Raw genomic sequence first — 230,686 nt, forward strand, 5'->3', positions numbered from 1 at the left:
ACGTGGTGCCCGCCAACGCCGCGGACTGGACCTACGACCCGTTCGCGGGCGAGGTCGAGGACGGCTGCGTGTGGGGCCGCGGCGCGGTCGACATGAAGGACATGGACGCGATGGTGCTCGCGGTGCTGCGCGACCGGGTCCGCACCGGCCGGCTGCCCTCGCGCGACATCGTGCTCGCGTTCGTGGCCGACGAGGAGGCCGGTGGCGTGTTCGGCGCGCGGCACCTGGTGAACAACCACGCCGACCTGTTCGAGGGGGTCACCGAGGGCATCGGCGAGGTGGGCGGCTTCTCCTTCACGGTCAACGACGATCTGCGCCTGTACCTGGTCGAGACCGCCCAGAAGGGCATGGACTGGATGCGGCTGATCGTGGACGGCACCGCCGGCCACGGTTCGATGATCGCCAAGGACAACGCGATCACCGAACTGGCCGAGGCCGTCGCCCGAGTGGGTCGCCACAAGTTCCCGATCCGGGTCACCAAGACCGTGCGCGCGTTCCTGGACGAGATCTCGGACGCGCTGGGCATCGAACTCGACCCGGACGACATCGAGTCCACCATCGAGCGGCTGGGCCCGATCGCGAGCATCATCGGCGCGACCATCCGCAACACCGCGCAGCCGACCATGCTGAACGCGGGATACAAGGTCAACGTCATCCCCGGGCAGGCCACCGCGCACCTGGACGGCCGGTTCCTGCCGGGCTTCGAGGAGGAGTTCCACGCCGAGTTGGACGCGGTGCTGGGCCCCCGGGTGCGCCGCGAGACGGTGCACACCGACCAGGCCCTGGAGACCGGATTCGACGGCGCGCTCGTCGAGGCGATGTCGGCCGCGCTGCGCGCGCACGACCCGGCCGCGCGCGCGGTGCCGTACTGCCTGTCCGGCGGCACCGACGCCAAGTCCTTCGCCGATCTGGACATCCGCTGCTTCGGGTTCGCGCCGCTGAAGCTGCCGGCCGACCTCGACTTCGCGGGCATGTTCCACGGCGTCGACGAGCGGGTCCCGGTGGACGGGCTCAAGTTCGGCGTGCGGGTGCTGGATCACTTCCTCGACAACGCGTGAGCGAACGGCGCGCGGTCGGGTCCGGGACGGCTCCCGGCACCCCGGCCGCACGCCGGTCGGGCCCGGAGCCCGGGCATTCACCGGGTTCGGGCCCGATCGAGTGAATACCTCGGCCCGCGCGTAGCCTGTGCCCGATCCCGTCGTTTCCCCTTGTGCGGCGCGCAAGCGCGTCGTGGTGTCGACAAGGAGGACGGAAGAATTATGAAGAAGATGGGCAAGGTCGCGTTCATCGTCGCGGCCGGCGGTGGTCTTGTGCTCGCCGGCGCCAGTGGCGCCATGGCGAACTCCGAGGCGGAGGGTGCGGCCGTCGGCTCCCCCGGTGTGCTGTCGGGCAACAACGTCCAGGTTCCGATCCACATCCCGATCAACCTGTGCGGCAACACCGTCGACATCATCGGTGTGCTGAACCCCGCGTTCGGCAACACCTGCATCAACGCCTGATCCAGGCCCACACGCTCGTTGGCGTGCGGACGGCCCCGAGACCCACGCGGTCTCGGGGCCGTCCCGCTGTGTGGTCGGTGCGGGTACGACCGGTTCCGGGCACCGCGCCGGACCACTCAGGTCCTCGCCGGGGTCACCCGGGCCGATCCCGGCGCTCCCCACGACGCCGCGCGGCGACCGCCGGCGGCCCCGCGACGGTGCTTCGCACCGGTGTTCCCGTGCTCCGGAGCGCGGTCGCCATCGGTCGACCAAGCGCCCGCCTGGGAATAAAGCGATCAAAAACGATCGGAATCCGGTTCCGGAGAATCCCGAAACTCAGCCGTACGAGCGAATCGACCCAACCCCGGTGACCTCCTGTGTCGGCTCTCGTTGACGTCCGTGCGGGGTCAACATCCCCCGCCCCTCGCGAGAGAGACACAGGGGTACCTACATGCACCAGCTCGCCAAGAAGGGGTTGTTGGTCGTCGTCGCCACCACGGGCGCACTCGCGTCCGCGGCGGTCGGCGTGGCCGGCGCCAGCAGTGGAGCCCAAGGTGCGGCGGCCGGCTCACCCGGCGTGGCGTCGGGCAACAACATCCAGGTCCCGATCCACGTCCCGGTGAATGTGTGCGGGAACACGGTGAACGTGGTCGGCGCGCTGAACCCGGCGTTCGGCAACAACTGCGTCAACGGGTCGCACCAGCCGCCCACCACGCACCCGCCGACGACGAAGCCCCCGACCACGAAGCCGCCCACCACCAAGCCCCCGACCACGAAGCCGCCGACCACCAAGCCGCCGACGACCAAGCCGCCGACCACCAAGCCGCCGACGACGAAGCCGCCGACCACCGGTGGCACCAGCGGTGGCACGACGGGTGGGGTCACGGGCGGTACGACCGGTGGCGACACCACGGGCACCAGCGGCGGCGGCACCGGCGGTTCCACGAACACCGCCGGCTCGCTCGCGCAGACCGGTTCGGACGCACTGGTGGTGGCCCCGATCGGCGCCGCGCTGCTGCTCGGCGGCTTCGTGCTCTACCGCCGTTCGCGCCCCGCGCAGGACTGAGCACGACGTACGCGACGCACGACCCGAGGACCGCTCGCCCCTGGGAGGACAGGGGCGGGCAGTCCTCTTTTTCTGTGACGATCCGTCACATGGTGCGCATCTGCCGGATGATTCGGCGCCGCAGCACCACCCGGCGACTCCCGTCGCCGCGCAGGAGCAACCGATCCAGCTCCCAATACCCGTACTCCGCATGCTCGGTCAGGATCCGGCACGCGTCGGTGCGGGACGTGCCGCGCGGAATGTCCAGTTGCCGAAACTCGTAGTCCGCCATGTTTCCATTCCCCGGCGGCCGCGCCGAGGCGCGGTGACCGGCCTTTTGGTGACTCTCCGACTCCGCCATCAGTGAACCATTGTGCGCGCGTGGGGCTCTTGCGGATAACGTCAGCCCATGACCGGTGTCGCACAGCCCACGCCAGAGCAGGTCCGTGCCGCCGCGGACGTTCTCAAATCGGCGATCGACGACCATTTGGCCGCCGTCGAAGCCCGTCAGGGCGAGAGCGACCCGGCCGTGTTCGCCGCGTACGACGCGCTCGCCGCCGCCGCCGAGGCGTACGACGAGCTGTTGTACGACGCCTATGACGAGGTCACCCCGTTCGAGGTGCCCGGCAGCAGCGAGGAAGCCGAGTACGAGGGTCCGACCAACCCGGAGGCGGTCACCGTGCTGATCCGCCGGGACTATGTGATCAAGGATCTGATCACGCTCGTCGACCACGCCCGCCGGGCCGACGCGGAGGCCGGCGACGCCGAACCGCCGACGTCCCCGCGCGACACCGGCACGGACAGCGCGTCGAGCGCGGTCGCGGTGTTGTTCGACGTCTACGACCCGGACGAGATCGCCCAGCGCGCCGAGGAACTCGGCCTCGAACCGGGCGATTCCACCCTGTGGGTGTCGGCGATCGAGCCGACCGAGCCGGGCGAGTGGCTGGACGCACCGTTCGACGACGCGGATCCGCGCAGCATCATCTACCGATTCGAGACCAGCACCGCGTACGAGGACGACCTCGAAGCGCTGGAACGCGATCTGCACTGATCGCCGACCCACCGTCACCATGACACGTGTCACACGAGTGCGGCGGCGCCCCCACGGGGTGCCGCCGCACTCGTCGCGTTCCGGACCCGCGGCGTGCCCCGGGCCCGCCGGTCGTCCACCCGCCGGCGCGACTCAGTAACGCAGCGCCAGCGCGATGCCGCCGGCCTCCTTCAGCGTGTCGTCGGGTACGAAGACCACTTCGCCGTCCGCCTCCAACACCGCCTCGACCACGGTGTCCACGATGTCGTCCTCGGCCCGGCCGGCCAGTACCGCGTCCTCGGCGTGCGGTCCGGTCAGCACTTGGAGCGCGATCTCCCCGGTGCTGTCGACGGTGACCAGGCGCCCGGTCACCCGCAGCCCCTCCTCGACCACGAGCAGCGCGCCGCGGCCGGCCCGAGCCGGCGCCCACGTCTCCTGGATGCCACCGGCGTACCGCTTGGCGCTGCGCGCGTCGTCCAGCCCGCGCAGCGCCGCCGCGGTCGCCTCGGCCGCCAGCGCGACCCGTGCCGGCGCGAGGATCTCGGCGAATTGCGCGGGAGTGGCCTCCACGACGCCGCCGACCTCCAACTCGGTCCCGGCCAGGTGCGCGGCGTGGCGGGTGCCCTCACGGAACGCCTTGACCTGCGGCCGCAAACCGACCACGACGACCTTGCCCGGGCGCCCGGCCAGCGCGCGCGCCAACTGCTCGTCGGCCTCGTTCAACAGCCGCCGGAAGTCCTCGCTCACCCCCATGCCGCCGCCTTCGCGAGTGGGCGGTCCGTCCCGCTCGGGGCCGCCCGAGGTGACCGGGAAGCCGCCGTCGCGGATCTCGTGCACCCCGTCGCCCCGGCCGTGCCACAGCCGCACCTCGTGCTCGCTGAGCACCAGCGCCCAGTACGGGGTGAGCCGCTCGGCCGCGGACACCAGGTTGCGGGTGAGGTAGGTGGTCGCCAGGATCACGCGCTCGCTCACCGGCGCCTCCACGGTGAACGCGTAGTGCTCCTCGGCCGACGCGTACAGCACCAGGCCGTCCAGGAAGTGCTCGGGATCCAGTTCGGCCGCCGCGGCCTTGAGCCGGTCCACGGTCTTGATCCGCGCCTCCCGACCGACCTCCGGATCCGCCGAGAGCCGCTTCTCCGCCTCGGCCAGCACGTTCCGCAGCCGAATGTGGTCCTGCTGGTTCTCCGGGCGGTGCCGGTGCGTGGGCAGCGTCAAGGACACCGCGGGGTACGCGCGCGGGCGGCGCAGCTCGGCGAGCAGTTCCGGCGACAGTGCGGCGGTCGTCATGCGGTCTCCTGGCGTGCGTTGCGTTCGGGGGTCTCGGGCTTGGACGCCGTGTCCGTCGAGGGCCGACAAACACAGCGTCCTATGCCCGATTTACCACGGAAATCGCATGAATCACCCGACCGGCCCGCAGGCTCCGCGTCGATCACCCACCACCCCGGGGCGATCACTCTGCATGGAACGGTTGTTGACGGTGAGTCAGAAGTGACCCTAGGTTGATCCCCATTGCTCGTCGAGACGCAGCACCCATGGAGACCCAGGGTCCGCCCGACCCGGGATGGGCCCGTGCGAGGAGCGACCACCGTGCGATCCGTGCTCCCCCGGCAGGCGGCCCTGTTCGCCGCGTTGACCGGACTGACCCTGACCACCGCCGCATGCGGCTCGCAATCATCGGGCACCGGCGGCTCGTCGCGTGGCGCGATGACCGTCCTGGTCACCCAGGAGGCGCGCAGCCTGGACCCGACCGTGGCGAGCCTGTCCCAGATCACCGGTGGGACCCAGGCCGCGGCCGTGTTCGACGTACTGCTGTGGATCGATCCCAAGACCGGGCGGGCCCAACCCCAGCTCGCCGAGAGCGCGACCGCGGCGGAGGACGGCCGGGTCTGGACGCTGCGCCTGCGGCCGGATCTGAGGTTCTCCGACGGCACCGCGCTGGACGCCGAGGCGGTCCGGTTCAACTGGGAGCGGCACGCCGATCCGGCGAACAAGTCGATGCAGGCGCGCGTGGTCGCCGGGCTCGGCATATCCGTCACCGACAGCCGGACCCTCAAGGTCACGCTGCCGGCGCCGAACGCGCACTTCGACAAGGTGATCGCACACAACCTCGCGTTCATCGGCTCGCCCACCGCGATCAAGGCCGACCCGAAGGGCTTCGGCGCCAAGCCGGTGGGCGCCGGGCCGTACCGCCTCAAGAACTGGGTGCGCGACCAGCAGATGGTCCTGGAGCGCAATCCCAAGTACTGGCAGGTGGGCGGACGGCCGCCGCTGAAGGAGTTGACCCTCAAGCCGGTGGTCGACCAGACGCAGCGGCTGGCCATGTTGAGCGCCAACCAGGCCCAGGTGCTGACCACGGCCCAGGCCAAGCTGATGGGGGACGCCCGCAAGGCGGGCCTGCCGGTGCTGACCGAGGCCAAGAGCGGCGGGTTCATGACGCTGTTCAACACCAGTCGGCCGCCGTTCGACGATCCCCGCGCACGCCGCGCGTTCGCGCTGATCATGGATCCGACCCAGCGCGCGAAGGTGGTCACCGACAACGCCGGGAAGCCGCTGAGCACGTTCCTGCGCCCGGGTTCGGACTTCGCCGCGCCGGACGCGCCGATGCCGGCGAACAACCGGGCCGAGGCGCAGCGGCTGCTGGACGCGCTCGCGGCCGAGGGCAAGCCGCTGTCCTTCACCTACAGCACGTACAACAGTCCCGGCTCGCACGTGACCGCCGAGTACTGGCTGGCGCAACTCGCCGAGATGAAGAACATCTCCATGAAGACCGAGTTCCTGGAGGGCACCCAATACCTGCAGAAGGTGCAGATCCAGCGGCAGTTCGACGCGGGTGAGTTCGTGTTGTCCTTCGACGACCCGGAGCCGGTGTTGTACAACTTCCTGCACTCCAAGGGCCAGGACAACCACATGCAGTGGAAGAACCCGGCGGTGGACCAGGCGCTGGATCGGGCCCGGGCGGTCACCGACGTGCCGACCCGGCGCGCCGCGTACGCGCTGGTCCAGCAGGAACTAGCCAAGGACGTACCGATGTTCGCCTACGAGCAGGCGTTCACCGCGGCGATCCAGGCGAAGGACGCGAAGGTGGTCGACCTGACCGTCTTCGAGGACGGGCTGATCATGTTCGACCGGTTGGGTCTGGGCTAGAGGCGGTCGCCCGGGGCTCGCTCTCCCGGGCGGAGTTCGACGGCTGCGGCGGGATGGCCGCGGCCGTCGGGCCGGTGGGCTCGGGGATGCACAGGCACGCGACGAGCGCGCAGCAGGCCACCACGCCGGCGATCACGAAGACGACCATGTAGGCGTGCAGGGCGGGCAGCACGAGGCCGCCGACGTCGATCGTGTACGACGTGAGCACCGCGGCCACCACCGCGCTGCACACGGCCTGGCCGATGGTGCGCATCAGCGCGTTGATGCCGTTGGCGGCGGCCGTCTGCGCGGCGGGGATGGCCCGGATGACCAGCATCGGCAGCGCCGAATAGCACATCGCGGTGCCGGAGGCGACCACGGTCGCGCCGAGGATGATGGTCCACAACTCGTGGCTGGTGAAGATCCGCACCACGTAGCCCAGGCCGAGCAGGATGGCGCCGACGCCGAGGCAGAACCGGGGCCCTCGGGTGGCGGTGAGCCGGGTGGAGATCGGCGAGAGCGCGACCATCATCACCCCGCCGGGCAGCAGACACAGGCTGCCGACCGCGACCGACACGCCCAGCCCGTAGCCGCTGTCCTTGGGCGTCTGCACGAGTTGGGCGGTGGACAGGCTGTTGGCGTAGAACGAGAAGCCGATGAACAGCGCGGCGATGTTGGGCAGCAGTACGGCCGGCCGCGCGGTCACCCGCAGGTCCACCAGCGGGGTGCTCGCCCGCCACTGGTGCGCGCCCCACGCGAGCAGGATCAGCACGGCCGCGCCGAGCAGGCCCAGCGTGCGGGTGCTCGTCCAGCCCCACGCGGTGCCCTTGGACACCGCGAGCAGCAGGCAGACCAGGAACGCGGCCAGGCCGAGCGAGCCGATCACGTCGAATCGGCCGGGGTTGCGCACCGGCGACTCGCGCACCACCAGCACGATCGACACCAGGACCAGCAGGGCCAGCGCGGTGGCCCCCCAGAACATCGCGTGCCAGTCGGCGTGGTCGACCACCAGACCGGCCAGCGGAAGCCCGACGGCCGCGCCGATGCCCAGCGTCGAGCTCATCATCGCCACGCCGCCGCCCACCTTGGCCGGCGGCAGTTCGTCGCGCAGGATGCTGATCCCCAGCGGCACGACCGCGGTGGCCATGCCCTGGAGGGTGCGGCCGACGATCAGGACGCCGATGTCGGAGGTGAGCGCGCACATCAGCGAGCCGATCGAGAGCACGCTCATCGCCACGACGAGCATGCGCTTCTTGCCGAACATGTCCCCGGCCCGGCCCAGCAGCGGCGTGCACACCGCACCGCTGAGCAGGGTCGCGGTCAGCGTCCAGCTGACCGTCGACGCCGAACTGCCGGTCAGCGCGGGCAGATCCGGGAGCAGCGGTACCACCACGGTCTGCATGAGCGCGGCGACGATGCCGCACGCGCCCAGGACCGGTACCAGGAAGCGTTGCCGTGGGTCCTGCGGAGTGGGGGCGGGACCGGCCACGGGACGCGCTCCTGGGTGGGGAAGGGGATGGTCGGCCCCACCCTAGGGATAGATGTACAACACATCAATCGTTTCCGCGCACCGTTTCCGTGCACCGTTTCCGCGCACCTTGCCACCGGCCTTCTCCCCGCGGCATCCCGCCGCGGCCCGGCCTACCCGGCGTGCTCGGCGCGCAGCGACGCGCCCACGCCGTGCATGTGACCCAGCGCCTGCCGATAGGACCGCACCAGGCTCGTCTCCAGGTATGGCACCCCGAGCCGGTCGCAGTGCGCGCGTACGATCGGCTGCGCCCGGCGCAGGTTGACGCGCGGCATGTTCGGCACCAGGTGGTGCTCGATCTGGTAGTTCAGGCCGCCGAGCATCCAGTCGGTGACCGGTCCGCCCGTGACGTTGCGCGAGGTCAGCACCTGGCGCCGCAGGTGGTCCCACTTCACGCCCGGCCCGGGCGTCGGCATGCCCTTGTGGTTGGGCGCGAACGCCATGCCCAGGTGCAAACCGAGCAGCGCGTGCGTGACGAACACGAAGACCAGCGCCTTCACCGGCGACATCGCGATCAGCAGTACGGAGAAGTACAGGGCGTAGTGCACGGCCAGGACCGAGCCCTCGACCAGGCGCTCGCGCGGGGTGCGCTCCTTGAGCGCCATCAGGCCGTTGACCTTGAGGTTGAGCCCTTCGAGCAGCAGCAGCGGGAAGAACAGCCGGGCCTGGTGCCGGGTCAGCCAGCCCATCAGGCCGGTGCGGCCGGCGGTCTGGTCGGCGTCCCAGACCAGCACGCCGACCGAGACGTCCGGGTCCTTCTCCAGGTGGTTCGGGTTGGCGTGGTGCTTGTTGTGCTTGGCGTTCCACCAGCCGCAGCTCATCCCCATCAGCAGGTTGCCGTGCAGCAGCGAGAGCACGCGGTGGGTGCGCGCCTTGCGGGCGATCTGCTGGTGACCGGCGTCGTGGCCGACGAAGGACGCCCGGGTGGTGAACAGCGCGACCGGGATCGCCAGGGCGAGCTGCCACCAGGAGTCGCCGACCCAGAGCACCGCGGCCCAGGAGCCGAGCAGCAGGAGCAGGTTCAGGCCGATCATCCGGGCGTACCAGGCGGTGCGCCGCTCCAGCAGGCCGGCCACCTTCAGCTCGGCGAGCAGCGGCGCGAAGTCACTGCCCCGACGTTCCGGCGATATATCCGGATTATCCAGGATTGGTGCGGTCAAAGTCATGGGGCGTCCCGGTTCTGGGTGAAGGGTGGTCGGGTGAGCGCGGTGGCTTGGCGCCATCTCGACGCTATTGATCAACCGCCCGAGGGACGATCCGACAAGCCCCCCGATCGTGGGGGGAGGCTGCATACCCCGCGAGGGGGTCGAGCACCATGGACACGCGCGGCGCGATCCGGTAGGTGGCCGGCACGGGGTTTGGAAAACCCTTGACGCGTTGCAGGCACTGTCGCATCCGGATCGGGGTGCCGGCTACCCGTTGCGACGGGGAATATCCGGGAATCGACCGACCCGTACCGAAACGCCGTGGTTCGTGGCCCGGTACACGCCCGCCGCCTCGACCGGTGCGGCAGTGCCCGTCGCGGCTCCCGCGCCGCTCGCCCGGTGGACCGGCAGCGACCCGCTCGACAGCGCCTGCGCCGGCCCGACCGCGATGGTGTCCGGCGAGGTGGCGGTGGTGTCGTTCGACACGGTGGGCCCCTGTGCGCGATGCGCGCGGTCGTCGAGGTGGCATGGTGCTCCCGGGCGAAACCGCTTGAACAGGGCGTGCAGAGGTGCGGGCCGGGCGTGCTCAGTCCGGGTCGAGCGCCGTCTCGTCGCCGAGCGCGGCCCGCAACGCGGCGGCCTGTTCACCGATACAGGCCAGGAACGCGTCCACCGCCGGCGTCGGCGTGCGGTCCGCGATCAGCGTCGTGCCCACCGTGCGGCGCACCGATTCCAGCGGCACCGGCAACACCGCGAGCCGCTCGTCGCCGGTGACCACGAGTTCGGGCAGCGCGGCGATCATGTCGGTGGCCAGCAGCAGCGCCCGGATGGTCAGGATCGAGGTGCACTCCACCCGGTCGGCCGGCAGCGGCAGCCCGCTGCGCACGAACAACTGGGCCAACTCGCTGCGCAGCGCGGTTTGTTCGAGCGGCAGGATCCACGGATGCGCGATCGTGTCGGCGAGAGCGCGCGCGCTGTCCAAAAGCGGGTGGCCCTGCCGCACCACCAGCCGGATCGGCTCGCGATACAGCGCGCTCTGCCGTACCCGACCGGCGTCCGCGGCCCGGCCGAGCCGACCGATCACCACGTCGATCTCGCCCGCGAGCAGTTGCGGGTACAGCACGTCGTAGGTGGCCTCGCGGACGATCACGGTGATCCCGGGCCGGTCCCGTTTGAGCGCGGAGACCGCGCGCGGCAGCAGCACGCTGGTGCCCGCGAGCAGCGTGCCGACGGTGACCGTACCGGTCTGCCCCTCGCGCAGGCTCGCGATGTGGTCGCCCGCCCGGCGCACCTCGGCCAGGATCACCCGCGCGTGTGCCACCAGGGCGTCGCCGTACAGCGTGGGGCTCGTCCCGTGCGGTCCCCGCTCGAACAGCGGGACGTCGACCATCGTCTCCAACTCGCGCAGGGTGCGGGTCGCGGCGGGCTGGGTCAGGTGCAGTGCCTCGGCGGCCCGGCTGACTCCCCCGTGCTCGGCGATCGCCGTGATCAGGGTCAGATGCCGGAACTTCAGGCGTCCGTCGAGCAGGTCCACGCAGGCTCCCGTACCGGTCCGATGGTGCGAACCCGACGGGGACGCATACCTGTTTGGTGATGTTGTGGCGCCGGATCGGCATTGGATGGACATGCGCCAACGCAGCCATCATGCACGTGGCGACAGCTTCTTGACGAGCCGTTCGCCCGGATACGGGCGATCGGGTCGGGTAACGACGCGCCGTTGTTGTTCGGCCACGACGCCGACTCGTTCCGCGCCGCGGAGCGTGCCGGTCCGTCGGCACCGCGCTCCTCGACCGACACGCGGTGGCACCGGAGCTTCCGGGGCCACCGGGTCGGGTTGCTTCGCAGGATGTGGCATTCGCCCGCGAAGAGGTGACGGGGAGCGGTGCGGCCGGCCATCACGGCGCGTTCGGAGGCTGCCGCCGGCTGGAAAGCGGGCCGAACCCGCCGGCGACCTCGGCGCCGTCCCCGGGTGGCACCCCGTCCCACCGCAAGCGCACTTCCCCGTCATTGTCCCGTGTCGGAAGGTTCGTCAGATGCGCCGCAAGCCCGCCCCCGGCAACAGATCCCGCAGATCCCGGAGATATCGCAGATCCGGCGCCCTCGCGGTGGCCGCCCTGGTCGCGGTCACCACCGCCGGCTACGCGGGCGGCCCCGACCGCGACGCCGCCGCCGGTCCCTCGCCGCACACCGCGAACGCCGCGGCCGGCAAGCAGGATCCCAACATCCCGTTCGTGTGCCAGGAGCGCCGTCCGCAACCGGCCGACCCGAACGCCTACGGCATGCAGCTCGACGGCTCGTTCCTGGCGCCCGCGTCGACCCCGCTCGACGAGGAGAACCCGCACCCGTTCCCGGGCCGCCGCGCCGAGTACGACGCCAGGCAGTACGTGAAGAACATGAACGTCGAAGCCGCCTACGAGGGCTACGACTTCACCCCGGACTTCTTCCACACCTGGCAGAACATCGTCGACTTCGGCGGGCGCCGGTACATGTTCCAGTACGACCGCTCCGAGGGTCGCGTCTACGACATCACCGACGTCAAGCACGTCACGGTGGTGGAGCGGATGACCCGCGAGGACGTCGGCGGCGACGAACTCAAGGCCAACGGCACATGGGCGGCGGGCGACTATTGGGGCGCGTCCACGATCCAGTGGAACAAGCGCCTGAACGCCTACGTGATGGTGCAGTCCTTCGAGGACAAGCGGCAGATCAGCGAGTTGACCGACGAGCCGGGCCACGACAAGTACGGCAACCCCGCCGGTGTCGAGAAGTTGCGCACCAAGCCCGGGCTCAAGGGCTTCAAGGTCTATCGCCTGGACGGGCCCCGGAAGGCCGATTGGCGGCTGATCTCGACCGTCAGCACCGACTCGACCCAACCGGACCCGCTGAACAGCGACCCGGCCAGGGCCCAGCAGGGCTCCGGCTCACTGGACGTGCCGTACTGGGACGGCGGCAAGTACATGTTCATCGCCGTCGCGCCGAACGACACCTTCGCCAACACCGAGTACCCGACCAACCTGCACTCGGCGGGCTACCAGTCCTACGACATGTCCGACCCGACCAGGCCGAAGCTCCTGGACACCTGGCACCTGCCCGGCCAGGTCACCGGCGAGGACGACGCGTACGCGAAGAACCCGCGCTGCGGCAACCGGACCAGTTGGCTCGGCGCACGGATGTCGCTGTTCGTGCCCAAGCCGGTCGAGCAGGGCGGCCGGTACGGCTTCGCGGTGCAGGGCGGTCTGGGCATGACCATCCTCGACATCTCGGACCCGGCGCGGATGCGTCAGGTGGGCCACGTGGACCTGCCGCCGTCGGTGGCGGGCACCGAGGGCGACAACATCGACGTGTCGCAGTACGAGAAGACCGGGATGATCTACCTCTCCGGGTACCCGCTGACCGAGGACTGCTACGAGCCGTACAAGCCGATCCACCAGATCGACGCGCGGGACGTGGCCAACCCCCGAATCGTCGGCCAACTGCCCCGGCCCACGCCGCCGAGGTCGGCCGGGATCACCGACTACTGCCAGCGTCGGGGCAGCTTCGGCCCCAAGCGCACCGGCTACTACACCAACCCGGGCCGGCACGACGACGGCACACTCGTGTACGGCTTCTACAACGCGGGCGCCCAGGTCTTCGACGTCGGGAACCCGGCCCGGCCGGAGATCGAGGCGTACTTCGTACCGAAGGCGTTCGGCACCAAGACCAAGGACTGGCCGACCGAGGACGGCACCTTCCCGGAGTGGGCGATGGGCAACCAGACGCACGGCGTCTACGTCGAGTGGGACCGCAACGTGGTGTGGGTGCTGACCAACCACGGCATCTACGCGCTGTCGTCCAAGGACGTGCTGGGCAAGCCGAACCTGGGCAAGCCCAAGGAGCCGTTCCGCGACAGTCAGTCCTGATCTCGTCGCGCAGTCCTGATCCCGTCGGGATCGGGTCGTTGCGGTCGCCCGGGCCCGGGGTGCCCCGTCGTGGGTGCTCCGGGCCTCGGCACGTCGTGACGGCGGGTCAGCCGTCCCTACCGTCCTCTTCCCCCTCCTCGTCCTCCTCTTCGCCGCAGACCGCGTCGAAGAACCGCTCCAGGTCCTCCTCCGTGCGGGCGCGGACCAGGATCATCCCGCCGTCGTAGCGGGCCAGCAGGTCGGGGCCGGCGAACCAGCGCACCCGGTTCCCGGGGTCCTCGCACTCGGGATATCCGGGAAAGGCCAACTCGGTGAGGTCCTCCGGGAGTTGCTCCACCTCCTCGGGCGCGAACTCGATCGCCTCGACGAGTTCGTCGTCGAACAGCAGCACTTCGGAGAGCACCGTCTCGATCGCCGCGAGCGAGAACCGGGGCAGCCAGGCCGACCACCGTTCCGGATCGGGCTCGGCCAGGCTGTAGCTCGCGATCACCGCGGGATCGTCGCCGTCCGGCCGTATGCCCCACCACGCGACGCCCTGGTTCTCCTCGCGGAACACCAGCACGCCGTCCTCGATGTAGAGCTTGTCCGGCGGCAGCAGCACATCGTGATTGCTCGTCAGGTCCGGGCGCCGCCCCACCAGTTCGTACAGCTCCCGGAGCGCGGTCGGCAGCGCGACGCCCAGTCGCGCGGCGCTCGCGTCCAGTTCCGTCGGGTCGTAGCCGTCCGAGGCGCCGATCGCCCGGGACCGGTCGGCGGCGAACGCGCGGATGAACTCCCAGGCTCCGGACCGATCCGCGAGCGCGGAGGGCAGTGCCGCGTGGATGTCGAAGGTCATGCCCGGACGCTACCGGGTCACCCGCGTGCCGCCTCGGCCCGCCTCGGCGGGCACCGGAGTGCGTTCCTTGCGCAGATCCAGGAACGCGACCACGAACGCGGCGAGCACGAACCCGACCGAGACCACCAGCCCGTGGCGCAGCGGCCCGGCCCAGTCCTGCCCGTGCACGGCCGCCAATTGGGAGAAGAAGACCGCCCCGACCGCCGCGATCCCCATCGCCGAGCCGATCCGCTGGCCGGTCTGCAACACCCCGCCCGCCGCGCCGCCCTGCACGGGCGGCACCTCGGCCAGGGTCAGCGTCTGGTTGGGCGAGATCACCATTCCGCTGCCCAGCCCCGCACACACCAGCGGCGCCACCAGCGCCCAGCCGGCCGCCTGTCCGGGCACCTCGTACACCGCCAGGATCGCGCCGCCCAGGCCGACCGCGACCAGCACCAGGCCGCCGGTCACCAGCGTGTGTCCGAAGCGGTTCACCAGGCGTCCGCCGATCGAGGCGCCCACCGCCGAGGCGAGCGCGAACGGGGTGATCGCCACGCCCGCGAGCAGTGCGCTGTAGCCCAGCCCGGACTGGAAGAAGAGGGTGAAGACGAAGAAGATCGAGGTGAATCCGGCGAAGTAGAACAACATCACCAGCAGGCCCAGGGTGTACGAGCGCACCTTGAACAGCGCCAGGTCGACCACCGGCTTGCGACCGTGTCGGCCCTGGCGGATCTCCCACAGCACGAAGACACCGAAGAACGCCGCCGCGACCGGCACCAGCAGCCACTTCGCCGGCCCCTTCCACTGGCGTTCCTCGACCAGCGGCAACAGCAGCGACACCACGCCGGAACCGAGCAGGAGCACGCCGATCGGGTCGAGTTCGCGCAGACAGGCCCGATGCGCGTGGTCGGGCCCCGGCAGCAGGCGCCAGGCCAACGCGAACGCGAGGATGCCGATCGGGAGGTTGACGTAGAACACCCATCGCCAGCCCTCTTCGGCGCCGAACACCTTGATGATCAGGCCGCCGAGCAGCGGGCCGACGGCCGTGGAGATGCCGATCACCGTGCCGAACATGCCGAACGCGCGGCCGCGTTCGCGGCCGGAGAACATCTGCTGGATCAGCGCGGACACCTGCGGTGTGAGGATGCCGCCGGCGATGCCCTGGAGCAGTCGGGCCAGGACCAGCCACTGCGAGGTCTGCGCCGCGCCGCACAGCGCGCTGGCGCCGGTGAACAGCGCCAGGCCGGTCATGAACATCATCCGGCGACCGCGCGCGTCGCCGATCCGCCCGGCCGGTACCAGGGCGAGTCCGAAGGTCAGCGCGTAGCCGGACAGCACCCACTGGATCTCGCTCTCGCTCGCGCCGAGGCCCTCGCGGATGGACGGCAGCGCGACATTGACGATCGACACGTCCAGCAGGGTGATGAACCCCGCGATCAGACAGACCGCGAGCGCCTGCCACCGACGCGGGTCGGGCTCGTCGCGCTGGGTCACCGTCCCACACCCCTCCTCCGGAGCCACCGCGACGGTGGCCATCCGAAGGACGGTGCCCATATTCCCCACGCGCAAGGCCGCCGCCCGGGTGACCCGTCCACCCTGGGCGGGCCCGCTCGCCTGCCGCCGCCCGGCCGTCGACCGGGCGGCGGGCCCACTCCGCCCGCGCCCGATCCGGGTCAATACACGAGCGTCACCGCGACCGGAAGGTGATCGGACGCCGTCGACGGCGGCGCGTCGACGGCCGCGACCCGCAACCGCGGGTCCACCAGGACCTGGTCGATCTCCTGCTTCGGCTTATCCGCCGGATAGGTCCGCAACGGCCGCACCCGGCCCAGGCCGTCCACGAGTCCGCGCCCGGTGAACGCCCGCATCTGCGGGCTGTCGATCGTCGCGTTCATGTCGCCGAGCACCACCACCGGCGCCGACGCCCCCAGCCGCACGGCGAACGCCGCGGCCCGCTCCGCCTGCTCCTGCGGGACCTTGTCGTCGGCGTCCTGAAGATGGGTGGACACGACGCCGACGAGCTTTCCGGGCGCCGCCTCGATCACCACGCCCAACGCCTGCGCGCCGGTCGGCGCACCCCCGGCGGGCAACTTGATCGACTCCAGGTGTCGGATCGGCTTTCGGGTCAGCACCGCGTCGCCCCACTGCGGGTCGGCCGCCGGCGCGAACCGGTAGGGCAGGTCGAGCCGGCGCGCGAGCAGGGTCAGCACGTCGTGACCGCCGTTGAGGAACCAGGCCCGGTCCACCTCGTTGAGCACCAGCACGTCCGGCTTCAGCGCCCGGATCGTGTCCGCCGTGCGATCCGGGTCGAACCGCCCGTCGACGCCGTACCCCATGCGGATGTTGTACGTGACCACCCGCATCGTCCCCGCCGCCACGTCCGGCACCGGCGCCGACCCGGCACCCGGGCGCAGCCCGAACGCGGCGAGGGCGATCAGTACGGGGAACACGGTCGCCAGCGCGAGTGGCGCGTGCACGCGCTCGGCCAGGGACGGCGGCGGCGGGAGTTCCCGACGCCGATCCGCCTTGCGTCCGGCGGGGCCGCCGACGGCGGGCGCTCCCGGTCGGCTGCCCGCGCGACCGGTCGCGGGCTTGGCGCCGGGACGTGCGCCGGGCCGGTGGCCGGGCCGCTGCGCGGGCCGGCCGGCGCGGGTCCGGCCGCCGAGCGGGACGTCGGACCGGGCACCGCCGTGCGCCACGGTCCGGCCCCGACCACGCGCCGGCACGGGCGCGGCCTCCGGTTCGGGCTCGGACGCGGTGGGCGTGCGCCGGTCCCGTACCGCCGCGAGGCCGGCGGGCACCGCGAGCGCGAGCACCCCCAGGAGCAGCACCCGCCCGCGAGCCAGTACGCCGATCTCGATGTCGTAGCGGGCGTAGTGCAGGAAGGTCAGCCCGACGAAGCCGACCATGCTCCAGGCCGGCGCCCAGCGCACCGCGGGCCGCGTCCGCGCGGCGGCGTCGCCCAGGACCAGCCCCAGGCCGAGCACGCCCAGCGCCTGCCAACCGGCCGCGCCGGTGGGGGCCAGGCCGACGACGCCATCGTGCGCGCTCGTCTCCAGGTAGCCCGCGCCGACCACGCCGGCGATCAGCAGCACCAGGCCCACGGGCAGCACCCACACCCCGCGCAGTCGGGACACCGGCACCGCGAGCGCCCATGCGGCCACCAACACCGGTACACCCCAGCGTGGTTCACCGGCGGCGGCGTGTGCGACGCCGACGTTGCCGAACAACACGCCGGTGAGGAACAGCGCGGGACCGAACACGGCCCACAACACCGGACCGGGCGCGGGTACGGCCGGGGCCTGGATCCACACCTGCGCGGCGACGAACACCACGGCGAGCGTGCCCAGTACGGCCCAGCCGCGCCAGGCCTCCAGCCACATCGGGTCGAGGGTGCCGAGCCCGGCGTGCAGCGCGACCGCCGCCGCCAGGCCGGCCGGTACGCCCACGCTCGCGTCCCAGCCGGTGTGCGCGACCGCGATCAGCCAGCACAGCGCGGCGACCAGCGCCAGGCACGCGAGGTAGAGCTGCGCGTCGCCGCCGTCGGTGAACTGCAGCCACAGCCGCAGCATCACCATGGCCACGCCGGCCAGGACCGCGACCGGTCGCCCGCCGACCCGACGGCACAGCGGCACCACCGCGAAGGCGACCGCGAACCACGCGATCGCGAACAGGCCCAGCTGTTCGGCGGGAGTGGCCCCGGCGTCGCCGTACACGGTGATCAGCGAGGGCAACCACACCCGCAGGATGTCGACCAGAAAGACGATCCCCAGAGCGATCACGATCACAGGCACGCGTAACCCCCGTCTCGATGGCGGGGTCAGCATAGAGCGGCGAAACACCGTTCGGGAGGCCACTTCCGGCGATGGTCGGCCGGTCCTCACCCGGGCGCGCGGCGCCCGGGCAACCGACCGCGCCACGGCCCGGGGCGGTCAGTCGCGCGGGGGAAGCGCGCGGGTGAGGGTGGTCAAGGCCGCGGTGATGCCCGCGCGTACCTCGGGGTCGGCGATCAGGCCGTCCGGGCCCACCGCGTCCCGGGCCACGCCGACGCGTACGCAGGCCGATTCGACGACGTCGGCTCCGGTGTAGCCGAGCACGGTGCGCAGACTCTCGTGCGCCTTGGCCGCGCCGTTCGGGTTGGTGGAGGCGTTGATCCAGGCGACCGGCTTGTCGCTGGTCTCGACGCCGCCGACGGTCCAATCCAGCAGGTTCTTGAACGAGCCGGGCAACGCGCCGGCGTATTCGGGGGTGGAGAACAGCACCGCGTCGGCGGTGTCGATCGCGGTCCGCAACTCGACCACGGCGGGCGGCAGCGGTTCGCGGTCCTCGTCCGGGTTGAAGTGCGGCAGCGCGTGCAACCCGTCGAAGACAACCGTCTCGACCCCCTCCGGCGCGACCGCCCGCGCGGTCCGCACCAGCGCGGAGTTGGTGGACTGCGCCCGCAGCGACCCACTGATCAAAAGCACCCGACGAATGGCTGTCATGGCCGGTCAAGGTAGCAGCGCACGGGTACCGGTGCCGGGCGCGGCGCTAGTCTCACCGCATGCATACGCCGGTCGAGAAGGTCGCCGAGGCGCTGCGCTCGCTCGGCGCAACGGGAGAGATTCGGGAATTCGCCGAGACGGTGCCGACCGCGGCGGCAGCCGCCGAGGTACTGGGCTGCGACGTGGGCGCGATCGCGAACAGCCTGGTGTTCTCCGCCGACGGCCAACCGCTGCTGGTGATCACGAGTGGGGCGCACCGGGTGGACACCCGGGTCGTCTCCCGCCTCCTGGGCATCCGCAAACTGCGCCGGGCCGACCCGGAGTTCGTGCTCTCGGCCACCGGCCAGGAGGTCGGCGGCGTGGCCCCGGTCGGCCACCCGTTCCGGATCCGCACCCTGGTCGACACCTGGCTGGACAAGCACGAGGTGGTCTGGGCCGGGGCCGGCGACCACAACCACATGTACCCGACCACGTACGCCGAATTGTTGCGGATGACGGGTGGTCGGGCCGCGGACGTGGAGGCGTAGGCGCGGGACGGGGCCCAGGCTCAGCGGCCGGTCCACTCGGGGGCCCGCTTGCCCAGGAACGCGGCGACGCCTTCCTTCATGTCCTCGGATGTGGTGATGCTCGCGAACCCCTCCGCGGTGCTGCTCCATCCCAGCTCGTCGTCGGCCGCGACCACGTCCTCGACCGCCTTCAGGCTCGCGCGCACCGCGACCGGGCCGTTCGTGCAGATCCGCTCGGCCAACCCGAGGGCGCCCGCCAGCGCCTCGCCCGGCTCGGTCACCCGGTTGACCACGCCCACCTGGTACAGCCGCTCGGCGGGCAACGGGTCGCCGACCAGGAGCATTTCCCTGGCCAGATTCAGCGGCAGCGCCCGGGGTGCCCGGAACGTACCGCCGCAGATCGCCATCAGTCCGCGCTTGACCTCGGGCAGTCCGAACCGCGCCGTGCTCGACGCCACCACCAGGTCGCACGCGAGCACGATCTCGAAGCCGCCGCCCAGCGCGAACCCCTCCACGGCGGCGATCAACGGCTTGCTCCGCCGCCTGCGGATCACCCCGTACTCGCCGCCGCGTTCACCCTTGGGGCTCAGCCCGGCGGCCAGGTCGGTGCCGGCCGAGAAGACCGTCGGGGTGCCGGTCAATACCCCGATCCACAGGTCCGGATCGTCTTCGAGGAGGTTGAGCGCCGCCTCGATCCCGTCGGCCACCCGCTGATCGATCGCGTTGCGCTTGGCCTCCCGCTCGATCGAGACGACCAACACCCGTCCGCGCCGCTCGGTGGTCACCGTCATGGCAGGCTCCTTCACGATCGATCGAGTGTCGCCTCCGGATGATCTCTAGCCCAAGTCGACAACCATCACAAGAGCGGCCCTCGCCCGCCCGGGATCGATCGGGCCCGGGTCACGCCGGCCTTCGCACGATCGTCTCCCAGTGCGCCCAGATGCCCGCCGGTGGCTCGCGACGTTCGGTGTGTTCCGCGCGCAGCGGCAGTACCGGTTCGAAGTCGCGGAGCAGGGACTCCAGTTCGAGTCGGCCGTAGTAGTGCACGACGAGGCCGGCCTTGAAGCCCTCCAGGTAGCGGAAGGTGCGGCCGCTGTCCTTCGTGACGTCCAGCACCTCGTGCGCCTCGACCGCCTCGGTGTCGGCGGAGGCGGTCCGCAGCGCGAACAGGCCGCCGGGGGCGACCCGGGCCAGCGAGCCGCGCAGCAGCTCGCGAGCGGCGTCGCGGGTGCCGTGCTGGTGCACCTGGATGCCGATCACCAGGTCGTAGCGTCGACCCGGCGGCAGATCCTCCTGGGTGCCGTGCACCAGGGTCGACTCCGGGGCACGGGCGGCCAGTTGCTCCAGTGCCGGGCGGGAGGGGTCGACGCCGACCAGGTGCAGGCCGGCCTCGGTCAACGGGATCAGGTTGCGGCCGTTGCCGCAGCCGATCTCGACGCCCGAGGTGCCCGGCGCGGCCACCGCGAGGATACGGTCCACGAACGGATCGGGCCCGGCGTCGGCGTACATCCCGTCCGCGTAGGCGTTGTCCCAGAAGTCCACGGCGAGCCGATTCGCGTCCATGGGGTCGAGCCTGACAGATCGAACCCGGCGATCGGGCGACGACAAACCGGCCACGTTCGCACCGACCGGGTGGATGTACGACCTCCTCGAAGGCCGGTCGGGCCCACCCGCTTTGCGCCCCACCCGCATCCCCGCACCCACCCGCCACCTCGGCCCCAGGCCCGCGAGTTCGTGCGGCCGGCCGAATCTCCCGCTCGGCACGACTCGTGGCGGGACCTCGGGTGCCGGGCCTCTTGCCGAGGGGTATCCCCATGCAGTACAGCTCGATATGTCGGTCGTGCGTTGGCTTTCTGCCACCTCGCCAGACGCGAGATGGCCGACCGGAAAGCCGATGGGTGATCTTTTCGACCACCACGGGGAGGGCATGGATGCCGACGAGTCAGGATCCGATGATTTTGCGTCGGCGCTTACGCGACAAGCTGCGGCGACTTCGCGAAGCGGCCGGATTGACCCAACGCGATGTGGCGACCCGCCTGGAATGGTCGCTTTCGAAAGTGATCCGCATCGAATCCGGCGGCGTGGGGGTGACCGTCACCGATCTGCGGGCGCTGATCCAGCAGTACGGCATCACCGACCGCACCCGGGGGGACGAACTCCTGGCCCTGGCCAGAGGCGCACGGCGACGCACCCCGTGGAGTGCGTATCGCACGATCGTCTCCCCGGCCCTGCTCACCTTCCTGGGCTACGAGTCCTCGGCCACGCTGATCCGCAACTTCGAACCGCTGCGCATCCCCGGCCTGTTGCAGACCGAGGCGTACGCGCGGGCGATCCTGGAACACCTCAGCCCGGGCCGGCACGTCGACGAGCAGGTCCGGCTGCGCCTGGACCGGCAGCGGATCCTGCACAACGGCGAGGACGAACCGCTGTTGAACTTCGTGATCGACGAAGGTGTGCTGTATCGCCCGGTCGGCGGGGTATCCGCGATGTGCGAGCAGTTGCGCCATCTGCTGACGGTCCGGGAATACCCTCGGGTCTTCGTACGGATCGCGCCGCTGAGCGCCGGACTGAATTCGATCGTGAATCTCGGCTACACGATCTTCGAGTTCCGCGATCCCGAGGACGGTCTGGTGCTCTCCGTCGAGGGTCCCGAGGAAAAGCACCTGACCATTCGGGAGAATTCGGAGGTCGAGGCGCCGTTGAATTACCTGGAGGATTTCTGGCGCCTCGAACAGATCGCCCATCTCGATGAGGCGGAGGAGCTGATTCGACGAGCGCTCGACCATCTCTCCGCGGGTTCTACCGGGATACCCGGGCCGCACCCGTCAGCGTCGTGAACAGAGCCCACTGGGCTCCGGCGAATCGAAGCCGAGGATCGCTTGCCGACTGCTTCGAGTCGCGCACGAGTACACCGTCGAGGATCGCGACCTCGAGGCAGTTGCCTCCGCCGCTCTTCGAACTCTTGCGCCATGCGGGAGCGTCGGCCTGAGCTCGCATTTGTCACCCATCCTCAAAAGCCGGCGGCGACCGTCGAGGCATCTCTCCCGCCCGCCTCGCGGAGCAGGGGCATCGACGTGTGCCGTGATCACGGCACGTACCCTCGCGGCTTGCCGAGAGGTAGTCAAGTCGGCACGTCAAGGCACTCCCCCGAATGTACGAACACGTTCGATCGAGCCCTTCGGCCGACCTTTCGCGGCCATCCCCGGGCCGCGGTCGACCGCTCGCGATCAGGCCAACTCGCCGATGAACGCGCCCAGTTGCGTCAGATTGCGACACTCGATCATGGAAATCCGCCGACCGTACACGCTCGCGATCGAGTCGCCGGTGTCCCAGTCGCGCTCCGGTTCCGGATTGAGCCACCACGCGTGCCGGGCCGGCGCCACCATGGCCTCGATGGCGGCCAGGGCCGGGTCCTGATAGTTGTTCCGCGCGTCGCCCAGGATCAGCAACGAGGTCTTCGGCCCGATCACGTCGCCGTAGCGCTCCACGAAGACTCGGAACGCGTGTCCGTAGTCGCTGTGTCCGCTCAGCCGCACCAGATTCGCCTCGGCGGTCAGTCGGCGCATCGCCTCCGTGACGTCCCCGCCCGGTCGCTCGAAGAACCGGGTCACCTCGTCCACCGTGTCGATGAACGCGAATGCCCTTACCCGGGCGAACTGTTCACGCAGCGCGTAGGCGAGCATCAGGGTGAAGTGGGCGAACGAGGCGACCGACTCGCTCGCGTCGCACAACACCACCAGTTCGGGTTTGTGCGGCCGGCGCGGCCGGTGGTGGGTGGTCAGCGGCACGCCGCCCGTGGACAACGACGCGCGCACCGTGCGGCGGAAGTCGAGACGGCCGTGCCGGCCCGCGCGTTGACGGATCGTCAGCCGGGTGGCCAGGCGCTGCGCGAGCGGTTGGATCTCCCGGCGCAGCGCGATCAGGTCGGTCCGGCTCGCGCGCAGGATGTCGAGGTTCTCCACCGCCGGCTTGACCGCGGTCTCGGCGACCCGGTCGACACCGCGCTCCTCGGCGAGTCGACGGCGTACGTCGGCGAGGACGTGCCCGTTCAGCCGGTCCATCCGGGTCTGGATCATCCGTCGCGCGTTGCGTTCGGCCACTCCGCCCGGGAGTTCGCCGCCCAGCACCGCGCGCAGCAGGCCCGCCATCAGCGTTCGCGGGTCCAGGGCGCGACCGACCGTGTTCGCGGACCACGAGGGCCCCGAAGGGCCGTCGAAGGCGCCGAACCGCCCGACCGCCTCGCGGGCCAACCGGCGCAGCGCGATGTCGTCCTCGCCGAGCAGGAGTTCGCGCAGCCGGTCGCGGAAGGCCTCGGCGTCGGCGGCGTCCGGATCTCCCCCGGCTCGCGCCGCGCCGGCCGGTTCCTCGGGCGCCGCGTCCATCGGATCGGCCTCGGTCGTCGCCGCCGTGCCCACCGGGAACCACAGCTCGAAGAGCGTGTCGAAGACGTCCCGGTGGGTGTGCCGCTTGACCAGCGACGCGGCGTAGGCGGCCCGCAGCGTCTCCCGGTCCTCGAGGTCGAGCACGGTCAACGCGCGGGCGGCGTCCAGCCCTTCGGCGAGCGACACCGGCAATCCGCCGTGGCGCAGCGCCCGGACGAAGCCGGTGTGACGGTCCAGGAGGGACATCGGCGATCAGCCGCCGATGCCGGGCAGGCCGAGTTCCTTCGCGGCCCGGGTGTGGTCGGAGGAGTGCTTGAGCACGACGCCGAGCGTGCGCGCGATCGCCTCCTCGTCCAGCACGTCGGCCTCCAGCGCGATCAACGTCCTTGCCCAGTCCAGGGTTTCGGCGATGGACGGCGCCTTCTTGAGTTCCAGCGCGCGCAGCGACGCGACGGTGCGCACCACCTGTTCGGCGAGTTGTTCGCGGATGCCGGGCACTCGGGTGAGCACGATGTCCCGCTCGCGCTCCGGCGTCGGGTAGTCGATGTACAGGTACAGGCAGCGCCGCTTGAGCGCCTCGCTCAGCTCGCGCGTCGCGTTCGAGGTGAGCACCACGAACGGGCGCCGTGCGGCGGTGATCGTGCCCAGCTCGGGAATGGTGACCTGGAAGTCGGAGAGCACTTCCAGCAGCAGCCCCTCGACCTCGACGTCCGCCTTGTCCGTCTCGTCGATCAGCAGCACGGTCGGCTCGTCCCGACGGATCGCCGTCAGCAGCGGCCGGGCCAGCAGGAACTCCTCGGCGAAGATCCCGGCGCGGGCCTCGTCCCACCCGTCCACGCCCGCCTGGATGCGCAGCAGTTGTTTGCGGTAGTCCCACTCGTACAGCGCCCGGGACTCGTCCAGGCCCTCGTAGCACTGCAACCGGATCAGCTCGGCGGAGCCGGCCGCGGCGACCGCCTTGGCCAGCTCGGTCTTGCCGACCCCCGCCGGCCCCTCGATCAGCAGCGGCTTGCCGAGCGCGTCGGCCAGGAAGACGGCGGTCGCGATGCCGGGGTCGGTCAGGTAGTCGACGGCGCTGAGCCGGCTGCGGGCGTCCTCGGGCGAGGCGAACATCGTCATGGTGGTGCACTCCTCGCGGTCCGCGGCCTGCCGACGCGCCGGATCCGGCCGGCTGCCCTCTCAAGCTACAAGAGGCCCTCCGCGCCGACGCAACGGCGTGGCCGCACCGCCCGAATCGCCGCCCCGCGCACCTGACAGACCGTCACATGACCGATTCTCGACGCCGAACGGCCGACATGTGGGGAGTTCCCGGCTCTTCCCGGCCGGCTCCGCCGGGCAGGCCGGACCCGCCGGGCAGGCACCGCCCGCGTCCTCCATCGAGTCGCCCGGCGCACCGCCCGCCGGTTCGGGCGACGACGTCCGACCGCTGCCCCCGGTCGCCCCGGCGACACCACCGCTTCCTCCCGCACCCGCGGTCCCGCCGCCGCCGATCGCCCCGCCGCTGGTAAAACCCCGGCAAGATGAGGGGTTTCCACCCTCCGGCGACCGGTGGCCCGCTGCTAGCTTCCGGACCGTGGCGACCTTTGTGATGCATGGCACGCGAGTTCTCGCGGTGGGCATGAGCGGAGAGGCGGTCAAGGCCCGGAACGGGACGATGATCGCCTATGACGGACGGATGTCCTTCAAACGACTGTCGGGTGGGGGTGAGGGCCTGCGCGGCATGGTGACCCGTCGACTCACCGGTGAGGGCATGACCCTCATGGAGGTGAGCGGTGAGGGCACCTGTTGGTTCGCCGACCGGGCCACCGAGATCAATCTCGTCGAGCTGACCGGCGAGACGCTGCACGTCGAGTCGAGCAATCTGCTCGCCGTCGACCAGAGTCTGCGCACCGGCACCGAGTTCACCGGCCTGAGCGGCGCGACCAGCGGCCAGGGCCTGTTCACCACGACCGTGTCCGGTCAGGGCACGGTCGCGGTCACCTCCGACGGGCCGGCGATCGTACTGCGGGTGTCGCAGAGCGAACCGCTGTCGGTGGACCCGGGGGCGTATGTCGCGCACACCGGGCAGCTGCGCAAGGAGTTCGTCAAGGACGTCAACTGGCGCACCTTCATCGGTGAGGGATCCGGCGAGAGCGTGCAGTTGCGCTTCCAGGGCGAGGGGCTGGTCTACGTACAGCCCACCGAGCGGCAGACCATCGGGGGCCAGACGTGACGTTCGACCAGGTCAACTCCAAGATGATCGAGGCCACCGTACGTCCGGGGCAGACGCTGTACTGCCTGCGCGGTGCGATGTTGGCCTACCGGGGCGAGGTCTCCTTCACCCCGACCACCACCGGAGCCCAAGGCGTCGGCGGGATGATCGGGCGGCGGCTGGCGGGCGAGTCGGTACCGCTGATGAAGGCCGAGGGCGACGGCACGGTGATGTTCGGCCACGCGGGCCGGCACGTGCACCTGATCCAGATCACCGGCGACACCCTGCACGTGGAGGCGGACCGGCTGCTCGTCTTCGAGGACTCGTTGCAGCAGGGCACGATGTTCATGGGCTCGCAGGGCGGCGTGCGCGGCATGATCCGCGGCCAGGTGACCGGCCAGGGGCTGTTCACCACGACGCTGACCGGCCACGGCTGGTGCGGGGTGCTCGCGCACGGCGGCGTGATCGAGTTGCCGGTCCAGCCGGGCCGCTCGATCCACGTCGACCCGCAGGCATATGTGGCACACCGGGGCCAAATCGACAATCGGATCGGCGCCAACGTGGGTTGGCGCGATGTGATCGGACGCGGTTCCGGCGAGGCGTTCCAATTGGAACTGTCCGGCACGGGCACGGTCTACGTCCAGGCGAGCGAGGAGAAGTTGTGACCGCCCTCGGTTCCGGCCCTGCGGTGTTCGACGCACGAACGCTGCCGCAGGACGACAACGTCAATCCGTACGCCTTCTGCGTGGCGCTCGACGGCGAGTGGTTCGTGCAGAAGGGCAAGATGATCGCCTACTACGGGCGGATCAAGTTCGAGGCGCTGGGCGTGGGCGCGCTCGACCGGTTGGTCACCGCGAACTTCAACTCGCCGCTGTACATCCAGGACTGGATCGTCGCGCAGGGCAAGGGCCAGTTGTTGCTCGCCGACCGCGGCTTCGACGTCAACTCGTACGACCTGGAACTGGGCAACCTGACCATCCGGGCGGCCAACCTGCTCGCGTTCCAGCCCGGCCTGGACCTGAAGCAGTCGATCGTGCCGGGATTCGTCACCCTGATCGGCACCGGCAAGTTCGTGGCCGCCTCCAACGGCGCGGTGCACTTCGTCGAGCCGCCGATCCGGGTGGACCCCGAGGCACTGCTCGGCTGGGCGGACTGCCCGACGCCGTGCCACCACTTCGACACCAAGTACATGCGCGGCGCGCTGGGCATGGCGCGGCGGTTGACCGGTCTGGGCGGCGCGTCCGGCGAGGAGCACCAGTACGACTTCGTCGGCAGCGGCACGGTGCTGATGCAGTCCTCGGAGATCTCCATCGACCCGAATCTGATCCCGGCCCAGGCCGCGGCGGCCAACCAGCCCGCCGGGCAGCAGGGCACGCCGGGGATTCCCGGGCTGCCCAACCTCCCGGGACGGCTGGGGCGCCTGTTGCAATGAGGCCGGCTCGACGGGAACCGGCGCCGGGGCCGCGCCGTTGACCAGGGGAGGCCCTTTACTGGGGACGGTGAAGGGCCTCGCCAACGCTTCGGGCACGATCGCGCGCCATCGGGGCCGCGCGCCGGGACGCGGTGTGCGGCCGCGTGGGGCGCACTCGCGCCGCCGGGACGCGGGCACGCGTCACCGGGCCGCGGGCCGGCGTCGCCGGGCAGCGCGGGCGGATGCTGTGCGCGGCCCGCTCAGAGTTGGTCGGCCAGGTCGCTGGCCGCCGCCACCTCGCGCAGGAGCTGGACCAGCACGCCGACCCCCTCGTGCTCCGCGTCGGCCCGCCAGAAGGCGGTCACCGCCACGTCCGGCGCCCCCGTCAGCGGGACCTGGACGACCCCGCGCACGGGACGCTGCCGGGCCCATCCGCGCGGCGACAGGCCCACCCCCTGGCGATCCACCACGCGCGCGATCACGTCGTCCACGCTGCCGTACGCCTCGACGATCTCGGTCGCCCCCGACCGCCGCAGCGCCTCGGTGACGCGGGTGAACAGCCGGGGATGCGGTTGGCGCGGCCACACCACGACCGGCTCGCCGCTGCCGACCAACTCGGTCAGGTTCACCGACGACCGCCCGGCGAGCGCGTGTTCCTGCGGGAGCAGCGCGACGAAGGCGAACGTACCGACCCGCGCGGACTCGAAGCCCGGGCCCAGGTCCGGCAGCCAGCCCAGCCCCGCGTCCAGGACACCCTCGCGCACGTCGGCCACCTGACGGGCGGTCGGCTCGCTGGTCCACTGCACGCGCAGGGCCGGGTGGCGGATGTGCAGCGCGGAGATCGCGGCGGACACCAGCGATGGGCCCAGGCCGGAGGTATATCCCACGCGCACCTGATCGGCGTCCCAGCTGGCCCGCCGACGCACCTCGGCGCACGCGTCGTCGAGCACCCGCAACGACTCGTCGAGCCGACTGCGGAACACCTCGCCCAGCGGCGTGAGCGCCACCGGCAGCGAGGATCGGTCCACCAGCCGGGTGCCCAGTTGCTGCTCCAGGCGGCGCACCGCCTTGCTGACCATCGGTTGGGACAGGTACAGCCGTGCCGCGGCCCGGCCGAAGTGCCGTTCCTCGGCGACGGCCAGGAAACATCTCAGGTCGCGCAGTTCCATGGATACCCACCTATGCCGTGTCGGCATAACGTTAGCAAGAACAGGGGCTTGGCTGACGACCCGTCAGCAGGTTTCCTGGAGAGCGCAGGGTCCACGCGTCGCAAGCGGGGCCACCGCCGCCACCGAGGCCCATCGCACGTGCACCTAGGAGCAGGCCATGACGCTTGAGATCCCGCGCATCATCTCCGTGGACGACCACGTGGTCGAGCCCCCGGACCTGTGGACCTCGCGACTGCCCGCCAAGTACAAGGACCGGGGCCCGCGCGTGGTGCGCGACAAGGCGAAGTTCAACTTCATCGGCGGCGTGTTCTCCTACGAGCGCGGTGTCGAGGACGGCGAGTGGTGTGACTGGTGGCTCTACGACGACCTGGTCTACCCGTTCCCCAAGCTCTCGGCCGCGGTCGGCTTCGACACCCTGGACGTGACGCCGGTCACCTTCGACGACATCCGGCCGGGCGCGTGGATCCAGTCCGAGCGGCTCAAGGACATGGACGCGAACCACGTGGACGCGTCGCTGTGCTTCCCGAACATCCTGCCGCGCTTTTGCGGCCAGGCGTTCTACGAGCGCGAGGACAAGGAACTCGCGCTGCTGTGCGTGCAGGCCTACAACGACTGGATGATCGACGAGTGGTGCGCGGGTGACGGCAAGGGCCGCCTGCTGCCGATGACGATCATCCCGCTGTGGGACGCGAACCTGGCCGCCGCGGAGGTGCGGCGGTGCGCGGCGAAGGGCTCGTTCGCGGTCGCCTTCTCGGAGAACCCGGTTCCGCTGGGACTGCCGTCGGTGCACGACAAGGACCGCTTCTGGGACCCGTTCTTCCGGGCGTGCGAGGAGACGAACACCATCGTCTGTATGCACATCGGGTCGTCCTCGAAGATGCCGTCCACGTCGCCGGACGCGCCGTTCATCGTCTCCTCGGTGCTGACCTTCCAGAACGCCATGGGCTCGATGGTCGACTACATCTTCTCCGGCGTCTTCGACCGCTTCCCGAAGATGAAGATCGCCTACGCCGAGGGCCAGGTCGGCTGGATGCCGTACGTGATGGAGCGCGCGGACAAGCTGTGGGAGGAGCGCGACGACAACGCGTTCGGCTCGTCGCTGACCCAGAAGCCCAGCTCGTACATCCAGGACCGGATCTACGGCTGCATCTTCGACGACGAGATCGGCCTGCGGAACCGCGACGTGATCGGCATCGACCAGATCTGCTTCGAGGTCGACTACCCGCACGCCGACTCGACCTTCCCCAACACCCACAAGGTCGCCTTCGACATCGCCACGAAGGCGGGTCTGACCCAGGCCGAGTGCGACAAGCTCTTCCGCACCAACGCGATCAAGGCCTTCGGCCTGGAGCGCTTCGGCATCACGAAGTAGCCCACCGCCCAACCTCCGCCGGCCGCACCCCACTCCCCCGGGGCGCGGCCGGCGGTTTCGTTCGTGCGGTGGCCCTCGCCGTGGCAACGGCCGCCGCCCGAAGCGAGATCGGCGGCGGCCGGCCCAGGGACCAAAGCACCTTCGGGAGGGTTACTTGCGGGTGCCGCTCATGTCGGCGTTGCCGGCGGCCTTGGCGACCAGGTCCGGGATCACCTCGGTGAGTTCGGCGGGCGTCCAGCGGGCGCCCTTGTCGATCGTGGGCCCGTTGGACCAGCCCTCGGCGACGCTGATCGAGCTGCCGGTGACGGAGAAGACCCGGCCGGTGACGCCGGCCGAGGCGGGGCTGCCGAGCCAGACCACGAGCGGGGCGATGTGCTCGGGAGCGAGTTGTTCGGCGAGCTTCGCGGCGGCGTCCTCGTCGGCGAAGCCGGCCAGGTCCTCGGTCAGCCGGGTGAGCGCGGTGGGGGCGATCGCGTTGACCGTGACGCCGTAGCGGCCCAGTTCCTGCGCCGCGATGATGGTGAAGCCCGCGATACCGGCCTTGGCGGCGCCGTAGTTGGTCTGGCCGACGTTGCCGAAGATGCCGGACGGCGAACTGGTGTTGATGATCCGGGCGTCGACGTGCTCGCCCGCCTTGGCCAGCCCCCGCCAGTACGCCGCCGCGTGGTGCGCGGGCGCGAAGGTGCCCTTGAGGTGGACCCTGATCACCGCGTCCCACTCGGCCTCGGACATGTTGGTCAGCATCCGGTCGCGCAGGATGCCCGCGTTGTTGACCAGGACGTCGAGCCGGCCATAGGTCTCGATCGCCTGCCCGATCAGCGCCTCGGCGCCGGCGAAGTCGGAGATGTCGTCGGTGTTGGCCACCGCCTCGCCGCCCGCCGCGACGATCTCCGCCACCACGGCCTGCGCCGGACCCGCCGACGCGCCCGTGCCGTCGCGCGCGCCGCCGAGGTCGTTCACCACGACCTTGGCACCCTCGGCCGCGAACGCCAGCGCGTGCGCCCGCCCGATGCCGTTGCCCGCACCCGTCACGACGACGACGCGTCCCTCGCAGATCCCGCTCATGTGACCCCTCCGATGCTTGTCGACCGCTTCCGACGACCGCTACGGAGGTCACAGTATGTTGAGACCGTTGCCGCGTACATCCTTTGTCCGACCACGCGGTCGAACGACGCGCGCACGGCGCGCGGGTCGCGAAAGGAGTTGCCCCATGGGGAACCTGCCGACCGGACCGGACGAGGTTTCGCCCGGCCTCGCGGAGCTCTACCGGGACCTGCACGCGCACCCCGAACTCTCCTTCCACGAACACCGCACCGCGAACGTGATCGCCGAACGGCTCGACGCGGCCTGGACGGTCACCCGGGGCGTCGGCGGCACCGGCGTGGTCGCGGTGCTGCGCAACGGGGACGGACCCACGGTGTGGATGCGCGCGGACATGGACGCGCTGCCGGTCCGCGAGGCCACCGGGCTCGACTACGCGTCGACGGTCACCACCGCGGACGGCGTACCGGTGATGCACGCGTGCGGGCACGACGTTCACGTGACCTGCCTGCTGGGTGCGTGCCGGGTGCTCGCGACCCACCTCGACACGTGGCACGGGACGGTGGTCGCGCTGTTCCAACCGGCCGAGGAGATCGGCCGGGGCGCGCGGGCGATGCTCGACGACGGACTGCTGGAGCGTTTCCCCCGTCCGGACGTGGTGCTCGGCCAGCACGTGGCCCCCGGGCCGGCCGGGATGCTCGCGCACTGCCCGGGCACGGTGCTGGCCGCCGCCGACTCGCTCACCATCCGGCTGCACGGCCGGGGCGGACACGGGTCGCAGCCCGAACACGCGGTGGACCCGGTGGTGATGGCCGCGTCGTTGGTGATGCGGTTGCAGACGGTGGTCTCCCGGACGGTGGGTCCGATGGAGCAGGCCGTGGTCACGGTGGGCCGGTTGCAGGCCGGTACGAAGGACAACATCATCCCGGCCGAGGCGGAACTGGGCGTCAACGTACGCAGCTTCGACGAGGGTGTGCGGGCCCGGGTGTTGGCCGCGATCGAGCGGTTGACGGTTGCCGAGGCGCAGGGGGCGGGCGCGCCGAGGGAACCGGAGATCGAGACGACGCACAACTTTCCGCTCACCGTCAACGACGCGGCCGAGACCGAGCGGGTCCGGGCCGCGCACGCGGCGGCGTTGGGCGAGGAGCGGGTCCGGATCATGGGCCCGGCGTCCGCGAGCGAGGACTTCGGCCTGTTCGCGACCGAGGCCGGCGTGCCGTCGGTGTTCTGGATGTTCGGCGGCGACGACCCGGCCGACTTCGGTCCGGACGGTCCGAGCCGACCGGTGGTGGCCAACCACTCGCCGTACTTCGCGCCGGTGATCGAGCCGACCATCGAGACCGGCGTCCGCGCACTCCTGATCGCGGCGGGCGCCTGGCTCGGGTAGCGGCCCTCGGCGACGGCCGTCGCAACGGGACCGGCGGCCGAGGTGGCAGCGGCGGCCGGAGAGCAGACCGACCACCGCGAACGGGAAGGGCCGCCGGAGGTGGGAACGGCCCCCGATCTTCGAGGAGATCGAGGGCCGTTCGGGGTCGGATGGGTACTACGCGCGGCTACGACCACGCGAGCGGTAGACGAACATCAGGGCCACACCGATGCCGATGGCGATCGCGCTGCCGCCGAGCAGTACCGCGGCACTGCCGGGCATCCCGCTGTGCGCGAGGTGCGATCCACCGGATCCGCCGATCCCACCGCCGCCACCGTCACCGCCGTGGCCGCCGCCCGGGCCGCCGGCGTGGCCACCACCGGCGCCGCCGTGCGGCTTGGTGTGCGCACCGGAGGGTACGGCCGACTTGCTGGCGGAGGGCGAGGCCGAGGAGGAGCCGGACGGGCTGGCCGACGGCGAGGCGGACGGCGACACCGACGGGGAGGCCGACGGACTGGCCGAGGGGCTCGCCGACGGACTGGCCGACGGGCTCGCCGAGGGGCTCGCCGAGGGGCTCGCCGAGGGGCTCGCCGAAGGCGAAGCGGACGGCGAAGCCGAAGGAGACGCAGACGGGGAGGCCGACGGACTGGCCGAAGGCGAAGCCGAGGGGCTCGCGCTCGGGCTGGCCGAAGGACTCGCCGACGGGGAGGCCGACGGGCTCGCCGAAGGCGAAGCGGACGGGGACGCGGACGGAGACGTGGACGGCGAGGCCGACGGGCTGGTCGACGGCGACGCGGACGGCGACGCCGACGTGGGCCCGCCGCAGTCCGGCAGGTCACCGTCGAACGGGTACCGGTGGAATTCGGAACCCGACGACGACTCGTGGATCAACGAACCGGCGGTGAAGAACCGCCCGTTCATCCCCGGCACCGACACGGTGGTCGTGCTCGCCGGGTTGCCCACCAGCACGCTGCCCTGGAACTGGGCAGAGCCCTTGATGGTCACCGACGTGGCCTCGGGGAAGTTCCACAGCAGCCGCTCGCGCAGCCCGGCGGGGATGTCCACGCTGGAGGAACTGATCACCCGGGTCGTCCCGGTCAGGTTGACCAGGACCGTGGCGGTCGGGGGGATGCCGACGAACGAGATGCCCTGGTCGCCGTTGGTCATGGGATTGGGATTGAGCATGTCGAAGTCGACGTTGAACACCTGGAGCTCGGACGTACCGTCACCGGTGAACAGCGTCTCGAAGCCCACGTTCGTGGCGGCGCCCGTGGCGGCGCGAAGCCTCCCGTCCGGGAACGCGTAGCAGCTCGAGGAGTCGGTCAACTGGGGCCGCAGCCCGGCGTACGGCGCCGCCGCCGAACCGTCCTTGACCGCAGGGGGCGACACGGTGCCGCCGGTGAAGCTGCCGGCGTAGCGCACCACCCCGTTCACCGTGCCCTCCTCGGCGAGGAGGCTCTGGCCGGTCGCGACCGTGAGGTTGCCGCCGACGGTGAGGAAGTCCGTTCCGTTGTCGGGGGGCACCCGGGTGCCGACGCCCACGACGCCCACGTTGTAGACGCTGGACCCCGGTGGGGATGTCTTGTTCATGTCGAAGTTGCCGAGGGCGACCAACTTGCCCTCGGCCTCCGCGGCGGATCCGCGTACGGACCAGTCGCCGCCGACGAACATGTTGATGCCGTTGTCTCGACCAAGGATCGGGTCGTTGTTGGGTACGACATTCGAGGTGTCCGGACACGTTCCTGGGATGCAGGGGCCAAGGCCGCCGGGCAGCGGCTTGGCGAAGCCCATGACAGCGAACACGCAGACGAGGATCACACCGCCGAGGGTGACGACTCCGGACAGCGCGAGGCCCGTCGCGCGGATCCGGGCATTCGGTTTCCTGTGCATTCATGAAAGATCGGACATAAGTCTACAAATCGTCACAAGGCGCGCAGGGGATTCCCCCGAATGCCTCTGCCGAGGCGGCGCGTCGCTCGTCGTCAACCGAGATGCGTACGGTCCGCCTACGCCGCAGGTATGGGATGTGATCCACCGGTCCGAATCGGAAACCGGGTACGGGACACGATCGTTGGCGTGGCGAGACGAGGCGGGGAGGGCGCCGCGCGAGGGTCGGAATCGAGCCGCGCGCGGGCGGGCCGCCGCGAGGGTCGTGCGTCGGACCCCCGCGTGGCCGGCAGGGTGTCCGTAGCCGTCCTCGCGGTACATCCGAAATCTTGGTGCATGGGAGTCTTCTGTGATCGTCGGACTGGTCACCGCTGTCGCGGCCTCCGCGTGTTACGGCGTCGGGTCGGTGCTGCAAGCGGTCGGGTCGCGGCGATCCGCGCGCGAGGAGGAGGCCAAGCGGGCGGAGCGGGGCGGTGGCACCGCCCAGGTGACCGGGTACGGCGGTCCGAGCCTGTCCTCGACCGCCAAGGCCGCGGTCACGTGGGAGTTCATCGTCGGGACCCTGCTCGACTTCGTCGGCTTCGCGCTGGGCGCGTTGGCCGCTCGGCTGCTCCCGCTGTTCCTGTCCCAGACCATCATCAGCGCGAACCTGGTGATCACCGCCGTACTCGGGATCAAGCTGCTCAAGATCAAGCTGTACCGGGCCGACTGGACCTCGATCGGGGTGGTGTGCGGGGCGCTGGTCCTGCTCGGCATCGCGGCCGGGCCCGAGGGCGACGGGCACAGTCCGCGCGCCACGCACTGGTGGGTGCTGATCGTCACGTTCGTGGTGATCGTCGGCGGCACCGTGCTGGTCCGCTTCCTCGGCGCCAACGGCGCGATCGTCGCGGGCCTGCTCTCCGGACTCGGCTTCGGCGGACTCGGCATCGGCGTACGGATCCTGGACGGCGTCGACCCGTTCGACCTGGGCAAGCTGGCCGCCGACCCGGCACTGTACGCGGTGCTGATCGGCGGCATCGGCGGGATGTACCTGCACACCATCGCGTTGCAGATCGGCTCGGTGAACGGCGCGACGGCGGCGCTCGTGGTCGGCGAGACGGTGGTGCCGGGCGCGGTGGGCGTGCTGTGGCTCGGCGACACCTCGCGGGACGGGCTGGCCTGGATGGCCGTGCTGGGCTTCGTGCTCGCGGTGTCCGGCGCGGTGGCCGTCGCGTACTTCGGCAAGCACGAACCGCAGGAACCTTCCGGCACGCCGGACCCGGATCCCGCCGAGACACCCGAGGCCGCCGCGCGGGGTTGACCGGGGGCGGCCGGGCCCTCAGGGCCGGCCGGCCCCCGCGCGGTCCCGGGCCGCGAGTTCCGCGCCGACCGCCCGCAGCGTGCTCAGCAGCGGCGAGGGGCCGTATCCCCGACGGACCGCCGCCATCAGATGCCGGCGCGGCGCGGGCGCGGCGATCGGCCGCAGCAGTACGCCGGACGGCAGCGCCGGCTGGGCCAGCCGGGGAATGATCGTCACGCCCAGACCGGCCGCCACCAGCGCCAGTTGGGCGCCGAAGTCGGTCGAGGTGTGCACCAGACGGGGCTGGAACCCGGCTTGATGGCAGGCCGTCAGGAGCAGCCCGTGGCACGCGGTCCCGGGCGCGGTGATGATCCAGTCGGCGTCGGCGAGGTCGGCCGCCAGGGAGACCTCGGCCCGCTCGGCCAGCGGGTGCCCGCTCGGCAGCGCGATCTCGAACGGCTCGTCCAACAACGGGTGCAGTTCGATCCGCGGATGGTCGGGCGCGGGCATGTCCGGGTGCGTCATCACGACCGCCACGTCCAGTTCCCGGGCGGGCAGCAGCGGGAGCGCCTCCTCGGTCTCGTACTGGACCACCTCGAACCGCCAGCCCGGATGGCTCACCTTGAGCCGGGCCAGCGCCGGCCCGACCAGGCCCGAGATGCCGGACGGGAATGCGGAGATCCGGGCCCGGCCGATCCGCCCGTCGCGCTGCGCCGCGAGGTCGGCACGGGCCTGCTCAAGGCGGGTCGCGATCGCGTCGGCGTGGCCGAGCAGCACGTGCGCCGAGGCGGTCAGGCGTACGCCGCGACCGTGCTTCTCCAGCAGCACCGCGTCCGCCTCACGGGCGAGCACGGCCAACTGCTGCGAGACGGCGGACGGGGTCAGGTGCAGCGACTGCGCGGCGGCGGCGACGGTGCCGTGTTCGTCGAGCGCGCGCAGAATGTTCAGTCGCTTGAGTTCCATGAAGGAAAACTACCGATTGAAGTCCGGAAAATGTAGATGGACCTGATGGATGGCCGGGCCACACACTTCTGATCATGACCCGTACCGATTCCCTGTGGGCCGCGCTCGTCAGCGTGATCTGGGGAGTGAACTTCGTCGCGATCGACGCGAGCCTCGACGACTTCCCGCCCTTTCTGCTGGCCGCGCTGCGGTTCACCCTCGTCGCGTTTCCGGCGGTGTTGTTCATCAAGCGGCCGAAGACGAGTTGGTGGCTGATCATCGGGGTCGGGCTCACGGTCAACGTGGGCCAGTTCGCGTTCCTGTTCAGCGCGATGCACGCGGGGATGCCGGCCGGGTTGTCCTCGGTGGTGATCCAGTGCCAGGCGATGTTCACCGTGCTGTTCGCGGTGGTGATGCTGCGCGAGATCCCGGGCCGGACCCGGCTGATCTCGCTCGCGGTGGCCGCGCTCGGGATGGGCGTGATCGCGTTCGGGCGGGGCCAGGGCGCGTCGTTGTGGCCCTTCGTACTGGTGATCGGCGCGGGGGCGTCCTGGGGCTTCGGCAACATGCTCACCCGGAAGGCGGGCATCCCGGGCGGCACCGGCCTGGTGGTGTGGTCCGCGCTCGCCGCACCGCTTCCGCTGCTGGCGCTGTCGCTGACGGTGGAGGGCCCCGGCCGGGACCTGGACGCGCTCACCTCCGCCTCCTGGAGCGGCGTCGGCGGCCTGGCCTTCACCGTCGTACTGTCCTCCTGGCTCGGCTACGGCCTGTGGTTCGCCCTCCTGGGCCGCCGCTCCGCCTCCGCGGTGGCCCCGTACGGCCTCCTCGTCCCGATCGTCGGCATCCTCACCGCCTGGGCCATCCTCGGCGAACGCCCCGGCCGGCTCGAATCCCTCGGCGCCGCGATCGTCCTCATCGGCATCGGCCTGGCAACCCTCACCGGCACCCCCAAGCCACCCCCGACCACCCTCACCCCGCCACCCACCAACCCGCCGCTCCCCCCACTCCCCCTCGAAACCACCGGCGGCTCCCGAACCTGACCCGACCTCGCGGGCGCCGATGGGCAGCCTCGATCCACCCTGGATTTCGGAACATATTCAACGAATGGCGGCTGTGCTTCGCCACCAACGAGGCCGCCAAGGGCCCGGGGGCGAACCCGCGACCGGCACTGGCCGACACCCGGATTCCAGATCGGATATCATTGCTGCAATAAATGATATCAACGGAGGTGCATCGATGGCTCGAACCGTGATCGACCTCGACGATGATCTGGTCGCCGCCGTGGCTCAGGCCTTGGGAACCGGCACGAAGCGGGAGACGGTCAACACCGCCCTCCGCGAAGTCCTGGACAATCGGCGGCGTGCACTCGCGCTCACTCGGTTGCGTGCGGCGGCCGACACCGATGCCTTCGACCTCGATGTCCTCGACGACAAGCGAAACTACCGTCGGTGAGCGCCGCGCAATTCCTGATCGACACCAGCGCGCTCGCGCGATTCATGCGGAGTGACGCCGAGCAATTCGGCTGGGACCAAGCCGCCGGGGCCGGCCTCATCGCGACCTGCCCCATCACCGAACTCGAATTCTTCTTCAGCGCCCGTACGGCGGCGGACCGGGCCCGGGGCATCGAGGACATGCGGCTGCTGTTCGGCTGGGTTCCGGTGGACGACCGGGCGTACGACCGCGCCTGGCAGGTCCAGGGCGAACTCACCGATCGGGGGCATCATCGCAGCGCCGGAGCCGTGGATCTGGTCGTCGCGGCCACGGCGGAACTCCAGGGCCTGACACTCCTCCACCGCGATCGAGACTTCGACTGCATTGCGGCCGTTACCGGGCAGCCACTCCAGTGGTACGGCCCGGCATCCGGCAAGTAGCGTCCGGTGGCGGGAAATCGCCGGCGCCCATACCGGCCCGGCAGGTATGGATCGACCCCGCGACCGGGGGCGTCCCGGTGCGGGGTCGTCACGCGCGAAGGGGCCGGAAGGCGCCCCCGTACGCTACTTGCGCTTGTTGATTTCGGCTTCGAGTTGGGGCATCACCTTGAACAGGTCGCCGACCACGCCGTAGTCGACCAGGTCGAAGATCGGCGCGTCCTCGTCCTTGTTGATCGCCACGATGGTCTTCGAGGTCTGCATGCCCGCGCGGTGCTGGATCGCGCCGGAGATGCCCACCGCGATGTAGAGCTGCGGCGAGACCTGGGTGCCGGTCTGGCCGACCTGGTGGCTGTGCGGGTACCAACCGGCGTCCACCGCCGCGCGCGAGGCGCCCACGGCCGCGCCGAGCGCGTCCGCGACCGACTCGATCACGTGGAAGTTCTCCGCGCCGTTGACGCCGCGGCCACCCGAGACGACGATGTCGGCCTCGGTCAGCTCCGGGCGGTCGGACTTCTCGCGCGGGGCGCGCGAGACGACCTTGGTGCCGGTGGCGGCGGCGCTGAAGTCCACCGTCACGGCCTCCACGGTGGGGGTGGCCGGGGCCTCCTCCGGAGTGGCGGCGTTGGGCTTGACGGTGATGATCGGGGTGCCCTTGGTGACGTGCGCCTTGACCTGGTAGGTCGCGGCGAACACCGACTGCTCGGTGACCGGGCCGTCGGCGCCGGCCTCGACGTCGACGGCGTCGGTGATCAGGCCCGACTCCAGGCGCACCGCGACGCGCGCCGCGATCTCGCGGCCGTCGGCGGAGGAGGCGACCAGGATCGCGCCCGGCTCGCCGCTCTCGGCGATCCGGGTGAGCGCGTCGACGGCCGGGGCGACGAGGAAGTCGTCGACCTCGGGGGCGTCCACGACGTAGACCTTCTGCGCGCCGTACTTGCCCAGCGTCTCGGTGGCGCCCTCGGCGCCCTTGCCCAGGAAGACCGCCGCGGGCTCACCGAGGCGGCGGGCCAGGGTGAGCAGTTCCAGGGTCGGCTTGCGGACCGCGCCGTCGGCGTGGTCGACGAGAACGAGAATCTCGGCCATGTGGGGTTCTCTCCTTGTCCGGTACAGCCCGGATTTCTCCGGCCGGGTTGCGATGCTTGGCCGCTCCGGGAGCGACCGCCACAAACGTGTCGAAACAGTCCGGTGCTGCTGACCGACTCAGATGAACTTCTTGGCGGCGAGGAACGCGGCGAGCTGCACGCCGCCCTCGCCCTCGTCCTCGACGACCTCGCCCTTGGCGCGCGGCGGGCGCTTGGTCGCGGTGTCCACGATCGACCACGCGGCGGACAGGCCGACCTGGTCCGACTCGATGCCCAGGTCGTCCAGGTCGAGCGACTCCAGCGGCTTCTTCTTGGCCGCCATGATGCCCTTGAAGGACGGGTAACGGGCTTCGCCGGTGCGGTCGGTGACCGACGCGACGGCGGGCAGCGCGGCCTCGATGCGCTCGGTGGCGACGTCGCCCTCGCGACGGCCCTTGACGGTGCCGCCCTCGACCGCGATCTCGTCCAGGTAGGTGACCTGCGGGACGCCCAGGCGCTCGGCCAGCATGGCCGGCACGACGCCCATCGAGGCGTCGGTGGAGGCCATGCCGCACAGGACCAGGTCGAAGCCGGCGTGCTCGATCGCCTTCGCCAGGATCAGCGAGGTGCCCAGCGCGTCGGTGCCCGCGATGTCGTCGTCGTTGACGTGGATGGCCTTGTCGCCGCCCATCGCCAGCGCCTTGCGCAGCGCGTCCTTGGCATCGTCCGGACCGACCGTCAGGTACGTGATCTCGGCCTCGACGCCGGACTCCACGATCTTGAGAGCCTGCTCGATCGCGTACTCGTCCAGCTCCGACAGCAGGGAGTCGACCGACTCGCGATCGGTGGTGCCATCGTCGTTGAAGCCCCGGTCCCCGGTCGCGTCGGGTACGTACTTCACGCAGACAACGATTTTCACAACAGTTCTCCTGTGGTCGTCCGGTCACCCAGGTGCCGGTCCGAGGGTGTCATGCCCGTCGACCGGGTCGGCGACAGGCCCACGGTTCCGGCCCCAAGATCCATCGATCTTCGCGCCACGATGCCACGCCCGCGCGGGGGCGCACGCGTGACACAGGGCACATTCAGTTCTGACGGTCCGTCAACTTCTGCTTCGAGAGTACGCGGTTCCGGTAAAGCCGCTGACCACCGACCCGAACTCGACCTCCCGCGGACCTCCCCGACAGCTATGTTACCGGAGAGTAATAGGAGCCTAGTACCGGCTCCTCGCGCTTGTCACCGGTACGCGGTCCGAACGAGAGCAAGGTCACCGGGGCGCCCAGTTCGGCAGCGACGAATTCCGGCCACGCCGCGGACGCCGGCCCCGGCTCCACGACCGGTCGCGCGGCGAACATGTGCCCGGTCAGCCGCTCGGCATGCGCGAGGTCGCCGCCCGGACCCACGCGGGGCTCGACACCCCGGTACGACCGGACCACGCCCACCGCCGCCGCCCGCCCGGGTACGTCCGCGTGGGTGAGCGCGAGCCCGTGCACGCCCCCGCACACCGCGACCGCGTACCGATGCGCGACCGCGTCGAAGTGGCCGACCCGGAACGCGCCCTGCCAGCGCCCGGTCCCGTTGTGCGCGTCCGGCAACGCGGCGGTCAGCGCCGCGTCCTCGGTGGGCAGCGGCCCCGCGCCGTGCCGGGTGGTGTAGGTGCGCAGCACGCCGAGCCGGTACAGCGGCTCACCCGCCTCGGCGGCCAGCGTCTCGGCGTTCGCGAACGTCGTGGTCGACCACGTCGTGTACGGATGGAACCCGTGCCACTCGTCGAGCAGCACGCCCTGCGCCCCCTCGAAGACCACCGGACCGCCGCGCAGCAGCTCGCGCGCGTACGCGCGATCCACCATCCGCACCGCCCGCCCGAAGCCCAGGAACGCCTCCGCGCAGGCCGCCACCTCCGGCCCCAGCGGTGTCCCGAATTCGGCGCTCAGCGCGTCCCGTACGGCGGTCAGCCGGCGGTGCAGCAGCCGCGGCGAGCCGCAGTCCCCCACCCGCGGCGCCGCCTCGGGGTGGGCCAGCGCGAACGCCGCGGTCTCCCCCACGCCCATCCCGCACGACCCGTGCCGGTCGGCCCCGCGGGCCAGCTCCCGGGCCCGGTTGGCCGCCGCGTGGTACGGCGTGGTCAGCAGCGCCTCCCGGTCCGCGGTGAGCAGCGCGAACGGGTCGGGCACGCCGAGCGCGCGCAGGTGCTCGGCCTCGGCCGCCAGCGCGAGCGGGTCCACCAGCATGAACCGGGACAGGTGGGTACGTGTGCCCGGGGTGAAGGTGCCCGAGCCGAACTGGGCGAACGTGTGGTGCCGCCCGTCGTCGGTGACCACGTTGTGCGCGGCCTGCGCGCCGCCGTTGAAGCGCACCACGGCGTGGACCGGCCGCCCCTCCTCGCGCGCTCGCGCGCACAGCCGGTCCACCGTGGTGCCCTTGCCCGCGTCGCCGAACCCCAGGTCGACGACCGCGACATGACGTGGGGTCACAGACGCGGGGTGCCCGTGCCGTCGCCGTCCAGGCCCGGCAGCGAGCCGGAGACGGCCACGCCGCCGCCGGCGCGGGCGTAGGACGCCAGCGCCTTGGAGACGTTGGCGACCTGGGCCGTGGCGCCCACCTCGCGCAGGTGGTCCAGGCCCTCGTCCAGGTCGATCGCGTCCTCGGCGAGTCCGATGGTCAGCGCGATCGTCTCGCACACGCCGTCCGGATCGTCGAGTTCGATCACGTTCTGCCGCAGCAGGCCCTTCCACTCGCCCAGCACCTCGGTGTCGCCCACGTAGGACGATCCGGCCGGGAGGATGTAGTAGACCTCGTACATCCGCTGGAGTTCGGCCAGGATCCGCTCGATCGGGATGTCCTCGGCGAGGTCGTCGCCGATGAACTCCTTCACCTCGGACCGGCGCACCTTGCGGTAGGGCATCTCGTCGCCGATCACGAACAGGTAGCCGCGCTTGCCGCGCTTTTCGTGACAGTCGATCGAGGTGTGCCGGGCCATGAAGTACAGCGCCAGCTCGTAGGATTCGCGCTTTTGCCCACCACCCCCGCCCTCCAGGAGGATGTTGCCGAGCTGGTCGTCCATCCGGTTGTCCGACTCGAACTGGCCGATCTGCAACGGGACTCGGTCACACGTCGCGTCCCCTATCGCGCCGAACATGATCTGCGGGTCCTGCACGTAGCCCTTGCGCAGCAACAGGCCGAACAGTTCGGGCAGTTTGGTCTGCAGGGTCTGCGGGACCCGCAACATCGAGCCGGTCACGTCGAAGAGCACCGAGATGGCCAGCGACGTGGGGTGCTCGTCGCTGTCCCGGCTCTCCCGCGTGCCCGCCAGGGTCGGGTCCAGGTCCGCGTGTGCCTTCCAGGCGCTGCGCGGCGTGCTGTGCTTGGTGACGTGGTCGTAGTGGAACGCGCTGCGGCCGGCGGCCGCGTTGTAGCTCTGTGCCGCGTCGTAGACGTTGGTGGACCAGTTGCCACTGCCCATGGTGCTCACTCCCCGATCGGGACGAATGGGATCACTGCGCCGGGACGGCCGTCGGGGCCGCGCCGGCTCTATACGGAATCGACGGACCCGCCGGCGACCGACCCGCCCCCGGTCGACGTGCCCGCGGCCGGATTGCTCGCGGCTGCTTTGCTCGCGGCCGGCTTGCCGCCGGCCGGTTCGCCGCCGGCGCGCTCGGTCCGGTCCGCGCCGCCCGCGGCTCGCGGCTCGCGCCGCGTCGGCATCGCGAACGGCCGGAAGCGACGCGGGCCGTAGAGCTTGCCGAGCAGTTCGTCCAGCTCGCCGAGCAGCTTCCACGCGTCGTGCGGGCGGCGCGCGGGAGCGGGCAACGAGCAGCCCCGGGCGAAGCGCAGCAGCGGCTTGGGCGCGTCCGGGGCGAGCAGGCCGGTGACGCACTTGGTCGCCATGTACACGTCGGCGGCGGTCTCCGGCGGCTGCTTTCCGGGGATCTCCGGCGGGTACAGGTCCGCGTGCCGATCGATCATCGCGGGCACGTGCTCGACCGCCTTGGCGCGCAGGATCGCCTCCGGTCGGGCGGCGTCGCCCGGGCCGTCGAGCAGCACCGAGTAGCACCAGTCGACCAGGACCAGGCCGTGCTCGCGCGGGTGGATCAGCACGTGGTCGGGGGTGATCGCGCCGTGCACGACGCCGGCGCGGTGCGCGTACCCGATCGCCACCAGCAGGCGGCGCCACATCCAGGCCACGTCGCGCGCGTCCAAGCCGTCCGGGTACGCCTCGCGCACCTCGGTCAACGAGCGGAAGCCGCGCACCCGTTCGATCACGTTGGCGCGTCGTTCGACGCCCGACTTGGCGTCCCGGTGCCGGAAGGTCTCGATCAGCCGGGGCACGTAGTTCGCGTACTCGGGGTCGCCCTCGCGGGCGATCCGTTCCAGCGCGGTGGCCTCGCGCTCCATCAGGTCGTTGTCGGCGACCGAGCGCGGCAGCTTGAGCAGCGCGCGCGCCTCGCCGTCGTCCTCGGCCCGGTAGCCGACCTTGTACAGCGTGGCGATGTCGCCGCTCGCGCGCTCCTCGCCGACCGAGTAGACCCGGCGCTTGGTGGTGATCACCACCTGGCGGCCGGTCACGCCGGTGATGTCCTGCTGATAGCGATTCCACAACTCGCCCAGCTCGGTGAAGGCCGCGGCGGCCTCGGCCCGGCGGGCGGGCGGCGCGGTGTCCGGGTGGAGCAGGCGGGCCAACTGTCGGTAGGTGCGGTTGCCCGCGCGCAGACAGGCCTCCGGCGTGCCGTCGTAGGGCCCGAAGACACCTTGCGGGTCCGGCGCTTCGCCCAGCAGGTCGAGCGCGGCTTCGAAGGTGGTGGGCGTGGTCGAGGTGGTGCCGGGCGTCCTGGTCATCGGGAGTCCTCCTCCGGGGACGGGCGCAGCAGCGCCGGGTGCAGCAGACGTGCGGGGCCCGCGCGGTACAGCCGGGCGCGGCGACCGCCGCGAGCCCCGCCGCGCGCGGTGGTGGCGCCGGTGTCGCGGACGAAGCCGGGCACCGACAGCACCTTGCGATGGAAGTTGCCGGCGTGCATGGGCTGTCCCCACACCGCCTGGTAGACCTCGCGCAGTTCGGTGATGGTGAACTCCTCACCCGCGAACGCGGTGGCCAGTGGCGAGTATTCGAGTTTGGCGCGGGCGCGCTCGAGGCCGTCGGCCAGGATGCGCGCGTGGTCGAAGGCCAGCGCGCCGGGATCGACGTCGGCCACCGGCACCCACAGGGCGTGCGCGGCGTCGCCGCCGGCGGTCGGGTCGGGCAGGTCCGGCGCGAAGGCGAGGTGCGCGACCGAGACGATCCGCATCCTCGGATCGCGCCCGGGCGCACCGTAGGTGCCGAGTTGTTCCAGGTGCACCCGGTCGAGTCGGGCGCCGGCGGCGAGCCCGGTCTCCTCGGCCAGTTCGCGCTCGGCGGCCTCGCCGAGGTCCTCCTCGCGCCGCGTGCCGTCCGGGTCGACCACGGGCCGCACGAAGCCGCCGGGCAGCGCGAGCCGGCCCGCGAAGGGCATCTCGCCGCGCCGCACGAGCAGCACGTGCAGCGCCTTGGCCGGGCCTTCGGCCGCGCCGTCGGGGTCGCCCCCGGCCGCGCCGGTGAGTTGACGGATCGTCAGCGCCACGATGTCGACGGTCACCGCGATCGGTTCCCAGGCTCTGGGGTCGTAGGACGCGAGCCAGTCGCGTTCGGTGATGGCGGTGTCGGCCATGTCGCACTTCCCTCCGATGTGCCCACTGCGCTGCACGTCCGACGCGGCCCCGGCGGTTCACGTTCCCGACACCGACGCGACGGTTGTTCTCCGAATGAGATGTTCTTAGGTTGAGAACAACATACACGGCGACCCGGACACCGGGCGAGGGGGTTATCCCTCGAAGAGTCGCCTCCCTCTGGTAGGCATGGGCGATCCATTCGCCGCCCGCGTGCGGGCCACCGGCGGCGGCCCGGAACACCCGAGCAGAAGCGGAGAAGGTGGCATGTCCGATATGACCGGTCCCGACATGAACGCCGTCGTCGGCGAGCAGGACCTACTGCTCGTCACGCTCGACGCGCTGCGGTACGACGTGGCCGTCGAACTCGCCGCGGCCGGCCGGCTGCCCAACCTCTCCCGGGTCCTGCCCGAGGGCGGCTGGCAGCGCCGATTCACCCCGGCCAGCCTGGCCTTCGCCGCGCACACCGCGTTCCTCGCGGGCTACCTGCCCACCCCCGCGGGCCCCGGCCCGCACCCGCGCCTGTTCGCCGCCCGGCTCGGCGACACCGAGTCCACGAACGCGCACACGTGGCAGTTCGACACCCCGGACCTGCCCAGCGCGCTGACCAAGGCGGGCTATCACACCGCGTGCATCGGCGGTGTCGGCTGCTTCGACAAGCAGGGCGCGCTCGACTCCGTGCTGCCGGGCATGTTCGCCGAGAGCCACTGGGACCCCGAACTCGGCGTCACCTCGCCGATCTCGTTCGAGGCCCAGGTCGCCCGCGCCGAACTGGTGGTCGGCGGCCTGGACCCGGACCGCCGGCTGTTCCTGCTCGTCGACGTCGCGGCCATCCACCACCCGAACTGGTTCCACACCCCCGGCGCCACCGCCGCCGACGGCGACAACCGCGACACCCACGCGGCCGCGCTGGAGTACGTCGACCGACACATCGGCCGGCTGTTTCGCGCGATGAGCTGCCGCAGGCCCTGCTTCGCGATCGTCACCAGCGACCACGGAACCGCCTACACCGAGGGCGGCGAACCGGACACGGCGCACGCGCGCGACGTGGTCTGGACGGTCCCCTACGCGCAGTTCACGATGAGCCCCGGCGAGTGGTGAACACGCTCCGGCGAACCGGCCCGGGACCCGCTCGTGGATCAAGTTGGCGAACCGAACGCGGATCCGGTAAGTTTTCGCCGCGCAGGCCCCAATAGCTCAGTCGGTAGAGCGTCTCCATGGTAAGGAGAAGGTCTACGGTTCGATTCCGTATTGGGGCTCCAGGCAAGCGAGAGGCCCCCCGGTCCGCCGGGGGGCCTCTCGTGTTTCGCGCGTCCGGCGCGTCGCCCGACCGGGGTGTCACCGGGCCGCTTGCTCGGCCCGTCCGTCGCCTCGCCCGACCGTGGTTGGGGCCGACCGTCGTTCCCCCCGGCCGGTCGCGTCGCCCGCGCGTGCCTCGGGACGACTCGGGGGCGGTCTTTCGCCGACCTTTCACCGGCCCGCACGGCCCCGGAAACGGTCCGGCGGTGCCGGCGGGCGCCGCTCAGCCGAACCGGGCCGTCAACCGGGCGTCCAGGCCCGCGAGATGGTCCCGCCCGTACGGGCCGTTCTCCAGGCCCGCCAGCAGCGCCGGCGGCAGGTCCTGGGCGTATTCCGCGGAGCAACTCGCCGCCGCGAGCGCGATCGTGGCCACCGTGTCCACGTCGCCGGTGTACGCCACGCACGCCTTCAGCAACGCGGCCGTGCCGGTGTTCGCCGCCAGCGCGGTGATCGCCGCGCGGGTGCTGTCCATGCCGGGCGAACCGACCTTGCCGCGCCACGGCGTGGCCCACACCGCCGGGCCGGTGGAGGCCGGCAGCGTCGCGGCCAGCCAGGTCGGCAGCTCCGCGACCGGGCCCAGGCCGTACCGGCAGTAGTGCACCGCGAGCGCCGCGGCGGTCGCCGAGGTCATCCCGCCGAGCGTGCGGTGGGTGATCCGCGCCTGTAGCGCCGCCGTGCGGCGTACCTCGGCGAGGTCGGGCAGCAGGCCCAGCACGCCCGCGCGCATCGCCGCGCCGCTCTTGTCGCTCTCCGGCCGCAGCACCGCCAGGAGCTGCGCCCCGTCCGCGACTTCCTCCAGAACGCCTCGAAAGCCCCGCGCGTATCCGGCGCGCGCGTCGCGCTTGTACGCCCGCACGAACAGGTCCGCGAGTACCGGGATTCCGTGATCGTCGCCGAGTATCCATTCCGCGACCGCGATACTCATCTGCGTGTCGTCGGTGTATCGGCCGGGCAGCACGTCACGATGACGAGGATGCTGCACATAACCGGCGAGTGTGTTGCCTCGCGCCACGAACGACCGATCCGCGTACTCGAACCCGGCCCCGTACGCGTCACCGACCGCGAGTTCCACCAACATCGAGACCACAACCCCCACTCGGGTGGTGCGTCGTTCGCCCGCGGCGGCTGCGCCCCACCTCGCCGACGCAAGCCGGTAGAGCGTACCGTGGCCCGGGGGCGGCAACCTGATGGTCCGTCAGTCGTCGCGTCGGGAGCCCTGCGTGCGCCGGAGTACGAGGGCGTACGCCACAATTCGGTACGGACCCGCGCGCACCACCTGTCCCTCTCCGGAGTGATGCTCCTCGCGCCGTGTCCAACTGCAAGACGTTTCCGCGCCGCGGCGGATACCGTCAACGATGATCACGCGATCGTCGGGGCGCACCGGACGTACCAACCGGCTCGTCCGAACGGGTGATAACGGGTGATATGGCTCGTTCACACGGCCGCCGGGGATTGCGGCCGGCTCGTCCGAGCGGCGACCGCACCGACATTGCGCGGTGGCGGATCGCCCCCGAGGAGGAAAGGTGGGGCGGTGGATCGACCATCGTGGGCGCCGGGCACAGCGTGGGTCCAGGCGTGCCGGGGGGCCGGCGCATGCGCCCGGACCACCGTGGGGAGCGCAGGGTGAACGGCGGAACGGACGACGCGCGGGCCGACGGGGCCGAGGCGTCGCTGAGCCGGTTCGCCCGCGACTGGGCCCGCACCATCGAGGGCACCAGCTTCGTCCCGTTGAGCGGTGCCGAGATCGAGCAATACCTGCGCGGGCAGGCGCTGCGGATGGCGCAGGCGCTGCGCACCGAGCCGTTCGACCCGGCCGCCGCGCGCGACGTCGGCGCGTCCCTGGTCGGCGAACACTTCACCGGCAGCGGCACGCTGGAGCGCACGCTGGGCCTGGTCGGCCCGTGGTGGCCCATCCTGCGCCGCGACGCGGTCGCCCGCGGCCAGGACCCCGAGGCGTACCTGGAGCGGATCGCCGCGCTGATGGGCGCCCTCGCGGCGGGCTACGCGGAGGCGCTGCGCAGACGGACCCTGGACGAGCAGGAGGCCATCCACGCCGCCGTCCTGGTCGCTCGTGACAGTGCCGAGCACGCACTGCACACGAGTGAAGCGCGCTTTCGGGCGGTTTTCGATCAGGCCGCGCTCGGCATCGGGATCGGCGACGTCGACGGCAACGTGATCGACGTCAACCAGGCGATGACCACGATGTTCGCGGCCAGCGTCGAGGAGATGTGCAAGCGGCAGGTCCGCGACTTCATGCACGACGGCGACACCGACCACATGTGGAAGCTCTACGACGAGTTGATCAGCGGCGAACGCGACCACTTCGCGCTGGAGAAGCAGTTCGAGAAGGCCGACGGCGAGACGTTGTGGACACATCTGTCGCTGTCCCTGGTCCGCGACTCCAAGGGCAACCCGGAGTACCAGGTCTGCATGCTGGAGGACGTCACCGACCGGCATCGCCTGCACACCAGGCTGCGCCACCAGGCGATGCACGACCAGCTCACCGGGCTGCCCAACCGCGCGTTGTTCGTCGAGCGGCTGACCGCGGCGTTCGAACACCCTGGCCCCGGGGACCGGGTCGGCCTGTGCTACCTGGACCTGGACGGGTTCAAGGTGGTCAACGACAGCCTCGGGCACGACGTGGGCGACCAGCTACTGGTCGCGGTGGCCCGGCGGCTGAGCCGGTACGCGGGCCAGGCCGGGCATCTGATGGCCCGGATGGGCGGCGACGAGTTCGTCATCCTGGTCGAACACTCCACCGGGACCGGGCAGGTGGTGGCGCTGGCCGACGGCGTGTTCGCGGCGTTGCGCGAGCCGTTCCGGATCCGCGGCCACGACCTGACGGTCACCGCGAGCATCGGCATCGTCGAGCGGCCGGTGGCCGGCACCAGCCCGGCGGACACGCTGCGCGCGGCCGACATAACGCTGTACTGGGCCAAGTCCGACGGGCGCGGGCGCTGGACGGTGTTCGACACCGACCGCAACGACCGCGAGGTGGCCCGCTACACGCTGTCCGCGGAGATGCCCGCCGCGCTGCACCACGGCGAGTTCTACGTCGACTACCAGCCGCTCGTCTCGCTCGCCGACGGCGGGGTGCTCGGCGTCGAGGCGCTGGTGCGCTGGCGCCATCCGCGCAACGGCCTGGTCGGTCCGGATCGATTCATCGGGCTGGCCGAGGAGACCGGGCTGATCGTCCCGCTGGGCATGCACGTGCTGGAGCAGGCCTGCCGTGAGGCGCGCCGCTGGCAGGACCTGGAGCCGGACGGCGCGCCGTTCATCAGCGTCAACCTGGCCGAACGCCAGTGCCGCGAACCGGGCCTGGTCCGTCAGGTGGAGCGGGTGCTGGCCGAGACCGGCCTGGATCCGGGTCGGCTGCAATTCGAGCTGACCGAGAGTCAGATCATGTCCACCGACGGTGGTCCGCTGGAGCGGCTGCGCGAACTGGCCGCGATGGGCATCCGGATCGCGATCGACGACTTCGGCACCGGCTACTCGAACCTGGCCTATCTGCGCCGACTGCCGGTGTGCGAGCTGAAGATCGCCGGCTCCTTCGTCGAGGGTCTGCGCCAACCCGGCGACTCCGATCCGGTGGACGGCCGGATCGTGGCCTCGCTGGTCGAACTGGCGCACGCGATCGGCCTCACGGTGACGGCCGAGGGCATCGAGACGGCGGTCCAGGCGGAGCGGCTGCGGGCGATCGGCTGCGACGCGGGGCAGGGCTGGTACTTCTCCCGGCCGGGACCGCCCGATCGCATCGAGGGCATGCTGGCGGGGGTCAAGGAGCGGAGCTGAGGGTGCGGGGTCGGGGCGCGCGGGTCGGTGCACGCCGGCGGCGCGGGTCGGGGCGCGCGGGTCGGCCGAGGGCCGGGCGGCGCGGGTCGGGCACGCGGGGCGCGCCCTGATACCCGTAGTACTTCGGAGCCACCCCGCGGGTGAACCCCTGGGCGGGACGCCCACGGGTACGGAGGGCGCCTAGCGTCGCCTCCGGGGCGTGGTCGGAGCCCGCCCGGAGGGCGGAGGTGGGGCATGCCTAGGGTTGATCATGTGCGAAAGGGGAGGAACGGGCGGATCGGGACGGCGGTGACCACAACGGCCCGCGCGCTGCGGCACGACCTGTGGAACCCGAAACCCGATCCGCTGCCGCGCGGCTGGCGGGACTGGCAACCGGCTTCCGCGGTGCTGTTGGTGGTCCTGGTGATCCCCGTCGGGGTGATCAACATCAACCAGAGCGCGTGGCAGTACGGCCTGGGCAACGATGTCGGCCTGCTGCTCGGCGGGATCGGGCCGGCGGCGGTGGTGGCCGCGATGTTCCGGCCGGTGCCGGCCTGGTGGGCGGCGACCGCGGCGATGGTGCTGACCGCCCTGCTGGCGGATCCGGCCGGCCCGCAGCTCTATCCGTGGACCGGGGCCGGGATCGCGGTGCACGCGGGCGTGCTGTTCCTGGTGGCCCTGCGCTCGCGCCCGCGCGTCGCGGCCGAGGCGCTGCTGGTCAGCGTGCTGGCCGGGCTGGGCTGCATGGCGGACCCGCTGCCCGGGTCCCGGTCCGACCTGATGCAGGCCGCGCTGATGATGACCGCCGCGGCGGTGATCGGCGCCGCGCTGCGCGGGCGTCGGGTGGCCCGGACCGAGCTGGTGGTCCAGGCGGAACTGACCGCCGAGGAGCGGGCCCGGCGCACCCTCCTGGAGGAACGCGCCAGGATCGCCCGCGAGTTGCACGACGTGGTCGCGCACCACATGTCGGTGATCTCCATCCAGGCGCAGGTCGCCCCGCACTTGGTGGAGAACCCCTCCGACGCGCTCAAGGAGAACCTGGTCGGCATCCGCGCGAACGCGGTCGACGCGCTCACCGAACTGCGCCGGGTGCTGGGTGTGCTGCGCTCGGAGGACGAGTTGTCCGACGCCATGCGGCACGCCCCGCAGCCCACGCTGGACCGGCTGGACGAGTTGGTCGACAACGTGCGCGGCGCGGGTCTGCGGGTCGACACCCGGATCACCGGCGAGCGGCGGGCGCTGCCGCCGGGGGTGGAACTGTCCGGGTTCCGCATCGTGCAGGAGGCGCTCAGCAACGTGCTGCGGCACGCGCCCGGGGCGGCGATCCGGGTGGAACTGGGCTACCAGGAGACCGGGTTGGCCATCCGGGTCGCCAACACCGCGGCCGAGGCTTCGGAGCCGCCCGGGCAACCGGCCGCGTCGGCCGGCGGGCACGGGTTGCTCGGGATGCGCGAGCGGGTCGCGATGCTGGGTGGGGAGTTCGCCGACGGGCCCATTCCCGGCGGCGGTTACGAGGTAGTGGCCAGGCTTCCGTTGGAGGATCGTTCGTGACCATCCGGGTGTTGATCGCCGACGACCAGATGATGGTCAGACAGGGCTTCACCGTGCTGTTGAACGCGGAGCCCGACATCGAGGTGGTCGGGCAGGCCGTGGACGGCCTCGACGCGGTCGGGCGGGTGGCCGAACTCGCCCCCGACGTGGTGCTGATGGACATCCGGATGCCGCGGCTGGGCGGCATCGAGGCCACCCGGCGGATCACCGGTACCGGCGACGGCTCGGTCAAGGTCCTCGTACTGACCACGTTCGATCTGGACGAGTACGTGTACGAGGCGCTGCGCGCGGGTGCCTCCGGGTTCCTGCTCAAGGACGCCTCCGCCGAGGAACTCGCGCACGCGGTACGGGTGGTGGCCGCCGGCGACGCGCTCCTGGCGCCGAACATCACCAAGCGCCTGATCACCGAGTTCTCCCGGCTGGGCGGCGCTCCCCGGACCCCGCTCAAAGAGCGGCTCGGCGATCTCACCGAGCGGGAAACCGAGGTCCTGTCCCTGATCGCCCAGGGCCTGTCCAACGCGGAGATCGCCGCCGCGTTGGTGGTGGCCGAGCAAACCGTGAAGACCCACGTCGGCCGAATCCTGATCAAACTGGGCCTCCGCGACCGAACCCAGGCAGCGGTCTACGCCTACGAATCCGGCCTGATCCGCCCGACGGGCTATTGAGCGGCGAGCGCACGGGGCGGTGGGGTGCGGTCGGTGTGTGGGACGCGCGGGGCGGGATCAGGTGGTTCGGGGCGGGCCGGTGTCACGCTGGGCCTTCAGGGCCGCGGGGCGGGCGTCGCCGGGGGCACGTGGAGACTGCCGGGCCCGGCCGAGCGCGCCTGGCCGGGCGACGCCGGCGGGCGCTGGGGGCCGTGCTGCCGGCGAGGGTGTACGGGCCGGTCGGTGCTTGGGGACATCGCCGGCGGATGGTCGAGTCGGGTGTCGCTTGTGGGCGCACGTGGGGTCCGGCGCAGGGTGGGGCGCGGGTGTCGGTCGGGGTGGTTAGCGTGTGGGGCGGTGGGGTTGAGCCGACCCTGATTCGACTATCACGATGGAGGTTCGCCGTGTTTCGTCAGGGCGACATCCTGTTGCAGCCGATCCATGAGCAGACCGTGCCGAACGGGGTGAAGGCGCTGCCGACCAAACCCCGTGACGCGCGTGGGCGGTTGGTGCTCGCGCTCGGCGAGGCCACCGGGCACGCACACGCCGTCGTGGGCAGCGGCACGCTCTACCTGGCCCCGGAGCCGATGCTGATCGGGCACCTCCGCCTCGACGAGGCCACCCGCATCGTGCACGAGGAGCACGCCACCATCGACCTCCCGAAGGGTTGGTACCGCGTGGTCCGCCAGCGCGAGTACATCCCGGGCGCGGTCCGCATGGTGGCGGACTAGCGCGAATTCGATGCTCCGCCGAGCGCCACAACGCGCGGCATCGCATCCGCGGGGCCCTGCCCAGGGTTGCAGCCGGGTGTCGGGCCTGCCCGGGGCTTTCGGCGGCCCGCGCCGAATCTCCGCCGGTGCCGGCGCGGTGGGCGATGCGAGAGGCCCGCCGGATGCGGCTCGGGGTGCCGAACTCCGAGCCGCGAAGCGGAGACACCGCAGCCCGCCTGGCGTGGCGCGCAGGGCACGACGACCGGTCGCCGCACCCACCGCGCGCCGGAACGCACCCGCACCCGCCGAAGTGTTCCGGTGGATCGCCGCCGACCGCCGTCGAGCCGCTCCCCGACCGCCACCGAGCCGGCCGGGTGGAGGCGGGCACGGCGTAGCCGGTAGAACCGTAGGCTCCGCCTTCGGGTGCTCGGGCGGAGCCGGTGGGCGCGATCGTCCCGAGCCGACCAAGACACAACCGCACGTCACGGGAGACACGATGGCCACGCCGCCCCGCAAGCTGCCCGGGATCGCGCTGCCGCGCAAGGCAGTCGTCCCGCCCCCGCCGGCCCCACCCGCTCCGCCCGCCAATCCGGCCGCCGCGTCCTGGGCCGCGCACCGTGACCGCGAAGCGCGCGCGGCCCGGGCGGCCGAAGCGGCGACGCCGGCCGCTCCCCCGGCTCCTCCGGCTGCCGACGCCCCGGCCCCCGCCGCCGCCGCAGCGGCGGTCTCCGAGGCCGAGCAAGCGGCACGGGCCGCCATCCGCGCCAGGCGCGCCCCGCACCACGCCCCGACCCGCACGGCCGACCAGCCCGGGCCGGCCGGGCCCGGGGCCCCGCGACCCGCCGCCACCCGCCGACCGGGGCCGACCGCGACCACCCACCACACACCCGTCCCCCGCCACTCGGCCGTGCTCGACCTCGCGGATCGGCTCGCGTTGGCGGAGGCCGTCACCGACTGGGCGCACGTGGCCGCCGCCACCGGTCCCGCCGACCGGCCCGCCGCCGAGGCGGCCATCAAGGCCGTCTACCGGGCCGCGGGCATGCCCGAGCCGGAGCGGGTGGTCTGGTACGACTCGCCCCTCGCGGCGGCGGTGGCCGCCGCAGTGGCGGCCGGCAGTTGCAAGCCCGCCGACCTCGCCGCCACCCGGCTGTCGGTGAAGGTGCCCGGCCGTCCGGGCCGCCCCGTGCAGGAACGGCTCTGGAGCGGCCCCTGGACGGCCGCCAAGGCCGAGGCCACCGCGGCGCTCGGCGCGGCCGGCTGGGACCTCGCCTGGGCCGAGGGCGCCGATCGGCTGTGGGAGCCCACCCGGCAGCTCACCGAGCGGATCCGCGAGGCCGTGCACTCCGGCGTCGGCGCGTGGGACCCGTCCGTGCGCACCCCCGCCTCGCGAGGCCGCTGGGACGTCGCGGACAAGGTCCGTGCGACCACGCACAGCGCCCTGGGCGGTCAGCACGACGCGGCCTGGCTCGCGGTCTTCGACGGACTCAAGGAGCGCTTCCCCGAGTTCGAGTTCCCGCTCCTGGCCGAACTCGGCGAGGTGGCCCGGCACATCGGCTGGTGGTGGCCGTACGAGCGGGTCGTGCTCGTCAGCGAGCGGCCCACCACGATGCACCGCGACGACCAGTCGCGGCTGCACAACGGCGACGGCCCCGCACTGAGCTACGCCGACGGCTTCGCGCTGCACGCGTGGCGCGGGATGCCCGTCCCGGCCGACTTCGTCGGCGGGCTCGGCCCCGGCGGCAGCCGGCTGACCGTACGCGCGATCCACAACGAGGACAACGCCGAGCTGCGCCGGGTGATGCTGGAGATCTACGGCTACGACCGCTACCTGCGCGAGGTCGGCGCGCAACCGCTGGACCGGGACGAGACCGGCGTGTTGTGGGAGATCGAACTCGACGACGACGAGCCGATCGTGATGGTCGAGGTGCTCAACTCCACCCCCGAACCGGACGGCACCACCCGTACCTACTGGCTGCGCGTACCGCCGGACACCGAGACCGCCCGGGAGGGCGTGGCCTGGACGTTCGGCCTGAGCCCGGAGGACTACCGTCCACTGCGCGAAACCTGACGCCCGGTCACCGGCCCCGGCGTGCCGCGGCACGCCGGCCTCGCGCCCCGAACACCGCCCCGATCCCGCGCCCCGCACGTCAGTGCGGGATCGCCTGCCTCGGCCGAGTGGTGGCCAAGCCGTCGCGGAACTCGTCGATCCGGCGCGCGACGTCCCAGATCGTCACGCTGCCCTCCAACAGCGACAGATACAACGAGCGTTCGGCCAGCCCGGCCAGGTCGACGGTGAAGTACACACTCATCAGCGGATTGATGAACAGCTCGCTGTTGTCCGTGCGTTCGGTGAAATGCGCGTCGCCGAACCGCCCCTGCAACGCCGCGCCGACCGACCCGTGCACGATGCTCGGCCGCCGCGGGGTGAGCCGATTCGCGTACGCCACCGCGTCCAGATACAGCGCCCCCTCGCGCGATTCGCGCGGGATCGACAGCGCGCCGAGGTAGTGCCCCGAGCGGGTGAGCGCGGCCAGGTTCTCCAACACCTGGGCGTGGCAGATGCCGTGGTAGGAGTCGATGCCGAAGCCGAGCGAGACGACCAGCCGGGTCGGCACCCGGACGCCGGCCACCGCGGCGAGGCTGGTCATGTCCTCCTCCGGAGTGCCCAACGACGCCTCGTCGCCGCGCATCAGGATGTCGGTACCGCCGTCCACGAGCACGATCGCGTCCACGTCCAGGTCCTTGACCAACCGGCGGTAGGCGGCCCGCACCGGCTCGACCCCGGTCTTCCCGAACGCGTACACCGTGTCCGGCAAGCCGTTGCGCGCCAGCCACATCGCCAGTGCCCGCTCCGGGAAGTAGTCGTCGTTGCCCGGCGTGTCCGGCCGTACCGCCGCCAATCCCGGCAACAGCCGGTCCCGGGACGGGAGTCGATCCACCGTCACGAACGACAGGTTCGCGTAGTGCACCCGTTTGCCCTGCTCGGTCAGCGCCAGGCCGAGCGGCAGGCCGGCGAACACGTCGAAGCCACCGCCCGCTCCGGCGATCAACACGGAGCGGGCGTCCCGGAGGCGGGCGAAGATCGGGGGTTCGGTGAGGGTGAACACGCGCGGACCGTACCAAGGTGATCATGCCGCGCGTCAAGGCAATTGGCGGTGCTCAGGCCGAACCCACCGCGACCGCGCGGTACTCCTCGACCAGCAGTCGCTTGTACAGCTTCCCGGTCGGGTGCCGAGGCAGTTCGGCGCGGAAGTCCACCGACCGAGGACACTTGTGGTGGGCCAGCCGCGCGCGGCAGTAGGCGATCAGCTCGTCGGCCAACTCCGGTCCCACCAGCGCGTCTTCGGCCGGTTGCACGACCGCCTTGACCTGCTCGCCCAGGTCCTCGTGCGGAATGCCGAACACCGCGACGTCGGCGATCGCGGGATGCAGCGCGAGCAGGTTCTCCACCTCCTGCGGGTACACGTTCACCCCACCGCTGATGATCATGTGTGCTTGACGATCCGTCAGATACAGGTAGCCCTCCGCGTCCAGCCGGCCGATGTCGCCCAGCGTGGTCCAGCCCCGGCCGCCGGGGTCGCGGCCGGCCTCGGTCTTGGCCGGGTCGCGGTGGTACGAGAACTGCGGCCCGTCGGCGAAATAGACGATGCCGTGCTCGCCCACCGGCAGTTCGCGGCCCTCCTCGTCGCAGATGTGCGGGGTGCCCAGGATCGCCCGCCCCACCGTGCCCCGGTGCGCGAGCCATTCCTCGGGGGTGCAGCCGACGTAGCCGTTGCCCTCGGTACCGGCGTAATACTCGTACAACACCGGCCCCCACCAGGCCATCATGCGTTCCTTGACCTCGGGCGGACACGGCGCCGCCGCGTGCACCGCGTAGCGCAGCGACGACAGGTCGTACCGCTCGCGCACCTCGGCCGGCAGTTTGAGCATCCGGACGAACATGGTCGGCACCCACTGGCTGTGCGTCACCCGGTACCGCTCGATCGCGGCGAGCGCGGTCTCGGGGTCGAAGCGCTCCAGGACCACCACGGTGTGCCCGCCCCGCAGGAACTGCATGCAATAGCGCAACGGGGCCGCGTGGTAGAGCGGCGCGGGACACAGGTAGACGTCGCCGCCCTCGCCCGAGGTGTTCATCCCGTACAGCGCGCCGATCAGGTGAAACAGCGTCAGGGCCGGTCCGGTGCCCACCGGGTGGTCCTCGCGCGTGGGCAACACGCCCTTGGGGCGACCGGTGGTGCCGGACGAGTACAACATGTCCGCGCCCTCGACCTCGGTCGCGATCGGCGTGCTCGGGTACGGTCGGACCGCGGCTTCGTACGGCTCGAAACCCGGCACCGCGCCGTCCAGCATCAGCAGGCGCTCCACCCGGGGCGCACGTTCGAGGACGGCACTCGCGAGTTCGGCCTGCGCGGCCGAGGAGACGAACACCCGGGCCCCGCAGTTGTCCACCACGTACACCAGCTCGTCCGGGTGCAGCCGAACGCCGATCGGCGTATAGATCAACCCGGAGCGCTGCGCGGCCCAGGTGAGCGCGAGGTAGAGCGGGTGGTTCTCCAGCGCGATGGCGATGTGGTCGCCGGGACGCAGCCCGGCGTCGTACAGCAGGTGTGCGAAGCGGTTGCATTCCGCGTCCAGTTCGGCGTAGGTGACGACACGACCGGTGCCGGCCATGATCACGGCGGGGCGGTCGGGGTGCGCGGCGGCGATGACACCGGGATGCATGGGCGATCCTCGTCTCGGTGCGACGGTCCCGCTCCCGAGCGGGGCGCGGGCTCCTGAGCTTCCGTTCGGATGGCGCCGCAGAAGTCTCGCACCGTACCCAGCCGTATTGAAGACACCGCCCGCGTCGGCGCCGAGCGTGTCCGCGACGCACGTGCCCGGTCCGAGCCACTCTCGCGGTGGGTCCCCGGGCGCTCCCGGGGCGCCCCCGAGCACCCTCGAAGCCCGCTCAGTGCAGCGGTCGCCCACCCGCGAAGGCCGGTCCGCGCACCTCGCCGCCGGGCCGATCCCCCGCCGGCGGCGCCAGTTCGCGCCCCAGCCACTCGAACGCGGCCGGCAGACCCTTGGCCCAGGTGCCGAAGTTGTGCCCGCCGGACGGCTCGATCCGCACCTTCACGGTGTCCGTCGGCCGGAACTTGCGGGCGAATTCGCGTGCCTCCCGGGCGGTCTTGCCCTCGCCCTTGGCCGCGAACAGGTACATCCGCACCGGCGGCCTGCGCGCGTCCTCGATGGTGTGCAGCGGGCTGTTGGCCCGGCGCAACCCCTCGTCGCCGCGATACAGGTCGCCGGTGGTCATGTCGGTGATCGCCTTGAAGTAGCCGGAGAGGCTGGCCGCCGCCGCGTAGCGGTCGGGGTGGCGCAGGGCCAGGTTCGCGGAGCAGAAGCCGCCGGTGGAGTAGCCGAGCAGGCCCCAGTGCGCCGGCGCGGGCGCGGTCCGGAAGTTGGCCGTGATGGCGTCCGGCACGTCCTGGCCGAGGTAGGTGTCCGCGCGCGAGCCGCCCGGGGCGTCCACGCATTCGCTGTCCCGGCCCGCGATCGGGTTCTGGGCCGCGATCACCACGATGGTCGGCGGCATCCGGCCCGATTCCATCAGCCCGGCGAGCATCTGGTGCACCTTCATCCGGCGCAGCCAGGTGTCGGGCGTGCCGGGGAAGCCGGAGGTGAGCTGGATCACCGGAAAGCGGGCGCGGGTGTTCTCCGGCGCGAAGTAGGCGGCGGGCAGGTAGACGAAGGTGTCCAGCTTGTAGCCGGTACGCGGGCCCTGGATGCTCGTGTTGACCAGCACGCCGTGCTTGGGGTCGGCGCCCTTGCGCCGGGGGTGCGGGGCCCTGGGCTGGTCGGTCAGCGGGGGCTTGGTGACCATGAACGGCAGGCCCTTGCCGCCGTCGTCGGAGAACGGGACGGCCGGCTTGGGGTCGAGGTGCTTGACCTTCACGGTGGCCACCGACACATCCGGCACCGACGGTCCGTCGGCGATGTGCATCAGGTCGGACAGGGTCGAGTAGAAGTACATCTGCGCGTTGACCGCGGCCAGGATGGTGAAGGTCACCATGAGCTGGGTGAACAGCAGGGTGCAGATACGGCGGGTGCGCTGGAGCGTGGGGCGGTTCCAGAACCAGACGGTGGCGAACGCGGTGCCGGCGGTGACGACCGCCATGCCTATGACGAACCAGATGCTCGTGATGTCCACGTCCCAGAAGGGGCGTCCCGCCAACTGTTGATCCACGCTCCCACTGCCTTCTTCGCCGGGCCCGACCGATAGCGCCGATCCCGGCCCGCACCCCACAGCCGCGCCGGGAGCGGAGCAGCCTGCCCGTCCATCTTGTGCCCGGCCGCGCGTGGGCGCGTCGATCCAGAGTCCATGGCCGAGTCATTCACAAGTCGCACGCGAGCCCGCCGGCTCCTCCGCGCTCCGGGGCGCGCCAGGACATGGTCGGGCGTGGTCAGTACGAACGCGGCAATCCCAGTGTGTGCTGCGCCACATGATTGAGGATCATCTCCCGGCTGACCGGGGCGATCCGCAGCGTGCGGGCGATACCCCACAGCGGGACCAGTCCGTAGTCGCGGCTCATGCCGTTGCCGCCGTGGGTCTGGATGGCGGCGTCGACCGCGTGCACGGCGGCCTCGGCGGCGGCGTACTTGGCCATGTTCGCGGCCTCTCCCGCGGCCTTGACCATGTGCTCGCCCGCGTCGTGCAGCCAGGCCGCCCGGGCCGTCATCAGCGCGGCCAGCTCGACCTCGATCGCGGCCTCGGCGAGCGGGTGCGCGATGGCCTGGTGGGTGCCGATGGGGGCGCCCCACACCTCGCGGGTACGGGCGTACTCGGCGGCTCGGGCGAGCGCGTGCCGGGCGATGCCCACGCCCAGGGCCGCGCCGGTCACCCGCTCCGGGTTCAGGCCGTGGAACACCTGGCGCAGCCCGTCGCCCTCGGTGCCGATCAGGCGGTCGGCGGACACCGGTACGTCGTCGAAGAACAGCGTGAACTGCCGCTCCGGCGCCGCGCCTTCGATCGCCAGCGGGGTCGCGGTCAGGCGCGGGTGGTCGGCGTCCACCAGGAACAGCGAGAGCCGGCCGCGCCCGGAGTCGGGGTCGGTGCCGGTTCGGGCGACCACCAGGATCGCGTCGGCCTCGTCGACGCCGGAGATGAACTGCTTGGTGCCGCGCAACAACCAGCCGTCGCCGTCCCGGGTCGCGGTGGTGGCCAGGCGGTGGGTGTTGGAGCCCGCGTCGGGCTCGGTGATCGCGAACACGATCTTGCCCCTGCCCGACGCCAGCAGGGGCAGCCAGGTGCCCTTCTGCTCGGCGGTGCCGAACCGGGTGAGCACCTCGCCCGCGATCGCGCCGGAGACCAGGAGCAGCAGCAGCGGGCAACCGTGTGCGGCGACCTCCTCGCACACGATCGCCAACTCGACCAGGCCACCGCCCCCGCCGCCGTACTCCTGCGGGATGTTGACGCCGATGTAGCCGTGTTTGCCGAGGGCCTGCCACAGTTCGGTGGTGGGCCGGCGGTCGCGGCTGTGCTCGGCGAAGTAGCCGGGGCCGAATCCGTCGGTGATCGCGCCCACCGCCGCGCGCAGGGCCCGGTGTTCGTCGCTCTCGTCGAATCGCATGGCTCACCCGTCCAGCAGCGTCGTGGGGATGTCGGTGTGCCGGGACCGGATGTACTCGGCCAGGCCCTTGGCCTGCGGGTCCGGGCGGGTGGAGGCCGCGACGCCCTCGCCGAGCAGGCCGGCGATCACGAAGTTGACCGCGCGCAGGTTCTCCAGCACGTACCGCTGGATCGGCAACCCGGCGGCCTCCGGCAGCAGTTCGCGCAGTCGGTCCACCGTCAGGTGTCCGCGCAGCCAGCGGAATCCCGGGTCGTCGCGGGCCCACAGGCCGAGGTTGGCGTCGCCGCCCTTGTCGCCGGAGCGCGCGCCGCAGACCAGCCCGAGCGGGACCCGGCGGGTCGGTCCCCCGTCGCGGGCCGCGGGTTCGGGGGCGGAAAGGGGATCGGGCAGCGGTGCGGTGTGCTCGGGTGGGGCGATCACCTTGGTTGTGCCGTCGGGCAGCACCACGGTGTGCTCGACCTCGGTCGCCGGGATCCACGCGGCGCGGAAGACGCCGTACGCGGTCTCGGCGGTGGGTGGCGTGGTGGTGTGGAAGCCCGGGTAGCCGGCCAGCGCGAGTTCGACGACCGCGGCGGAGAAGGCCCGGCCGACCTTGGTCGGGTCGGGGTCCTTGACGGTAACCCGCAGATGCGCGGTGGCCTGCTCGTTGGTCGGTGCGTCGGGTCGGTCGTAGCGGATCAGCCGCACGTCGACCTCGGCGAATCGGTCCCGGCCGCCGAGCGTGTCGAACAACATGCGTTCGGCGTGCGCGGCCTTGGCCTCGATGTCCAGGCCGGTCAGCACCATGGTCATGGTGTTGCGGTAGCCGCCGAGTTCGTTGACGGCGACCTTGAGGGTGGGCGGCGGCGGCAGGCCGCGTACGCCGCGGATCCGGACCCGGTCCGCGCCGGCTCGGCCGAGCGTGATGGTGTCGAAGCGGGCCACCGCGTCCGGGTTGGCGTAGGCGGGTCCGGCGATCTCGTACAGCAGTTGCGCGGTGACCGTGCCGATCGAGACCAGGCCGCCGGTGCCGCGGTGCTTGGTGATCACCGAGGATCCGTCCGCGGCGACCTCGGCGATCGGGAAGCCGGGGCGGCGGGTGTCCAGCGCGAAATCGGCCGTGCGACCCGGGCGTTGCGGACGCGGCAGGTCGCCGAGGAAGGGGTAGTTGCCGCCCGTGGCCTGCGGACCGCACTCGATCACATGGCCGGCGACGATCGCGCCGGCGAGCCGGTCGTGCTCCGTGCGCCGCCAGCCGTGCCACCACGCGGCGGGGCCTACCACCAGCGACGCGTCGGTCACCCGCGGACAGATCACGATGTCCGCGCCCTCGGCGAGCGCTTCGGCGATGCCCCAGCCGCCGAGGTAGGCGTTGGCGGTCACCGCGCGTGGGCCGGCGTCGATCCGCTCCAGCACGTCGTCGCCCGTGACGTAGGCGATCCGTGGGGCCAGGCCCAGGCGTTCCGCGCTCGCCCGCAGCCGCTCGGCGAGGCCGGCCGGGTTGAGGCCACCGGCGTTCGAGACGATCCGGATGCCCCGGTCCAGGCAGGTGCCCATGACCTGTTCCATCTGGGTCACGAAGGTGCGCGCGTAGCCGGCGGTGGGATCCTTGGCCCGGGCCTTCCACAGGATGGACATGGTCAGCTCGGCGAGGTAGTCGCCCGTGAGCACGTCGATCGGGCCGTCCTCGACCATCTCGCGGGCGGCGGCGAGCCGATCGCCGTAGAAACCGGAGCAGTTCGCGATCCGCACCGGGCGGCGGGCGGCGCGCTCGTCACCCGCCGGGTGCTCTCGTCGTCGCGTCCCGCTCATCCGGCCGCCTCCACCGGGGCGGTCACCACGGCCAACACCGCGCCGGCGTCGACCGGTTCGCCGGGGCCGACCGGCAGGTGGGTCACCACACCCTCGTGCGGCGCGGTCACCTCGTGCTCCATCTTCATCGCCTCCACCGCCAGCACGAGTTGTCCGGCCACCACGTGCTCGCCCTCGGCGACCGCGACCCGGACCACGGTGCCGGGCATCGCGGCGAGCAGCGAGCCGGCGGGTTCGGCCTCGGCCTCGGCGGGTTCGGGCAGGCGGGGCAGTTCGATCAGCTCGCTCGCGCCGAGTGGGCTGTCCAGGTAGACCGTGTCACCGACCCGGTGCACCGCGATCGTGCGCCGCACGCCGTCCGCGCCCAGGTCCACCCGATCCGCGTGTGCGGCGTGAACGACCAGTCCGGGCAGGGGCTTTCCGTCGATGGCGAGATGATCCGGGAGGCGGTAGGTGACGGTCGTACGGCCGTCCGTGTCGTGCGCGTAGGTGACCTGCTGGTCGGCGCTGCGGACGTTGCGCCAGCCGCTGGGGATGCCCGTCAGTACGCGGGCCGCCGCGCGCCGCTCGGCCTGCCCGGCCAGTGCCGCGGCGGCGGCGTGGATCGCGGAGACCGCCGGGTCGGCGGCGCACAGGTCGGCGGCCGAATGCCGGTCCAGGAAGCCGGTGTCCGCGTCACCGGCGGCGAACTCGGGTGAGCGCAGGATGCCCACGAGCAGGTCCCGGTTGGTGCGTACGCCGTGCAGCCGGGCCCGGGCGAGCGTGTGGGCGAGCTTGCGGCAGGCCTCGTCGCGGGTCGGCGCGTACGCGATCACCTTGGCCAGCAGCGCGTCGTAGTGCGGCCCGACCCGGCTGCCGGTGACCACGCCGGCGTCCACCCGGATGCCGTCCGCCTCGGGGATGTCGAAGCGGTGCAGCGTGCCGACCGAGGGGGCGTAGCCGCGTACCGGGTCCTCCGCGTACAGCCGGGCCTCGATCGCGTGGCCGACGGCGACCGGTGCGTCGGGCAGCGCGTGGCCCTGGGCGACCAGGAGTTGCAGCCGGACCAGGTCGAGGCCGGTGGTCAGTTCGGTGACCGGATGCTCGACCTGGAGTCGGGTGTTGACCTCCAGCAGGTGGAAGGCGCCGGAGGGGTCGAGCACGAACTCGACGGTGCCCGCGCCGACATAGCCGATCGCCCGACCCGCGGCGACGGCCGCCGCGCACAGCCGCTCGCGCAGCGCCCGGTCGACGGCGGGCGAGGGGCTCTCCTCGATCAGTTTCTGGTGCCGGCGCTGGACCGAGCAGTCCCGTTCGAAGAGCGCGAGCACGTTCCCGTGGGTGTCCCCGAAGATCTGTACCTCGACGTGCCGCGGTCGCTCGACCAGGCGCTCCAGGAAGACGGTGTCGTCGCCGAACGCGGCGCCCGCCTCGCGCCGGGCCGCGGCCACCGCCCGGGCCAGGTCCGCCTGTTCGCGCACCGCGCGCATGCCTCGACCGCCGCCGCCGAAGGCGGCCTTGACCAGGAGCGGGAAGCCGATCCGGGCCACGAGCGCTTCGGCCTTCGCGTCCTCGCGGACCATCCCGCCCGGGAGGACCGGCACACCTGCGGCGCCCAGCAGTTCCTTCGCCGCGAGCTTGTCGCCCATCGCGGCGATGGTGTGCGGGGCGGGTCCGACGAACACGAGCCCGGCGGCCTCGACCTGCCGGGCGAAGTCGGCGTTCTCGGACAGGAACCCATAGCCCGGGTGGATCGCGTCGGCGCCGGTGGTGCGGGCCGCCTCGACCAGCAACTCGCCGCGCAGGTAGGTGTCCGCGGCCGCGTCGCCCGGCAGCCGGACGGCCTGGTCGGCCGCCGACACGTGCGGCGAGTCGACGTCGGGGTCGGCGTACACGGCCACGGTGTCGATGCCCATCGTGTGCGCGGTGCGGGCGATCCGAACCGCGATCTCGCCGCGGTTGGCGATCAACAGCCTGCGGATGAGCGGCATACGATCCCCTCGGGGTGCGGGTTTCCGGGTCGGTGCGGGGTTCCGGGGTCGGTGCGAATTCTTCGGTTGTTTCCAGTTGCGGGACGGTGCGGGTCGGTGCGGTGCCGGGTGGGGTCGGTATCGGTTTCGGGTGCCTGCCGTGTGGGTGCTCGGGGTCTGGGACACTTGCGGTGTGAGGCGCTTGCGGGGTTGCCGCCGGCGGCGGTTGCGAGGCGGGTCACATCCGGAAGACCCCGTATCCCGTGGTGCCCGCGATCGGTGCCGAGTGGGCCGCCGACAGTGCGATGCCCAGCACGGTGCGGGTGTCGCGCGGGTCGATCACGCCGTCGTCGTAGAGCCGCGCGGTGACGAAGAACGCGTGCGACTCACGCTCGATCTGCGCCTCGATCGCGCCGCGTCGCAGTTCGTCCACGTCCTCGTCGAAGGGGATCCCGCGCGCGGCGGCGGCCTGTCGGCCGACGATGGACAACACGCCGGCCAGTTGCGCGGCGCCCATCACCGCGAGCTTCGCGGTCGGCCACGCGAACAGCAGCCGGGGGTCGAAGGCACGGCCGGACATACCGTAGTTGCCCGCGCCGAAGGACGCGCCGATGTTCAGGGTCAGGTGCGGCACGGTCGAGTTGGTCACCGCGTTGATCATCTTTGCGCCGTCCTTGACGATGCCGCCCTGCTCGTACGCGGTGCCCACCATGTAGCCGGTGGTGTTCTGGAGGAACAGCAGCGGGGTGTCCGAGCGGTTCGCCAACTGGATGAACTCGGCGGCCTTCTTCGACTCCTCGCCGAACAACACGCCGCGCGCGTTGGCCAGTACGCCGACCGGGAAGCCATGCACGGACGCCCATCCGGTGACCAGGCTGGTTCCGTAGCCGGGCTTGTACTCGCCGAACCGCGAGCCGTCCACGACCCGGGCCAGCAACTCCCTCGGGTCGAACGGGACTCGCAGATCCGCCGAGACCAGGCCGAGTACCTCGTCGATGTCGTACAGCGGTTCGTCCGCCGGCTTCGTCGGTCCGGGTCCGTGTTTGCGCCAGTTCAGTTCGGCCACGATCCGCCGCCCGATCCGCAGGCAGTCGTACTCGTCGACGGCGTAGTGATCGGCGAGCCCGGACACGCGCGCGTGCATCGCGGCGCCGCCCAACTCCTCGTCGTCTGCCTCCTCGCCGGTGGCCATCCGCACCAGCGGCGGACCGCCCAGGAACACCTTGGCCTGCCCGGCCACGAGCACCGAGTGATCGCACAGCCCCGGGATGTACGCGCCGCCCGCCGTCGAGTTGCCGAACACCAGCGCGATGGTGGGAATGCCCAGCGCGGACAGCTCGGTCAGGTCGTGGAAGACCCGCCCACCGGGGACGAACAACTCGGCCTGGGTGGGCAGATCGGCGCCGCCGGACTCGACCAGGCTGATCACCGGCAGCCGGTTGCGGCGGGCGATCTCCAGCGCACGCAGGTTCTTGCGCAGGGCGTACGGGTTGAGCGAACCACCGCGCACCGTCGGGTCGTTGGCGATCAGTACGCACTCCACGCCGGAGACCGGGCCGATGCCGGTGACCAGACCCGCGCCGACGGTGAACTCGGTACCCCACGCGGCGAGTGAGGACAGTTCCAAAAACGGCGCGTCCTGGTCGAGCAGCAGCTCGATCCGCTGACGTGCGGTCAGCCGCCCGCGCGCGAGGTGCCGTTCGACGTAGCGCTCGCCGCCGCCGGCGCGGGCCAGGTCGAGCTGTTCGTGCAGCTCCGCGAGAGCGGCGAGCTGCGCCGTGCGGTTGTCCCGGTAGGTGTCCGACCGGGGATCGAGCCGGGAACGAAGTACGGGCACGACGTCGCCTCCTCGCCTGACGAAGCACGTCGACGCATATCGACGCATGTCGAAGGCAGCTTCCGGATGTTAACGGCCGGTCACTTGGCTACGGAAGGGTCGGCGCGGTACGGCAATCGACGGCGCGGAAGGGCTCTGGGTGGGTCTGGAGTGGCGGCGCGGTCGGAGTGGGCCGATGGGGTGACGGCGGTGGCTGGTCGCGGTCGGGCGTCGGCCATGTGGGTCCTCCGGGGCGGCGGGATGGGTGGCGGATCATCGCTCCGGTACCCCCTGCCCGGGAAAACACGACACCGACGCGGGCCCGGGATGGCGGGATCGTGTCGGTGTCGGTGTCGGTGCCGGGTCGGTCTGGCTGTCCGGGTCAGCCGTGGTGGTGACCGTGGTGGCCCGCGTGCGGGTCGGCGGGCGCGGCGGGCTCGGCGGCCGGCTTCGCGGCCTCGACGGTGAATTCCGCGGTCCGCACCACGCCGCCGTGCCGGAAGTCGAGAAAGAACCGGTAGGTGCCGACGCTGGGCAGTTCGGTGTGGAAGGCGATCTCCGGGCCTGCCGGGGTGATCCCGTCGCCGGGTGCGCCGCCCGGGTGTACGTGCAGGTAGGCCAGGTCGCCCTCGCGCAGCACCACGAGGTGCCCGAACGCGGCGAGGTATGGCTCCAGGTCGGTGACGGGGCGGCCGTCCCGGGCCACTGAGAGGGTGATGTGCGCGCCCTGCCCGGCGGCCGGGTCACCGGTCAGGGTCACCGTGTACCCGTCCACCTCGGCGGTCGGCGCCGGCGCGGGCAGCGGCACCGGCCGGAAGTCGCCGGCGACGTGGATGTCCACGCCGAGGGTGAGCGGGGTGCCGGTGGCGGCCGGGGCGAAGTCGGTGAAGACGCGGTAGGTGCCGGCCCGGTCGAGGGTGAGTTCCTGGGTCCAGACGCCGTCCTCGCCCAGCACCGGGTGCACGTGCCGGAAGCCGCTCAGGTCGCGCCGGACCACGATCAGGTGCAGGTCCTTGTCGTGCTGCGGTAGGTACTCGCGCACCGGGGCTCCGTCGGGGCCGTCGATCCGGAACGCGAAGGTGCCGGCGGGCGCCGCGACCGGGACCAGCGTGTAGCCGTCGCGGGAGACCTGGAGGCCCTCGGGCGTGGCGGGGGCTGCGGCGTGGTGGGCGTGGACGGTCATGGCGGACTCCCGGAATCGAGTGGTGTGGTCGAGCGAGCCGGTCCGGCCGCTCGGTGGCCTCGGTCGCGGCCACAACCGGAAGATATACCCCTTGGGGGTATATAAACAAGCAATGGGCGAGCGGAGATAAAGCGAAGTGGCCGGGGTCACTTGACGGCTAACGCCGTTAGCTAGATGATGAACCCAAGTGGCTAACGGCGTTAGCCGATCGAATCTCGGGAGACGACCTCATGACCATCACCATGAACACGACGGACACGACGGACACGACGAACGCGACGCCCGCCTCGGGCGAGCAGGCCACGCCGCTGCCGCACCCACCGGGCGCACGGAGCCGGCAACCGCTCGTCGCCGGTGTCACCCACGCCGCCGCCTGGGTCGCCGGCCTCACCGTCGCGGCCGGCGCCACGCCGGAGTTGGGCGACTCGGCCGCCGAGATCACCTCCACGTACGTCGACGACGCGGGTCGGGCCGTCGCGCAATCCGTGCTCGTACACGGGCTCGCGGCCGGCGCGCTGGCCGTACTCGGTGTCGCGCTGCTGCGTCGGGCGGCCGGCGGCCGGGACCGGGCCACCCGCTTCGCGGGCTGGGCGGGCCTGACCTCGGCCGTGCTCGCCGTCATGCAACTGGTGCTCGAACTGGTCGCCATCGGCCGGGCCGACGTAGGCGATCCGGGGCTTGCGGGCGGGCTGTTCGAGCTGGTCCAGCGCATCGACGGCGTCAAGATGTTCGCCCTCGCCGCGCTGGCGTTGGGCGTGGGTGTCGCCGCGCGCCGGGTCGTGCCGCTGCGCCGTTGGGAATCGCTCACCGGCTACGCCCTCGCCGCCACGATCGTCGGCTCCGGCCTCGGCTACCTGCTCCTGAACACCGCGTTCGCGCGGTTGGCCCTGCTGTCCCTGCCGCTGCTGCTGGTCTGGGTCGTCGCCCTGGGCCACGCGCTGTCCCGGCGGTCCTGACGACGTCGATGGGTGTGCGGGCGGGAAAAACGGGATTCGCATCGTGCGCGGGATGTCGGATACTTCGGGCTCGGCCGCGGGATCATGGGAGCGAGGATCGGCGAGATGCGCACACTGCTGATGGGGGTGGTCGGCTCGACCGCCTATGGGCTGGCCACGGCGGAGTCGGACGAGGACCTGCTCGGCGTGTACATCGCCGACTCGCGCGAGGTCCTCGGGCTGAACAGCGCCACCGTGACGAGCGGCTCCAGGGTGACCACGAAGCCCGACGTGACGATGCACGAACTGGGCAAGTACTGCGGGCTGGCGCTCAAGTGCAACCCGACGGTGACCGAGCTGCTCTGGCTCCCCGAGTACCGGGTCGAGACCGAGGCCGGCCGCCGACTCCGGGCCCTGCGCGGCGCGTTCCTGTCCACCGAGTATGTGCGGTCGGCCTACGGCGGCTACGCCATCCAACAGGCCAAGCGGCTGCTGGGTCGGCACGAGGCGGGCAAGGAGGGCTTCTCCTCCGACACGGCCAAGCGCACCGCGAAACACGGCCGGCACTGTCTACGCCTCCTGCTCCAAGCCCAACACATACTCCGCACAGGCGAGTTGCTTCTCGACGTCAGCGCCCACCGCGAAGACCTCTTCGCTGCGGGTCGGCTCGCCGCCGAGAACCCCGAAGCCTTCACGCAACGCTTCGAACACGAAAAGGCCACCCTCGACGCCATCGACTCGGTCCTCCCCGACCGCCCCGACCGCGAAGCGGTCAACACCCTCGTGGTCGACCTCCGCCTGGCCGCGCTCACGGGATGAACCCGACAATGCCCCGCCCCCGAATTCCCGGGATGGCGGGGCATCACGCCGTTCGTCTCAGGCATTCATCACAGCCGTCGGCGCCACCCACGAAGCAGACAGCGAGCCTCGAGACGTGTGCCCTTCGGAAAGCTCTTCCTACCCGAACTCGTACTGAAGCTCGTACAAATGGCCTGCTTTGGCCATCAGCGTGACTTCGATGGGTCGATCGTTGTCGCTATACACCACGCGCAGAGTGCGCAGAATCGGCAGATCGCTGGGGAGCCTCAAAGCCTCGTACTGTTCGGGAGTGGGAACGCGCGCGGATACTCGGTCGACGGTGCGGCGTGGTGGAAATCCCATCTCGGCGAGGAGAGTGGGCGTACCGCCCCGGATTTTCCTGGGCTCGGCCAAGGCGGTCCCCCTGGCGAGTTCGAGCGGGTAGTACGACGTGACCAACTCGACCGGCTCGCCATCGTGCATGAGCAACTGCCTTCGCATCACCGCCGTTCCAGTCTCACCCGGCTCAAGATGAACGGCTACGTCACGAGGCGGGCGCACTTCGGCGACGTTCAGGAGTTCGATGCTGCCGCGCTTGCCCTGCCTGTCCGCCTCGGTGAGCCATCGGTATGGGCGACCCGGCTCGGCCGGCTGCCCGAAGTCGGCCGGCCGAACCGTCTCTTGGCGATGCTCGCGGACCGTGACTGCGGCGCCCGCTCGACCGACGACCAAACGTTCATCCTTGAGGACCTGTAGAGCCTTTTGGATGGTTGCGTTCGAAGCGTCGAAGCGCTCTTTCAGCCGCTGAGTCGAGGGGAGGCTGACCCCGGGCCCAAGATCGCCGGACATGATCTCGTCGCGCAGATCTGCGGCGATGCGCTGGTGGAGCGGTCGTCGATCGAACGCGCCTTCGTCCGCTTTGGGCATGTCAGTCGATTCTCATCTCATAGCGGAGCCGCTGGGTCTCGGCCGGGAAGACCGACACGTCGACTTGGAAGGGCTCTTCTTGCACGTTCACGGTCACTCGCACCAGTTGGAGAACCGGGTCGTACGGACCGAGCGCCAGGGCCTCGCGTTCCGTCGGATCGGGAAGGCGAGCGCTGACCTCCTCCCGCACCCATTGGCCGACGTGGCCCAGGTTTGCCAGGAGCGTAACCGCACCACCTGGGATCTTCGCCGTCTCGGCCAGCCGCGTCCCGCGTGCGATGTCTGCCGGATAATAGGTGTTCGTCAGTTCAATGGGGCTCTCATCGAGGTAGATCATCCTTCTGCGCTCGATAACAGGAGCACCCTCAGCGACACCGAGCAGTGCGGCGATCTCACTTCGGGGTTCCACTTCTCGAGCATGAATGATGCGCTGACCGCCCTTGCGTCCCCGAGCTGCGGCTTCCTCGGTCCAGGCATCCCGCCGCCCCTCCTCTCGCGGCTTCACGTAGGGCATGGACGCGTGAACCCACTCGTCGCCTTCCATGGGACCTCCCGATCATTCGAGGATCGCGAACCTTACTGCTTTACACAGTAAGCGCACTGGTCGAAGGCCCAACGAGCACCCAAGCTTGCTGCTTTTCGCGAAAGGCAATACGGTCATCTTGGATCGGAGCAGTCGAATCGGCGCTACCGGCAACGAGAGGTGCAACCATGCCCAGCGACGCAACCCCAACATGGACGCCCGCCGAGGCGCATGCCTGGTATCGGGCGAACTGCGGTAAGCAGGTGGCCGATCCGGCAACGGGCGTGCGCGGCACGCTCGCCGGGATCACCTTCACCAGCGCCTACGTGCGCAAGCAGGACGGCACGGAAGCCCGCGTGCCCTGCCGCCGCCTCGTGCTCGTCGACCAAGAGCCGGGGAGCGCGCCATGAACCCGCGCGGCACGCCCCGCCGTCGTTTCGCCGCGCCCGGGCCCGGGAGTTCCGATCCGGGCGCGGAGCTCGTCCGCGTCGTCAAGAGCGACGAACGCCGCGACGCGCCAGGCCCACACCCTCGCCCCCCGATCCGACTGGGCGATCACGTACGGATCATCGATCCCGCCCAGCGCCTCGGACAACCCGCCGGCACGGTGATCGCGCTCGACGATTTCCCGCCCGGTCGGTCCGTATGCGTACAACCCCTCGACGGCGGCGTGTTCTGGGTTCGCTGGACCCACGAAGTCGAGCACGTACCACCCCACCAATGAGCATTTTCGCCGTGCCGCGAAAAAGCGCCCACGCGGCAGCCCCACTCGCGTAGTGCTCCGACTACACAAAGTGCGTTTCGGTGAGTCCGATCGACGAAATGGGGCGTCCTCGGCGAACGCGTTGAACACGAATGCGCAACGAGAGGTTTCCACTGGAAATCTCGGCTGCCGATGTCGTTGGAACACCGATAGGTTGTGCGCTCCCGAGGCCCCGAATCTCCGGGTCTCCAACGCTCCGTATCCCTGGGGGATCCCGCACGTCATGACCATGCCGTTCCAGAACGAAACGCAGCTGATCATCCGTCAGAACTTCCGCCCGATCGTGAACCAGTACGTGGTGCACCTGGTCGGTCCGGACGGGCAACACGGACCGGTGATCGCGTTCGCCCAGCAGAAGCGCGGCAAGCTCAAGGAAGAGGTCATCCTCTACACGGATGACACCAAGACCACCGAACTCGCCCGCTTCAAGGCACGCCAGATGCTCGACGTGCGCGCCCAGCACGACGTGACCGGCGTCGAGGGCAGCAACCTCGGCATGTTCTCCAAGGACTTCAAGAAGTCCCTCCTGCGCTCCACCTGGAACCTCGAACGCCCGGACGCCGCCAAGGCCGTCGGCCAGGAGCGCAGCCTCTTCGGCGCGATCCTGCGTCGCGTCTGGGGCTTCATACCCGTGGTCGGCGCGTGGCTGCCCGCCCCGACCTACCACTTCGACTTCGTCGACGAGGGCGGCAACGCCGTCCTGACCGTCGAGCGCCAGATGAAGCTCCGCGACCAATACCTGGTCAAGCTGCCGGACTCGACCATGGACCGCCGCCTGGCGATCTGCGTCGCGGTCGCGATGGACGCCATCCAGAACCGCTGACCACCCCGGCGCGCACCCGCCGCCCCTCCCGCGCACGCCGACCGACCCCGAACCGGCCGGCGTGCGCGGGGGGCCGCCGTGCGCGCGGTGGGTATGTCAGTCCGCGTCCGGCACCAGCACCGGTGTGTCCCGCTTGAGGATCTCTCCGCGGAAGAACGCCGGGCTCCTGAACCGCTGCACCTCCATCAACACCGCGCCGAGGACCAGCAGGCCGACGCCGATGATGAAGACGCTGCCGACGCCGGCCACGCGGTTGCCGTCGCCGTAGTCGGGGTCGGCCACGTCGACCAGGGTCTTTATGAAGATCGCGCCCAGCATCAGGCCGCCCAGCGCCGGCATCACGCCTTTGATCATCGCCTCGTGCAGGCTGCGCGAGAGGTCCTTGCGGAAGTACCAGACGCAGGAGAACGCGGTCAGCGAGTAGTAGAAGCAGATCATCAGGCCGAGCGCGTAGATCGTGTCGGTGAGCACGTTCTCCGACAGGATCGTCATGATCGTGTAGAACGCGCCGGTCGCGACGCCGGCCGAGACGGTCGCGAAGCCCGGTGTCCTGAACGTCGGATGCACGCGCGAGAACACCTTGGGCACCGCCTCGTACGCACTCATCGACAGCAGCGTGCGGGCCACCGGGATGAAGGTGGTCTGGAGGCTGGCGACCGAACTGGCGAGCACCGCGACGAACATCAGGATGCCCAGACCCGAACCCATCACCGGGTCGGCCAACTTGGCGAAGATGTTGTCGTCCTCGTCGTTGTTCAGGCCCAGCCCGGTGGTTCCGGTGCCCGCGTACATCAGGGTGGCGACGCCGGTCATCAGGTAGGCGACCACGATGAACAGGACCGAGATGATCGCGGCCCGCCCCGGGACCTTGGGGCCGCCGGCGGTCTCCTCGTTGATGCTCAGGGCGGTGTCCCAACCCCAGTACATGAAGATCGACAACGACAGACCCGCGGTCAGCGCGGTGAAGCCGCCGTCGATCTCGAACGGGTTGAACCAGCTCCACGAGAACGGGATCGACGTGGGCACGTCACCGCCGGTGGCCTTGGTGATCGCCATCACGACGAACAGCGCGAGCACCGCGAGTTGCAGCGCCACGAGGACGTACTGGACCCGCTTGGTCACGGTCATCCCGCGATAGCTGATCGCGGTCGCGATCGCGATGAAGACCAGGCACGTGGGCACGTGCACCAGCTTGTCGTCGTCCAGTTCCTTGACCCAGTCGCTGTTGAACGCCTCGCCGAGCGCGAGGTAGAAGAACGACGTGCCGATGCCGGCCAGGTTGGACAGCACGATGACGGTCGCCATCACCAGGCCCCAGCCGCACATCCAGCCCACCCTCGGGCCGAACGCCTTGACCGTCCAGGTGAACGAGGTGCCCGCGTCCGGCACGGCCTTGCTGAGTTCGCGGTAGGCGAAGGCGACGAGCAACATCGGGATGAAGCCGACCAGGAAGATCGCCGGGGCCTGCGTGCCGACCTTGTTGACCGTGGGCCCGAGCGCGCCGGTAAGGGTGTACACCGGCGCCACCGTGGAGATGGCGACGACCACGCTCCCCAGCAGGCCGATGGAATTTCGGTTCAGGCCCTTGTCCTTGAGATCGGACTCCGGGAGGTAGTGCGACTCCCCTACCCGGTGGTGCCTATCGCCCCTGTGGCGCACGTGCTCGTTCTTCACAAGCGAACAGACTAAGTCAGGATGAAACGACTTTTGACCAAGGGGGTCACGAACGATCCAGTGAGTCGCTCATGTCACTCGTTGGGGCTTTTCCGGTGGACCGACCGGTGGGCCGAAGGGCCACATCGCCGAGCATTCCGGACAGGAGCTCGGTGACTCCGACCCGGATGTCGTCCCGCGACGGCGGCGTCGCCCACCCGGCGCCCACGATCGAGTCGAACATCACCCCCTCGCACCACGCGACCAGGGACCGGCCGTGCCGCTCGGGCGCGGGCGAGCCGAGCGCGGCCAACATGCCGACCGCCGCGCCCCGGAACGCGGCGCCCGCCTCGTCGTACACCCCGCGCAGCTCGGGCCGCCGGGTCGCCTCCAGCGCCAGTTCGTAGCGGGCGATCTTCTGCTCCCGCCCGTCCCGGATCGCGTCGCCCACGATCACCGCGACCAGGTCGGCGATGCCCGCCGCGTCGCCGGGCAGCGCGGCCGGCAGCCCGCCGTCGGTCAGCGCGGGCGCGAACTCGCCCGCCTCCAGGACGGTCATCCGCGCCAACGCCACCTCCAGGAGCGCGGCACGCGTGCGGGCGTAGTACGACGTGGATCCCGGTGGCAGGCCGGCGCCCTCGTCCACGGCGCGATGGGTCAGTCCGCGCATGCCGCGCTCGACGAGCAGGCGGATCGCGGTGTCGGCGATCAGAACGAGTCGGTCCGGACGGTCGGGGCTGGTGCGCTTCGCGGTGGTCACGCGAGCCAGCCTGCCACGCCGCTACGGGTGTAGAGATCCGGCCACTACACCCGTAGAGACATGCCCACTACAGGCGTAGAGATTCTGTCCACTACACATGTAGAGTCATCGACACGTCCTCTACACCTGTAGTGGATGTCGAGAAGGAACGACCCACCAGGGGGAACCATGTCCGTCACGAAGCCCGAGGCGATCATCGTCGGCGCCGGCCCCGGCGGGCTCACCGCCGCGACCGCCCTGCACCGGAACGGGTGGTCGGTCCTGGTCCTGGAACGCGCCGCCTCGCTGGAGCCGATCGGCGCGGCCATCGCCGTCGCGCCGAACGGCCTGCGCGCCCTGGACGCCGTCGACGCGGGCGGCCCACTGCGCGAGTCGGCCGCGATCCAGGGCGCCGCGACGCTGCGTCGACCGGACGGGCGGGTGCTCGCGCCGACCAGCGGCGAGGCCTTCGTCGAGCGCTTCGGCGAACCGATGGTGCTCGCTCCCCGGGCCGAACTGATGCGCGTGCTGCACGCGAGCCTGCCGGCGGACGTGCTGCGCACCGGGACGACCGTGCTGACCGTACGCCCCGGCGGTCCGGACGAGCGGGCCTCGGTGACCACCGCGGCCGGCGACACCCTGACCGCCGACCTCGTGGTCGCCGCGGACGGGATCCGCTCGCCGATCCGCCGGGCGCTCTTCCCCGAGCACCCCGGCCCGCGCTACGCCGGATTCACCACGTGGCGCGCGATCGTGCCGGGCATGGACATCGTCCCCGGCGAGACCTGGGGCCGCGGCCTGGTCTTCGGCGCGATGCCGCTCGCCGACGGCCGGGTGTACTGGTACGCGACCGCGAACCGCCCCGCGGGCGCCACGCACGGCGACGAGCGGGCCGAACTGCTGCACCTGTACCGGGACTTCCACGCGCCCATTGCACAACTGATCGCAGCGGCGCCGGCCGGGGAGATCCTGCACCTGGACGTGCACGAGATGGCCGAGCCGCTGCCGGCCCACCACCGGGGACGGGTCGTGCTGATCGGCGACGCGGCGCACGCGATGACGCCGAACCTGGGTCAGGGCGGCAATCAGGCGCTGGAGGACGCGATCGAACTGGCCGACGTGCTCTCGGGCGCGGACGCCGACGGCGTGGTCGACGCGCTGCCCGCGTACACCGCGCGGCGGCTGCCGCGCACCTCGGCGGTGGTGCGCACGTCGCGCCGCATGGGGGCCATGGCGCAGTGGGAGGGCCGAGGCGCCGTCGCGGTCCGGGACACGTTGTTGCGGGTGGCCGGCCGGCTCGCGCCAGACGCGGCCCTGCGCCCGCTGGACACGGTCCTGGCCTGGCGCCCGCCGGTGGCTTCGGTCTGAACCGCCGGGTGTTTGCGGGTTCCACCCGCGAGGGATGCGCCGTACATTCCGTACCGGCCGGTATGTGGTTGACGGAGGGGGAACGCGGTGACGATCGATCCGCAGCTCGTGGAGCTGTTGAGTGTCATGCCGGAGGATCTGTTCGTGGGCGACGCGGCCACCGCGCGGGCCACCATCGACGCCGGGATCGGACTGCTGCCGGTGATGACCGAGCTGGCCCGGGTGGAGGACCGCACCATCCCGGGTGCCGTCGACGCGCTGCCCGCTCGGATCTATCGGCCCTCGGAGCAGCCCGATCTGCCGGTGACCGTGTTCTTCCACGGCGGCGGGTTCGTGATCGGCGGTCTGAACAGTCACGACGCGCTGGCCCGGCGGATCGCCCGGCACGCCGAGTGTGTGGTGATCTCGGTGGACTACCGGCTCGCCCCCGAGCACCCGTTCCCGGCCGCGACCGAGGACGCGTTCGCCGCGTACCGCTGGGTACTCGACAACGCCGCCGAACTGGGCGCCGACCCGGCCAGGATCGCCCTGGCCGGCGACAGCGCGGGCGCCACCCTGTCCGCGACCACGTGTCTGCTGGCCCGCGACCACGGCCTCCCGCAGCCGGCCCTGCAGATGCTCTGGTATCCGGCGACCGGCGTCGAGGACACCGTGTCTCGGGCCGAGAACGCGCACGCGCCGCTGCTCACCGCCGCCTCGATCGCGTGGTTCATGAGCCACTACTTCGGCGGACGCGAGTTCGACGAAATGGGCCCGTACGCCCAAATCGGCACCATCGAGGACCTGTCCGGGCTGGCGCCGGCACACGTCGTGCTGGCCGGCTACGATCCGCTGCGCGACGAGGGCGCGGACTACGCCGAGCGACTGCGCGCGGCGGGCAACACCGTCGAGTGCGAACTGTTCGAGGACATGGTGCACGGCTTCATGAGCTTCGTGGACCTGATCCCGCGCTGCGAGGAATGCGCCTCGGGGTCCTTCGCCGCTCTGCACAAGGCACTGCACCCGTAAGGCACGGCACCCGTAGGGCACGGCACCCGTAGGGCGGTTCGGACCCGACGGACGCGGACGGGACGGACGCGGACCGGCCGGGCGCGGCCCCGACGGACCCGGACCCGACCGGCGTGCGGCGCAAGCGCGACAGCGCATGGCCGCCGTCAGCGCGACGGCAGGATCAGCAACTCGTCCGAACCGGGCCGCCGCAGCACGTCCACCGGATGACCGTACAGGTCGGACAACACCGGCGCGGTGCACACCCGGTCCGGCGGACCGCACGCGACCAGTCGGCCGCCGGCGAGCAGCGCGATCCGGTCCGCGTAGGCGGCGGCCAGGTTGAGATCGTGCAACACGATCACCACCGCGTGACCCCGGCGGGCCCGGGCGCGGGCCAGCCGCAGCACGTCCTCGGTGTGCTTGAGGTCCAGCGCCGCGGTGGGCTCGTCCAGGAACAGTACGGGTGCGCCCTGCGCGAGCACCCTCGCCAGTGAGACCCGGGCCCGCTCGCCGCCGGACAACGACGGATAGGCCCGGTCGGCCAGGTGCGCGACGTCCGTCTCGGCCAGGCAGCGCGCCACGATGGCGTCCTCGGACTCCTCACTCGGCAGTCCCGCGTGCGGCGCGCGGCCCATCCGCACCACCTCGTCCACGGTGAACGGGAAGGACAGCGTGACGTTCTGCGGCAACACCGCGCGGCGCAAGGCCAGTTCGCGCTGCGAGTAGGCGGGGAGCGGCCGATCGGCGATCCGCACGGTGCCCTGATGCGGCGTCAGGTCACCGGTGAGCAGGCCGAGCAGGGTCGACTTGCCCGCGCCGTTGGGTCCGAGCACCGCGACGATCTCGCCGTGTCGCACGTTCAGCGAGACGCCGTCGACCAGGTTGCGGCCGGCGACGCCGAAGCTGACGTCCTCGGCCTCGACGCCGATCGCGCCGGACTCGGGAGTGGGCGCGGGCGCCGCGCCGCGGTTCCTGGCGAGCAGCCTCATCAGGCCCAACCTCCTTGCCGGGAACGGGTCCTGCGCAGCAGCCACAGGAAGAACGGGGCACCGATCAGCGCGCTGAGCACACCGAGCGGTACCTCCTTGGGCATCGCGATGGTGCGCGCCGCGAGATCGGCGCCGACGGTGACCAGCGCGCCCAGGACGGCGCTCGCCGGCAGCAGCAGCCGGTGTCGGGGGCCGGCGATCAGCCGGATGATGTGCGGGACGACCAGGCCGACGAAGGTGATCACCCCGGCCGCGGCGACGGCCGCGCCGACCAGGGTGGCACTGAGCACGACCACCACGATGCGGACCCGTTCGGTGTCCACGCCCAGGTGTCGGGCGCCGCGTTCGCCGAGCGCCATGATGTCCAACGCCCGGGCGTACCGGGGCAGGATCAGCAGACCGATGATCGCGAACGGCGCGAGCGCACCGATGATCTTCCAGCTCGCCCCGCCGACGCTGCCCAGGTTCCAGAAGGTGATGCTGCGCAGTTCGGCGTCGTCGGCGACGAAGGTGAACAGCCCGATCGCGGCGCCGGCCAGCGCGTTGATCGCGATGCCGGTCAGCACCAGGGTGACCACTTCGGTGCGGCCGTCCGCGCGGGAGAGCAGGTAGACGAACAGCGTGGTGATCAGGCCGCCGGCGAAGGCGAACGCGGTCACCGTCCAGGAGCCGAACGCGGAGACGCCCATCACGATCGCGCCGACCGCGCCCAGCGCCGCGCCGGAGGAAACCCCGATCACGCCGGGCTCGGCGAGCGGGTTGCCGAACACGCCCTGCATCGCGGCCCCGGCGCAGCCCAGACACGCGCCGACCATGATGCCGAGCACGATGCGCGGGAAGCGGATGTTCCACAACACGGCCTCGTTGGCCTGCGACACGTGGCCGATGTCCAGGCCCAGGTGGTGCAGTACCGAGGAGAGCACCTGATCGGACGGGATGTCGAAGGCACCCATGCCGGCCGACACGACGCTCGTGGCCAGGAGCAGCAGCACGAGCGTGGGCATCAGCCACCGGCCGTGTTTGCGCGGGGCCGCCGTCTCCGAGGCCGCAGCCTCCGGATCCGCGGCCACCGGCGCCGCGGCCTTGCTGAGTTCGACCGCGGGCGGCGGTGAAGCCGGTTCGTCCGTGGGTTCTTGACGCTCCGTCACCGTTGCCACGGGCTCCCCTGTACCTTCCCGTCGTGTGTCCGCGGGCGCCGCACGGACCGAGACGGCTCGGCCGGCGCCTGCGCAGCGGCACGGGCCGAGGCCCGGCCGACCCTAGCCATGCAGCAGATCGACGAGCTTGTTCAGCGCGACGCCCGCGGTCGCACCGCCACCGCCCAGTTCCAGGTCGTCCATCGCGACGACCTTGCGGTTCTGGCCGGCGGGCGTCTGTGCGACACCCGGCAGCTTGAGCACACCGTCGACGCCGCCGACCGACTCCAGGCCCTTCTGGAAGACCAGGATGACGTCGGGCTTGGCCGCGACCATCGCCTCGGGGGTCAGCGCGGCGGACATCTCCACGCCCAGTTCGGTGCCGGTGTCGATGCCGCCGGCGGCGGTGATCATGCTGTCCGGGCCCAGGCCCTTGCCGCCGATCTGGTACAGGTTGGCCTGCCCGCGGATGTACAGGAACGCCACGCGCGGCTTGGTGGTGGCCTGCGCGCCCTTGGCCTTGGCCGTGGCGATCTCGCCGGCGGTCCGGTCGGCGAGCGTCCTGCCCTTGTCCGGCACACCCAGCGCGGTGGCGATGGTGGTGATCCGGGTGATCGCGTCCTCGGGCTTGCTGCTGTCCGGGATCAGCACGATCGGAACGCCGGCCGCCTTGAGCTGGTCGATCGCGCTGCGCGGGCCGACCGAGGCGCTGCCGATGGCGACCGTGGGCCGCTGGGCGAGGATGCCCTCGGGGTTGAGGGTCCGCGAGTTGCCGAAGGTCGCCTTGCCCTTGCTCTCCGGCAGAACCGCGCCGGAGGTGTCCACGCCGACGACGTTCGAGGCCAGGCCGAGCGCGTACACCGTCTGCGCGATGTCGCCGCCGAGCGGGACGATCCGGCTCGCGTCCTTGACGGTGACCTTGCCCATCGTGGTGTCCACGGTGGCGGGCAACGCCGTACCGGCCGCGGCCTGGCCGGCCTTGCCGTCGGACTTGTCGTCGTCGTCGCCACCGCACGCCGTGGCGAACGCGGTGATGGCGAGGACGGCCGCGGCCACCTTCAAGCTTGTTCGACGCAGACGCATCCGGCGGCCTTTCGAGCTGTGGAGTAGGCGGACGAGCGGCTCGATTTCTTAGGTAAGCCTTGCCTTGTCCTACTGCGCAACTTAAAGGTGAGGCTTGCCTAACTTCAAGCCCGGGTCGGGTGGACAACGTCACACGCGAGCCGCGGTCCGCTCCCCCGGCAGCGGCAGGCGCAGCACCAACACCGCCGCGTCGTCGACGTTGCCGGTCTCGTCCGCCGCCGCGAGCACCGCGTCCGCGATCGCCTCGACGCCCGCGTCGGCGCACCCGCGGGCCCGCTCGGCCGCCCGCTCCAGGCCGACGTCGATGGGCCGTTCGCGCGACTCCACCACCCCGTCGGTGACCAGCACGACGATCGAGCCCGGGGCCAGCCGCAGTTCGTGGGTCGGGTAGTCCGCACCCTCCAGGATGCCGAGCACCGGCCCGCCGGGTGTCTCCAGCACCTGCGATCGCCCGTCCGGGGTGAGCACGATCATCGGTACGTGGCCGGCCCGGCCCACCGCGCACGCGCCGGTCGCCGGGTCGATGCCCAGCAGCGTGCAACTGGCGAAGGCGTTCCGGTGCAGCGCGGCCGGCAGGTCGTTGGTCCGACGCAGCACCCGGCCCGGGTCGGCGTCCTCGGCCGCGAAGGCCCGCTTGGTCGTGCGTACCTGCCCCATGAACGCGGCCGCGTCCACGTCGTGGCCCTGCGCGTCGCCGATGGCCACCAACGCGGTGCCGTCCTCGCGGGCGATCACGTCGTACCAGTCGCCGCCCACCGACAACCCGTCCCGGGCCGGCGCGTAGCGCACCGCGATCTCCAGGCCCGGCACCACCGGCAGGCGCGCGGGCAGCATGGTGCGTTGGAGCGCCTCGGCGAGTTCGGCGCGGGCCTGTTGCAGCCGGATCCGCTCGATCGCCTGACCGGCCAACTGACCGAAGGTGCGCATCAGCGCGCGTTCGTCCTGGGTCGGCCGGTGCTCGCGGTCGTAGGTCACCGCGAGGCCGCCGATCGGACGGTCGCCGCCGGCGAACGGGATGATCGCGTACGCCCGGGCGTCGGTGGCCTCGATCAGTTCGGGCGCGTCGGGCCATCCCGCGGTGTGCTGCGCGAGCGATTCGACGAAGATCGGCTCGCCGGTGCGAATCGCCCACCCCAGCGGGCGATCCGCGGTCGGGGCGATCCGCTCCAGGGCGGGCATCAGGTTCGCCCGTACCCCGGGCCCGAAGGACATCCGCAGCCGGTCGTGGTCCACCAGCGCGACCAGGGCGCCCGTACCGCCGAACACCGGGGCCGCCCGGTCGAGCATCACCGCGCTCAGCTCGTCCTCGGTGACCGCGCGGATCAGCGCGGCGGACACCTCGGCCGGCCGCTCGCCGCGTTCGCGCGCGGCGCTCAGACGCCGCTCGGCCTCGGCGCGCAGCCGGACCACCTCGGTCTGGTCGTGGTCGACCCCCACGATCACGTCGCGACCGTCGATGCCCAGCCGGAGCCTGCGCATGTGCGACTCGACCCAGTGCCAACCGTCCGCGCCGCGCACCCGGAACATGGTGCGGTCCTCGTCGACGCCCCCGGGCCGAAGCGCCTCGATCCGTCGGACGAGGTCCGCCCGGTCCTCGGGGTGGACGTCGGCGAGCCAACGCGGGCCGGCGTCGCCGTCTTCGGCGTCCGCGTACGCAGCGTGCAGCCGTGGCCGGCCGCCGTGCCAGCGCCAGGTGCCGGAGTCCAGGTCCCATGTCCACAGGCCGAATCCGCCCAGTTTCGCGGCCAGGCGGAAGTGCACGAGCTGGGCCTCCAGCTCGCTGTGCCCGCGCAGCTCGCGCAGCACGGTGTCGGGTCCGTGCGTGACCGCCTCGAACAGGCAGACCACCGCGATGCCGTCCGCGCTCGGCAGCTCGACCACCTTGGTCGCCGGCCGGCCCGGCGTGGCGCGCGCCTCGCGGACCAGCTCGCGCCACGCCGCCCGGGCGTCGGGCCCGAGTCGGTCGCCGATCAGGGACGGGAGCGGTTGTCCGGGCGCCTCGCCGAGCAGGCCGACGGCGCGGGCGAAGCGTGGCGTGCGGGCCAGGATCCGGCCGTCCGTTCCCACCCGGGCGGCCGCGACGGCCGGGTCGAGCACGATCTCGGTGATTTCTCCGCCTCGCCTCATCGCCGTGTCGGGCCGGTCGCCACGCATGCGCAGGCGTGGGCACGCCGCGGCGGCATGGGGGCTCGGCCCGTCCTCCTGATTCGACCGTAACCGGGTCCGGGACACCTCGCTCAGGGACCATGCACCCCACGCACGGGGACCTTGGACCCGTTCGTTCGGCGCCGCCGAGGCCGCGCCGCGCGATCCGAGACGCCCGTTCCGCGATGCCCGGTCCGCGATGCCCGGTCCGCGCCGCGCGGTCGTTTCAGCGCTCGCGCCAGGCCCGGCTGTGCCGGCGGATCTCGGCCGCGGAGAAGTTCTCGTGGTCCTCGCCCCACGCGGTGACGCCGTCGAAGGTCCATTCGGTGAGGCCGTTGACGGTGAACAGGTTCGGGTTCAGGAAGAAGCCGAGCCGGTTGTGCATGCGCCCCTCGGCGTGCAGTTCGCGGCCGAGTTCGTCCTCCGCGTCGAGCACGATCCGGGTGGCCCAGCCGGTGGCGTCCTCGCGTTCGACCACCTCACGGCGGCCCTTGGCCAGCTTGGCCCAGGTGCCGTCGCGGAGCAGGTAGCCGTGGATGGACACGCAGCCCGTGCCGAAGTCCATGGTGATGCTGTGGAAGGCGTCCCGGTCGGAGGCGGTCGCGTAGCTGTAGCCGCCGCGTCTGGCGGGCGACTGCATCAGGCCGGGACCGAACTGCGAGCGCGGTCCCCACGAGCGGTCGCGGAAGCCGTACGAGTCGACCGGGATCTCCTCGCCGCGCAGCACGAGCGTGCCGGTGTAGCGGCCGGGCTGGTCGACGTGCTTTTCGCCGAGGTAGTGCGGTGGCAGCACCCCGGTGAAGGTCAGGTCGACGTGGATCTCGTCGCCGCCGTCCGGGTCGTCGTAGCCGACCTCGTACACCCGTTGCGGTTCCACGCAGCGCACCCGGAAGCCGTTCGGCAGGCGCAGGTCGGTCAGGTCCTGGTCGGGGATCGGCAGATGCCAGAAGTTCTTGGCGTAGACCGCCTCGTGCGGATGTTGCCCGCTGTCGTCCCAGAAGTACGCGCCGCCCGCCGCGACCCCCTGGTTCGCCCGGAAGAACGGATAGAGCTGCCCGGACAGCCGCTTTTCCGGAACCGTGAAGGTGAACCAGGAGGTCTCCGACCAGTACGGGTCGTCGTTGGTCGGCGGGTGGAACATGTCGTCGGGGTGGTGAGTGGTCATGGCCAACGGGTACTACGGGTACTTGGCCGAGTCAATGACTTTCGCCGACGAGCACCGTGGACGACCGATCCGCCGCCGGGCGACCGCCGTGCCCGCTATTCGAGGGTGACGTCCACCGTGAGCGGTCCCTCCGCGGCGACGCGGTCGATCCGGGTGATGTGTCCGGCCGCGCGCAGGTCCGTCTCGACCAGGGCCGCCCGAGCCAACTCGGCCGGGGCGCCGGTGATCGTGACGCCCGCCACCTCGGCGCGCATCGACACCTGCGCGGCGGACTTGGCCTTGCGCACACCGGCGATCAGCTCGGACGCGGTACCCAGCAATGCCCGGTCGGCCGCCGGCGCGTGCGGCTCGGGCCAACTCGCCCGGTGCACCGAGCCGTCCCGCCACCACGACCACACCTCCTCGGTCGCGAACGGCAACACCGGCGCGAGCAGCCGCAGCAGTACGGACAGCGCGCTCGCGAGGGCGGCCCGGGCCGACGCGGCGCCCGCCGGCGACCCGGCCTCGCCGTAGGCGCGGGCCTTGACCAGTTCCACGTAGTCGTCGCAGAAGTACCAGAAGAACCGCTCGGTCCGGTCCAGCGCCCGCGCGTAGTCGTAGTCCTCGAACGCCTCGGTCGCCGCGCGGACCACCTCCGCGAGCTCGGCCAGCAGCGCCAGGTCCAGCGGCTCGGTCACCGCCTCGGGCACCTCGACCGCATCGTGTGCCCGGTCCGCCTCGCCCGCCGGGTCCGCGCCGCCCGCCTCGGCCGCGCCGATCGAGAGCACGAAGCGGCCGACGTTGAGCAGCTTGATCGCGAGCCGCCGGCCGACCTTCATCTGACCGACGTCGAACGCGGTGTCCACGCCCGGCCTGCCGTTCGCCGCCCAGTAGCGCACCGCGTCCGAGCCGTGTTGCGCGAGCAGGTCGACCGGAGTGACCACGTTGCCCTTGGACTTGGACATCTTCTTGCGGTCCGGGTCCAGGATCCAGCCGGAGATCGCCGCGTGCGCGAACGGCAGGCTCTCGTGCTCGGCGTCCGCGCGCACCACGGCGGAGAACAGCCAGGTGCGGATGATCTCGTGTGCCTGCGGTCGCAGATCCATCGGGAAGACCCGGGCGAACAGGTCCTCGTCGCGACACCAGCCGCCCGCGATCTGCGGCGTGAGCGAAGAGGTGGCCCACGTGTCCATCACGTCCGCGTCGCCGACGAACCCGCCGGGCTCGCCGCGCTGTTGCTCCCGGTATCCGGGCGGCACATCGGTGTACGGGTCGATCGGCAGGTCCGCCTCGGCCGGGCGCAACGGCGTGTCGTGGCGCGGCCGGCCGTCCGCGTCCAGCGGGTACCACAGCGGCACCGGCACACCGAAGAAACGCTGCCTGCTGATCAGCCAGTCGCCGTTGAGGCCCTCGACCCAGTTGTCGTAGCGCACCTTCATGTGCGCCGGATGCCAGGTCAACTCGGCGCCCCTGGCCAGGAGTCGGGCGCGCAGGTCGGCGTCGCGTCCGCCGTTGCGCAGGTACCACTGCCGGGTGGTGACGATCTCGAGCGGCTTGTCGCCCTTCTCGTAGAACTTCACCGTGTGCGTGATCGGCTTCGGCTCGCCGATCAGTTCGCCGCTCTCGCGCAGCATCGCCACGATCCGCTCGCGCGCGGTGAACACGGTCGCGCCGGCCAGTCGCGCGTAGGCCGCGACCGCCTCGGGGGCGTCGATCCCACTCGGCGGTTCGCTCAGGAAGCGACCGTCCCAGCCGAGCACCGCCCGGGTTTCCAGGCGCAGTTCGCGCCACCAGGTGACATCGGTGGTGTCACCGAACGTGCACACCATGGCGATCCCGGAACCCTTGTCCGGATCGGCCAGCGGGTGCGCGTACACCGGCACCGCGACGTTGAACAGCGGTGTGCGCACGCTGTTCCCGAACAGGTGGGTGTAGCGGGTGTCGTCGGGATGCGCGACGAGCGCGACGCAGGCCGGCAACAACTCCGGTCGGGTGGTCGCGATTTCCAGCGCGTCGCCGGTCGGCGTGCGAAACGCCAGGCGGTGGAAGGCGCCGGGGCGCTCGCGGTCCTCCAACTCGGCCTGTGCGACGGCGGTGCGGAAGGTGACGTCCCACAGTGTGGGGGCCTCGGCCGGATAGGCCTCGCCGCGCTCCAGGTTGCGCAGGAAGGCCCGCTGGGAGGCGGTCCGCGAGACCGTGTCGATGGTCTGGTAGGTCATCGTCCAGTCGACGGACAGCCCGAGCAGCCGCCACAGTTCCTCGAACGCCTTCTCGTCCTGGTGGGTCAGCCGCTCGCACAGTTCGATGAAGTTCCGCCGGGAGACCGGGATCTGCTGCTTGCCGGGCGACGTGGGCGGGACGAAGTCGGCGTCGTAGGGCAGCGCGGGATCGCAGCGCACGCCGAAGTGGTTCTGCACGCGCCGCTCGGTGGGCAGGCCGTTGTCGTCCCAGCCCATCGGGTAGAAGACCTCGCGCCCGCGCATCCGGCGGTAGCGCGCGATGGCGTCGGTGTGGGTGTAGGAGAACACGTGGCCCACGTGCAGCGATCCGCTGACCGTCGGCGGCGGGGTGTCGATCGAGTAGACCTCGTCGCGGGTCCGGCTCCGGTCGAAGCGGTATACGCCCGTCTCTTCCCAGACGCGCGACCATTTCGCTTCCAGCCCGTCGAGGGTGGGCTTGTCGGGCATGCGGGGGGAACCAGTCGGGGCAGCCATGCCCCCGGAGCGTACCCGGCGCCTCGCCCGGACTCGAAGCGATTCCGGAGCCGGCAGCGGGTGTCGTGGCCGGTCGGTGGGCCGACCCGGCCGGATCGGTGGCCCCGGCGGAGCCGGCGGGTGCCGGGGAACGACGGGAGGTCCGCGAGTCGCCCATCGGGGGGGCGGGCGGCTCGCGGACCTCGGGTGCCGGTGACCCAGGGGTCAGGCGTCGGTGCGCAGGGCGGTGACGAATGTGCGCCAGGGGGTGCGGGCGAGGGTCAGCAGTCCGACGGCCGGGTCCTTGCTGTCCCGTACCTCGACGGCGCCGTCCGGGTGCGGGCGGATCTCGGTGCAGTCGCCGTTCTGCATGCTGTAGGAGCTCTTGAACCAACGGGGGGCGTTGTTCTCAGGCATGGCGTTCTTCCTTGGCATGGCGTTCTTCCTTCTCGGTGGGCGAGTCGCTCCGGTTTCGAGCGGCTCGGTCTGCGAGTTGCTGGGCACTGGCCGCGATGAAGGCCTCCGACTCGACGGGGCTGAGCGCGATGCCCCGCAAGTCGGCGAAGACCTTGCCGTAGTGAGCGGTGTCCTGGGCTCTTTCCAGGTACGCGTGGCTGGTGATGTTCTCCAGCGAGACCACTTCCATCCCCGACGGGGGAGGGAATCCGTAGATCGAGAACGGCGTGGGGCCGCCCGGATAGGCGCCTGCCGAAAAGGGTAGTACTTGCACGGTCACGTTCGATAGTTGTGCAATTTCGATCAAGTGCACGAGTTGTTCCCGGAGCACTCGATGGCCGCCTATTTCCTGGCGCAACGCGGCCTCGCCGATCACCATCAATACCTCCAGCGGGGCCGGTTCCTCGCGGGTGAGCACGCGCTGTCGATCCAGCCGCACCCGGACCCTGGTGCGGCACTGCTCGTCGACCGGCCCGACCGTGCCGCCGCGGATCACCGCCGTCGCGTACTCCTCGGTCTGGAACAACCCGGGAATGATGCTCGGCTGGAAGCCCAGGCAGGACGCCACCTCGGCCTCCAGTCCGATCAAGTCCAGGAAGTCCTGCGGAAGTCGATCGGCCAGGTCGCGCCACCAGCGCTGCCGGCGGCCCTCGCGGGCGAGCGCCAGCCAGCCGTCCCGCGCCTGCGCGTCGCCCACCTCGTACAGATCCAGCAGCGCCTTCAGATCCAGCGCCCGAATCCCACTGCGCCCGGACTCGATCCGACTGACCTTCGCCGGATGGCAGGAGAGGGCGTCGGCGGCGTCCTCCAGCAACAGCGACTTGTCCTCGCGCAGGCGACGCAGGTTGGCACCCAGAACGCGCCTGCGCACCGTCGGGTATTGCTCCGCGCCCATTCTTCCTCCCGCTCCCGAGCACTTCCGTCGAGGCATTCCGGCCGCGCCGAGGCTTCGAGCCGTTCATCATCTTTACCGGCTTTACCGGCTTTTCCGGGCTTCACCTCGCCGAGTCGCCCGTCATGGTACTCATGTCCGACACTCTGCAAGTCGAGTGAGTTGTTTGACTTGCACTTATTGCGCCCACCGAGGACGCTACTTACAGCGACACCTCGACCACCCGTCGGGCTGTTCGCAAGTGACCGATCGCGCCTTTTCCCGACCTTTGGGAGGCGAGGGAACGTGCTGCAGGAGCAAGATGCCGGCGTGAACCAGGCAGGGATCGCTTGGATCAGCGCCGCCACCCGCGATCCACGCGAGACGCGGTACACGTGGCTGACCAACCCGGGCGCACGGCGCGCCGCGGACACCGGTCGTCTGTTCGACGCCGTGGTGATGCGGGTCGACCTCGGCGCCGCCGTGCTCGACCTGCTCACGGCCGCCGCCGAACCCGTGGGGGCGGTGATCGCCGAGGAACACGCGGGCAAGTGGGCCTATCTGATCGGCCCCGGCAGCGCTGAGGCGTGGCTCGCCGCCGTCGGCCCCGCCGACGGCACCCGCTACCACTACGTCGGCCACGGCGGCTGCCTCACCCTGCCCGGCCCGCGCCCCTACCCCGGCTCGTCGATGACCTGGATCGTGCGTCCGGGCCTGGGCACCAACCTGACCTGCGTCCCCACCTTGGCCACCGCCTACCTCCACGCCGAATCCCACCGCCCCGACCCCGCGTCCTGAGCCACCCCCGACACCCGGGGCCACGGCCCGTCGAAGCCGGAAACGGGCGCGAACTACGGGTGGGTGAGCGGGTACGGGCGGACGAAGGGGGCGTCGGTCGGGCGTAGCGAGGCGCGGGGGCCGGCGGCGGTTCGGATCGCGTCGAGGCAGCGGGATGGGTCCGCGGCGTAGATGTTGCCGAACCAGGCCATGTTGGCCTCGACCACCACCCAGTGCTCCTCGGCCGTGTCGGCGGTGCCGGCCAGGCCGATGTCCACCACGACCGCGCCGGGCAGCTCGGCGGCGGTGTGGGCGAGCATCTCGGCGGCGAAGGCCAGGAGTTCGCCGGCCCGCGGGTCCTCGGTGAGCGGCAGCGGGTCGAGTCGGCCGAAGCGCGCGTAGCGCGAGCCGGTGTGCACGACGCCGTCCAGCACGAACAGTCGGTACTCGGTGACGAATGTCCGGATCTCGCTGACCAGGACCGGGGTTTCGCCGGGAACGGCGGCCGGCAGTCGGGTGCCGTCGGCATACACGGCCGCCTCGAACGACTTGTCGCTCGGCGGCTTGACGAAGGCCGGCACGCGCAGCCGCCGCGCCTCGGCCATGGTGGTCGGCGTGATCGCCCGCCGGGTCCAGCGCTCGTCCAGCGTGGTCAGCCAGTGGTCCGCCGGCTCCAGCAGGGCTATCTCCAGCGACTCGGCCACCGTGTCTGCGAACCGGGGTCCGCCGTAGTAGACCGCCGATCCGCGCAGGTCGGGCCGCGGACCGTCGAGCACGGTGACCGACATGCCGCGCTCGACGGCGGCGCGGGCCAACAGGTCGGCGGTCGTGGTGGCTTGCGCGGACAGGGCCGGGGTCTCGATCACGATCGCACGTTAGGGCGTGTAGCCCGGCGGGGCGACCGGGTTTCGGATAGGAATTGCACGAGGGCTCGGTCAGGGGGACGGTGTGTGGAACGCGATCGTGGATGTGGCCGATGTGTGTCACTCCGAAGAGCTGTATCCGATCGGCGCGAAAGGGCCTTTTCCGGCCCGTCTCGACGCGGTCGTGAGCGCGTGGCGGGCCCGGCACGGCGCCGACGTCCGGGTCGAACTCGTCGTGGCCAAGGCGCTGTTGCCGGCCCTGGACGCGGCCGACCGAAGTGAATTGTCGCGCCGCGCGGCCCGGGGCGAGGTGACCGTGCGTGCGGTCGCGGACACGTTCCTGCTCGAACGCGCCGAAGCCGAGGGGCTGCACGTGCTCAGCGGGGACCATTTCCTCGACTTCCGTGTTCGGCACCCGTGGATCCGGTCGCACCCGGAACGTTTCCACCACTGGCACCAGGACGAGCACGGCGTGCACTTCGTCCCGCGCGGCATCGACCCCGGGCCGCCCCGACCGCTCGCGCCGGAAGACGTCGAAGGGCTCGACGGGTCCGCGCGGCCGCACCCGGGCCCGGAGATCCTGAACACCCGGTGGCGGTGCGCCGAACCGCGTTGTCCGTACGCGCGCACGTGGACGGGCCTGATCCCGGTGTGGCCGCGCGTGGACGTCGACGCGCGGGCGCTCTGCCCGGAGTGCGCGGGTGTGCTCGCGGCCCAGGGCCCCCGGCGGGCGACCCGACAGGTGGAGTTGGCCGACCACGCCACCGGCGAGTCGATCGAACGCCTGCCGCTGGAGTTGGGCATCAATCTGGTCCTGGGCCGGGGCCGGATCGCGAACGGCTACAACCTGGGCACCCGGCAGCGCCGATTCGGCGAGGCGGTGCGCTACATCAGTCGGCAGCACGTACTGCTGCGCTTCGCGACCGGACGCGCCGGTGAGCGGGTGCTCGCGGTCGACCTGGGTTCGGCCAACGGCACCGAGATCGAGCGCTGGAACGGAGCCGGCCACGAACCCGGTCGGCCGTTGGCCGTCGACGTGGAGGAGATGCTCGCCCCGCGCGACCGGCTCGTGCTCGGCGGCGGTGTGCGCGTCGAGGTCGGCGCGCACGACCTCGACCCGAAGGCCCCGCCGCGCGACGTCGAGCACACCGAGCACGTGGCGCGGCGGACCGTACCGCGGGGGTGAGCCGGGACGGGCGCGAACCACGGGGCTCGGCGGACGATAGCGTTCGAGGCGGGGCGGGGGGCGGACGTGAGACGAGAGGGGTGGCGTGAGCAGCGTCGACACGGTGTCGTTGCAGGACCTGTGGGACCGAGTGGTCGGAACCCAACCGGATCCGCCGAGTTGGCTCGCGCTCGTGACCGGGGCGGTCGCGGTCGTGGTGGTGCTGTACCGCCCGACCTGGCGACCGCTGCGCTCGGTCGTGACGATCGCGCACGAGGGCGGGCACGCGATGGTCGCGCTGCTCAGCGGGCGCCGATTGTCCGGCATCCGACTGCACTCGGACACCTCCGGGGTGACCGTGTCGGTGGGCAAGCCGACGGGCCTGGGCATGATCCTCACCGCGATGGCCGGCTACATCACGCCGTCCATCCTGGGCGCGGGTGGTGCGGCGCTGCTCGCGGGCGCGCACATCACCATGGTGCTCTGGGTGGCGCTGGTGCTGCTCGCGTTGATGTTCATCGCGATACGCAACTGGTTCGGCGCGCTGGTGCTGCTGACCACCGGCGGGGTGATCTTCGCGATCTCCTGGCTGGCCAGTGCGCGGATCCAGGCGGCGTTCGCGTACCTGCTGGTGTGGTTCCTGCTGGTGTCCGGGGTGCGGCCGGTCTTCGAGCTTCAGCAGATGCGCGGTCGTGGCCGCGCGCCGTGGTCGGACGCGGATCAGCTCGCCGACCTGACCAAAATCCCCGGGGCGGTGTGGGTCGGCTTCTTCGGCCTGGTCTCGGCCGCGGCCCTGGGCATCGGCGCGGGCTCGCTGCTCACCTGAGCACTGCCGCACACCAAAACGATCGGCCCGACGCCGGCCGGCTCCACCTCGCGGTGGGGCCGGCCGGCGTCGTCCCACGTCTCGTGGAACCCGCGATCAGAGCGCGTCGGGCAACTTCGCGAGCACGCCGTCGTAGATCCGCTTGAGCCCGGCGGGCGCGAAGGTCTTCTCGAAGAAGCCCCCGATGCCACCCGCCCCGTTCCACACCGTGACGACCTCGACCCGGCTGCCCGTGCCCGCCGGCGACACGGTCCACGTGGTGACCATCGACGAGTTGGCGTCGGTCTCCACCAGCGTCAGGGGGGCCGGCTCGGTGACCGTCACCAGGCAGTCTCGCGACCGCTTGCTCGTGGCCTGCAGCCGCCAGTGCGCCACCGTGCCGGCGCCCTTGCCGCCCTCGCGCACGTCGTACTCCGAGAAGTGCTCGGTGAGCAGCTTGGGCCGCACGTCCGCGTAATCGGCGACGGCCGCGAAAACCGTTTCCGGTTCCGCCGCCACAGTCGTCTGTGCGGTTGCCCTGACCTGCGCCATGACCACTCCTTGCCCTCGATTGCTGTCGGCCGGGTCAAGCAAACCACTCCGCCGCCCGGGCACCGAATCGCACTCCCCCCTACCCGCCGGTCGGCAACGGGTCTCAGGCGATCTCCACGCCGAACGAGCCGGCCAGTGCGGCGAGGTCGAACGCGTAGCCCTGACCCTCCGTACGGAACTTCCAGCCGGCGCCGTGGCGGTAGAACGTGCCGAGCAGCAACACCCGTTCGACGGTGGCGGCGTCGAGCACCGAGCGGACGAACGAGGTGGCCTGGAACGGCGCCACGTCGATCTCGATCGGCCCGACCGCCGCGAAGGTGCTCGCTCCGTCGACCGAGGCCGCGATCACGACGCGACGTACGTCACGTGGCAACACATCCAGTTCGAGGGTGACCGTCTGCTCGGCCGGGCCGGACGCGTCGAGGGCGACCGTCTCCAACGGGGTGGCCGGTTGGTTCCAGAACACGAAATCGGCGTCGCCGCGTACCCGTTCGTGCTCGTCGAGCAGAAAGGCCACGATGTCGATGTCCTCGTCCGGGCGCTCCCAGGCCCAGGACGCGTTCAGCGTCCACCGGCCCGGGTCGGCGCCGCCGGGCAATGGCACGGTGCCGCCGCGCGGGAGGTTGTCGCCCGTGCCGGCCGGGCCGGAGCCGGGCTCGGCCCGGGGGCCGGACTCGGGCGCGTCGGCGAGTGAGGCGTGCCATTGCGCCTCGGTCAGGCACACCGCGCCGAACGCCCGCGCGCGGGCGATCCGGGGATCGGTCGCCGCGCCGGGCAGCACCACCACGGTGTCCACGGTCGAGGTGAGGTTGATCCGGAGCCGAGCGCCGGAGTCGAGCACGAGTTGGCGCACCCGGCCGCCCTCGCCGTGCTCGTCCCGGCCCTGGAGGACCAGGACCTGACGCACCGTCGGGCGAGTGGGGACGCGCGGCACAGCGACCGGGGCCGCGCCCGACGGGGGCGCGCTCGGCGCCTCGGCGGGGGCGGGCGCCTGGATCGCATCGGCCGCGCCGACCACGGATGCCGGCCCGCGATCCGTCTCGGGCTCCGTACGCGGCGCCGGAAGCACCGCCGGCGCGACCGTCGGCGCCGCCGCCGGGCCGGCCACCGGCGTACCCGGTAACACCCGCGCCAACAAGCGCGCGAACGTGGCCTCGTCGATCACCGGCGTACCCAGGTGCGCGGCCTTGCGGTTCTTGCCGCTGCCGCTGCCCGCGTCGTTGGTCACCAGCACCGAGGTCTTGCCGCTGACCGAGGTCGCCACGTACAGACCGGCCTCGGTCGCCTGCCGTTCCGACTCCTCGCGCGATCGGCCGCCCTCGCCGGTGAACGCCACCCGCATGCCCTGGATCAGCCCCACCCCGAGGTCGAGCCGGCCCGGATTCGTCCATGGGCAGGGCGCCTTGGCCGACGCCGACCGCTCGGGACGGCGCGTGCGCGCGGCGGCGGCCCGGCGCAGCCCGGAACCGGCGTCCGGCACGGTCAGCGGCAGCGGCAGGCCGGCGCCCGCCGCCTCGTGCAGGCCGTACCGGAAGATCTCGCCGAGCACCCGGGCGTCGTCCACCGCGTCGTGCGCGCGCAGTTGCCGCACCCGGTAGTGGGCCGCGAGGGTGGCCAGTCGGTAGTCGCCGATCGGCAACTCCAGGTGCCGGGCCAGCGCCATCGTGCACAACCGCCGCTCCATCGGCCACGGCGTGTCCAGACGGCGGAACTCCGCGGTCAACATGCCCCAGTCGAACGGCGCGTTGTGCGCGACCAGGACCCGTCCGGTGAGGTACTCGGCCAGGTCGTCGGCGATCCGGTCGAACGTGGGCGCGCCCGCGAGCCGTTCCGGGGTCAGGCCGTGGATGTGCACCGGTCCGGGATCGCGTCGCGGGTCGACCAGCGTCGACCAGCGGTCGGTCACCGTACCGGCTCGGTCGAGCAACTCCACGGCGACCGAGACGACGCGATCCGAACTTCGCAGCCCGGTGGTCTCCACGTCGACGACCGCGTAGTCGCTGGGGTAGTCGGCGGGCCAGGGCGCCAGGGATGTGACTGTCACTCACGGACCGTACAACGCGCCGGTGGAACGTGCCGGGCAGAGCCCGCAATCCGGGGGACGGACGCGATCTGCGGGCCCCGCTCGACACCGCTCGACACCGCTCGACACCGTGCGACACCGACGACTGCGACGGATGTCCGCCCGGATCACGTGCAGCGTGTACCGACCGCCGGCAGTTCGCCCTTGAGCAGGTAGGTCTCCACCGCGGTGTCCACGCACGTGTTCCCGCGGTTGTAGGAGCCGTGCCCGTTGGCCTCGCGGGTGAGCAGGACCGCGCCGGGCAGTTGCGGGGTGAGCGCCTGGGCCTGCTCGTACGGCGTCGCCGGGTCGCCCGTGGAACCGACGATCAGCACCGGCGGCGCGGTCGGCGCGCTGATCGGGCGGGCCCGATCGGCGCCGGCCGGTCGGCACTGCGCGGCGAAGGACCAGGCCACGCCGGGTCCGGTGATCGGAAGCGGGTCGGCCAGTTCCTTGGCCAGCGCGTCGGCCTCGGCGATGGTCAACTGCCGTCCGTCGGCGCAGTTGATCGTCACGTTGGCCGCGGCGTGATCGCTCGGGTAGGAGCCGTCCTCCTCCCGGCCCAGCCAGTAGTCGGTGGCCGAGGCGGCCCGGCGCGCGTCGTCGCCCAGGTAGATCGCCAGGGTCGCGCGCAGGTCCTTCCAGGCCTGTTCGCTGTAGACCGCCTGGGAGATCGCGTTGACGGCCTCGCCCTCGCCGATGGTGCGACCGCCTGCCGCCTTCAAGGGCTTCTCGCCCAGCTTGTGCAGCCGGTCCGCGAGGGTGCGCACCGCTTCGTCGACCGTGCCGTCGAACGGGCAGTCCGACTGCTTGAGGCAGTCGGCCAGGAAGGCCCGGAAGGTCTGTTCGAAGCCGCGGGCCTGGCTGCGCGCGGCCGCGACCCGGTCCAGCGCCGGGTCCATCGGCGCGTCCAGCACCATCCGGCCGCTGTGGCCCGGGAACGTCTCCAGGTACACGGCGCCGAGGAAGGTGCCGTAGGAGTAGCCGAAGTAGTTGAGCTTGTCCTCGCCCAGCACACCGCGCAGCACGTCGAGGTCGCCCACCACCTCCCGGGTGCCCAGGTGCGCGAGCAGCTTGCCGCCGCGCGCGGTGCAGCCGTCGGCGAACTCCGCGTGGAACGCCGAGATCGAGGCCAGTTCGGCCGCGTCGTCCGGGGTCGGGTCCAGACCGCGCAGCCGGTCGATGCCGGCGTTGTCGACGCAGGTGACCGGGTTGCTGTCGCCGGTGCCGCGCGGGTCGACGCCGACCACGTCGTAGCGTTCGGCGAGCGCCGGGCGTTGCCCGAACCCGGCCACCATGCGCAGCACCCCCGATCCCGGGCCGCCGGGGTCCACGGCCAGCACGCCCAGCCGCTCCCCCGTGGCCTTCTTGCGGTACGCCTGCACCTCGATCGTCTCGGCCGCCGGATTCGCGTAGTCCAGCGGCACCCGCAGCTTCGCGCACTCCAGCAGGCTCTCGTCCGCCTTGGTGGCCTTGTCGTCGGCGCACTTCGCCCAGGCCGGCTTCCGAGCGTAGAACTCCTTGAGCGCCGGGTCGTCCGCGCCGATCGGCTTGGCCGTCGGGGCGCTCGCGGTCGCAGTGGCGGCGCCGGTGGGCGAAGGCGCGGCGGGGGGCCGCCGATCGGTCTTCGACTCGGCTCCGCCGCCGGAGCCGCCGCACCCGGCGGCCAGCACGAGGGCGAGGCCGACGGGAGCGATGCGTCGCAGGCGCGACGCGTATATGGAGGTGGTCACGGCGCCAAGGATTATCAGTAACCGACCGACTGTGCCCACTATTTGTTTGGCTGGTACTTCTCCAGTTCCGGAATGACCTCTTTGCCGAGGATTTCGATCGTCCGCAGGATGTCCTGGTGTTCCAGGAAGCCCCACTGGACGTAGCAGATCAGTTCGTCCACCCCCAGATCCGCGTAGCGCTTCATCTTGCGTACGCAGGTCTCCACGTCGCCGATCACGATCATGTCCGCCGCGTCGAAGGTCTCCACCGGGACGTTGCCCTCGAACATCGGCTTGAGCAACGGGAAGGTCTTGTCCTGCTCGGCCGGGGACAGGTGCGGCAGTTCCCATTCGAGGGTGAACATGGCCAGGTTCTTGTACCACCACGCGACCGAGTCCCAGACCCGCCGGTCGACCTGCTTGCGCCCGGTGGTGTGCACCAGCGTGTAGGCCGCGACCTTGTTCGTGGTCACGTCGGTGAGCGGGGTCGGGTTCGCCGCCGCCGCGCGGTAGGCGGCGACCTGGGCGGCCATCGTCTCCAACGGCTGCATGATCGAGAAGGACAACATGCCCAGCCCGTTGCGGCCGGCGATCTCCGCCGAACCCTGCGAGGTGGCGGCCATCCAGCACGGCGGGTGCGGGTCCTGGAACGGCTTGGGGGTGACCATCCGGCGCGGGAAGGAGAACCGCTCCGACTCGTACTCGAAGTACTCCTCGCGCCACATGCCGGTGACGATCTCGATCGCCTCGCGCCAGTCGTCCCGGGACTTGGCGATGTCCACGCCGAACGCGGTCTGCTCCATCGGGGTGGAGCGGCCGGTGCCCCACTCGACCCGGCCGCCGGACAGGATGTCCACCGTCGCGACCTTCTCCGCGATCCGCTGCGGCGGGGTGAAGCCGAACGGGGTCAGCGTGACGCCGAAGCCCATCCGGATCCGCTCGGTGATCCCGGCCAGGTGGCCCAGGAAGACCTCCGAGGCGGGCATGTGCGAGCGGCCCTCGCGGAAGTGGTGCTCGACCGCCCAGACGGTGTGGAACCCGACCCGGTCGGCCAGCCGGATCTGCTCGATCGCCTCGCGATACGCGCGCTGCTCCTCGCGCCGCTGGCCGTAGGGGTGTTCGCCGTGCCACGGGCGCGGCACGTCCACTTCGTAGAGCACGTCGAGCTTCATCGGAGCACCCCATTTTCGATATACTGAAAAATGTTTTCGAATCCCGTATTTCGTGGTCCCGAGTGTGACCCGCCCGGGTACCGGCCACAAGGTGCCCGCCGGGTCGGAAAGTCGCCGTCATGGTCCGTCCCGCCCTCGCCGCCGGTCGCGCGGTGGAGATCCTGAACTTCTTCGCCGCCCACCCGGGCGACGCCTACACGCTGTCCGAGCTGCACTCCGCCCTGGGCATCAACCTCGCCTCCGCCCTGTCGGTGCTCCAGGCCCTGGAGGACGCCGGCTACCTGGTCCGGCATCCGCGCCGCAAGACCTACGAGCTGGGCCCGGCCCTGGTCGCGCTCGGCGACGCGGCGCTGCGCGGCAATCGGGCGGTGGACCTGGCCCGGGCCGAGATGCGCGGGCTGGCCGACGAGTTCGCCACCGAGCTGATCGCCAGCGTCGCGGTGGGCGACGAGATCGTCATCCTGGCCGTGGAGGGCCGGCCGCAGTTGGCCTCGGCCGACGTCCGGGTCGGTCAGCGGTTGCGCATGGTGCCGCCGCTCGGCCAGGTCTTCCACGCGTGGTCGGCGCCGGCCGAGGTCGACGCGTGGTTGGACCGGCTGGACGAGCGCGTGCGCGGTACGGCCCGGGTGCATCTGCCGCCCACCCTGGCCGCGGTCCGCGAGCGCGGGTACTCGATCACCCTGGACAGCCCGACCCGGACCCGGATCGGCGGCACGCTGGAGCGGATGGCCGAACATCCGCGCGAGGCCGCGCTGCTGCGCGACCGGTTGGCCGAGTTGGCCGCCGCGCTGGGCGAGGAGGAGTACGAGCTGATCGCGGTGGACCCGGACACCGTCTACGACATCTCGACCCTGGTCGCCCCGGTGTTCGACGCCGCCGGCCGGGTCGCGGTCGCCCTCACCCTGAACGGGCTCAAGGGCGTGACGGGCCGTCAGGTGATGGCCCACGGCGAACGATTGGGCTCGGTCGCGCGGCTGGTGACCCGCCGCTCGGGCGGCCGGGTACCGGAGTAGGCCGGGTACGGATCGGGCACCGGGCCCTGTCGGGCAGGTCGTGTTTCACGTACGTGTCGACCCGCTCACCGCGTGCGCACCCGCTCATCGTCGGGCAATGCGCGCGTAACACGGGGCGGGTTCCTTAACCCGCGCGTAACACCGAGGTATACGCCAGGAAACTCGGGCTGCCCACCCTGACCTGAGACCAGATCAGGCCCACGAGGGAGCCGCATGACCGTCGCGACCGACGCCCTGAACGCCGGAGACACCGCGTGGCTGCTCGTGGCCACCGCGCTCGTGCTGCTGATGACCCCCGCCCTGGCGATCTTCTACGGCGGCATGGTCCGGGCCAAGAGCGTGCTGAACATGCTGATGATGAGCTTCGTGGCGATCGCGGTGGTGACCGTGGTGTGGATCGCCTTCGGCTACGGCCTGGCCTTCGGCGACGATCTGGGCGGCGGACTGCTCGGCGCGCTCGACAAGCCGTTCATGGCCGGCACCAAGCCCACCGACCTGCACGGCACGGTGCCCGAGCTGCTGTTCATGGCCTTCCAGTTGACCTTCGCGATCCTGACCGTGGCACTGATCTCCGGGGCGATCGCGGACCGCACCCGGTTCAAGGCGTGGGTGCTCTTCTGCGCGGTGTGGGTGCTGTGCGTGTACGTACCGCTGGCGCACTGGGTGTGGGGGCCGAACGGGTGGATCGCGCACCGGCTCGGCGCGCTCGACTTCGCGGGCGGCCTGGTGGTCGAGATCAACTGCGGCGCCGCGGGCATGGCGGTGGCCCTGGTGCTCGGCCCCCGGATCGGCTTCAAGCGGGATCCGATGCGACCGCACAACCTGCCGCTCGTGGTGCTCGGCGCGGGTCTGCTGTGGTTCGGCTGGTTCGGCTTCAACGGCGGCTCGGCGCTGGGCGCGAACGGCCTGGCCGCACAGGCGCTGGTGAACACCCAGGCGGCCGGGTGCACCGCGCTGATCGGCTGGCTCGCGGTGGAGAAGCGCCGGGACGGACACGCCACCACGCTCGGCGCCGCCTCCGGCGCGGTCGCCGGCCTGGTCGCGATCACCCCGGCCTGCGGCGTGGTGGACCTGCCCGGCGCGCTGGTGATCGGCCTGGCGGCGGGTGTCCTGTGCAGCTTCGCGGTGGGCTGGAAGCACCGCTTCGGCTACGACGACTCACTCGACGTGGTCGGCGTGCACTACGTCGGCGGCGTGGTCGGCACGTTGCTGATCGGCCTGTTCGCGGCCGAGGACGTCACCGGCGGCCCGGAGGGCCTGCTGCACGGCGGTGGCGCCGCGCTGCTCGGCAAGCAGGTGGTGGCGATCGTGGTGGTCTCCGCGTTCTCCTTCGGCGTCACGTACGCGATCGCCAAGGCGATCGACCGCACCATCGGCTTCCGCGCCCACGCCGACCACGAACAACTGGGCCTGGACCTCGCGGTACACGCCGAGACGGCCTACGACCTCACCGCCTTCGCCGGCACCAAACGAACCGGCAGCATGCCCTTCCGCCCCGGCACCCAACCGGCCGACGGCCTCGACGCGGACTGACCCGACTCGCCGGTCGGGCTCCTTCGGCCGCATCCGCGTACGGCCGGCCGGCGCTCAGGGCAAAACGGCCGGGCCGGCGCGTACGGCCGAGGGGGTCAGCGCGATCGGCGTGCCAGGATTGCCGCCGTGGCGAGGCCGGCGATCACGGCGCTCGCCGGCAGGGCCGCTCGGCGGGCAGCGAGCTTTCGGGCGTTGTGGTGGTCGAAGACCGCGCCGCTGGACTGGATCGAGAAGGCGGACCACACCGACTGGGCCGAGAACGCCGATGCCGCCCCCAGGTAGGAGCCGATCGACGCGGCGGAGAGCGCCGAACCGATCGAGCCGAGGGACAGCGCGGAGCCGACCGAGCCCACCGACAACACCGAACCCACCGACCCGATCGACAACACCGAGCCTTCCGACGCGATCGACAACACCGAGTTGTGCGAGCGCCAGGACAGGATCGAACCGTGTGCCTCGACGGTGGACCGCTTCTTCGTCATGGGCCCAGTCTGCCCGAACGCCGGGGACCCGGGTTCACATCCGGTCGACCGCGACCACCCGCAACACCGCACGCCCGGTCTCGTCCGACTCGGTCAGGTCCACCTCGGCGGTGATCCCCCAGTCGTGGTCCTGGGCCGGGTCGTCGAACACCTGGCGGACCCGCCACGCGGAGTCCTCCTTGGTGATCTGCATGAGCTTGGGGCCGCGCGCGTCGGGACCGGTGCCGATCGAGTCGTGCTCGTCCCAGTAACCCTCCAGCGCGTCCTGCCAGCGCTCCGCGTCCCAGTTGCCGTCGCCCTCCTGCTCGGACAGCTCGCCGAGCTGGAAGTAGCGCCGCAGCGCCGCGAGTTCCACCCGGCGAAAGAGCGCGTTGCGCACCAGCACCCGAAATGCCCGCTCGTTCGCGGTGACCGGCGTGGTGCGGCCCTCGATGTCGTCGAGTTCCTCCTGGGTCGCGTCCGGGTTGGCCAGCTTCTCCCACTCGTCGAGCAGGCTGGAGTCGACCTGGCGGACCAACTCGCCCAGCCACGCGATCAGATCGTGCAGGTCCTCGTTCTTCGCGTCGTCCGGCACGGTCTGGTTGAGCGCCTTGTACGCGCTCGCCAGGTAGCGCAGCACGATGCCCTCGGTGCGCGCGAGTTCGTACCAGCCGACGTAGTCGCCGAAGGTCATCGCCCGCTCGTACATGTCCCGCACGATCGACTTGGGCGACAGCGGGTGGTCACCGACCCACGGGTGGCTGCGCATGTAGATCGCGTAGGCGTGTTCGAGCAACTCCTCGAGCGGGCGCGGGTATTGGATGTCGGCGAGCCGCTCCATCCGCTCCTCGTACTCGATCCCGTCCGCCTTCATCTGCCCGACCGCCTCGCCCTTGGCCTTGTTGAGCTGCGCGGCAAGGATCTGGCGCGGATCGTCGAGCGTGGCCTCGACCACCGAGAGCACGTCCAGCGCGTAGGTCGGCGCCTGTGGGTCGAGCAGGTCGAACGCGGCCAGCGCGAAGGTGGACAGCGGCTGGTTGAGCGCGAAGTCGGCCTGGAGGTCCACGGTGAGCCGGACGATCCGGCCCTCCTCGTCCGCCTCGGCGAGCTTCTCCACCACGCCGCCGTCCAGGAGCGAGCGATAGATCGCGATGGCCTGCCGGATGTGCCGCAACTGTTGGGCCCGCGGCTCGTCGTTGTCGGTGAGCAGGTGCCGCATCGCCTCGAACGCGTTGCCGGGCCGGTTGATCACCGCGAGCAGCATCGCGTGGGTGACCCGGAAGCGGGACGCCAACGGCTCCGGCTCGGCCTCCTGGAGCCTGGTGTAGGTCTCCTCGTTCCAGCCGACGAAGCCCTCGGGGGCCTTCTTGCGGACCACCTTGCGGCGCTTCTTCGGGTCGTCGCCCGCCTTGGCCAGCGCCTTGATGTTCTCGATCTCGTACTCGGGGGCCTGCGCGACCACGTTGCCCACCGTGTCGAAGCCGGCCCGCCCGGCGCGCCCGGCGATCTGGTGGAACTCGCGCGCCCGCAGCCGGCGCACCCGCTGGCCGTCGTACTTGGACAACGCGGTGAACAACACCGTGCGGATCGGCACGTTGACCCCGACGCCCAGCGTGTCCGTACCGCAGATCACCTTGAGCAGACCGGCCTGGGCCAGGCGCTCCACCAGCCGGCGGTACTTGGGCAGCATGCCCGCGTGGTGCACACCGATCCCGTGCCGCACCCACCGGGAGAGCTGCCGGCCGAACTTGGTGGTGAACCGGAAACCGCCGATCACCGACGCGATCTGGTCCTTCTCCGCGCGCGTGCACATGTTGATGCTCATCAGCGACTGGGCCCGCTCGACCGCCGACGCCTGGGTGAAGTGCACGATGTAGATCGGCGCCTCACGCGTGGTCAGCAGTTCCTCGATGGTCTCGTGCAGCGGGGTGACCCGATAGGAGAAGTACAGCGGGACCGGGCGGGTGGCCGACTTGACGATCGCGGTGGTCCGACCGGTGCGCCGCTTGAGGTCGCTCTGGAAGCGGTCCATGTCGCCGAGCGTCGCGGACATCAGCAGGAACTGCGCCTTCGGCAGTTCGATCAGCGGGATCTGCCAGGCCCAGCCCCGATCCGGGTCGCCGTAGTAGTGGAACTCGTCCATCACCACGAAGCCGACGTCCGCGTCCGCGCCGTCGCGCAGCGCGATGTTGGCCAGCACCTCGGCGGTACAGCAGATGATCGGCGCGGTCGCGTTGACCGAGGCGTCGCCGGTCATCATACCGACGTTCTCGGTGCCGAACTGGGCCACCAGGTCGAAGAACTTCTCCGAGACCAGCGCCTTGATCGGCGCGGTGTAGAAGCTGCGCTCCTTGCGCGCCATCGCCGCGAAGTGCCCGCCGGCGGCGACCAGGCTCTTTCCCGAGCCGGTCGGCGTATTCAGGATCACGTTGTTGCCCGAGACCAGCTCGATCAGCGCCTCTTCCTGCGCGGGATACAGGGTGAGGCCGCGCTCTTCCGCGTACGCCGCGAAGGCTTCGTACAGGGCGTCGGGGTCGGCCTCGGCGGGGAGCAGATCGATGAGAGTCACCCGTCTATCCTGCCTGCTCCCGGCCCCGCGCCCGCACGCAACCCGGATACCGCCGATCCCCGCGCGTCGCCGCAGGCGGTCCGGGCGCCGGGCCGCCCGGCTTCCGGTGACGCGTGTCACATCCCTAGGGTCGCGGTGATCATCCGTCACCGGGGACAGGGGTGCTCGTGAGGCCGGCACGACGCATGGGGCAGTTGGGTCGCGTGGTGTTCGCGGGGACCCTGGCGGCCGGCCTGCTCGGCTGCACACCCCACGGCCGGACCGCCGCACCCGACGTCGCACCGACGGTGGAGGCGCTGCCGTACGACCCGAACGGGGACACCGGCGGGATCGGCTGGACGTTACGCCCGGCCGAAAGGACCGCTCCCCAGGCCGGCTACCGCCTGATCGTCTCGACCGATCCCTACGCGGTCGACACCATCACCCGCGGCGGCGTGGACCCGAACGCCTGGGACAGCGGCCTGGTCCACTCCACCCGACACACGGGCATCCGCCCACCGGGCTTCCGCTACGAATCGGGCGCGACCTACTACTGGACCGTCCGGATCCGCGACACCCACGGCCACGACTCCCCCTGGAGCCCCACATCCCAGTGGACGGCCCACCACCCGTGACGTACACCGCTACCACCGAACTCCGAGCAACCAACCTCCGGCCCGTCCGGCGTTCGAGGACAAAGAACGCCGGCCACCCGCAAAGCTCAGCCGCGAGCCATGAGCCACGAGCAAGCCACATCAGGCCGTCCGGCGTTCGAGGACTAAGAAACGCCGGCCACCACCAACCGCAGCCACCGAGCCGGCCGCAAGCCCAAACCAGCCCGTCCGGCGTGTGAGGACGACCGGGCCGCAGACGGCCTCAGCAGACGACCCCCGCCGCCCGCAACTGCGCAACGCGTCCCGTACCGAGACCGAGTTCGCCCAGGATCGCGTCGGTGTCGGCCCCGAGTACCGGAGCCGGCGCGCCCAACCGCCCGGGCGTGCCGCCGAACAGCACCGGATGCCGCGGCTGCCGCAGCCGCCCCGCAGTCGGGTGCACGTCGTCCTCCAGCAGCCCGACGGCGGCGATGTGCGGGTCGGCCGCGAGGTCGCCGGGGCCCCGCACCACCCCGCACGGCACGTTCTCCGCCTCCAGTCGGGCGATGCCCTCGGCGACGGTGAGCTTGGTCGCGACCTCGTGGCAGCGGGTCACCAGCGCGTGGCCGACCTCGCGGTTGCGCCGACGCTCGGCGATCGTGGCCACGCGCGGGTCGTCGTACCCCTCCACCCCGAACGCGCGACACATGCCGGCGAAGTCCGCGTCCGACGTGGGCGTGGCGATGCCCCACCCGTCCACGAACGCGTACGGACGCACGTCCGCGACGAAGCTGCCCGGCTGGCTGCCGTCGCCGTCGCGCAGCACGTCGTTGCCGGCCGAGTCGACCCACATGAACGAGATCACCGCGTCCAGCATGGACAGTTCGAGGTGCTGGCCGCCGCGCCCGCGCTCGCGGGCGAACAGGGCCGCGGTGATCGCCTGCGCGGCGGTGAGCGCGGTGACCTTGTCGGCGAGGGCCTGGTTCGAGAACCTCGGACGACCGCTCTCCGGGTCCTTCTGGTTCTCCGCGATCCCGCCGTACGCCTGGATCACCGTGTCGTAGGCGCCCTTGCCGGCATACGGCCCGTGCGCCCCGAAGCCGGAGATCGAGCAGTACACGAGGTCGTCGCGCCGCACGTCGGCGTAGCCCAGGCCGAGCCGTTCGGCCACGCCGGGCCGCCAGTTCTGCACCACCACGTCGGCCCGGGCGATCAGCGCGCGCACCAGGTCGCGGCCCTCGTCGGTGCGCAGGTCGACGCCGACGCAGCGTTTGCCGCGGTTGCACATCTGGTAGAGCGCGCTGATGCCGCCGGTCGCGGTGCCGATCCAGCGCGAGATGTCGCCGATCCCGGGACGCTCGACCTTGATCACCTCGGCGCCCTGATCGGCGAGCAGGGTCACCGCGTACGGGCCGGTGGCGGCGGTGGACAGGTCCACGACGCGCACGCCGGCGAGTGGTCCGTCGATCGGGACACGTTCCATGCGGCGCTCCCCTGGTGTGTCGCCCACGTGTGTCGCCCACGCGAGAGCTCGCGTGACGGCATGACGAAAACAGGTTCTCTGTCACAGGTCAAGACTCTGGCCTGTTGGCGAGGTCCGGCGGAGAATCCGGCAGCGTCCCGGTGTCCGGGACGCGACGCAGATCGACGGAGGATTCGTGACCAACCCGATCGGGCCGCTCACCGCGGCCGACGAAGGCTTTCACCACCAGGTCGCCGAGACGTTCGCGACGGTGGCCACGACGGACCCGTCGTGGACCGAGAAGGTCTGCGCGATGGCCGCGGCCCGGGACGGCAGCCTGCAACTGGGCTTCGGACTGGGCAAGTACGCGAACCGCAACGTGATGGACGGCTACGCGGGCGTCTCCCGCGGCGTCGAGCAGCTCACGGTACGCGGCTCGCGCCGATTGGCCCCCGAGCCGCACACCACCACGGTGGGACCGATCCGGTACGAGGTGGTCGAGCCGCTCAAGGTGGTGCGCTTCGTGTTGGAGGCGAACGCGGCCCAACCGATCGCGTTCGACTGGACCTTCGAGGCGGTCGTCCCGGCGGTCTGCGAGGACCGCACCCACAACCGCCGCGCCTATCGCACCACCGCCGACCTGGTGCGCTACCACCAGACGGGAGTCGCGTCCGGCTGGGTCGAAGTGGACGGCGAACGCACCGAGATCACCCCCGACACGTGGGTTTCCACCCGCGACCACTCGTGGGGCACCCGGTACGACGTGGGCGCGCCCGCGACCGACCTGGAGCCGGCCGGGATGCCCGCGTCGACGTCCTTCCGGATGATCTGGGCGCCGATCCTGATGGAACGTCAGGACGGCAGCCGCTACGCCCTGTTCCTGCACTACCAGATCACCCGGGCACCCGGGTTCGTGCAGAAGCGGGTGATGGGCGGGGTCGAGCACCCGGACGGGCGCGTGGACGCCTGGGCGGACCTGGTACCGGACTTGAGCTACGACCCGGTCAATCGGCGGCTGCGCGGTGGCCGGCTGCACGCGACGATGGCGGACGGGTCGGCCCGGCCGCTGGAGATCGAGGTGGTCTCGGCGACCGGCTTCCACCTCGGCGCGGGCCTGTACTTCGGTCTGGACGGGCGACACCACGGCGAGTGGCGCGGCGAACTGCACGTGGAGGGTGAGCGGATCGCGGACTGCTCGACGCCCGAACAGGCCCGCCGGCTGCACCAGATCCGGGACACGGTGGTGCGGGTCACCGACCCGGTGGGCGGCGGGGTCGGGTGGGGCAACTGTCAGCCCATCGTCACCGGCGCGGATCAGGCGTCGGGACTGACTGCGGAGTCCTCGTTCATGTAGGGCTCGTGCGCGGCTCTGATACGCGCCGGATTTCTTGATCTGTACTCCGGTGAACACGCAGCGCGAGCCATACGATGCTTCCGACTCGATCAGGGGAAGGGACGTCAGCCATGCGCAGGATCCTCATCGTCGGTGCCGGCCAATCCGGGCTCCAACTCGGCCTGGGGTTGCTGGCCCACGGCTACGACGTGACCGTGATGACCGAGCGGACCCCCGACGAGATCCGCGCGGGGCGGGTGACCTCGACGCAGATCATGATGCCGTCCACGATCGCGCTGGAACAGCCGCACGGCCTGGACCTGTGGGCCGACCTGGTGCCGCCGATCCCCCGGGCCGGGTTCACCATTCCCGGCCCGGACGGCACGCCGGTGGTGAACTGGCTGGGCGAGATGGGCGGCGCGCAGTCGGTCGACCAGCGGATGAAAATGCCCGCGTGGATGGAGCTGTTCGTGGCGCGCGGCGGCAACCTCGTGGTGCACCCGGTCGCGGTGTCCGACATCGACTGGTACACCCGCAACTACGACCTGGTCGTGGTGGCCGCCGGCAAGGGGGAGCTGGTGTCGATGTTCGACCGCGACCACGAGAAGTCCGAATTCACCACGCCGCAACGCCAGTTGGCGGTCGCGTACTTCCACGGCGCGACCCCGCGACCGGAGGTGGGCCACGACGCGCTGCACGTCAACGGGATCCCCGGGGCCGGCGAGATCATCATGTTCCCGGGCCTGACGTTGTCCGGCCCCTGCGACATCATCCTGCTGGAGGCGGTACCGGGCGGCCCGCTCGACGTGTTCCGCGACGTGCGCGACCCGGACGCGCACTGGGCGCTGATGCTGGACCTGGTCCGGCAGTTCGCGCCGTGGGACCACGACCGGATCAGCCGCGCCGAACTCACCGATCCGATGTGCGTGCTCAGCGGCGGCTTCTCGCCCATCGTGCGCAAACCAATCGGCGAACTGCCCTCCGGCGGACTGGCCTTGGGCATCGGCGACGTACTGGTCACCAACGACCCGCTCAGCGGCCAGGGTTCCAACAACGCCGCGCGAGCCGCCGACCTGTACCTCGACGCGATCGTGGCGCACGGCGATCGCCCCTTCGACGCGGCGTGGATGCAATCGCTCTTCGACACGTTCTGGTCCCGCGCGCGCCACGGCGTCAAGTTCTCCAGCTCACTGCTCGGCGTCCCCCCGGAGCACGTCCAGATGCTGATGGGCGCCGGCAACACCTGCCCCGCCGTCTGCGACGCGATCATGAGTGCCTTCGACAACCCGGTGGAATTCGAGGAGTTCTTCTACGACCCGGAGAAGACGAAGGCGTTCCTGACCAAGGTCGGCGCGATCTAGGCCCTGTCCGGCCACGTGGTCGCCGCCCGCCCGGCGGGGCGCGGGCGGCGACCGTCGGGTCAGGGGTTGACGGTGATGGTGAAGGTCGACGTCGTGTTGCGGATGTTCTGCGCGTTGTCGCTCATCCGCAGGCCGTTGAAGACGACCGAGCCGACCGCCGGGCCCTGGCCCGGCTCGGGGAGCTCGTTGGCCCAGATGCCGAAGCCGGACTTGGCGTCGTAGGCGTCGCCGCTGCGGTGTGCGCCGGTGATCGAGATGTTGTCGAAGATGGTGTCCTTGACCGGGAACTGCGGTTGCCCGCCCACATAGTTGGTCTGGAACATGATCCCGCCGTAGGTCGGGTCGACGATGTCCACGTCGCTCACCCGGATGCCCTGGAAGATCTTCGAGGCGGAGAAGACCCAGATCGCCGGGAAGACCTGCCCGTTCCAGAAGTGGCCGCCCGCGCGAACGATGGAGATGTTCCGGAAGTTGGTCGGGTCGGTACCGAAGCCGTTCATCGGATAGCCGAAGTCGAGTGAGCTGATGGTGATGCCGGAGTAGACGAGGGTGTCCGCGATCCGGATGTTGCGGAACGTGTTGGCGTAGCCGCCGTAGACCGCGATGCCGGCCGCACGCCAGGTCAGCATCGAGGTCAGGTTCTCGTACACGTTGTTCTTCTCGTCCGCGCCGCCGGCGTCGATCGCGGAGAACAGCGCGAAGCTGTCGTCCCCGGTCGAGCGGGCCTCGATGTTGTCGAGGTGGTTGTCGGTGCTGCCGTTGGTCATGTTCACGCCGTCGGCGAAGGTGTCCCGGATCCGGCTGTCGCGGATCGTGACGTTGTCGGTGTTGGCGCCCCAGTACAGGCAGACGGTGTGCTCGTTCCAGACGTCGTCGATCAGGATGTTCGACACGTTGGCGAAGTCGAACACCTTGCCCGGCCCGTCGATCCGCGACGTGTAGTTGCCGAAGTAGGCGAAGCCGCTGAACGAGGAGCCGTTCGCGGACGCCTCGGCGCGGAAGCCGACGTCGGTGTTCTCCTGGGTCGTGGGAGCCTCGAACCTGGTGAACCAGGGGCCCGCTCCGGTCACCTTCACCGCTTTGCCGTACACCTGGAACTTACTCGCGGTCGGGTACGTGCCGGGCGGCAGGTAGACGCCGGCCAGCGTGCCGGCGGGGTCCATCCGGACCCGGTCGAGGGCGTTCTGCACGTCCTGGTGGGTGAAGCCGGCCGGGACGACGTAGGTCGCCGGGTTCGGGTTGGCGATCGGCGCGACCTGCTCCAGGTTGACGAAGTCGATGGTGTAGTCGCTGGTGTTGGCCGCGTTCTTCTGGAGTTTGATCCGGCTGCCCTTCGGGACGGTGGTCCCGAGCATGATGTTGGCCTCGTCGTAGATGTGCCGAGGACCGCCGGCACCGGGCGAGTTGCCGGGAGCCGCCTCGTTGCCGTAGAGCCAGGCGTACTTCGAGGTGAGTGCGATGGCCTTGAGGAAGGTGCCGTCCACGTACACGTCGAGTGTCGCGTCGATGCCGCCGCCGCCCGGGGCGTCCGGGATGGAGAACCGGGTGACCAGGGTGTTGGTGCTCGCGCGGGTGGTGAACTCGACCGAACTGCCGGTGGATTTGAGGGTGACCGCCTTGCGGCCGGACGCCTCGCCGGCCGGATCGCCGATCACCCGGTTCGGTCCGATCACCGCCGCGCCGCCGGCCAGGAGGCCGTCCTCGGCCTCGTACATGTCGTAGGGCAGGTGTGCGCCTCGGCCCACGAACAACGGCCGGGTGCTGGTGTTGTTCGCCTGCTTGACCGGGAGTTCGTTGGCGTCGGCGGCGATCACCGTCTTGACACCGTATGTTCCGTCCGCGGCCGGCCAACCGCCCAGCGAGATCGGGGGGCTGCTCGCGCCGGGGGCGAGCACACCGGTGTACGAGCCGGTGAGGGTGCGGACCACGGCGCCGGCGGCGTCGATCAGGGTCAGCGTGACCGGGTGGGCGCCGGGCGCGCTCGCGATGGTGCCCTGATTCTTGACCGTGACGGTGAAGGCGACCGCATTGCCGGCGGCCGGGTTGTCCGGGGTCCACTCGACGGCCGAGGCGATCAGGTCGGAACTGGCCACGGGAGTGACCACGAGCGGATCGGGCGCGGTGTAGGCGTTGTTGGTCTCGTTCTGTTCGATCACCGCGTTGGCCTCGTCGACCCTGGCACTCGGGGCGTAGCTGCCGGCGGGACGGGTGCCGATGGTGGTGGACACCGTGGTGGTGGCGCCGGCGGCGAGCGCGCCCACCCTGGGCGGTGCCGGCCGGGGTGTCACCGAGTCGGAAGTTCACGGCGGTGGCGCCGGCGGCAACCGGGCCGATGTTCTTCACCGTCGCGGACAGCGTGATCGCGTCGGTCTCCACCGGTGCGACGGGGCTCGCGGTCAGCGCGGTGACGGTCAGGTCGGGGTTGGGCGCGGGTACGCCGATCACCTGGAATTCCGCGACTTGACCGCCCGGCGCACCGGAGTTGGTGGTGATCCGCAGGCGCAGGTCGGCGACCCGGCCGGTGACCGGGATGCTCACGGTGTTGCCGCCGGAGCCCGGCGCGAAGGCGCGTACGGCCGCCGGCGCCAAGGTGGTGAAGCCGGCCGCGCTCTGTTCCCGACCGAGCACCTCGATGGTCTGGGTACGCGGGCCCCATATCGGATCCGGGTCGAGTCGGACCACCACGGCTTGGACGTCCGCGTTCGAACCCAGCGCCACGGTCAGCGTGTTCGGGTAGGTGTTGCCCTCCCAGTACGTGCTCACGTTGTCGTCGGTGGCGTTCGTGGCGACGAAGTGCTGCGTCGTGGAGGACGCGGTGATCGGCTTGCCGACGGCCAGGTTCGTGCCGGTGCCGCCACCGGATCCGGTACGGATCACCTGGTTGCTGTTCGGCGACCTGTTGCCGGCGGCGTCCCGGGCGACCACGTGATAGGTCACCGTCGCGGTGTCCGGCAGGCTGTCGGTGTATTCGAGCGTGCCGGCGGCGACGCTGCTGCGCAGCACACCGTCGGCGTACACGTCGTAGCCGGCGACCCCCACGTTGTCGGTCGCGGCGGCCCAGGTGAGCCGGATCCGGCCGGCGGCCGGTTGGGTGTAGGCCAGTGCGGTCGGCGCCGTGGGTGCCTGGGTGTCGCCCGTGGTCGGGCCGTAGACCTCGAACTCGGCCACCTGGGCGGCGGGCCATCCGGTGTTGGCGGTCACCTCGACCCGCAGGTACCGGGTGGTCACCGTGTCGAACGCGAGCGTGACGGTGTTGCCGCTCGCCGGGTCGAAGACGCGACCGGCCGAGGCGAGGATGTCGGTGAAGGTCGTCCCGTCGGTGCTGCCCTGGAGGGAGAGGGTCTGGGTCCGGCGCTCCCACCCGGCGGGCAGCTCGAGCACCACCTTGTTCACCCCGACCGAGGCGCCGAGATCGGCCCGGATCCATTGCGGCAGCGCGTTGTTGGCGCTCTCCCAGTAGCTCGCCCGATCGCCGTCGCCGGCCTTGGCCGCCGTATACGGCGCGTTGGCGCTGCTCGCGGTCAGGGTCGCGGCGCGGGCGAGGTTGGTCGTCGAGTCGGCCGCGGTCTCGACGCCGAGTTCGGCGAGCTGCGCGGCGGGCGCCTTGCTGTTGCCGGTGACGTCGAGCCGGACGAATCTGGCCTGGGTGGCCGGGAAGCGGATCCGGACGGTGTTCGCCGAGCCGGGCTCGAAGGTGTAGGTCGCCCGACCGACGATGGTCTTGAAGCTCGTCCCGTCCTCGCTGCCCTGCACGGCCAGCGTCTGACTGCGCGCGGCCCAGCCCCGGGGCAGCTTGAGAACGACGCCGTCGATGCTCGTGCTGCGGCCTCGATCGACCTGGACGGCCTGGGGGAACGTCGAGCCGGTGCCCTGCCAGTAGGTGTCCTGGTCGCCGTCGGCGACGGCCGCGACATCGGTGCTCGCCAGCCGGACCCGGTCGCCCGACCCGGCGGATGTCGCAGCGCCGGCGGGTCCGACGGCAACGGCGAGCGCGAGCAGGCCGGTCGCCAGTGTGGCGCCGGCGGATTTCGGGATGGGTGGTCTCGTCCTCATCGCATTCCTCTGTTCGGTTCTCTCGCGGGGGACTTGCACGGGAGGTACGGGAGGAGCCGCGCGTGGTCGGAGAGCGGGCCGGTGCGTGCCGGGGCAGGCCGAAGGCCGGGTCGGCATGTGGTCGACCGGATCGCGGTGCCGGTGAGGCCGGTCCCGCCGGCGGTGGGGAACGCCGCCGGGAAACCGGCGCGCTCGGGTCACGGATCGGAATTTGCGGCTCTAAGCCGTAAGTTCCCAACAATCTGTGAGCTTTTTGCAATGCGCGAGATCAGAGTTACAGACGCGTTACGGACCCGTCAACGGTCCGATCCCGGCCGAGCGGCCCCTGGACACGGCCCCGCGTGATCGACCGTCGCACGCTGTCGACGCTTGCGTTCCCCGGCCGCCGAGACCGCGCTGGCCGGCGGCCCGAGGCGAGCCGTAACGCCGTACGCACCCGTAAGCGGCCCGCAAGATTGCGCCGAAATTACGTTCCGCTTCCGCGAGTCGGCGATCTTCCCGGGGCCACTCGGACCACCCGGGTGAGCGGGAAGGAAACGCCCGCAGAACAGGCGGTACGCGATCTTGCCCGAGTCCGGGGCGGCCCATAGCGTCGTCGGGTCGCCACCCGGCGACGATCCGACGGTGGCGACCGCCGTACGGTGGACGCCGGGGGGAATGGTGTGCCCGTGGCGCTCGGGCGCTGGATGCGGCGTGGAATCTTCGCCGCGATGTCGTCGGCCGTACTCCTGGTCGGCTCCGGGGCATCCGCGGCCCCCGCGGAGGATCCGCCGCCCCGCCTGACCTGGACGGCCCGCTCGGACAGGGTGCAATCGCTGTCGGTACAGGAAGCGTGGGCGCCGGTCTCGTTCGCCCTACCCGACCGGCCCGGAACACTTACGGTCCGACTGGTGGTCCGGGGCGGGCAATTCGTGCCCCAGCCGGGACAGCCGACGCCGCCACGCGACCCGGATCTGTCGGTCGAGGCGAGCGTCCCGGTCGGTCCGGGCACGGCGCTGCGTCCCGGTGAGCAACTGGTGCTGATCGCCCGACCGTTCCGGGTGATGCTGGGTCCGGCGAGCACCGGCGACGCCCCCTGGGTGGACGTCGACAACCGAGCAGAACAGCACATCTCCGAACGCGTCTTCCCCGGCACGAAGGTGCGAACCGGCCGATTCACCGGACCGGCGGCCGAGTTCACCTACAGCTCCCGCGGCCCGGGAGAGCTGACCGTGTCACCGGGGATGGACTTCGGCGAGCATCGGATCGGCGGCGGCTGGAGGTGGCTGCCCGTACGCGTGCGCAACACCGGCGAATCGGACCTGACACTGCGCGAATTCGGCCTGCCGCCAGGCGACTTCACCATCCACGAGACCGCCACCACGTGCCACCGAGGCAACACCCTGGCAGCCGGCGCCTCATGCGACGTGGCGGTGATGTTCCGTCCCGGCGCCATCGGACCACGCTCGGCGGCACTGACCGTCACGACCGACGCACCCGGCGGCCCGCGCTCGGTGGCACTGACCGGCACGGGCGGAGCCGGAGCCCCGACCGGGAAACCCGACCCGCCGACAGCCGCCTCCGCCGCCCCACCCGGCCCGACCGAGTCACCGACTCCCCCGCCCGGGACCGACGCGCCACCGACAACCGACGATCACCCCACAACCGCCCACACGAGCACCGGAACGCACCCAGCCGACTTCCTCCTGACGTGGGTCCTACCGATCACCACCGGCGCAGCCATCGCCCTATGGATCCGCCACCACCTCCGCCGACGCCACCACACCCCCTGATCACCACCCCCACCACCCACAACTTGCCCCCGCCACCCCCGCCACCCCCACGCCCCCAGCCACCCGCCCCCGCCCACCCCAGGCGCGTCAGCGCCCCCGACCCCCGCCCACCCCAGTGATCGACGCGCGAAGCGCGGAGAGCGGCGGAGCCGCAAGCGTGGACGGTGTGACCCGGAGCGAAGCGGAGGGACACACCGTCCCGAGCGAGGCGCCGCTTTTTCTTGGAGGAGCGAAGCGGGGGAAAGAAAAAGCGGCCCCTCGCGAGCCGGCGACGAAGTCGCCCAACAAAAAAGACCCGACCCGAGAGTTTTCGCTCTCGGGTCGGGTTGCCGTCGTGCCCCGGGTGGGGGTGGGGACACGAACGGCCGGGGATGCGAGATCCCCGAACGGCTACAGACCCTGGGGGGGATTGGGCTGCGCCTGGGCCATTCGGAAAGGGGGGAGTCCCGTTGGTTCCGAATGGACCGCTGTTCTGAAGGCTAGTGAAAACCGTGGCCGAAGAACACCTGTCCACCCAACCCGATTCGACCCGAGGCAAGGGTTTAAGGCCCACATAAGGTTGGATCAAGGTCCAGGTGCCGGCCGGCACACGCGCCGTGACTCACAGTGAGAAAAATCCCCGTTCCACCCACCCGAAGGAGCACCGCGGCACCGCCGCAACCCCTCACCCCTCACCCCGCCCTCACCCCGCCCCCGCCCCCGGCCGCCGTCGCCCGCGCCGGCTCTTGCCCGCCCGCCGGCTGCGCCGGACCACCGACTCCTTCGTGCCCCCGCCCAGCCGCACGCTGATCTCCGCGCCGCCCAGTACCGAGCGACCCAATCCCACCTCGCCGCCGGTGGCCTCCGCGAGCCGCCGGACGATGTCCAGGCCGAGCCCGGTCGAGCCGTCGCCGCCCTGGCCGTGTCCGCGCCGCAGGGCGCTCACCGGGTCGGCGATCCCGGGCCCTCCGTCGGCCACCAGCAGGATCACCGCGTCCCGGCCCGAGTGCAGGGTCACCGAGAACGGCACGCCCTCCTCGGTGTGCCGGAACACGTTGCCCAACATCGCGTCCAGGCCGGCCGCCAGGTCGCCCCGGGACACCGGGACCCGCACCGGCTCGGCCGCGCCCACCAGTTGCCACGGTCGGTCCTCGTCCTCGGCCAGCGCGGACCAGAAGTCCATGCGCTCGCGGACCACTTCGGCCGCGTCGCAGCCCACCGCCTCGATGGTCGCGCTCGATCGCCGTGCGGTCCGGATCAGTTCGTCCACCTCGCGCTCCAACTGCGCCACCGCGTTGCGGGTCTGCTCGGCCACCGGGTCCTCGCCCAGCGCCGCCGCGTTCAACCGCAGCGCGGTCAGCGGCGTACGCAGTCGATGCGACAGGTCGGCGGCCATCTCCCGTTCGTTGGCCAACAGTTGCTCGACCCGATCCGCCATCGTGTTGAACGACGTGGCGGCCTCCTGGAGTTCGGACGGCCCCTGGGGTGTGATCCGCGCCGCCAGGTCGCCGGTACCCAGCGAACGGGCCGCCGCGGCCAACCCCCGGGCCGAGCGCACCACCTGCGCACCGAGCCGGTCGGCGACCACCACCGAGCCGCCGACCAGGACCACGGCCACCCCGGTGAGCACCAGCCAGGCCGTATTCACGCCGTGCTCCAGGTCGTCGTCCGGGACGTACACCTCGATCACGGTGATCCTGCCCTGGTCCAACAACAACGGTTGCAACAGCGCCCACCCGCCGCCCGCGCGGACCCGGAACGATCGGGCCGACTCGCGCGCGGTGGCCACGCTGTGCTCGCTCGCGCGCGGCCGGCCCAGGACCGACCCGTCCGGCAGATGGATCGCGATCCGGCCGCCGGAGCCGGCCGGCACGCTCGCGATGGCCGGCTCCAGCGTCGCCCGGTCGGTCGTGATCACCAGCGCCGGCTGCAGCGCGGCGGCCTGCCGCTCGGCGTCGGTGAAGGTACGGTCCGCGGCGATCTCCCGGATCACCAGGACCAGCGGGATCAAGAACGCGAGCGCGACCATCGTGGTGACCGCCAACGAGACCCGCACGAGCGTGCCCCGCACACCCTTCGGCGCCCGCGGCGGCTTCACCTCCCGCCCCGCCGAACCACTCGCCCGACCCGAGCCACCCGGTCGTCCCGGCGCACCCGCTCGACCCGCCGCATCCCCGCGCCGCCCGGCCGTCCCGCCCCCGCGCGGGCCGGGCCTCACGCCGGCGGCTCCAGTTTCACCCCGACACCCCGCACGGTATGCAGATACCTCGGCTCCCGCGCCTTCTCGCCCAGCTTTCGGCGCAGCCAGGACAGGTGTACGTCGATGGTCTGGTCGTCGCCGTACGACTGGCCCCACACCTCGGCCAGGATCTCCCGGCGCGGCACCACCGTCCCGGCCCGCGCGGCCAGGAACGCCAGCAGGTCGAACTCGCGTCGGGTCAGTTCCAGCTCCCGGTCGTCCAGCCGTGCCTCCCGGCGCCGGACGTCGATGAGCAGACCTCCGACGCTGAACACATCCGCCGTGGTCCGCCCGCGCGCACGGCGCAGCACGGCGGACAACCGCGCGCCCAGGTGTTCCCCGGAGAACGGCTTCGTCACGTAGTCGTCGGCGCCCGCGTTGAGCAGTCGGACCACCTCGGCCTCGTCGTCCCGGGCGGTCGCGATGATCACCGGGACGTCGGATATGCCGCGAAGCATCTTCAATGCCTCGGATCCGTCCAAGTCCGGCAGTCCGAGGTCCAGAATGACCACGTCGAACGGGTAAAGGGCTACTTCGCGCAACGCCTCCAGGGCCGTTCCGACGCTGCGTACCGCGTGGGAGGACGACGTGAGGTATCGGATCAGCGCCGAACGTACGAATTGATCGTCCTCGACCACGAGCACCTGTGCCATGGTTCGGAACCGTACCCGTACTCTCCTCCCGGGCCGGCCCTGGAGGGGAAACACCGGGCCGGGAACACAGGCGAGAGGATGGGGCTCGTGCGGAGGACCATCACGTCGATATCGGTGTGGCTCGCGGTCACCGCGATGGCCGTCGCGCTGTCGTGGTGGGGCGTGCGCAGCGTGCTGCGCGACACCGTGTTCGAACCGCCGCAGGCGCCGACCCTGGTCGCCGGGGACGAACCGCCGCCGCCGGTGGACGCCCCGTCGACGGCGTCCGGCGCGGTGCCGAGCACCGAGGAGCCGGACCTGATCTCCGCCGTCAATCGCACGCCGCCGCCGACCTCGTCGTCCCCGTCGCCGTCCGCGTCCTCGGCTCCGCCGTCGCCCAAGGCCGCGACGACGCCGGCCGCGCCGCCGGTCAGGCTCCGCGAGGGCCCGCCGGTCGCCGCGGTGCAGAGTTTCGAGGTGCGCGGCGGACGGGCCTCGTTCCGCTACCAGGGCACCACCGCGACCCTGATCGCCGCGACCCCGAACTCGGGATGGGCGGTCAAGGTGTGGCCGGGCAACCAATGGATCCGGGTCGACTTCGTCAACCGTGGCCGGACCTCGTCCGTGTTCGTGGTCTGGAACGGGCACGACCCGATCGCGTCGACCTACGAGGCCTGAGCGCCCACCGCCGGGCCCGGGCTGCCCCGTGCGCTACCGGCGCTTCCCGGCCCGGGCGAATTCCGCCACCAGTGCCTTGTCGAACGCCGCCAGGTCGTCCGGCTTGCGGGAGCTGATCAGCGTGTTGGTGCCCGCCGTGCACACCACCACCGCCTCGTCGACCCAGAGGGCACCCGCGTTCTCCAGGTCGGTGCGCAGGCTCGGCCAGGAGGTGAGCTGCCGCCCGCGCACGACGTCGGCCTCGACCAGGATCCACAGCGCGTGGCAGATCGCCGCGACCGGCTTGCCCTCCGCGAAGAAGCGCCGGACGAACTCCACCGCCTTGGGCTGGGTCCGCAGGAAATCGGGGTTGGCCACCCCGCCGGGCAGCACGAGCGCGTCGAAGTCGCCCGACCCGACCGCGTCGATCCCGGCGTCCACGTGGAACGTGTCGCCCCGGTCGTAGCGATTGAAGCCCTGCGCCTCACCGGCTTTGGTGGAGATCAGCTTGGGTGATCCGCCGGCCCGTTCCACGGCCTGCCACGGCTCGGTCAACTCCACCTGCTCGAAGCCCTCGGGGGCGACGAGGAATGCCACGGTCAAGCCCTCGAGCTCGGATGCCATGCGGGCACACCCCTCCGTCCGGAACGGTCGCAACGGTCGGGTCTCCGCCTGCCCGACCACCCCGGCGGTAAACCCGGAACGGCAGCGGGGCCGGCCGGGCCGGCGAACCCCGCCCCAGGCCCTGTCCGGCGGATCCTGGTGGGTCCGCCGGACAGGGCCTAGATGTCTTCGAGCACCTCGGCCGCGGTCGCCCGCAGGCCCCGGGCGGCCCGCGTGGCCGTGTTGTACGCCTCGTCGCCACGCCCGTCGGTGAACGCGTTGGCCGCCTGGATCAGCCCCTGGGCGCCCTTGAGCACATCGACCGCCGCCGCGAGCAGCGCCTCGCCGCGCGCGTCCCGGCCGGCCTCGCCCGCCATCGCGGCGAGCTGCCGGGTGAGCACGGTCAGCCGCATGTCCACACCCCGCGCACCGGACAGCGGAGCCGGACGCGGGTCGCGCACACTCGGCACACCCTGACGCGGGGTCGACCCGCCCTCCGGCCCCCCGCACAGCGCACACACCTCGCCCAGCGCGAGCAGCCCGCGCTCGGGGTGTCTGGGACACGGCGCCGAGCGCGGACGCGCGTCGGCCGCGTCCCGGGCCCGACCACGCCGCCTGCGGTTCTCGCAGAACAGACACTTGTCCCGCGCGTCCTCGTCGACCGGACCGTACGGATGCTCGTTGCACAAGGTGGTCGGTACGGGCGCGGCCAACTGGCCGAGGAGTCGGCGGGTGTTCGCCAATTGCTCGGCGATCGCGTCGTATGCCTCGGGCGGGCTGGTGTTGCCCAGGAGGTCGACCATCTCCATCAGGTTCTTGGTCGAGCGGACGAGTGCCTTCGTATCAGGTGCCACGCCTATGGACTGTAAATGATCGGCGGGACATCACCGCACGATCAGGACTTCGAGGGTCCTGGGCCCGTGCACACCCTCGACCCGGTCCAGTTCGATGTCGCTGGTCGCGGACGGTCCGGAGATCCAGGTCAGCGGTCGGCCCGGGGTCAGCCGCTCCAACGCCTGCGGCACCGACGCGACCACGTCCCGCGCCCGAACCACGCACAGGTGCCAGTCCGGTACCAGGGTCAGCGCGCGCCGCCCCTGCCCGGGCCCCGCGTCGAGCACGATCGTGCCGGTCTCGGCGATCGCGACGGCCGATGCGGTCAGCACGCCGTCGGCGGCGTCCAACTCGGCGGTGGTGAGACGAGGAGCGGCCGCTGGAGAAGGAAGTTGAGGCCTGTTATTTATAGGATCATCTGACAATTCGCCGATCGGGCCGTACGTCCAGCCATCCGGTACGCACACCCCCGCCGCCAACCCGGCCGTCCACGCCGCCGGCAGCCCGGCCGGCGTCACCACGCGGTGTGCCCCGCGTCGCTCGACCGCGCCGGCGACGGCATCCGCGAGTCCGCTCTCCGCGACCTCGTGCACGATCGCCCGGTAGTCGCGCAGATGCTCGACGAGCAGTTCGAGCACACCCTCGACCACGTGGGCCCGCGCGTAGTCGCGCGGCACCGGGAACACCTCGTCGCGCGGTACGTCCACCAGCGCCCGCCGCACCCGGGCCAGAATCACCTCGCGCGAACTCATCGCCCCTCCCCCTCGCTCTCGTCCACCTCGACGCTCGGAGCAAGCTCGACACTCGGAGCAACCTCGACGCCCGGAGCGGCCTCGACGCCCGGGATCGCCTCGACGCCCGGCGCCGACGAAGGCACCGGACCCGCCGGACCGCTCCGCTCCCGCACCCACCAGTCCCGGAACGACTCCGCCGGCACCGCCGGGATCGACCGGCTGTCCGTCCAGGCCGCGCCCGGGCCGGGCGCCCGCTTGGGGATCAGTCCGCGCGAGCGGGACGCGGCCCGCTGTACCCGGCGTAGCCGGCCCGGATCGTCCAGCACCCACTCGGCCGCCCGCATCGCCGCCCGCTCGGCGCGGTGACCGCCGCCTTCGACCACCTGCTCACGCAGATGAACCAGCACCTCGGGGATGTCGATCGCGACCGGGCACACCTCGTAGCACGCGCCGCACAGCGAAGAGGCGTACGGCAGGGACGCCGTCTGCTCGTCCACCCGGTGCTTGGCGATCCCGCGCAGCTGCGGCACCAGGATCGCGCCGATCGGCCCGGGATACACCGACCCGTACGCGTGTCCCCCGGTGCGCTCGTACACCGGGCACACGTTCAGACAGGCCGAGCACCGGATGCAGCGCAGCGCCTGCCGGCCGGTACGGTCCGCGAGCACGTCGGTGCGGCCGTTGTCGAGCAGGACCAGGTGGAAGTCCTGCGGCCCGTCGCCGGGAGTCACCCCGGTCCACATCGAGGTGTAGGGGTTCATCCGCTCGCCGGTCGAACTGCGCGGAAGCAGTTGCAGGAACACCTCGAGATCGGCCCAGGTCGGCACCACCTTCTCGATGCCGACCACCGAGATCAGCGTGTCCGGCAGGGTCAGGCACATCCGCCCGTTGCCCTCCGACTCGACCACCACGAGCGTGCCGGTCTCGGCGACCACGAAGTTCGCGCCGGAGACCGCGACTCGCGCGGACAGGAAGCGCTCGCGCAGGTGACGGCGCGCGGCCTCGGCAAGGGCGGCCGGGTCGTCGGTCAGGCCGGGCGGTGCGGGGACGCCCCACTCGCCCATCTCGCGCACGAAGATCTCCCGGATCTCGGCCCGATTGCGGTGGATCGCGGGCACCAGGATGTGCGACGGCAGGTCCTCGCCCAGTTGCACGATCAGTTCGGCCAGATCGGTCTCGTAGGCCCGGATGCCCTCGGCCGCGAGTGCCTCGTTCAGTCCGATCTCCTGGGTGACCATCGACTTGACCTTGACCACCTCGGTGTCGCCGGTGGCCTTGACCAGGTCGGCGACGATCCGGTTCGCCTCGGCCGCGTCTGCGGCCCAGTGCACGGTGCCGCCGGCGGCGGTGACCGCCGCCTCGACCGCGAGCAGGTGTTCGTCGAGTCGGCGCAGCGTACGGTCCTTGATCGCCACGCCGGCCGCGCGCAGTTCGGCCCAGTCGTCGAGTTCCTCGACCACCAGGGCCCGCTTGTCGCGGATGGTGTGGGTGGCCTTGCGCAGGTTGTGCCGCAGTTGCGCGTCGCCCACGGCGGCCCGGGCGGCCCGCGGGAAGGGGGGCATGCCGACGAAGGTGGCGCCCGTCGGCGGGACGGCCTTGCTCATGCCGGCTCCTTCTCGGTGGAGGCGAGGATTTCCGCGAGGTGCAGGACCCGCATCCCGGTGCGCTGACGGTCCATCAGGCCGCCGATGTGCATCAGGCACGAGTTGTCCGCCGCGCACAACACCTCGGCGCCGGTGCCGGCCGCGTGCCGGACCTTGTCGGTGCCCATCGCGGTGGACACGTCCGGGTTCTTGACCGCGAAGGTGCCGCCGAAGCCGCAGCACTCCTCCTCGCCGGGCAGGCCGAGCAGTTCCAGGCCGCGCACCTCGCGCAGCAGCGCGGTCGGACGGTCGCCGAGCCTCATCAGGCGGCGCGAGTGACACGTGGGGTGGTAGGCGACCTTGTGCGGGAAGTACGCGCCGACGTCGGTGACACCGAGCACGTCGACGATGAACTCGGTGAGGTCGTACACCTTCGGGACCACCGCGGCGACGTCGGCCGCGAGGGTGGGGTCCTCGGCCCGGGCGGCGGCGCGCGGGTGGTTGTCCCGGATCATCGCGCCGCACGACCCGGACGGGGTGACCACCGCGTCGTAGCCCGCGAAGGTGTCCGCGAACCGGCGGACCATCGGCTCGACGCGGGTGCCGTATCCGCTGTTCCAGTGCATCTGTCCGCAGCAGGTCTGGGCGAGCGGGAAATCCACCGCACAGCCCAGCCGCTCCAGGAGACGCACGACGGCCCGGCCCGTGCGGGGGTACAGCGTGTCGTTCACGCAGGTGATGAACAGCCCGACGCGCATGCGGGCGGCCTCCTCGCGGATCGGCGGGTCCGGCTCGGAGCCCGGGGTGGGGTCCGAGGCGGAATCCGACGCCGGGTCCGACGTCGAATCGTGTGGTCTGACCACACTGTGGTGTGCACACGCTAAGGGCATGTCATGCTGTGCCACAAGACACGGGCGGCGACCCGAGCCCGAAGCCCGGACGCGACCCGCTGATCCGCCGAAGCCTTCCAAAACCGGTCGAAAAACCCTGAAATCGCCGAGGAGCCTCCCAGTGAACGACGGCCCGGACTGGCGCCCGGTCAAGCGCGTGCGCGCGTTCGAGGAGGTCGTCGCGCAGATCGAGGAGCAGATCGCGACCGGCCGCCTGCGCGCGGGCGACAAGTTGCCCGGCGAGCGCGCGTTGGCCGCCGCGCTGGGGGTCAGCCGCCCGTCGGTACGCGAGGCGATGCGGGTCCTGGAGGCGATGGGCGTCCTGGTCGCCAACACCGGCAGCGGCCCGGAGGCGGGCGCGATCCTGGCCGGATCCGCCGGGCCGGCGCTGACCGGCGTCCTCGGCCTGCACCTGGGCCTGGCCAACTTCGCGGTGGACGACGTGGTGGAGACCCGACTGCTGATCGAGTCCTGGGCGGTCGAGGCCGCCGCGCGGCACGCGAGCGAGGCCGATCTCGACCGGCTGCGCACGATCGTGGCCGCGATGGACGAGCCGGATGTGTCGGCGGAGCGGTTCAACGAGCAGGACACCGAGTTCCACACCGCGATCGCCGAGCTGTCCGGGAACGCGCTGGTCGCCACCTTCATGCGCGCGCTGCGCGACACGGTACGCCGACACCAGCGCCGCGCCGTCGCCGAACTGGGCCAGGACACCGGGGCGTTGCGCGCGGACCACCGGGCGATCCTGGCCGCGATCGAGGCCCGCGACCCACACGCGGCGGCCGAGGCGTTGGCCGTGCACCTGCGCCGCGCGTATCCGAACGTGGCCCGGGTGCGTCGGGACGAGAGCCCCGGCGAAGGCTGACGGGTCGCCGTACGACCGCCCCAAAGTGGACGCGTCGTCGCGCGTCCCGTCGGGAGCCGACGCCTCGTCCCGCGTCCGTCCGGGGCCGAGCCGTCCTCGCGCGCCCTTCCGCGGCTCGTCCCCGCCCGAGCACCCAGAGCTGACGAATCGTCACCCGCCTTCTGTGTCAAGGCGATCCGCCGAACCCAGCGGTGTACCCGGCGCGATCCGCCCGCCTCGGGCACCCGTTCGGGCAAACCTCGAAACGCTCTGGTAACCCACCGCGTTCCCCCGGCATACTGCGCGGCAACGTACAGCGCAGGAGGTCGCGAGGATGCTCGGGCACGACCGGATCGACGCGGAAACGTACCACCGGGACATCGTCCCCGGATTGCTCATCGGCGAGCACGGCAGACGGGCCGAGGCGGGCCTGTCCGGGCTCGACCCGATCGGCATGCGGATCGGGGACGGCGCGTGGACGTATCGCCCGAACGGCTCCCGATTGCGGATCGTGGAGGGAATCGACGCGGACGCCGGCTGCGTGATCCGGCTGTCCCCGGACGCGTGGACCGATCTGGTCACCCAGCTGCGCACCGCGGCGGCACTGGCCATCGCGGGCGACGTGCGCGCCGAACGCGGCGGCTTGGTCGACCTGTTCCGCTGGGAACCGGCGCTGCGGGCGCTCTATCAGGGCATCGAGATCTATCTCCCGCACGGTACCGAGGTGTTCGACCGACAGGGCCGAAAGGTGGACCCGGCCGCCGAACTGACGCTCGATCACTCGGACCGCGAACTCGCCGAACACTTCACGGCGACCGGGGTGATGCGCGTGCGCGGGGTGTTCTCCGCCGCCGAGATCGCCACGTTCGAGGCCGAGGTGGACCGGCTCGCCGCCGAGGCCCGCCCGGACGACGACCGGTCCTGGTGGGCGGAGCGCGAGAACGGCGAATCGGTGTTGTGCCGGATCGTCTACGCGAGCGAGCGTTCGGCGCCGATCGGCGCGCTGGCGCGCGATCCGCGCCTGGTCCGCCTGGCCACGCTGATCCACCCGGACCTGGCCGCGTCCACCGACCGGATGGAGGGCATCTCGGTCCTGCTCAAGCCGCCCGGCCGGCTCAAGGGCCTGGCGAACATCCCGTGGCACACCGATTGCGGGCTGGGCGGCCACCACATCATGTGCCCGTCGGTGGCGATCGGCATCCAACTGACCGGCTCCAGCGCCGACAACGGCTTCCTGGAGGCGATCCCGGGCTCGCACGGCCGCACCTGCCCGCAGCCGAGAGCCGAGGACCTGGCCGACCTGCCCTATCTCGCGGTGCCCACCGATCCGGGTGACGTGACGGTGCACATGGCCGACGTGCTGCACGCCTCCCCCGCTCCGGCCGGTGTGGGCGGACGGCGCACGATGTACGTCACCTTCCACCCGCCGACCCTGTTCGAGCACGTCGGTCCGGGCGAGGCGGTCAACGACCTGATCCGCAGTCGGACCGCGAGCGAGTTGGACGCCGGACTGGGCCGCTGAGCCCTGGCGCGTCGGCTCCGGCACGGGCGACCGGGACGGCCGCGAGGGGATCGGCGCGGCCGATCGGGACAGCCGGGACGAAACCCGCGTGCGACGCGAACGCGCGTTCGGGGCAATCGACTTCGCCGTGATCAGGATCCGCCCGCGGCCGGATCCGCGGCGGCCCCGCTCAGCGGTTCGGCGTAGCGTGCACGGTCGCGCATTCCACCCGGAGGATGCGGTCCAAATGGGTGATCCGCAACACCCGTGCGGGTTGCGGTCCGACGCCGCACACCACGATGTCGCCGTCGCGATCGCGCAGGCGGCGGTAGCCGTACACCAGACTGCCCAGACCGGACGAGTCGATGAAGGGCACGTCCGTCAGGTCGATCCGCAGGCTGTGCGCGCCCTCGTCGACGAGGCGGTCCACCGCCTGCCGGAACATCGGCGCCGCCGTCATGTCCATATCGCCGTGCACGGACACCGTGCCGCCCAGGTCGGCCTCCAGCGCGACGTGCACGACGCATGGTCTGGCCGAGAACGATGTGTGATCGACGTCGTCCGGTGGGAGATCGTCAAGGCTCATATGGAGCACTCCACCTGATCAAGTGTCGGTTTCGGTCGCGCGCCGCACGACCGCTCGGTACGGTTCGCACGTCTCGGGATAAACCCCACATCCGTCCCGAAACAACAAGACCGCATCGGCACCCTACTCGCCGAGTCGGTCCCTCGTGGACCGTCTTCCCCTATAGGTGTGATTCCGCCGGAACCCACACACCGGCGACCGTCGCGGTCGTACCTTGAAGGTTGCGCGAGGGCCGGCGCGAGCCGGCTCGAAACGCACGGACGCAAGGGATTCCGTAGCCATGACCGGACAACGCCCCTCCGGCGACGAGCGGGGCAGCGACACGCAGGAGCCGACCGCCCGTCGACGAACCAACGGCTTCAAACCGCCGGGTGCCCCGGACGAGCCCGCGCCGCCCGCGTGGTCGCCCGCCGAGGTGCTGGACGAGAGCGACACCGGCGTGGTCGTCTTCACGGCCGAGGGCACCGTGCGCTATCTCAACGCCGCGGCCGCACGGCTTCTGCCGGAATGCCTTCCGGGCACCGCCTATCCCGCACTGCCCGCGACCGGAACCGCCTGGCACGGCGAGGTGGACGACCGGCGTGTACGCGGCCGACGCGCGGTTCTGGGCGACGGCCACTACGTGTGGTACGTCCAGGACACCACCGCCGAACGGCGGCGCGAGGACACGCTGTTGGCCGAGCGCAGGCGCAAGGTCTTCCTGGCCGAGGCGGGCCGGGTGTTGTCCGCGACCACCAATCCGCGCCGGCTCACCGATCTGGTCACCACGCTGCCGGCGGGCGAACTGGCCGACTGGGTCGCGCTGTCCGTGCCCAGCATGGAGGACGGCCGGCTGCGCACCACGTACGCGCCCGGCTCCGGCACCCCGATCGCCCGGGTGACCAGCGGCCTGGGCACCGCGTGGACGGCGCCGGCGGGAGTGGGTCGGGTACTGCGCACCCGGCGCCAGGAGCTGCATCCGCTGATGGACCGCGCGTTGCTGCACCGACTGGTGCCCGACGAGGCGGTCGCGGGCCTGATCGCGGTGGACGCCCGGTGCGCGCTGGTGGTTCCGGTGCCCACCGACGACGACGCGCCCTCGGTACTGACGTTCGTGCGCTCGGCGACCTCCGACCCGTTCACCGAGGAGGAGATCTCGCTCGCCGTCGACTACGCCGAGCGGGTGGGCGTCGCGCTGCGCACGTCGCGCCTGTACGTCGAACAGGACCGGCGCACCATGCTGTTGGCCCAGGCACTGGTGCCGGGCCCGTTGCCGGAGGTGCCCGGCGCACGGATCGCCGCCCGCTACCGGCCGGTCTCGCTGACCGACGGTCTCGGCGGCGACTTCTACGCCGTGCACCCGACCCCGGTCGACGGCACGTGGGCGTTCTCGGTCGGCGACGTGTGCGGACGCGGCACGCCCGTGGGCATGTTCAGCTCGCGCTCGTTGCTGATCCTGCGTACGGCGGCGAGCGCCGGTTGCGCACCCGCGCATCGCATGGCGCTGCTGGACGCGGAGTTGACCCTCGGCGACCCCTCCCTCGTGCTGACCGCGATCACCGGCGACTGCTCGGTGCACCCGGACGGTTCGGCGCTGATCCGGTTGACCTGCGCCGGGCATCCGCCACCGCTGTGGATGGATCCGGCGGGCCGGGTGCAGGCGATGGAGTTCACCGATCCGCTGGTCGCGGGCATCCCGGGCACCGTGTTCGGGACGCACGAACTGCCGCTGGCGCCCGGCTCGACGCTGCTCCTGTACAGCGACGGGGTGACCGAGGCCCGCGATCCGGACGGCGAGGCCTACGGCGTACGGGCGTTGCGGCACGACCTGGCGTCCTGCGCGGGCATGCCGGTGGACGCGCTCGTGGAACGCCTCGAACAACGGTTGATGGCACATCTGGGCGACGCGCCCGTCGTGGACGACGTCGTCCTGCTGGGCATTCACATCCCCTACCGGGACGACGACGAGACGTTGCCGAACCTGGTCGAGCCCGACGGCCCGACCCCACCCGAACACCCGGACGGCGAATGACACATGTGGTCTCCGACGAACTCGACCTGTTCCTCGCGTACCTCGGACGGGCGGACGAGGTCGAGGCACTGACCCTGGTCCGGAACCTGCTCGGCAAGGGCGTGCCCGGCGATCGGGTGCTGACCGACCTGGTGATCCCGGCGCTGCGTGGGGTGGGCGAGCGGTGGGCGACCGGCGAGTGGACGGTGGCGCGCGAACACTCCGCCTCGCACGTCGCCGGTCGTGTCGTGCACCTGATCACGGACGCGACGCCGCGACCGCGGTCCGAGGCGCGGGTCGTGGTGTGCTGCGCGCAGGGCGACTGGCACGGGCTCGCGTCCACGATCCTGGCCGCGCTGTTGCGGGTGCGCGGGATCGACACGACGGTCCTGCCTCCGGGCACCGGCGCGGGCGAACTGGCCCGCATGTTGCCGGATTCGGGGGCGGGTTCGGTCGCGCTCGGCTGTACGGTCTCCACCGCGCTGCCGGGCGCGCGGGCGATGGTGGAGGTGGCCCGCCGCGTCGGGATACCGGTCCTGGTCGGCGGCCCCGGCTTCGGCCCGGACGGCCGCTGGGCGGGCCTGATCGGCGCGAACGGCTGGGCAGCGGACGCCCGAGGGGCCGCCGACACGCTGGCCGGCCCGGACTGGCCCGCGCTCACCACCCCGGCCCCGCGGTTGCGCCATCTCCCGGACGCGGCGCACGACGGCGTCGGCCTGCTCCGCACACCGCTGGTGGCGGCGGGCATGTCGGCGCTGGTGCCGATCGAGGGTGAGCGCTCGGACACCACGATGCGCGACGGCCTGGTGACCGCCGTCGACGCGCTGGCGGTCTCCCTCTTCGTCGACGACCACGCGCTGTTCGTCGACTTCACCCGATGGTTCGCCGACGTCCTGGGCCACCGCCGCGTCCCCGGTGAGGCCCTCGCCGCCGCGTACCGCGCGTTCGCCGCGCGCCTGACCCACGTCCCCGGAGCCGACGCCACCCTGACAGCGGCAGGCGCGGTGTTGTAGGCCGAACCGACGGCCCCATCGGCGGGCGTACCGGCCGGCCACCTGCCGGCAGGATGGCCGCCATGAGTTCCGGCCCGTGGAGCACCCACGAGATCGAGTGGGGCACCGACACCGTGACCAAGCGCTTCCCGGCGGGCGATCGTCCGCGACAGGCGCGCGAGTGGCGGGCGTTGACGTTGCTCGCCCGACACGCGCCGGGCCTGGCCCCCACGCCACTGCGCGGCGACGCCGAAGCCGTGCGGCCCACCGTGGTGATGTCGCGTCTGGCCGGCGCCCCGCTGCGCGGTGCGACGATCTGCCCCGATCGCACCACGGCTCTCGCCGAGGCCGTCGCGCGACTGCACGGTTGCGTCCCGGCGTCCGAGGTCGCCGCGCTTGCGGTACGCCCCGGTCAGCGGGCCGAGATCGTCGCCCAGGTGCGTTCGTGGCGGGAGGCGGGAACACCCGCGCACCCGACGGCCGATGTGGCCGCCGCCGTGCGGGACGGGCTGGACTGGCTCGACTCCTGGAGTGCGGCGGACCCGGACGACGGCGGGAACCCGGTCCCGGCGGTCTTCGGGCCCGGTGACGGCAACCTCGCCAACTACCTGTGGGACGGAGTGCGGGTACGCGTCGTCGACTTCGAGGACTCGGGGCGCAGCGACCGCGCGTTCGAACTCGCGGAGATCACCGAACATGTGTCGGGCTGGGTGACGGGGAACCTGGATGTCCCGCTGTTCCTGAGCCACTTCGACCTCACACCGGCGGAGGCCGCCCGGCTGCCGGAGTGTCGGCGGCTGCTCGCGCTGGTCTGGCTGTTTCTGCTGTCGATGGACGACCCGGACAATCCTCGGAATCCGCCCGGGACCGCGGCGCGCCAGGCACGGCGGCTTCGTGGCCTGCTCGGCTGAGCGACGCGGCGGCCGGCGTCGGATCAGCCCGCGGCGCTCAGGTCCTCGTCCGTCGGGGCGTCCTCGCACAGGGCCTCGTCCAGGTCGGGGTGCACGTCGAAGAGTCGGCGCAGGCCCAGGGCGGTGAAGACGCGGTTGACGTGGTGGTCGTTGTTGCTGGGCATCACCAGGCGCAGGGTGCCGCCGGTGGAGCGGAGCAGGCGGCGGGCGGCGACGAGCGTGCCGATGCCGGTGGAGTCGAGGAATTCCACTTCGGTGAGTTCGAGGACGATCCGATGGTCGCCGTCGGCGACCGCGTGTCTGACGTGTTCGCGAAGCTCCGGGACGACCGCGTAGTCGACCTCCCCGAGCACGTGCAGCACGGTCCAGCCCTGGAGATCTTCCTTGATCACCTGAAGAGTCACGCGCCGGCAGTCCCCTCGCCCATGGTGTCCCGACCCGCGCGGCAGGATGCCCGGAACGCTCGGCGACCCGTCCCCCATCGGATGCGCCGACGGATCCGGGAGGGTCCTGGACGCGGCTCGGGAGCCGGGTGGTCGGCCCGGCCTGTGACCTACCGTAGTGGGCCCCGGGAGTTGGGGCAGTGACGATCCGGTCACGTACGGGTCTCGGTTGCAGCGTACACGGATCATCCGACGCCGCCTCGGAGTAGCGTCCCCCACTCCATCGCTACACGCGATGACGCAACGTCACATTCGACTACACGTCGGCACGCGCCGCCCGACGCACGCACGACGCGCGGCTCAGCGCAGCGGCCACGGCACGTCCGCGACCACCGTGCACGAGCCCGGCGCGATCTCGGTGAAGCCCGCGTCCCGAACGACCGGCCGACCGCTCGTGGTCAACGCGGGCCACGCGGCCGGGTCCGCGGTCCGCACCGCGAGGTCGAAGTCGCGCGCCGCCCACTCCTTGCGCCCGGCCGGGTCCAGGGCCAGCCACGCGAGGTGACTGCCGTGCCCCACCTGCGCCATGGCCTTGCCGGCGGTCATCTCCAGTGCCGGGTTCAGCCACAACATCGGCTGCCCGGGCGCGGCGGGCGGCGGCGCGGCGGGCTCGTCCAGGTCGGTGCCGGAGACCTGCAACTTGGCCAGGTCCTTGGGCCACGCGTCCAGCGGGATCGGCGGGTACACCCGAACCTCCGCCGTACGCCGGGCCACCGTGATCCCCGGCAGCGTGTTCGCCCGCCGCCACTCGCCGCCCCGGGCCCGCCGAACCACCTTGCGGATGCGGTGGCCCTGCCATGCCTCGACCACGTCGTGCCACTCGCCTTCGGGGTCGGTCGACCTCGGGTCGGCCAACAGGACCAGGACCGCTCGCGCGGCGGCCTCGAGGGCGTCGGTTCGGGCCGGCGGGTCGTCCTTCTCGATGTGCGCCACGAGGGGGAGGACGTATTCGATGGTGCTCACGGGGTCGATCATGCCTTGCTCGTGGCCACATGGCCTCGTTGGGAGTCCCGAGTCTCGTGGACGGGTTGCCGGTGCGGGTTGGTTGCGTCGGGTCTTTTTTGCCCGCCCGCCCACCCGTTGCGTTGGGTGCGGATGGTTGGGTTCCACCGGCCTCGGGGCCGGCTGGTGGCGCCCCGAGGCCTGTGGGTTGCGTCAGGCTTCGAGGGCTCTGGTGGTGAGGAAGCGGGCGATGGTGCCGATGGCCTCCTGGGATTCGGGCATGGTCGGGTCGATGGCGGGCCAGGCGTGCGGGACGTCGGGGACCAGGTGGGCCTGGACCGGGACGCCGGCCGTGGCCGCCCTGCCGGCGAAGGCGGTGGCGTCGCCGAGCAGCGCCTCGTGGCACGAGGCCAGGAGCAGTACCGGCGGGAGCCCGGACAGGTCGGCGAACAGCGGGGACGCCAACGGGTCTCCCGGATCGTGCAGTTGCAGGTAGATCTCGGCGGCCTCGCGCAGCGACTTCTTCGAGATCAGTTGGTCGGTGGACGCGTTCGAGTCGTACGTGGGCTTCGTCACGGTCAGGTCCAACCACGGGGACAGCAGGACCATGCCGGACGGCAGCGGCACCGGGGCGCCCCGGGCCGCGACCGTCAGCGCCGCCGCGAGCCCGCCGCCCGCCGAGTCGCCGCCCACGAACGGGGCGAGGTCGCCGTCCTCGCCCGCCGCCACGATCGCGTCGTACACGCCCGCCACGTCGTGCAGCGCGGCCGGAAACGGATCCTCCGGCGCGAGCCGGTATTCCACCAGTACCACCCTGGCCCGCGCCGCCAGCGCGATCCGCGAACCGAAGCCCAACCAACCCGCGGCGTCGCCCATCCGGTAGCCGCCGCCATGGAAGTAGAGCAGCGTCAGCGCCGGATCGGGCACCTCCAGGAACGTGCACGGCACGCCGCCCACCAACTCCTGACGCACCGTCACCCCGGGCTCCGGGTCCTGCCGATACGCCGCCGTGCCGCGCCGCCGCGCGTCCAGTTCGTCCGACGCGGCCCGCCCCTCGCGCACCGGCGGCAGGTTCCAACCGTCCAGGCTCATTCGTGCTCCTCCCCAACCGAAATCCGGGTGCCCAAGCGCCCGATGCCCACCTGACGGGTGCCCCGATACCGGATCACCCACGCCCCCGGGAGGATCGGCCGCCCCGATCGGCGCGCGAGAAGTCCCGTGAGGCTGGAAGCCTCCGGCAAACCCGGGTACGGATCAAGCGATTCGCCGGGTTGTGACATGGGGCCGGCGCAATTGGCCGCCGGGTGCACCGTTCGGTTCGTACCATGTGGCGCGCGGGGTCCTTCGAACCGCTCCCGGACAGGCGCCGGGGAATCGGTTGTCGCGAAGACGACAGCAGGAGGGGGGTCCGTCACATGGTGGTCCGGGTACGTGTTCTCGGCCATGTCTGCGTAGACGGCCCCGCGGGCCGCGCCGCGGAGGATCTCCTGGGCGGACCGCAGGCCCAACTCGTATTCGCCGCGCTGGCCCTGGGCCGCCGGCATCCGGTGCCGCGCGAGGAGTTGGCCGCGCTGTTGTGGCCGGAGCAGGCGCCCAAGTCGTGGGAGGGCGCGCTGCGCGGTGTGCTCAGCCGGGTCCGCGGCTTCCTGGGCCAGGCCGGGTACGACGCGTCCTCGGTGCTGCGCCACCGGGCCGGCTGCTACGTACTGTCCCTGCCCGAGGGCACCGAGGTCGACGTGGAGGCGGCCGAGAGCGCGCTGATCGAGGCCGAGGCGCTCGCCGTGCACGGCGCGTTCGCGCAGGCCCGGTCCCGGGCCCACGACGCGCACGAGATCCTGGCCCTGCCGTTCCTGCCCGGACAGGACGGCGACTGGGTCAACGAGCGGCGCACCCGCTGGCGCTCGGCCCGGCTGCGCGCGCTCGCCGTGTCGGTGACCACCGAACTGCACCTGGGCCGGGCCGACGCGGCGGTGACCCGGGCCGCCCAACTCGTCGACCTGGATCCCTTCCGGGAGAGCAGCCACCGCCTGCTGATGACCGCGCACGCGGCCGGCGGCGACCGGGCGGCGGCGCTGCGCGCGTACGAACGATGTCGACGGCTGCTGAACACCGAGTTGGGGGTGGGGCCGTCGCCGGAGACCGAGTCGGCCTTCCTGCGCCTGCTCGGCGACGCCACGCCGCAACCGCTGCCGGTGCCCGCGCCCGCCGCGCGCTTCGCGTCGCCCACGCCCGGCGGGGACGCGCCGCCCGCCCCGGCCCCCACCCGCTCGGCGCACGACGTGTTCCCGCACGGAGCGCCGGGGCCGATCGTGGGCCGCTCGGCCGAGCTGCGCCTGCTGGAGGAGTCCGTGCGGGCCGAGGTCGGCTCGCGCGTACTGCTCGTCAGCGGCGACGCCGGGATCGGCAAGTCGTTTCTGTTGAGCGAGTTCGCCACCCGGGCCGGCCGCGACGCGCTGGTGCTGACCGGGCGCAGCGACGAGGGCGTGGCCGCGCCGTTCCAACCGTTCGTGACGATGTTGCGCGCGCACCTCGCCGAGGTCGCGGCCGAGGAGTTGCGCGAGCGGGTCGGTGACCTGGGCGGCGAGTTGCACCGGCTCCTGCCCGAACTGCCGTTGGAGCCGGCCGGCCTGATCCAGCCTCAGGGCCCACCCGACTCGGACACCGAGCGCTATCGGCTGTTCGAGGCGGTGGCCGGGGTGTTCCGGCACGCGGCGACCGAGCGCGATCTGGTGCTGCTGCTCGACGACGTGCACTGGTCCTCGACCTCGACCATGCTGATGCTGCGGCACGTGGCGCGGGCCCTGGTCGGCACCCGCGCGGTGATGGTGATCGCCTACCGCGACACCGGACTCGGCTCGGTGCATCCGATGACCCGGCTGATCGCCGACCTCTACCGCGACCTGCACCCCGTGCACGTGCCGCTGGGTGGCCTGGACGTGGCGGCCCTGGTCGAACTCGCGCACGTGCTGGCCGGCCCGCTGCCGCCGCGCGCCGAGGGTGTGCGGGCGCACGTGCTGCGCGAGCTCAGCGACGGCAATCCGCTGCTGGCCACCGAGTTGCTGCGCCAGTGGGCGGATGTCAGCGACTGGTCGGCACTGGGCAAGAGCGTGCCCGCGGACGTCCCGCGCCGGGTGCGCAACGTGCTCCGCCAGCGGCTCCTGGGCCTGCCGCAGTCCACCCTGGAGGCGCTCACCGTGGCCGCCGTGGTCGGCCCGGCCTTCGACATCGACCTGGTCGCGGCGGTGCATCCGGGCGGATTCGACACCGTCGTGGACGCCCTCGACGACGCGGAGCGCGCCCACGTGGTGCGCGCCGAGGAGACCGATCGTCCGGGCCGCTTCACGTTCGTCCACGCCCTGGTGCGCTCGACGCTCTACCAGGAGTTGCCCACCGCGCGTCGGCTGCAACTGCACCGCAAGGTCGGTCTGGCCCTGGAGGCCCGCGGCGACCGGGACGCGCATCTGCCGGAGTTGGCCCACCACTTCCGGCTGGCCTGCCGGTTCGGCGAGGCCCGGCGCGCCTTGGACTACGCGTGGCGCGCGGGCGACGAGGCGCGCGACGGCGGCGCGTTCGAGGTCGCCGCCGAGCACTACCGGCAGGCCCTGGAGGTGCTGCCGATGGTGAGCGAGCCGGCCCCGGAGACCCGCTGCGACCTGCTGCTCTCGCGCGGCGCGGCGCTGGATCGGTGCGGCGATCGGCGCTGCCGGGAGGTGCTGCGTCGGGCCGCGGAGGAGGCCCGCGCGCTGGTCGATCCGCGCCGGCTGGGCCGGGTCGCGCTGGCCATGGTCCGCCTCGGGCAGGTCTACCAGGTGGGCGTGGACCTGGAGTTGGTCGCGCTGTTGCGCGAGGCGCTGGCGGCGCTGCCGATCGCGTCCGGGCTGCCCGCCGACAACGCGCTGCGCTCGCTGCTGCTGGCCGCGCTCGCGGTGGCGCTCACCTTCGGGCACGATCGCGAGGCCCGGCTGACCATGCTCTACGAGGCGCTGGACGCGGCCCGTGAATCGGGCTCGCACGACGCGCTGGCGCAGGGTCTGGAGGCGCATCACCTGGCCGCGTCCGGGCCGGACCTGGTCGACGAGCGGCTGCGGATGAGCAGCGAGTTGACCGTGCTCTCCGGGCTGACCGGGGATCAGGAGTCGCTGTTCCGCAGCCACTTGAACCAGGCCTACGACCTGGTGGTGCGCGGGTCGATCCCGGCCGCCGAGCGCGAGTACGCGCAGGCGCAGCGGGTGGCCCGGCGGTTGCGGCACCCGTGGTTCACGTGGGAGGTGCTGATCTACCGCTGTGGCCTGGAGTTGCTGCGCGGGCGGACCGCGCGGGCGAGCGACGTGCTGGCCGACGCGCTGCGGCTGGCCCGGCGGTCGGCGCTGCCGCGCGAGGCGGTGCGCTCGTTCAACCTGTCGCAGATCCTGGCGGTGCGCTGGGAGCAGGGCCGGTTGGGCATGATGGCGCGCCGGACCGGGGTGGCCGCCGGGTGGTCGCGGGACGTGTCGTGGTGGCGGGTGCAGGCGTGCTGGGCGGCGTCCGCGTCGGCCGATCCGAAGTCGGCGCGCGAGGAGTTCCACACGTTGTGTGTGCCGGGCTTCGCGACGATACCGGTGGACCTGTTGTGGACCGGGTCGCTGATGCGGCTGGGCGAGGTCGCGATCGAACTGGGCGATGTGGAACGCGGGCTGCTCGTGAGCGAGGCGCTGAGCCCGTACGCTGAGCATCTGGACTGGACCGGCTCCTCGCTCGGCCCGGTGCGCCGGGTGCTCGGCGGGCTGGCCGCGATCGTCGGCGACGGGGTGGCGGCCCGCGCGCAGTTCGAGGCCGCGTACGCCCGATGCGTCGAACTGGGGCTGCCCGGGCACGCTGAGCGAACGCTCGGGGACGCCGTGCGATTGCTCGGTGAGCCGTTGGACACCGGCGCCTCCCCGCTTCGCTGACTGGCTGTCACCTTGCGCTTTCGCGCTGCTCTGACGCTGTTCTGACGCTGTTTGCCTACCGTTGGTGACGACCCGGCCGGTGTGCCGGGTGCGGAACGGGGAGGACGGGGCAATGGGGATTTCGGGCGCCGGATCGGCGGTGGCGCACGACGCCGACCGCGGCACGTTCAGTGTGTTGGGTTGGCCTGTCGTGTGCTTCGAGTCGTTCCATCGTGTGGAGTTGCCACGCCGCCTGGAGGGCGGTCTCGGCGAGCGGGTCGCGTGGGACGTGGCCGGCCGGGCCCCGATCGCGCTGTGCATGCCCGACGGCCAGGCATACAGCTATGTCGAGGATCGCGGCGAGGTGCGGATCGTGCCCGGGGTGAGCGCGGACGCCGAGTTGGTGGTCGAGCTCGAATCCGGCGCGTGGCAGGACTACCTCTACGAACTGCGCACCAGTCGGGGGCTGGTCGAGTCGCACGCGGTGCGGTTCGTGCGCGGCGAGTTCGCCGACTGGGACGTATGGGAGCCGGCCATCCGCTGCATGTACTCCGGCACCCCGATCTATCACCCCGAGACGTTGGACCTGCGCGACCTCGCCGATCGTCCGATCGACCTGCACCGCGACTTCACCACTCGGGACGAGCCGGACGACATGGCGCACTTCCTGCGCGCCACCGGCTACCTGGTGGTGCGTCAGGTCTTCGACGCGGACCGGGTCGAGGAGTTGGCGGGCGAGGTGGACCGGATCCGGGGCCTGTGCCGCGAGGGCGACCGCGGGTCGCTGTGGGCGGACGGCCCCAACGGCCTGCGCTCGCCGTACCGGTTGACCTATCTGGGCATGCGCTCGCCGCGGATCGCCGCGCTGGCCGACGACCCGACGGTGCGCATGTTGTGCGGCCTGGCGGGCCAGGACGTGGTCGCGGTGACCGACCGCGACTCCGGACAGATCGCGGTTCTCAAGGAGTTCGGCACCGCGCCCGAACCGCTGTCCATCCCGGACCTGCCCTGGCACAAGGACTGCGCGCTCGGCGGTTGTCCGGTCACCTGTCCACGGGTGCACGTGGGCATCCGCCTGGACGCGGTGAGCCAGGACAGTTCGCAGTTGTACGCGCTGGCCGGCTCCTGGGGCACGGTCGCGCACGAGCGGTACACGCCGGCCCAGTGGGAGAACCTGCCGGTGGTCGGTATCACCACCGAACCGGGCGACGTGACCGTGCACATGGGCTGCGGCATGCACGCGGGCCCCGCCGCCACCGGCACGGCCCGCCGCCGCACCCTCTACGTCCAGTTCGACAACCCGCGCATCTTCGACGTCACCAACCCCTACGAAACCTACGAACAGGTGATCCCCGGCTACGGCAGCGGCGACCTGCTGACCATGTCCCGGATGTAGCCCGCGCACGGGCTCGCGGGCGGCGCGGGCCGGGCGGCGGTCAGCGGGGGTGGCGGGCGGTGATCCTGGCCTGGGCGTCGGCTTCCAGGGATGCCTTGGCGCCCTCGGCGTCGGTGACCGAGACGTGGATGGTGAGTACGCCGGTCTTCGGGGCGGGATCGAAGGTGATGCGCCAGGAGATGGGATCGGTGATGCCGAGTTTGGTCTGGGCCACGCGGACCAGCCCGGGCAGGCGTTCATAGGGGACTGCGTTCAGGTCGATCGCCGTCCCGGGCGCGGCCGGGGTGCCCAGGATGCCGCGTACCGCCATGACGTGTTCCTCGATGGTCAGTTCGGCGGCGCTGCTCGTGCGCATCCCCGTGATCAGCGATCCGGCCGCGCGCCGCATCTCGCCGTCGCTCAGCATCGCCTCCGAACTCGCCGTCCCGCTGACCGTCGAGGTCGTCGTCGAGGTCGTCGGCCACGAGAAGCCGTCGGTCGTGGTCGTCGTCGTGGCGGACGAGGAGGACGAGGAGGACGAGGAGGACGAGGAGGACGTCGTCGTGGACTCGTCGTCGACCGCGGCGAGCAGGTCCGCGCGGAACGGCAGGACCACGAGCGCCGCGCCCAGCAGCAGGCCCAGCGTGCCGAGCAGGCAGAACGAGCCCTCGTCCTTGGGGCCGGCGAGCAACGCGGACTCCGGGGCCGAGTCCACCGATTCGGTCGCCGCCCGGCGTGCCCACGCCTCGGTCGGCTCGGTGACGATCTCGACGTCCCACGGCTCGTCGGGGCGGTACCGCACCACCACGACATCGCGGGGCCGGTAGTCGGGGATGTCGACCAGGTTGATGTCCTGGCGTATCTCGACCCGGTACGCCGACCGCTCGTCCGGTGCCACCGTCAGCACGAACTCGACCGGCACGTTGGCCGACTCGCCGCTGATCGCCCGGCGACTCTCGATCACGGCCAGCGCGGTCCGGGCCGGCGTGCGCGGGTTCCGTGCCCGGTGGACCCGACCCGCGACGGAGACGACGATCACGTTGAGCACGAACAGCGCCACGCCGATCGCCGCCACGAGCCAACGCTCGAGAATCGCCCCGACCACGAAGCAGGCCAGCGCGACGCCGATCACCCCGCCGGACAGGAATCCGGACACGGCGGCCTTGAGCCGCACGCGTGCGGGACTGCGGGTCTCGATGATCGCCATGGCGGCGATTGTGCCGGGCCCGGATGGACGGGGAAAGGCGGGCGGGCGAAATGCGGATCGGGGTTCCCAGGACGTGGGGAGATCCCCCGATTCGGCTCCGGCCGGTGGTGAGTCGGCTCACGAATTCGTCGACGTCCCCGCCGTCCGGTCGGCCGCCGCGCCGCCCGCGCGTGCGGCCGGGAACCTCGTCGCCGCCCCCGGATCAGTGCCGGACCGCGTAGCCGATCTCCGCCTTGTTCGCGTCGGTCAGCTTCCGGTTGCTCTTCGCGGTGCCCTTGGCCTGCGTACCCGCCTCGACGTCGTTGATGTTCATCACGGTCATGTCCAGGAGCTTGCCGCCCGCGTCGCGGAACTCCACCGTGAGCGTGTAGTCGGCGTTCTTGGAGGTGTTGTTGACGACGGTGACCTCGGCGACGGTGCGGTCGCCGTCGGCCCGGATCGACCCGACCGAGGCGTCCGCCGTCGCGTTCAGGCCACCCTTGATCTCCTTCAGCTTCGAGGCCGCCGCGGCGCTCGCCGAGGACACCGCGTCCTTCGCCTCCGAGCCCGCCGAGTTCAGCGCCGAAGAGATCGCCGCCGTGGGCACCGACTTGCCATCTCCGCTGCCGTCGTTGTCCTCGCCGCACGCCGCCGAGGTCAGGGCCAGCGCGGCGGCGATCGACAGCGCGCCGACGGTACGGACGTACTTGCTCGCCATGTCGTCGCTCCTCGCGTGGGTCGCGGGGGTCGACTCGGACACCCGCGTACGAACAGCACGAATGTCCGCGTATCGGGCCGGCTAAACGCACGGCTGGGCCGCCGGGCTCTCGATTCGGCGTCCGAGCTGGATACTTACCTATATGACAGTACCTGACTTATTAGTAGGTACTTGTAGGAAGGAGTGTGCCGATCAAGCATGGTGTCAGCGGCGGACACCACGCCTGCCCCACCCCACCGAAGCTTGGAGAAACCCCGTGAGCGAGCAGCACCGGATCCCCGTGACCGTCCTCGGCCTGGGCACGATGGGTCGGGCGATCGCCGACACGATCCACCGGGGCGGCCACCCCACCACCATCTGGAACCGCACCGCCGGCCGGGCCGATTCCCTGGTCGCCAAGGGCGTCGCCCTCGCCGCCGACCCGGTCGCCGCCGTCGAGGCGTCGCCGGTGGTCGTGGTGTGCCTGCTCGACGACGAGTCGGTACGCGGCACGCTGACCCCGCTCGTCGACGCGCTGGCCGGCCGGCTGGTGGTCAACGTGACCACGGTGACCCCGAAGCAGGCCCGACAGACCTCGGACTGGGCCGTCGAGCACGGCATCGAGTACCTCGACGGCGCGATCATGGCGACCCCGGAGATGATCGGTCTGCCGGTCGCGTCACTGCTGTACAGCGGCTCTCGGGCGGCCTTCGACACCCACCGCGAGCTGCTGGAACTGCTCGGCGGTGCTCGCTGGTTCGGCACCGACGCGGGCCTGGCGTCGCTGTACGACCTGGCCCTGCTGGGGTCGATGTACTCGATGTTCGCCGGCGTCGCGCAGGGCGCCGCGATGCTGGCGAGCGAGGGCGTTCCGGCGGCCGAGTTCGTGGCGATGGCCGGACCCTGGATCGACGCGATGCTCTCGGCCCTGCCGTACCACGCCGAGTACTACGACAGCGGCGACTACACCGCCGAGGTACAGAGCCTGGACTTCAACAAGGCGGCCGTCGACGCCATCGCCGAGGCCGCCCGCGACCAGGGCGTCGGCACCGATGTGGTCGCCGCCGTGCAGACCCTGATCGACCGCCAGGTGGCGGCCGGCCACGGCAAGGACGGCTTCGCCCGGATCTTCGAGAGCATCCGCCGCCCGATCCCCCGCGCCTGACCCGACACGGCACCGGCGGGCCCGGCGGGCCGGTCGCCACGGCCCCGGGACACCCACCACGCCCGGCCGACACGCCCGGCCCGACACGCCCGATCCACCACGCCCGATCCCACCGCGCTCCGGTCACCCGGCGGGATCGGGCTTCGTCATGCCCGGCCGAGCGCGCCCCGGCCGACTCCGGCTCCCACCCTCACGCCCGGGCCCGGGCCGGCCCCCTACCAACCCGACACTCCCCTTGAATAGTTCACCAGGTTAAGTTACAACACGTAACGTAAATCCCGAGGAGCGCGCCCGTCCCCGAGACTCGCCGCCGGCACGTTCCCGCCCGGAATCGGCGGCACCGATCCGGCATTCGTGATTCCGGCACAAGTAATAGGGAGAACAGCCCATGGCCGATCTGCTGGTACGCGGAGGAACCGTCGTGGACGGAACGGGGGCGGCCCCGATCCGAGCCGACGTGCGGATCGCGGACGGGGTGATCGTCGAGGTCGCCCCCGACCTGGCCCCGAACGGCGGCACCGAGCGCGTCGTCGAGGCCGCCGGCGCCTACGTCGCCCCCGGCTTCATCGAGGCCCACACGCACGTCGACGGCGCCATGTGGTGGAACCCGGACCTGGACCCGCTGCCCGCCTACGGCACCACCACGGTCGTCTTCGGCAACTGCGGCATGTCCGTCGCACCCCTGCGGGAGAGCGCGCGCGGACCCGTACTCGACCTGTTCTGCTTCCTCGAGGACCTCCCGCTCTCCGCCTTCCAGGACAAGGTTCCGTGGACGTGGGAGCGCTGGCCGGAGTACAGCAGCGCGGTCAAGGGTCAGGCCGTCGCGGTCAACGTGGCCGGGTTCGTCGGGCACCTGACCCTGCGCACCACGGTGATGGGCGCCGAGGCGTCCTGGTCGCGCGCGGCGACGTCGGAGGAGATCGCCGAGATGGCCGCACTGCTCGACGAGTCGTTGACTCATGGAGCAATCGGTTTGTCGACCAATGTGTTCGACAAGGACCGCTACCTCGGGCCGGTACCGACCCGGTTGGCCGCGGACGACGAGTTCGAGGCGCTCGCCGACGTACTCGCCCGGCATCCCGGCGCGACGCTCCAGATGATCACCCGGTTCAACGAGCCGGAGAGCATCGACGCCGATGTGGAGCGATTCGCCCGAATCTGCAAGCCGCGCGGAATCCGCGCCCAGTGGACCGCCATCCCATCCACCGTTCGTGAGGACTACCTGCGGGAACAGACCATCGCGCTGCATCGCCGGCTGCGCGCGGACGGCGTCGACTTCTGGCCCAATGTCCCGCATAAGCCGCTGGAGCCGTTCTTCAACTTCGAGCGCGCGCTCACCTTCCAGCGGGTGGCCGCCTGGAACCACTGGATCAACGGTCCGGCCGAGACCAAGCTCGCCACGCTGGCCGATCCGCAGTGGCGGGCGCAGGCCCGCGAGGACTGGGACAACCGGGTCTCGTCGTCGACATCTCGACTGGACCGCCCCGAGTCGCTGATCCTCGCGATCTCCGAGACCGGCCACGGCCCGCTGGACATCTCGCTCAAGGAGTACGCGGACCGGGAGGGACTGCACATCTCCGACGCATTGGCCACCTGGATCGGCAACAACGGCATCCTGTCCTGCCTGCGCGGCATCCCCGACGCGTTCGACGAGCCGGTCGTGGCCGGCCTGTTCAACGAGCCGCACACGCTGACCAACATCAACGACTCCGGCGCGCACCTGCAGCTCTTCTGCGGTTCGGGCGAGAACGTGTACCTGCTCACCCGGTACGTGCGCGACACCGGCCTGATGCGGGTCGAGGAGGCGGTCCACAACCTGACCGGCAAGCTCGCGGGCTTCTTCGGCCTGGGCGACCGGGGCGTGATCGCACCGGGCCTGGCCGGCGACCTGGTGGTGTTCGCGCTCGACGAGATCGAGGTGCGACCCGAGGAGAAGCGCTACGACAACCCGGACGGGTCGTGGCGGTTCACCCGGGGGCCGGCCGGCGTACGGGCCACCATCGTGCGCGGGGTGCCCACCGTGCTCGACACCGAGCCCACCGGAGAGCGGCCGGGCACGATGGTGAGGCTCGTTTCGCTGCCCGACTGACGGAACGTCACACAAGCGCGCTTACCCTTGAGGTACGGCGGTGGGTTCACCGACCCACCGCCGTGTCACGTTTTTGTGACGATCCGCCCTAGGCGGTGTCATGCGACACGAGCCGACGGGACGCTACGGCCAACGTGATCGATGCCACGGACCGCGTACGGGGCGCGGACCTGGGGCCTCTTCACAGCAGGCATGCGCGGAGGGCAACCTTGTGGACACGGGCAACCGCTTCCACGGCCGAAAAAAGCTCGAACAGCGTCCGAATTGCGCTGTTTTGGGCGGGACCGGCACGCCAGGAGCGATCACCGCCGGAAGCGCGATGGCCCTCCGTCTAGGTAGCATCCGCCGAGTGCCGCCCGTTACCGACGGGCACGCCCCCCGACAAAGGTTCTCGATGAGTGACGATTCCCCCTCGCCGGCATCGGCGGGGTACGCGCAGAGGCAGCAGCCGCGCCTGGCCAAGGGAGCTTCTCCCTGGCTCGTGCCGACGGCTGTGACCGGCGCGTTGACCGGCTTGGCAGCACTGCGTAACCGGCGCTGGGCCTTCGCGGCCGTGCCGACGCTGGCGCTCACCGGTGGCATGCTGTGGTTCTTCCGTGACCCGGAGCGCACCATCCCGACCGACGGCGTGATCGCCTCGGCCGATGGTGTGGTCCAGAGCATCGACGCCTGGCCCGACGGCCGCACTCGGATCGCGACGTTCATGAGTCCGTTGAACGTGCACGTGAACCGTGCGCCGCTCGACGGCGTCGTGAAGTCCGTGGAGCACAAGGCCGGCGGGTACGTCCCGGCGTTCAACAAGGAAAGCGAGCACAACGAACGCGTTGTGTGGATCTTCGACACCGCGATCGGCGACGTGGAGCTGGTGCAGATCGCCGGCACCGTGGCGCGCCGGATCGTGCCGTACCTGGAGCCGGGTACCGAGGTCGCCTGCGGCGACCGGATCGGGTTGATCCGGTTCGGTTCGCGCGTGGACGTGTACCTGCCGCCGGGCATCGAGCCCGCGGTGACCGTGGGACAACGGACAACGGCGGGAGAGACACGTCTTGACCGGGACTGATTACGACGATACGGCCGACCTGGAAGCCCCCGAACTGAACATTCTGGGCACCCCGGTCGAGGACGATCCGCAGGCGTGCCTGTCCGCGCGGATCTCGGTCGCGGACGTACTCACGCTGGGTAACGCGGCGAGCGGCTTCATGGCGATCTACTTCCTCGCCTGTTCGGTCATGGCGCAGCGCGGCGGCGACGTCGGCGTGTCGGCCGAGCGCAGCATGGCCGCGGCCGTGGTGCTGATGCTGATCGGCGCGCTGTGCGACCTGTGCGACGGCATGGTGGCGCGCAAGCTGCGGATGTCCTCGCTCGGCGCGCAGTTGGACAACCTCGCGGACGTGATCACGTTCGGCGTCGCACCGGCGTTCTTCGTGGTCACCTGGGCGGCCGTGCCGTTGAACACCGGGCAGGCGCCCGCCGCCGTCCTGGTGGCGCTGTCGGTGCTGATCGCGGGTGTACTGCGGCTGGCGAGATTCGCGACCACTCCGGGGCGTCCCGGGGTGTTCCAGGGCATGCCCATCCCGATGGCCGCGATGACGGTCGTCTCGATCGTGCTGCTCGACCTGCCGTTCACGCCCGCCGCGGTGCTGATCGTGGCCGTGTCCGGGTTGATGGTGAGCCGGATCGAGTACCCGAAGCCGCAGGGCAACATGGCGATCCTGGTGATGGCCGGCATCGGTCTGAGCATGAGCTGCCTGATCGCCTGGGCCGCCGACGCGCCGGGCAGCGAGTGGATGCTCAACATGGGCGCCACCACCCAGGTCACCCTGGCGCTGCTCGTCCCCGCGATGGCGATGGCCCGCAAGGGCGTCGAGCGCATCGGCTTGCGGATGATCCGCTAGCCGTACCGGACGCAGAACGCGAAGCGCCGTCACCCTCCGGGGTGGCGGCGCTTCGCGTTGTCGGCCGGCGGTCCCGCCCCGGGCGGTGCTATCTCAGCCGGTGCGCCAGCCCGGTGAACCGTTTGCCCGCCGAGACGGTACGCACCGCCTGGCCGAGCGCCCGCCGCGATCCGACCAGGACCACGAGTTGCTTGGCGCGGGTGATCGCGGTGTAGAGCAGATTGCGCTGGAGCATCATCCAGGCACCCATGGTGACCGGGACCACCACCGCCGGATACTCGCTGCCCTGCGAGCGGTGGATGGTGACCGCGTACGCGTGCGACAGCTCGTCGAGTTCGGCGAAGTCGTAGTCGACCTCCTCGTCCTCCTCGGTGCGCACCACGAGCTTCTGTTCCTCGGGGGAGAGTGCGATCACCACCCCGCCGGTGCCGTTGAAGACGCCGTTCGCGCCCTTGTCGTAGTTGTTGCGGATCTGGGTGACCTTGTCGCCGACCCGGAAGGTGCGCCCGCCGAAGCGCTTCTCCGGCAGGCCCTCGCGGGCGGGGGTCAGGGCCTGCTGGAGCAGCAGGTTGAGCGCGCCGGCGCCGGCCGGGCCGCGGTGCATCGGGGCGAGCACCTGGATGTCGCGGCGCGGGTCCAGGCCGAATTTTCGCGGGATGCGGCGGGCCACCACGTCCACGGTGAGGCCGGCCGCGTCCTCGGTCTCCTCGGCGGGGAAGAGGAAGAAGTCGGTCAGGCCGTCGGTGATCGGCGGGCGGCCGGCGTTGATCCGGTGCGCGTTGGTCACCACGCCGGACTGCTGGGCCTGGCGGAAGATCTGCGTCAGCCGGACCCGGGGCACCCGCTCGGCGGCAAGCAGGTCGCGCAGCACCTCGCCGGCTCCCACGCTCGGCAACTGGTCGACGTCGCCGACGAACAGCACGTGCGCGCCGGTCGGTATCGCCTTGATCAGCTTGTTGGCCAGCAGCAGGTCGAGCATCGAGGCCTCGTCGACCACGACCAGGTCCGCGTCCAGCGGCTTGTCCTGGTCGTAGGCCGCGTTGCCGCCCGGCTGGAGCTGCAACAGGCGGTGCACGGTGGCTGCCTCACACCCCGTCAGCTCGGCCAACCGCTTGGCCGCCCGGCCGGTGGGCGCGGCCAGGATCACCTTGGCCCCGCGCGCACGGGCGAGTTCGACCACGGAGCGCACGGTGAAGCTCTTGCCGCAGCCGGGGCCCCCGGTGAGCACCGCGACCTTGCTGGTCAGCGCGAGCCGGACGGCCTGTTCCTGTTCGGCCGCCAGCGCGGTGCCGGTGCGGGCGCGCAGCCAGGCCAGCGCCCGGGTCCAGTCCAGTTCGGCGAATGCGGCCAGCCGGTCCTCACGGGCGCCCAGGAGGGCGCGCACCCGGCCCGCGAGCGAGAGTTCGGCGCGGTGGAAGGGCACCAGGTAGACCGCCTGGACGGGATCGCCCTGGGTCCCGGAGACGGTGACCGGCCCGGGCAGTTCCTCGCACACCACCCCGTCCTCGCCCACCAACTCGTTCAGACAGCGCACCACGAGATCGGAGGGCACGTCCAGGATCTTCACCGCCTCGGCCACCAGGACGTCGGCGGGCAGGTAGCAGTGCCCGCTGTCCGATCCCTCGGACAGCGTGTACTGCAATCCGGCCTTGATCCGCTGCGGCGCGTCGTGCGGTATCCCGACGGCCTTGGCGATCGCGTCGGCGGTCTTGAAGCCGATCCCCCACACGTCGGCGGCCAGCCGGTACGGCTCGGTGCGCACGACGGTGATCGACGCGTCGCCGTACTCCTTGAAGATGCGCACGGCGGGTGAGGTGGAGATGCCGATGCCCTGGAGGAAGACCATCACCTCCTTGATCGCCTTCTGCTCCTCCCACGCGGCGGCGATCAGCTTGGTCCGCTTGGGGCCCAGGCCGGGCACCTGGATGAGTTGCGTGGCGTCCTCGTCGATCACGTCGAGCGAGCGCACGCCGAAGTGCTCGACGATCCGGTCGGCGGTCTTGGGGCCGATGCCCTTGATCAGTCCCGAGCCGAGGTAGCGCCGGATGCCCTGCACGGTGGCCGGCAGCACGGTGCTGAACGAATCGACCTGGAACTGCTTGCCGAACTGCGGGTGGCTGCCCCAGCGGCCGCGCATCCGGATCGACTCGCCCGGTTGGGCGCCGAGCAGCGCGCCGACCACGGTGAGCAGTTCGGTGCCGTGCCGGCCGGTGTCCACCCGGGCGACGGTCCAGCCGTTCTCGTCGTTCTGGTAGGTGATGCGCTCCAGGACGGCTTCGAGAACGGCCCCTCCCCCGGCCCCGCCATCGGCCCCGCCATCGGCCCCGCCATCGGCCCCGCCATCGGCCCCGGGCGGCATGCCCGGCAACGTGCCTGTCATAGCGCCCGAGACTAGCCAACCGGGGTGACAGCAGAACTAGAACACGTTCTCTTTATGCTCGTCGACACCATTGACTGTGTCACATAACGGCGGTACGTTCCGGGGACTCCATGCTCCGAGCCGCAAGCTCCCGCAGCTCAAAGACCGTTAGGACACACGCATGCCCGTCATCAACGAGCAGGTCGAGATCGCTGCCGGCCCCGAGGCCGTGTGGGCGAAGCTGACCGACTACAGCGTCTTCGGCGAGTGGATGGTCCCGCACGTCGAGTTCCCGAACGGCGCCCCGGAGAAGCTCGAAGCCGGCGTGACGTACGACGAGAAGATGAAGCTGATGGGCTTCCCGGCGGACATCAAGTGGACGATCAAGGACGTCGAGGCGGGCAAGTCGCTGGCCCTGGACGGCAAGGGCCCGATGGGCGTCATCATGACCGAGGTCTTCATCGTCGAGGCCGCGGGCGAGGGTTCGGTGCTGCGGATCGAGTCCGAGGTCAAGGGCGGCGCGGTGCAGATGATGGCCGGCAAGGTCACCAAGGCCACCCAGGAGGCCCTGATCGAGTCGCTGGCGAAGTTCGCCGCGCTCGTCAAGTAACCCGCGCGCCGCGCGCGGCCGTCGCCGCCCACCCGGCGACGCCCCACGACGACCATCCCCCGGTGAGCACACCCGGGCGGATGGTCGTCGCGCGTGCGGGGTGCGCCCGCTCGCCGCGTTCGCCTGGAACAATGGCGATCCGTCACCGAGCGCCGCGAACCCCTGGAGGAACCCCACGTGCCGTCGACTTCCGCCCACTTCCCGTGGGCCCTGCACCGGACCAGGCTCGACAACGGTCTGCGTGTGGTGGTCTGCCCCGACAGCACGGTGCCGCTCGCCGCGGTCAACCTCTGGTACGACGTGGGCTCGCGGCACGAGGTGGAGGGCAAGCACGGCTTCGCCCACCTCTTCGAGCACCTGATGTTCGAGGGTTCCGCACACGTGGACAAGGGCGGTCACTTCGCCGCGATCGAGGGCTGCGGCGGCGACGGCATCAACGCGTCCACCAGCGCGGACCGCACGAACTACTACCAGACGGTGCCCTCGGGGCAGCTCGAGCTCGCGCTGTGGCTCGAAGCCGACCGGATGGGCTCGCTCGCGCTGACCCAGGAGACCCTGGACAACCAGCGCGAGGTGGTCAAGAACGAGCGCAGGCAGCGCTACGACAACGTGCCCTACGGAACCTGGAGCGAGGAGATGATGGCCCTCGCCTACCCCGAGGGTCACCCGTACGCGACGTCCACGATCGGCTCGATGGCGGAGCTGGACAGCGCCGAACTCGCCGACTTCACCGCGTTCCACGAGACCTACTACGCGCCGGACAACGCGGTGCTGACCGTGGTCGGCGACGTGCGGCCCGAGCACGTGGTCGCCCTGGCCGAGCGGTACTTCGGCAAGATCGCCCCGCGCGGCTCGTTCCCGCAGCCCACCCCGGCGCCGCTGCCGCCCCGGTTCGGGGCCGGCCGGCACGTGCGGGTACATCGGGACGTGCCCGCGCCGCGGCTGTTCCTGTGCCATCGCGCGCCACGCTTCGGCAGCCCGGACGCGGCCGCCTCGAGCGTGCTCGCGACCGCCGTGGGCCGCGGCCGGGGCAGCCGGCTGTACCGCGAGTTGGTCACCGCGCGCAATCTGGCCCAGGCCTCCGGCGCGTTCCTGTCCGCGTGGGGCCACCTGCACTTCGAATCGGTGCTGATGGGCTCGTGCGCGCCCAGTGAGGGCGTCGAGCCGGGCGAGTTGCTCGACGCCTACGTCGCGGTCTGCGACGAGGTCGCGCGCGAGGGGGTGACCGAGGCCGAACTCGACCGGGTCCGGGCCGTGTTGTCCGGCGACTGGCTGCGCGAGCTGGCCACCGCGGGCGGCCGGGCCGACGCGATCGGCCGGTTCACCACCCGCTTCGGCGACGCGGAGTCGATCCGCGACCACCTCGACGCATTGCTCGCGGTCACCGCCGAGGACGTGCACCGGGTGGCCCGCGAACTGCTGCACGCGGACAACCGGATCGTGCTGGAGTTTCGGCCCGAGGCCGCCGAGGCCGGTGCCGACATCGACACGAACGAGCCGGAGGCCGCCGCATGAGCGAGCACGTCGCGACCCGCCACACCCTGGTCGCCGAGCGACCCGCCGGCGCGGACCCGCGCCCGTACCGCTTCCCGGAGGTGCGCCGGGTCGCGGTGGCCGGCGGCGAGGTGATCGGCGCGCACCTGCCCGGCCGCAGCCTGGCCTGGACCAAGTTGGTCATGGAAAGCGGCGCGCTGCACGAACCGGTCGGCCTGGACGGCCTGGCCCGGATCACCTGCTCACTGCTCGACGAGGGCAGCCTGGACCGCGACGCGGACGCCTTCGGGCTCGCCATCGAGGCGCTGGGCGCGCAATGGCGGCTCGCGTGCGGCTGGGAGACCCAGGAGGTCGGCCTCGACCTGCCCGCCGATCGGCTCGGCGCGGGCCTGGACCTGATCGCCGAGGCGGTCCGCCGGCCGGCGTTCGCGGATGCGGACGTCGAGCGCTTCCTCGCCGACCACGTGCGCTCGATGAAGACCTCCTGGGCCCAGCCCGGCACCCGCGCCGGACTCGCCTTCCGCCGGGCCCTGTTCGGCGCCGACAGCCGCCTCGGCGGCCTGCTCGGCGGCACTCCCGACACGGCACAGGCGCTGGACGCGGAGGCGATCCGGGCCTTCCACGCGAGCCGGATGACCGCACCCGGCACCCTCGCCGTGGTCGGCGACCTGGACACGATCGACCTGGCCGCGCTGGGTCGCACCGTCTTCGCCGGCGCCGGCGGCACCACTTCGCGTGCGGCCCCGGCCACCTTCGCGAGCACCCCCTCGACCGAGCGGGCGATCGTGGTGGACCGCCCCGGCGCCGTGCAGTCGGTGCTCCGGATCGGGCACACCGCGGCGCCCCGCTCGACCCCGGACCTGATCGCCATCGAGTTGTTCGCCGACGTGCTCGGCGGCGCCTTCGGCTCCCGGCTCAACCACCTGCTGCGCGAGGTCAAGGGCTACACCTACGGCGCGCACGCGAGCTTCGGCCACGGGCGCCGCTCCGGTGCGTTCACGGTGTCCTCCTCCGTGCACACCGAGGTGACCGCCGCCGCGATCGTGGACGCGATCGGCGAGGTCCGCCGGATGCACGCGGACGGCGTCACGCCCGACGAACTCGCCGCCACCCGCGCCCACTCGCTCGGCAGCATGCCGATCAACCTGCAAACGCCCGCGGGCATCGGCGGCCGGTTGATCGAGGCGATCGTGCACGACCTGCCGGACGACCACGTCACCCGCGAGTACGCGGAGATCCTGGCCACGGACGCGGACGCGGTCAACCGCGCCGCCGGCACCCATCTGCGCCCCGACGAACTCGCGGTGGTCGTCGAGGGCGACGCCGCGCGCATCGTCCCGGACCTGCGCGCGGCGGGCTTCGACGTGGTGATGTCCCAGGTGTGACTCCCGGGCGGGCCGCCCGTCGGGCCCGCCCGCTCACCCCTCCGCGACGAAGACCTGGCGATAGCCGCTCCACATCGCCGGCCCCAGATCCTGCGGCACGTGCGGGGGGAGCGGCCACATCGGGCCGCTCACCTCGCACAGCACCACGTGCAGCCCCTCGCCCGCGTCGAACCAGCGCAGCCCCACCGCGCCGGGCGAGCGCAGCAGTTCGGCGACCGCCTCCTCGTGCAGCCAGCGCCCCATCGCGGTGCCCGAGCCGTGCGCGGTCAGGTGCAGCAGCTTGTCGCCGGCCGGGAAGAGCCGGCTCGCCGACACGTTCGGCCAGCGCCGGATCTCCCGGCAGTCCAGACGCGACGAGGTGATCGCGCCGATCAGTTCGGGTGGCAGCGGGGTGCCCGCGGTGTCGTGCACGTCGCCACCGCCGGCGGCGGCGAGCACTCCGACGTGCTTGAGGTCGTACAGCGTCAGGTGCCGCGCGGCCGGCGGCCCCGGCTCGGCCTCACCGTTGCCGAACGCCCCGCACAACACGAAACGGCGGGCCCGACGGAAACCGGGCGTCCGCAACAGGTCGCCGTGGTGCCGGTCGCACCACGGGGAGAACGTCCCGTCCAGCGCCTCGGGCAGATCCGAGCGCAGGTGCAACAGGCCCACGCCGCTGGGGAATCCGTCCAGGTCGAGACGCGGGATCGCGGGTCGCTCGGACATCGTTCGTGCCTCCCCCGGTGTCCTCACGTCCGGCCGGCCCTGACGCAGGCGGAAACTGACGGAGGGTCATCCATTTGTTACCCACCGGTCGGGGAAAGCATGTCCTCCTTGCCGAACATCCGGGCCGCCTCGCGCGCGCTCGGCGTGCCCGCGTCGGGATCGGCGCCGGCCGCGACCAGCGCCGCGACCACGTCGCGCTCGCTCTTGAACACGGCACCCGCGAGCGGGGTCTGGCCGCGGTCGTTGGCCCGGTCCGGATCGGCGCCCCGGGCGAGCAACGCGCGTACCGCGTCGGCGTGTCCGTGATAGGCGGCGAGCATCAGCAGCGTGTCGCCCCGGTCGTTGGCCAGATTCACCGGCAGGCCGGCGTCGACGTAGCCGCCGAGCGTCTCGGCGTCGCCGGTGCGCGCGGCCTCGAACAACCGCCCGGCCAGTTCCCGGATCCGCTCCTCGTCCTGCGCGGACGGCTGCTCCGGTTCCTGCTCGCTCATGACCTACCTCCGAGAACGTGACGCCGTGCGGGTGTGGCGGTCGAGCCGACACCGGGCCCGACCGGTTCCGAACCTATCGGGTGGCGCGCCGCGGCAGCGGTCCCGCCCGCGCCGGCGGGCGTGTGAGAATCGGTCCAGTTGCGGCCCCGGATCCGAAGGAGACGGCTCTTGCGCCATCTGCACCATCTGGACCTCGACGCCTACTTCGCTCGCATCGGCTGGTCGGGCGAGCGGGCGCCCACGTGGGCCACGCTGCGCTCGCTGCACCTGGCGCACGTGGTCGGCATCCCGTTCGAGAACGTCGAGATCGTCCTGGGCGGGGTGCCCTCGCTGGCGCCGGCCGACCTGGAGGACAAGCTGGTCCGCCAGGGACGCGGCGGCTACTGCTTCGAGCACAACCTCCTGTTCGCCGGGGTGCTGGAGGCGCTGGGCTTCGGCGTCACCCGGTTGGCCGCGCGGGTGCGGATGGGCTCGGACGCGATCCGGCCGATGACCCACACGCTGCTCGCGGTCGAGGTACCCGGCGAGGCGCACCCCTATATCGCCGACGTCGGCTTCGGCAGCGGCGGCCTGTTGGAGCCGCTGCCGCTGCTGCCGGGCGTGGCGAGTCCGCAGGGGGCCTGGCGGTTCCGGCTCGTGCGCGAGGACGATCTGTGGCTGTTGCAGACCGTGTACGGCGGACAGGGCTGGTTCACCGTGTACGCGTTCACCCTGGAGCGCCGCGAGTCGGTCGACTTCGAGGTGGCGAACTGGTACGTCGCGACGCACCCGAGCTCGCCGTTCCGGCATACCCTGCGAGTGCAACGCAGCGGTCCGCACGAGCGCGCGTACATCGAGGACCGCCTGTTGACCGTGGTGCGCAGCGACGGCTCCCGGGAGGAACGCGAGTTGAAGGACGACCACGAGGTACTTCGGCTCCTGGTCCACGACTTCGGCCTGTTGCTGCCCTGGGACACCGTGTTCCCCGCGCCGCCCGAGCGTGCGCACCCACCCGCGCGACCAGAGGAGAGTTGAGGCAATGTCCTTCGACAAGCAGGTGCAGGTCACCGCCGAGCTGTACGACTACGTCCTCGACCACTCGCTCGCACCGGACGAGGTCCAGCGCGGCGTGATCGAACGGACCAGGGAGATGGGCCGGTTCGCCGGTTTGCAGGTACCCGCCGAGCAGGGCGCGCTGTTGACCCTGCTCTCGGGTGTGGTCCGGCCGAAGGTCGCGGTCGAGGTCGGCACGTTCACCGGCTATTCCGCGCTGTGCATCGCCAAGGGCCTGGCCGAGGGCGGCCGGCTGCTGTGCTGCGACGTGTCCGAGGAGTGGACCGCGATCGCCCGCGAGGCGTGGCGCGAGGCGGGCGTGGACGATCGGATCGACCTGCGCATCGCGCCGGCGCTGGAGACGCTGGACGCGCTGCCCTCGCACCCGCACATCGACCTGGCGTTCCTGGACGCGAACAAGGACGGCTACATCTCCTATTGGGAGGCGCTGGTCCCGCGGATGCGCCCCAACGGCCTGCTGATCGTCGACAACGTGCTCTACGGCGGCTTGGTGCTCAAGCCGGGCGGCGACCCGACGCCGGAGGCCGTACACGCCTTCAACGAGCACGTGCGGGCCGACCCGCGGGTCGAGCCGGTGATGCTCCCGGTCGCGGACGGCGTCACGCTGGCCCGGGTGAAGGCTCTGGACGAGTTGTGAGCCGCGCGCCGGACGGGCCGTCGTCGACCCGTCCGGCGCCCACGTCCCGGGCGCCCATCCACCGTCCGCCCGGCCGTTGCGCGCTCCCCCGCCGTGCCCTCAGCCCCCGCCGGCCAGGATCCCGCGCAACCGCTTCGCCTCGGTGACCGCGCGGGAACTCCCCTTGCGGTCGGCCAGCGCGTCCAGCCCCGCGATCGACACCGCCCGCGCGCCCCCGCCCGCGGCGCTCTCCGCGGCCACCGCCAGCGCGTCCGCGAGGCCCGTGGTCCTGGTACCGGCGAGCAGGTCGGGCAGGAAACCGCTCAGCACGCCCCACACCGCCTCGCCCGCGCCGGCCCGGGACGCCTCGCGCAACGAGGCGACCACGCGCGTGGTCTTCAGACCCCGGGTACGGACCGCCTCGCCGATGTCGCGGCCCAGCCCGGGGGCGTCCCACGCGTCGCCCCTGGCCGCCAGGGTGACCAGCGCGTCCACCGCGGCGGTACGGTCCTCGGCCGCCTGTGCGCCCAGCGCGTAGGCCAGCGCCAGCGACATGCCGGATCCGAGCGGTCCGTGCGACTCGGCCAGCGCGGGCAGGATCTCCGCGCCTCGGCAGGGCCCGTCGATCCCGCGCTGGGTCCGGATCGCCAGGTGCGCGCCGAGCGCGTCGCGGTCCCGGGGCAGCACGAGTGGCCAACAGTGCAGATCCGGCTCGGTGTTCTCGGACCATCCCGGCCTGCGGGCGGCGGCACCCGGGTCGGACAGGTCGTACATGGGCAGCGCGCTCTCGGGCACCGTGCCCTGCGGCCGCGTGTCGGGGTCACCGGGGGCGATCAGGGCCAGCGGGCCGTCGAAGTGCGTCCAGTCCCGGTCCCGATACGAGAACTCGCGGTGGATCCGGGCGAAGCGCCGGCGCTCGACGAACCCGGCCGGCGGGCCGCCCGCGGCCAGCACCCGGGCCACCCGCAGACCGGCGGGCGAGGTGAGCCGGCCGGCCCGGGCGAGCACCGCGGGGTCGATCTCGGCGGGCAGCCGCAGCAGTGCCTGGTCGACGTCGCGCCGCCAGGGGCTGTGCCCGGATGCCTCGTACCGTTCCAGGCCCGTCACGAGAGCCTCAGGGTCCACCAGGCCGGTCGCGTCGGCGATCTCGGCCAGGTGCGGGCCGCCGCGCGGCGTCCGCAGCCGGGTGCCCACCTCGTACAGACGCGCGAGCAGGAAGCGCTGTACCGGTTCGAGTCGCTCGACGTCCACCCTGGAGCCGGGGATCAGGTCGTGGTCGGAGGCCTCGGTGCCCTTGCCGAACAGGCTGCGGAACCAGCCGGATCGGGAGCCGCTGTAGCCGGTGGCGGCGGCCACCATCGCGCCGACCGCGCCCTGTACCTGATGGATGAACCACTGCTGTTCGATGATGTGCGCGTGCCGCTCGGTGAGCGGAAGCAGTGCGGTGTGCAACGCGTCGCGGTCGCGCTCGTGTTCGCGCAGCATCGCGGAGACGATCCGCTCCACCGCGAGCGGGTCGGTATTGCGGCCGCGCGGGCTCACCCACGGGTTGTCGGTGCGGGCGAACAACACCGCGAGTTCCTCGACCAGTTCCTCGAGCGAGCCGATCGGCGGGGGCAACTCGCGCACCGGCGGCGGCACGAGGGCGAACCCCGGGTCGGGCCCCGCGACCGCGCTCTCGCCGACCAGCGCCGCCGCCTCCGGACGCAACGCGTCGCCCAGCAGGGACAGTTGCGCGCGCACCTCGTCGTGTACGAGAGCGGCCTGGTCGGCCGGGAGCTTGCCGACGTGTTTGGCGATCAGCGCGAGCGCGCGCTCCTGGAGGTCGACGGCGACCGACCCGAAAGCGGTGCCCGCGGTGGCCAGCAGCACACCGGCGTGGTCCGGGTGGCGCTTGATCGCCTGGCCCAGCCAGGTGAGTTGGGTGCGGACGAGTTTCTTCTCGGTGCGAAACAGCACGCTCCGGGCCGCCTCGGCGATGCGCTCCGGGTCCAGTCGGCCCGCCGCGTCCAGTCGACGCAGCACGTCCTGGGCCATGCCGGCCACCGGCGACGGCGCGTCCGGGAGCAGCCGCAGATAGGAGTCGACGCGGGCGGCGAGCTCGTCGTCGGTGGGCGCCATCGCGTCGTGCATGCGTACGAACGCACGGAGTGCGCCCGGGCGTTCGCCGCGCAGCAGGCGGGAGACGCAGCCGTCCAGCACGGTGTCCCGCTCGATCACCTTCGCCTCGGCGAGCTCGGCCAGGGTGGCGCCCCAGCCCGCGATGCCGGCCCGCTTCCAGGACTCGTGGTTCTCCAGGTGTTGTCCGATCCCGGCGACCTCGAACATCGCGGGCAGCAAGTCGGGGAAGTAGGGATCGGCGCGCAGCCGTTCCGCGAGGGTGATTCCGTCTCCGAGGCTCTCCTGGCCCACCTTCGCCACCCAGCGGACCACGAAGCCGGTCGTGGTCGGCGTGGACAGGCCGCTCCCGCGCACCAGGGCGTCCACCACGTCCCAGTGGTTGCCCCAGGGGTCCACCGGCATCTTCGTGGCGAGCCGGTTCACGATGTCCGGTATCCAGGCCGGGTTGCGTTCGGCGAGCACCTTGTGCACGGCCTCCTCGCCCCGGGCGTCCGAGGGCCAGACCAGTTCCGCCCGCGAGAGCCACTGGGCGATCCCGGCCGGCCCGCCCAGGCACGCGACGCCGACGACGCGCAGCGGGCGCAGACCGCGCGTGGTTTCCCGGCGCGCGCGGACCGCCTCCTTGTACTCCGGCAGCAGCTTGCGGCGCTCGGCCTCGGTGCGCCCGGCGAACAGGGCCACGATCGGAGCCGGGTCCTCGGCCAGTCGCTTCTGTTCGCGCAGGGCCACCCGGACCGCGGCCCAGGTGAGCGGTTCGCGCTCCTGCGGTGCGGCGCCGGTCGTCGGCCCGGTCCCGGTCGTCGGCTCGGTCATCGGTTCGCCTCCTGCGGTGCGGGCGCCGTCGCGCTCGCGTCGGTGTGCGCCCGCCCGCGCACGATCTGCGTGGCGAGCAGATGCTTGCAGGGTCCGCGTCCGCCCCGGTATTCGGCCCACCACCGGCACGTGCAACTGCCCGCCCCGGCCAACCGCAGCCCGTAGCTGTGCTCGCCGCTGCGCACGGTGGCGCTCTCCCCGGTCCCGGTCAGCGTCACGGCGCCCGCCGCGACCAACGCGTGCGCGTCCCGCAGCCGCGGGTTCATCCGCTCGACGCTGCCGGTGTCGTAGGGCAGCTCGCGGTGGTAGTAGGCCGCCTCCGCGACGTCGTAGCCGATCCGGCCGCCGGTGCCCAGGCGCACCAGCGCCGCCCGCACCCGTTCGGTGTCGAGCCCGGATCGTGCGGCCAACTCGCCGATCTCCACCCGGGGTTCCCAGGCCAGCAGGGCCGAGATCAGGTCGGCGTCCGCGGCGCCGGAGTCGACGGCCAGGCCGGTGAGCACCGCGCCCTCGCCGGAAAAGCCCCGGGCCGGGTCCGGAGACAGCGTCAAGGTCAGTCGCATGCCCGGCAGTTCGATCTCCCACGCGGACGACACCGCGCTGCTGCGGGCATGCACCGCGGGTCCGTACACGCGCAGCGCGAGGGCGTGGCGCAGCAGCCGGGTGAGCGCCTGGAGCCGGTCCGGCCCGGGCAGGCACACCGCGCCCGGCAGCGGGCGGGCGGTCAGCCGCAGCGAACGCCCGGCCGGGACCGCCCACAGCGCCTGCCGGGCGCCGCGCGGCAGTGCCCGCAGGAAGCGCACCGCCTCGCCCGCCGCGAGCTCGGCGCGCAGGTCGAACCCGCCCGAGATCACCTGGACTTCGGCGAATCCGCGCAGCCAGCGCTCGGGCAGCGGGACCTTCTTCTCCACGACCGGCCCGTCGAAGGTGGTCACCGTCACGTCGTCGGGCCCGACCGCCAGGTGCAGCGGATCGGCGCCGCCGACCTTCGCGAGCGCCTCGCGCAGCGGCGCGTTGACGTCCACGTTGGTGGTGCCGGTGCCGAACATCTCGCCGTCGATGCCGGCGGGCAGTACGTCCAGGCGCGCGTGCACGCCGCAACACGCCGAGAACGACTCGAAGCGGAGCCGATCGCCGTTTCCGGTCACCACCGGATCGAGCAGGCCCGGGCGCATCGGCTGGTGGTAGCGCGCCGCCGCGACGTCGGCGACCGCGAGCAACCCGCCCGCCGCCGCCTCCGGCGCGGTCAGGAAGCCGTCGAAGAAGCGCGGGAAGGGGGTCAGGCCGTGCGAACTCAGGCCGCCGCAGGTCTGCAGGCCCAGCGAGCGTCCGCCGTCGACGGCGGCGAGCTCGGACGATCGCAGATAGGTGAAGGAGTGCACCGGGGAGGACATGTGGAAACCGTAGACACCGCGTCCGACAGCGGGAGTCGGGTCCGCGGCGCGTCGTCACGGGCACCGACACCGCCCGGACGGCCGTACTTTCACCGCGCCTTCGGGACCGTCCCGGAGCCCTCGTGGGCGGCTCCGGGGCGCCGCGCGCGGGTGCCTCGCGGGTCACCCGCACGGCGGTGGATGCGGCACGTGTCACGGATCGCGCGCGGAGCGTGCGTATCGGGCCGTTCGTTCGTCGGAAACATCCGGATTACCGGACAGTAGAGGGGGATTCGCGGTGCCACAGCATCGATTAGGTGGTATCACCTGTGCGAGCATGGGCGGCTGGGGCCCGGGGCTCGAACGCGACAAGCCGAACTGCGGCACACGGACGACTCGGGTGGGTGGTGGCACATCGTCAAGAGAGTGCTGTTGTAACCATGATCCGAGGACGCGTGGCAACGCGCCGGCATACTATGCGCTGGTCCATTCAGCCGGAGGTAGCAGATGCCCGCAACGCAGCCGGGGAGCGGCTCGACGGTTCGCCGTATTCTCCTCGGTTCCCAGCTTCGCCGTCTGCGCGAAGCGAAGGGGATTTCGCGGGAGGAGGCCGGTTACGAGATCCGGGCCTCCGAATCCAAGATCAGTCGAATGGAACTGGGGCGCGTCAGCTTCAAGGAGCGCGACGTGGCTGATCTCCTCACGATGTACGGCGTGGGCGACGAGACCGAGCGGGCCGCACTCCTGGGCCTCGCGGCGGAGGCCAACGCCCAGGGCTGGTGGCACAACTACAACGACATCCTGCCGAGTTGGTTCCAGGTCTACGTGGGCCTGGAGGAGGCCGCCTCGGTGATCCGCACCTACGAGGTGCAGTTCGTGCCCGGCCTGCTCCAGACCGCGGAGTACGCGCGGGCCGTGGTGATCGCCGGGCAGCCGTCCGCGTCGGCGGCCGAGGTGGACCGACGGGTGGGTCTGCGGATGCAGCGCCAGTCGATCCTGTACCGCGACAAGCCGCCCAGGCTGTGGGTCGTGCTGGACGAGGCGGCCCTGCGGCGCCCGATCGGCGGTCGGGACGTGATGCGCGATCAGGTCCGGCACCTGATCGAGATGGCCGCCCTGCCGAACGTCACGATCCAGATCATGCCGTTCCGGTTCGGCGCGCACGCCGCCGAGGGCGGCCCGTTCCTGCTGTTGCGGTTCCCGGAGAGCGACCTGCCGGACGTGGTCTACCTGGAACAGCTCACGAGCGCGCTGTATCTGGACAAGCGCGACGAGGTCGACGCGTACACCGAGGTCATGGACCGGCTGAGCGTGGACGGCATGCCGCCGGACAAGAGTGTGGACCTGCTGCAGCGGATCCTTAAGGAGAACTGAGGATTCCGCTTGTGAATGCCCACGGGCGGCCCACCCGGGCGGAGCGTCCCGGGCGGGTTTTCACGCGAGCAGGTTGTCGAAGTCCCCGTCCTTGACCCCGAGGATGAGCGCCTCGATCTCGGCGCGCGTATAGATCAGCGCCGGCCCGTCGGGGTGGCGCGAATTGCGGACCGCGACGTCGCCGTCCGGCAGCGCCGCCATTTCGACGCAATTGCCCTGCGAGTTGCTGCGGCGACTCTTCTGCCAGGTGACCCCGTCGAGCGCGGTCGCCGATACCCCGTTGTGCGTTGCCTGCATGACGCTTCTCCTGGACCTCTCGCCGAGCGACCCGACGGCGGTCGCCCGCCCCCCGGTTGCGGCACGTGTCGTTCCTTCGTCCCGGTCCGTCGCAATTTCTTCCAGAACCGGTCCGACTTACGCATGCACGTGCATCTGACCATGCATATGCAGCGTACAACGGTGATGATAGCGCAGCCCGACTTCACTCACACGGGAGGGCTCATGCATTCCTCAAGGTTTCAAAGGAAGCGTAAAAGCTGCTTAAGCGGCGAGGGACGAAACGGGCGTAAGAATGCAGAAAACCCGTCGAAGGATCGACGGGTAAACGCTTGGCGCCCTAATTCGGTTGCCGCTTCCGAATGTGAATTAGAACTCTCCACAAAGCTGCAACGCGATCTCGCAACGCAATGCTGTTCGCATGCTGCAGAACGTGTTTGTCAGGCCGGTATCTCGAACATCGCCCAGACGACCTTTCCGGTGCGTCGACCCATGCCGTCGAGCGGGAACCAGCCCCACGAATCACTGAAACAGCCGACCAGGTACAGACCCCGCCCGGACTCCTCGTCCTCACCGCCGGCCTGGGTCTCCGGGAGGCTCTCACCGGGATCCTGGACCGCGCACATGACGCGCTCGCCCTTGCGCAGGAGCGCGAGTTGGATGTTGTGCGCCACGTCGGTCGCGTCGTCGCGGCCGGCGCCCAGTCCGTGGCACAGCGCGTTGGTGACGAGCTCGGACACGACCAGGGCGAGGTCGTCCTCGAGGCAGGCGGCGCCCCAGCCGGCGAGCACCGACTGGGTGAAGTCACGAGCGGCCTTGACCGACTCGCGGCGCGCGGCGAGGGCTTGTATCGCGATATCGGATGTTGGGCCCATATCCCCGGCCAGAGGCTCCATCCACTGAAACGTCGACGTCCGGAACCCTGCGGGACTCGCGACGGTCATCCGTGCCTCCGAGCGGGTACTGGTCCCCGGCCTGTTGGGAACGCCGCCAGAGGACTCGCCTCACAGAGCGTCCATGCACATGCGCGTGCACATGCACACACTTCATTATGAGGATGCCGACCCCAACTGCAAGACCGGATGCACGTGCATCGACGATTTCTGCGTCTGCACCACGCCGATGCACGTGCATTTCGATCGACCAACGATCACTTTCCGTCCGGATCCCGGACATATCAGTGAACCGGTCTTTTCCTTCTTTTGGTCTTACCTCGGGAATAATCCGGACAATCTACGCGCACGGCGGTCGGCCGACTCCCGACCGTGTGCGTTCGGGTGCTCAGACCGACGCGTCCGAGGGCTGCCGCGACGCGCTCGCGCTCGGCTCGGCGGAGCCGTTACCGCGTCCTGTGAATCGGATCACCAGGGCCGAGCCGGCGAGCAGGAACACCGCCAGACCCGGGCCGAACAGCAGCCACGGCATGACCGACACCTCGGTGTCCTTGTCCGGGATGCTGTCCGCGTTCTTGAAGGTGTCGATGTTCGCGCCGATGTTCTCCACGAGCGCGTCGAACTTGGCCAGGATGCGATCGGTCTCCACCAGTCCCTTGCCGACCTTGGGGTACTGCGTGGCCAGCTCGGCGGTGAACTGCGGCGCCGGCTTGCGCAGCAGCGCGGCCATCGACGGGATCGACTTGGTCTTCATCCCGACCGCCATCTTGCCCAGCGTGTCCAGGTCGTTGTGCGCCTGCTGGTAGCCGGCGTCGGTGAAGGTGGGCCGGAAGGCGGTGAACATCTTCTCGGACGCCTTGGTCTTGCCGATCACGCCGGTGGCGAAGACACCGATCACCATGCCGAGACCGACCACCGCCGCGAGCGCCAGACACACCGTGCTCAGCACGACCCTGGTGCCGACAAAGGAGAACAGCAGACCGCCCGCGCCGACCACGAGCAGCACGATGCCCGGGATCAGATAGAGGTACGTGACCGCGGTGTTGGGCGCGTCGGCCGTCGGAATGTCGTCGGCCTGGCGGAAGTTCCCGGCCTGCGCCTCCATCGTGCCCGCGAGCTTGTTGAACCGGGGCATGATCGTGGGCAGTTCCTTGAGGCCCTTGCCGACCTCGGGAGCGGTGACACCCATCAGGTTGATCAACGCCGGTGTGGTGATCCCGGCCTGGCTCGCGAGACCCGGCAGCGTCTCCGCCTGGAGCTGCGCGAGCATCTCGTTCATCGTGACCAGGTCGGTCCGGCTCTGCGCGATCGCGGCCGGGGTGAAGGCCGGGCGGAAGTCATTGGTCAGATCGTCGACAGCCTGCGTCTTCTTCGGCAGGCCGGCGGCCAGCGGGAAGATGATCAGGGCCGCACCCAGCAGGGCGATCAGCACCAGCGCCACGTGGCGGTATGCACGCACAGCGGGTTCTCCCTTCGCTTTCCGTTATTCCTCGGATCGTATGGGTGATCATCGTGATCACCGAGGACCCGCAGGGCGGAAAGCAACTGTTCTCGTTGTTTGTCACTCGGGCAGCCGATCTTCGCAAAGAGCAACCCGCCAGTCAGCTACTGGCAAGTAATGTCATGGGATCGAGATCTCCGGCACATCGGTCACTTCGACCGACGACGCCATGGATCGGTGTACCGCCAGGGGCTAGCGTGCGCTCGCCGGCTCGTGCGAGCGGCGAGGTGTGAACGGAGGTCGCCGGTGGATCTTGAACCGACGGAGGATCAAAAGGCGGTACGGGCCGCTTTTTCGGAGTTCTTCACGGACCGATGCCCGATTTCCGTGGTCCGCGCGGCCGAGCCGCTGGGATTCGCGGCCGACCTGTGGCGACGATTGGCCGCGATGGGCGCGCCCGGGATGGCGCTGCCCGAACGGGTCGGCGGCGGCGGGGCCGGCCGTCTGGATCTGACCCTGGTGTTGCACGAGGCCGGCCGGGCGCTGGCGCCGGTGCCGCTGAGCGGCCACCTGGCCGCGTCCCGGCTGCTGCTCGACACGCCGTGGTGCGCGGAGGCGGCCGAGGGCACGTTGATCGCGGCGCCCGCGCTGCGGCCCGCCGTGGACGGTGTGGCCCGCCTGGTGCCCGGCGGCGCGGTCGCGCACGTCGTGGTGGCCCTGGACGAGGACGAACTGGTCGCCGTGCGCGGCGAGCCGCCGATGACCGCTCCGGTCAACCACGCCTGCGCCCCATTGGCCGACCGGTACGTGCGCGACGATCGCGGCGGGCGGGTGGTGCTGGCGACCGGCGAGGAGGCCGCGCGGCGCTACGCGGCACTGCGCCGCGAGTGGCAGTTGAACACGGCGGCCACGCTGGCCGGGCTGGCCGAGCGCGCGTTGGAGATCGCCGTGGCGTACACGCTCGAGCGCGAGCAGTTCGGCAAGCCGATCGGCGCGTTCCAGGCGGTCCAGCAGGGGTTGGCCGATCTGGTCGGGCCGCTGGACGGGATCCGGCTGCTGGCCGCGCGCGCCGCGTGGTGCGCCGACGAGGGCGATCCGGCCGAAGCCGCCCGGCTCGCCACGATGGCGTTCCTGGCCGCGACCGACGTGGCGCGCACCACCACGTATCGCGCGGTGCACTTCCACGGCGGATACGGGGTGACCCTCGAATACGACATCCAGCTCTACTTCCGGCGGGCCCGCGGCTGGCCGCTGGTCCTGGGTGATCCGGACGAGGAGTACCAGCGCCTGGCCGACGACCTCTTCGGACCCGTGGGGAGCCTCTGATGGACTTCGAGCCCAAGGAATCGGTCGAGGAGTTCCGGCGGTGGATCCGGGCGTTCGTCGCGGAACACCTGACCGAGGAGATGATCGAGCGGGCCCGGCGCACCGGCACCTTCCACGACTGGGAGTTCCATCGCGCGCTGGCCGCCACCGGGGTGATCGCCGAGGGCATGGCCGGGCCCGGGCGCAGCACCGGTCGCGATCCGTTGGAGTTGTACGTCTTCTTCGACGAACTGGGGCTGGCCGACGCACCGTTCTTCGGGTTGGCCAACACGATGCTGGTGGCGGGCATCGTCGAGCAGATCGGCAGCGCGTTCCATCTGGCCGAGGTGCTGCCCCGGTTCCACCGCGGCGAGGCGATCGCGGCGCTGGGCTACAGCGAGCCGGGTTCGGGATCGGACGTGGCCGCGGCGGCCACCCGCGCGGAGCGCATCCTGGGACACCCCGAGGACGAGCCGGTGTGGCTGGTGAACGGGCAGAAGATGTTCACCACGCTCGTGCACGAGGCCGGCTACGTGATCCTGCTGACCCGCACCGACCCGGACGTGGCCAAGCATCGCGGTCTGACCATGTTCCTGGTGCCGATGGACCTGCCGGGCATCTCCTTCCAACCGGTGGAGACGATGGGCGGGGACCGCACCAACATCACCTACTTCACCGACGTCCGGGTGCCGGACCGCTGGCGGCTCGGCGAGGTCGACGGCGGGTGGGGCGTGATGAAGGTGGCGCTGGCCTACGAGCGCGGCGTGTTCGGCAACATGAACCAGGGCGTGTCGCTGCTGCGCCGGTTCACCCGGTGGGCGGCGGAGACCGGGGCGATGGACGACACCTCGGTGCGCAAGCGGCTCGCGCGGATCGCGATCGACAACGAGATCACCGCGCTGCTCGCGTTGCGCCCGGCGCTGATCGCGAGCGCTGGCGGGTTGCCGACCACCGAGGGTTCGATCGCCAAGTTGTACGCGAGCGAGTCGTACAACCGCGCCGCCGAGGCATGCCTGGACATGGCCGGACCCGAGGGGCTGCTCGGCGAACCGGGGGACGCGTGGTTCGTCGACCACGCCGCACGGGACGCTCCGGTGACCACCATCTACGGCGGGACGAGCGAGATCCAGCGCAACAACATCGCCGAGCACCGCCTGGGACTGCCTCGGGCCCGGTAGCGGACCGGTCGGCGCCACCGGGTGGCGTGCCATCCGGTGACGCCGACCGGTGACGCCGGCCGGTGACGCGCTGCCCGGTGTTTACGGATATGGCGGGCACGGATGGCGGGCGGCCGAACGGGTGGCCGGATCACCGGCCGCTTCATGGCAGACTTCGGCACCGTTCACACCGGTGAGCGAAACGGAGTTTCAGCCATGCGGCCGCTGCACGACGAGGACCCTTCGAACATTGGCGCCTACCGATTGGTGGGCCGCCTCGGTGAAGGGACCACGGCTCGTACCTATCTGGGTGCCGCGCACGACGACGCCCCCGTCGTCGTGCGGGTGATCCGGGCCGACCTCGGGCGTGATCCGGCGTTCCGGGCCCGGTTCGGCGAAGAGGTGGACGCCGCGCGGCGGTTGGCCGGCCCGGGCACGGCGATGATCCTGGACGCCGACATCACCGGCCGTCAGCTCTGGTACGCCACCACCCACCTCGCGGGCCCGACGCTGGCCGAGACGGTCCGCCGGCACGGCCCGCTGCCCGGTCATTCGCTGCGCGTACTCGCCGGTGAACTGGCCGGACTGCTGGGCCGGTTGCACGCGGTGGGGCTGTATCACGGGCGGCTCGACCCCGGTGCGGTGCTGCTCGGCCCGGACGGCCCCCTGCTGCCGCAGCTGGGGATCGCGCACGGGTCGACCGGCTCGTCGGTGACCGCCGACGGCGTGGTGATCGGCACCGTGCTCGACTCCCCCGGTTTCCGTTCGCCCGAGCAGGTACGGGATCTGACCGTGGGTCCGCCGACCGACGTGTTCTCGCTCGGGTCCGTGCTCGCGTTCGCCGCGACCGGCACGGGGCCCTTCGATCACGGCGGCGCGGGTTCCGCCGCCGACCGGGTCGCCGAGGGCGATCCCGAACTCGGCGACGTGCCGGCGTCGTTGCGCAACCTGATCGCCGCCTGCCTGGTCAAGGACCCGACCCGACGCCCCGACCCCGAGGAGGTGGTCCGGGTCGCGGCCGGCACCCCGGGGCCGACCTGGCTGCCCTCGGCGACCGCCGTGTGGGTGGCCGAACGGGTGGCCAACCCGTGGGAGCCGCCCGAGCCGATGCCCGGCAGCGAGCCGTACGCGGCGGGCACGGTGCCCGCCCCACCGCCCGGCAGCGAGCCCGCGCCTCCCACACCCGCCGAACCCGAGCCCGCACCGGCCGAGGTCCCGGCCCCCTCGGCGGCGCCCGCCACTCCCGAGCCCGCGGCGCCGCCCACCCGGGAGCAGCCGCCCGCCCGCACCCGCCGGGCCGGCTCCCGGGCCAAGTCCCGCCGCGGTTTCCTGGCGGTCGCGGCCGGCGCCGCCGTGGTCGGCGGCGGGGCGGCGGCCTGGGCGCTCGGTGGGGGCGGCGACTCGTCGCCCAAGGCCACGCCGACACACCCGGCGCCACCGCCGAGTCCGGCCCGCTCGACCGGCCCGAACGCGCCCGCCGCGGTCCAGGAACTCACCGTCTGGACCACCGAGAACCTGCTGCCCGCCGCGATGCTCGGCGACCTGGGCCTGGAGTTCGGCAAGAGCGGTTCCGGGGTGCGGCTGGGCAGCCGGCTCCAACCGAAGGCCGGCTACACCCAGGCCTTGGAGCAGGCGCTGCGCGCCGGTCGCGGGCCCGACGTGTTCGAGTTGGACCTGCTCGCGTTGGCCCGGTTCAAGGCGGCCGACCTGATCATGGACCTGACTCCGCATCAGAGCCGGTTGGACGCTGCCACGTGGTTCCCCGCCGTACGCGCCTCGGCCACCTCCGCGGGCCGGCTCATGGCACTGCCGCTGGCCGCGAACGTGCCGGTGGTGCTGTACGACAAGGGGCTGTTCCAGGCCGCCCAGGTGGGTGTGCCCACCGACCGGGTGACCTGGGTCGCGGACCTGGAGAAGCTGCGCCTGGCCAACGCGACCAACCCCGACTACCGGGCGCTGTACGTACCCGGCGGGGCCTGGCCGATCCTGGCCTCGTGCGTGTGGGAGGACGACGGCACGATCGCGGTCCAGGAGGGCGACGCGTGGCGCGGCACGCTCGACCTGCCGGGCTCGGTCGAGGGAGCCAGGTTCTTCCGGCACCTGCAGTCCTACGCCGCGGACGCGACCGGTGTGGGCAACGACGACCCGGCCGTCGCGGCCCGGGTCGCCAAGGGCAACATCGCGTCCGCGATCGCCGATTCCACGCTCTACGACGCGGTGGTGACGGCGAATCCGGCGTTGCGCGCGGTGCTGGGCGCGTTCCCGATCCCGGGCCGCACCGCCGGCAAGCCGGCCGCGGTCGGGGTGCGCGGCACGGTGCTCGCGGTGAACGCCGCCAGTCTGTTCAAGGAGCCCGCGATCGATCTGCTGGCGCTGGTGGCCACCGAGCGCTGGCGCGCGCGGATCGCGGCCCAGGGCCGATTGGTGCCGGTGCGCACCGGTCTGGACCGGTCCGTGCCGCCGGACAACCCGATGATCCCGGCCTCGATCACGGCGCTGCCCGTGGGCGGGCGGGCGTATCCGGGAGCCCCCGGGTGGTCCGAGCGCCCGCTGGCCGAACTGTCCCGACAGACACTGGCCGGCAGTGATCCGCTGGCCGCCGCGGCGGCGGCGAACGGGATCGTGGCCCGCGAATTCGGGGTGACACCGGCCTGACGGATCTCCCGGGCGGCACCGGACGGCTCTCCCGGGCGGTTCCCCACGGATCGCCCGGGGGTTCCGACGGCCCCCGGGCGGTTCCCGATGGATCCCCCCGGCGGTGACGGAGAGTGCCCGGCCAGGGTTCGCGGACGCCCCCGTCCGGCCCACTCGGAGGAGCCACACCGTCCCCGAAAACGCCCGCGCCGGCCGGCTCGACCGCGCCGTCACCCACACGGCGCAAGAAATCCTCAAGCCTAAGCCCGCCGCGGCCACCCGCGGCGGGCTTCCCGCATTACCCACCCTCCGCATTCGAGCCGCCGCATACCGTCGGGTACTTCCCCCTTCGGGTGACCGGCGGTTTCCGGATTCGGCAGTACATGTCCGGCCGCAGGGTCGCTCTCCGAGCACACGAGGATGCGGTCCGCCATGTCCGGAAGTCCCGATCCCTCCCGGGCCGATCTGCTCCGCGGCAGCCTCCGGGCCGTCGCCCCCGCCGCGCACGATCTGGTCTCGCACTTCTACGCCCTGCTGTTCCTGCAACGCCCCGATCTGCGCGCCCTGTTCCCGCCGGCCATGAACCTGCAGCGCGACCGCCTGCTCGCCGCGCTGTTGCGACTGGGCGCGGGCAGCGACGAGCCGCACGAGTTGCGCCGCTTCCTGCGCCAGTTGGGCCGGGACCACCGCAAGTACGGCGTCCTCGACGAGCACTACGACGCGGTCGGCAACGCGCTGATCGGCGCGCTGGCCCGCTACCTGGGCACCCGCTGGACAGCCGAGCTCCAGGCCGCCTGGCTGGAGGTCTACACGTGGGCGGCGGAGGTGATGATCGAGGCCGCCGCCGACGACGCCGAGGAGGCGCCGCCCTGGTGGGACGCGGTGATCACCGCACACGAGCCGCGTGGGCGGGACATCGCGGTGCTCACCGTCCAGCCGGATCACCCGCTGCCCTACCACCCGGGCCAACACGTCACCGTGGAGACGCCGTGGTGGCCGAGGATATGGCGGCACTACTCGATCGCGAACGCCCCGCGCGTGGACGGTCGACTCGAACTGCACGTACACGCGGTGCCGGCCGGCTGGGTGAGCAACGCGCTGGTACACCGCGCCCGGGTCGGCGACCACATCCGCCTGGGCCCCGCGCGCGGCGGTCTGGTGTTGCGCGGCGAGACCCTGCGCCGCACGTTGTGCGTGGCCTCCGGGACCGGTCTGGCGCCGATCAAGGCGCTGGTCCAGCACATGGCGCAGCGTCAGTTGGCGAACCGCGCCCACGTGTTCATCGGCGCGAAGTACGGGGTGGACCTGTACGACCTGACCGCGCTGTCCGCGATGGCGGAGGTGTACCCGTGGCTGAACGTGATCCCCGCGGTCACCCACGACCGCTCGTTCGCCGGCGATCAGGGCGCGCTGCCGGACGTGCTGGCCCGGTACGGCCACTGGCACGACCACGACGTGTTCGTCAGCGGATCCGCGGCCATGGTCCGGGCCACCACCCACCGGCTGACCGGCGAGCTGGGCGTGGCGCCGCAGCGGCTGCACACCGAGAGCCTGGACGGGATCGCCCAGGGGCCCCGGCTGCTCCAGGGGTGCTGAGCTGCGGACACGCGGCGGTGAGGGCGTAACGTACGGCCGACAGGGTCGTATCGAAACGGCCGGTTTCGAGCAGCAGGAGCGCCCGCATGGTGAGCAAGCCGCCCGTGGACGACGTCGGGGACGAGGGCTTGGTGGTCGGCCCGCCGAAGGAGTACGCGGCCGGTCTGCCGGCCGTCGCCTGGTCGCTGCGCCATGCCGGTCGCCAGATGGGGGTGCGGCGCAGCCTGCTGACCCTGGTCCAGGTCAACCAGAAGCGGGGCTTCGACTGTCCCGGGTGCGCGTGGCCGGAACCGGAGCACCGCAGCGTCGCCGAGTTCTGCGAGAACGGCGCGAAGGCGGTCGCCGAGGAGGCCACCGTGCGCCGGGTGGGCGCGGACTTCTTCGCCGCGCATCCGGTCGCCGAGCTGGCCGGGAAGTCGGACTACTGGCTGGGCCAGCAGGGCCGGCTGACCGAGCCGATGTACCTCGCCGAGGGCGCCTCGCACTACGCGCCCATCTCGTGGGAGGACGCCTTCGGGGTGGTCGCCGAGGAACTGGCGGCGCTGGACTCGCCGGATCAGGCGGCGTTCTACACGTCGGGGCGCACCAGCAACGAGGCCGCGTTCGTGTACCAGCTGTTCGTGCGCGCGTTCGGCACGAACAACCTGCCGGACTGCTCCAATATGTGCCACGAGTCGAGTGGCTCGGCGCTGACCCAGACGCTCGGCGTGGGCAAGGGCAGCGTGTCGCTGGAGGATCTGTATCAGGCGGATCTGATCTTCGTGGTGGGCCAGAACCCGGGCACCAACCACCCCCGGATGTTGTCCGCGCTGGAGAGGGCCAAGCAGGCGGGCGCCTCGATCGTGGCGGTGAACCCGTTGCCCGAGGCCGGGCTGCTGCGGTTCAAGAATCCGCAGAAGGTCACCGGCGTGCTCGGTTCGGGCACACAACTGACCGACGAGTTCGCGCAGATCAGGGTGAACGGCGACCTCGCGCTGTTCCGGGCGCTGAACCGGCTGCTGCTGGAGGCCGAGGACGCCGCGCCGGGCAGCGTGCTCGATCGCGCGTTCATCGACGAATACACGCACGGCTTCGCGGAGTTCGCGGCGGACGTACGGACCACGCCGTGGGACGACGTGCTGGAGGCGACCGGGCTGACCCGCGACGGGATCGAGCGCATCCATCGGCGGGTGCTCGACTCGCGTCGGATCGTGGTGTGTTGGGCGATGGGCCTGACCCAGCACAAGAACTCGGTACCGACCATCCGCGAGGTGGTCAACTTCCTGCTCCTGCGCGGCAATGTGGGTCGGCCGGGCGCGGGGGTGTGTCCGGTGCGCGGGCACAGCAACGTGCAGGGCGACCGGACGATGGGCATCTACGAGAAGCCCTCGCCGGCGTTCCTGGACGCGTTGGAGAAGGAGTTCGGCTTCGCCCCGCCGCGCGCGCACGGGCACGACGTGGTGGACGCGATCCGGGCGATGCGCGACGACGCGGTGCGGGTGTTCGTCGCGGTGGGCGGCAACTTCGTCTCCGCGACGCCGGACACGGCGGCCACCGAGGCCGCGTTGCGGGCGACCCGGCTCACCGTCCAGGTGTCCACCAAACTCAACCGCTCGCACGCGGTCACCGGGCGGCGGGCGCTGATCCTGCCCACGCTCGGTCGCACCGAGCGGGACCAGTTCGTCACCGTCGAGGACTCGATGAGCGCGGTGCACATGTCGCGCGGCAAGCTGCCGCCGGCCTCCGCGCACCTGCGCTCCGAGGTGGCGATCGTGTGCGGGCTGGCCGAACGTGTGCTCGGCGACCGGGTATCGGTGCCCTGGCGCGACTTCGCCCGCGACTACGACCTGATCCGGGACCGGATCGAGCGGGTGATCCCGGGTTTCACCGACTTCAATCGCCGGGTGCGCGAGCCCGGCGGGTTCGTACTGCCGCACGGGCCGCGCGACGAGCGCAGGTTCCCGACCACGACCGGCAAGGCCAACTTCTCCCGCAACGACCTCGCGGTGCTGCGGGTGCCGGCGGGCCGGCTGATCCTGCAGACGGTGCGCTCGCACGACCAGTACAACACCACGATCTACGGCCTCGACGACCGCTATCGCGGGATCAAGCAGGGCCGCCGGGTGGTCTTCGTGAACCCGGCCGACCTGGCCGAACTCGGCATCGCGGACGGCTCCCTGGTCGATCTGGTCGGCGAGTGGCAGGACGGCACCGAACGCCGCGCGCCGTCGTTCAAGGTGGTGTCCTACGACACCGCGGCGGGTTGCTGCGCGGCCTACTTCCCGGAGACCAATGTGCTGGTGCCGCTGGACAGCACGGCGGACGAGAGCAACACACCGACCTCGAAGTCGATCGTGATCCGACTGGAGCCGCACACGCACTGAGCCTCGGCCGTGCCCGAACGAGCGCCGGGCGGACCCCGGTCCGCCCGGCGCTCGCCGGTGCCCCGCCGGCTATCCCTGGAAGCGCGCCGCGAGCACGGCCGCCAGTCGGCGGGAGGCGAAGCCGGTGCCGTGCACGAAGCGGACCACCGGGCCGAAGGTGGCGGCCGCGGGCGGGCCGCTGACGTACAGGCCCGGCACGGTGGTCTCGAACGCGGCGTCCAGTGCGGGCAGTCCGGCCACCGTGGCGATCCGCCGCCGCACGTGCGGCGCGAGGAAGCCCAGCGCGGCGAGGTCGACCCGATAGCCGGTCGCCGCGAGCACGTGGTCGGCGTGCACCTCGCGCTGGTATCCGGTGCGGTCCCGGAGCAACATCCGCGCCCGTCCGTCCGGCTCGCGGCGGGCCCCGACGACCGTCTGCGCGTCCCGGACCGGGACCCGCCCGTCCAGGCGGTCCCGCAGCCACCACGCGGCCGAGGGCCCCAGGATGCGCCGGGCCAGGTCGACCCGCACACACGCGGGCAGCAGCCGGAACGCGGCCGGTCCGTGCGCCGCGGCGGCCACCGACCACCCCTCGCCCAGCGGCGAGTCCGGGGTCAGCCGCCGGATCCGCCCCGGCACGGGCGGTGTGCCGAACCGCACCCGGTGGGCCCGGCCGAACACGCGCACCCGCGCGGCGCCGCCCTCGTGCAGCAACGCGGCGCTCTCCAGCGCCGATTGGCCCGAGCCGATCACCACGATGTCCCGGTCCGCGCCCAGTTCGGCCAGGTCCGGGTGCTCGGCGGGGTGCGAGACCAGTTCGGTGCCCAGGCGTTCGAGCACGGGCGGCACGTAGCGGTGCGCGGCGAGCCCGGTGGCCAGCACGACGGCGTCCACCTCGACCTCGGTGCCGTCCTCGCGGCCGAGCACGAAGCCGTGCCCGGCCGGCTCGAGGCCGGTGATCCGCACCCGCTCCACGTCCGGCACGAGGCGATCGGCGAACCAACGACCGTAGGCCGCGAAGGTCTCGCGCGGGACCGGCTGATCACCGGTGGACGGCCGCTCGCCCCGGGCACGTTGGAAGGCGGCCAGGCCGAATCCGGGCCCGGGCGCGGAGATCGAGGACGCGTCGGGTCGGGATTTGAGCAGCATCCCGGCCGGCATGTGTCGCCGCCAACTCTCCATGGGTTCGCCGAACACCCGGGTGGTGACCCCGAGTCGGCGCAGGTGGGCGGCGAGCGAGAGGCCGTAGGGGCCTGCTCCGACGATGGCGACGGTCATGACGATGTCCTTCGGTGTTCGGTCTTCGGTCTTCGGCGTTTGTTCTTCGGCGTTCGGTGCTCGGTGCTCGGTGCTCCGTACGAATTGTTGGCTTATTCGGTGAAAAGTCGGTTCGCGCTGCTAGAAAGGTCCGGACGGGGAGGCGACGACATGGGCGGGCGAGGGGTCGAGCTGGATCGTTCGGTGCCGGCGCTGCTGTTCAAGGTCGGCCGCTATCCGCTGCACCAGGGTTCGGTGGGCGCGGTGCGCTCGCTCGGCCGCGTGGGGGTGGCGGTGCACGCGGTGGTCGAGGACGCCTTCACTCCCACCGCGCTCTCCCGACATCTGCGCGGGCGGCATGTGTGGCCCACGACCGGCCTGGAGGACCCGGCGGCGCTGATCGACCGGTTGTTGTGGATCGGACGCCGGTTGCCCGCCCGCGCGGTGCTGGTGCCCACCGATGACGAGGCCGCGCTGCTCGCCGCCGGCGCGCAGGACCGGCTCGCGGAGTGTTTCCTGCTGCCGAAGATCGACCCGGACCTGCCCGCCGACCTGGCGGACAAGCGCGGGCTGTACCGGCGCTGCCTGGCCCACGAGGTGTCCGCGCCGGACACCCGCTTCCCGGACGATCGTGAGCAACTCCTCTTCCATGCACGGGAGCTGGGTTATCCGGTGGTGGTCAAGAACCTGGCGCCGTGGGATCGACTGCGCGCCCCGGTGGTGCCGGGCACCACCCTCGTGCGCAGCGAGCGCGCCCTGCTCGCGTCGGTCGGCGCGCCGCGCGGGGTGCTGTTGCAGGCGTACGTGCCGCGCGAGAGCGCGCAGGACTGGATCGTGCACCTGTACGCCGCGCCCGACGGCCGGTGCGCGCCGGTGTTCACCGGCCTCAAGCTGCGTTCCTGGCCGCCGCACGCGGGCGTGACCACGTACGCACGGGCGTTGGCCAATCCGGGACTGGCGCGCCGTTCCGCCCGGCTGTGTCGGGCGATCGGCTATCGCGGGCCGGCCGACCTGGACTGGCGGCTGGATCTGCGCGACGGGCGGTACAAGCTGGTCGACTTCAATCCGCGCGTGGGCGCCCAGTTCCGCATGTTCGAGACCGATCGCGGGCTGGACGTGGTGCGCGCGCTGCATCTGGACCTGACCGGACGGGCGATCCCGACGGGCGTCCAGCGCGAGGGCCGGCGCTACGTCGCGGAGCATCTCGACGTCGCGGCGTGGGTGGCCTACCGGGGCCGGGTCGGGGTGGCCCGGCCGCCCGGATACCCGCCGGCCCGGGGCGGTCTGGAACCCGCGTGGCTGGCCTGGGACGATCCGCTGCCCGCCGCCGCGACGGCGGTCCGCGCGCTGGCCGCGGCCGTACGCCGGTGCGGGCGCTGAGGGCGTCCGGTGCCGACGACGCGGTCGCGATGGATGCGGCGGGCCCGGCGCGCGCTCGCGCCGGCGCTGGCGGCCGTGCTGCTCGCGGCCTGCGGGTGCGGTCCGCCCGCCGGGCGCCGGCTGTTGTTCGCCGAGGACTTCACCGGCTCCGCGCCGGCCGCCGGGCGCTGGGTGACCTGCTACGACTGGAACGTGGACGGCTGCACGAACGCGGGCAACCACGAACAGCAGTGGTACCGGCCCGAGCAGGTGCGCGTCGGCGGCGGGCAGGCGGTGCTGAGCGCGGTGCGCAGGCCCACGCGCGGCCCGGACGGCACCGTGTACCCGTGGGCCTCGGGCATGTTGTCCACCGGGCGGCCGAGTTGGAACGGTCGGCCGCGCTTCACCTTCACCTACGGCCGGGTCGAGGCCGAGCTGCTGATGCCGCGCGAGCCGAACTCGTTCCCGGCGTTCTGGTTGATGCCCGCCTCCCGGTACACGCCGCCCGAGCTGGACGTGGTCGAGCTGATCGGGCTCGACGGCCGGGCCCGGTGCACGGTGCACTGGCGGGGTGCGGACGGTCGTCCCGACGCGTGGGTGCGCGAGTCGCCCGCACGCGACTGGTCCGACCGCTTCCACCACTTCGCGCTCGACTGGACGGCGGATCGGCTGACCTGGTGGATCGACGGGGAGCCGGTGTTCACGGTGACCGACCCGGCACGGGTGCCCGACGAGCCGATGGAGGTGCTGTTCACACTCGCGATGGGCTACCCGGACCCGGTGCCCGACCACGTGCGCACCGCCGAGTTGCGAGTCCGATCGGTACGGGTGTGGGCGCGCTGAGCGTGGGCCGCACGGCGGCGGGCCGGTCACCGGGGTCACCGGGTCCGGCCGACCACCGGGTCGCGGTGTGCCTGCCAGGGGTCGGGGTGTCCACGCCAGCGCGCCCGGGTCTGCCGCCAGGCCCGCCAGCCCAGCGTGGGCAGGCCGTCCCGGAACGGCGCGACCCGGGTGCCGGCGCCGGCCAGCCAGGCGTCCAGGCGGGCCGCGTCGGTGTCCGCGCGCACCAGCAGTCGGGAGATCCGCCAGGGATCGTCCTCACGCGAGCTGTGCGCGTCGCGCACGGCCATCGCGGTGCGAAAGCCCGCGTGCCGGACCGCCTCGCGCACGGCGGCGTTGTTGTAGCCGAACGGGTAGGCGAACGAGGTGATCGGGCGCTCGAGTTCGGTTTCGAGTCGCTCCCGCGAATCGGTGATCTCGCGGTGCATCTGCTCGATCGGCAGGGTGTCGAGCTCGCGGTGTGTGCAGCCGTGCGCGCCGATGGTCAGGCCCGGCGCGTCGGCGATCCGGCGCAGGCCGTCCCAGGTGAGCATCGCGGCGGGCGGCAGCGGTGGCCGCAGGGTGGGCCAGAGCGCGTCGGTGGTGACGTAGAGCGTCGCGGGCAGGTTCCGCTCGACCAGTTGCGGCAGCGCGTACCGGGCGAAGTCGGCGTATCCGTCGTCGAAGGTGATCAGCACGCTGTGTCGGGGCAGGTCGCGCCCGCCGTGCAGGGCCTCGGTGAAGCAATCCAGGCCCACCGGGACCCGGCCGCTGGCCAGCACCCGGTCGAGCTGCCGGCCGAACTCGCCCGGGCCGATCGTGAACGGCGCGATCCACGGCGGCGGATCGTCGCGTACGCAGTGGTAGAGCAGCACCGGAACCGCGGTCTCGGATCTCATCGGAATTCCCTTCGGGACGCGTGGGTGTGCGCGACGGCGCGGATCAGCGCCGCGATGGTGGTCAGGCCCGCGAGCGTGCCGAGCACGCGGGGAGCGGAGAAGGCACCGGCGAGCAGGTACGCCTCGGCGGTCAACGCGCCCAGCGCGGCACTGCCGGCGACCGAGGTCACCGCCGTGGCGAGCGTGGTCGTACCGTCACCGGCCACCGCGTAGCCGGGTCCGAGCGCGAGGAACGCGACCACCACGAGCACCCGCAGCGGGTGTTCGGCGGGCAGTTCGAGCGCCCCGAACGCGAGCCAGCCGGCCGCGGCGGGCAACACCGCGCGGATCGGGCGGGTCACCGGGCGGTGCCGCTTCCGGCCGGGGCGCTTCCGGCCGGGGCGCTTCGGACCGGGGCGCTTCGGATCGGAGCGCTTCGGATCGGAGCGGAGGGCTGCGGCACGACTCGCGGCGGCACGGCCCGCTGCGGCGTCGTGCCCGGGTCGATCCGGTAGATCACCGCGTCCCGGTCGCGCAGGAGCACCGTGAAGCGCGGCGCGGTGGAGAGCGTGTGGTCCATCCGGTTCAGCGCGCCGGCCGGCAGCAGTCCGGTCTGGTCGCACTCGGCCCGCTGCCCGGCGGTCAGGAACAGGTACGCGGTGCTGCCCGGGTACTCGTCGGCCAGCGCGGTCAACCCGGCGACCGGATCGCGTACGACGCCCTCGCGCAGGGCCGGGGTCTCCATCGCGAACCAACGGTGCTGCTGCTTCTCGTAATCGGCGTAGGCGCCGGGGAAGTTGTTGGTCGCCGCGACGATCAGGTCGCCGGGCGCGGACACCGACGCCAGCCACCGCCGGGCCGCGATCTCGCCGTCGACGAAGTGGTTCTGCCGCTCCTTGCCGTAGTAGCCGAAGACGAATCCGGTGAGCAGCAGCGCGAACACCACCGGCAGCAGGATCGCGCGCGGACGCGGCCGGCCCCGGTCGCCGAACAGCGGCGCCAACCACGAGGCGATCAAGAACGCGACCGCCGGCAACGCGAACAGGTAGACCCGGAAGATGATCTCGCCGCCGTACGCTCCGGCCGCCAGCAGCGGCAGCGGCGCGATCGCCAACAGCGTGGCGGGCGAACGGCGCAGCCGTGGGCAGCGGATCAGCGCGGCGGCGGCGAGCAGCACGACCCCGGCGGTCAGCGCGCGGTCCACCCTGGCGACCAGCACCTGTCCCGGTTCGGCGGTACCCAGATTCACCATCCCGGCGTGCGCGTTGGCCTGGAAGTCACCGAACTGGGCCCAGGAGGAGCCGAATTGCTCGAAGAGAAAGGGCCGGGCGACGGTCAGGTCCCAACCGAGCACGGCGACCGCGGTGAAGCCGAGCAGCGGCAACGCGACCCGGCGGTGCGCGCGGGAGCAGGCCAGCGCGCCGGCCGCGACCGCGAGCATCAGCGGGGTGAGTTGATGCGCCGTCACCACCGCGAGGACGAGCGGCGCACACAGTCCGAGGGTGACCGGGGGACGCCGATCGCGGTCCAGGACCAGTGCCAGAATCGTCACGTAGAGCACGAACGCGAAGGTCTGCGGCGCGAAGTAGTCCTGACCGACCCACGCGGTGCCGAAGTAGATCCACACCGCCGCCCACAGGATCCGCCGATTGCGGGTGAACGTGCGGTACAGCAGGACCAACGGGCCGATCAGCAGCAGGTCGAAGGCGAGCGGCGACCACGTGGCGATGGTCAGCGCGTCCGGCGCGCCGATCGCCTCGACCACCGCGGCGGCCTCGGCGAAGAAGCCCGGCCACTGGTGGTACGGCGCCAACTCGTGGGCGTTCGGCAGGGTTTCACCGGTGCGCAGGAACTGGTCGACCACCTCGACGTGCTTCCAGGCCCACGCGTAGCGCAGGTGCTCGTAGAGCACGGCGGGTGTCGCGTGCAGCATGGTCACCAGGGCGCAGGTGTACAGCGCGTACCGCGGTGTCCGGGCGGCCCGATCCAGCAGCGTCGCCGCGAAGCCGGCCGTGAGCAGGGCAAGCGCGCACCAGTACAGGGCGGGCAGCACGTCCAGCAGGCCGAGGCCGCCCATCCGGTCCACCGCGACGGGCATCCGCACCGCGAGCACCCACAGCAGTGCCGCGATCGGCAGCGCGAGCAGGCCGAACGCGCGGAAGGCGAGCGCCGGCGCGGTGGGCGGCGGGTCCTGGCCCAGTCCGCGCAGCCGCCCGGTCGCGTAGCCGAGCGCGGTGGTGAGCACGCCCAGGACCAGGGCCGGGATGGTGGCCTTGGGCGGTGCGGCGTCCGGCGCGAACGGGCGGACCAGGGCGCGCGGGATGGTCGAGGCCAGGTAGGAACGCTCGGACGCGAGCGCGGTGCCGGTGCCGGTGTGTCGGCTGACCGCCGCCTTGGACAGCCCCTCGGCCCAGCAACGCGCCCGGAAGTAGCGCCAGGTGGTGCGCGCGGCGGGAACACGGTGGCGGACCACGGCGGCCGGTTCGTAGCCGAGCCTGCCACCGCGGTGCCGGGCCGCGGCACGGATGCACAGCTCGGTCTCCTCGCAGCCCAGCGGGCGGGTGCCGACCCGACCCAGGTCGGTGCGGAAGCCGCCGATGCCGAGCAGGACGCTGCGCCGGAAGGACATGTTGGCGCCGATCAGGTTGCGCACCGGCGCGGCGTGTTCGGGCATGCCCCGATAGGTGCAGCCGACCACCCAGTCGAACTCGTCGGGGAACCAGGCCGGGCGTCCGGTGTCCCAGTTCGGCCGGATCCGGCCGCCGACGCCGAGCACGTTCGGATCGGCGTAGCCGTCGAGCAGGCGCATGGTCCAGTCGGGTTCGGCTGTCGCGTCGTCGTCGAGGAAGGCCACGATGTCGCCGTGCGCGCCCTCGACACCGGTGTTGCGGGCCCCGGAGAGGCCGCGCCGGCCCCGGTTGCGCAGCACGGTGACGTCGGGAAACTCGCGGGCCGCGCGGCCGGCGAGTTCGTGGCAGTGGTCGGCGACCAGGATCGTCTCGGCGGGTGGCTCGTCCTGGGCCCGGATCGAGGCGAGCGCCGCGGTCAGATCGTCCCAGCGGTCCATCGTGTAGGCGCAGACGATCACCGTCAGGGTGGGCCTGGGCGGTGTGCGGTCCGCCGGCGGGACGGCGTGCCGGGCGCTCACCGCCCGGGCCCGGCGTACGGCCGCCTCCTCGGCCCGGATGGCGACCCAGGCCAGGCGCCTGGTCCGCGGTGGGGTCTCCGTCATGCGGGCCTCCCGGGGGTGGTGGGCAGCCAGACCCGGCGTGCGGTCAGCAGGGCGAGCGCGGTCGCGGTCTGCGCGGCCAGCCATGCGACGCCGGCACCGAGTACGCCCAGGACGGGCAACAGGACCACGGTCAGGGTCAGTACGGCCGTCGCGAGGCCGGCCTGGATGGCGACCACGACGCGCATCCGGCCGAGCACGCGGCATGCGCTGATCGCGGTGGACACCACCAGGTGCGGGAGCGCGGACAGGGCCAGCAGTTGCAGGAGCGTGGAGCCGTTCCGGGCGTAGCCCGGGCCGAACACGCGCAGCACGAGCGGCGCCCCGACAACGAGAGCGGTGATCGCAAGCGCGAGCAGCGCTCCGGTATGCCGAAGCACCCGCCGACAACCGGCGGCCGGGCCGGCGCTGTCGCCGGCCGCTTCGACCAACAGGGACGCGCCCATGTTGAGACTGATCAGGTAGAGCGTGTTGGCGACCACCCACGCGAGCGAGAAGTAGGCACTCTCCCGAGCGCCGACGTGCTCCAACACGATGATCGGCGGCAACGTGGTGGCGGCCGACCAGCACAACGTACCGAGGTAGTCGGACCCGGCGTAGCGCACGATCGAACGCCCGGGCGGCACCCTGCCGTCCGGTCCCGCGCCCGGTCCCGCGCCCGGGTCCGCGCCCGCTTCGCCGAACCCGGCTCCCGCCTCCGCCGGCTCGCGTCGCCGGGCCGGCAACAATCGCGCGAACAGCCAACCGTCCACCACGACCAGGGTGGTCACCAGCGCGAGCGTCCAGGACATCAGGATCCCGAGGGTGGGCAGCAGGCCGGCCAACGCGGCGACGAATACGATCTTGGCGACGGCGAAGCCGCTGTTCTTGCCCACCACCAGGCCCGGCCGGCGCAGTCCGGTGAGCGCGCCGTCCTGGAGCGCGAACAGCGCGTACGCCACGGTGGTCGCCGCGAAGCAGCAGCCCGCCGCCGGTTCGCGCAGGAAGCCCAGGCCGGGCGCGCACACCGGGATCAGTGCGAGGAAGCCCAGCACGGCCACCAGCGTGGCGCCGAACGCGGCGGCGTAGGCGGCCCGGATCAGCGCGCGCCGGTCCCGGCCCGCCTGCGGCAGGAAACGCACGAGTACGTTGCCCAGCCCGAGTTGGCCGAGCCCCGAGAGCAACATCAGCGCGGACACCGCGGCGTAGCTGCGGCCCACCGTCGCGTCGCCGTACCACCGGGTGGCCAGCGCCCAGTAGCCCGCTCCGAACGCCGAGGTGACCAGCGAACCGACGGTCAGCACATGGCCGTTGCGCAGCAGCGGGTCCACCCTCGGGCGGATCGGCCGACGGAGCTGGGTCTGCGTCACCGGGCCCGCTCCGGGAGTTCCCACGGCGGGCGCACGCCGTGCGCGCGAACGCGCGCGTGCAGGTAGGCGAGCGGGCCGGCGGCCAGCGCGCGGCGCTCCAGCCCGGCCAGGCGGGCGGGCCAGGGGACTTCGGGACGGCCGGGCGCGCGGGTGCGGGTCAGCGCGTACCGGAGGCCGCCCGGCACCCGGCGGGCGAGCGCGCCGAGGGTGCGGGGTTCGCGCAGTACGGCGGCGGTCAGGTAGGCGCCCAGGCCGGTGCCGTACCCGCGCACCTGGTGCGCCACCGCGGCATGATCGGCCCGGTGTCGGTGCCAGATCAGCGCGCCGGGTTCGTAGCCGATCCGGTGACCGCGCACGATGGTGCGGAAGAACGCGAGCAGGTCGTCGCCGCCGCGCGCGGGTGTGCCGGCCCCGGTCGCCGGGTCGAAGCCGCCCATCGCGCGCAGCGTGTCGGCCCGAAAGGCCATGTTGGCGCCGGACCCGAAGCGTCCGGCGGTGAACGGGAACAGCGGGTCCGCCGGCGGCGCCTGGGCGTCGTACAGCACCGGGTCGAATCCCTTCGCGTAGCCCGCGTGGTGGTGCAGCATCAGTTGCGCGGGAGTGCGCAGTTCGGCGGGCAGGATCAGCCCGGTCACGCACGCGGGCCGGCCCGCTCGGGTGAAGCCGGCGACCAGGCCGGCGACCCAGCCGGGGTCGGCCAGGACGTCGTCGTCGGTGAACGCGAGCAGTTCGCCGGTGGCGGCGGCGATGCCGCGGTTGTGCGCGAGCGCCAGTCCGGCACGGGGTTCGCGGACGTAGCGCACCAGGCCCGCGCAACCGCCGCGGACCACGCTCGCGGTGCGGTCGGTGGTGGGCGCGTTGTCCACCACGATCAGTTCCAGGTCGGGATAGGTCTGCCACAGCAGGGTGCGCAGGCACGCGGCGAGCAGTTCGGGCCGCTCCCGGGTCGCCACGATCACACTGACGCGCGGTGTCTCGCGGCGTCCGGGCGGTTCGGGGGCGTGGTCGGGCGCGGCGGGAGCACCGAATCGGGCGCCGGCCGCGGCGATCAGGCGATCCGGGTCCGCGCCGGGCACGTCGACACCGAAGGGGTTGGCCCCGCCCGGATCGACCCCGGGCAGGTCGAGTTCCAGCAGGCCCACGGGTGTGCCGTTGTGCCGGACCAGCGCGAGCACCGCGCCGGCGGGGCAGTCGGCCGGCCGGCCGTCGGGAGTGCTCAGACGCGGCGCGGCGCCGGCGGTCAGGTCGAGCACCCGCACGTGTACGAGATCGCTCGGGTCGGCGGACCGTTGTCCGGGGTCGGCGGCCGAGCGGCTCGGCACGGCCGGGCGCGGGATGAACACGGGGGTCGGCTCGGCGGCCGGTTCCGGGTCGGACGTCGGATCGTTCCGCTCGGCCGGGCGCTGCCTCGGGATCAGCGGCAGCGGATCGGGGCCGGGCCGGCCGGGCTCCGGTTCGGGTCGCGGGGTCAAGCGTCCTCCCTGGGACGGACCGAACGCGCGCCGCCGTGCTCACGCAGCACGGTGCGCAGCACGCGTTGTCCGTCGCGCAGTGCGTTGAGGTTGGATCGGCCGCTGCGGCGCGGGAGTTCGAGGCTGGGTACCTCGGCGATGCGCAGCCCGGCACGAAGCGCGCGGACGATCATCTCGGCCTCGATCTCGAAGCCGGTCGAGCGCAGGTCGAGGTGCTCCAGAAAGCACCGGCGGAACGCGCAGAATCCGTAGCACAGATCGGTCAGCCGGTAGCTGTAGAGCCGGCTCACCAGCGCCATCAGCGCGTGGTTGCCCAGGCTGCGCAGCGTGGTCAGGTCGAGCGATCCGCCGCCGCCGACGAACCGGGAGCCCTTGACGAAGTCGTAGCCGTTGGTCAGGAAGTGCACGTAGTGCGGGATCTCCTGCGGCGACATGCTGCCGTCGGCGTCGATGGTGACGATGATGTCGCCGGTGGCGTGTCGGAATCCGGTCCGCAGCGCGCTGCCCTTGCCGGGGCCGGACTGCGGAATGACCCGGGCAGCGGGCAGATAGCGGCGGGTGATCAGCGAGGTGGCGTCGGTGGAGTCCCCGTCGATCAGCAGGACCTCGTCGACGCCTTCGGGTATCTGCTGGAGCACCCAGGGCAGGTTGCGCGCCTCGTTGCGGGCCGGCACGACCAGGGTGACCCGGTCGCGCGGCACCGGGTCCGGTACGGACTGCCCGGCACGCAGCGGTGTGCCGCCGGGCAGTTCGGCGATCCGGGGCAACGGACGTGTCGCGTGTGCCGTGTGCGTCGTATCGTGCATGACCGGCCCCCTCCCGTCTGCCGCGCACCCCGGGGGGCACACGGCATCGGGCCGGCGAAACCGGCCCGAGATCGGTGACGCCGGGTGCCGATGGCACGACACCCGGTCATCGCTGATCGTGGTTGGGCGGCGAAAGCAGGGTCAATCGGACCGAAGATGCTTTGCCAAGACGTTACGGTTGGGCGTTTTTACCGTCGAATGCCAGTTCGGTGACTTTTTGCGGTTTTCCGACCCTTGTCGCCCTCGCTCTTCGGCGACCCTTCGCGCGTGTCGGGGTGTTGAGGCACGCGATGGCGGGCGTCCGACACACCCGAACGGCGAGGGCCGGTCAGCACGAGCAGTCGCACGAGCAACATTCACCGCATTCACAGCAGTTGCCGCAGCAGTCACAACCGTCGCAGCAGTCCCCGCAGTCGCACTTGTGGCAACAGCCCTGGCGCTCCCGGCCGGTGCACGGATCCTCGAACGTCTCGCGGCAGCACCACTGGCACGTACAGCACAGCCCCGCCCAGATCGCGCACGCGACGAACACGTTGTGCCCGCCGGGCGGCGGAGGCGGCGGAGTCGGACCACCGGGCGGACCCCACGGGCTGTTCGGGTCGTACGGGCTGCCGGGCGGCTGCTGGTTCGGCGGTTGCGGGTAGGGCGGTTGCTGATTCGGCCACGAACCCTCGGGTCGGGCGGCCAGGCGTCGTTCGGGCCGCTCGGAGTGCTTGGCGCAGCCGTTGCCGTGCTTGCCGCCGACCGAACACGACGGCGACTCGACCGGGAAGCCCGCGTGCCGGAAGGACCGGTCGATCGCCTCGTCGACCTCGTGTACGAGCAGCCGGTGGGCGAGCACGCCGTCGACGAAGTCGACCTCGGCCAGCGCGAGTGCGATCCCGGTGGCCGCGTCGCGACACAACCGGTGCGCCTCGTCCGGCCCGGTACCGGTGGCGAGCAGCGGGTTCCAGGCCCCGGCCGCGCGGTCGGCGTGGATGTCCTCGACCGCGTCGAGCAGGTGCGCGAGCCGACCGAACAACCGGCCCGCCTCGGCCAACGACTCGGCGTTGTCCGACCGTTCCGCCAACAGCGCGGTGTGCGCGAACGCGGCGGCGGTCGCGGTCTCGGTGGGCTCGGTCACGGTCAGCACGGACACGCCCGGCCCGGCCAGCGCCTCGACCTCGACCTGCCGGTCCACCGCCTCGACCATCACCGCCGTGTCGAAGCCCACGTCCGACGCGGCGTCCGCACCCTGGCGGGCCCAGCGCTCGGCGACCCGGCGCGCGCCGCCCGCCACCGCGCGCCGCTTGTACACCCCGTCGCCGTCGTCGATGTGGTCACGCATCTTCGCCGACGCGAGCACCAGCGACACCGCGCCGGCCAATCGGGCGCCCTCGCCCATCGCGACCTCGGCCCGGCGCATCGCGCGGAGCGGGCACGGACCGGCCTTGCGTCGGCCCTCCGCCGCGGGTCGCGCGGACTGCCCCTCGACCAGGACCGAGATGATCAACCCGTCGTAGTTGGTGGCGATCCGCGCCGCCTGCCCGTGGTCGTCCCGCAGCGCGAGACACATGCCGCACAGGTGCGCCATCCACTCGCTCTGCAACTTCTCCGTCAGTCGGTGCCGGCACGGCCGGATGATCCCGAACAACCCCTCGCCCCATTTCCCTGCGCCGTTCCGGTCCCCCCACAGGCGAATCAGCCTACTGATCACCCGTCAGCCCCGTTCGGGTTCCGGACCGGGGTGGGGCCGGCCGGGCAACCCTCGGCCCCTTAGGATCCGCCGCGTGACTGCATCGATACTGGTCGTCTGTAGCGGGAACATCTGTCGCTCCCCCGTGGTCGAGGCGATGCTGCGGCACCGACTGACCGGCTCGGCGCTGTCGGCCGAGGTGTCCTCGGCGGGCACCATCGACTGGAATGCCCGGCCGATGGCGGACAACAGCACGCTGGTGCTGGTCGAGTACGGGATCGACCCGGGTACGCACCGCAGCCGCAAGCTCACCGTCGACCTGCTGCGTACCGCCGACGTGGTGATCGGTATGACGCGCGAACACCAGTGGGCCATCGAGGCGCTCGCCGCCGACGCCCTGCCGCGCGCCTTCCTGCTCGGCGAACTCGTGCGGTTGGGCGAGAAGTTCGGTCCACGCGGCGAACTGCCGCTCGCCGACTGGGTGGCCCGGGTGGACGACCTGCGACCGGCGAACCGGATGGCCCGACCCGCCGACGAACTCGACGACCCGATGGGCGAGCCGATCGAGTCGTTCCGGGTGATGGGCGCCCGGGCGGACGACCTGACCGGGCGCCTGGCCAAGCTGCTCGTGCGGTGATCCGCACGCCGTGCGATCCCCAAGATCGTTCGAACAAATGATCTTTACTCGCGTCGCCACAAGGCCCCCTGGGCACACCGACCCTTTGGCTGCCTCGTACACTCGCGGTCCCGCCGAGGGGATCGGCGGCACCGGGTGGGGGTGGACATGCGCGACGCAGAGCACGGCCGGGACGACCGCGAGTACGGCGAGTACGCCGGATACGACGACTACGAGGACCGGCACGACCACGAGGACGGGGACCGGCGCAAACACGGCTGGGTGTTCCTGGTACTGGCCCTGTTACTGGTGATCGGCACCGGTTACGGGGCCTACTCGTTCCTCGGGCAGGACGACCCCTCCTCGGACTCCTCGGCGTCCGGATCGGCGTCCGCTTCGGTCGGCGCCGTCGAGCGCAGTCCACGCAACGCCGCACGACGCTTCCTCGGCGAGTGGCAGGCCGGCAACTGGACCGGCGCCGGCGCCCTCACCACCGACCCGACCGCGGCGGGCGCGGCGCTGGTGGGCCTGAACGACGGGCTCCGGGTGAGCGCTCGCCGGCTCACCGTGGGCGAGGCACAACCCGAACGGCCCGACAAAAGCGTGCCGGTGCCGTTCGAGGCACGGCTGACGCTGAACCACGCGGGCGAGTGGACGTACACCGGCACCCTCACCGTGGCCAGGACGCCGGGCGGGGGCTACCTGGTCGGCTGGGCGCCGACCGCGCTGCATCCGGAGCTGACCGCGACCACGCGGCTCGAGTTCGTGCCCAACCGGGACGGTGTCGGCGGCGAGGTGCTGCGCGCGAAGGACGGCTCGGTGTTGTCGGCGGCGGAGAATCCCTCCCTGGCCGCGATCCGGACCGGCCTGGCGAGCAAGGCCCGACCCGCCGAGCAGGCCGTGCCCGGCGGCACGGTGCTGCTGGTCGACGCGACCTCGAAGGCCTCGGTCAAGCAGCTCGGCACGGTCGGCGAGGTGCGGACCGCGGCGCCCTCGGACGGTGGCGTGCGGACCACGCTGGACGCGAAGTTGCAGGCGGCGGCCGAGCGGGCGGTCAAGGGCGAGTCGCGGACCACCTCGCTCGCGGCGGTGCGGATCGGCACCGGCGAGATCCTCGCCGTCGCGAACAACCCGGCGGGCGGGCCGAACAACGCCTTCCTGGGCACCACCCCGCCCGGCTCGACACTGAAGATCGTCACCGCGGCGACGCTGCTCACCAAGGGCGTGGTCGGCCTGGACGACAAGGTCGGTTGTCCCGAGTCGGCGAACGCGGGCGGCATGCGGTTCACCAACTCCGAGGGCCGTTCGTTCCCCGAGGGCACCTTCAAGGTCGCGTTCGCGCAGTCCTGCAACACCACGATGGCGAACCTGTCGGGCAAGCTCGGCGGCGCGGACCTGTCCACCGTCGCGCACGACTGCTTCGGCATCGGCGGCGACTGGAAGACCGGGATCGTCTCGTTCGACGGCCGGGTGCCCGCCGCTTCGGACGACACCATGAAGGCCGCGAACATGATCGGCCAGGGCCAGGTGCAGATGAACCCGCTCACGATGGCCTCGGTGGTCGCCACCGCGAAGTCCGGCAGCTTCCGCCAGCCGCATCTGCTGCCGGACCAGGAGGGCCTGTGGCGGGCGCCGCGCGAGCTCTCGCCCGCGGTGAGCGGCCAATTGCGCACGCTGATGCGCTCGGTGGTCACCGAGGGCACCGCACGCGACTCGCTCGGCGGGCTCGGCGGCGACGTGGGCGCGAAGACCGGTACCGCCGAGGTCGGCGGCGGCAAGCCGAACAACGGCTGGATGGTCGCCTACCGGGGCGACATCGCGGTCGCGGTCTGGGTCGAGGGCGGCATCACCGGCGGCCGCTCGGCCGGGCCGATCGTGAAGTCGTTCCTGGGTGCGACGGGCTGAGCGGCGGTAGTCCATCATGGGCAGCGTGACCGAACACGATCTTGCCGACGAGGGCCCTGGCCGGGCCGAGACCTTCCTCGACCTGCTGCGCCTGGAGCAGATCGAGGAGAACATCTTCCGGGGCTGGTGCCACGCCGGCGCGCCGCTGCGCGCCTTCGGCGGCCAGGTCGCCGCGCAGGCCCTGGTGGCGGCGGGCCGCACGGTGGTCCCGGACCGACACGTGCACTCGTTGCACAGCTACTTCCTGCGGCCCGGCAGCACCACCGCGCCGATCGTGTACCAGGTCGACCGGGTCCGGGACGGGCGCTCGTTCGCGACCCGGCGCGTGACCGGCGTCCAGCACGGCGCGGCGATCTTCACCCTTTCGGCGTCCTTCAAGGTGGCCGAGGAGACCCCGGAGCACCGCCGCGCGATGCCGGACGTGCCGCTCCCGGAGGACCTTCCGGACCCGTACGAGAAGTTGTCCGCCGAGGAGCGCGCGCACTACGAGGAGTCGCAGACCCGGTTGCTGATGGACCTGCGCTTCGTCCCGGAGGACAAGTCGCCGGGCACCCACATCGTCGACGGCATCCCGCACCAGCGGGTGTGGATGCGCGCCGCCAAGCAGTTGCCGGACGACCCGCTGCTGCACGTGTGCGGGCTGACCTACATGTCCGACCTGACCCTGGCCGGCACCGCGGCCCGGCCGTACATCACGAATCCGGCCAAGCTCCAGATGGCCTCGCTGGACCACGCGGTGTGGTTCCTGCGCCCGTTCCGCGCCGACGAGTGGCTGCTGTTCGCCCAGGCCTCGCCGTCCGCCCAGGACGCGCGCGGGCTGGCCATGGGCGAGTTCTACAACCACGACGGCGTACTGGTGGCCTCGGTCGTCCAGGAAGCGGTGATCCGCCAGCGGTAGCGGCGCGGGTCGGTCACGGCGGCGTGGGTTTTCCGGCCGGGCCGCGGTTCGGCCGGGTGAGCGCGTCCACACCGAGCCGCGCGCCCGCGCGGACCCCGCCTGCCCGGCCGAGCTCGCGCAGTGCGTACAGCAGCACCGCGATGTCGTCGATCAGGATCGGGTCGGGCAGCAGGTCCACCGGGCTGATCGCGTAGATCAGCGCGCCGAGGAACAGCGCCCGGTCGCGCGTGGTCGCGTCCGGCCCCCGCACCAGCCGCCAGGTCCGCAGCAGCCTGCGGACCAGCACGACCACGATCACGAGCGTCACGACGAAGACGACCGCCGCGACGCCGAGCACGATCCACACCCAGGTGTCCACGTGGGTCGTCTGCCCCGTCAGGCGCCGCCCACCCAGACCGTCTTCGCGTTGCAGAACTCGCGGATTCCCTCCCGGGCGAGTTCGCGCCCGTACCCGCTGGTCTTGATCCCGCCGAAGGGCAGCTCGGGGTAGGACGTGACCATGCCGTTCACGAACACCGCGCCGGCCGCCAACTCGGCCGCGCAGCGCTCCTGTTCGGCCTCGTCCTGGGTCCAGGCGTTGGCCCCGAGGCCGAACGGGGTCGCGTTGGCGAGGTCGATCGCCTCGTCCAGGTCGGCGACCCGGTACAGCCCGGCGACCGGGCCGAACACCTCCTCGCGGTACATCCGCATGCTCGGAGTGAGCTCGGCGACCACGGTCGGCGGGTAGTACCAGCCGGGACCGGCCGGCCGCTCGCCGCCGCACAACACCCGGGCGCCCTTGGCCTTGGCGTCCTCGACCTGGGCGCTGACATCGAGTACGCCCTGCTCCTGGGCGAGCGGGCCCACGTCGGTGCCCTCGGCGGTCGGGTCGCCGACCCGCAGCGCGGCCATGTGCGCGGTGAAGGCCTCGGCGAACGCGTCGTACACGTCGGTGTGCACGATGAACCGTTTGGCCGCGATGCAGCTCTGCCCGTTGTTCTGGGTGCGCGCCTTGGTGGCGGTCTTCGCGGCGGCCTCGATGTCGGCGGAGGGCAGCACCAGGAACGGGTCGGAGCCGCCCAGTTCGAGCACCGTCTTCTTCAGCTCGCGCCCGGCGATCGCCGCGATCGAGCGACCGGCACCCTCGCTGCCGGTCAGCGTCGCGGCCACCACGCGCGGATCGGACAACACCCGCTCGACCAGCTTGGACCCGATCAGCAGGGTCTGGAAGGCGCCCTCGGGAAAGCCGGCCCGGGTGAACAGCTCGCCCATGTACAGCGCGGTCCGGGGCACGTTCGACGCGTGCTTGAGCAGGCCTGTGTTGCCCGCCATCAGCGCGGGCGCGGCGAAGCGCATGGCCTGCCAGAGCGGGAAGTTCCACGGCATCACGGCCAGCACCGGACCGAGCGGCTCGTAGCGTACGTACGCCCGCCGCGCCCCGACCGCGCCGGCGTCGGCCGGCTCGTCGGCCAGGAATCCCGCCGCCCGCTCGGCGTAGAACCGACACAGCCGGGCGCACTTGGCCACCTCGGCCTCGGCGGCGGCGAGCGTCTTGCCCATCTCCGCCGTCATCACCGCCGCGACGTCGGACTTCTCCGCGTCGAGCAGGTCCGCGGCCCGACGCATGGCCGCGGCGCGCACATCGTACGAATCCCGCCGGTGCGCCCGGAACACCTCGTCGGACCGCGCCACCCGCGCCTCGATCTCGCGTTCACCCAGCTCGGCGAACTCCTCGAGCGTCTCCCCGGTCGCCGGATTGACGGACGCGATGGCCATGAGAGCCTCCAGAAACGGCGGATTCGAAAGGCGAGGGCGGCGCCCGCCGAACCCGATCGGCGCGCCCCCGCTCGACCCGTTACCCACACCGCACCGGCTGACACAACACCCCGTCCCGGTCGAGGAGGCGCCGTGGGCCCGGGAGGTTCGCCTGAACGACGCGGACGGCAATCGGCTGCGGTTGGGCACGCCGAAGGAGGCGTGAAGCCGACCCGGAAGCCGAGCGGGTCAGCCGGCCGACCTACCGACGACCAGCTTGATCCGGCCGCTGTCGACATGCCCGGCGAGGGTGCCGAGATGCCGACGCTGGGATTCGTCGATGCGCAGCCAACTCAGGGCCGGAAGGTCGATCAGCGGGGTCAGGTCGGTCACGCGGGCCCCGGAGACGCCCACGTAGGAAAGGTGTGGCAGGCCGGCCAGCGGGGTCAGATCCGACACACCGGATCCGTCGGCGAACACCTGCCTCAAAACGGGCAACCCGCTCAGCGGGCCCAGTTCGGTGACCGGAGCGTCCATGATGTCGAGGCAGTCGAGCTCGGGGTACTTCACCAGGGCGGACAGGTCCGTGATCCGCGTGCCGCCCAGGCCGAGACTGCGCAGCCGCGGGACGCCGGGCACGGACCGGAGATCCTCCAGCTGCTCGTCGGTGAAGTCGAGATGCGTGAGCCACGGACACAGATCCCACGCGCTCGGCTGGGACAGCTGCTCGACGCCGAGCCACAACCGGTGCACGCCGGGCAGTTCCGCCAACGCTCGCAGGTCCGTGACGCGCGTGCCGTTGATGCCCAGGAAATCGAGCCGCGGCAAGGCGGCGAGGGCTCGGAACGGGATCTCCGTCGTCTCGGCGGGCAGCAGGATGGTCCTGACATCGGTCCTGCCCGCCATCGCCTCCAGGCCCCGCAGGTCGGGAACCCGAACGCCACAATTTCCGAAGTCCACGTGCTTCAGCACCGATTCGTAGTAGCCCTGCCGGTCGGTCAGCCCACTCCACGCCCCGAGTAGAGCCAGCCGGATCCCGGGCGGCTCCCGATCGCGAAAGCAGCTCAGCAGGGGGATCGTGGCGTCCCCGGCGATCATGGTCACCGTACGTACGATGTGGTGCGCCTCCTCGTCCGTGACCCGCCGGCCACGCACCAGGTCCGCGAGCAGGTCCAGGACGAACTCCCCCACACCCGCCAGATTCTCCGCGCCCTCCCAGTCTCGCGGGGGCAACAGCCGGGACGTCTCGACCCGGAACCGGTCCGCCCGCTCCGGATCCACCATCGCCGCCGTCGACACACACGCCGCGCCCAGCAGCCACAACCGATCGCGGTGCACCGGGTCCGCCCCCGCCCGCGCGATCAGGCCGTCGAGCAACTCCCGCTGCCGGGACGGGTCGTCCTGGGTTCGGCCGACCGCCATGATCAACACGTCGTGGTAGAGCGGATCGTGCGCGTGGTTGATCAGGTGGTCCAGGTGTTCGGCCCGGACGATCTCCAGGGCCGCCAGATAGTCCTGAAAGCTCGCGTGGCCGAACTCGAAGACGCCCAGCTCGGGTTCCTGGAGCAGCCCGCTCCGGGCGACCAGACTCTCCAGGACCTCCTCGGCCGTGTACGGCGGCTCGACGGTCTGCCGAAACCGGGTCAGCACATCGGCCACACACGCCGTCGCGACCCGTTGGGTGATCGATCGGCGGCCGTTGAGCGTCATCCACATCGCCAGGGCGGCCAGCACCTTCTCCGTCTGGGTCGGCTGGAGCCGGACCCGACTCGTGCTGATCCGCCGGGCGCGTTCGCGACCGCCCAGCAGCATCGCCATGGCCGAGCGGTACAACTCGGTGCGGCCCTCCGGCAGGGCCTGGTCCGCGTACCGATGCAGCGCGCACATCAGCGCGCACAGCAGGGGGTTGGTCCCGAACCGGGCCAGGTCCCGGCGACCGTCCAGGGTGTGCTTGAGCCGCTCGGCGCACTCGGCCAGTTCGTCGGGGTCACCGAGTTGGGCCCGATGCCAGCGGTCCACGAACAGCGCGACCTGCGCGCTCGACATGGCCTGGAGCTCCCCCGCGACGAAGCCCGCCCGGCGCAGCCGCCGATGCCGCCGCTCGGACAACACCCTCGGTCGCGAGGTCAGCACGTAGGCCGCGTCGGGGTAGTCCACGCACAACTGTTCCAGCCAGTCCAGCGCGTCCGCCCGGTGTCCCTCGGGCAGTTCGTCCACCCCGTCGACGAAGACCACGGCCCGCCCGTCGCGCATCCGGCGCGCCGCCCAGCCCGTGGGCTGCTCGCCGCCGAGCGTGGAGCCGGAGGCGGCGACGAAGTCGGCCGGCGCGGGCAACACGAGTCGATCGTCCGTGACCATGGCGCGCAGCTTCAGCAGGAACGGCACCCGGCCGGTCCAGGAGGCCAGTCGGGCGGGCAGGTCCCCCGAGGCCACGTGTACGGCGAGCCGGCGCAGCAGGGTGCTCTTGCCGGACCCCGCCGGGCCCTCGATCACCATGCGATCGCTGCGCGCGAGGGCGTCCTCCAACAGGCTGCGCGCGGTGTCCGCCTGCGCACCGTCGTCGTCCCACCGCCGCCGGGGCTCGCGACGGGTCTGCACGACCAGGCTCACGTAGGCAGTGGTCAGCTCGTACGTGCTGTCCTGGGGGTCGAGTTCGGTGACCCCGAACAGCCGGGCCTGATCCAGCTTGACCCGCAGACCCGCGCGGTAGCGCCGGTCGAACGTGTCGTCGACGTCCTCCTCCACCGGCACCCGGCGCAGTAACTCCGCCTGGCCGACCGCCTGTTCCAGCACCGTGCGGGCCAGGAACTCCGGCTGCTTGGTGAAGAAGTCCACGATGTGCGTACAACACTCGCCCAGGAGCGCGTGGTACAGCGGCGTCCCGGACTGCGCCGACCCCTGCGCGCGGGCGGCCAACCGCGACCGCAGCACGGTCGAGTCCAGGCCCGCGGCCTGGACGTCGTCCATGGTGACCGCGTCGCCGAGCGTGGCCACCACCGCCGCGACGATCAGTTCGCCGTCGGCCGGTTCCAGTCTGGCGAAGTCCCGTTCCACATCGGTCAGTCGCCGGGTCAGGGTGCGCGTCAGTCGTTCCACGTCGCCGGCGCCGACCTCGCGACGTACCCGGCGGCGCGCGACTCGCCCACCCATCCGAACCGGCGCTTCGACCAGTCGCGCGCCCGGGGGCACCGAGGTCAGTCGCCGCAGTGTGCTCGTGATCGCCGTCGCCAACAGGCGTCCCTGTACCGGATCCACCACTCGTCCCGCCTCCCGAGCCGACCGGATACTCGAGTATGTCGCGATCGGCGATGATCGGGTGGGGATATGCGATCGGGCCGGCCGAGACGGTGCTCGATCGTGCTCAGACCTCCTCCTCCAACCGGAACGCCGGCGCCGGCCCCGGCTTGACCGAGCGCCGGATCGGCAGGTCGACGGCGCGCCCGTCGCGAAGTTGGAACATGCCGGCGGTCACCCGCACGTCCGGGTGCGAGGCGGCCATCCGGGCGAATCCGGCCCGGTCGTCGAGCAGGTGCGCCGCGCCCGCGAACGCCTCCCGTGTGGCCGCCTCGACGGCCTCGGCCTCGGCCTCGGCGGTCAACCGACCCGCGACCGCGCGCACCATCGGGTGTCGGCGCCCGACTCGCTCACGATCCGGGGTCGACGCCCGGCTCCGCTCGTGACCGGCCGCCCGCCAGGACCCCCCTGGCCAGTTCCGCCAGCCCGCGTTTGATCCGCTCCACCGAGATGCCCTGTTCGCGCTGTCGCCGGTACACCTCCGGTGCCAGCGGCGCGAGCAGCATGTCGGTGAGCGCCTCGGGGTCCGCGCGCTCCGCCGCCAGGATCCGCACGTGCGTGTACCAGAAGCCGTACGCGCCGGTCCGGTAGCGCGCGCTGCCCGTCTCCGCGCCCAGGAGCAGGTGCACGTGCCGCTCCAGCAGGTCCACCATCGCCGCGTAGAAGGCCGCCAGGCGCTCGGCCGGGTCGTTCTCGTCCGGGCCCAACGGCGGCGCGCCGCGCAGGATTCGGTGTTGCAGCGCGTGCTCGTGCTCGTCCAGCAGGGCGCGCGCGATGGAGGCCCGGTCGGGATAGCGGCGGTACAGCGTGCCGCGGCCGATGCCCGCCGCCTTGGCGATGTCCTCCATGGTGACCTCGGCCGGATCGCCGGCCGCGAACAGTTCCTCGGCCGCGGCCAGGACCCGGGCCCGGTTCCGGGCGGCGTCCGCGCGCTCCCGGGGCCGAGCCGCACCGTCCGCGGCGACCGGGAGGCCCGTGAGCAAGTCGGTGCGTTTCGTCATGATCCCCACCCTAAAGGCAAGTGGACAGCATGTCCACTTAGCTGTTACGGTCCTCCCACAAAAGCGGACGACCCGTCCACTTAACCCTCGGGAGCAACCATGCCGCACCTCCTCCACCTCGACTCCAGCGCCCGCGCCGACTCCTTCTCCCGGACCCTGGGCGCGGCCTTCGCCGACGCGTGGCGCAGCGCCCGGCCGGACGCCGAGTACACCCACCGCGACCTGACCGCGCGCCCGGTGCCGCCGATCGACCAGGCCTGGACCGAGATCTGCGACACGATGTTGCGCGAGGGCATCACCGAGATCGCCGACTACCCGCGAGCGGTCCGCACACCCGAGCAGCGCAAGGCGTGGGACGTGGTCGAGCCGCTGCTGGCCGAACTGGTCGCGGCGGACGTCGTGCTGATCGGCGCGCCGATGTACAACTTCGGCGTGCCCGCCCAGCTCAAGAGCTGGATCGACCAGGTCACCTTCCCCAAGATGTCGCTCGCGCCGCGTCGCTTCGTGGTCGCCTCGGCCCGCGGCGGCTCGTACCTGCCGGGCACTCCCCGGGCGCCGTTCGACCACCAGACGCGCTACCTCGTCGACTTCTTCACCGGGCACTACGCGATCTCGGACGCGATCGTGCTCGGTACCGAACTGACCAACTCGCTCGTGGACCCGGCGCTCGCCGAACGCCGGGACCTGCACCTGTCCTCGCACACGCAGGCGCTCACCCGCGCCGCGGAACTCGGACGCTCACTCGTGGAGGGGTACTGATGGCCTGGTTGATCCTGCTCGGAGCCGGCCTCGTCGAGGTCGTGTGGTCGCAGAGCATCAAGCCCACCGAGGGATTCACCAAGCCGCTGCCGACGGTGATCTGCTTCGTGCTCGGCGCGACGGCCGTCTACCTGCTGTCGGTCGCGATGCGCGACCTGCCGGTGGGTACGGCGTACGCGGCGTTCACCGGGATCGGCACCGTGGGCGCGATCACGCTGGGCATCACCGTTCAGCACGACGCGCTCAGCGCCGGGCGGATCGCGGCGCTCGCGCTGATCGTGGGCGGCCTCGTGCTGGCCCGGCTGACCTCGACCGGGTGAGCCGCGACCACGACGGCGGGCCGACGAAGCGGGAAGCGGTCGACGACGACGGACAACAAAAGACGAGGAGGACGCAACTTTGGTGACCGCGCCGAGCACGTTCGCGGCTATCGAGTACATCCGCCCGACCCCAAGGCTGAGAGGTGTCAGGATCCCCATGCCAAGGAGCCCACCGCATGTCTCCCGGAAACCGCCGGCGCCCGCCGACCACGACACCCGCGTCGAGCGGCTCCGGCGCGCCCGACGCGCGCCGGCGCGTCGATCACGACGATCGGGCCAGGGGCAGCGCGGCGAGCTCCCGGGCCCTGACCAAGTGCTACGGCGAGGGCGAGACCCGGGTCGTCGCGCTCGCCGAGGTCGACGTGGAGATCGGCCGCGGACGGTTCACCGCGATCATGGGGCCGTCCGGGTCCGGCAAGTCCACCCTGATGCATTGCCTCGCCGGCCTGGACTCGGTCACCTCCGGGCACAGTTGGATCGGCGAGACCGAGATCACCGGGCTGAAGGACAAGGACCTGACCCGGCTGCGCCGGGACAGGATCGGTTTCATCTTCCAGGCGTTCAACCTGCTGCCGACGCTGACCGCGCTGGAGAACATCACGCTTCCGATAGACATCGCGGGCGTCAAGCCGGACCCGGCCTGGCTGGACACGGTGATCGAGACGGTCGGTCTGCGCGACCGGCTCAAGCACCGGCCCAGCGAACTCTCCGGCGGTCAGCAGCAGCGCGTGGCGTGCGCCCGCGCACTGGCGAGCAAGCCGCAGATCATCTTCGGCGACGAACCGACCGGCAACCTCGACTCGCGCTCCGGCGCCGAGGTGCTCGGCTTCCTCCGCAGCAGTGTGTACGACCTGGGCCAGACCATCGTGATGGTCACCCACGACCCCAACGCGGCGTCCTACGCGGACCGGGTGTTGTTCCTGGCCGACGGCCGGGTCGTGGACGAGATGTTGTCGCCGACGGCGGACACGGTGCTCGCGCGCATGCAGCGCTTCGCCCGTTCCGCGAACTGAGGCGCCGCCGTGCTGAAGGCAACCTTTCGCAGCTTCCTCGCCCACAAGGCGAGGATGGTCCTGTCCGCGCTCGCGATCCTGTTGTCGGTCGCGTTCGTGGCGGGCACCCTGATGTTCACCGACACGATCGGCAAGACGTTCCACGACCTCTCCCGTACCGCCGCGGCCGACGTCACGGTCAAACCGAAGTCGGAGTTTCGCGAGGACCGGCTCGGCCGCACCGGCCAACAGCCGACGGTGCCCGAGAACATCGTGGCCGCCGTGCGCACCGTGCCCGGCGTCGCCGACGCGCATGCCGACGTCACGGTCACCAACGTGATCGTCGTCGACGGCAAGGGCAGGAAGGTCGGCCTGACCTCGGAGCCCCAGGTGCAGGCCGCCGACTGGTTCCCGAACAAGCAGTCCTCGGTCGAACTCGACAAGGGCCGCGCACCACAGGGGCCGGACGAGATCGTGCTGGACAGCGACGCGGCCGACCACAACAAGGTCCGGATCGGCGACAGGGTGCGTGTGATCGCCGCTCCCGGCGCGTTCGACCCGACCGTGGTCGGGCTGGCCGACTACAAGACCATCAACCCGGGCGTGACCCTGCTCTTCCTGGACGGCACCGCCGCCCGTGACCGGCTCCTGGGCAAGCCCGGCGTGGTCACCTCGGTGTCGCTGACCGCCGGGTCCGGCGTCGACCAGAAGGAACTCAAGGCCCGGGTCGCCGCCAAGCTCGGCGCGGGCTTCGAGATCAAGACCCGGGAGGAGGAGGCCGACGACGCCTCCGCCGACCTGGGCCAGGCGCTCAACGTGATCAAGTACGCGCTGCTCGGCTTCGCGGGCGTCTCGCTCCTGGTCGGCACCTTCCTGATCTTCAACACCTTCTCCATGCTCGTCGCCCAACGCACCCGCGAACTGGGCCTGATGCGCGCGATCGGAGCCAGTCGGGCCGATGTGAACCGCTCGGTGCTGGTGGAGGCGCTGCTGCTCGCGGTGGTCGGCTCCACGCTGGGCCTGCTCGGCGGATTCGCGCTCGGGCAGGGACTGCTGACGCTGATGGGCACGGTCGGCGTCGACCTCAAGGGCACACCGCTGGAGATCAAACCCGCGACGCCGATCGTCTCCTACGCGGTGGGTGTCGTGGTCACGGTGATCGCGGCCTACCTGCCCGCTCGCCGGGCGGCCCGGGTGAGCCCGATGGCCGCGCTGCGCGAGGCCGGCGCCCCGCCGGCGAAGTCGCTGCGCGGACGCACGATCGGCGGCGGCGTGGTCACCGTGCTCGGCGCGATCGCGCTGGCGATCGGCGCGTCGGCGACCAAGCTGGACCCGGCCCACGGACTGGCCCTGGGAGCCGGACTGATCGGCACCCTGGTCGGGTTCATCGTGCTCGGGCCGGTACTGGCCCGCCTGGTGATCCCGTGGCTGACCGGGACGTTCCCGCGCCTGTTCGGCATGGTGGGGCGGCTCAGCCGGGAGAACGCGCTGCGCAATCCGCGCCGCACCGGCGCCACGGCCGCCGCGCTGATGATCGGCGTCGCGCTGGTCGCCTCGCTGTCGGTGGTGGCCACGTCGATGAGGGACTCGGTGGGCAAGCAGATCGACCAGCGCCTCGGCGCCGACTTCACCCTCGAGAGCACCGGCGGACTCGACTTCGCTCCGGAGGTCGCGGAGACGGTGCGCAAGGTGTCGGGCGTGAGCGACGTGGTGCGTCAGCGCGAGACCGAGGCGAAGGTCCTCTTCAACGGGTCGAGCGAGACCATCTCGGTGACCGGTGCCGACCCGGGCATCGACGCGATGATGAAGCAGAAGTACACCGCGGGCAGCGCCGCCGACGGACTGGCCGCGGGCCGGATCGCACTGCCCAAGTCGTACGCGAGCCGTCACCACCTCGGCGTCGGCGGCACGGTGACCCTGCGCACGCCCAACAACAAGAGCGCGGAACTGCGGGTCGGCGCGGTGATCGACGACGGCGGGATCGGGATCGCCAGTGCGGGCACCGGCATGGTCGGCCTGGATACCTTGAGCAAGCTGGTCCCGGAGCTGTTCGACTCGGTGATCATGGCCAACACCGCCGACGGAGCGAAGAGTTCGCAGGTGCGGGCAGCCCTGGACAGGGCGCTCGAGCGCTTCCCGCAGGTGCGACTGCGTGATCAAGCCGACTACAAGCAGACCGTGCAGGACCAGACCGATGTGGTGCTGCAAATGGTCTACGGCCTGCTCGGGCTCGCGATCATCATCGCGATCCTGGGCGTGGTGAACACGCTGGCCCTGTCCGTGATCGAGCGCACACGCGAGATCGGGCTGCTCCGGGCGATCGGCGCGTCGCGGGTCCAGATCCGGCGGATGATCCGGTTGGAATCGGCGGTGATCGCGGTGTTCGGCGCGGTGCTCGGGCTCGTGCTCGGGGTGAGTTGGGGTGTCTCGGCACAGCGCATGTTGGCGTCCCAGGGACTCGACGTGCTGACCATCCCGTGGCCGACGATCGTCGAGGTGGTGATCGGCGCGGGCGTCGTGGGCCTGCTCGCCGCGCTGCTGCCGGCCCTGCGGGCGTCGCGGATGAACGTCCTGGCCGCGATCTCCACGGAATGATCGCCCGTCGATGATCGACACCACCGCGACCTTCGACGGTGCGCCGGCGTCCCTCGCCGGCGCACCGTCGGCGGTGATCCCGCGACCGGGGTCCGCCGCCATCGTGCCGGCGCTGACCGCCGTCCTGGTGCCGGCGCTGATCGGCCTCTACCTCGCCGGTCGCCGCCGGATGCGCCTGGACCGGGCCGAACGGGTCGAGCGCGAACGCGCGTTGCTCATCGAGCGGGCACAGATGCGGGAGCGCGCCCACGTCGCGGACGAGGCGCACGACGTGCTCGCCCACCGGATCGGCCTGATGGTGCTCCAGGCGGGCGCCCTGCGCACCCGGGCCCGGGACCGGGACGTACGCGCGAGCGCGGAGGAACTGCGCCTGGCCGGCTGCCGGGCGCTGGAGGAATTGCGCGGCCTGGTCGCGGTGACCCGATCGGAGCGGCAGGCGGGTTCGGTGCCGGACGCGCCGCAGGAGATGCTGGACGTGTCGGACCTGGTGGCCGACGCGCGCTCGGCGGGCGTCTCGATCGATCTGATCACCCTCGGCGCGCCGCGTGCGACCTCGCCGGTGGTCGGCCGGGCCGCCCGTCGGGTCGTCCAGGAGGCGCTGACCAACGTGCGCAGGCACGCGCCGGGCGCGGTGGTGGGCGTCCGACTACAGCACATGGGCGACGAGGTGCGGATCACCGTGCGAAACTCGGCTGCCACCCGGGCCGCCGAGGTCGCCCCGGGCCCGGGCGGCAGCGGCCTGCTCGGCCTGCGCAAGCGGGTCGAACTGATGGCCGGCACGCTGCGTACGGGACCGTTGCCGGACGGCGGCTACGAGTTGCTCGCCGTACTGCCGGCCGGCGCACCCACCTCGACCACCACCGGAGAACCCGCATGATCCGCGTCCTGCTCGTCGACGACGAACGTATGGTGTGTGCCCACCTGCGCACGATTCTCGGTGTCGCCGACGACATCGAGGTGATCGGCGAGGCGTACGACGGCGCGGAGGCGGTCGAGTCGGTCCTGCGCCATCGGCCCGATCTGGTGCTGATGGACCTGCACATGCCCGGGGTGGACGGGTTGACCGCGATCGAGGAGATCGTCGACCTGCCGAGCGCGCCGCGGGTGATCGTGTTGACCACGTTCGGACTGGAGCAGTACATCCTGCGCGTGTTGCACGCGGGCGCGGCCGGGTTCCTGCTCAAGGACACCCCGCCGGAGGACCTGATCGGCCTGGTCCGGGTCGCGATGGACGGGCACACCGTGCTGTCCCCGGCGGTGACGCGCGACCTGGTCACCGCCTCCTCGGGGCGCAACGCGGCGCGCGAGCGGGCGGTGACGGCCGTGGCGTCGTTGACCGAGCGCGAGATCGAGGTGCTCACCTGCGTCGGCGAGGGGCTGTCCAACGCGCAGACCGCCGAGCGGCTGTTCCTGAGCGAGACCACCGTCAAGAGCTACGTGTCGCGGATGCTCACCAAGTTGGGCTGCGCGAACCGCACCCAGGCCGGCCTGCTGGCCTACGACGCGGGCCTGATCCGCCGCTGACCGGGCCGATCGGGCGCGCGGGTCGACGAGTCGCGCGGGCTCGCTGCGGTGGGCCGGCCCGCTCGGTAACCTCGGAGGCGTCCGGCCCGGGTCGGATCCGCGAACCGGAGGAGTGCGCATGTCGGTGACCCTCGCGAAGGGTGGCAACTGCCCGTTGGCGGTGGCCGCCGTGCTGGTGGAGGTCTCCTCCCAGGCGTCCGTGGACGTCTCGGCACTGCTGCTCGCCGGGTCCGGAAAGGTGCGCTCGGACGCCGACTTCGTCTTCTACAACCAGCCGACCGGGCCCGGCGTCCGACTCCGGTCGGGTGAGCCGGGGCGACCGGCGGCGGTGCAGGTGGACACCGCGGCGGTGCCCGCGGACGTGCAGACCATCGTGGTGGCGCTGAGCCTGGACGGCGGTCCCGGCGCCCCGGCCACCTTCGGCGGGACGGTGCCGCCCACCGTGACCGTGCGCGACACCTCAGGCGAGGCACTGGTCACCTTCACGCCGAACGGGTTGGGCCGGGAGACCGCGCTGGTGCTGCTGGAGTTGTACCGGCGCGGCGGCGCGTGGAAGGTGCGCGCGGTCGGCCAGGGCTACGCCAACGGACTCGCGGGCATCGCCACCGACTTCGGCGTCGCCGTCGACGACGAGCCGACCCCGGCGCCCGGACCGGCCGGCGCACCGACCCGGCCGCAACCGCAACCGCGGCCCCAACCACAGGCCCCGTCGCCGACGCCGGCCGCGACGCCGCCTGCGACCCAGGCCACGACGCGCCCGCCGACCCCGACGTCCGAGGCCCCTCCGGCGACGCCGACGGCCCCGCTGTTGCCGCACGAGCCGCCCCGGCCCGCCCCGATCCCGCCGCCGATCCCCCGCCGCCCGGCGACCGTGCAGCCCACCCCGGCTCCGGCACCCGCCCCGCCTCCTCCTCCGCCCCCGGCCCCGACGCCCGCTCCGACCGCGGCGAGCACCGCCCCGCTCCCGGTCGGCGGAACCCGAACCGGCGGCCCGATCAATCTCGACAAGGGCCGGGTCAGCCTGCGCAAGGATCAGACGGTCTCGCTGGTCAAGACCGATGCGCCGCCGTTGACCCGGATCCGGATGGGCTTGGGCTGGGACCCGGCCAAGGCCGGGAGCAGCATCGACCTCGACGCGTCCTGTATCGCGTTCGACGCGCAGGGCAAGAAGGTCGTGACCGTGTGGTTCATGAAGTTGTCCGGCCTCGACGGCGCGATCGCGCACTCCGGCGACAACCTGACCGGCGAGGGCGAGGGCGACGACGAGTCGATCGTGGTCCGGCTCGACGCGCTCCCGGCCCGGGTCACCGGGCTCGTGTTCACCGTGAACTCGTTCCTGGGGCAGAAGTTCACCGAGGTCTCGCACGCCTTCTGTCGCCTGGTCGACGACACCACCGACGCCGAGTTGGTGCGCTTCGACCTGTCCGCCACCGAGCCGCGCACGGCCGTGTTGATGTGCAAGCTGGTTCGTGAGGGCCCGGCGTGGTCGATGACGGCGCTCGGGCGCTTCGCCGACGGCCGTACGGTGAACAAACTGGTGAACCCGGCGCGCGAGGCGCTCGGGCACTGATCGAGGCTCGGTGGTCCGCGAACCCCGACGGACCGGCCGCCGCCCGCCCGCGCGGGATCACGGGCAGTGCTCGCCGTACTTGACCACGCCCACTTCCACCGTGTCCGACACAGGGGCTCCCTCGGCCGGCCGCTGGGTGCACACCAGCCAGTGCGTCTCGATCAGCACCAGTCGACTCCCGCCCAGGTCTCGCGCCTTGACGTGCGTGTCACCGCGCAGGGCCCGGCGCACGACGGTGAGGCCGCGGCCGTTCAGGGCGGGCATCCGGCCGTCGGCCACCTTGGGCTCGGCGGTCGGCGCGCTACCGGCCGGGCACTTCTCGTCGTGCCGGACCACGCCCAGGTCGACCCGGAGTTCGGTGGCCAGCGGCCCCGGCCCGGGACTTTGGTCGCACACCTTCCAGTTGCTGAAGACGAACTGCCGGCGCCCGCGCCCGCCCGCGTCGTGCGAGGTGACGAACCGGTAGCCGGCCCGCCGGGCGCCGTCCCACGCCTGTTGGAAGTCGGCGCCGACCAGGTCGGGCAGCACGTGCTTGGGCACCGACGACGGCTTCGCCGGCGGAGCCGGCGACCGGGGCGGCACCGACTCGGCGGGTGCCGCCGCCGTGGCCGCGACACGCGCGCCCTGGACCGGCGTCGAACCGGTGCGCTCCGCACGGTCCCGATGGACCAACGCGACGATCACCAGCACCGCGACGACCGCACAGATCACCCCGAGCCGCTGCCTCGGGTTGCGCCACCACGTCATCCCCCCACGATGCGGCCGAACGCGGCGAAACGGGAGCGATTCGCCCGCCGATCACCTGTTCGTGTGGTCTACACCCGATTCGGGAAACGCCTCGCGGACCGCGAACTCGGTCGCCTGGCGCACTATCTCGGCCCGCGAGGGGCCGGGCGCGCCGATCACGATCCGGGTGGCCAGCCCGTCCAGCAGCGCGTGCAGGCGCAGCACGTACCCGTCCGGGTCCGGGTGCGGTCCGATCATCGCGCGCAGGTCCGCCATCCACGGCCCCTCGATCTCCGTGCTCGCGGCCAGCACCTCCGGGTCGCCGAGCGAGCGCGTCCACACCTCCAGCCACAACGTCCAGCGCGGGTCGGCGCGCTCGTCGGGCAGGTAGAGGTCGACGTAGCCGGCGAGCCGTTCGGCGGCGGAGTTGTCGGGCGCGGTCAGCAGCGCCCGACGGCGCTCCGCGAACCCCAGCTCGCTCCAGCGCAGCGTCTCCACGAGCAGTTGTTCCTTGGACCCGAAGTAGTACGCGACGTGGCCGCCGCTGATCCCGATCCGCTTGCCCAGGCCCGCCATGGTCAGTGGGGCCAGGCCGTGCTCGGCGATCGCGTCCATCGCGGCCTGGAGCACCACCTCCCTGGGCTGTTCCAGCCGCTTGCGCCGTGTCCCCGCCATGCTCAGCACTCCTGGTTCGTTCGACGGCGGACCTCGCCTGCCGCAATGTTAGAACGTCGTTCAATACCGCGCCCGGCGAACCGTCGCCGCCATACTGGCGGAAGGCAGCGCCCACCCCGACGAGAGGACCCGACCGTGGCACCCCAGCCGCTCACCGACGCCGAACTGACCAAGGCCCTCGCCGACCTCCCGGGCTGGCGGGTCGTGGACGGCGAGTTGACCGCGACCTACACGTGCGCCCGCGCGGACGTGCCCGCGTTCTACGCGACCGTCGCCGCCTCCGAGGACCAGGCGAACCACCACGCCCGGATCACCATTCTGTACGGCACCCTGTCCTTCGCGTTGACCACCCACGACGCGGGTGACCGGATCACCGCCCTCGACGTCGAGTTCGCCACCCGCGTGGCGTCCTTCGCCGCCGCCCACGGGGCCGCCCTCAAGGACTGAGCGGGGCGCGGGCGCCGCGCAGCGGGGCCGCGGAAGGCGGGCGGGCCGGCGGGCCGAGGGTCGCGACCGGTGTCGCGACCGGGCGGTGGGCCACGCAGGCTTCACGCGGCGCTTTCCGGCCGTTCATCAAGACGACCGGAGCGGCGCCTAGCCTCCGTGCATGAGCACCGACGCATCGGCGTCCCATCCCGTCTCGACCACCGTTCGCGGTTGGCTCCTCCCGTTCGCCGGCGCCGGCTCGGCCGGATGGCTGATCGGGACGTACGCGATCCGCGCCGCCGCGCAGGGTTCGTGCGACGACTTCGGGCGACGCGGCTGCACGGGCGACGACTTCGGCCCGTCGCTGATCGGCCTGGCCGGTCTGGTGCTGCTGCTCGTCCTGATAGCCGGCGCGGTCGCGGCCACGGCCGGACGCCGCGGGATACCCGCGTTCGCCGGTTCCCTGCTGTTCGCGGGCACGATCGCGGTACTGGCCGCGCTCGTCGAACCCACGTCCGACGCCGGTTGGTACGTGCCGACCGCGACCGCCGTCGCCCTCGCCGTCCTGCTGCTCGCCCTCGCCGCGTTCGGCGCGGGCGAGCGGGGCACGGCGCCGGCCCCCGCGTCGAGCGCCGCCGGGCCGGTGGGGTCGGCCGAGCCGCTCACCGGCGCCGAGCCGCCCGGCCCCGGGCCCCACGGCACCGCGTCGACCGAGTACCGCTGACCACGCACAGGCCGTACGACGCCACCACCCGGCGGTGAAGGCGGCGGGGCGACGTCATCGCCCCGCCGCCTTCGCTCACACCTTCGGCTGCTGCTGCGTGATGCAGTGGATGCCACCGCCGTTGGCGAAGATGTCGCGGGCGTCGACCAGTTCGATCGTGCGGCCGGGGAAGAGCTTGCCGAAGGTCGCGGCGTTCTCCTCGTCGCGCGGGTCGTCGAAGGCGCACAGGACCACCGCGCCGTTGGCGACGTAGTGGTTGATGTAGCTGAAGTCGACCCAGTCGTCGTGCGCTTCGAGCACGGTCGGCGCCGGGATCTCGACCACTTCGAGCGGACGGCCGTGCGCGTCGGTGGAGGCACGCAGCAGCGCCACGTTCTCCTTGCCGACCTCGTGGTCCGGGTGCGCCGGGTCGGGCTGCACGTGCGCGAGGACCAGGCCCGGGCGGGCGAACGACGCGACGATGTCGATGTGCCCCCGGGTGCCGTACAGCCCGTAGTCGCGGGTCAGACCGCGCGGCAGCCAGATCACCTTGCGCACGCCGAGGAACGCCTTCAGTTCGTCCTCGACCTGCTCCTTGGTCCACCCGGGGTTGCGGCCCTCGTCGAGTTGCACGGTCTCGGTGATCAACACCGTGCCCTCGCCGTCGACATGGATGCCGCCACCCTCGTTGACCATCCGCGACGCGTAGCGCCGGGCGCCGGCCGCCTCGATCACGTGCTCGGCGATGTCCCGGTCGTGCTCCCACGAGGCCCACTCCTGGGCCCCCCAGCCGTTGAACACCCAGTCGGCGGCGGCAAGTTCGCCCTGCGGGCCGGTCAGGAAGGTGGGGCCGATGTCGCGCATCCAAGCGTCGTCCAGCGGCTGCTCCAGCACGGTCAACGGCCGATGCACGTACCGCGCGACGGTGTCCGACTCGCCCAGATCGGTGATCAGCGTCACCGGCTCGTAGCGGGAGATCGTCTCGGCCACCCGGCCCCACGCGGTCCGCGCCGTGTGCAGGTCCTCCTCGCCGAAGGTCTCGTTACGGCTGGGCCAGGCCATCCAGGTGCGCTCGTGCGGCACCCATTCGGCGGGCATCGAGAAGCCGTCTGCGGCCGGGGTGTTGGTCATCGGGAAATCCTTCGGGAAATCGGGTCCCACCATGGATCCACGAGCGGATCCGCGGCGGGGCCGCGGGAACAACGGATCATCGTCGCCGGACCGACCCCGCGCGTGCCGCGCACGGCCGCCCGGCGGCGCCGGGTCGGCATCGGGTCGCCGCCCGGCCCGGCAGCACGTCGGTCACGCCGAGCACCGAGCGCCCGGCCTCGATCGCGGCGGCCGGCCGGGCACCGTTCCGGGCCGCCTCGCACACGGTGTCCGCGAGCGGCGCGGCGGCCTCGGGCACGTTCCGCGGCAGCCCCCGGGGCCGCCGAGCGCGGGCCGACTCGGCGGCCGTGAAGATCGGCAACCGGTCCCGCTCGGTGGGCGTGGGCCGCATGCGTGCCTCCGTATTGAATGGCGTTCAAACCGCATTGAACGCCATTCAATACCGACTGTCAACGCCCTCGGCGGGTGTCCGCCGGCCCGTTCCCGCACCGGGCCCGCAGCCCTCGGCGCGGCTCGCTCAGCGGGCCAGGCGCGCCGCCAGACCGTCCAGGAGCAGCCGCAGCCCGGTCTCGAAACCGCGCTCGTCGAGCGTCTTCGGATCGCTCGCGGCCAGCGAATCGGCGAGCGAGGGATACTCCGCCCGGTAGTCCTCGACCGGCCGGACGAAGCCCTCGACGTAGGTCTCGATCACCGACCCGACCACGAGGTAGTCCAGCGCCGCGGAGAACTCGGCCGCCTCGGCCGGACCCAGACCGATCCGGACCAGGGTGCGGGCGGTGGCGTCGTACGCGGCCAGCGCCTGCTCGGTGGACACCGGCCGGCGGGCGATCACCGGCAGCGCCTCGGGGTGGCGCAGGTAGGCCGCCCGGTAGCCTCGGGCGAACGCGGTGATGCCGACCCTCCAATCGGGATCCTCCAGCGGCGCGCGGTCGATCTCCCGGGTTATCACCACGGTGATCGCGTCCAGCAGCTCCTCCTTGGACGCCACGTGGTTGTACAGCGAGGGCCCCTGGACGTCCAGCCGGGTGGCCAGGGCCCGCATGGTCAACGCACCCATGCCCTTCTCGTCCACCAACTCGACCGCGGCCCTGGCGATCAGTTCGCGATCGAGTTTGGGGCGGCTGGGTCGACCCATCGTGCGTTCACCTCGTGCCGTTCGCGAGCACCGCCGTCGGTCACTCTGCGTTGCCAACCTAGCTCGAAGTCACCTCTTCCCCCACACCCGGTCGAAGGTTAAGGTCCTCAAACTAACTAAGTAAGTTTTAACGTCCCCGTTGCGAGGTCCCGATGAACCACGGCACTTCTCGCCCACCGACGCCCGCCGCGTCGGTGTCGCCCCCATCGACCCCGGTGGTCGATCACGACGCCGAACAACTCGGCGCACTGGGCTACGAACAGGAGCTCAAGCGCAGTCTCGGTGTGCTGGGCAACCTCGCCATCGGCTTCGCGACCGTCTCCCCCGTCGTGGGTCTGTACGCCGTCGCGCAGGTGGGCACCACCATCGCGGGCCCCGCGTGGGTGTGGGTGCTGCCGATCTGCCTGCTCGGCCAGGCGCTGCTGATGTGCGTGTACTCCGAGCTGGCCTCGCAGTATCCGATCGCGGGCGGCGCCTACCAGTGGGCCCGTCGCCTGGTCGGTCCCACGTACGCGTGGCTCGCGGGCTGGGTGGGCATGTGCGCGGTCGTGTTCGCCAACACCACGATCGTCTATCTGGGCGCGCCGTGGTTCTTCGCGCTCTTCGACACCCATCCCACACCGGGCCGGATCGTCGTGGTGGCCGCGATCTTCCTGCTGTGTTGTACCGCGATCAACGCGTTCGGCATCGACGTGCTGCGCTGGGTGCTCGCGGCCGGCATCGCGGCCGAGGCGCTCGCCTCGCTCGGGGTGGGTCTGGCCCTGCTGCTGCTCTTCCGGGAGAACGGCTTCGGCGTCCTCACCGACACGATGGGCGCCGAGGCGCTCTCGGGCGGCTCGACCTTCTCCGCGATGTTGGCCGCGCTCGCGGTCGGCGGCTGGGCGTTCTTCGGCTTCGACGCGTGCGTGTCCTCCTCCGAGGAGACCAAGGACGCCGCCCGGCACGTGCCGAAGGCGATCTGGTGGACCCTGATCAGCGTCGGCGGCCTGGTCGTGCTGAACGCCGTCGCCGCCGAACTGGCCCACCCCGACCCCGCCAAGGTGGTCGCGGGCGAGGACCTGGACCCGGTCACCACCGCCGTGGTGAACTCGTTCGGCTCGTGGTCGGCCAAGCCGTTCGTGGTCGTGGTGATCATCGCGTTCATCGCGTGCGCGCTCGCCTCCCAGGCCGCCGCCGCACGCTCGGTCTACTCGGTCTCCCGGGACGGCGTGTTGCCCGGATCCCGGGCGCTGCGCGTGGTGAGCAAGCGGCAGGCGCCCATCGGCGCGCTCGTGATCACCGCCGCGATCAGTTGCCTGGCCCTGCTGCTCGCGCTGAACAGCGCCGCGATCGGCAGCCTGATCACCTTCGGCAGCGCCGCCATGTACCTCCAGTTCCTGCTGATCGCGCTGGCCGCGCTGATCGCCCGGCTGCGCGGGTCATGGACCCCCGGTGGCCTGGTCCGGTTCGGCCGCTGGGGCACCCCGTTGAACGTGCTCGCGGTCGCCTGGCTGGCCTTCGAGTTCGTCAACATCGCGTGGCCGCGCGAGATCCTCGCCCCGCCCGGCGCACCGGCCTACCAGGTCTGGGCCGCCGTGCTCGGCATCGTCGTCGTGGTCGGCACCGGCGTGGTGTACCTGCTGGTCGCCCGCCCGCAGGACAAGGTGCGGGTGAGCGAGAGCTTCGCCGACCGCGGCGCCGAAGAACCGACCCCGATTCCGCAGAGGAGCACCGTATGACCGCCGCGGACCTGGTGATCCTGGACGCACACGTGCTGACCATGGATCCCGCCGCACCCACCACCGACGCGCTCGCCGCGCGGGACGGGAGGATCGTCGCCCTGGGCGCCGACGCGCGGGCGCTGATCGGACCGCGCACCGACGTGATCCGCGCGCCCGGGAACACCGTCACCCCCGGACTGACGGACTGTCATCAACACCCGGTGCTGGGTGCGGACACCACCCGCGGCGCGAACCTGGTCGGCGCCATCACCCTGGAGGAGACCCGGCGCCGACTCGCCGAACAGGCCGCGCCGTGCGGACCGGACGACTGGGTGATCGGGTTCGGCGGCGAGTACGCGGCGTTCGCCGGCCGCGCCATCCACCGCGACCTGATCGACGACGCCGTGGGCGGTCGACCGGCGTTCGTATGGATGTCGGACAGCCACACCGCGCTGCTGAGCACGGCCGCGCTGCGGATCGCCGGGCTGACCGGTCCCCGCGAGTTCGCCGACCGCAGCGAGATCGTCTGCGACGAGCGCGGCCCCACCGGCGAGTTGCACGAGATGACCGCGTGCTTCCTGGGCTACCAGGCGGTCCCACCCATGCCGCACACCGAACTCCTGGCGCGGGTGCAGGAGTTGTTCGCCGAGCAGAACCGACTCGGGGTCACCGGCGTGCACGTCCTGGACGACGGGCCGCGCACCGCCGACACCCTGGCCGGGCTGAACGACGAACAACGGCTGACCATGCGCGTGCGATTGGCGCCGTGGTGCCCACCCGGCGACGTGCACAACCTCAGCGACCGGATCGGCGAACTGCGCTCCCTGGACGGCCTGGTGCGACTCGCCGCGGTGAAGTTCTTCGCCGACGGCGCGATCGACGGCGGCGGCGCGTGGCTGCACGAGCCGGACTGCTGCGGCCAGTCGCACAGATCGCAGTGGAAGGACTTCGACCGGTACGCCGAGGCGGTCGCGATCGCCGGCCGCGCCGGGCTGCCCGCCTGGACGCACGCGATCGGCGACCGCGCGGTGTCCCGGGCGCTGGACGTGTACGCCGAGCACGGCGCGCCGTTCGGCACCCGACACCGGATCGAGCACGCCGAGGTGCTGAGCGACGCCGACGTACCGCGCTTCGCCGCGCTCGACGTGGTCGCCTCGATGCAGCCGACGCACATGGACTGGTCGCTGCCGGACGGATCGGACAACTGGTCGCGCCGGGTGGGCCCGGAACGGGCCGAACAGGCCTGGCGCTACGCCGACATCCTGGCCGCCGGTGGCCATGTCGCGCTCGGCTCGGACTGGCCGGTTGCCGCGTTCGACCCCAGGCGCACGCTGGGCGGCGCGCAACTGCGCCGTCCGGCGGGCGAGCCCGACCGCGCGGCATACGGGGCCTCGGTCGGCATCTCGGCTTGGCAGGCCCTGGCCGGCTACACGACCGAGGCGGCCTACGCGGCGGGCGAGGAAGCGGTGGCCGGTCGGATCGCGGTGGGCTGCCACGCCGAGCTGACCATGTTCGGCGGCGACCCGCTCACCTGTGCCCCGGACGATCTGCCGGAACTGCCGGTGACCGCGACGGTGGTCGCGGGCCGGGTCGTGCATCGGCTCTAGCCGTATTGCCCACGGCGATCGCCGCCGCGACCCGGCTGCCCGACATCGGGCCGGGTCGCGGCGGCTCGGCGCCGCGTGCGCCCGCGCTCAGCCCCCGACCGCGCGCAACATGTCCGGCAGCGCGCGCATGTCGTCGAAGAGCACCGCGCCCGAGTCCGCCAGTCGCTCCGCCCGGGTCAACCCGCCGATATAGCCGAACGCCCGCATCCCGGCCGCGCGGGCCGCCCGTACGCCGTAGGCGCTGTCCTCGATCACCACGCACCGGGCCGGATCCGCGCCCATCTCCCGGGCCGCGTGCAGGAACAGGTCGGGTGCGGGCTTGCCCTCGGCGACGTCGTCCGCGCTGAACACCCGCCCCTCGAAGTGGCCGTGCAGCCCGACCAGCTTCAGGTTGCGCTCGACGCCGCCGCGCGGGCCGTTCGAGGCCACGCAACGTGGTCCCGGTATCTGCTCCAGAGCCGTGAAGATGCCGTCCACGGCGGTCAGTTCGGCGTCGAAGGCGGCCCGGTACAGGTGCCGGAACTCCCGGTGCCAGTTCGGGTCGAGGCGCCGGCCGAGGCGCTCCTCGACCAGCGCCGTGTGCTGCTCGCGCGAGCACCCCACGAAGTGCTCGACGATCTCCTCCTCGGTGAACGCGCAGCCCAGCGCGCCCAACACCCGGGCGTCCACCCGAACCGCGATGCGTTCGCTGTCCACGAGCACGCCGTCACAATCGAAGATCACCAGATCGAACCCGGTCTGTGTCATACCGGGCAGCCTACGAAAGACGGATGCGGGCGGGCGGCCGACGGGAGGGGACGGGACCACTCGGCGACCACGCGGTGACTATGCGGTCGGCTTCGCCTCGGGGAAGAATTCCGCGCCCTGGACGTAGGCCATCGCGGCGACGAACTCCGGTTCCACCAGCCGCCGTTCGATCTCCTCGGGGGTGACGTCCTCGACCCGGGCCTGGATCCACCACAGGTTGCCGAACGGGTCGCGGACCCGCCCGACCCGGTCGCCGAAGAACAGGTGCGTCACATCCGTGACCGACGTGCCGCCGGCCGCCACCGCGCGGCGGTGCACCTCGTCGGCGTCCTCGACGTACAGCCGCAGGAACGACGGCGGCGCGGGAGTCGCGGGATCGATGTCGAACATCATCACGATCGCGTCGCCGATCCGGATCTCGGCGTGGCCGATCCGGCCGTCCGCGCCGACGAACCGGGAACCCGGCACCTCCTCGGCGCCGAACGCGACGCTCAGGTAGTCGATCAGCGCCGCCGTGTCGTGCGACAGGATCCACGGGGTGACGGTGGTGTAGCCGTCGGGAACGGTCTTGACGGTCATCGCGATGCCTCCGAAAGACGAGCGGGTGCGCGGGGGGACCCCACCGGGGCGGGGAGTCGGGCGGCGCGGTGCGCGCCGTCCTCGTGTCTTCGACGTTATTCGCCATATAGGTCGGATCCTGTCCTGAACGGCCGGCATTCTCGAACCATGACCGCTGCCACCCCCGCCCGCCTGCTCGGGCTGCTGTCCCTGCTCCAGACGCCGCGCGAGTGGCCCGGGAGCGAGCTGTCCACCCGCTTCGGGGTGAGTCCGCGCACCATCCGGCGCGATATCGAGCGCCTGCGCGAGCTGGGCTATCCGGTCGAGGCCACCCGGGGCACGGACGGCGGCTATCGGCTGGTCGCGGGCACCGCGATGCCGCCGCTGCTGCTCGACGACGAGGAGGCGGTGGCGATCGCGGTCGGCCTGCGCGCGGCGGCCGGGGGTGCGGTGGCCGGGATCGAGGAGGCGTGCGTGCGGGCGCTGGCCAAGCTCGAACAGGTGTTGCCGTCCCGGCTGCGCGGGCGGGTGCGGGCGGTGTCCGGCGCCACCGTGCCGCTGGCGATGCCGGGCCCGACGGTGGACCCCGAGACGCTCGCCGTGCTCGCGGGCACCATCGCGCGGCACGAGAAGGTGCGCTTTCGCTACCGCGCGGCCGACGGCCAAGAAAGCGCGCGGCTGATCGAGCCGAACGCACTGGTGCCCGCCGGGCGCCGCTGGTACCTCGTCGGTTACGACGCCGACCGCGCCGACTGGCGCACGTTCCGGGTGGACCGGGTGCGCGAGCCGCGTCCCACCGGCACCCGGTGTCCGGAGCGCGCCCTGCCCGATCCGGACGCCGCCGCCTACGTGGCACGCACCCTGCACACCTCGGAGCCGGTCCACCGGGCCGACGTCACGCTGTACGCGCCGGCCGATCAGGTCACCGTGCGGCTCGGCGACACCCTGACCGGCACCGCCGAGGACGGCACCCCACGCCTGCGTCCGCTCGACGCCGACAGTTGCCGATTGACCGGCTACGTCGACACGCTCGACTGGCTCGCGTTCCGACTGTCCATGCTCGGCTGTGAGTTCGAGGTACACGACCCGCCCGAGTTGCGCGAACATCTGCGCGCGTTGGGCGGGAGGGTCACCCGCGCGGCGGGCGACCCTCCCGGGTGAACCCACCCGACGGCCCTCCCGGGTGAACCCACCCGAAACCATCCGCCCGAATGCTCACCGACCCTCGAACGGCCAATCCCCGCTGTCCAGTTCGCGGCGCTGGTAGGCCGCCACGATCTCCTTCTCGGCCGCGTCCCGCCCTTCCCAGTGCGAGCCCTCCACCGATTTGCCGCGTTCCAGGTCCTTGTAGACCTCGAAGAAGTGGGCGATCTCGTTGAGCTGGAACGGTGGGACATCGCCGATGTCCTGTATCGGGTGTCTGCGCGGGTCCCGAGCGGGCACGCACAGGACCTTCTCGTCCGGGCCCTTCTCGTCGCTCATCACGAACATGCCGATCGCGCGACAGCGGATCAGGCAACCGGGAAAGGTCGGCTCGTCCAGCAACACGAGCACATCGAGCGGGCCGCCGTCGCCGCCCAGCGTGCGATGCACGAATCCGTAGTCGGCGGGATAGGCGGTGGACGTGAACAACATGCGGTCGAGCCTGATGCGTCCCGTGCGGCGGTCCATCTCGTACTTGTTCCGACTGCCCGCGGGAATCTCCACGACGACGTCGAACTCCACGACGGCTCCTTAACGGCCTATGGATCAAGACCCGATATGCGCGGCATTCCGTATTCCTGACGTACCGTCGAGGACTTTCCCACGTCACCGGGCCGTTACGCACGTGAAGCACGGGACAACCGGGCCATCGGCACCCCTCGACCACCCGATCGCGTCGACCCTTGACTCGGTCAACTAAGTAAGGTTTCCTGTCCATCGACCCACCGCATTCCCGCCCCGCCTCCGCACACCCCATCAGGAGCAGCCGTGATCCGGATCGAGGACGCCGACCGCGTCAGGACCATCACCCTCGACCGCCCCGAAGCGCTCAACGCGTTCAACGAGGCGCTGTACGACGCGACCGCCGAGGCGCTGATCGACGCGGCGGCCGATCCCACCGTCGCCGTGGTGGTGCTGACCGGTGCCGGGCGGGCCTTCTCGGCGGGCACCGACCTGATCGAGATGGCGCAGCACAACAGCGGGACCAAGGTCAGGGGCAAGCACGGATTCGGCGGCATGGTCGATCGGCTCCAGGCGTTCCCCAAGCCGTTGCTGATCGCCGTCAACGGCCTCGGGCTGGGCATCGGGGCGACCGTTCTGGGCTTCGCCGACCTCGCGTTCATGGCCGACACCGCGCGGCTGAAGTGCCCGTTCACCTCGCTCGCGGTGGCTCCCGAGGCGGCGAGCAGTGTGACCTTCCCGGAGCTGCTCGGTCGGCAGAACGCGATGTGGGCGCTGCTGAGCAGCGAGTGGCTGAGCGCCGCGGAGTGTCTGGAGATGGGCCTGGTATTCAAGGTCTGCCCGGCCGACGAGCTGCTCGACGTCACGATGCGGCACGCGCGGATCCTGGCCGCCAAGTCGATTTCCTCGTTGATCGAGTGCAAGCGGGTGGTCCTGGCGGGGCTCGGCGACCGGATCGTCGACGCCCGCCGACGCGAGGACGCGGCGTTCGGGCGGCTGCTCGGCAAGCCCGCCAACATCGAGGCGCTGACCGCCTTCGCCGAGCGGCGCGAACCCGACTTCGCGGCGATCGACGCGCGCGAGGGCTGAGCACGCGACCCGGTGCCCGGCTCGAGCCCGGGTCGGGGCCGAGCCCGGGTCGGGGCCGAGCCCGGGTCGAGGCCGAGCCCGGGTCGAGGCCGGGTCGCCCTCCGTCCACCGGGTCGAACATCCCTGGGTTGTCCCGGTTTGCCGGACGCCTCCGGAACTGCGGAATACTGTCTGCTCCGCACGACCGTTCCAGTCCCCAGGATCAGCGCCACCCATGAGCAGCCCACACACCCCAGGCAGCGCCGCCGACACCGCCCCCGGCGGGTCCGCGACCGGCACCGACCCCGGCACCGAGGGCACCCACCACCTCGGGCACACCCTCAAGCCCCGGCACATGACCATGCTCGCGCTCGGCGGCGCGATCGGGGCGGGGCTGTTCGTCAGCACCGGGGCGGGCATCCATACCGCCGGCCCGGGCATCCTGATCTCCTACGCGCTCGCCTCGGTGCTGGTGCTGCTGGTGATGCGGATGCTCGGCGAGATGGCGGCGGCGGTGCCGCGCAGCGGGTCGTTCTCCGAGTACGCGGGAGCCGCGTTCGGGCGGTGGGCCGGCTTCACCGTCGGCTGGCTGTACTGGTGGATGGTCACCATCGTGCTGGCCGTCGAGGCCTCCGGCGCCGCCGCCATCGCGCACGGCTGGCTGCCGAGCGTTCCGATCTGGGTGTTCTCGCTGGTGATCATGCTCGTGTTCACCGGCGCGAACCTGCTCACGGTGCGCTCGTTCGGCGAGTCCGAGTTCTGGTTCGCGACGGTCAAGATCCTGGCCATCGTCGGCTTCCTGGTGCTCGGCGTGCTGGCGATCCTGGGGTGGCTGCCGGACACCGACGCGCCGGGCCTGGCCAACCTCACCGGCAACGGCGGCTTCCTGCCCAACGGCTGGGACGGGGTGATCACCGGCCTGCTCGCGGTCGCGTTCTCGTTCGGCGGTCTGGAGATCGTCACGATCGCCGCCGCCGAGTCGGACGACCCGGCACGCAACGTGGCCCGCGCGGTGCGCACCGCGGTGTGGCGGATCCTGCTCTTCTACATCGGCTCGGTGGCGATCATCGCGACGCTGCTGCCGTGGGACTCCGACCGGCTCGGCAGCCCGTACGTCTCCGTCCTGGAGGACATCGGTGTCCCCGGTGCCGCGCATGTGATGGACGTGGTGGTCTTCACCGCGCTGCTGTCCGCGCTCAACTCGATGTTGTACGGCGCCTCCCGGATGGCGTTCTCGCTGTCCCGGCGCGGCGAGGGGCCCCGGCGGTTGTCCCGGGTGGCGGGCAACGGGGTGCCCAGGACGGCCGTGCTGGCCTCCTCGGCGTTCGGGTTCGTGGCGGCGCTGCTCAACGTCTGGTGGCCCGAGCAGGTGTTCAAGCACCTGCTGAACTCGGTGGGCGCGATGTTGCTCTTCGTCTGGTTCGCCATCGCCGCGTCGCAACTGGTGCTGCGCCGGCGGATCGAGCGCGAGGACCCGGATCGGCTGCTGGTACGGATGTGGGGCTTCCCGTACCTGACCTGGTTCGTGATGCTGGCCCTCGCGGCGGTGTCGATCCTGATGCTCTTCGACCACACCGCCCGCCCGCAGTTGCTCTCCTCGGTCGTCGTGGTGGCCGTCGTCCTGGCCTTCGCCCTGGTCCGCGAGGCCCGCCGCCGCGACCTGCGCAGGCGCGCGAACACGCGGTTCTGACCCACCGGACAGGGCCTAGAGCCCGGCGCGGGCCAGCGCCTGGAGTTGTTCGCTCGTCGGGCACCAGTTGGATCGCGTCTCGTCGGTCGGCCATCCCGCCAGGCTCGCGCTCGCGGCGAAGTTGGACTGGAGGTAGCCCAGCAGCGTGCGCCGCGGGTCCTCGGCCACCCGGACCACGTCGTAGTCCAGGGTCGATCGCGAGCCGTCCGGCAGCCAGAGCGCCTCGCGCGGCGAGAGCGGTTGCTTCTCGACGCCGTCCGGCTTGGGCGCGGCGTACGAGTAGTAGGTCGGGTGGGGCACGTTCGGGTCGCCTGCCCAGAAACCGAACGAGATCACCTCGTGCGAGTACGCCTCCGCGGTGACCGGGTCCACGCCGCGCATCGGCGGCTCGACCCGCTTGCCGGAGAACCGGGTCAGCGCGAGGTCGAACGAGTGCCAGAAGAGCTGTACGGGCGAGGTCTTGCCGTCGAACCAGCCCATGAACTCCTCGAACACGTCCGCCGACCAGGTCAGGATCCGCCAGAACCGCCATGCGTACTCGGCCTGGTAGGTCGCGTGCGCGGTGTCCTCGCGGAACGGCACGGTCAGGTGCGGGACGCCGAACGGTCGCTCCAGCAGCGGCACGTCGATGCCCAACTCGGCCAGCACCCCGTGCACCGCGACGTCGAACTCGGTCACGCTCAACCCGTCCACGAGCGCGATCTCGCGCACGTCGCCGCGATCGGTCCGAAAGACCACGCGGTGGTCGACGAAGTCGAACGCGATGTCGAAGGCGACGCCGGCCACGGTCAGCCGGCGGGTGGTGAAGCCGCGCGCGTCCACCGTGAAGGTGATGTTCCACCAGTGGTTCTGCGGGTGGCTCGCGGCGAGCTTGACCTTGCCGACGATCTGCGCGAACAGATGCAGCGTGTCGAGGGTGTGCACCCACGCGTCGTAGGGGAGTTCGGGGAGCCGGGGCGGGTCGGCCGGCCCGGTGGCCTGCGCGGGGTTGCTCGAAGGGGTGCCCATGAGCCGATTCTCGCCCCTGCGAGCCCCGTCCGTCCCGTTTTGCTCCGCCGTCCGGGCCGGCCGGGGCGATTGTGCGCCACCCCCCGAGCGGGTGAGCGCGGCCGGAGCGTACCCTGCGTGCGACAACATCCCAACCACCTGTACAGGGGCACTCGTGCGCGTTGTCGTCGCCGGAGCCGGCATCGGTGGGCTGGCCACCGCCCTGAGTCTGCACGCGGCGGGGATCGCCGACGTGGGTGTGTACGAGGCGGTCGAGGAGATCCGCCCGCTCGGCGTCGGGATCCAACTGCTCCCGGACGCGGTACGAGAACTGGCCGAACTCGGCCTGTACGACGACGTCGCCGAGATCTCGGTGCCGATCGACGAGTCGGTCCACCACGACCGGCTCGGCGAGCGGGTCCGGTCCGAGCCGCTCGGGTCGGCCGCCGGGCGCGCGTGGCCCCGGCTGTCGGTCCACCGCGGCGAGTTGCAGATGCTCCTGCTGCGCGCCCAACTGGCCTGGCTGGGCGCCGAGTCGCTGCGCACCGGCCTGCGGCTGAGCGGCTACGCGCAGACCGCGGACGGGGTCGCCGTCGAGTTCACCGACGGTGCGGGCGAGACCGTCACCGACGTGGCCGACGTGCTGATCGCCGCGGACGGGATCGACTCGGCGGGCCGCTCGCTGATGTACCCGAGTGAGGCGCCGCCGGCACCCGGCGGCCGGGTGCTGTGGCGCGGGGTGACGCCCGCGGCGACCCTGCACACCGGTCACACGATGGTCACCGTGGAGGATGGCGGGCGCACGTTCGTCGCGTATCCGCTCCGGGCGGCCGAGGGCGAGCGCCCCGCGCTGCTGAACTGGATCGCCGGCCACCCCTCGGCGGGCCCGCAGGCGGGGCCCGGCGACTGGATTCGGGCGGCCGAACTCGACACCATCCCGGCGCACTTCGCGGACTGGGACTTTCCCTGGCTGGACGTGCCCGCGGTGATCGCGGACGCGGATGTCGCGTACGAGTACCCGATGATCGACCGGGAGCCACTGCCGAGTTGGTCCGACGGGCGGGTCACGCTGCTCGGCGACGCCGCGCACGCCGGCTTCCCGATCGACGGCATCGGCGGCGACGGGGCCTCCCGGGCGATCGTGGACGCGCGCGTGCTGGCCCGCGAACTGGCCGCGCACACCGATCCGGTCGAGGCACTCGCCGGCTACGAGGAGCGCTGCCGCCGGGCGACCACCGCACCCGATGGCCCGGTGCCGGGCGGGAGTTGAACGGGCCTTCGCTCATCGGAAGGAGCCGGGGCGGGCCTTCGCCCGTCGAAGGCCCGCCGGGAACAAGCGGGCCGGCGCTCGTCGACCGGGCGTCGGCCGGGCTCGGCCGGGCCTCGGCCGAACGCCGGCCGGGGTCGAGCCGATCGCCGCTCGACCCCCGCCCGGCGCGCGTCGGGTCACGACAGCAGGACGACCTTGCCGACCGTCTGCCGACCGGCCAGCGCGGTGTGCGCGGCAGCCGCCTCCGCCAGCGCGAACGTGGTGACCGCGGGCCGCAGTTCACCGGCGGCCGCAGCCGCGAGCGCGGACTCGGCAAGCGCCTTGAAGCCACCCGGACGGTTCGCCATCCGCGGGCCCAACGGGTTCTCCACGGCCACCCCGGCGGCCGCGGCGCGCGCGTCCAGATCGGCGATGGCATCGCCCGAGGACCAGCCGAACGTCACGAGTCGGCCGCCCTTCGCGAGCAGGTCGAGCGCGTCCCCGCCGATCTCGCCGCCGACGCTCTCCAGGACCACCGTCACCGGCCGCCCGGCGAGTTCCTCGCGCACACTCGCGGCCCAGTCGGCGGCGGTGTAGTCCACCGCGATGTCGGCGCCGGACGCGCGCGCCGCCTCGACCTTGGCGGCCCCGCCGGCCGCCCCCACCACGACCGCGCCGAGCCCGTGCGCGGCCTGGACCAGCAGCGTGCCCAGACCGCCCGCGGCGGCGGTGACCAGCACCACGTCCTCGGCGGTGATCGCGGCAACGTCCAGGATGCCCAGCGCGGTGCGCCCGGTCCCCACCATCGCCACCGCGATCTCGGCCGGTACGCCGTCGGACAGCGGCAGCAGCGCCTGGTCGTCGATGATCGCGAACTCCGCGTAGCCGCCGTTGCGGTTGCCCAGATGGGCCACCACCCGCCGGCCGACCAGGGCCGGATCCACCCCGGCACCCACCGCGTCCACCGTGCCCGCCACCTCGCGGCCGAGGGTGGCGGGCAACTCCGGCTGTGGGAAGGGTCCTTGGGTGCGTCCCGAGCGCAGCATCACGTCGACCAGGTGCACTCCCGCGGCGGCCACCGCGATCCGCACCTCCCCCGGCCCCGGTTCCGGGGTCGCGACCTCCTCGTACCGCAGGTTCTCGGCCGGACCGAACTCGTTCAGGCGAATCGCGCGCATCGGACACTCCGGGGTTTGCTGGGACGACGGACAACGGACAACGACTACGGGACGACGACCCGACGGGTCGGCCGACGCGGCGCGGTCGCCGCGCCGAATCGGGTGCGAACAGTCTCGAACCTCAAGTCGACTTCATGTCAAGCGACACGTCCGGGAATCCACCGAACGGTCATCGCCCGATCGACCGTCGAGCCGTACGGTGGGTGCGTGTTCGATGCCGAGGAAGCCGCCGCCGCACTCGTCGCCGCGCTCGCCGCACTGGGCACACCGGAGCGCGCGCGGGCGGAGAAGGCGTATCTGAAGAGCGATCTCGACTTCCTCGGCGTCACCGTGCCGGTGCTGCGCAAGACGGTCACCGCGACGGCCCGCGCCCACCCGGAACCCACCCGGGCCGAACTCCTCGCCTGGGTCGACGCGTTGTGGCTCCGGTCGGTACACGAGAGCCGGTTCGCCGCGATCGAGTTGCTGCGGCTGCACCTGCGCGTGCTCACCCGCGCCGAACTGCCGCTCGTCGAGCGACTGATCCGCGAATCGGCGGGCTGGGTGTACGTGGACACCCTCGCGGAGAAGGTGGCCGGCGTACTGATGGGTCGCGATCCCGCGGACTTCGCCACCGCCGACGCGTGGGCCGCCGACGAGGACTTCTGGGTCCGCCGGGCGGCGCTGCTGAGCCTGCTTCCGGGCATCCGCGCGGGCGCTCCCGATCTGGTCCGATTCGATCGCCACGCGGACGCCATGCTGGACGAGCGGGAGTTCTTCATCCGCAAGGCGATCGGCTGGCTGCTCCGGGAGATCGCAAAGCGGGACCCGGCGTACGTGATCGCCTGGACCACCGCGCATCGGGCCCGGATGTCCGGGGTGACACTGCGCGAGGCGATCCGCCGGCTGCCCACCGCCGACGCGGCCCGGTTGCGCGCAGGCTGATCGTCGGCCCGCGCACGTGCGGCACCGCCGGCCGGCGCCGCCCCGGCCGCCGTCGGCACGGCAGGATGTCTCGATGACGACTCATCTGGTGGCCATGGGCGGCGGCGGTTTCTCGATGAACGACGGGGCCTCCGCGCTCGACCGATACGTGCTCGACCTGACGGGTCGGGCCCGCCCCAACGTGTGCTTCGTCCCGACCGCCTCCGGCGACGCGGACGGCTATGTCGACCGCTTTCGGCACGCGTTCGAGCGGCTCGACTGTACGACCGGGCACCTGAGCCTGTTCCAACGCACCGGCGCCGACCTCGCGGACGAACTCGCCGACCAGGACGTGATCTACGTCGGCGGCGGCTCCACCGCGAACCTGCTCGCGCTGTGGCGCCTGCACGGCCTCGACGCCGCGCTCGCGGCCCGGGCCGCCGCGGGCGACCTGGTGGTGTGCGGTCTCAGCGCGGGCGCGCTGTGCTGGTTCGAGGGCGGCATCACCGACTCGTACGGACCGACGCTGCGCCCGCTCGCGGACGGCCTGGGCTGGGCGCGGGGCAGCGTCTGTCCGCACTACGACGGCGAGGCCGAGCGCCGCCCGGCGTACCACGCGGCCATCGCGGCGGGCCTGCTCGCGGCGGGCCACGCCCTGGACGACGGCGCCGCGATCCACCTCGTGGACGGCCGGGTGCACACATTCGTCGCCGAGCGGCCGGACGCGCACGCGTATCGCGTCGAGCCCGGTCCCGACGGTGTCCACGAGTCGGCACTGCCGATGACCAGGCTCCGCGCATGACCGGCACGACGACGGGCGTGGCGGGTGTGATCGGTGCGGCGGGGCGGTGAACGCCTCTCGGGAGTGCGTTCGTGCACGGGGCGCCCCCGCGCCGCGCGGGGGCGCCGGTCAGCCGCGCGTCAGGACTCGCTGCCCGTGTCCCTGGCCAGGAGGTCCTCGATCCCCTCGCGGCGCAGCAGCACGCGGCTTCTACCGTCGCGGACCGCGACCACCGGGGGGCGGCCGACCAGGTTGTAGGTCGAGGCCATCGACTGCTGGTACGCGCCGGCGGCCGGCATCGCGAGCAGATCGCCGGGGTGTACGTCCTCGGGCAGTTCGACATCGGCCGCCAACACGTCGCCCGACTCGCAGTAGCGGCCCACGACGGTGACCCGCCGGGTGCCCGCCGCGCCGGGACGGCCGACCAGGCGCACGGTGCTGCGGGCGCCGTACAGGGCCGGCCTCGGGTTGTCCGCCATGCCGCCGTCCACCGCGACGAACACCCGGTGCGCGGTGCGCTTGACCACGAGCACCCGATACAGGGCCACGCCCGCCGGACCGGTGATCGCCCGGCCGGGCTCGACGATCAGTCGCGGTACCGGCAGGTCGTACAGCGCGCATCGGCGGTTCAGTTGCCGGCGCACGTCGTCCGCGAACGCCTCGATGTCCAACGGATGTTCACCGCCGCGGTAGGCGATGCCGTGGCCGCCGCCCAGGTTCAGTTCGGGCAGCACGATCCCGTGCCGGTCGCGCAGCCCGGCCAGGAACTCGACGAGTGTGGCGACGGCGGCCAGCCAGGGCCGTACCGAACCGATCTGCGAGCCCAAATGGCAGTGCAGTCCGGTCGGTTCCAGGTGCGGTTGGGCCATCGCGCGCAGCACCGCGTCCTCCGCGTCGCCCCGCGCGATGGACAGGCCGAACTTCTGGTCCTCGCCGCCGGTGCGGATCGCGTGGTGCGCGCCGGCCTCGATCCCCGGCACCACGCGCACCATCACCCGCTGCCGCTGCCGAGGTGCCACCAGCGCGGCCAACCTGGCGATCTCGGCCGGGTTGTCCAGCACGATCCGGCCCACGCCCAGGCGCAGCGCCGCACGCAGTTCGTCCGCCGACTTGGCGTTGCCGTGCAGGATGATTCGCTCGCCGGGCATCCCGGCCAGGGTGGCGAGGGCCAACTCGCCCGCCGAGCACACGTCGAGCCCGAAGCCCTCCTCGCGCAGCCAGCCGACCAGGCCGCGGCACAGGAACGCCTTGGCGGCGTAGGCGATCTCGACGCCGGGCAGCGCGCGGCGGTAGGCCCGGCAGGTGTCCCGCACGTGTTGTTCGTCCAGTACGTACAACGGTGTCCCGAACCGCTCCGCGAGTTCGACCGAGGTCAGGCCGCCGATGGTGAGGTCCCCGGCGTGCTCCCGCGTCGAACGCGGCCACACAGCCGCGTCCGATACCGGCTCCGCAAGCCTGACTGACATGGCAACTCCCTTGTGCACGAACATTGGTGACGGCGGGTCAGCCGAGCAGGGACAACACGACGAGGAGCACCGCGACGACGGCGGTGGTGCGCGGCACACCGAGCGGTTGCGGATCCCGGACGGATCGGGACGTCCCTGATACCCGGGAGGACCCGACTGTTACCCGGGAGGACCCGACGCCCGGCGCGAGCCCGCCGGCGCTCCGGCCGAGCGACGGCCGAGTGGGCGAGACCGCCCGCACGGGAGCGAGCCCGGCGGCGGCCGGCGGGCGTGCCGCCCCGGCGACCGAGGCCCGGTCGATCGCGACCGACACGACGGCCGCACCGACCACGCCGGGCGTACCGACCACACCGCCCACACCGGTCGCTCCGCCCGCGCCATCCGCCCCCGAGTCCCGAGCAAGCGCCCCGCCCACCGCTTCCCGGTGCCGCACCGGCGGCGCCGAGAGTCCCGGATCGACCAGCACGCGCTCGCCCCCGACCTCGTCGGCGAGCGAGCGCACCGCGCCCGCCCCGAGTCGGATCCACTCCTGATCGGCGCCCAGCACCGCCCGCAACCGCGCCACCGACGTGAACGCGACCACGACCCGGGCGCCCAGCGGATCCCGGCACAGCCGGACCACCCGGGCCCCGTCCACCGACCGCACCGGCACGATCAACACACGCCGAGCGGTGGTCGCAGAAGCGGGTTCCTCATCGGTGATCAACACATCCGACACGACAGCCTCCGAAGTCCGGCCCCGCAGCCGACCGCGGGCCCTGACTCCGACGCTACGACCGCGCATACCGGGCAACCCCGCCCCTACCGCGCCCTTGATCATCCCCGGGCCGTTGTTGACGCCCTCCTGACGCGTGCGGACGAAATCCCCGGAATTCGCCCCACCTCGCCCGACCTCGCCCGACCTCGCCCGACCTCGCCCGACCAGGAGCCCCGTTTCCCCCGAACCCCGCAGGTCCCCGCTCCCGGCCCTACGCCGCCCCCGACCAGGCCCATCTCGTCGTCGCCACCAGCGGGTCCCCCGGCCGCACCAGGCGGGCCGCCGGGCCCACCAGACCGTTCGGCGGCCCCGTCTGGGGCTCGACGCACATGTGGGCCTGCGGCAGGTCGTACACCACCGTGTAATCGCAGTCCGAGGTCATCCGCAGCCGCAGCGCGCCGGGCCACTCCAGCGTCGCGTCCACCCCGCCGGGCGTCCCGTAGCAGTCGTCCCGAGGCCCCGACAGCGGGGGTATCCGGCGCCCGGTGGGCAGGTAGTCGGCGCCGCGCTCCTCCTGCCACTCGGGGGTGAAGGACAACTCCAGCGGCCCGCCGACGCCCAGCCGCCGCCGAAACCACGGGTGCCACCCGGCCTGCGCCGGAAACGTCGCGGTCTCGGACTCGATCCGCAGCACCGTGGTCAGCCCGTCGGGCGTCAGCGTGAAGGTCTGCTCGACCCGGCCCGCGAACGGCCACGGGTCGGTCAACGCGAACTCGAGGACCGCCGACCCGGCGTCCCCCGCGATCTGCTTCCACGCGCCGCGATAGCCGAGCCCGTGCAGCGCGTGCGGCGCCGCGTCCGCCGGGAACTCGTGTATCGCGCCGTCGAATTCGAACCGGGCCCCGCCCATCCGGCCGACCCACGGCACCATCGGATAGCTGCCCCACTCCGCGGGCCGCTCGCCCTCGGTCCGCAGCAGTTCGAGCCCGCGCACCCGCAACGAGCCGAGCCGGCACCCGGCGTCCGGCAGAATCAGCGCCTCGGCGCCTTCGGAACGCAACCACACTTCGCCGTCGATCATGGTCGGCAGATTACGCGTAGCGCTCCCGAAGCTGCTTCTTGAGCACCTTTCCGGACGGATTCCGCGGCAGTGCGGAGACGATCTCGATACGCTCCGGGAACTTCTGCCGCATCACTTCCCGAGCGCCCAGGAAATCCCGCACAGTACGCAGATCAGGCGGAATCGACGGATCGCTCGGCACGATCACCGCGCACACCATTTCGCCGCGTTCGGAATCCGGCAGACCGATCACGGTGACCTCGGCGACGGCCGGATGCGCGTCCAGCAGGTCCTCGACCTCCTTGGCGCTGATCGTCTCGCCCTTGCGCAGGATGACGTCCTTGAGGCGCCCGGTGACGTACACGTTGCCGTGCTCGTCCACTCGGCCCAGGTCACCGGTACGCACCCGCCCGGCCTCGTCGAACGCCTCGGCGTCCAGGCGCGCGTCCACGTACCCGCGCATCACCTGCGGCCCGCGCACCCGCAGTTCACCCTCCGCGCCGACCGGCACCGGCAGCCCGTCCGGCCCGACCACGGTGACCTCGACTCCGTGGGTGGGCCGGCCCTCGGCCCGGGCCAACGCGTCGTCCGGGTCGTCCGGGCCCGCCATGGTCAGGATCGGTGCCTCGGTCATCCCCCAGCCGGCCAGCACGCCCGCGCCGCCCAGTTCGCGCTTGATCGCCTCGTGCAGCCCGGGCGGCTTGGGCGCGCCGCCGCCGGGACAACTGCGCAGATGTGGGAAGAGCGGGTCGCCGGCGGGCCGGCGGCGCTGCGCGGCCAGCCACGCCTGGTGGAAGACGGTGCCCGCGCCGGCCAGCGTGACCCGCTCGCGGCGCAGCAGGTCGGGCGTCTCCTCCGGGTGGAAGGCTTCGGTCAGGATCATCGTGACGCCGTGCGTCAGGGCCGCGGTCAGCCAGGTCGTACAGCCACCGATGTGCGCGAACGGGAAGACCAGCGCGACCCTGTCCCCCTCGCGCGCGCCGATCCGGTCCGCCATGCCGACGCCCGCGGCCATGATGCTCGCGTCGGTGTGCCGGGCGCCCTTGGCGTCGGCGGTGGTCCCGGAGGTGTAGAAGTACCAGCGCACCGGGGCGTCCTCGGGCGTGCCGGGCGCCGGCGGCGCGGGCGGCAGGTGGGCCGGATCGCCGGTGGGCAACGGGCCGTCCAGGATCAGCAGTTCCAGGCCGGGCACCCGGTCGCGCACCCGACGGGCCAGTTCCGGGTAGTCGTACCCGCGCCACACCGGCGGCACGATCAGCATCGAGGCGCCGGTCTGTCGGGTGACGAAGGCGAGTTCGCGTTCGCGGTGGATCGGCATCATCGGGTTCTGCACGACGCCGAGCCGGGACAGCGCGCCGACCAGGACCACGGATTCGAGCCGGGTGGGCAACTGCCAGGTGACCGTGTCGCCCGGGCCCAGCCCCTGGGTGTGCAGGAACGCCGCGAAGGCCTCGGCCGCGTCGCGGAATTCCCGATGGGTCAACCGCCGACCGTGCTCGTCGACCAGCAGTTCGCCGTCGGGCGTTCGGGCCGCCCGCGCCTCGATGGCCGCCCAGAGGCTCGTGTGTGTCACCGTCGTGCCCTCCTCGCCCCGCCCGGCCCGTGCCCGGACGGCATCGCCGCGCCCGTCCCGCATACCTATCAGGAACGGTCGCGACCCGACAGGGTGATCACACCGGGCCCGACGGGGGTGGGCGCGCCCACCCCGCGCCGATCGCGCACGGGCATCAGGACTCACAGGTCGGAAAAGTCCGACGCGGCCCGCGCGAGCGCGAGGGTCACAGATACAGGAAGTGCGGTGACACCACGATCACCGAGGGCACCAGCAGCGCCGCGGCGGTCAGCAGCCGCAGTCCCGCGGAGGCGACCGGTGCGCCCACCCGGACGCCCGCGACGGCCACCTCGGGGTGCGCGGTCGCCTGGGCCTGGTGCACGGCCAGTTCCTCCTGGCGCTGCTGCGGCCACGCGAAGCACGGGCAGAACGGACCGCCCGCCTGCCCCGGCCCGGACAACTTGACGATCGCCCGGCGCAGGTTGACCCGCGCGATCGAGCCGCGTACGTCCGCGTCCGCCGCCTTCTCCGACAGTTCCGCCGCGTGGTCGGCCCACGCGCCGAAGAAGCGCACCATCGGGTAGGCGTCGGCGAGCGTGTCCGCGCAGACCATCCACTGCGCGTCCCGCCGGCGCAGGTGCCCGGCCATGTGGGTCAGCACCGCGTTCAACTCCTCCGGGCGGAGCAGGTCCAGGGCGCGGGTGGTGGCCTCGACGCGCGGCGGCCGGGACGGCAGCAGCACCAGGCGCGGCGCGTCGTCCTCGACGATCACCAGGCGCGGCCGGCCGCCGGCCTCCTCGTCGAGCAGCGGGGCGCAGTTCTCCAGCCGATCCAGTTGTACGCGCAACGCGCGCCGGTAGTCGCGGGTCGCGCCCGCGCCCCGGCGCCAGCCGAACCCGACGATCAGCAGCGCCAGCAAGGCGACGACGATCTGCACGACCAGGGGTACGTGCGGCATGCCGATCCGGGGGGCGAAGCCGGCCGCGCGCATCGGGGCGAGCCACAGGTCGGGCGTGTAGACGGGCACGGCCAGCGCGAACGACGCGAGTACGCCGCCGGCCGCGGCCCGCCACGCGCGTTGTACGTGGCGCGGACCGAAGCCGCTGCGTTCGGCCCGGCGCAGGACGCGAGGCGCGGTCACCAGGATGGCCGCCGCGAAAGCCGTCAGCACAAGTCCGTACAACACGTCCTCGCCGTCCCTTTCTCGCCTCGTCGCTCCCGTGACCCGTCCGGCCCTGCAACGGTTCTAGGCGCCAAGTGGTTTCCGCGTCCAGGAGACAGGCCACATCGGTCGGGTGATTTATTCGGCCGACACCAACCACCCGGTGGTATTGCGGACCCACACGGACCCGGATCGAATCGGCGGGAAAACCGAATCGAATCGCATCGTCCCATCTCCACGCGCGTAATTTCGAACCGACAGGAGTGCCTTCATGCACGAGTTCTCGCGTTCCGCTGTGATCGCCGCCACACCGGACAAGGTCTGGGCGGTCATCGGTGACTTCGGCGCCCTCGGCGACTGGCACCCGGTGGTGCCGCCGAGCACGATCGAGGGCGGCGGCGACGCCAACACCCCGGGAGCGGTACGGGCGTTCGCGATCGACGGCGAAGTGCTCTCGCGCGAGGAACTGATCAGCCACGACGCGGACGCGCACCGGATGACCTACCGGCTGATCCAGGTCCCGCTCGCGGTGTCGAACTACGTGGGCACGCTCGCGGTGCACCCGCACCCGGACGGCAGCGAGGTGGTCTGGTCGGCCGCCTACGAGGGCGAGGCGGACGTGGTGGAGACCGTCGACGCAGTCTTCGCCGAGGGCACCTACGGCGTCGGCCTGGCCGCCCTCCGGGAGCGCTTCGCGTAGCGCCGGTCCGGGGCGGGCTCCGGCTTCGAACCGCCTCGGGTGCCCCGGCCGGGCGTGGGGAGCGCCCGGGGCGGCGTCACACCCGGGTCCGGCCGGGCGCCCGCGCACCGTCGTGACCGACCCCGTCCCGATCGCCGGCGATCACGGCGACGGACTCCGCCCGATCGGCACCGAGTGCACGATCGTGTCACTGTCCGTGTCCACGATCGACGCGACGACGATGTCCCCCGATCCCGCGTTGAGGACCACGGCGCGGGTTCCGCCCGAAGTGACCTCGACCGCCGCGGCGTTCGGCGTGTCGACGCTCCCGATCGGCTCGCGCGTGGCCGGGTCCACGATCCGCAGGTCCCGTGCGCCGTCGGGCACCACGTACAGCCGGGAGCCGTCCGGGGAGACCGCGACGTCGGTGGCGCCGCCCTCGATCGTGATCGTGCCCAGGCAACGCAGCGTGGCCGCGTCGAGGATGTACACGCCGGCCGCGCCGGCCACGTACACGCTCGCGCCGTCCGGCGAGCACACCACCGCCCGGGGCGCCTTCGCCGTGCCCACCACCGTGGCGCCGGTGTCCGGGTCGAGCGCGGTGACCAGGTCCTCGGCGAAGCCGGCCAGGTAGAGCCGGTCACCGTCGGGAGCCGGCGTCACCGACGTGGCCGGGTGCGGCACCGGGAGACTGCGCACGACCGTGTTCAGCGTGGGACTGAGCACCTCGACGGTGTTCGACGCGAAGCCGTGGTCGGCGGGCGGACAGGACGCGAAGTACACGGCGGCACCGTCGGGGGCCGCGACCGGCGAGCGCGGCCAGGCCGCGGCGATCCGGCCCAGCACCACCGGCGTCTCGGTGTCGATCACGGTGATCACACCCCGCTCCGGGGAGGTGACGTACACGGATCCACCGGCGACCGCGGGCGGCCCGAGCGCACCGGGAACGTCGATGGTCGCCACCGCCGTGCCGGCGACCACGTCCAGGACGGTGACCGTGTCGGACCCGTGGTCGGTGACGTACGACCGAAACGTCTCGGTCGGCGGCGGTTCGCCGGGGATCGCGGTCGGCTGGGCCATGGCATGCCTCCGGAGGCGTCGGGACGATCCATCGGGTGAGTGCGTGGCGCTCGGAACAGACCAACAGCACCGGGACGCGCTGTCAATGGACGGATACGTGCAGCTACCGTGGACCGTCCGCGCGTATCGCATGGTGAGACGATCGCCGTATGCTTCGGCCACCCCGATCGATCTTGAGGTGACGACCATGCATCGCAGCGACACGGACCACGCCGCGGCCGCGCTCGGTATCGACCTGCCCGTCCTCGAAGCCGTCCAGCGCCGCATCCTGTGGCTCGCGACGCGCATCGTCGACTCCGCCAACCACGACCGGCCGAACGCGGACGGCATCAAGGTCGGCGGCCACCAGGCGTCCTCCGCGTCGTTGGTGTCCGCGATGACCGCGCTGTGGTTCGCCCACCTCGACGGCCCGGACCGGATCAGCGTCAAGCCGCACGCGTCCCCGGTCTTCCACGCGATCCAGTACCTGCTCGGCAACCTGGACCGGTCCTACCTGACCACGCTGCGCGCCAAGGGCGGGCTCCAGTCGTACCCCTCCCGGACCAAGGACCCGGACCGCGAATGGGTGGACTTCTCCACCGGTTCGGTCGGGCTGGGCGCCGCGGCGCCGTTGTTCGGCGCCGCCGCCCGGCGCTACGTGGACGCGCACTTCGGCCCGCGCCCGGCGTCCCGTTTCGTCGCGCTGCTGGGCGACGCCGAGTTGGACGAGGGCAACATCTGGGAGGCCATCGCCGACCCGGCCACCCAGGGCCTGGGCAACGTGATGTGGCTGGTCGACTTCAACCGGCAGTCGCTGGACCGGGTCGTGCCCGGAGTGCGGATCGACCAGTGGCGCGGCCAGTTCGAGGCGGCCGGCTGGCACGTGGTCGAGGTCAAGTACGGCCGCCGGCTCCAGGCCGCGTTCGACCGGCCCGGCGGCGCGCCGCTCAAGGCGTGGATCGACGCGATGCCCAACGAGCAGTACCAGGCCCTGTTCGGCCTCGCCGACGCGGACGTGCGCGCGCACTTCCTGGACGGCGCGCCGGCCGACGTCGCGGACACCGTCGCCGACGTGCCGGACGCGGAGCTGCACGCGCTGGTCACCGACCTGGGCGGGCACGACATCGCCGCGCTGCTGGACGCGTACCGGCGCTGCGACGAGGTCACCGACCGGCCCAGCGTGGTGTTCGCGTACACCGTCAAGGGCTGGGGGCTGCCGCTGGCGGGCAACCCGCGCAACCACTCCGCGCTGCTGAGCACCGAGCAGGTGGCCACGCTGCGCGCCGAGCACGGGCTGAGCGAGCGCACCGAGTGGGATCGCTTCGACGCCGCCACGCCCGAGGGCATCCTGGCCGGGCAGCGCCGCGAGCACCTGTCCCGCGCAGCCAAGCCGGGCCCGCTCGGCGTCCCGGTCGCCGCCTCGACGAACCAGCGGATGACCAAGCCGGTGTCCACCCAGGAGACCTTCGGCCGGGTCCTGGTCGAACTCTCCCGCGACCCGGCGCTGGCGCCGTACCTGGTGACCACCGCGCCCGACGTGGCCACCTCGACCAACCTGGCCGGTTTCATCAACCGCACCGGGGTGTTCGCGCCCACCGAGCGCCGCGCGTGGTCCGGCGAGGGCGCGCTGAAGTGGATCGAGGGCCCCGGCGGGCAGCACATCGAGCTGGGCATCTCCGAGATGAACCTGTTCCTGCTGCTGGAACAGCTCGGCCTGGCGGGCGACTTGTCCGGTCAGCCGCTGATCCCGATCGGCACCGTCTACGACCCGTTCGTGTGCCGCGGCCTGGACGCGTTCATCCACGCCGTGTACTCCGGCTCGCGGTTCATCGTGGCCGGCACCCCCTCGGGTGTCACGCTCGCTCCCGAGGGCGGCGCGCACCAGTCCACGATCACCGCGTCGATCGGGCTCGAACTGCCCGGCACCACGCTGATCGAACCCGCCTACGGCACCGCGCTGGACTGGCTGCTGTGCGACGCGGTGGGCCGGATCGCCGGCGGTCCGGACCACGGCGTCGAACCGGACAACGGCGCCTACTACTTCCGGCTGACCACCCGCCCGATCGACCAGGCGCCGTTCGAGGCCGCGCGGACCCGGCTCGGCGACGCGCTGCTGCGCCGCCAGGTGCTCGCCGGGGCGTATCGCCTCCTGGACGCGCCCGACCTGCCCGGCGCACCGACCGTGTACCTGGCCGCCTCCGGCGCCGTGCTGCCCGAAGTGCTGACCGCCGCGCACGAGTTGCGCGACGAGGGGATCGCCGCGCACGTGGTGGACATCACCTCGGCCGACCGGCTCTACGGCGCGTGGCAGCGCACCCTGCGCCAGGGGGTGCGCACCGCGACCACGCCGTCCGCGCCGGGCGCGCTGCGCACCGCGTTCCCGCACCGGGCCCCCGTGGTCACCGTGCACGACTCGTCCTCGCACACGCTCGCCTGGCTCGGCTCGGCGCTCGGCGTGCCGAGCGTGCCGCTGGGCGTGGACCAGTTCGGCCAGACCGGCCGGATCGAGGACCTGTACGAACTGCACGACCTGCTGCCCGGTTCGATCGTCAACGCGGCGCTCGCCGCGCTCTCGCTGGCCTGAGCGAGAGCCCCTGCCGGCCCGTCACCGGGACGGGACACGCGAGGGGCGGGCCCGGTGCGTCCGGACCCGCCCCTCGGCGTGTGCTCAGCGTGCGGCGAGCGCCGCGAGCGGCTCCCGGACCGGGTCGAGCACCGCGCTCAGCCACGCGGTGTGCTCGTGCCCGGCCAACCACCCGTCCAGATCGGCGAGCGGCACGAACGCGACGTCGTCGACCTCCTCCGGGTTGAGGCCGAGTTCGCCGCCGACCAGGCCGACGAAGAGGTGGTTGTACTCCTTCTCGACCAGGCCCGAGACCTCGTCGGTGACGTCGTAGGTCACCAGACCGGCCGGTTCGAGCACGGTGGGCTTGACGCCCAGTTCCTCGGTCAGTCTGCGCAGCACCGCGTCCCGCGGCTCCTCGCCGGGGAACGGGTGGCTGCAACACGTGTTGGACCACCGGCCCGGCGAGTGGTACTTCGTCAGCGCCCGGCGCTGCATCAGCACCCGGCCCTCGTCGTCGAGGAGGAAGACCGAGAACGCGCGGTGCAGCAGACCCGGCGGCTGATGAGCCTCCAGCTTCTCCGCGAGGCCGATCGTGTTCCCCTGTGGGTCCACCAACTCGACCATGACCCGACCGTCCGGCTGCTCCTGCGCCATGTGCTCTCCCTGCTGTTCGGCCTTGCCTGCACAGTATCCGGCGGGCGAGTCACGGATCGTCGATACCGCGCCGGCGCCCGCTACATCGTTGTCTGTACGCCGGAATCCGCCCTGCCGACGATCCCCGGGCGGCGCGCGCGGGAGAGGCTGGTGGGGTCCGTTCGCCGGCGCCTCGACCCCCTCGGGGCGCGCGCTCGACCCACTCCGAGGAGGAGATCGCCGTGGTCGTCGCCATGATCGTGGTCTGCGAGGTGGGCTTCTGGGTGCTGATCGCCCTGGGCCTGCTGAGCCGCTACGCGCTGCGCCGCCGCCGGCTGAGCAACGTGTTCCTGTACAGCACACCGCTGCTGGAGTTGATCCTGCTCGTGGTCGCCGTGGTGGATCTGCGCGGCGGCGCCACCGCCGGCGCGCGGCACGGGATCGCCGCGTTGTACATCGGCAGCACCGTGATGTTCGGCCACCGGGCGATCCGCTGGGTGGACCAGCGGGTGGGCTATCACTTCCTCGGCGGGCCGTTGCCGTGGCGACCGCCGACGCACGGCGTGCAGCGGATCCGCTACGAGGTGACCGAGTTCGCCCGGGTGGTGGGCGCGATGGCGATCGCCGCCGCGCTGGTCGGCCTGCTGATCCTGATCACCGGCGACGCGGATCGCAGCGAGGCGCTGGTCGGCACCTTCGGCATGCTCGGCGCGATCACCGCGATCTCCCTGGTGATCGCGGTGGTGGGCGCGGTCTCGGCGGTCGGCAAGCCGCCCAAGCCCAAGCCGGCACCGCGCCGGCTGCGCGATCGGGTGTCCGCCTGACGCTGCCGAGGATGCCCGCACCGCCGGCCCGTGCCGCCGGGAAGGTCGCGGCCCCGGAACACGTGGGAGGTGTTCCGGGGCCGACGTGCCGTGGCGGGCGCGGGCGGTTCAGCCCATCATCGCGCCGGCCAGGTTCGGGGCACCGCCGACCGGTGCGGTCGGGTCCTGGCAGTCGTCGCCCGGCGGGGTGTGCGGCGGCGGCGGGAGCTCCGGCGGACAGTCGTCGGTCGGCGGGGCGTGGTGCGCCGGCTGAGCGGGGTGACCCGGGTGCCCGGGGGGCATCGGGGTGGCGTGGTCCATGCCGTCCGCGTTCAAGCAGGTGTTGCCGAACGTGGGGTTCAGCGCCGCGATGATGTTGACGCTGTTGCCGCAGATGTTGACCGGAACGTGCACCGGCGCCTGGACGTTGTTCCCGGAGAGCACGCCGGGCGAGTCCACGGCGGCGCCGTCCGCATCGGCCGACGCGAACGCCTGGCCCCCCATCGCAACCGAACCGCCGAGAATGGCGGCGGTGACGACCGCACCCTTGGTGAGCTTGTTCACTGGTAGTTATTCCCATCGATCGATAGACGGTGGAACCGGAGTTCCGGGACGTCCAACGCGTGGGCGGGGTACCGGTGACGGGGGGCGCGCGAACTTCCCCCGTTAGTAGCAACCCGCGCGTGACGAGACGTCAGACGGCGCTACCGACGGGGGATTTCGAGCAATGCAGGCAATCGGCTCAACGAGCCGGACGGCGGTTGATCACGCGCGGGCGATGGCCTCGTGATGGTGAATCACTTCGGCGACCAGGAAGTTGAGGAACTTCTCCGCGAAGTCGGGGTCCAGCTTGGCGCTCTCGGCCAGCGCGCGCAGGCGGCGGATCTGTACCGCCTCGCGGGCCGGGTCGGCCGGCGGCAGCTTGTGCTCGGCCTTGAGCACGCCCACCCGCTTGGTGCACTTGAATCGCTCGGCGAGCAAGTGGATCAGGGCCGCGTCGATGTTGTCGATGCTGTCCCGCAGGTCGAGCAGCTCGGCGGGCTTGCCGGGCGCCTCGCCCGACGTTTCGTCAGTGGTTCCGTTGGCCATAACGGGTGACCCTACCCGGCGACCTCGCACGAGCGGACGGACGGCGTTCGAGCGCCCCGGGCGCGACCCGCCGCGGACCCGTCGTCCTTGCCCCGTCGAGCGAGCAGAGGAAATATCACCACCTGTCATCTCTCGTTCTGCCAGGTGTCACATCGCCACCTGCGGGGGACCCTCTGAGTACGGCTCGCGCCGCCGGCTGTCCCTGCCGCGACGCCCGGGCCGTTCGGCGGTGCTCGAGGGATGCGGCCGGGGCTGCAGTAGGGGGCGAACGACATGATGGAGGAAGTGCGTCTTACGCCGAGCGAGCGGCGGATGCTGGAGGAGATCGAGTACGAACTGCGCAAGGACCAGGAGCTGGACCTGGCGCTTCGTACCATGCGTCCTTCCCGCAACCGCCGGCGGACCGGCGCGCGCGGCCGTGTCGTTCCGGGCGCGGGCTCGATGCCGGCCTCGAAGCGGGCCCGTCGCAGGATGCGTCGACCGACGCTCTCCGGCACGTGGCACGTGCTGCTGCTGGTGGTGTTGTTCGCGGCGGTGTTCGCGGCGCTGGCCACCACGTCCGGCGTCTACCTGGTGGTGATCGCGTTCGCGCTGATCATCATGGGCTGCACCACCACGCTGGTGTGGTTGTGCGTGACCTTCCTGTTGCGCCGCGGCGGCGACAAGACCTGATCGCGCGGATCGACGCGGGCCGCGGTCGCCGCGGTCGGTGGTCAGCGTGCCCGGTGATGGCTGCCGCCGGCCGCGCGACCCGGACCGCGTCCGCGCGCCGCGACCATCAGCGTGCCCGCGGGCGCCGCGACGCCGAGCAGGAGCGCGGCGTCCAACGCGCCCATCCCGCCCTGGCCGATCGAGTAGAACACCAGCGCGAGCGACGCGAACATGCACATCAGCACGGCCGCGGTCATCCGCTCGGCGCGGCGCCCCCGGGTGAGCAACCACAGGCAGCCG

The 230,686-nt window shown here is 71.8% G+C and carries 195 protein-coding genes, 1 tRNA gene and 2 pseudogenes (2 of these 198 running past the window's edge); 89 read left to right on the forward strand and 109 right to left on the reverse strand.

Features of this window, described 5'->3' with window-relative positions; all coding sequences use genetic code 11:
* The 3 genes from OG948_RS08115 to OG948_RS08125 all read left to right on the forward strand — a co-directional run.
* Positions 1 to 1,058, forward strand: partial view of a M20/M25/M40 family metallo-hydrolase gene (locus OG948_RS08115; RefSeq protein ID WP_406295022.1) — the 3' portion only. Its footprint begins 271 nt before the window's first position; only the last 1,058 of its 1,329 coding nucleotides appear in the window; the start codon falls outside the window, past its left edge; its stop codon occupies positions 1,056 to 1,058.
* 201 nt (positions 1,059 to 1,259) lie between these two features.
* Entirely contained in the window at positions 1,260 to 1,499 is a 240-nt protein-coding gene (locus tag OG948_RS08120; protein WP_406295023.1) for a chaplin, read from the forward strand.
* Between the two features lie 430 nt (positions 1,500 to 1,929).
* A complete protein-coding gene (locus tag OG948_RS08125) occupies positions 1,930 to 2,544 on the forward strand; it encodes a chaplin (protein ID WP_406295024.1) in 615 nt (204 codons plus the stop codon).
* 85 nt (positions 2,545 to 2,629) lie between these two features.
* On the opposite strand, the gene OG948_RS08130 is transcribed toward OG948_RS08125, so the two are convergent.
* Positions 2,630 to 2,815 (reverse strand): DUF5703 family protein, encoded by a 186-nt coding sequence (locus OG948_RS08130; RefSeq protein WP_406295026.1) that lies wholly within the window; start codon positions 2,813 to 2,815, stop codon positions 2,630 to 2,632.
* Between the two features lie 117 nt (positions 2,816 to 2,932).
* Here OG948_RS08130 and OG948_RS08135 point away from each other — a divergent pair, with 117 nt between their 5' ends.
* Positions 2,933 to 3,574, forward strand: a complete 642-nt coding sequence (locus OG948_RS08135; protein WP_406295027.1) for a hypothetical protein — start codon at positions 2,933 to 2,935, stop codon at positions 3,572 to 3,574.
* A 132-nt stretch (positions 3,575 to 3,706) separates the two neighbouring features.
* Here the strand turns inward: OG948_RS08135 and OG948_RS08140 are convergent, their stop codons facing one another.
* Positions 3,707 to 4,840, reverse strand: a complete 1,134-nt coding sequence (locus tag OG948_RS08140) for a chemotaxis protein (protein WP_406295029.1) — start codon at positions 4,838 to 4,840, stop codon at positions 3,707 to 3,709.
* Between the two features lie 300 nt (positions 4,841 to 5,140).
* On the opposite strand from OG948_RS08140, the gene OG948_RS08145 reads away from it, so the two are divergent.
* Positions 5,141 to 6,697 (forward strand): ABC transporter substrate-binding protein, encoded by a 1,557-nt coding sequence (locus OG948_RS08145; RefSeq protein ID WP_406295031.1) that lies wholly within the window; start codon positions 5,141 to 5,143, stop codon positions 6,695 to 6,697.
* On the opposite strand, the gene OG948_RS08150 is transcribed toward OG948_RS08145, so the two are convergent.
* The 4 genes from OG948_RS08150 to OG948_RS08165 all read right to left on the reverse strand — a co-directional run bounded on the left by OG948_RS08150 (position 6,669) and on the right by OG948_RS08165 (position 10,883).
* Positions 6,669 to 8,165, reverse strand: a complete 1,497-nt coding sequence (locus OG948_RS08150; protein ID WP_406295033.1) for an MFS transporter — start codon at positions 8,163 to 8,165, stop codon at positions 6,669 to 6,671. The genes OG948_RS08145 and OG948_RS08150 overlap by 29 nt on opposite strands.
* A gap of 152 nt (positions 8,166 to 8,317) precedes the next feature.
* A complete protein-coding gene (locus OG948_RS08155) occupies positions 8,318 to 9,370 on the reverse strand; it encodes a fatty acid desaturase family protein (RefSeq protein ID WP_406295035.1) in 1,053 nt (350 codons plus the stop codon).
* Positions 9,371 to 9,616: 246 nt separating this feature from the next.
* Entirely contained in the window at positions 9,617 to 9,835 is a 219-nt protein-coding gene (locus OG948_RS08160; protein ID WP_406295037.1) for a hypothetical protein, read from the reverse strand.
* A gap of 100 nt (positions 9,836 to 9,935) precedes the next feature.
* Positions 9,936 to 10,883, reverse strand: a complete 948-nt coding sequence (locus tag OG948_RS08165) for a LysR substrate-binding domain-containing protein (RefSeq protein ID WP_406295039.1) — start codon at positions 10,881 to 10,883, stop codon at positions 9,936 to 9,938.
* A 499-nt stretch (positions 10,884 to 11,382) separates the two neighbouring features.
* Here OG948_RS08165 and OG948_RS08170 point away from each other — a divergent pair, with 499 nt between their 5' ends.
* Positions 11,383 to 13,248 (forward strand): hypothetical protein, encoded by a 1,866-nt coding sequence (locus OG948_RS08170; RefSeq protein WP_406295040.1) that lies wholly within the window; start codon positions 11,383 to 11,385, stop codon positions 13,246 to 13,248.
* Positions 13,249 to 13,354: 106 nt separating this feature from the next.
* On the opposite strand, the gene OG948_RS08175 is transcribed toward OG948_RS08170, so the two are convergent.
* The 4 genes from OG948_RS08175 to OG948_RS08190 all read right to left on the reverse strand — a co-directional run bounded on the left by OG948_RS08175 (position 13,355) and on the right by OG948_RS08190 (position 18,546).
* Positions 13,355 to 14,083 carry an SMI1/KNR4 family protein gene (locus OG948_RS08175; RefSeq protein ID WP_406295042.1) on the reverse strand — a complete coding sequence of 243 codons (729 nt, stop codon included), beginning with the start codon at positions 14,081 to 14,083 and terminating at the stop codon, positions 13,355 to 13,357.
* A 9-nt stretch (positions 14,084 to 14,092) separates the two neighbouring features.
* Positions 14,093 to 15,598, reverse strand: coding sequence for an MFS transporter (locus tag OG948_RS08180; protein WP_406295043.1), 1,506 nt, complete (start codon positions 15,596 to 15,598; stop codon positions 14,093 to 14,095).
* Between the two features lie 137 nt (positions 15,599 to 15,735).
* Positions 15,736 to 17,856: an endonuclease/exonuclease/phosphatase family protein gene (locus OG948_RS08185; protein WP_406295045.1), complete on the reverse strand. Its 2,121-nt coding sequence runs from the start codon at positions 17,854 to 17,856 to the stop codon at positions 15,736 to 15,738.
* Between the two features lie 138 nt (positions 17,857 to 17,994).
* Entirely contained in the window at positions 17,995 to 18,546 is a 552-nt protein-coding gene (locus OG948_RS08190) for an NADPH-dependent FMN reductase (RefSeq protein WP_406295046.1), read from the reverse strand.
* Between the two features lie 59 nt (positions 18,547 to 18,605).
* On the opposite strand from OG948_RS08190, the gene OG948_RS08195 reads away from it, so the two are divergent.
* On the forward strand, positions 18,606 to 19,073 hold the full coding sequence (locus OG948_RS08195; RefSeq protein WP_406295047.1) for a YbaK/EbsC family protein: 468 nt from the start codon (positions 18,606 to 18,608) through the stop codon (positions 19,071 to 19,073).
* A 20-nt stretch (positions 19,074 to 19,093) separates the two neighbouring features.
* Here the strand turns inward: OG948_RS08195 and OG948_RS08200 are convergent, their stop codons facing one another.
* Entirely contained in the window at positions 19,094 to 19,843 is a 750-nt protein-coding gene (locus tag OG948_RS08200; protein ID WP_406295048.1) for an enoyl-CoA hydratase-related protein, read from the reverse strand.
* Positions 19,844 to 19,952: 109 nt separating this feature from the next.
* Complete coding sequence (locus tag OG948_RS08205) at positions 19,953 to 20,615, reverse strand: class I SAM-dependent methyltransferase (RefSeq protein WP_406295050.1); 663 nt, start codon at positions 20,613 to 20,615, stop codon at positions 19,953 to 19,955.
* 389 nt (positions 20,616 to 21,004) lie between these two features.
* On the opposite strand from OG948_RS08205, the gene OG948_RS08210 reads away from it, so the two are divergent.
* On the forward strand, positions 21,005 to 21,889 hold the full coding sequence (locus OG948_RS08210) for a helix-turn-helix domain-containing protein (RefSeq protein ID WP_406300203.1): 885 nt from the start codon (positions 21,005 to 21,007) through the stop codon (positions 21,887 to 21,889).
* Here the strand turns inward: OG948_RS08210 and OG948_RS08215 are convergent.
* From OG948_RS08215 to OG948_RS08225, 3 genes are all read right to left on the reverse strand, one after another.
* Complete coding sequence (locus OG948_RS08215; protein WP_406295051.1) at positions 21,852 to 22,049, reverse strand: DUF397 domain-containing protein; 198 nt, start codon at positions 22,047 to 22,049, stop codon at positions 21,852 to 21,854. The genes OG948_RS08210 and OG948_RS08215 overlap by 38 nt on opposite strands.
* 230 nt (positions 22,050 to 22,279) lie before the next feature.
* Complete coding sequence (locus OG948_RS08220) at positions 22,280 to 23,680, reverse strand: vWA domain-containing protein (RefSeq protein WP_406295053.1); 1,401 nt, start codon at positions 23,678 to 23,680, stop codon at positions 22,280 to 22,282.
* A gap of 6 nt (positions 23,681 to 23,686) precedes the next feature.
* The gene (locus tag OG948_RS08225; protein ID WP_406300204.1) at positions 23,687 to 24,547 is read right to left on the reverse strand and encodes an AAA family ATPase; all 861 of its coding nucleotides are present in this window, start codon (positions 24,545 to 24,547) and stop codon (positions 23,687 to 23,689) included.
* A gap of 475 nt (positions 24,548 to 25,022) precedes the next feature.
* Here OG948_RS08225 and OG948_RS08230 point away from each other — a divergent pair, with 475 nt between their 5' ends.
* The 3 genes from OG948_RS08230 to OG948_RS08240 are packed head-to-tail and all read left to right on the forward strand — an operon-like array spanning position 25,023 to position 27,057.
* Positions 25,023 to 25,646: an AIM24 family protein gene (locus OG948_RS08230; protein WP_406300205.1), complete on the forward strand. Its 624-nt coding sequence runs from the start codon at positions 25,023 to 25,025 to the stop codon at positions 25,644 to 25,646.
* A 23-nt stretch (positions 25,647 to 25,669) separates the two neighbouring features.
* Complete coding sequence (locus tag OG948_RS08235; RefSeq protein ID WP_406300206.1) at positions 25,670 to 26,290, forward strand: AIM24 family protein; 621 nt, start codon at positions 25,670 to 25,672, stop codon at positions 26,288 to 26,290.
* A complete protein-coding gene (locus OG948_RS08240; protein WP_406295055.1) occupies positions 26,287 to 27,057 on the forward strand; it encodes an AIM24 family protein in 771 nt (256 codons plus the stop codon). Before OG948_RS08235 ends, OG948_RS08240 begins: the two co-directional genes overlap by 4 nt.
* 239 nt (positions 27,058 to 27,296) lie before the next feature.
* Here OG948_RS08240 and OG948_RS08245 read toward each other — a convergent pair whose 3' ends face one another.
* Positions 27,297 to 28,205 carry a LysR family transcriptional regulator gene (locus tag OG948_RS08245; protein ID WP_406295056.1) on the reverse strand — a complete coding sequence of 303 codons (909 nt, stop codon included), beginning with the start codon at positions 28,203 to 28,205 and terminating at the stop codon, positions 27,297 to 27,299.
* Between the two features lie 157 nt (positions 28,206 to 28,362).
* Here OG948_RS08245 and OG948_RS08250 point away from each other — a divergent pair, with 157 nt between their 5' ends.
* On the forward strand, positions 28,363 to 29,577 hold the full coding sequence (locus tag OG948_RS08250) for an amidohydrolase family protein (RefSeq protein WP_020551241.1): 1,215 nt from the start codon (positions 28,363 to 28,365) through the stop codon (positions 29,575 to 29,577).
* 150 nt (positions 29,578 to 29,727) lie between these two features.
* On the opposite strand, the gene OG948_RS08255 is transcribed toward OG948_RS08250, so the two are convergent.
* On the reverse strand, positions 29,728 to 30,642 hold the full coding sequence (locus OG948_RS08255; RefSeq protein WP_406295058.1) for an SDR family oxidoreductase: 915 nt from the start codon (positions 30,640 to 30,642) through the stop codon (positions 29,728 to 29,730).
* Between the two features lie 145 nt (positions 30,643 to 30,787).
* Between OG948_RS08255 and OG948_RS08260 the strand changes: the two genes are divergently transcribed.
* The gene (locus tag OG948_RS08260) at positions 30,788 to 32,005 is read left to right on the forward strand and encodes an amidohydrolase (RefSeq protein WP_406295060.1); all 1,218 of its coding nucleotides are present in this window, start codon (positions 30,788 to 30,790) and stop codon (positions 32,003 to 32,005) included.
* 156 nt (positions 32,006 to 32,161) lie between these two features.
* Here OG948_RS08260 and OG948_RS08265 read toward each other — a convergent pair whose 3' ends face one another.
* Positions 32,162 to 33,874: a choice-of-anchor A family protein gene (locus OG948_RS08265; RefSeq protein ID WP_406295062.1), complete on the reverse strand. Its 1,713-nt coding sequence runs from the start codon at positions 33,872 to 33,874 to the stop codon at positions 32,162 to 32,164.
* 346 nt (positions 33,875 to 34,220) lie between these two features.
* Here OG948_RS08265 and OG948_RS08270 point away from each other — a divergent pair, with 346 nt between their 5' ends.
* Entirely contained in the window at positions 34,221 to 35,171 is a 951-nt protein-coding gene (locus OG948_RS08270) for a hypothetical protein (RefSeq protein WP_406295063.1), read from the forward strand.
* Between the two features lie 18 nt (positions 35,172 to 35,189).
* Here OG948_RS08270 and OG948_RS08275 read toward each other — a convergent pair whose 3' ends face one another.
* Positions 35,190 to 36,113, reverse strand: coding sequence for a LysR family transcriptional regulator (locus OG948_RS08275; RefSeq protein WP_406295065.1), 924 nt, complete (start codon positions 36,111 to 36,113; stop codon positions 35,190 to 35,192).
* Positions 36,114 to 36,187: 74 nt separating this feature from the next.
* On the opposite strand from OG948_RS08275, the gene OG948_RS08280 reads away from it, so the two are divergent.
* The 3 genes from OG948_RS08280 (at position 36,188) to OG948_RS08290 (ending at position 37,963) form a co-directional block, all read left to right on the forward strand.
* Positions 36,188 to 37,132, forward strand: coding sequence for an EamA family transporter (locus OG948_RS08280; protein ID WP_406295067.1), 945 nt, complete (start codon positions 36,188 to 36,190; stop codon positions 37,130 to 37,132).
* 196 nt (positions 37,133 to 37,328) lie between these two features.
* Positions 37,329 to 37,544, forward strand: a complete 216-nt coding sequence (locus tag OG948_RS08285; protein WP_406295069.1) for a type II toxin-antitoxin system VapB family antitoxin — start codon at positions 37,329 to 37,331, stop codon at positions 37,542 to 37,544.
* Positions 37,541 to 37,963, forward strand: coding sequence for a PIN domain nuclease (locus OG948_RS08290; protein WP_406295071.1), 423 nt, complete (start codon positions 37,541 to 37,543; stop codon positions 37,961 to 37,963). Before OG948_RS08285 ends, OG948_RS08290 begins: the two co-directional genes overlap by 4 nt.
* A gap of 123 nt (positions 37,964 to 38,086) precedes the next feature.
* Here OG948_RS08290 and OG948_RS08295 read toward each other — a convergent pair whose 3' ends face one another.
* The 6 genes from OG948_RS08295 to OG948_RS08320 all read right to left on the reverse strand — a co-directional run bounded on the left by OG948_RS08295 (position 38,087) and on the right by OG948_RS08320 (position 44,702).
* Complete coding sequence (locus tag OG948_RS08295; protein WP_406295073.1) at positions 38,087 to 39,046, reverse strand: electron transfer flavoprotein subunit alpha/FixB family protein; 960 nt, start codon at positions 39,044 to 39,046, stop codon at positions 38,087 to 38,089.
* Positions 39,047 to 39,163: 117 nt separating this feature from the next.
* Positions 39,164 to 39,925, reverse strand: a complete 762-nt coding sequence (locus OG948_RS08300) for an electron transfer flavoprotein subunit beta/FixA family protein (protein WP_395868949.1) — start codon at positions 39,923 to 39,925, stop codon at positions 39,164 to 39,166.
* A 283-nt stretch (positions 39,926 to 40,208) separates the two neighbouring features.
* Positions 40,209 to 41,495: an adenylosuccinate synthetase gene (locus OG948_RS08305; RefSeq protein ID WP_406295076.1), complete on the reverse strand. Its 1,287-nt coding sequence runs from the start codon at positions 41,493 to 41,495 to the stop codon at positions 40,209 to 40,211.
* A complete protein-coding gene (locus OG948_RS08310; RefSeq protein WP_406295078.1) occupies positions 41,492 to 42,484 on the reverse strand; it encodes a hypothetical protein in 993 nt (330 codons plus the stop codon). Before OG948_RS08310 ends, OG948_RS08305 begins: the two co-directional genes overlap by 4 nt.
* A gap of 68 nt (positions 42,485 to 42,552) precedes the next feature.
* Positions 42,553 to 43,857, reverse strand: a complete 1,305-nt coding sequence (locus OG948_RS08315) for a lipopolysaccharide kinase InaA family protein (protein WP_406295079.1) — start codon at positions 43,855 to 43,857, stop codon at positions 42,553 to 42,555.
* Complete coding sequence (locus tag OG948_RS08320) at positions 43,854 to 44,702, reverse strand: NUDIX domain-containing protein (protein ID WP_406295081.1); 849 nt, start codon at positions 44,700 to 44,702, stop codon at positions 43,854 to 43,856. The genes OG948_RS08315 and OG948_RS08320 overlap by 4 nt, the downstream gene beginning before the upstream one ends.
* A 289-nt stretch (positions 44,703 to 44,991) precedes the next feature.
* Between OG948_RS08320 and OG948_RS08325 the strand changes: the two genes are divergently transcribed.
* Complete coding sequence (locus OG948_RS08325) at positions 44,992 to 45,801, forward strand: STM4013/SEN3800 family hydrolase (protein WP_406300207.1); 810 nt, start codon at positions 44,992 to 44,994, stop codon at positions 45,799 to 45,801.
* A gap of 85 nt (positions 45,802 to 45,886) precedes the next feature.
* Positions 45,887 to 45,962, forward strand: a tRNA-Thr gene (locus OG948_RS08330).
* Between the two features lie 260 nt (positions 45,963 to 46,222).
* Here the strand turns inward: OG948_RS08330 and OG948_RS08335 are convergent.
* A complete protein-coding gene (locus tag OG948_RS08335; protein WP_406295083.1) occupies positions 46,223 to 47,077 on the reverse strand; it encodes an ADP-ribosylglycohydrolase family protein in 855 nt (284 codons plus the stop codon).
* 515 nt (positions 47,078 to 47,592) lie between these two features.
* Here OG948_RS08335 and OG948_RS08340 point away from each other — a divergent pair.
* The 5 genes from OG948_RS08340 to OG948_RS08360 all read left to right on the forward strand — a co-directional run bounded on the left by OG948_RS08340 (position 47,593) and on the right by OG948_RS08360 (position 54,743).
* Positions 47,593 to 49,791, forward strand: coding sequence for a putative bifunctional diguanylate cyclase/phosphodiesterase (locus OG948_RS08340; RefSeq protein WP_406295084.1), 2,199 nt, complete (start codon positions 47,593 to 47,595; stop codon positions 49,789 to 49,791).
* 288 nt (positions 49,792 to 50,079) lie between these two features.
* Positions 50,080 to 51,321, forward strand: coding sequence for a sensor histidine kinase (locus tag OG948_RS08345; protein ID WP_406295085.1), 1,242 nt, complete (start codon positions 50,080 to 50,082; stop codon positions 51,319 to 51,321).
* Complete coding sequence (locus tag OG948_RS08350; RefSeq protein WP_406295086.1) at positions 51,318 to 51,986, forward strand: response regulator; 669 nt, start codon at positions 51,318 to 51,320, stop codon at positions 51,984 to 51,986. Before OG948_RS08345 ends, OG948_RS08350 begins: the two co-directional genes overlap by 4 nt.
* 383 nt (positions 51,987 to 52,369) lie before the next feature.
* A complete protein-coding gene (locus OG948_RS08355) occupies positions 52,370 to 52,696 on the forward strand; it encodes a hypothetical protein (RefSeq protein ID WP_406295088.1) in 327 nt (108 codons plus the stop codon).
* 1,018 nt (positions 52,697 to 53,714) lie between these two features.
* Positions 53,715 to 54,743 (forward strand): DUF6745 domain-containing protein, encoded by a 1,029-nt coding sequence (locus OG948_RS08360; RefSeq protein ID WP_406300208.1) that lies wholly within the window; start codon positions 53,715 to 53,717, stop codon positions 54,741 to 54,743.
* Between the two features lie 79 nt (positions 54,744 to 54,822).
* On the opposite strand, the gene OG948_RS08365 is transcribed toward OG948_RS08360, so the two are convergent.
* From OG948_RS08365 to OG948_RS08400, 8 genes are all read right to left on the reverse strand, one after another.
* A complete protein-coding gene (locus OG948_RS08365; RefSeq protein ID WP_406295090.1) occupies positions 54,823 to 55,782 on the reverse strand; it encodes a DUF1152 domain-containing protein in 960 nt (319 codons plus the stop codon).
* A gap of 52 nt (positions 55,783 to 55,834) precedes the next feature.
* On the reverse strand, positions 55,835 to 57,397 hold the full coding sequence (locus OG948_RS08370) for an AMP-binding protein (protein ID WP_406295091.1): 1,563 nt from the start codon (positions 57,395 to 57,397) through the stop codon (positions 55,835 to 55,837).
* 226 nt (positions 57,398 to 57,623) lie between these two features.
* A complete protein-coding gene (locus OG948_RS08375) occupies positions 57,624 to 58,901 on the reverse strand; it encodes an alpha/beta hydrolase (RefSeq protein ID WP_406295093.1) in 1,278 nt (425 codons plus the stop codon).
* Between the two features lie 217 nt (positions 58,902 to 59,118).
* Positions 59,119 to 60,285 carry an acyl-CoA dehydrogenase family protein gene (locus OG948_RS08380; protein ID WP_406295095.1) on the reverse strand — a complete coding sequence of 389 codons (1,167 nt, stop codon included), beginning with the start codon at positions 60,283 to 60,285 and terminating at the stop codon, positions 59,119 to 59,121.
* A 3-nt stretch (positions 60,286 to 60,288) separates the two neighbouring features.
* Complete coding sequence (locus OG948_RS08385) at positions 60,289 to 62,076, reverse strand: acyclic terpene utilization AtuA family protein (RefSeq protein ID WP_406295097.1); 1,788 nt, start codon at positions 62,074 to 62,076, stop codon at positions 60,289 to 60,291.
* Complete coding sequence (locus OG948_RS08390; protein WP_406295099.1) at positions 62,073 to 64,046, reverse strand: acetyl/propionyl/methylcrotonyl-CoA carboxylase subunit alpha; 1,974 nt, start codon at positions 64,044 to 64,046, stop codon at positions 62,073 to 62,075. Before OG948_RS08390 ends, OG948_RS08385 begins: the two co-directional genes overlap by 4 nt.
* Before the next feature lie 217 nt (positions 64,047 to 64,263).
* A complete protein-coding gene (locus tag OG948_RS08395) occupies positions 64,264 to 65,862 on the reverse strand; it encodes an acyl-CoA carboxylase subunit beta (RefSeq protein WP_406295100.1) in 1,599 nt (532 codons plus the stop codon).
* 361 nt (positions 65,863 to 66,223) lie between these two features.
* Positions 66,224 to 67,024, reverse strand: coding sequence for a hypothetical protein (locus OG948_RS08400; RefSeq protein WP_406295101.1), 801 nt, complete (start codon positions 67,022 to 67,024; stop codon positions 66,224 to 66,226).
* Positions 67,025 to 67,254: 230 nt separating this feature from the next.
* On the opposite strand from OG948_RS08400, the gene OG948_RS08405 reads away from it, so the two are divergent.
* Together OG948_RS08405 and OG948_RS08410 are read left to right on the forward strand one after the other, a co-directional pair.
* Complete coding sequence (locus OG948_RS08405; RefSeq protein ID WP_406295103.1) at positions 67,255 to 67,980, forward strand: hypothetical protein; 726 nt, start codon at positions 67,255 to 67,257, stop codon at positions 67,978 to 67,980.
* A gap of 105 nt (positions 67,981 to 68,085) precedes the next feature.
* Complete coding sequence (locus OG948_RS08410; protein ID WP_406295105.1) at positions 68,086 to 68,778, forward strand: DNA polymerase beta superfamily protein; 693 nt, start codon at positions 68,086 to 68,088, stop codon at positions 68,776 to 68,778.
* A 138-nt stretch (positions 68,779 to 68,916) separates the two neighbouring features.
* Here the strand turns inward: OG948_RS08410 and OG948_RS08415 are convergent, their stop codons facing one another.
* Positions 68,917 to 69,684, reverse strand: a complete 768-nt coding sequence (locus tag OG948_RS08415; RefSeq protein WP_406295107.1) for a GntR family transcriptional regulator — start codon at positions 69,682 to 69,684, stop codon at positions 68,917 to 68,919.
* A 1-nt stretch (position 69,685) separates the two neighbouring features.
* Positions 69,686 to 70,228 (reverse strand): GntR family transcriptional regulator, encoded by a 543-nt coding sequence (locus tag OG948_RS08420; RefSeq protein ID WP_406295109.1) that lies wholly within the window; start codon positions 70,226 to 70,228, stop codon positions 69,686 to 69,688.
* Between the two features lie 167 nt (positions 70,229 to 70,395).
* Here OG948_RS08420 and OG948_RS08425 point away from each other — a divergent pair, with 167 nt between their 5' ends.
* The 3 genes from OG948_RS08425 to OG948_RS08435 all read left to right on the forward strand — a co-directional run bounded on the left by OG948_RS08425 (position 70,396) and on the right by OG948_RS08435 (position 71,793).
* Entirely contained in the window at positions 70,396 to 70,617 is a 222-nt protein-coding gene (locus OG948_RS08425) for a hypothetical protein (RefSeq protein ID WP_406295110.1), read from the forward strand.
* A complete protein-coding gene (locus tag OG948_RS08430) occupies positions 70,614 to 70,931 on the forward strand; it encodes a hypothetical protein (RefSeq protein WP_406295112.1) in 318 nt (105 codons plus the stop codon). Before OG948_RS08425 ends, OG948_RS08430 begins: the two co-directional genes overlap by 4 nt.
* A gap of 262 nt (positions 70,932 to 71,193) precedes the next feature.
* Entirely contained in the window at positions 71,194 to 71,793 is a 600-nt protein-coding gene (locus tag OG948_RS08435; RefSeq protein WP_406295113.1) for a hypothetical protein, read from the forward strand.
* A 96-nt stretch (positions 71,794 to 71,889) separates the two neighbouring features.
* Here OG948_RS08435 and OG948_RS08440 read toward each other — a convergent pair whose 3' ends face one another.
* The gene (locus tag OG948_RS08440) at positions 71,890 to 73,452 is read right to left on the reverse strand and encodes an APC family permease (RefSeq protein WP_406295115.1); all 1,563 of its coding nucleotides are present in this window, start codon (positions 73,450 to 73,452) and stop codon (positions 71,890 to 71,892) included.
* Positions 73,453 to 73,513: 61 nt separating this feature from the next.
* Positions 73,514 to 74,206: a TetR/AcrR family transcriptional regulator gene (locus tag OG948_RS08445; protein WP_406295117.1), complete on the reverse strand. Its 693-nt coding sequence runs from the start codon at positions 74,204 to 74,206 to the stop codon at positions 73,514 to 73,516.
* Positions 74,207 to 74,374: 168 nt separating this feature from the next.
* Here OG948_RS08445 and OG948_RS08450 point away from each other — a divergent pair, with 168 nt between their 5' ends.
* Both OG948_RS08450 and OG948_RS08455 read left to right on the forward strand, forming a co-directional pair.
* On the forward strand, positions 74,375 to 75,553 hold the full coding sequence (locus OG948_RS08450) for an FAD-dependent monooxygenase (RefSeq protein WP_406295119.1): 1,179 nt from the start codon (positions 74,375 to 74,377) through the stop codon (positions 75,551 to 75,553).
* A gap of 87 nt (positions 75,554 to 75,640) precedes the next feature.
* Positions 75,641 to 76,561, forward strand: coding sequence for an alpha/beta hydrolase (locus OG948_RS08455; protein ID WP_406295120.1), 921 nt, complete (start codon positions 75,641 to 75,643; stop codon positions 76,559 to 76,561).
* Positions 76,562 to 76,707: 146 nt separating this feature from the next.
* On the opposite strand, the gene OG948_RS08460 is transcribed toward OG948_RS08455, so the two are convergent.
* The 8 genes from OG948_RS08460 to OG948_RS08495 all read right to left on the reverse strand — a co-directional run bounded on the left by OG948_RS08460 (position 76,708) and on the right by OG948_RS08495 (position 87,084).
* The gene (locus OG948_RS08460; RefSeq protein WP_406295121.1) at positions 76,708 to 77,532 is read right to left on the reverse strand and encodes a heme ABC transporter ATP-binding protein; all 825 of its coding nucleotides are present in this window, start codon (positions 77,530 to 77,532) and stop codon (positions 76,708 to 76,710) included.
* Complete coding sequence (locus OG948_RS08465) at positions 77,532 to 78,602, reverse strand: FecCD family ABC transporter permease (protein WP_406300209.1); 1,071 nt, start codon at positions 78,600 to 78,602, stop codon at positions 77,532 to 77,534. Before OG948_RS08465 ends, OG948_RS08460 begins: the two co-directional genes overlap by 1 nt.
* Before the next feature lie 189 nt (positions 78,603 to 78,791).
* Positions 78,792 to 79,724: a hemin ABC transporter substrate-binding protein gene (locus OG948_RS08470; RefSeq protein ID WP_406295122.1), complete on the reverse strand. Its 933-nt coding sequence runs from the start codon at positions 79,722 to 79,724 to the stop codon at positions 78,792 to 78,794.
* Positions 79,725 to 79,880: 156 nt separating this feature from the next.
* Positions 79,881 to 81,878 carry a SpoIIE family protein phosphatase gene (locus tag OG948_RS08475; RefSeq protein ID WP_406295124.1) on the reverse strand — a complete coding sequence of 666 codons (1,998 nt, stop codon included), beginning with the start codon at positions 81,876 to 81,878 and terminating at the stop codon, positions 79,881 to 79,883.
* 244 nt (positions 81,879 to 82,122) lie between these two features.
* Positions 82,123 to 83,061, reverse strand: coding sequence for a hypothetical protein (locus tag OG948_RS08480; protein WP_406295126.1), 939 nt, complete (start codon positions 83,059 to 83,061; stop codon positions 82,123 to 82,125).
* A 95-nt stretch (positions 83,062 to 83,156) separates the two neighbouring features.
* A complete protein-coding gene (valS, locus tag OG948_RS08485; RefSeq protein WP_406295128.1) occupies positions 83,157 to 85,754 on the reverse strand; it encodes a valine--tRNA ligase in 2,598 nt (865 codons plus the stop codon).
* A gap of 204 nt (positions 85,755 to 85,958) precedes the next feature.
* Entirely contained in the window at positions 85,959 to 86,150 is a 192-nt protein-coding gene (locus OG948_RS08490) for a DUF397 domain-containing protein (RefSeq protein ID WP_406295129.1), read from the reverse strand.
* Positions 86,143 to 87,084, reverse strand: coding sequence for a helix-turn-helix domain-containing protein (locus OG948_RS08495; RefSeq protein WP_406295131.1), 942 nt, complete (start codon positions 87,082 to 87,084; stop codon positions 86,143 to 86,145). Before OG948_RS08495 ends, OG948_RS08490 begins: the two co-directional genes overlap by 8 nt.
* Before the next feature lie 306 nt (positions 87,085 to 87,390).
* On the opposite strand from OG948_RS08495, the gene OG948_RS08500 reads away from it, so the two are divergent.
* The gene (locus OG948_RS08500; protein WP_406295133.1) at positions 87,391 to 87,858 is read left to right on the forward strand and encodes a hypothetical protein; all 468 of its coding nucleotides are present in this window, start codon (positions 87,391 to 87,393) and stop codon (positions 87,856 to 87,858) included.
* A gap of 53 nt (positions 87,859 to 87,911) precedes the next feature.
* Here the strand turns inward: OG948_RS08500 and OG948_RS08505 are convergent, their stop codons facing one another.
* On the reverse strand, positions 87,912 to 88,703 hold the full coding sequence (locus OG948_RS08505; protein WP_406295134.1) for an ATP-grasp domain-containing protein: 792 nt from the start codon (positions 88,701 to 88,703) through the stop codon (positions 87,912 to 87,914).
* A gap of 181 nt (positions 88,704 to 88,884) precedes the next feature.
* Here OG948_RS08505 and OG948_RS08510 point away from each other — a divergent pair, with 181 nt between their 5' ends.
* Together OG948_RS08510 and OG948_RS08515 are read left to right on the forward strand one after the other, a co-directional pair.
* Positions 88,885 to 89,886, forward strand: coding sequence for a hypothetical protein (locus OG948_RS08510; protein WP_406295136.1), 1,002 nt, complete (start codon positions 88,885 to 88,887; stop codon positions 89,884 to 89,886).
* 85 nt (positions 89,887 to 89,971) lie between these two features.
* Positions 89,972 to 90,691 carry a M50 family metallopeptidase gene (locus tag OG948_RS08515; protein WP_406295137.1) on the forward strand — a complete coding sequence of 240 codons (720 nt, stop codon included), beginning with the start codon at positions 89,972 to 89,974 and terminating at the stop codon, positions 90,689 to 90,691.
* Between the two features lie 96 nt (positions 90,692 to 90,787).
* Here the strand turns inward: OG948_RS08515 and OG948_RS08520 are convergent, their stop codons facing one another.
* From OG948_RS08520 to OG948_RS08535, 4 genes are all read right to left on the reverse strand, one after another.
* Positions 90,788 to 91,222: an SRPBCC family protein gene (locus OG948_RS08520; protein ID WP_406295138.1), complete on the reverse strand. Its 435-nt coding sequence runs from the start codon at positions 91,220 to 91,222 to the stop codon at positions 90,788 to 90,790.
* Between the two features lie 103 nt (positions 91,223 to 91,325).
* Positions 91,326 to 93,266 (reverse strand): TerD family protein, encoded by a 1,941-nt coding sequence (locus tag OG948_RS08525; protein ID WP_406295139.1) that lies wholly within the window; start codon positions 93,264 to 93,266, stop codon positions 91,326 to 91,328.
* 146 nt (positions 93,267 to 93,412) lie between these two features.
* Positions 93,413 to 95,017, reverse strand: a complete 1,605-nt coding sequence (locus OG948_RS08530) for an alpha/beta hydrolase (RefSeq protein WP_406295140.1) — start codon at positions 95,015 to 95,017, stop codon at positions 93,413 to 93,415.
* Positions 95,018 to 95,055: 38 nt separating this feature from the next.
* Positions 95,056 to 96,168, reverse strand: a complete 1,113-nt coding sequence (locus OG948_RS08535) for an LLM class flavin-dependent oxidoreductase (RefSeq protein WP_406295142.1) — start codon at positions 96,166 to 96,168, stop codon at positions 95,056 to 95,058.
* A 119-nt stretch (positions 96,169 to 96,287) separates the two neighbouring features.
* On the opposite strand from OG948_RS08535, the gene OG948_RS08540 reads away from it, so the two are divergent.
* Both OG948_RS08540 and OG948_RS08545 read left to right on the forward strand, forming a co-directional pair.
* Positions 96,288 to 97,181, forward strand: coding sequence for an IclR family transcriptional regulator (locus OG948_RS08540; protein WP_395869034.1), 894 nt, complete (start codon positions 96,288 to 96,290; stop codon positions 97,179 to 97,181).
* Between the two features lie 213 nt (positions 97,182 to 97,394).
* On the forward strand, positions 97,395 to 98,714 hold the full coding sequence (locus OG948_RS08545) for an ammonium transporter (RefSeq protein WP_406295145.1): 1,320 nt from the start codon (positions 97,395 to 97,397) through the stop codon (positions 98,712 to 98,714).
* A gap of 95 nt (positions 98,715 to 98,809) precedes the next feature.
* Here OG948_RS08545 and OG948_RS08550 read toward each other — a convergent pair whose 3' ends face one another.
* Positions 98,810 to 99,196: a hypothetical protein gene (locus OG948_RS08550; RefSeq protein WP_406295147.1), complete on the reverse strand. Its 387-nt coding sequence runs from the start codon at positions 99,194 to 99,196 to the stop codon at positions 98,810 to 98,812.
* Positions 99,197 to 99,230: 34 nt separating this feature from the next.
* A complete protein-coding gene (locus OG948_RS08555; protein ID WP_406295149.1) occupies positions 99,231 to 101,744 on the reverse strand; it encodes a DEAD/DEAH box helicase in 2,514 nt (837 codons plus the stop codon).
* Between the two features lie 167 nt (positions 101,745 to 101,911).
* Between OG948_RS08555 and OG948_RS08560 the strand changes: the two genes are divergently transcribed.
* The gene (locus OG948_RS08560) at positions 101,912 to 102,358 is read left to right on the forward strand and encodes a hypothetical protein (protein WP_406295150.1); all 447 of its coding nucleotides are present in this window, start codon (positions 101,912 to 101,914) and stop codon (positions 102,356 to 102,358) included.
* A 241-nt stretch (positions 102,359 to 102,599) separates the two neighbouring features.
* Here OG948_RS08560 and OG948_RS08565 read toward each other — a convergent pair whose 3' ends face one another.
* Entirely contained in the window at positions 102,600 to 103,799 is a 1,200-nt protein-coding gene (locus tag OG948_RS08565) for a CaiB/BaiF CoA transferase family protein (RefSeq protein WP_406295151.1), read from the reverse strand.
* Positions 103,800 to 103,974: 175 nt separating this feature from the next.
* On the opposite strand from OG948_RS08565, the gene OG948_RS08570 reads away from it, so the two are divergent.
* Positions 103,975 to 105,132, forward strand: a complete 1,158-nt coding sequence (locus OG948_RS08570) for a hypothetical protein (RefSeq protein ID WP_406295152.1) — start codon at positions 103,975 to 103,977, stop codon at positions 105,130 to 105,132.
* 110 nt (positions 105,133 to 105,242) lie between these two features.
* The gene (locus OG948_RS08575; RefSeq protein WP_406295154.1) at positions 105,243 to 106,472 is read left to right on the forward strand and encodes a styrene monooxygenase/indole monooxygenase family protein; all 1,230 of its coding nucleotides are present in this window, start codon (positions 105,243 to 105,245) and stop codon (positions 106,470 to 106,472) included.
* A 59-nt stretch (positions 106,473 to 106,531) separates the two neighbouring features.
* Here OG948_RS08575 and OG948_RS08580 read toward each other — a convergent pair.
* Positions 106,532 to 110,525 (reverse strand): annotated as a pseudogene (locus tag OG948_RS08580) (discoidin domain-containing protein).
* 668 nt (positions 110,526 to 111,193) lie between these two features.
* On the opposite strand from OG948_RS08580, the gene OG948_RS08585 reads away from it, so the two are divergent.
* A complete protein-coding gene (locus tag OG948_RS08585; protein ID WP_406295156.1) occupies positions 111,194 to 112,297 on the forward strand; it encodes a choice-of-anchor D domain-containing protein in 1,104 nt (367 codons plus the stop codon).
* Between the two features lie 682 nt (positions 112,298 to 112,979).
* Here OG948_RS08585 and OG948_RS08590 read toward each other — a convergent pair.
* Together OG948_RS08590 and OG948_RS08595 are read right to left on the reverse strand one after the other, a co-directional pair.
* A complete protein-coding gene (locus OG948_RS08590) occupies positions 112,980 to 114,347 on the reverse strand; it encodes a sensor histidine kinase (protein WP_406295158.1) in 1,368 nt (455 codons plus the stop codon).
* A 143-nt stretch (positions 114,348 to 114,490) separates the two neighbouring features.
* Complete coding sequence (locus tag OG948_RS08595; RefSeq protein WP_395869052.1) at positions 114,491 to 115,168, reverse strand: response regulator transcription factor; 678 nt, start codon at positions 115,166 to 115,168, stop codon at positions 114,491 to 114,493.
* Positions 115,169 to 115,255: 87 nt separating this feature from the next.
* Between OG948_RS08595 and OG948_RS08600 the strand changes: the two genes are divergently transcribed.
* Complete coding sequence (locus tag OG948_RS08600) at positions 115,256 to 115,825, forward strand: hypothetical protein (protein ID WP_406295160.1); 570 nt, start codon at positions 115,256 to 115,258, stop codon at positions 115,823 to 115,825.
* A gap of 33 nt (positions 115,826 to 115,858) precedes the next feature.
* On the opposite strand, the gene OG948_RS08605 is transcribed toward OG948_RS08600, so the two are convergent.
* The 5 genes from OG948_RS08605 to OG948_RS08625 form a co-directional block, all read right to left on the reverse strand.
* Positions 115,859 to 116,407 (reverse strand): type 1 glutamine amidotransferase domain-containing protein, encoded by a 549-nt coding sequence (locus tag OG948_RS08605; RefSeq protein ID WP_406300210.1) that lies wholly within the window; start codon positions 116,405 to 116,407, stop codon positions 115,859 to 115,861.
* Positions 116,408 to 116,586: 179 nt separating this feature from the next.
* Positions 116,587 to 117,261, reverse strand: coding sequence for a hypothetical protein (locus OG948_RS08610; protein ID WP_406295162.1), 675 nt, complete (start codon positions 117,259 to 117,261; stop codon positions 116,587 to 116,589).
* Between the two features lie 30 nt (positions 117,262 to 117,291).
* Positions 117,292 to 117,993 carry a lactate utilization protein C gene (locus OG948_RS08615; protein ID WP_406295163.1) on the reverse strand — a complete coding sequence of 234 codons (702 nt, stop codon included), beginning with the start codon at positions 117,991 to 117,993 and terminating at the stop codon, positions 117,292 to 117,294.
* Positions 117,990 to 119,579: a lactate utilization protein B gene (locus OG948_RS08620; RefSeq protein WP_406295164.1), complete on the reverse strand. Its 1,590-nt coding sequence runs from the start codon at positions 119,577 to 119,579 to the stop codon at positions 117,990 to 117,992. The genes OG948_RS08615 and OG948_RS08620 overlap by 4 nt, the downstream gene beginning before the upstream one ends.
* Complete coding sequence (locus OG948_RS08625) at positions 119,576 to 120,316, reverse strand: (Fe-S)-binding protein (RefSeq protein ID WP_406295166.1); 741 nt, start codon at positions 120,314 to 120,316, stop codon at positions 119,576 to 119,578. Before OG948_RS08625 ends, OG948_RS08620 begins: the two co-directional genes overlap by 4 nt.
* A gap of 253 nt (positions 120,317 to 120,569) precedes the next feature.
* Between OG948_RS08625 and OG948_RS08630 the strand changes: the two genes are divergently transcribed.
* Together OG948_RS08630 and OG948_RS08635 are read left to right on the forward strand one after the other, a co-directional pair.
* On the forward strand, positions 120,570 to 121,313 hold the full coding sequence (locus OG948_RS08630) for a FadR/GntR family transcriptional regulator (RefSeq protein ID WP_406295168.1): 744 nt from the start codon (positions 120,570 to 120,572) through the stop codon (positions 121,311 to 121,313).
* Between the two features lie 313 nt (positions 121,314 to 121,626).
* A complete protein-coding gene (locus OG948_RS08635) occupies positions 121,627 to 122,814 on the forward strand; it encodes a phytanoyl-CoA dioxygenase family protein (RefSeq protein ID WP_406295169.1) in 1,188 nt (395 codons plus the stop codon).
* A gap of 169 nt (positions 122,815 to 122,983) precedes the next feature.
* Here OG948_RS08635 and OG948_RS08640 read toward each other — a convergent pair whose 3' ends face one another.
* Positions 122,984 to 123,379 carry an STAS domain-containing protein gene (locus tag OG948_RS08640; protein ID WP_406295170.1) on the reverse strand — a complete coding sequence of 132 codons (396 nt, stop codon included), beginning with the start codon at positions 123,377 to 123,379 and terminating at the stop codon, positions 122,984 to 122,986.
* 280 nt (positions 123,380 to 123,659) lie between these two features.
* Here OG948_RS08640 and OG948_RS08645 point away from each other — a divergent pair, with 280 nt between their 5' ends.
* The 3 genes from OG948_RS08645 to OG948_RS08655 all read left to right on the forward strand — a co-directional run bounded on the left by OG948_RS08645 (position 123,660) and on the right by OG948_RS08655 (position 127,272).
* Positions 123,660 to 125,390: a PP2C family protein-serine/threonine phosphatase gene (locus tag OG948_RS08645; protein ID WP_406295172.1), complete on the forward strand. Its 1,731-nt coding sequence runs from the start codon at positions 123,660 to 123,662 to the stop codon at positions 125,388 to 125,390.
* Positions 125,387 to 126,382, forward strand: a complete 996-nt coding sequence (locus tag OG948_RS08650; protein ID WP_406295174.1) for a B12-binding domain-containing protein — start codon at positions 125,387 to 125,389, stop codon at positions 126,380 to 126,382. Before OG948_RS08645 ends, OG948_RS08650 begins: the two co-directional genes overlap by 4 nt.
* A gap of 62 nt (positions 126,383 to 126,444) precedes the next feature.
* Positions 126,445 to 127,272 (forward strand): phosphotransferase family protein, encoded by an 828-nt coding sequence (locus OG948_RS08655; protein WP_406295175.1) that lies wholly within the window; start codon positions 126,445 to 126,447, stop codon positions 127,270 to 127,272.
* Between the two features lie 23 nt (positions 127,273 to 127,295).
* Here the strand turns inward: OG948_RS08655 and OG948_RS08660 are convergent, their stop codons facing one another.
* The 3 genes from OG948_RS08660 to OG948_RS08670 form a co-directional block, all read right to left on the reverse strand.
* The gene (locus OG948_RS08660; protein WP_406295176.1) at positions 127,296 to 127,676 is read right to left on the reverse strand and encodes an STAS domain-containing protein; all 381 of its coding nucleotides are present in this window, start codon (positions 127,674 to 127,676) and stop codon (positions 127,296 to 127,298) included.
* Positions 127,677 to 128,015: 339 nt separating this feature from the next.
* Positions 128,016 to 128,690, reverse strand: coding sequence for a peptidyl-tRNA hydrolase (locus OG948_RS08665; RefSeq protein WP_406295178.1), 675 nt, complete (start codon positions 128,688 to 128,690; stop codon positions 128,016 to 128,018).
* Positions 128,691 to 128,870: 180 nt separating this feature from the next.
* Positions 128,871 to 129,749: an alpha/beta hydrolase gene (locus OG948_RS08670; RefSeq protein WP_406295180.1), complete on the reverse strand. Its 879-nt coding sequence runs from the start codon at positions 129,747 to 129,749 to the stop codon at positions 128,871 to 128,873.
* A 323-nt stretch (positions 129,750 to 130,072) separates the two neighbouring features.
* Here OG948_RS08670 and OG948_RS08675 point away from each other — a divergent pair, with 323 nt between their 5' ends.
* Positions 130,073 to 133,585, forward strand: coding sequence for an ATP-binding protein (locus OG948_RS08675; RefSeq protein ID WP_406295181.1), 3,513 nt, complete (start codon positions 130,073 to 130,075; stop codon positions 133,583 to 133,585).
* Between the two features lie 112 nt (positions 133,586 to 133,697).
* Positions 133,698 to 134,960 (forward strand): phytanoyl-CoA dioxygenase family protein, encoded by a 1,263-nt coding sequence (locus OG948_RS08680; RefSeq protein WP_406295183.1) that lies wholly within the window; start codon positions 133,698 to 133,700, stop codon positions 134,958 to 134,960.
* Between the two features lie 40 nt (positions 134,961 to 135,000).
* Here the strand turns inward: OG948_RS08680 and OG948_RS08685 are convergent, their stop codons facing one another.
* Together OG948_RS08685 and OG948_RS08690 are read right to left on the reverse strand one after the other, a co-directional pair.
* Complete coding sequence (locus tag OG948_RS08685; protein ID WP_406295184.1) at positions 135,001 to 136,146, reverse strand: hypothetical protein; 1,146 nt, start codon at positions 136,144 to 136,146, stop codon at positions 135,001 to 135,003.
* A gap of 202 nt (positions 136,147 to 136,348) precedes the next feature.
* A complete protein-coding gene (locus OG948_RS08690) occupies positions 136,349 to 136,843 on the reverse strand; it encodes a hypothetical protein (protein WP_406295186.1) in 495 nt (164 codons plus the stop codon).
* Positions 136,844 to 137,099: 256 nt separating this feature from the next.
* Here OG948_RS08690 and OG948_RS08695 point away from each other — a divergent pair, with 256 nt between their 5' ends.
* The 4 genes from OG948_RS08695 to pssA all read left to right on the forward strand — a co-directional run bounded on the left by OG948_RS08695 (position 137,100) and on the right by pssA (position 141,971).
* A complete protein-coding gene (locus OG948_RS08695; RefSeq protein ID WP_406295188.1) occupies positions 137,100 to 137,987 on the forward strand; it encodes an NAD(P)-dependent oxidoreductase in 888 nt (295 codons plus the stop codon).
* Positions 137,988 to 138,375: 388 nt separating this feature from the next.
* Complete coding sequence (locus OG948_RS08700; RefSeq protein WP_406295190.1) at positions 138,376 to 140,076, forward strand: amidohydrolase family protein; 1,701 nt, start codon at positions 138,376 to 138,378, stop codon at positions 140,074 to 140,076.
* A 394-nt stretch (positions 140,077 to 140,470) separates the two neighbouring features.
* A complete protein-coding gene (locus OG948_RS08705; RefSeq protein ID WP_406300211.1) occupies positions 140,471 to 141,136 on the forward strand; it encodes a phosphatidylserine decarboxylase in 666 nt (221 codons plus the stop codon).
* Complete coding sequence (gene pssA / locus OG948_RS08710; RefSeq protein WP_395869092.1) at positions 141,123 to 141,971, forward strand: CDP-diacylglycerol--serine O-phosphatidyltransferase; 849 nt, start codon at positions 141,123 to 141,125, stop codon at positions 141,969 to 141,971. Before OG948_RS08705 ends, pssA begins: the two co-directional genes overlap by 14 nt.
* Before the next feature lie 88 nt (positions 141,972 to 142,059).
* Here pssA and OG948_RS08715 read toward each other — a convergent pair whose 3' ends face one another.
* A complete protein-coding gene (locus tag OG948_RS08715) occupies positions 142,060 to 144,351 on the reverse strand; it encodes an ATP-dependent RecD-like DNA helicase (protein ID WP_406295192.1) in 2,292 nt (763 codons plus the stop codon).
* Positions 144,352 to 144,511: 160 nt separating this feature from the next.
* Here OG948_RS08715 and OG948_RS08720 point away from each other — a divergent pair, with 160 nt between their 5' ends.
* The 3 genes from OG948_RS08720 (at position 144,512) to OG948_RS08730 (ending at position 147,819) form a co-directional block, all read left to right on the forward strand.
* Positions 144,512 to 144,940 (forward strand): SRPBCC family protein, encoded by a 429-nt coding sequence (locus tag OG948_RS08720; RefSeq protein ID WP_395869094.1) that lies wholly within the window; start codon positions 144,512 to 144,514, stop codon positions 144,938 to 144,940.
* Between the two features lie 177 nt (positions 144,941 to 145,117).
* Complete coding sequence (locus OG948_RS08725; protein WP_406295194.1) at positions 145,118 to 146,455, forward strand: M16 family metallopeptidase; 1,338 nt, start codon at positions 145,118 to 145,120, stop codon at positions 146,453 to 146,455.
* On the forward strand, positions 146,452 to 147,819 hold the full coding sequence (locus OG948_RS08730; protein ID WP_406295195.1) for a M16 family metallopeptidase: 1,368 nt from the start codon (positions 146,452 to 146,454) through the stop codon (positions 147,817 to 147,819). Before OG948_RS08725 ends, OG948_RS08730 begins: the two co-directional genes overlap by 4 nt.
* Positions 147,820 to 147,852: 33 nt before the next feature.
* Here the strand turns inward: OG948_RS08730 and OG948_RS08735 are convergent, their stop codons facing one another.
* Together OG948_RS08735 and OG948_RS08740 are read right to left on the reverse strand one after the other, a co-directional pair.
* Entirely contained in the window at positions 147,853 to 148,524 is a 672-nt protein-coding gene (locus tag OG948_RS08735) for a hypothetical protein (RefSeq protein WP_406295196.1), read from the reverse strand.
* 77 nt (positions 148,525 to 148,601) lie between these two features.
* Positions 148,602 to 149,015, reverse strand: coding sequence for an ankyrin repeat domain-containing protein (locus tag OG948_RS08740; RefSeq protein ID WP_395869101.1), 414 nt, complete (start codon positions 149,013 to 149,015; stop codon positions 148,602 to 148,604).
* Positions 149,016 to 149,183: 168 nt separating this feature from the next.
* Between OG948_RS08740 and OG948_RS08745 the strand changes: the two genes are divergently transcribed.
* Together OG948_RS08745 and OG948_RS08750 are read left to right on the forward strand one after the other, a co-directional pair.
* Positions 149,184 to 150,029 (forward strand): arylamine N-acetyltransferase, encoded by an 846-nt coding sequence (locus tag OG948_RS08745; protein ID WP_406295197.1) that lies wholly within the window; start codon positions 149,184 to 149,186, stop codon positions 150,027 to 150,029.
* Positions 150,030 to 150,033: 4 nt separating this feature from the next.
* Positions 150,034 to 150,705 (forward strand): O-methyltransferase, encoded by a 672-nt coding sequence (locus OG948_RS08750; protein WP_406295199.1) that lies wholly within the window; start codon positions 150,034 to 150,036, stop codon positions 150,703 to 150,705.
* 99 nt (positions 150,706 to 150,804) lie between these two features.
* On the opposite strand, the gene OG948_RS08755 is transcribed toward OG948_RS08750, so the two are convergent.
* Positions 150,805 to 153,618: a DUF6493 family protein gene (locus OG948_RS08755; protein ID WP_406295201.1), complete on the reverse strand. Its 2,814-nt coding sequence runs from the start codon at positions 153,616 to 153,618 to the stop codon at positions 150,805 to 150,807.
* Entirely contained in the window at positions 153,615 to 155,012 is a 1,398-nt protein-coding gene (locus OG948_RS08760; RefSeq protein WP_406295202.1) for an SWIM zinc finger family protein, read from the reverse strand. Before OG948_RS08760 ends, OG948_RS08755 begins: the two co-directional genes overlap by 4 nt.
* 486 nt (positions 155,013 to 155,498) lie before the next feature.
* Between OG948_RS08760 and OG948_RS08765 the strand changes: the two genes are divergently transcribed.
* Positions 155,499 to 156,365, forward strand: coding sequence for a helix-turn-helix domain-containing protein (locus OG948_RS08765; protein WP_395869111.1), 867 nt, complete (start codon positions 155,499 to 155,501; stop codon positions 156,363 to 156,365).
* A gap of 60 nt (positions 156,366 to 156,425) precedes the next feature.
* Here OG948_RS08765 and OG948_RS08770 read toward each other — a convergent pair whose 3' ends face one another.
* From OG948_RS08770 to OG948_RS08780, 3 genes are all read right to left on the reverse strand, one after another.
* Positions 156,426 to 156,662 carry a DUF397 domain-containing protein gene (locus OG948_RS08770; protein ID WP_020554482.1) on the reverse strand — a complete coding sequence of 79 codons (237 nt, stop codon included), beginning with the start codon at positions 156,660 to 156,662 and terminating at the stop codon, positions 156,426 to 156,428.
* Positions 156,663 to 157,081: 419 nt separating this feature from the next.
* A complete protein-coding gene (locus OG948_RS08775; RefSeq protein ID WP_395869113.1) occupies positions 157,082 to 157,516 on the reverse strand; it encodes an ATP-binding protein in 435 nt (144 codons plus the stop codon).
* Positions 157,517 to 157,922: 406 nt separating this feature from the next.
* The gene (locus tag OG948_RS08780; RefSeq protein ID WP_406295205.1) at positions 157,923 to 158,993 is read right to left on the reverse strand and encodes a hypothetical protein; all 1,071 of its coding nucleotides are present in this window, start codon (positions 158,991 to 158,993) and stop codon (positions 157,923 to 157,925) included.
* A 288-nt stretch (positions 158,994 to 159,281) separates the two neighbouring features.
* Between OG948_RS08780 and OG948_RS08785 the strand changes: the two genes are divergently transcribed.
* The 5 genes from OG948_RS08785 (at position 159,282) to OG948_RS08805 (ending at position 168,030) form a co-directional block, all read left to right on the forward strand.
* On the forward strand, positions 159,282 to 160,301 hold the full coding sequence (locus tag OG948_RS08785) for an acyl-CoA dehydrogenase family protein (protein ID WP_406295207.1): 1,020 nt from the start codon (positions 159,282 to 159,284) through the stop codon (positions 160,299 to 160,301).
* A complete protein-coding gene (locus OG948_RS08790) occupies positions 160,301 to 161,458 on the forward strand; it encodes an acyl-CoA dehydrogenase family protein (RefSeq protein WP_395869119.1) in 1,158 nt (385 codons plus the stop codon). The genes OG948_RS08785 and OG948_RS08790 overlap by 1 nt, the downstream gene beginning before the upstream one ends.
* A gap of 195 nt (positions 161,459 to 161,653) precedes the next feature.
* On the forward strand, positions 161,654 to 164,092 hold the full coding sequence (locus OG948_RS08795; protein WP_406295208.1) for a serine/threonine-protein kinase: 2,439 nt from the start codon (positions 161,654 to 161,656) through the stop codon (positions 164,090 to 164,092).
* 411 nt (positions 164,093 to 164,503) lie between these two features.
* Positions 164,504 to 165,667, forward strand: a complete 1,164-nt coding sequence (locus OG948_RS08800) for a globin domain-containing protein (protein WP_406295210.1) — start codon at positions 164,504 to 164,506, stop codon at positions 165,665 to 165,667.
* A gap of 86 nt (positions 165,668 to 165,753) precedes the next feature.
* Positions 165,754 to 168,030, forward strand: coding sequence for an FdhF/YdeP family oxidoreductase (locus tag OG948_RS08805; RefSeq protein ID WP_406295212.1), 2,277 nt, complete (start codon positions 165,754 to 165,756; stop codon positions 168,028 to 168,030).
* Between the two features lie 69 nt (positions 168,031 to 168,099).
* On the opposite strand, the gene OG948_RS08810 is transcribed toward OG948_RS08805, so the two are convergent.
* Positions 168,100 to 169,287, reverse strand: coding sequence for an FAD-dependent oxidoreductase (locus OG948_RS08810; RefSeq protein WP_406295214.1), 1,188 nt, complete (start codon positions 169,285 to 169,287; stop codon positions 168,100 to 168,102).
* A gap of 150 nt (positions 169,288 to 169,437) precedes the next feature.
* On the opposite strand from OG948_RS08810, the gene OG948_RS08815 reads away from it, so the two are divergent.
* Positions 169,438 to 170,646 carry an ATP-grasp domain-containing protein gene (locus OG948_RS08815; protein ID WP_406295216.1) on the forward strand — a complete coding sequence of 403 codons (1,209 nt, stop codon included), beginning with the start codon at positions 169,438 to 169,440 and terminating at the stop codon, positions 170,644 to 170,646.
* 33 nt (positions 170,647 to 170,679) lie between these two features.
* A complete protein-coding gene (locus OG948_RS08820; RefSeq protein WP_406295218.1) occupies positions 170,680 to 171,468 on the forward strand; it encodes a family 16 glycosylhydrolase in 789 nt (262 codons plus the stop codon).
* Positions 171,469 to 171,503: 35 nt separating this feature from the next.
* Here OG948_RS08820 and OG948_RS08825 read toward each other — a convergent pair whose 3' ends face one another.
* The 7 genes from OG948_RS08825 to OG948_RS08855 form a co-directional block, all read right to left on the reverse strand.
* Positions 171,504 to 172,343, reverse strand: a complete 840-nt coding sequence (locus OG948_RS08825; RefSeq protein ID WP_406295219.1) for a polysaccharide deacetylase family protein — start codon at positions 172,341 to 172,343, stop codon at positions 171,504 to 171,506.
* Positions 172,340 to 172,684: a hypothetical protein gene (locus OG948_RS08830; RefSeq protein WP_406295221.1), complete on the reverse strand. Its 345-nt coding sequence runs from the start codon at positions 172,682 to 172,684 to the stop codon at positions 172,340 to 172,342. Before OG948_RS08830 ends, OG948_RS08825 begins: the two co-directional genes overlap by 4 nt.
* On the reverse strand, positions 172,681 to 175,554 hold the full coding sequence (locus OG948_RS08835) for a glycosyltransferase family 2 protein (protein ID WP_406295222.1): 2,874 nt from the start codon (positions 175,552 to 175,554) through the stop codon (positions 172,681 to 172,683). Before OG948_RS08835 ends, OG948_RS08830 begins: the two co-directional genes overlap by 4 nt.
* On the reverse strand, positions 175,551 to 176,900 hold the full coding sequence (locus OG948_RS08840; protein ID WP_406295224.1) for an oligosaccharide flippase family protein: 1,350 nt from the start codon (positions 176,898 to 176,900) through the stop codon (positions 175,551 to 175,553). Before OG948_RS08840 ends, OG948_RS08835 begins: the two co-directional genes overlap by 4 nt.
* Positions 176,897 to 178,372 (reverse strand): glycosyltransferase family 2 protein, encoded by a 1,476-nt coding sequence (locus OG948_RS08845; protein WP_406295225.1) that lies wholly within the window; start codon positions 178,370 to 178,372, stop codon positions 176,897 to 176,899. Before OG948_RS08845 ends, OG948_RS08840 begins: the two co-directional genes overlap by 4 nt.
* Entirely contained in the window at positions 178,369 to 179,178 is an 810-nt protein-coding gene (locus OG948_RS08850) for a glycosyltransferase family 2 protein (protein WP_406295226.1), read from the reverse strand. Before OG948_RS08850 ends, OG948_RS08845 begins: the two co-directional genes overlap by 4 nt.
* 328 nt (positions 179,179 to 179,506) lie before the next feature.
* The gene (locus OG948_RS08855) at positions 179,507 to 180,811 is read right to left on the reverse strand and encodes a DUF5685 family protein (RefSeq protein ID WP_406300212.1); all 1,305 of its coding nucleotides are present in this window, start codon (positions 180,809 to 180,811) and stop codon (positions 179,507 to 179,509) included.
* Positions 180,812 to 180,947: 136 nt separating this feature from the next.
* On the opposite strand from OG948_RS08855, the gene OG948_RS08860 reads away from it, so the two are divergent.
* The 3 genes from OG948_RS08860 (at position 180,948) to OG948_RS08870 (ending at position 184,272) form a co-directional block, all read left to right on the forward strand.
* On the forward strand, positions 180,948 to 181,490 hold the full coding sequence (locus OG948_RS08860; RefSeq protein ID WP_406295228.1) for a hypothetical protein: 543 nt from the start codon (positions 180,948 to 180,950) through the stop codon (positions 181,488 to 181,490).
* A 147-nt stretch (positions 181,491 to 181,637) separates the two neighbouring features.
* Positions 181,638 to 183,374 (forward strand): penicillin-binding transpeptidase domain-containing protein, encoded by a 1,737-nt coding sequence (locus OG948_RS08865; protein WP_406295230.1) that lies wholly within the window; start codon positions 181,638 to 181,640, stop codon positions 183,372 to 183,374.
* A 16-nt stretch (positions 183,375 to 183,390) separates the two neighbouring features.
* Positions 183,391 to 184,272, forward strand: coding sequence for an acyl-CoA thioesterase (locus tag OG948_RS08870; RefSeq protein WP_395869153.1), 882 nt, complete (start codon positions 183,391 to 183,393; stop codon positions 184,270 to 184,272).
* Between the two features lie 13 nt (positions 184,273 to 184,285).
* Here the strand turns inward: OG948_RS08870 and OG948_RS08875 are convergent, their stop codons facing one another.
* From OG948_RS08875 to OG948_RS08895, 5 genes are all read right to left on the reverse strand, one after another.
* Positions 184,286 to 184,630, reverse strand: coding sequence for a YkvA family protein (locus OG948_RS08875; RefSeq protein WP_406295232.1), 345 nt, complete (start codon positions 184,628 to 184,630; stop codon positions 184,286 to 184,288).
* 17 nt (positions 184,631 to 184,647) lie between these two features.
* The gene (locus OG948_RS08880) at positions 184,648 to 186,027 is read right to left on the reverse strand and encodes an NADP-dependent succinic semialdehyde dehydrogenase (RefSeq protein ID WP_406295234.1); all 1,380 of its coding nucleotides are present in this window, start codon (positions 186,025 to 186,027) and stop codon (positions 184,648 to 184,650) included.
* Positions 186,028 to 186,255: 228 nt separating this feature from the next.
* The gene (locus OG948_RS08885; RefSeq protein WP_406295236.1) at positions 186,256 to 189,261 is read right to left on the reverse strand and encodes an NACHT domain-containing protein; all 3,006 of its coding nucleotides are present in this window, start codon (positions 189,259 to 189,261) and stop codon (positions 186,256 to 186,258) included.
* Between the two features lie 106 nt (positions 189,262 to 189,367).
* Positions 189,368 to 189,628 (reverse strand): hypothetical protein, encoded by a 261-nt coding sequence (locus OG948_RS08890; protein ID WP_406295237.1) that lies wholly within the window; start codon positions 189,626 to 189,628, stop codon positions 189,368 to 189,370.
* A gap of 22 nt (positions 189,629 to 189,650) precedes the next feature.
* The gene (locus OG948_RS08895) at positions 189,651 to 190,301 is read right to left on the reverse strand and encodes a TetR/AcrR family transcriptional regulator (RefSeq protein ID WP_406295239.1); all 651 of its coding nucleotides are present in this window, start codon (positions 190,299 to 190,301) and stop codon (positions 189,651 to 189,653) included.
* Between the two features lie 99 nt (positions 190,302 to 190,400).
* Between OG948_RS08895 and OG948_RS08900 the strand changes: the two genes are divergently transcribed.
* The 7 genes from OG948_RS08900 to OG948_RS08930 all read left to right on the forward strand — a co-directional run bounded on the left by OG948_RS08900 (position 190,401) and on the right by OG948_RS08930 (position 198,061).
* Complete coding sequence (locus tag OG948_RS08900; protein ID WP_406295241.1) at positions 190,401 to 191,060, forward strand: FMN-dependent NADH-azoreductase; 660 nt, start codon at positions 190,401 to 190,403, stop codon at positions 191,058 to 191,060.
* Complete coding sequence (locus tag OG948_RS08905; protein WP_406295243.1) at positions 191,060 to 191,380, forward strand: DMT family transporter; 321 nt, start codon at positions 191,060 to 191,062, stop codon at positions 191,378 to 191,380. Before OG948_RS08900 ends, OG948_RS08905 begins: the two co-directional genes overlap by 1 nt.
* A 176-nt stretch (positions 191,381 to 191,556) precedes the next feature.
* Positions 191,557 to 192,393, forward strand: a complete 837-nt coding sequence (locus OG948_RS08910; protein WP_406295245.1) for an ABC transporter ATP-binding protein — start codon at positions 191,557 to 191,559, stop codon at positions 192,391 to 192,393.
* 9 nt (positions 192,394 to 192,402) lie between these two features.
* Positions 192,403 to 194,967, forward strand: a complete 2,565-nt coding sequence (locus OG948_RS08915; protein ID WP_406295247.1) for an ABC transporter permease — start codon at positions 192,403 to 192,405, stop codon at positions 194,965 to 194,967.
* Between the two features lie 10 nt (positions 194,968 to 194,977).
* Positions 194,978 to 195,844 carry a sensor histidine kinase gene (locus tag OG948_RS08920; protein WP_406295249.1) on the forward strand — a complete coding sequence of 289 codons (867 nt, stop codon included), beginning with the start codon at positions 194,978 to 194,980 and terminating at the stop codon, positions 195,842 to 195,844.
* Entirely contained in the window at positions 195,841 to 196,491 is a 651-nt protein-coding gene (locus OG948_RS08925) for a response regulator (protein WP_406295251.1), read from the forward strand. Before OG948_RS08920 ends, OG948_RS08925 begins: the two co-directional genes overlap by 4 nt.
* A gap of 118 nt (positions 196,492 to 196,609) precedes the next feature.
* Positions 196,610 to 198,061 (forward strand): TerD family protein, encoded by a 1,452-nt coding sequence (locus OG948_RS08930; protein ID WP_406295253.1) that lies wholly within the window; start codon positions 196,610 to 196,612, stop codon positions 198,059 to 198,061.
* Positions 198,062 to 198,118: 57 nt separating this feature from the next.
* On the opposite strand, the gene OG948_RS08935 is transcribed toward OG948_RS08930, so the two are convergent.
* Positions 198,119 to 198,808: a hypothetical protein gene (locus OG948_RS08935; protein ID WP_406295255.1), complete on the reverse strand. Its 690-nt coding sequence runs from the start codon at positions 198,806 to 198,808 to the stop codon at positions 198,119 to 198,121.
* Positions 198,809 to 198,859: 51 nt separating this feature from the next.
* Positions 198,860 to 199,462, reverse strand: coding sequence for a TetR/AcrR family transcriptional regulator (locus OG948_RS08940; RefSeq protein ID WP_406295257.1), 603 nt, complete (start codon positions 199,460 to 199,462; stop codon positions 198,860 to 198,862).
* Positions 199,463 to 199,597: 135 nt separating this feature from the next.
* On the opposite strand from OG948_RS08940, the gene OG948_RS08945 reads away from it, so the two are divergent.
* Together OG948_RS08945 and OG948_RS08950 are read left to right on the forward strand one after the other, a co-directional pair.
* Positions 199,598 to 199,909: a 4a-hydroxytetrahydrobiopterin dehydratase gene (locus OG948_RS08945; RefSeq protein ID WP_395869174.1), complete on the forward strand. Its 312-nt coding sequence runs from the start codon at positions 199,598 to 199,600 to the stop codon at positions 199,907 to 199,909.
* A gap of 160 nt (positions 199,910 to 200,069) precedes the next feature.
* A complete protein-coding gene (locus OG948_RS08950; protein WP_406295259.1) occupies positions 200,070 to 200,612 on the forward strand; it encodes a hypothetical protein in 543 nt (180 codons plus the stop codon).
* Between the two features lie 75 nt (positions 200,613 to 200,687).
* On the opposite strand, the gene OG948_RS08955 is transcribed toward OG948_RS08950, so the two are convergent.
* The 3 genes and pseudogenes from OG948_RS08955 to OG948_RS08965 form a co-directional block, all read right to left on the reverse strand.
* Entirely contained in the window at positions 200,688 to 201,722 is a 1,035-nt protein-coding gene (locus tag OG948_RS08955; RefSeq protein ID WP_406295261.1) for an agmatine/peptidylarginine deiminase, read from the reverse strand.
* Positions 201,723 to 201,870: 148 nt separating this feature from the next.
* Positions 201,871 to 202,092 (reverse strand): annotated as a pseudogene (locus OG948_RS08960) (urease subunit gamma); the annotation flags it as partial.
* Positions 202,093 to 202,218: 126 nt separating this feature from the next.
* Entirely contained in the window at positions 202,219 to 202,836 is a 618-nt protein-coding gene (locus OG948_RS08965) for a TetR/AcrR family transcriptional regulator C-terminal domain-containing protein (protein ID WP_406295263.1), read from the reverse strand.
* A 215-nt stretch (positions 202,837 to 203,051) separates the two neighbouring features.
* On the opposite strand from OG948_RS08965, the gene OG948_RS08970 reads away from it, so the two are divergent.
* Positions 203,052 to 204,554: an APC family permease gene (locus OG948_RS08970; protein WP_406295265.1), complete on the forward strand. Its 1,503-nt coding sequence runs from the start codon at positions 203,052 to 203,054 to the stop codon at positions 204,552 to 204,554.
* Positions 204,551 to 206,143 carry an amidohydrolase gene (locus OG948_RS08975; protein ID WP_406295267.1) on the forward strand — a complete coding sequence of 531 codons (1,593 nt, stop codon included), beginning with the start codon at positions 204,551 to 204,553 and terminating at the stop codon, positions 206,141 to 206,143. Before OG948_RS08970 ends, OG948_RS08975 begins: the two co-directional genes overlap by 4 nt.
* Positions 206,144 to 206,230: 87 nt before the next feature.
* Here the strand turns inward: OG948_RS08975 and OG948_RS08980 are convergent, their stop codons facing one another.
* Positions 206,231 to 206,890 (reverse strand): HAD family hydrolase, encoded by a 660-nt coding sequence (locus OG948_RS08980; RefSeq protein ID WP_406295269.1) that lies wholly within the window; start codon positions 206,888 to 206,890, stop codon positions 206,231 to 206,233.
* 78 nt (positions 206,891 to 206,968) lie between these two features.
* Positions 206,969 to 207,469, reverse strand: coding sequence for a VOC family protein (locus OG948_RS08985; RefSeq protein WP_406295271.1), 501 nt, complete (start codon positions 207,467 to 207,469; stop codon positions 206,969 to 206,971).
* Positions 207,470 to 207,616: 147 nt separating this feature from the next.
* Between OG948_RS08985 and OG948_RS08990 the strand changes: the two genes are divergently transcribed.
* On the forward strand, positions 207,617 to 208,609 hold the full coding sequence (locus tag OG948_RS08990) for a helix-turn-helix transcriptional regulator (protein ID WP_406295273.1): 993 nt from the start codon (positions 207,617 to 207,619) through the stop codon (positions 208,607 to 208,609).
* 54 nt (positions 208,610 to 208,663) lie between these two features.
* On the opposite strand, the gene OG948_RS08995 is transcribed toward OG948_RS08990, so the two are convergent.
* Positions 208,664 to 209,173: an inorganic diphosphatase gene (locus OG948_RS08995; RefSeq protein WP_406295275.1), complete on the reverse strand. Its 510-nt coding sequence runs from the start codon at positions 209,171 to 209,173 to the stop codon at positions 208,664 to 208,666.
* 246 nt (positions 209,174 to 209,419) lie between these two features.
* On the opposite strand from OG948_RS08995, the gene OG948_RS09000 reads away from it, so the two are divergent.
* Together OG948_RS09000 and OG948_RS09005 are read left to right on the forward strand one after the other, a co-directional pair.
* Positions 209,420 to 210,202: an enoyl-CoA hydratase/isomerase family protein gene (locus OG948_RS09000; RefSeq protein WP_395869193.1), complete on the forward strand. Its 783-nt coding sequence runs from the start codon at positions 209,420 to 209,422 to the stop codon at positions 210,200 to 210,202.
* 214 nt (positions 210,203 to 210,416) lie between these two features.
* Positions 210,417 to 211,871, forward strand: coding sequence for an amino acid permease (locus OG948_RS09005; protein WP_406295277.1), 1,455 nt, complete (start codon positions 210,417 to 210,419; stop codon positions 211,869 to 211,871).
* A 15-nt stretch (positions 211,872 to 211,886) separates the two neighbouring features.
* Here OG948_RS09005 and OG948_RS09010 read toward each other — a convergent pair whose 3' ends face one another.
* On the reverse strand, positions 211,887 to 212,879 hold the full coding sequence (locus OG948_RS09010; protein ID WP_406295279.1) for a DUF5996 family protein: 993 nt from the start codon (positions 212,877 to 212,879) through the stop codon (positions 211,887 to 211,889).
* Positions 212,880 to 213,033: 154 nt separating this feature from the next.
* On the opposite strand from OG948_RS09010, the gene OG948_RS09015 reads away from it, so the two are divergent.
* On the forward strand, positions 213,034 to 214,128 hold the full coding sequence (locus OG948_RS09015; protein ID WP_406295281.1) for an FAD-dependent monooxygenase: 1,095 nt from the start codon (positions 213,034 to 213,036) through the stop codon (positions 214,126 to 214,128).
* Positions 214,129 to 214,304: 176 nt separating this feature from the next.
* Here OG948_RS09015 and OG948_RS09020 read toward each other — a convergent pair whose 3' ends face one another.
* The gene (locus OG948_RS09020) at positions 214,305 to 215,285 is read right to left on the reverse strand and encodes a zinc-binding dehydrogenase (RefSeq protein WP_406295282.1); all 981 of its coding nucleotides are present in this window, start codon (positions 215,283 to 215,285) and stop codon (positions 214,305 to 214,307) included.
* A 207-nt stretch (positions 215,286 to 215,492) separates the two neighbouring features.
* Between OG948_RS09020 and OG948_RS09025 the strand changes: the two genes are divergently transcribed.
* Both OG948_RS09025 and OG948_RS09030 read left to right on the forward strand, forming a co-directional pair.
* Positions 215,493 to 216,209: a DNA alkylation repair protein gene (locus tag OG948_RS09025; RefSeq protein WP_406295284.1), complete on the forward strand. Its 717-nt coding sequence runs from the start codon at positions 215,493 to 215,495 to the stop codon at positions 216,207 to 216,209.
* Positions 216,210 to 216,282: 73 nt separating this feature from the next.
* Complete coding sequence (locus tag OG948_RS09030; protein WP_406295286.1) at positions 216,283 to 216,990, forward strand: Type 1 glutamine amidotransferase-like domain-containing protein; 708 nt, start codon at positions 216,283 to 216,285, stop codon at positions 216,988 to 216,990.
* A 119-nt stretch (positions 216,991 to 217,109) separates the two neighbouring features.
* Here OG948_RS09030 and lysA read toward each other — a convergent pair whose 3' ends face one another.
* The 5 genes from lysA to OG948_RS09055 form a co-directional block, all read right to left on the reverse strand.
* Positions 217,110 to 218,435 carry a diaminopimelate decarboxylase gene (lysA, locus tag OG948_RS09035; RefSeq protein WP_406295288.1) on the reverse strand — a complete coding sequence of 442 codons (1,326 nt, stop codon included), beginning with the start codon at positions 218,433 to 218,435 and terminating at the stop codon, positions 217,110 to 217,112.
* A 37-nt stretch (positions 218,436 to 218,472) separates the two neighbouring features.
* Positions 218,473 to 219,153 carry an SAV_915 family protein gene (locus tag OG948_RS09040; RefSeq protein WP_406295290.1) on the reverse strand — a complete coding sequence of 227 codons (681 nt, stop codon included), beginning with the start codon at positions 219,151 to 219,153 and terminating at the stop codon, positions 218,473 to 218,475.
* Between the two features lie 250 nt (positions 219,154 to 219,403).
* A complete protein-coding gene (locus tag OG948_RS09045; protein ID WP_406295292.1) occupies positions 219,404 to 220,213 on the reverse strand; it encodes an aldose 1-epimerase in 810 nt (269 codons plus the stop codon).
* A gap of 10 nt (positions 220,214 to 220,223) precedes the next feature.
* Complete coding sequence (locus tag OG948_RS09050) at positions 220,224 to 221,765, reverse strand: class I adenylate-forming enzyme family protein (protein ID WP_406295294.1); 1,542 nt, start codon at positions 221,763 to 221,765, stop codon at positions 220,224 to 220,226.
* A 205-nt stretch (positions 221,766 to 221,970) separates the two neighbouring features.
* Complete coding sequence (locus OG948_RS09055) at positions 221,971 to 222,930, reverse strand: hypothetical protein (RefSeq protein ID WP_406295295.1); 960 nt, start codon at positions 222,928 to 222,930, stop codon at positions 221,971 to 221,973.
* Positions 222,931 to 223,177: 247 nt separating this feature from the next.
* Between OG948_RS09055 and OG948_RS09060 the strand changes: the two genes are divergently transcribed.
* A complete protein-coding gene (locus tag OG948_RS09060) occupies positions 223,178 to 223,606 on the forward strand; it encodes an SRPBCC family protein (RefSeq protein WP_395869217.1) in 429 nt (142 codons plus the stop codon).
* A 141-nt stretch (positions 223,607 to 223,747) separates the two neighbouring features.
* Here the strand turns inward: OG948_RS09060 and OG948_RS09065 are convergent, their stop codons facing one another.
* Positions 223,748 to 224,665, reverse strand: a complete 918-nt coding sequence (locus OG948_RS09065; protein ID WP_406295297.1) for a YncE family protein — start codon at positions 224,663 to 224,665, stop codon at positions 223,748 to 223,750.
* A 187-nt stretch (positions 224,666 to 224,852) separates the two neighbouring features.
* On the opposite strand from OG948_RS09065, the gene OG948_RS09070 reads away from it, so the two are divergent.
* Positions 224,853 to 227,228 carry a transketolase-like TK C-terminal-containing protein gene (locus tag OG948_RS09070; RefSeq protein ID WP_406295299.1) on the forward strand — a complete coding sequence of 792 codons (2,376 nt, stop codon included), beginning with the start codon at positions 224,853 to 224,855 and terminating at the stop codon, positions 227,226 to 227,228.
* A gap of 84 nt (positions 227,229 to 227,312) precedes the next feature.
* Here the strand turns inward: OG948_RS09070 and idi are convergent, their stop codons facing one another.
* Positions 227,313 to 227,864, reverse strand: a complete 552-nt coding sequence (idi, locus tag OG948_RS09075) for an isopentenyl-diphosphate Delta-isomerase (RefSeq protein ID WP_406295300.1) — start codon at positions 227,862 to 227,864, stop codon at positions 227,313 to 227,315.
* 221 nt (positions 227,865 to 228,085) lie between these two features.
* Here idi and OG948_RS09080 point away from each other — a divergent pair, with 221 nt between their 5' ends.
* Complete coding sequence (locus OG948_RS09080; RefSeq protein WP_406295301.1) at positions 228,086 to 228,667, forward strand: hypothetical protein; 582 nt, start codon at positions 228,086 to 228,088, stop codon at positions 228,665 to 228,667.
* Positions 228,668 to 228,775: 108 nt separating this feature from the next.
* Here OG948_RS09080 and OG948_RS09085 read toward each other — a convergent pair whose 3' ends face one another.
* The gene (locus OG948_RS09085) at positions 228,776 to 229,210 is read right to left on the reverse strand and encodes a chaplin (RefSeq protein WP_406295303.1); all 435 of its coding nucleotides are present in this window, start codon (positions 229,208 to 229,210) and stop codon (positions 228,776 to 228,778) included.
* Positions 229,211 to 229,411: 201 nt separating this feature from the next.
* Positions 229,412 to 229,735: a chorismate mutase gene (locus OG948_RS09090; protein WP_355542352.1), complete on the reverse strand. Its 324-nt coding sequence runs from the start codon at positions 229,733 to 229,735 to the stop codon at positions 229,412 to 229,414.
* Positions 229,736 to 230,008: 273 nt separating this feature from the next.
* On the opposite strand from OG948_RS09090, the gene OG948_RS09095 reads away from it, so the two are divergent.
* Positions 230,009 to 230,407 carry a hypothetical protein gene (locus tag OG948_RS09095; RefSeq protein ID WP_395869231.1) on the forward strand — a complete coding sequence of 133 codons (399 nt, stop codon included), beginning with the start codon at positions 230,009 to 230,011 and terminating at the stop codon, positions 230,405 to 230,407.
* A gap of 41 nt (positions 230,408 to 230,448) precedes the next feature.
* On the opposite strand, the gene OG948_RS09100 is transcribed toward OG948_RS09095, so the two are convergent.
* A protein-coding gene (locus OG948_RS09100) for a hypothetical protein (protein WP_406295304.1) crosses the window boundary here: on the reverse strand, positions 230,449 to 230,686 show its 3' portion. Its footprint extends 50 nt past the window's final position; the window shows 238 of its 288 coding nt (coding positions 51–288); its start codon lies off the right edge, out of view; its stop codon occupies positions 230,449 to 230,451.

Origin of the sequence: Embleya sp. NBC_00888 (assembly GCF_045207655.1) — a bacterium.
Lineage (GTDB): Bacteria > Actinomycetota > Actinomycetes > Streptomycetales > Streptomycetaceae > Embleya.

Bases quoted from the DNA above. Each gene is read 5' to 3' on its own strand.
- OG948_RS08120 (WP_406295023.1), top strand. From the start codon at position 1,260: ATGAAGAAGATGGGCAAGGTCGCGTTCATCGTCGCGGCCGGCGGTGGT.
- OG948_RS08125 (WP_406295024.1), top strand. From the start codon at position 1,930: ATGCACCAGCTCGCCAAGAAGGGGTTGTTGGTCGTCGTCGCCACCACG.
- OG948_RS08130 (WP_406295026.1), bottom strand. From the start codon at position 2,815: ATGGCGGACTACGAGTTTCGGCAACTGGACATTCCGCGCGGCACGTCC.
- OG948_RS08135 (WP_406295027.1), top strand. From the start codon at position 2,933: ATGACCGGTGTCGCACAGCCCACGCCAGAGCAGGTCCGTGCCGCCGCG.
- OG948_RS08140 (WP_406295029.1), bottom strand. From the start codon at position 4,840: ATGACGACCGCCGCACTGTCGCCGGAACTGCTCGCCGAGCTGCGCCGC.
- OG948_RS08155 (WP_406295035.1), bottom strand. From the start codon at position 9,370: ATGACTTTGACCGCACCAATCCTGGATAATCCGGATATATCGCCGGAA.
- OG948_RS08170 (WP_406295040.1), top strand. From the start codon at position 11,383: ATGCGCCGCAAGCCCGCCCCCGGCAACAGATCCCGCAGATCCCGGAGA.
- OG948_RS08175 (WP_406295042.1), bottom strand. From the start codon at position 14,083: ATGACCTTCGACATCCACGCGGCACTGCCCTCCGCGCTCGCGGATCGG.
- OG948_RS08180 (WP_406295043.1), bottom strand. From the start codon at position 15,598: ATGGCCACCGTCGCGGTGGCTCCGGAGGAGGGGTGTGGGACGGTGACC.
- OG948_RS08190 (WP_406295046.1), bottom strand. From the start codon at position 18,546: ATGACAGCCATTCGTCGGGTGCTTTTGATCAGTGGGTCGCTGCGGGCG.
- OG948_RS08195 (WP_406295047.1), top strand. From the start codon at position 18,606: ATGCATACGCCGGTCGAGAAGGTCGCCGAGGCGCTGCGCTCGCTCGGC.
- OG948_RS08200 (WP_406295048.1), bottom strand. From the start codon at position 19,843: ATGACGGTGACCACCGAGCGGCGCGGACGGGTGTTGGTCGTCTCGATC.
- OG948_RS08205 (WP_406295050.1), bottom strand. From the start codon at position 20,615: ATGGACGCGAATCGGCTCGCCGTGGACTTCTGGGACAACGCCTACGCG.
- OG948_RS08210 (WP_406300203.1), top strand. From the start codon at position 21,005: ATGATTTTGCGTCGGCGCTTACGCGACAAGCTGCGGCGACTTCGCGAA.
- OG948_RS08215 (WP_406295051.1), bottom strand. From the start codon at position 22,049: ATGCGAGCTCAGGCCGACGCTCCCGCATGGCGCAAGAGTTCGAAGAGC.
- OG948_RS08220 (WP_406295053.1), bottom strand. From the start codon at position 23,680: ATGTCCCTCCTGGACCGTCACACCGGCTTCGTCCGGGCGCTGCGCCAC.
- OG948_RS08225 (WP_406300204.1), bottom strand. From the start codon at position 24,547: ATGTTCGCCTCGCCCGAGGACGCCCGCAGCCGGCTCAGCGCCGTCGAC.
- OG948_RS08230 (WP_406300205.1), top strand. From the start codon at position 25,023: ATGCATGGCACGCGAGTTCTCGCGGTGGGCATGAGCGGAGAGGCGGTC.
- OG948_RS08235 (WP_406300206.1), top strand. From the start codon at position 25,670: ATGATCGAGGCCACCGTACGTCCGGGGCAGACGCTGTACTGCCTGCGC.
- OG948_RS08245 (WP_406295056.1), bottom strand. From the start codon at position 28,205: ATGGAACTGCGCGACCTGAGATGTTTCCTGGCCGTCGCCGAGGAACGG.
- OG948_RS08250 (WP_020551241.1), top strand. From the start codon at position 28,363: ATGACGCTTGAGATCCCGCGCATCATCTCCGTGGACGACCACGTGGTC.
- OG948_RS08255 (WP_406295058.1), bottom strand. From the start codon at position 30,642: ATGAGCGGGATCTGCGAGGGACGCGTCGTCGTCGTGACGGGTGCGGGC.
- OG948_RS08260 (WP_406295060.1), top strand. From the start codon at position 30,788: ATGGGGAACCTGCCGACCGGACCGGACGAGGTTTCGCCCGGCCTCGCG.
- OG948_RS08265 (WP_406295062.1), bottom strand. From the start codon at position 33,874: ATGCACAGGAAACCGAATGCCCGGATCCGCGCGACGGGCCTCGCGCTG.
- OG948_RS08275 (WP_406295065.1), bottom strand. From the start codon at position 36,113: ATGGAACTCAAGCGACTGAACATTCTGCGCGCGCTCGACGAACACGGC.
- OG948_RS08280 (WP_406295067.1), top strand. From the start codon at position 36,188: ATGACCCGTACCGATTCCCTGTGGGCCGCGCTCGTCAGCGTGATCTGG.
- OG948_RS08285 (WP_406295069.1), top strand. From the start codon at position 37,329: ATGGCTCGAACCGTGATCGACCTCGACGATGATCTGGTCGCCGCCGTG.
- OG948_RS08295 (WP_406295073.1), bottom strand. From the start codon at position 39,046: ATGGCCGAGATTCTCGTTCTCGTCGACCACGCCGACGGCGCGGTCCGC.
- OG948_RS08310 (WP_406295078.1), bottom strand. From the start codon at position 42,484: ATGGGCAGTGGCAACTGGTCCACCAACGTCTACGACGCGGCACAGAGC.
- OG948_RS08315 (WP_406295079.1), bottom strand. From the start codon at position 43,857: ATGACCAGGACGCCCGGCACCACCTCGACCACGCCCACCACCTTCGAA.
- OG948_RS08320 (WP_406295081.1), bottom strand. From the start codon at position 44,702: ATGGCCGACACCGCCATCACCGAACGCGACTGGCTCGCGTCCTACGAC.
- OG948_RS08325 (WP_406300207.1), top strand. From the start codon at position 44,992: ATGAACGCCGTCGTCGGCGAGCAGGACCTACTGCTCGTCACGCTCGAC.
- OG948_RS08335 (WP_406295083.1), bottom strand. From the start codon at position 47,077: ATGTTGGTGGAACTCGCGGTCGGTGACGCGTACGGGGCCGGGTTCGAG.
- OG948_RS08340 (WP_406295084.1), top strand. From the start codon at position 47,593: ATGCGCCCGGACCACCGTGGGGAGCGCAGGGTGAACGGCGGAACGGAC.
- OG948_RS08360 (WP_406300208.1), top strand. From the start codon at position 53,715: ATGCCCGAGCCGGAGCGGGTGGTCTGGTACGACTCGCCCCTCGCGGCG.
- OG948_RS08370 (WP_406295091.1), bottom strand. From the start codon at position 57,397: ATGCATCCCGGTGTCATCGCCGCCGCGCACCCCGACCGCCCCGCCGTG.
- OG948_RS08380 (WP_406295095.1), bottom strand. From the start codon at position 60,285: ATGCGATTCGACGAGAGCGACGAACACCGGGCCCTGCGCGCGGCGGTG.
- OG948_RS08385 (WP_406295097.1), bottom strand. From the start codon at position 62,076: ATGAGCGGGACGCGACGACGAGAGCACCCGGCGGGTGACGAGCGCGCC.
- OG948_RS08390 (WP_406295099.1), bottom strand. From the start codon at position 64,046: ATGCCGCTCATCCGCAGGCTGTTGATCGCCAACCGCGGCGAGATCGCG.
- OG948_RS08400 (WP_406295101.1), bottom strand. From the start codon at position 67,024: ATGACCGTCCACGCCCACCACGCCGCAGCCCCCGCCACGCCCGAGGGC.
- OG948_RS08405 (WP_406295103.1), top strand. From the start codon at position 67,255: ATGACCATCACCATGAACACGACGGACACGACGGACACGACGAACGCG.
- OG948_RS08410 (WP_406295105.1), top strand. From the start codon at position 68,086: ATGCGCACACTGCTGATGGGGGTGGTCGGCTCGACCGCCTATGGGCTG.
- OG948_RS08415 (WP_406295107.1), bottom strand. From the start codon at position 69,684: ATGCCCAAAGCGGACGAAGGCGCGTTCGATCGACGACCGCTCCACCAG.
- OG948_RS08420 (WP_406295109.1), bottom strand. From the start codon at position 70,228: ATGGAAGGCGACGAGTGGGTTCACGCGTCCATGCCCTACGTGAAGCCG.
- OG948_RS08425 (WP_406295110.1), top strand. From the start codon at position 70,396: ATGCCCAGCGACGCAACCCCAACATGGACGCCCGCCGAGGCGCATGCC.
- OG948_RS08430 (WP_406295112.1), top strand. From the start codon at position 70,614: ATGAACCCGCGCGGCACGCCCCGCCGTCGTTTCGCCGCGCCCGGGCCC.
- OG948_RS08435 (WP_406295113.1), top strand. From the start codon at position 71,194: ATGACCATGCCGTTCCAGAACGAAACGCAGCTGATCATCCGTCAGAAC.
- OG948_RS08450 (WP_406295119.1), top strand. From the start codon at position 74,375: ATGTCCGTCACGAAGCCCGAGGCGATCATCGTCGGCGCCGGCCCCGGC.
- OG948_RS08460 (WP_406295121.1), bottom strand. From the start codon at position 77,532: ATGAGGCTGCTCGCCAGGAACCGCGGCGCGGCGCCCGCGCCCACTCCC.
- OG948_RS08475 (WP_406295124.1), bottom strand. From the start codon at position 81,878: ATGAGGCGAGGCGGAGAAATCACCGAGATCGTGCTCGACCCGGCCGTC.
- OG948_RS08480 (WP_406295126.1), bottom strand. From the start codon at position 83,061: ATGACCACTCACCACCCCGACGACATGTTCCACCCGCCGACCAACGAC.
- valS (WP_406295128.1), bottom strand. From the start codon at position 85,754: ATGGCTGCCCCGACTGGTTCCCCCCGCATGCCCGACAAGCCCACCCTC.
- OG948_RS08490 (WP_406295129.1), bottom strand. From the start codon at position 86,150: ATGCCTGAGAACAACGCCCCCCGTTGGTTCAAGAGCTCCTACAGCATG.
- OG948_RS08495 (WP_406295131.1), bottom strand. From the start codon at position 87,084: ATGGGCGCGGAGCAATACCCGACGGTGCGCAGGCGCGTTCTGGGTGCC.
- OG948_RS08520 (WP_406295138.1), bottom strand. From the start codon at position 91,222: ATGGCGCAGGTCAGGGCAACCGCACAGACGACTGTGGCGGCGGAACCG.
- OG948_RS08535 (WP_406295142.1), bottom strand. From the start codon at position 96,168: ATGAAGCTCGACGTGCTCTACGAAGTGGACGTGCCGCGCCCGTGGCAC.
- OG948_RS08540 (WP_395869034.1), top strand. From the start codon at position 96,288: ATGGTCCGTCCCGCCCTCGCCGCCGGTCGCGCGGTGGAGATCCTGAAC.
- OG948_RS08545 (WP_406295145.1), top strand. From the start codon at position 97,395: ATGACCGTCGCGACCGACGCCCTGAACGCCGGAGACACCGCGTGGCTG.
- OG948_RS08550 (WP_406295147.1), bottom strand. From the start codon at position 99,196: ATGACGAAGAAGCGGTCCACCGTCGAGGCACACGGTTCGATCCTGTCC.
- OG948_RS08565 (WP_406295151.1), bottom strand. From the start codon at position 103,799: ATGGAACGTGTCCCGATCGACGGACCACTCGCCGGCGTGCGCGTCGTG.
- OG948_RS08575 (WP_406295154.1), top strand. From the start codon at position 105,243: ATGCGCAGGATCCTCATCGTCGGTGCCGGCCAATCCGGGCTCCAACTC.
- OG948_RS08595 (WP_395869052.1), bottom strand. From the start codon at position 115,168: ATGGCACAGGTGCTCGTGGTCGAGGACGATCAATTCGTACGTTCGGCG.
- OG948_RS08615 (WP_406295163.1), bottom strand. From the start codon at position 117,993: ATGAGTTCGCGCGAGGTGATTCTGGCCCGGGTGCGGCGGGCGCTGGTG.
- OG948_RS08620 (WP_406295164.1), bottom strand. From the start codon at position 119,579: ATGAGCAAGGCCGTCCCGCCGACGGGCGCCACCTTCGTCGGCATGCCC.
- OG948_RS08625 (WP_406295166.1), bottom strand. From the start codon at position 120,316: ATGCGCGTCGGGCTGTTCATCACCTGCGTGAACGACACGCTGTACCCC.
- OG948_RS08635 (WP_406295169.1), top strand. From the start codon at position 121,627: ATGCTCGGGCACGACCGGATCGACGCGGAAACGTACCACCGGGACATC.
- OG948_RS08640 (WP_406295170.1), bottom strand. From the start codon at position 123,379: ATGAGCCTTGACGATCTCCCACCGGACGACGTCGATCACACATCGTTC.
- OG948_RS08645 (WP_406295172.1), top strand. From the start codon at position 123,660: ATGACCGGACAACGCCCCTCCGGCGACGAGCGGGGCAGCGACACGCAG.
- OG948_RS08650 (WP_406295174.1), top strand. From the start codon at position 125,387: ATGACACATGTGGTCTCCGACGAACTCGACCTGTTCCTCGCGTACCTC.
- OG948_RS08655 (WP_406295175.1), top strand. From the start codon at position 126,445: ATGAGTTCCGGCCCGTGGAGCACCCACGAGATCGAGTGGGGCACCGAC.
- OG948_RS08665 (WP_406295178.1), bottom strand. From the start codon at position 128,690: ATGATCGACCCCGTGAGCACCATCGAATACGTCCTCCCCCTCGTGGCG.
- OG948_RS08670 (WP_406295180.1), bottom strand. From the start codon at position 129,749: ATGAGCCTGGACGGTTGGAACCTGCCGCCGGTGCGCGAGGGGCGGGCC.
- OG948_RS08675 (WP_406295181.1), top strand. From the start codon at position 130,073: ATGGTGGTCCGGGTACGTGTTCTCGGCCATGTCTGCGTAGACGGCCCC.
- OG948_RS08680 (WP_406295183.1), top strand. From the start codon at position 133,698: ATGGGGATTTCGGGCGCCGGATCGGCGGTGGCGCACGACGCCGACCGC.
- OG948_RS08685 (WP_406295184.1), bottom strand. From the start codon at position 136,146: ATGGCGATCATCGAGACCCGCAGTCCCGCACGCGTGCGGCTCAAGGCC.
- OG948_RS08690 (WP_406295186.1), bottom strand. From the start codon at position 136,843: ATGGCGAGCAAGTACGTCCGTACCGTCGGCGCGCTGTCGATCGCCGCC.
- OG948_RS08700 (WP_406295190.1), top strand. From the start codon at position 138,376: ATGGCCGATCTGCTGGTACGCGGAGGAACCGTCGTGGACGGAACGGGG.
- OG948_RS08705 (WP_406300211.1), top strand. From the start codon at position 140,471: ATGAGTGACGATTCCCCCTCGCCGGCATCGGCGGGGTACGCGCAGAGG.
- OG948_RS08715 (WP_406295192.1), bottom strand. From the start codon at position 144,351: ATGACAGGCACGTTGCCGGGCATGCCGCCCGGGGCCGATGGCGGGGCC.
- OG948_RS08720 (WP_395869094.1), top strand. From the start codon at position 144,512: ATGCCCGTCATCAACGAGCAGGTCGAGATCGCTGCCGGCCCCGAGGCC.
- OG948_RS08730 (WP_406295195.1), top strand. From the start codon at position 146,452: ATGAGCGAGCACGTCGCGACCCGCCACACCCTGGTCGCCGAGCGACCC.
- OG948_RS08735 (WP_406295196.1), bottom strand. From the start codon at position 148,524: ATGTCCGAGCGACCCGCGATCCCGCGTCTCGACCTGGACGGATTCCCC.
- OG948_RS08740 (WP_395869101.1), bottom strand. From the start codon at position 149,015: ATGAGCGAGCAGGAACCGGAGCAGCCGTCCGCGCAGGACGAGGAGCGG.
- OG948_RS08750 (WP_406295199.1), top strand. From the start codon at position 150,034: ATGTCCTTCGACAAGCAGGTGCAGGTCACCGCCGAGCTGTACGACTAC.
- OG948_RS08755 (WP_406295201.1), bottom strand. From the start codon at position 153,618: ATGACCGAGCCGACGACCGGGACCGGGCCGACGACCGGCGCCGCACCG.
- OG948_RS08760 (WP_406295202.1), bottom strand. From the start codon at position 155,012: ATGTCCTCCCCGGTGCACTCCTTCACCTATCTGCGATCGTCCGAGCTC.
- OG948_RS08765 (WP_395869111.1), top strand. From the start codon at position 155,499: ATGCCCGCAACGCAGCCGGGGAGCGGCTCGACGGTTCGCCGTATTCTC.
- OG948_RS08770 (WP_020554482.1), bottom strand. From the start codon at position 156,662: ATGCAGGCAACGCACAACGGGGTATCGGCGACCGCGCTCGACGGGGTC.
- OG948_RS08775 (WP_395869113.1), bottom strand. From the start codon at position 157,516: ATGGGCCCAACATCCGATATCGCGATACAAGCCCTCGCCGCGCGCCGC.
- OG948_RS08790 (WP_395869119.1), top strand. From the start codon at position 160,301: ATGGACTTCGAGCCCAAGGAATCGGTCGAGGAGTTCCGGCGGTGGATC.
- OG948_RS08795 (WP_406295208.1), top strand. From the start codon at position 161,654: ATGCGGCCGCTGCACGACGAGGACCCTTCGAACATTGGCGCCTACCGA.
- OG948_RS08800 (WP_406295210.1), top strand. From the start codon at position 164,504: ATGTCCGGAAGTCCCGATCCCTCCCGGGCCGATCTGCTCCGCGGCAGC.
- OG948_RS08805 (WP_406295212.1), top strand. From the start codon at position 165,754: ATGGTGAGCAAGCCGCCCGTGGACGACGTCGGGGACGAGGGCTTGGTG.
- OG948_RS08810 (WP_406295214.1), bottom strand. From the start codon at position 169,287: ATGACCGTCGCCATCGTCGGAGCAGGCCCCTACGGCCTCTCGCTCGCC.
- OG948_RS08815 (WP_406295216.1), top strand. From the start codon at position 169,438: ATGGGCGGGCGAGGGGTCGAGCTGGATCGTTCGGTGCCGGCGCTGCTG.
- OG948_RS08820 (WP_406295218.1), top strand. From the start codon at position 170,680: ATGCGGCGGGCCCGGCGCGCGCTCGCGCCGGCGCTGGCGGCCGTGCTG.
- OG948_RS08825 (WP_406295219.1), bottom strand. From the start codon at position 172,343: ATGAGATCCGAGACCGCGGTTCCGGTGCTGCTCTACCACTGCGTACGC.
- OG948_RS08835 (WP_406295222.1), bottom strand. From the start codon at position 175,554: ATGACGGAGACCCCACCGCGGACCAGGCGCCTGGCCTGGGTCGCCATC.
- OG948_RS08850 (WP_406295226.1), bottom strand. From the start codon at position 179,178: ATGCACGATACGACGCACACGGCACACGCGACACGTCCGTTGCCCCGG.
- OG948_RS08865 (WP_406295230.1), top strand. From the start codon at position 181,638: ATGCGCGACGCAGAGCACGGCCGGGACGACCGCGAGTACGGCGAGTAC.
- OG948_RS08870 (WP_395869153.1), top strand. From the start codon at position 183,391: ATGGGCAGCGTGACCGAACACGATCTTGCCGACGAGGGCCCTGGCCGG.
- OG948_RS08880 (WP_406295234.1), bottom strand. From the start codon at position 186,027: ATGGCCATCGCGTCCGTCAATCCGGCGACCGGGGAGACGCTCGAGGAG.
- OG948_RS08890 (WP_406295237.1), bottom strand. From the start codon at position 189,628: ATGGTGCGCGCGGTCGCGGGTCGGTTGACCGCCGAGGCCGAGGCCGAG.
- OG948_RS08895 (WP_406295239.1), bottom strand. From the start codon at position 190,301: ATGACGAAACGCACCGACTTGCTCACGGGCCTCCCGGTCGCCGCGGAC.
- OG948_RS08900 (WP_406295241.1), top strand. From the start codon at position 190,401: ATGCCGCACCTCCTCCACCTCGACTCCAGCGCCCGCGCCGACTCCTTC.
- OG948_RS08905 (WP_406295243.1), top strand. From the start codon at position 191,060: ATGGCCTGGTTGATCCTGCTCGGAGCCGGCCTCGTCGAGGTCGTGTGG.
- OG948_RS08910 (WP_406295245.1), top strand. From the start codon at position 191,557: ATGTCTCCCGGAAACCGCCGGCGCCCGCCGACCACGACACCCGCGTCG.
- OG948_RS08920 (WP_406295249.1), top strand. From the start codon at position 194,978: ATGATCGACACCACCGCGACCTTCGACGGTGCGCCGGCGTCCCTCGCC.
- OG948_RS08925 (WP_406295251.1), top strand. From the start codon at position 195,841: ATGATCCGCGTCCTGCTCGTCGACGACGAACGTATGGTGTGTGCCCAC.
- OG948_RS08930 (WP_406295253.1), top strand. From the start codon at position 196,610: ATGTCGGTGACCCTCGCGAAGGGTGGCAACTGCCCGTTGGCGGTGGCC.
- OG948_RS08935 (WP_406295255.1), bottom strand. From the start codon at position 198,808: ATGACGTGGTGGCGCAACCCGAGGCAGCGGCTCGGGGTGATCTGTGCG.
- OG948_RS08940 (WP_406295257.1), bottom strand. From the start codon at position 199,462: ATGGCGGGGACACGGCGCAAGCGGCTGGAACAGCCCAGGGAGGTGGTG.
- OG948_RS08950 (WP_406295259.1), top strand. From the start codon at position 200,070: ATGAGCACCGACGCATCGGCGTCCCATCCCGTCTCGACCACCGTTCGC.
- OG948_RS08955 (WP_406295261.1), bottom strand. From the start codon at position 201,722: ATGACCAACACCCCGGCCGCAGACGGCTTCTCGATGCCCGCCGAATGG.
- OG948_RS08965 (WP_406295263.1), bottom strand. From the start codon at position 202,836: ATGGGTCGACCCAGCCGCCCCAAACTCGATCGCGAACTGATCGCCAGG.
- OG948_RS08975 (WP_406295267.1), top strand. From the start codon at position 204,551: ATGACCGCCGCGGACCTGGTGATCCTGGACGCACACGTGCTGACCATG.
- OG948_RS08980 (WP_406295269.1), bottom strand. From the start codon at position 206,890: ATGACACAGACCGGGTTCGATCTGGTGATCTTCGATTGTGACGGCGTG.
- OG948_RS08985 (WP_406295271.1), bottom strand. From the start codon at position 207,469: ATGACCGTCAAGACCGTTCCCGACGGCTACACCACCGTCACCCCGTGG.
- OG948_RS08990 (WP_406295273.1), top strand. From the start codon at position 207,617: ATGACCGCTGCCACCCCCGCCCGCCTGCTCGGGCTGCTGTCCCTGCTC.
- OG948_RS09005 (WP_406295277.1), top strand. From the start codon at position 210,417: ATGAGCAGCCCACACACCCCAGGCAGCGCCGCCGACACCGCCCCCGGC.
- OG948_RS09010 (WP_406295279.1), bottom strand. From the start codon at position 212,879: ATGGGCACCCCTTCGAGCAACCCCGCGCAGGCCACCGGGCCGGCCGAC.
- OG948_RS09020 (WP_406295282.1), bottom strand. From the start codon at position 215,285: ATGCGCGCGATTCGCCTGAACGAGTTCGGTCCGGCCGAGAACCTGCGG.
- OG948_RS09030 (WP_406295286.1), top strand. From the start codon at position 216,283: ATGACGACTCATCTGGTGGCCATGGGCGGCGGCGGTTTCTCGATGAAC.
- lysA (WP_406295288.1), bottom strand. From the start codon at position 218,435: ATGTCAGTCAGGCTTGCGGAGCCGGTATCGGACGCGGCTGTGTGGCCG.
- OG948_RS09045 (WP_406295292.1), bottom strand. From the start codon at position 220,213: ATGATCGACGGCGAAGTGTGGTTGCGTTCCGAAGGCGCCGAGGCGCTG.
- OG948_RS09060 (WP_395869217.1), top strand. From the start codon at position 223,178: ATGCACGAGTTCTCGCGTTCCGCTGTGATCGCCGCCACACCGGACAAG.
- OG948_RS09065 (WP_406295297.1), bottom strand. From the start codon at position 224,665: ATGGCCCAGCCGACCGCGATCCCCGGCGAACCGCCGCCGACCGAGACG.
- OG948_RS09070 (WP_406295299.1), top strand. From the start codon at position 224,853: ATGCATCGCAGCGACACGGACCACGCCGCGGCCGCGCTCGGTATCGAC.
- idi (WP_406295300.1), bottom strand. From the start codon at position 227,864: ATGGCGCAGGAGCAGCCGGACGGTCGGGTCATGGTCGAGTTGGTGGAC.
- OG948_RS09090 (WP_355542352.1), bottom strand. From the start codon at position 229,735: ATGGCCAACGGAACCACTGACGAAACGTCGGGCGAGGCGCCCGGCAAG.
- OG948_RS09095 (WP_395869231.1), top strand. From the start codon at position 230,009: ATGATGGAGGAAGTGCGTCTTACGCCGAGCGAGCGGCGGATGCTGGAG.